This window comes from Spirosoma endophyticum (assembly GCF_900112365.1).
GTDB lineage: Bacteria > Bacteroidota > Bacteroidia > Cytophagales > Spirosomataceae > Spirosoma > Spirosoma endophyticum.
Genome location: NZ_FOLQ01000005.1, coordinates 147,904 through 378,589, shown reverse-complemented (window position 1 = coordinate 378,589; position 230,686 = coordinate 147,904). Strand labels below are relative to the sequence as shown.

At 47.2% G+C, this 230,686-nt stretch carries 224 protein-coding genes, 2 tRNA genes and 1 riboswitch (2 of these 227 running past the window's edge); of the genes, 140 read left to right on the top strand and 86 right to left on the bottom strand.

Annotated features, from left to right (window positions below; translation table 11 throughout):
* The 3 genes from BM202_RS16425 to BM202_RS16415 form a co-directional block, all read left to right on the top strand.
* On the top strand, window positions 1-147 hold the end of the coding sequence (locus BM202_RS16425; RefSeq protein ID WP_093827949.1) for a sugar transferase. It extends 1,233 nt beyond the left edge of the window; only the last 147 of its 1,380 coding nucleotides appear in the window; its start codon lies beyond the left edge, outside the window; its stop codon occupies window positions 145-147.
* A gap of 161 nt (window positions 148-308) precedes the next feature.
* Window positions 309-1,559 (top strand): serine hydrolase domain-containing protein, encoded by a 1,251-nt coding sequence (locus BM202_RS16420; protein WP_093827947.1) that lies wholly within the window; start codon window positions 309-311, stop codon window positions 1,557-1,559.
* 69 nt (window positions 1,560-1,628) lie between these two features.
* Window positions 1,629-2,543 (top strand): alpha/beta hydrolase, encoded by a 915-nt coding sequence (locus BM202_RS16415; RefSeq protein WP_093827945.1) that lies wholly within the window; start codon window positions 1,629-1,631, stop codon window positions 2,541-2,543.
* A 167-nt stretch (window positions 2,544-2,710) separates the two neighbouring features.
* On the opposite strand, the gene BM202_RS16410 is transcribed toward BM202_RS16415, so the two are convergent.
* Both BM202_RS16410 and BM202_RS16405 read right to left on the bottom strand, forming a co-directional pair.
* Window positions 2,711-3,616, bottom strand: a complete 906-nt coding sequence (locus BM202_RS16410) for a prohibitin family protein (RefSeq protein WP_093827943.1) — start codon at window positions 3,614-3,616, stop codon at window positions 2,711-2,713.
* Window positions 3,617-3,927: 311 nt separating this feature from the next.
* Complete coding sequence (locus BM202_RS16405; protein ID WP_093827941.1) at window positions 3,928-4,371, bottom strand: DUF1573 domain-containing protein; 444 nt, start codon at window positions 4,369-4,371, stop codon at window positions 3,928-3,930.
* A gap of 242 nt (window positions 4,372-4,613) precedes the next feature.
* On the opposite strand from BM202_RS16405, the gene BM202_RS16400 reads away from it, so the two are divergent.
* From BM202_RS16400 to BM202_RS16370, 7 genes are all read left to right on the top strand, one after another.
* Window positions 4,614-7,019, top strand: coding sequence for an alpha-ketoacid dehydrogenase subunit alpha/beta (locus BM202_RS16400; RefSeq protein ID WP_093827939.1), 2,406 nt, complete (start codon window positions 4,614-4,616; stop codon window positions 7,017-7,019).
* A 57-nt stretch (window positions 7,020-7,076) separates the two neighbouring features.
* A complete protein-coding gene (locus BM202_RS16395) occupies window positions 7,077-8,588 on the top strand; it encodes a 4Fe-4S dicluster domain-containing protein (RefSeq protein WP_093827937.1) in 1,512 nt (503 codons plus the stop codon).
* 17 nt (window positions 8,589-8,605) lie between these two features.
* Window positions 8,606-9,163: an NADH-quinone oxidoreductase subunit J family protein gene (locus tag BM202_RS16390; RefSeq protein ID WP_093827935.1), complete on the top strand. Its 558-nt coding sequence runs from the start codon at window positions 8,606-8,608 to the stop codon at window positions 9,161-9,163.
* Entirely contained in the window at window positions 9,150-9,461 is a 312-nt protein-coding gene (gene nuoK, locus BM202_RS16385; RefSeq protein WP_093827933.1) for an NADH-quinone oxidoreductase subunit NuoK, read from the top strand. The genes BM202_RS16390 and nuoK overlap by 14 nt, the downstream gene beginning before the upstream one ends.
* 12 nt (window positions 9,462-9,473) lie before the next feature.
* The gene (locus tag BM202_RS16380; protein WP_093827931.1) at window positions 9,474-10,082 is read left to right on the top strand and encodes a 2OG-Fe(II) oxygenase; all 609 of its coding nucleotides are present in this window, start codon (window positions 9,474-9,476) and stop codon (window positions 10,080-10,082) included.
* Window positions 10,083-10,173: 91 nt separating this feature from the next.
* Window positions 10,174-12,051 (top strand): NADH-quinone oxidoreductase subunit 5 family protein, encoded by a 1,878-nt coding sequence (locus BM202_RS16375; RefSeq protein WP_245776683.1) that lies wholly within the window; start codon window positions 10,174-10,176, stop codon window positions 12,049-12,051.
* A gap of 69 nt (window positions 12,052-12,120) precedes the next feature.
* Window positions 12,121-13,800, top strand: coding sequence for a complex I subunit 4 family protein (locus tag BM202_RS16370; protein WP_093827928.1), 1,680 nt, complete (start codon window positions 12,121-12,123; stop codon window positions 13,798-13,800).
* Between the two features lie 2 nt (window positions 13,801-13,802).
* Here the strand turns inward: BM202_RS16370 and gldG are convergent, their stop codons facing one another.
* The 3 genes from gldG to BM202_RS16355 all read right to left on the bottom strand — a co-directional run bounded on the left by gldG (window position 13,803) and on the right by BM202_RS16355 (window position 18,900).
* Window positions 13,803-15,470, bottom strand: a complete 1,668-nt coding sequence (gldG, locus tag BM202_RS16365; RefSeq protein WP_093827926.1) for a gliding motility-associated ABC transporter substrate-binding protein GldG — start codon at window positions 15,468-15,470, stop codon at window positions 13,803-13,805.
* Window positions 15,471-15,541: 71 nt separating this feature from the next.
* Window positions 15,542-15,790 (bottom strand): hypothetical protein, encoded by a 249-nt coding sequence (locus BM202_RS16360; RefSeq protein WP_093827924.1) that lies wholly within the window; start codon window positions 15,788-15,790, stop codon window positions 15,542-15,544.
* A gap of 113 nt (window positions 15,791-15,903) precedes the next feature.
* Window positions 15,904-18,900, bottom strand: a complete 2,997-nt coding sequence (locus tag BM202_RS16355) for a putative LPS assembly protein LptD (protein WP_245776682.1) — start codon at window positions 18,898-18,900, stop codon at window positions 15,904-15,906.
* A gap of 826 nt (window positions 18,901-19,726) precedes the next feature.
* Between BM202_RS16355 and BM202_RS16350 the strand changes: the two genes are divergently transcribed.
* From BM202_RS16350 to BM202_RS16340, 3 genes are all read left to right on the top strand, one after another.
* On the top strand, window positions 19,727-20,572 hold the full coding sequence (locus BM202_RS16350; RefSeq protein WP_093828104.1) for an N-acetylmuramoyl-L-alanine amidase family protein: 846 nt from the start codon (window positions 19,727-19,729) through the stop codon (window positions 20,570-20,572).
* 129 nt (window positions 20,573-20,701) lie between these two features.
* Window positions 20,702-21,694, top strand: a complete 993-nt coding sequence (locus BM202_RS16345) for an MlaD family protein (protein WP_093827921.1) — start codon at window positions 20,702-20,704, stop codon at window positions 21,692-21,694.
* A gap of 75 nt (window positions 21,695-21,769) precedes the next feature.
* Window positions 21,770-23,389 carry an acyl-CoA carboxylase subunit beta gene (locus BM202_RS16340; RefSeq protein ID WP_245776681.1) on the top strand — a complete coding sequence of 540 codons (1,620 nt, stop codon included), beginning with the start codon at window positions 21,770-21,772 and terminating at the stop codon, window positions 23,387-23,389.
* Between the two features lie 80 nt (window positions 23,390-23,469).
* On the opposite strand, the gene BM202_RS16335 is transcribed toward BM202_RS16340, so the two are convergent.
* From BM202_RS16335 to BM202_RS16305, 7 genes are all read right to left on the bottom strand, one after another.
* Window positions 23,470-23,898, bottom strand: a complete 429-nt coding sequence (locus BM202_RS16335) for a c-type cytochrome (protein ID WP_093828100.1) — start codon at window positions 23,896-23,898, stop codon at window positions 23,470-23,472.
* A gap of 11 nt (window positions 23,899-23,909) precedes the next feature.
* A complete protein-coding gene (gene gldD / locus BM202_RS16330) occupies window positions 23,910-24,497 on the bottom strand; it encodes a gliding motility lipoprotein GldD (RefSeq protein ID WP_093827919.1) in 588 nt (195 codons plus the stop codon).
* Between the two features lie 172 nt (window positions 24,498-24,669).
* Window positions 24,670-24,960 (bottom strand): hypothetical protein, encoded by a 291-nt coding sequence (locus tag BM202_RS16325; protein WP_093827917.1) that lies wholly within the window; start codon window positions 24,958-24,960, stop codon window positions 24,670-24,672.
* Window positions 24,961-25,066: 106 nt separating this feature from the next.
* Window positions 25,067-25,846 carry a TIGR00266 family protein gene (locus BM202_RS16320; protein WP_093827915.1) on the bottom strand — a complete coding sequence of 260 codons (780 nt, stop codon included), beginning with the start codon at window positions 25,844-25,846 and terminating at the stop codon, window positions 25,067-25,069.
* Between the two features lie 129 nt (window positions 25,847-25,975).
* The gene (locus BM202_RS16315) at window positions 25,976-26,266 is read right to left on the bottom strand and encodes a hypothetical protein (protein WP_093827913.1); all 291 of its coding nucleotides are present in this window, start codon (window positions 26,264-26,266) and stop codon (window positions 25,976-25,978) included.
* A 76-nt stretch (window positions 26,267-26,342) separates the two neighbouring features.
* Window positions 26,343-27,884 carry a glutamate--tRNA ligase gene (gene gltX, locus BM202_RS16310; RefSeq protein ID WP_093827911.1) on the bottom strand — a complete coding sequence of 514 codons (1,542 nt, stop codon included), beginning with the start codon at window positions 27,882-27,884 and terminating at the stop codon, window positions 26,343-26,345.
* A 120-nt stretch (window positions 27,885-28,004) separates the two neighbouring features.
* Complete coding sequence (locus BM202_RS16305; protein WP_093827909.1) at window positions 28,005-28,388, bottom strand: Rid family detoxifying hydrolase; 384 nt, start codon at window positions 28,386-28,388, stop codon at window positions 28,005-28,007.
* Between the two features lie 210 nt (window positions 28,389-28,598).
* On the opposite strand from BM202_RS16305, the gene BM202_RS16300 reads away from it, so the two are divergent.
* The 9 genes from BM202_RS16300 (at window position 28,599) to BM202_RS16260 (ending at window position 38,428) form a co-directional block, all read left to right on the top strand.
* Window positions 28,599-30,401 (top strand): hypothetical protein, encoded by a 1,803-nt coding sequence (locus tag BM202_RS16300; protein WP_093828099.1) that lies wholly within the window; start codon window positions 28,599-28,601, stop codon window positions 30,399-30,401.
* A 34-nt stretch (window positions 30,402-30,435) separates the two neighbouring features.
* Window positions 30,436-31,596, top strand: coding sequence for an App1 family protein (locus BM202_RS16295; RefSeq protein ID WP_093827907.1), 1,161 nt, complete (start codon window positions 30,436-30,438; stop codon window positions 31,594-31,596).
* Window positions 31,597-31,781: 185 nt separating this feature from the next.
* A complete protein-coding gene (locus BM202_RS16290) occupies window positions 31,782-32,633 on the top strand; it encodes a hypothetical protein (RefSeq protein WP_093827905.1) in 852 nt (283 codons plus the stop codon).
* Between the two features lie 102 nt (window positions 32,634-32,735).
* Complete coding sequence (locus BM202_RS16285; RefSeq protein WP_093827903.1) at window positions 32,736-33,314, top strand: RNA polymerase sigma factor; 579 nt, start codon at window positions 32,736-32,738, stop codon at window positions 33,312-33,314.
* Window positions 33,295-35,001 carry a porin family protein gene (locus BM202_RS16280; protein WP_093827901.1) on the top strand — a complete coding sequence of 569 codons (1,707 nt, stop codon included), beginning with the start codon at window positions 33,295-33,297 and terminating at the stop codon, window positions 34,999-35,001. Before BM202_RS16285 ends, BM202_RS16280 begins: the two co-directional genes overlap by 20 nt.
* 78 nt (window positions 35,002-35,079) lie before the next feature.
* Entirely contained in the window at window positions 35,080-35,589 is a 510-nt protein-coding gene (locus tag BM202_RS16275; protein ID WP_093827898.1) for a QcrA and Rieske domain-containing protein, read from the top strand.
* A gap of 18 nt (window positions 35,590-35,607) precedes the next feature.
* Complete coding sequence (locus BM202_RS16270) at window positions 35,608-36,291, top strand: hypothetical protein (protein ID WP_093827896.1); 684 nt, start codon at window positions 35,608-35,610, stop codon at window positions 36,289-36,291.
* Window positions 36,292-36,295: 4 nt separating this feature from the next.
* Entirely contained in the window at window positions 36,296-36,853 is a 558-nt protein-coding gene (locus tag BM202_RS16265) for a YceI family protein (RefSeq protein WP_093827894.1), read from the top strand.
* A gap of 75 nt (window positions 36,854-36,928) precedes the next feature.
* Entirely contained in the window at window positions 36,929-38,428 is a 1,500-nt protein-coding gene (locus BM202_RS16260) for a serine hydrolase (protein ID WP_093827892.1), read from the top strand.
* Between the two features lie 70 nt (window positions 38,429-38,498).
* Here BM202_RS16260 and BM202_RS16255 read toward each other — a convergent pair whose 3' ends face one another.
* Window positions 38,499-38,915 carry an OsmC family protein gene (locus tag BM202_RS16255; protein WP_093827890.1) on the bottom strand — a complete coding sequence of 139 codons (417 nt, stop codon included), beginning with the start codon at window positions 38,913-38,915 and terminating at the stop codon, window positions 38,499-38,501.
* Between the two features lie 173 nt (window positions 38,916-39,088).
* Here BM202_RS16255 and BM202_RS16250 point away from each other — a divergent pair, with 173 nt between their 5' ends.
* Window positions 39,089-39,697, top strand: coding sequence for a Crp/Fnr family transcriptional regulator (locus tag BM202_RS16250; protein WP_245776679.1), 609 nt, complete (start codon window positions 39,089-39,091; stop codon window positions 39,695-39,697).
* A 30-nt stretch (window positions 39,698-39,727) separates the two neighbouring features.
* Here the strand turns inward: BM202_RS16250 and BM202_RS16245 are convergent, their stop codons facing one another.
* Together BM202_RS16245 and dnaN are read right to left on the bottom strand one after the other, a co-directional pair.
* Window positions 39,728-40,972 carry a TCR/Tet family MFS transporter gene (locus tag BM202_RS16245; RefSeq protein ID WP_093827888.1) on the bottom strand — a complete coding sequence of 415 codons (1,245 nt, stop codon included), beginning with the start codon at window positions 40,970-40,972 and terminating at the stop codon, window positions 39,728-39,730.
* 107 nt (window positions 40,973-41,079) lie between these two features.
* A complete protein-coding gene (gene dnaN, locus BM202_RS16240; protein ID WP_093827886.1) occupies window positions 41,080-42,201 on the bottom strand; it encodes a DNA polymerase III subunit beta in 1,122 nt (373 codons plus the stop codon).
* A gap of 159 nt (window positions 42,202-42,360) precedes the next feature.
* Between dnaN and BM202_RS16235 the strand changes: the two genes are divergently transcribed.
* The 6 genes from BM202_RS16235 (at window position 42,361) to BM202_RS16210 (ending at window position 47,348) form a co-directional block, all read left to right on the top strand.
* Window positions 42,361-42,873 carry a DUF2480 family protein gene (locus BM202_RS16235; protein WP_093827884.1) on the top strand — a complete coding sequence of 171 codons (513 nt, stop codon included), beginning with the start codon at window positions 42,361-42,363 and terminating at the stop codon, window positions 42,871-42,873.
* 181 nt (window positions 42,874-43,054) lie between these two features.
* Window positions 43,055-43,996, top strand: a complete 942-nt coding sequence (locus tag BM202_RS16230; RefSeq protein WP_093827882.1) for a c-type cytochrome — start codon at window positions 43,055-43,057, stop codon at window positions 43,994-43,996.
* A 21-nt stretch (window positions 43,997-44,017) separates the two neighbouring features.
* Window positions 44,018-44,476 (top strand): DsrE family protein, encoded by a 459-nt coding sequence (locus BM202_RS16225; RefSeq protein ID WP_093827880.1) that lies wholly within the window; start codon window positions 44,018-44,020, stop codon window positions 44,474-44,476.
* A gap of 6 nt (window positions 44,477-44,482) precedes the next feature.
* Window positions 44,483-45,379, top strand: coding sequence for a LysR substrate-binding domain-containing protein (locus tag BM202_RS16220; RefSeq protein ID WP_093827878.1), 897 nt, complete (start codon window positions 44,483-44,485; stop codon window positions 45,377-45,379).
* Window positions 45,380-45,451: 72 nt separating this feature from the next.
* On the top strand, window positions 45,452-46,999 hold the full coding sequence (locus BM202_RS16215) for a M28 family peptidase (protein ID WP_093827876.1): 1,548 nt from the start codon (window positions 45,452-45,454) through the stop codon (window positions 46,997-46,999).
* 118 nt (window positions 47,000-47,117) lie between these two features.
* Complete coding sequence (locus BM202_RS16210; protein WP_093827874.1) at window positions 47,118-47,348, top strand: DUF4834 domain-containing protein; 231 nt, start codon at window positions 47,118-47,120, stop codon at window positions 47,346-47,348.
* 70 nt (window positions 47,349-47,418) lie between these two features.
* Here the strand turns inward: BM202_RS16210 and BM202_RS16205 are convergent, their stop codons facing one another.
* Window positions 47,419-47,814 (bottom strand): YbjQ family protein, encoded by a 396-nt coding sequence (locus BM202_RS16205; protein WP_093827872.1) that lies wholly within the window; start codon window positions 47,812-47,814, stop codon window positions 47,419-47,421.
* Entirely contained in the window at window positions 47,811-48,383 is a 573-nt protein-coding gene (purN, locus tag BM202_RS16200) for a phosphoribosylglycinamide formyltransferase (protein ID WP_093827870.1), read from the bottom strand. The genes BM202_RS16205 and purN overlap by 4 nt, the downstream gene beginning before the upstream one ends.
* Window positions 48,384-48,545: 162 nt before the next feature.
* On the opposite strand from purN, the gene BM202_RS16195 reads away from it, so the two are divergent.
* The 10 genes from BM202_RS16195 to BM202_RS16150 all read left to right on the top strand — a co-directional run bounded on the left by BM202_RS16195 (window position 48,546) and on the right by BM202_RS16150 (window position 59,858).
* On the top strand, window positions 48,546-49,172 hold the full coding sequence (locus BM202_RS16195) for an ABC transporter ATP-binding protein (protein ID WP_093827868.1): 627 nt from the start codon (window positions 48,546-48,548) through the stop codon (window positions 49,170-49,172).
* 20 nt (window positions 49,173-49,192) lie between these two features.
* Window positions 49,193-49,894, top strand: coding sequence for a peptidylprolyl isomerase (locus tag BM202_RS16190; RefSeq protein WP_093827866.1), 702 nt, complete (start codon window positions 49,193-49,195; stop codon window positions 49,892-49,894).
* Between the two features lie 74 nt (window positions 49,895-49,968).
* Window positions 49,969-50,868, top strand: a complete 900-nt coding sequence (locus BM202_RS16185) for an SDR family oxidoreductase (RefSeq protein ID WP_093827864.1) — start codon at window positions 49,969-49,971, stop codon at window positions 50,866-50,868.
* A gap of 10 nt (window positions 50,869-50,878) precedes the next feature.
* Complete coding sequence (locus BM202_RS16180; RefSeq protein WP_093827862.1) at window positions 50,879-51,268, top strand: tautomerase family protein; 390 nt, start codon at window positions 50,879-50,881, stop codon at window positions 51,266-51,268.
* A gap of 3 nt (window positions 51,269-51,271) precedes the next feature.
* Window positions 51,272-51,532: a DUF167 domain-containing protein gene (locus BM202_RS16175; protein ID WP_093827860.1), complete on the top strand. Its 261-nt coding sequence runs from the start codon at window positions 51,272-51,274 to the stop codon at window positions 51,530-51,532.
* A 220-nt stretch (window positions 51,533-51,752) separates the two neighbouring features.
* Window positions 51,753-52,307: an RNA polymerase sigma factor gene (locus BM202_RS16170; RefSeq protein ID WP_093827858.1), complete on the top strand. Its 555-nt coding sequence runs from the start codon at window positions 51,753-51,755 to the stop codon at window positions 52,305-52,307.
* A gap of 21 nt (window positions 52,308-52,328) precedes the next feature.
* Window positions 52,329-53,348: a FecR family protein gene (locus BM202_RS16165; protein ID WP_093827856.1), complete on the top strand. Its 1,020-nt coding sequence runs from the start codon at window positions 52,329-52,331 to the stop codon at window positions 53,346-53,348.
* A 159-nt stretch (window positions 53,349-53,507) separates the two neighbouring features.
* Window positions 53,508-57,119, top strand: a complete 3,612-nt coding sequence (locus tag BM202_RS16160) for a TonB-dependent receptor (protein WP_245776678.1) — start codon at window positions 53,508-53,510, stop codon at window positions 57,117-57,119.
* Between the two features lie 18 nt (window positions 57,120-57,137).
* Entirely contained in the window at window positions 57,138-58,928 is a 1,791-nt protein-coding gene (locus tag BM202_RS16155) for a RagB/SusD family nutrient uptake outer membrane protein (RefSeq protein WP_093827854.1), read from the top strand.
* Window positions 58,929-59,015: 87 nt separating this feature from the next.
* A complete protein-coding gene (locus BM202_RS16150) occupies window positions 59,016-59,858 on the top strand; it encodes an endonuclease/exonuclease/phosphatase family protein (protein ID WP_093827852.1) in 843 nt (280 codons plus the stop codon).
* 94 nt (window positions 59,859-59,952) lie between these two features.
* Here the strand turns inward: BM202_RS16150 and BM202_RS16145 are convergent, their stop codons facing one another.
* Window positions 59,953-61,662 carry an amidohydrolase gene (locus BM202_RS16145; protein WP_093827850.1) on the bottom strand — a complete coding sequence of 570 codons (1,710 nt, stop codon included), beginning with the start codon at window positions 61,660-61,662 and terminating at the stop codon, window positions 59,953-59,955.
* A gap of 339 nt (window positions 61,663-62,001) precedes the next feature.
* Between BM202_RS16145 and BM202_RS16140 the strand changes: the two genes are divergently transcribed.
* Together BM202_RS16140 and BM202_RS16135 are read left to right on the top strand one after the other, a co-directional pair.
* Complete coding sequence (locus BM202_RS16140) at window positions 62,002-63,219, top strand: NADP-dependent isocitrate dehydrogenase (protein WP_093827847.1); 1,218 nt, start codon at window positions 62,002-62,004, stop codon at window positions 63,217-63,219.
* Between the two features lie 193 nt (window positions 63,220-63,412).
* Window positions 63,413-63,820: a Dabb family protein gene (locus BM202_RS16135; RefSeq protein WP_093827845.1), complete on the top strand. Its 408-nt coding sequence runs from the start codon at window positions 63,413-63,415 to the stop codon at window positions 63,818-63,820.
* A 94-nt stretch (window positions 63,821-63,914) separates the two neighbouring features.
* Here BM202_RS16135 and BM202_RS16130 read toward each other — a convergent pair whose 3' ends face one another.
* The gene (locus BM202_RS16130) at window positions 63,915-64,502 is read right to left on the bottom strand and encodes a YcxB family protein (protein WP_093827841.1); all 588 of its coding nucleotides are present in this window, start codon (window positions 64,500-64,502) and stop codon (window positions 63,915-63,917) included.
* Between the two features lie 134 nt (window positions 64,503-64,636).
* Here BM202_RS16130 and BM202_RS16125 point away from each other — a divergent pair, with 134 nt between their 5' ends.
* Entirely contained in the window at window positions 64,637-65,149 is a 513-nt protein-coding gene (locus BM202_RS16125) for a phosphoribosyltransferase family protein (protein WP_093827839.1), read from the top strand.
* Window positions 65,150-65,177: 28 nt separating this feature from the next.
* On the opposite strand, the gene BM202_RS37265 is transcribed toward BM202_RS16125, so the two are convergent.
* The 6 genes from BM202_RS37265 to BM202_RS16100 all read right to left on the bottom strand — a co-directional run bounded on the left by BM202_RS37265 (window position 65,178) and on the right by BM202_RS16100 (window position 72,098).
* Complete coding sequence (locus tag BM202_RS37265) at window positions 65,178-65,354, bottom strand: hypothetical protein (RefSeq protein ID WP_177236602.1); 177 nt, start codon at window positions 65,352-65,354, stop codon at window positions 65,178-65,180.
* Between the two features lie 81 nt (window positions 65,355-65,435).
* Window positions 65,436-68,426 carry a DEAD/DEAH box helicase gene (locus BM202_RS16120; RefSeq protein WP_093828093.1) on the bottom strand — a complete coding sequence of 997 codons (2,991 nt, stop codon included), beginning with the start codon at window positions 68,424-68,426 and terminating at the stop codon, window positions 65,436-65,438.
* Window positions 68,427-68,797: 371 nt separating this feature from the next.
* A tRNA-Leu gene (locus BM202_RS16115) sits at window positions 68,798-68,882 on the bottom strand.
* Window positions 68,883-68,937: 55 nt separating this feature from the next.
* Window positions 68,938-69,013: transfer RNA gene (locus BM202_RS16110), tRNA-Gly, on the bottom strand.
* A 147-nt stretch (window positions 69,014-69,160) separates the two neighbouring features.
* Window positions 69,161-70,846: a hypothetical protein gene (locus BM202_RS16105; RefSeq protein WP_093827837.1), complete on the bottom strand. Its 1,686-nt coding sequence runs from the start codon at window positions 70,844-70,846 to the stop codon at window positions 69,161-69,163.
* A 16-nt stretch (window positions 70,847-70,862) separates the two neighbouring features.
* Window positions 70,863-72,098, bottom strand: coding sequence for a hypothetical protein (locus BM202_RS16100; RefSeq protein ID WP_245776677.1), 1,236 nt, complete (start codon window positions 72,096-72,098; stop codon window positions 70,863-70,865).
* A gap of 261 nt (window positions 72,099-72,359) precedes the next feature.
* On the opposite strand from BM202_RS16100, the gene BM202_RS16095 reads away from it, so the two are divergent.
* Both BM202_RS16095 and BM202_RS16090 read left to right on the top strand, forming a co-directional pair.
* Window positions 72,360-72,905 (top strand): hypothetical protein, encoded by a 546-nt coding sequence (locus tag BM202_RS16095; protein WP_245776676.1) that lies wholly within the window; start codon window positions 72,360-72,362, stop codon window positions 72,903-72,905.
* 969 nt (window positions 72,906-73,874) lie between these two features.
* A complete protein-coding gene (locus BM202_RS16090) occupies window positions 73,875-77,408 on the top strand; it encodes a beta strand repeat-containing protein (protein ID WP_093827833.1) in 3,534 nt (1,177 codons plus the stop codon).
* Window positions 77,409-77,636: 228 nt separating this feature from the next.
* Here BM202_RS16090 and BM202_RS16085 read toward each other — a convergent pair whose 3' ends face one another.
* Window positions 77,637-79,001: a PQQ-dependent sugar dehydrogenase gene (locus tag BM202_RS16085; protein WP_093828089.1), complete on the bottom strand. Its 1,365-nt coding sequence runs from the start codon at window positions 78,999-79,001 to the stop codon at window positions 77,637-77,639.
* A 144-nt stretch (window positions 79,002-79,145) separates the two neighbouring features.
* Between BM202_RS16085 and BM202_RS16080 the strand changes: the two genes are divergently transcribed.
* The 3 genes from BM202_RS16080 (at window position 79,146) to BM202_RS16070 (ending at window position 81,550) form a co-directional block, all read left to right on the top strand.
* Window positions 79,146-79,487: a tRNA-binding protein gene (locus BM202_RS16080; protein WP_093827831.1), complete on the top strand. Its 342-nt coding sequence runs from the start codon at window positions 79,146-79,148 to the stop codon at window positions 79,485-79,487.
* A 74-nt stretch (window positions 79,488-79,561) separates the two neighbouring features.
* Window positions 79,562-80,092, top strand: coding sequence for a hypothetical protein (locus BM202_RS16075; RefSeq protein WP_093827830.1), 531 nt, complete (start codon window positions 79,562-79,564; stop codon window positions 80,090-80,092).
* A 78-nt stretch (window positions 80,093-80,170) separates the two neighbouring features.
* Window positions 80,171-81,550, top strand: a complete 1,380-nt coding sequence (locus BM202_RS16070) for a M28 family metallopeptidase (protein WP_093827828.1) — start codon at window positions 80,171-80,173, stop codon at window positions 81,548-81,550.
* A 93-nt stretch (window positions 81,551-81,643) separates the two neighbouring features.
* On the opposite strand, the gene BM202_RS16065 is transcribed toward BM202_RS16070, so the two are convergent.
* From BM202_RS16065 to BM202_RS16045, 5 genes are all read right to left on the bottom strand, one after another.
* Window positions 81,644-82,438 (bottom strand): metallophosphoesterase family protein, encoded by a 795-nt coding sequence (locus tag BM202_RS16065; protein ID WP_093827826.1) that lies wholly within the window; start codon window positions 82,436-82,438, stop codon window positions 81,644-81,646.
* Between the two features lie 104 nt (window positions 82,439-82,542).
* Window positions 82,543-83,283, bottom strand: a complete 741-nt coding sequence (locus BM202_RS16060; RefSeq protein WP_093827824.1) for a ferredoxin reductase — start codon at window positions 83,281-83,283, stop codon at window positions 82,543-82,545.
* Window positions 83,284-83,291: 8 nt separating this feature from the next.
* On the bottom strand, window positions 83,292-83,906 hold the full coding sequence (locus BM202_RS16055; protein WP_093827822.1) for a sulfite oxidase-like oxidoreductase: 615 nt from the start codon (window positions 83,904-83,906) through the stop codon (window positions 83,292-83,294).
* Window positions 83,907-84,024: 118 nt separating this feature from the next.
* Window positions 84,025-84,327, bottom strand: a complete 303-nt coding sequence (locus BM202_RS16050) for a chaperone modulator CbpM (RefSeq protein WP_093827820.1) — start codon at window positions 84,325-84,327, stop codon at window positions 84,025-84,027.
* 26 nt (window positions 84,328-84,353) lie between these two features.
* A complete protein-coding gene (locus BM202_RS16045; RefSeq protein WP_093827818.1) occupies window positions 84,354-85,253 on the bottom strand; it encodes a DnaJ C-terminal domain-containing protein in 900 nt (299 codons plus the stop codon).
* A gap of 421 nt (window positions 85,254-85,674) precedes the next feature.
* On the opposite strand from BM202_RS16045, the gene BM202_RS16040 reads away from it, so the two are divergent.
* A complete protein-coding gene (locus BM202_RS16040; protein ID WP_093827816.1) occupies window positions 85,675-86,280 on the top strand; it encodes a T9SS type A sorting domain-containing protein in 606 nt (201 codons plus the stop codon).
* A gap of 412 nt (window positions 86,281-86,692) precedes the next feature.
* Entirely contained in the window at window positions 86,693-87,184 is a 492-nt protein-coding gene (locus BM202_RS16035; RefSeq protein WP_093827814.1) for a DUF6265 family protein, read from the top strand.
* Window positions 87,185-87,201: 17 nt separating this feature from the next.
* Here BM202_RS16035 and BM202_RS16030 read toward each other — a convergent pair whose 3' ends face one another.
* Complete coding sequence (locus BM202_RS16030) at window positions 87,202-87,849, bottom strand: hypothetical protein (RefSeq protein WP_093827812.1); 648 nt, start codon at window positions 87,847-87,849, stop codon at window positions 87,202-87,204.
* 134 nt (window positions 87,850-87,983) lie between these two features.
* Complete coding sequence (locus BM202_RS16025; RefSeq protein WP_093827810.1) at window positions 87,984-91,271, bottom strand: S41 family peptidase; 3,288 nt, start codon at window positions 91,269-91,271, stop codon at window positions 87,984-87,986.
* Between the two features lie 88 nt (window positions 91,272-91,359).
* Between BM202_RS16025 and BM202_RS16020 the strand changes: the two genes are divergently transcribed.
* Entirely contained in the window at window positions 91,360-91,851 is a 492-nt protein-coding gene (locus BM202_RS16020; RefSeq protein ID WP_093827808.1) for a VOC family protein, read from the top strand.
* A 44-nt stretch (window positions 91,852-91,895) separates the two neighbouring features.
* Here BM202_RS16020 and BM202_RS16015 read toward each other — a convergent pair whose 3' ends face one another.
* The 5 genes from BM202_RS16015 to BM202_RS15995 all read right to left on the bottom strand — a co-directional run bounded on the left by BM202_RS16015 (window position 91,896) and on the right by BM202_RS15995 (window position 98,313).
* Window positions 91,896-93,980 carry a beta-galactosidase gene (locus BM202_RS16015; protein WP_218160564.1) on the bottom strand — a complete coding sequence of 695 codons (2,085 nt, stop codon included), beginning with the start codon at window positions 93,978-93,980 and terminating at the stop codon, window positions 91,896-91,898.
* Window positions 93,981-94,117: 137 nt separating this feature from the next.
* Complete coding sequence (locus BM202_RS16010; RefSeq protein ID WP_093827806.1) at window positions 94,118-95,461, bottom strand: neutral/alkaline non-lysosomal ceramidase N-terminal domain-containing protein; 1,344 nt, start codon at window positions 95,459-95,461, stop codon at window positions 94,118-94,120.
* Between the two features lie 132 nt (window positions 95,462-95,593).
* A complete protein-coding gene (locus BM202_RS16005; RefSeq protein WP_093827804.1) occupies window positions 95,594-96,442 on the bottom strand; it encodes a 3-keto-disaccharide hydrolase in 849 nt (282 codons plus the stop codon).
* Window positions 96,443-96,546: 104 nt separating this feature from the next.
* The gene (locus tag BM202_RS16000) at window positions 96,547-97,143 is read right to left on the bottom strand and encodes a 3-keto-disaccharide hydrolase (RefSeq protein WP_093827802.1); all 597 of its coding nucleotides are present in this window, start codon (window positions 97,141-97,143) and stop codon (window positions 96,547-96,549) included.
* A 48-nt stretch (window positions 97,144-97,191) separates the two neighbouring features.
* The gene (locus BM202_RS15995; protein WP_093827800.1) at window positions 97,192-98,313 is read right to left on the bottom strand and encodes a lactonase family protein; all 1,122 of its coding nucleotides are present in this window, start codon (window positions 98,311-98,313) and stop codon (window positions 97,192-97,194) included.
* Window positions 98,314-98,569: 256 nt separating this feature from the next.
* Here BM202_RS15995 and BM202_RS15990 point away from each other — a divergent pair, with 256 nt between their 5' ends.
* Window positions 98,570-99,454: an OmpA/MotB family protein gene (locus tag BM202_RS15990; RefSeq protein ID WP_093827798.1), complete on the top strand. Its 885-nt coding sequence runs from the start codon at window positions 98,570-98,572 to the stop codon at window positions 99,452-99,454.
* Between the two features lie 136 nt (window positions 99,455-99,590).
* Here the strand turns inward: BM202_RS15990 and BM202_RS15985 are convergent, their stop codons facing one another.
* Both BM202_RS15985 and BM202_RS15980 read right to left on the bottom strand, forming a co-directional pair.
* On the bottom strand, window positions 99,591-100,367 hold the full coding sequence (locus BM202_RS15985; RefSeq protein WP_093827796.1) for a lipoprotein signal peptidase: 777 nt from the start codon (window positions 100,365-100,367) through the stop codon (window positions 99,591-99,593).
* 119 nt (window positions 100,368-100,486) lie between these two features.
* Window positions 100,487-101,695 (bottom strand): proline dehydrogenase family protein, encoded by a 1,209-nt coding sequence (locus tag BM202_RS15980; protein ID WP_093828085.1) that lies wholly within the window; start codon window positions 101,693-101,695, stop codon window positions 100,487-100,489.
* A 275-nt stretch (window positions 101,696-101,970) separates the two neighbouring features.
* Between BM202_RS15980 and BM202_RS15975 the strand changes: the two genes are divergently transcribed.
* Window positions 101,971-103,074 carry a chorismate mutase gene (locus BM202_RS15975; RefSeq protein ID WP_093827794.1) on the top strand — a complete coding sequence of 368 codons (1,104 nt, stop codon included), beginning with the start codon at window positions 101,971-101,973 and terminating at the stop codon, window positions 103,072-103,074.
* A 69-nt stretch (window positions 103,075-103,143) separates the two neighbouring features.
* On the opposite strand, the gene BM202_RS15970 is transcribed toward BM202_RS15975, so the two are convergent.
* Together BM202_RS15970 and BM202_RS15965 are read right to left on the bottom strand one after the other, a co-directional pair.
* A complete protein-coding gene (locus tag BM202_RS15970; RefSeq protein ID WP_093827792.1) occupies window positions 103,144-104,055 on the bottom strand; it encodes a DUF4249 domain-containing protein in 912 nt (303 codons plus the stop codon).
* Window positions 104,056-104,062: 7 nt separating this feature from the next.
* The gene (locus tag BM202_RS15965; RefSeq protein WP_093827790.1) at window positions 104,063-106,477 is read right to left on the bottom strand and encodes a TonB-dependent receptor; all 2,415 of its coding nucleotides are present in this window, start codon (window positions 106,475-106,477) and stop codon (window positions 104,063-104,065) included.
* Window positions 106,478-106,701: 224 nt separating this feature from the next.
* On the opposite strand from BM202_RS15965, the gene BM202_RS15960 reads away from it, so the two are divergent.
* Window positions 106,702-108,042, top strand: a complete 1,341-nt coding sequence (locus BM202_RS15960) for an NAD(P)/FAD-dependent oxidoreductase (RefSeq protein ID WP_093827788.1) — start codon at window positions 106,702-106,704, stop codon at window positions 108,040-108,042.
* A gap of 23 nt (window positions 108,043-108,065) precedes the next feature.
* Here the strand turns inward: BM202_RS15960 and BM202_RS15955 are convergent, their stop codons facing one another.
* Window positions 108,066-108,821 (bottom strand): hypothetical protein, encoded by a 756-nt coding sequence (locus tag BM202_RS15955; RefSeq protein ID WP_245776675.1) that lies wholly within the window; start codon window positions 108,819-108,821, stop codon window positions 108,066-108,068.
* Between the two features lie 599 nt (window positions 108,822-109,420).
* On the opposite strand from BM202_RS15955, the gene BM202_RS15950 reads away from it, so the two are divergent.
* The 10 genes from BM202_RS15950 (at window position 109,421) to BM202_RS15905 (ending at window position 120,055) form a co-directional block, all read left to right on the top strand.
* Entirely contained in the window at window positions 109,421-111,598 is a 2,178-nt protein-coding gene (locus tag BM202_RS15950; protein ID WP_093827786.1) for a S46 family peptidase, read from the top strand.
* 94 nt (window positions 111,599-111,692) lie between these two features.
* On the top strand, window positions 111,693-112,214 hold the full coding sequence (locus BM202_RS15945; protein WP_093827784.1) for a DinB family protein: 522 nt from the start codon (window positions 111,693-111,695) through the stop codon (window positions 112,212-112,214).
* A gap of 10 nt (window positions 112,215-112,224) precedes the next feature.
* Complete coding sequence (locus tag BM202_RS15940; protein ID WP_093827782.1) at window positions 112,225-114,435, top strand: S9 family peptidase; 2,211 nt, start codon at window positions 112,225-112,227, stop codon at window positions 114,433-114,435.
* 54 nt (window positions 114,436-114,489) lie between these two features.
* Window positions 114,490-115,170 carry an NUDIX hydrolase gene (locus BM202_RS15935; RefSeq protein WP_093827780.1) on the top strand — a complete coding sequence of 227 codons (681 nt, stop codon included), beginning with the start codon at window positions 114,490-114,492 and terminating at the stop codon, window positions 115,168-115,170.
* 11 nt (window positions 115,171-115,181) lie between these two features.
* Window positions 115,182-115,616 carry a nucleoside deaminase gene (locus BM202_RS15930; RefSeq protein WP_093827778.1) on the top strand — a complete coding sequence of 145 codons (435 nt, stop codon included), beginning with the start codon at window positions 115,182-115,184 and terminating at the stop codon, window positions 115,614-115,616.
* 66 nt (window positions 115,617-115,682) lie between these two features.
* On the top strand, window positions 115,683-116,507 hold the full coding sequence (locus BM202_RS15925) for a hypothetical protein (protein WP_245776674.1): 825 nt from the start codon (window positions 115,683-115,685) through the stop codon (window positions 116,505-116,507).
* Between the two features lie 61 nt (window positions 116,508-116,568).
* Entirely contained in the window at window positions 116,569-117,540 is a 972-nt protein-coding gene (locus tag BM202_RS15920; RefSeq protein ID WP_093827776.1) for a polyprenyl synthetase family protein, read from the top strand.
* Window positions 117,541-117,634: 94 nt separating this feature from the next.
* Window positions 117,635-118,255 (top strand): rhomboid family intramembrane serine protease, encoded by a 621-nt coding sequence (locus BM202_RS15915; protein WP_093827774.1) that lies wholly within the window; start codon window positions 117,635-117,637, stop codon window positions 118,253-118,255.
* A 41-nt stretch (window positions 118,256-118,296) separates the two neighbouring features.
* Window positions 118,297-119,220, top strand: a complete 924-nt coding sequence (locus BM202_RS15910; RefSeq protein ID WP_093827772.1) for a LytR/AlgR family response regulator transcription factor — start codon at window positions 118,297-118,299, stop codon at window positions 119,218-119,220.
* 136 nt (window positions 119,221-119,356) lie between these two features.
* Window positions 119,357-120,055, top strand: a complete 699-nt coding sequence (locus BM202_RS15905) for a DUF2306 domain-containing protein (RefSeq protein ID WP_093827770.1) — start codon at window positions 119,357-119,359, stop codon at window positions 120,053-120,055.
* A 1-nt stretch (window position 120,056) separates the two neighbouring features.
* Here the strand turns inward: BM202_RS15905 and BM202_RS15900 are convergent, their stop codons facing one another.
* Entirely contained in the window at window positions 120,057-120,689 is a 633-nt protein-coding gene (locus tag BM202_RS15900) for an SGNH/GDSL hydrolase family protein (protein WP_093827768.1), read from the bottom strand.
* A 527-nt stretch (window positions 120,690-121,216) separates the two neighbouring features.
* Here BM202_RS15900 and rplC point away from each other — a divergent pair.
* From rplC to carA, 30 genes are all read left to right on the top strand, one after another.
* The gene (gene rplC, locus BM202_RS15895) at window positions 121,217-121,837 is read left to right on the top strand and encodes a 50S ribosomal protein L3 (RefSeq protein ID WP_093827766.1); all 621 of its coding nucleotides are present in this window, start codon (window positions 121,217-121,219) and stop codon (window positions 121,835-121,837) included.
* A 3-nt stretch (window positions 121,838-121,840) separates the two neighbouring features.
* Entirely contained in the window at window positions 121,841-122,470 is a 630-nt protein-coding gene (rplD, locus tag BM202_RS15890) for a 50S ribosomal protein L4 (RefSeq protein ID WP_093827764.1), read from the top strand.
* 2 nt (window positions 122,471-122,472) lie between these two features.
* Window positions 122,473-122,760, top strand: coding sequence for a 50S ribosomal protein L23 (gene rplW, locus BM202_RS15885; RefSeq protein ID WP_093827762.1), 288 nt, complete (start codon window positions 122,473-122,475; stop codon window positions 122,758-122,760).
* A 30-nt stretch (window positions 122,761-122,790) separates the two neighbouring features.
* Complete coding sequence (gene rplB / locus BM202_RS15880) at window positions 122,791-123,615, top strand: 50S ribosomal protein L2 (protein WP_093827760.1); 825 nt, start codon at window positions 122,791-122,793, stop codon at window positions 123,613-123,615.
* 9 nt (window positions 123,616-123,624) lie between these two features.
* Entirely contained in the window at window positions 123,625-123,903 is a 279-nt protein-coding gene (gene rpsS / locus BM202_RS15875) for a 30S ribosomal protein S19 (RefSeq protein WP_018618700.1), read from the top strand.
* A gap of 71 nt (window positions 123,904-123,974) precedes the next feature.
* Window positions 123,975-124,367, top strand: coding sequence for a 50S ribosomal protein L22 (gene rplV / locus BM202_RS15870; protein WP_093827758.1), 393 nt, complete (start codon window positions 123,975-123,977; stop codon window positions 124,365-124,367).
* A gap of 6 nt (window positions 124,368-124,373) precedes the next feature.
* Entirely contained in the window at window positions 124,374-125,285 is a 912-nt protein-coding gene (gene rpsC / locus BM202_RS15865) for a 30S ribosomal protein S3 (RefSeq protein ID WP_093827756.1), read from the top strand.
* Between the two features lie 81 nt (window positions 125,286-125,366).
* Window positions 125,367-125,798 (top strand): 50S ribosomal protein L16, encoded by a 432-nt coding sequence (gene rplP / locus BM202_RS15860; RefSeq protein WP_093827754.1) that lies wholly within the window; start codon window positions 125,367-125,369, stop codon window positions 125,796-125,798.
* 21 nt (window positions 125,799-125,819) lie between these two features.
* The gene (rpmC, locus tag BM202_RS15855; RefSeq protein WP_093827752.1) at window positions 125,820-126,014 is read left to right on the top strand and encodes a 50S ribosomal protein L29; all 195 of its coding nucleotides are present in this window, start codon (window positions 125,820-125,822) and stop codon (window positions 126,012-126,014) included.
* Window positions 126,015-126,026: 12 nt separating this feature from the next.
* On the top strand, window positions 126,027-126,392 hold the full coding sequence (rpsQ, locus tag BM202_RS15850) for a 30S ribosomal protein S17 (RefSeq protein ID WP_093827750.1): 366 nt from the start codon (window positions 126,027-126,029) through the stop codon (window positions 126,390-126,392).
* A 3-nt stretch (window positions 126,393-126,395) separates the two neighbouring features.
* A complete protein-coding gene (gene rplN / locus BM202_RS15845) occupies window positions 126,396-126,764 on the top strand; it encodes a 50S ribosomal protein L14 (RefSeq protein ID WP_018618706.1) in 369 nt (122 codons plus the stop codon).
* Window positions 126,765-126,767: 3 nt separating this feature from the next.
* Window positions 126,768-127,133: a 50S ribosomal protein L24 gene (rplX, locus tag BM202_RS15840; protein ID WP_093827748.1), complete on the top strand. Its 366-nt coding sequence runs from the start codon at window positions 126,768-126,770 to the stop codon at window positions 127,131-127,133.
* A 4-nt stretch (window positions 127,134-127,137) separates the two neighbouring features.
* Window positions 127,138-127,692 carry a 50S ribosomal protein L5 gene (gene rplE, locus BM202_RS15835; RefSeq protein WP_093827746.1) on the top strand — a complete coding sequence of 185 codons (555 nt, stop codon included), beginning with the start codon at window positions 127,138-127,140 and terminating at the stop codon, window positions 127,690-127,692.
* Between the two features lie 25 nt (window positions 127,693-127,717).
* Complete coding sequence (gene rpsN, locus BM202_RS15830; protein ID WP_093827744.1) at window positions 127,718-127,987, top strand: 30S ribosomal protein S14; 270 nt, start codon at window positions 127,718-127,720, stop codon at window positions 127,985-127,987.
* Window positions 127,988-128,077: 90 nt separating this feature from the next.
* A complete protein-coding gene (rpsH, locus tag BM202_RS15825; protein WP_093827742.1) occupies window positions 128,078-128,476 on the top strand; it encodes a 30S ribosomal protein S8 in 399 nt (132 codons plus the stop codon).
* 13 nt (window positions 128,477-128,489) lie between these two features.
* Entirely contained in the window at window positions 128,490-129,047 is a 558-nt protein-coding gene (gene rplF / locus BM202_RS15820; protein ID WP_093827740.1) for a 50S ribosomal protein L6, read from the top strand.
* Between the two features lie 105 nt (window positions 129,048-129,152).
* Window positions 129,153-129,506: a 50S ribosomal protein L18 gene (gene rplR / locus BM202_RS15815; protein WP_093827738.1), complete on the top strand. Its 354-nt coding sequence runs from the start codon at window positions 129,153-129,155 to the stop codon at window positions 129,504-129,506.
* 3 nt (window positions 129,507-129,509) lie between these two features.
* Window positions 129,510-130,028 carry a 30S ribosomal protein S5 gene (rpsE, locus tag BM202_RS15810; RefSeq protein WP_093827736.1) on the top strand — a complete coding sequence of 173 codons (519 nt, stop codon included), beginning with the start codon at window positions 129,510-129,512 and terminating at the stop codon, window positions 130,026-130,028.
* Between the two features lie 18 nt (window positions 130,029-130,046).
* On the top strand, window positions 130,047-130,226 hold the full coding sequence (gene rpmD / locus BM202_RS15805; RefSeq protein ID WP_046577840.1) for a 50S ribosomal protein L30: 180 nt from the start codon (window positions 130,047-130,049) through the stop codon (window positions 130,224-130,226).
* A 93-nt stretch (window positions 130,227-130,319) separates the two neighbouring features.
* Window positions 130,320-130,796, top strand: coding sequence for a 50S ribosomal protein L15 (rplO, locus tag BM202_RS15800; RefSeq protein ID WP_093827734.1), 477 nt, complete (start codon window positions 130,320-130,322; stop codon window positions 130,794-130,796).
* Window positions 130,797-130,826: 30 nt separating this feature from the next.
* Window positions 130,827-132,146, top strand: coding sequence for a preprotein translocase subunit SecY (secY, locus tag BM202_RS15795; RefSeq protein WP_093827732.1), 1,320 nt, complete (start codon window positions 130,827-130,829; stop codon window positions 132,144-132,146).
* Window positions 132,147-132,152: 6 nt separating this feature from the next.
* Entirely contained in the window at window positions 132,153-132,992 is an 840-nt protein-coding gene (map, locus tag BM202_RS15790) for a type I methionyl aminopeptidase (RefSeq protein ID WP_394333793.1), read from the top strand.
* Between the two features lie 7 nt (window positions 132,993-132,999).
* Entirely contained in the window at window positions 133,000-133,218 is a 219-nt protein-coding gene (gene infA / locus BM202_RS15785) for a translation initiation factor IF-1 (protein ID WP_009284801.1), read from the top strand.
* A 96-nt stretch (window positions 133,219-133,314) separates the two neighbouring features.
* Window positions 133,315-133,431, top strand: coding sequence for a type B 50S ribosomal protein L36 (gene ykgO, locus BM202_RS15780; protein WP_018618719.1), 117 nt, complete (start codon window positions 133,315-133,317; stop codon window positions 133,429-133,431).
* 2 nt (window positions 133,432-133,433) lie between these two features.
* Window positions 133,434-133,811 carry a 30S ribosomal protein S13 gene (rpsM, locus tag BM202_RS15775; RefSeq protein WP_093827730.1) on the top strand — a complete coding sequence of 126 codons (378 nt, stop codon included), beginning with the start codon at window positions 133,434-133,436 and terminating at the stop codon, window positions 133,809-133,811.
* A 105-nt stretch (window positions 133,812-133,916) separates the two neighbouring features.
* Entirely contained in the window at window positions 133,917-134,312 is a 396-nt protein-coding gene (gene rpsK, locus BM202_RS15770) for a 30S ribosomal protein S11 (RefSeq protein ID WP_093827728.1), read from the top strand.
* A gap of 79 nt (window positions 134,313-134,391) precedes the next feature.
* Window positions 134,392-134,997, top strand: a complete 606-nt coding sequence (gene rpsD, locus BM202_RS15765; protein ID WP_093827726.1) for a 30S ribosomal protein S4 — start codon at window positions 134,392-134,394, stop codon at window positions 134,995-134,997.
* Window positions 134,998-135,184: 187 nt separating this feature from the next.
* Complete coding sequence (locus BM202_RS15760) at window positions 135,185-136,174, top strand: DNA-directed RNA polymerase subunit alpha (RefSeq protein ID WP_046577854.1); 990 nt, start codon at window positions 135,185-135,187, stop codon at window positions 136,172-136,174.
* A 90-nt stretch (window positions 136,175-136,264) separates the two neighbouring features.
* Window positions 136,265-137,044 carry a 50S ribosomal protein L17 gene (gene rplQ, locus BM202_RS15755; RefSeq protein WP_093827724.1) on the top strand — a complete coding sequence of 260 codons (780 nt, stop codon included), beginning with the start codon at window positions 136,265-136,267 and terminating at the stop codon, window positions 137,042-137,044.
* A gap of 87 nt (window positions 137,045-137,131) precedes the next feature.
* The gene (gene carA / locus BM202_RS15750; RefSeq protein WP_093827722.1) at window positions 137,132-138,235 is read left to right on the top strand and encodes a glutamine-hydrolyzing carbamoyl-phosphate synthase small subunit; all 1,104 of its coding nucleotides are present in this window, start codon (window positions 137,132-137,134) and stop codon (window positions 138,233-138,235) included.
* Between the two features lie 18 nt (window positions 138,236-138,253).
* On the opposite strand, the gene BM202_RS15745 is transcribed toward carA, so the two are convergent.
* Together BM202_RS15745 and BM202_RS15740 are read right to left on the bottom strand one after the other, a co-directional pair.
* Entirely contained in the window at window positions 138,254-142,279 is a 4,026-nt protein-coding gene (locus BM202_RS15745) for an AAA domain-containing protein (protein WP_245776673.1), read from the bottom strand.
* Between the two features lie 102 nt (window positions 142,280-142,381).
* Window positions 142,382-143,437 (bottom strand): TerC/Alx family metal homeostasis membrane protein, encoded by a 1,056-nt coding sequence (locus BM202_RS15740; RefSeq protein ID WP_093827720.1) that lies wholly within the window; start codon window positions 143,435-143,437, stop codon window positions 142,382-142,384.
* A 143-nt stretch (window positions 143,438-143,580) separates the two neighbouring features.
* On the opposite strand from BM202_RS15740, the gene BM202_RS15735 reads away from it, so the two are divergent.
* Window positions 143,581-144,321 (top strand): glycosyltransferase family 2 protein, encoded by a 741-nt coding sequence (locus BM202_RS15735; protein ID WP_093827718.1) that lies wholly within the window; start codon window positions 143,581-143,583, stop codon window positions 144,319-144,321.
* Window positions 144,322-144,409: 88 nt separating this feature from the next.
* On the opposite strand, the gene lpdA is transcribed toward BM202_RS15735, so the two are convergent.
* Entirely contained in the window at window positions 144,410-145,810 is a 1,401-nt protein-coding gene (gene lpdA, locus BM202_RS15730) for a dihydrolipoyl dehydrogenase (RefSeq protein WP_093827716.1), read from the bottom strand.
* Window positions 145,811-146,070: 260 nt separating this feature from the next.
* Between lpdA and prfB the strand changes: the two genes are divergently transcribed.
* A protein-coding gene (gene prfB / locus BM202_RS15725; RefSeq protein ID WP_143100700.1) for a peptide chain release factor 2 occupies window positions 146,071-147,148 on the top strand; the annotation gives its coding sequence in 2 pieces (ribosomal slippage) (window positions 146,071-146,130 and window positions 146,132-147,148; 1,077 coding nt in all).
* Between the two features lie 171 nt (window positions 147,149-147,319).
* A complete protein-coding gene (locus BM202_RS15720; RefSeq protein WP_093827714.1) occupies window positions 147,320-148,264 on the top strand; it encodes a sugar phosphate isomerase/epimerase family protein in 945 nt (314 codons plus the stop codon).
* On the opposite strand, the gene BM202_RS15715 is transcribed toward BM202_RS15720, so the two are convergent.
* Entirely contained in the window at window positions 148,261-149,031 is a 771-nt protein-coding gene (locus BM202_RS15715; protein ID WP_093827712.1) for an SDR family oxidoreductase, read from the bottom strand. The two genes, BM202_RS15720 and BM202_RS15715, sit on opposite strands and share 4 nt — an antisense overlap.
* A gap of 133 nt (window positions 149,032-149,164) precedes the next feature.
* Window positions 149,165-149,390: riboswitch (cobalamin riboswitch) on the top strand.
* A 77-nt stretch (window positions 149,391-149,467) separates the two neighbouring features.
* On the opposite strand from BM202_RS15715, the gene BM202_RS15710 reads away from it, so the two are divergent.
* From BM202_RS15710 to BM202_RS15695, 4 genes are all read left to right on the top strand, one after another.
* On the top strand, window positions 149,468-151,429 hold the full coding sequence (locus tag BM202_RS15710) for a TonB-dependent receptor plug domain-containing protein (RefSeq protein WP_245776672.1): 1,962 nt from the start codon (window positions 149,468-149,470) through the stop codon (window positions 151,427-151,429).
* On the top strand, window positions 151,426-152,484 hold the full coding sequence (locus BM202_RS15705) for a YncE family protein (RefSeq protein WP_093827708.1): 1,059 nt from the start codon (window positions 151,426-151,428) through the stop codon (window positions 152,482-152,484). The genes BM202_RS15710 and BM202_RS15705 overlap by 4 nt, the downstream gene beginning before the upstream one ends.
* A gap of 295 nt (window positions 152,485-152,779) precedes the next feature.
* Window positions 152,780-153,310, top strand: coding sequence for a gluconate 2-dehydrogenase subunit 3 family protein (locus BM202_RS15700; protein WP_093827706.1), 531 nt, complete (start codon window positions 152,780-152,782; stop codon window positions 153,308-153,310).
* A gap of 72 nt (window positions 153,311-153,382) precedes the next feature.
* On the top strand, window positions 153,383-155,098 hold the full coding sequence (locus BM202_RS15695; RefSeq protein ID WP_093827704.1) for a GMC oxidoreductase: 1,716 nt from the start codon (window positions 153,383-153,385) through the stop codon (window positions 155,096-155,098).
* A gap of 76 nt (window positions 155,099-155,174) precedes the next feature.
* Here BM202_RS15695 and BM202_RS15690 read toward each other — a convergent pair whose 3' ends face one another.
* Complete coding sequence (locus BM202_RS15690; protein ID WP_093827702.1) at window positions 155,175-155,411, bottom strand: GlsB/YeaQ/YmgE family stress response membrane protein; 237 nt, start codon at window positions 155,409-155,411, stop codon at window positions 155,175-155,177.
* A 202-nt stretch (window positions 155,412-155,613) separates the two neighbouring features.
* Here BM202_RS15690 and BM202_RS15685 point away from each other — a divergent pair, with 202 nt between their 5' ends.
* Together BM202_RS15685 and BM202_RS15680 are read left to right on the top strand one after the other, a co-directional pair.
* Entirely contained in the window at window positions 155,614-158,739 is a 3,126-nt protein-coding gene (locus BM202_RS15685) for a PVC-type heme-binding CxxCH protein (protein ID WP_093827700.1), read from the top strand.
* Between the two features lie 139 nt (window positions 158,740-158,878).
* Complete coding sequence (locus BM202_RS15680; RefSeq protein WP_093827698.1) at window positions 158,879-159,829, top strand: hydroxypyruvate isomerase family protein; 951 nt, start codon at window positions 158,879-158,881, stop codon at window positions 159,827-159,829.
* Between the two features lie 84 nt (window positions 159,830-159,913).
* Here BM202_RS15680 and BM202_RS15675 read toward each other — a convergent pair whose 3' ends face one another.
* The 3 genes from BM202_RS15675 to pnuC all read right to left on the bottom strand — a co-directional run bounded on the left by BM202_RS15675 (window position 159,914) and on the right by pnuC (window position 162,022).
* On the bottom strand, window positions 159,914-160,222 hold the full coding sequence (locus BM202_RS15675) for an isoamylase early set domain-containing protein (RefSeq protein ID WP_093828075.1): 309 nt from the start codon (window positions 160,220-160,222) through the stop codon (window positions 159,914-159,916).
* 217 nt (window positions 160,223-160,439) lie between these two features.
* Window positions 160,440-161,354 (bottom strand): AAA family ATPase, encoded by a 915-nt coding sequence (locus BM202_RS15670; RefSeq protein ID WP_093827696.1) that lies wholly within the window; start codon window positions 161,352-161,354, stop codon window positions 160,440-160,442.
* The gene (gene pnuC, locus BM202_RS15665; protein ID WP_093827694.1) at window positions 161,351-162,022 is read right to left on the bottom strand and encodes a nicotinamide riboside transporter PnuC; all 672 of its coding nucleotides are present in this window, start codon (window positions 162,020-162,022) and stop codon (window positions 161,351-161,353) included. Before pnuC ends, BM202_RS15670 begins: the two co-directional genes overlap by 4 nt.
* An 80-nt stretch (window positions 162,023-162,102) precedes the next feature.
* On the opposite strand from pnuC, the gene BM202_RS15660 reads away from it, so the two are divergent.
* The 5 genes from BM202_RS15660 to BM202_RS15640 all read left to right on the top strand — a co-directional run bounded on the left by BM202_RS15660 (window position 162,103) and on the right by BM202_RS15640 (window position 166,912).
* Window positions 162,103-163,296, top strand: coding sequence for a Gfo/Idh/MocA family protein (locus BM202_RS15660; protein ID WP_093827692.1), 1,194 nt, complete (start codon window positions 162,103-162,105; stop codon window positions 163,294-163,296).
* Window positions 163,297-163,379: 83 nt separating this feature from the next.
* Window positions 163,380-164,162, top strand: coding sequence for an SDR family NAD(P)-dependent oxidoreductase (locus BM202_RS15655; protein ID WP_093827690.1), 783 nt, complete (start codon window positions 163,380-163,382; stop codon window positions 164,160-164,162).
* A 21-nt stretch (window positions 164,163-164,183) separates the two neighbouring features.
* Window positions 164,184-164,693, top strand: coding sequence for a GNAT family N-acetyltransferase (locus BM202_RS15650; protein ID WP_093827688.1), 510 nt, complete (start codon window positions 164,184-164,186; stop codon window positions 164,691-164,693).
* 161 nt (window positions 164,694-164,854) lie between these two features.
* A complete protein-coding gene (locus tag BM202_RS15645; RefSeq protein WP_093827686.1) occupies window positions 164,855-165,817 on the top strand; it encodes a phytanoyl-CoA dioxygenase family protein in 963 nt (320 codons plus the stop codon).
* A gap of 66 nt (window positions 165,818-165,883) precedes the next feature.
* Window positions 165,884-166,912: a hypothetical protein gene (locus BM202_RS15640; protein WP_093827684.1), complete on the top strand. Its 1,029-nt coding sequence runs from the start codon at window positions 165,884-165,886 to the stop codon at window positions 166,910-166,912.
* 70 nt (window positions 166,913-166,982) lie between these two features.
* On the opposite strand, the gene BM202_RS15635 is transcribed toward BM202_RS15640, so the two are convergent.
* A complete protein-coding gene (locus tag BM202_RS15635) occupies window positions 166,983-167,552 on the bottom strand; it encodes an acyl-CoA thioesterase (protein WP_093827682.1) in 570 nt (189 codons plus the stop codon).
* Window positions 167,553-167,715: 163 nt separating this feature from the next.
* Window positions 167,716-168,042 (bottom strand): HesB/IscA family protein, encoded by a 327-nt coding sequence (locus BM202_RS15630; RefSeq protein WP_093827680.1) that lies wholly within the window; start codon window positions 168,040-168,042, stop codon window positions 167,716-167,718.
* Window positions 168,043-168,124: 82 nt separating this feature from the next.
* On the opposite strand from BM202_RS15630, the gene mce reads away from it, so the two are divergent.
* Genes mce through BM202_RS15610 form a run of 4 tightly spaced genes read left to right on the top strand, consistent with a single transcriptional unit; the run spans window position 168,125 to window position 171,990 of the window.
* Window positions 168,125-168,532 (top strand): methylmalonyl-CoA epimerase, encoded by a 408-nt coding sequence (gene mce / locus BM202_RS15625; RefSeq protein ID WP_093827678.1) that lies wholly within the window; start codon window positions 168,125-168,127, stop codon window positions 168,530-168,532.
* Window positions 168,533-168,538: 6 nt separating this feature from the next.
* Window positions 168,539-170,191, top strand: a complete 1,653-nt coding sequence (locus BM202_RS15620; protein ID WP_093827676.1) for a M1 family metallopeptidase — start codon at window positions 168,539-168,541, stop codon at window positions 170,189-170,191.
* A gap of 51 nt (window positions 170,192-170,242) precedes the next feature.
* The gene (locus BM202_RS15615; RefSeq protein WP_093827674.1) at window positions 170,243-171,361 is read left to right on the top strand and encodes an AAA family ATPase; all 1,119 of its coding nucleotides are present in this window, start codon (window positions 170,243-170,245) and stop codon (window positions 171,359-171,361) included.
* Entirely contained in the window at window positions 171,358-171,990 is a 633-nt protein-coding gene (locus tag BM202_RS15610; protein WP_093827672.1) for a hypothetical protein, read from the top strand. The genes BM202_RS15615 and BM202_RS15610 overlap by 4 nt, the downstream gene beginning before the upstream one ends.
* A 65-nt stretch (window positions 171,991-172,055) precedes the next feature.
* On the opposite strand, the gene BM202_RS15605 is transcribed toward BM202_RS15610, so the two are convergent.
* On the bottom strand, window positions 172,056-172,460 hold the full coding sequence (locus BM202_RS15605; protein WP_093827670.1) for a T9SS type A sorting domain-containing protein: 405 nt from the start codon (window positions 172,458-172,460) through the stop codon (window positions 172,056-172,058).
* Window positions 172,461-172,717: 257 nt separating this feature from the next.
* On the opposite strand from BM202_RS15605, the gene BM202_RS15600 reads away from it, so the two are divergent.
* Window positions 172,718-174,109, top strand: coding sequence for a cystathionine beta-synthase (locus BM202_RS15600; protein ID WP_093827668.1), 1,392 nt, complete (start codon window positions 172,718-172,720; stop codon window positions 174,107-174,109).
* Window positions 174,110-174,192: 83 nt separating this feature from the next.
* Here the strand turns inward: BM202_RS15600 and rsgA are convergent, their stop codons facing one another.
* The gene (gene rsgA / locus BM202_RS15595; RefSeq protein WP_093827666.1) at window positions 174,193-175,122 is read right to left on the bottom strand and encodes a ribosome small subunit-dependent GTPase A; all 930 of its coding nucleotides are present in this window, start codon (window positions 175,120-175,122) and stop codon (window positions 174,193-174,195) included.
* A gap of 25 nt (window positions 175,123-175,147) precedes the next feature.
* The gene (locus tag BM202_RS15590) at window positions 175,148-176,392 is read right to left on the bottom strand and encodes a 3-deoxy-D-manno-octulosonic acid transferase (protein ID WP_093827664.1); all 1,245 of its coding nucleotides are present in this window, start codon (window positions 176,390-176,392) and stop codon (window positions 175,148-175,150) included.
* Window positions 176,393-176,463: 71 nt separating this feature from the next.
* On the opposite strand from BM202_RS15590, the gene BM202_RS15585 reads away from it, so the two are divergent.
* On the top strand, window positions 176,464-176,772 hold the full coding sequence (locus BM202_RS15585) for a phosphoribosylpyrophosphate synthetase (protein ID WP_093827662.1): 309 nt from the start codon (window positions 176,464-176,466) through the stop codon (window positions 176,770-176,772).
* 54 nt (window positions 176,773-176,826) lie between these two features.
* Window positions 176,827-177,156, top strand: a complete 330-nt coding sequence (ytxJ, locus tag BM202_RS15580; RefSeq protein WP_093828073.1) for a bacillithiol system redox-active protein YtxJ — start codon at window positions 176,827-176,829, stop codon at window positions 177,154-177,156.
* 74 nt (window positions 177,157-177,230) lie between these two features.
* Here ytxJ and folB read toward each other — a convergent pair whose 3' ends face one another.
* The 3 genes from folB to BM202_RS15565 form a co-directional block, all read right to left on the bottom strand.
* On the bottom strand, window positions 177,231-177,581 hold the full coding sequence (folB, locus tag BM202_RS15575; protein WP_093827660.1) for a dihydroneopterin aldolase: 351 nt from the start codon (window positions 177,579-177,581) through the stop codon (window positions 177,231-177,233).
* 60 nt (window positions 177,582-177,641) lie between these two features.
* A complete protein-coding gene (locus BM202_RS15570; RefSeq protein WP_093827658.1) occupies window positions 177,642-178,580 on the bottom strand; it encodes a DivIVA domain-containing protein in 939 nt (312 codons plus the stop codon).
* Window positions 178,581-178,697: 117 nt separating this feature from the next.
* Complete coding sequence (locus tag BM202_RS15565; RefSeq protein WP_093827656.1) at window positions 178,698-179,600, bottom strand: WD40 repeat domain-containing protein; 903 nt, start codon at window positions 179,598-179,600, stop codon at window positions 178,698-178,700.
* A 66-nt stretch (window positions 179,601-179,666) separates the two neighbouring features.
* Here BM202_RS15565 and BM202_RS15560 point away from each other — a divergent pair, with 66 nt between their 5' ends.
* Entirely contained in the window at window positions 179,667-180,293 is a 627-nt protein-coding gene (locus BM202_RS15560) for a 4'-phosphopantetheinyl transferase family protein (RefSeq protein WP_093827655.1), read from the top strand.
* 118 nt (window positions 180,294-180,411) lie between these two features.
* On the opposite strand, the gene BM202_RS15555 is transcribed toward BM202_RS15560, so the two are convergent.
* Window positions 180,412-181,287, bottom strand: a complete 876-nt coding sequence (locus BM202_RS15555; protein ID WP_093827653.1) for a transglutaminase-like domain-containing protein — start codon at window positions 181,285-181,287, stop codon at window positions 180,412-180,414.
* A gap of 130 nt (window positions 181,288-181,417) precedes the next feature.
* Between BM202_RS15555 and galE the strand changes: the two genes are divergently transcribed.
* From galE to BM202_RS15520, 7 genes are all read left to right on the top strand, one after another.
* Window positions 181,418-182,449 carry a UDP-glucose 4-epimerase GalE gene (gene galE, locus BM202_RS15550; RefSeq protein ID WP_093827651.1) on the top strand — a complete coding sequence of 344 codons (1,032 nt, stop codon included), beginning with the start codon at window positions 181,418-181,420 and terminating at the stop codon, window positions 182,447-182,449.
* A 96-nt stretch (window positions 182,450-182,545) separates the two neighbouring features.
* Window positions 182,546-183,604: a dTDP-glucose 4,6-dehydratase gene (gene rfbB, locus BM202_RS15545; protein ID WP_093827649.1), complete on the top strand. Its 1,059-nt coding sequence runs from the start codon at window positions 182,546-182,548 to the stop codon at window positions 183,602-183,604.
* A gap of 82 nt (window positions 183,605-183,686) precedes the next feature.
* A complete protein-coding gene (gene rfbA / locus BM202_RS15540; protein ID WP_093827647.1) occupies window positions 183,687-184,547 on the top strand; it encodes a glucose-1-phosphate thymidylyltransferase RfbA in 861 nt (286 codons plus the stop codon).
* A gap of 413 nt (window positions 184,548-184,960) precedes the next feature.
* Window positions 184,961-185,365, top strand: a complete 405-nt coding sequence (locus BM202_RS15535) for a hypothetical protein (RefSeq protein ID WP_093827645.1) — start codon at window positions 184,961-184,963, stop codon at window positions 185,363-185,365.
* An 11-nt stretch (window positions 185,366-185,376) separates the two neighbouring features.
* Complete coding sequence (locus tag BM202_RS37260) at window positions 185,377-186,054, top strand: hypothetical protein (RefSeq protein ID WP_093827643.1); 678 nt, start codon at window positions 185,377-185,379, stop codon at window positions 186,052-186,054.
* A gap of 116 nt (window positions 186,055-186,170) precedes the next feature.
* Window positions 186,171-186,983: a sensor histidine kinase gene (locus BM202_RS15525; RefSeq protein WP_093827641.1), complete on the top strand. Its 813-nt coding sequence runs from the start codon at window positions 186,171-186,173 to the stop codon at window positions 186,981-186,983.
* Between the two features lie 63 nt (window positions 186,984-187,046).
* On the top strand, window positions 187,047-187,706 hold the full coding sequence (locus tag BM202_RS15520) for a response regulator transcription factor (protein WP_093827639.1): 660 nt from the start codon (window positions 187,047-187,049) through the stop codon (window positions 187,704-187,706).
* 66 nt (window positions 187,707-187,772) lie between these two features.
* Here BM202_RS15520 and BM202_RS15515 read toward each other — a convergent pair whose 3' ends face one another.
* Window positions 187,773-188,561, bottom strand: a complete 789-nt coding sequence (locus tag BM202_RS15515) for an SDR family oxidoreductase (protein WP_093827637.1) — start codon at window positions 188,559-188,561, stop codon at window positions 187,773-187,775.
* 197 nt (window positions 188,562-188,758) lie between these two features.
* Between BM202_RS15515 and BM202_RS15510 the strand changes: the two genes are divergently transcribed.
* From BM202_RS15510 to BM202_RS15495, 4 genes are all read left to right on the top strand, one after another.
* Window positions 188,759-189,340, top strand: a complete 582-nt coding sequence (locus tag BM202_RS15510; RefSeq protein WP_093827635.1) for a LemA family protein — start codon at window positions 188,759-188,761, stop codon at window positions 189,338-189,340.
* Window positions 189,341-189,403: 63 nt separating this feature from the next.
* A complete protein-coding gene (locus BM202_RS15505) occupies window positions 189,404-189,838 on the top strand; it encodes a TPM domain-containing protein (RefSeq protein WP_093827633.1) in 435 nt (144 codons plus the stop codon).
* A complete protein-coding gene (locus tag BM202_RS15500) occupies window positions 189,831-190,676 on the top strand; it encodes a TPM domain-containing protein (RefSeq protein WP_093827631.1) in 846 nt (281 codons plus the stop codon). Before BM202_RS15505 ends, BM202_RS15500 begins: the two co-directional genes overlap by 8 nt.
* 100 nt (window positions 190,677-190,776) lie before the next feature.
* The gene (locus BM202_RS15495; RefSeq protein WP_093827629.1) at window positions 190,777-193,134 is read left to right on the top strand and encodes a carbohydrate binding family 9 domain-containing protein; all 2,358 of its coding nucleotides are present in this window, start codon (window positions 190,777-190,779) and stop codon (window positions 193,132-193,134) included.
* A 128-nt stretch (window positions 193,135-193,262) separates the two neighbouring features.
* On the opposite strand, the gene lpcA is transcribed toward BM202_RS15495, so the two are convergent.
* Window positions 193,263-193,835, bottom strand: coding sequence for a D-sedoheptulose 7-phosphate isomerase (gene lpcA / locus BM202_RS15490; RefSeq protein WP_093827627.1), 573 nt, complete (start codon window positions 193,833-193,835; stop codon window positions 193,263-193,265).
* A gap of 109 nt (window positions 193,836-193,944) precedes the next feature.
* A complete protein-coding gene (locus BM202_RS15485; RefSeq protein WP_093827625.1) occupies window positions 193,945-195,723 on the bottom strand; it encodes a hypothetical protein in 1,779 nt (592 codons plus the stop codon).
* A gap of 134 nt (window positions 195,724-195,857) precedes the next feature.
* On the opposite strand from BM202_RS15485, the gene upp reads away from it, so the two are divergent.
* On the top strand, window positions 195,858-196,505 hold the full coding sequence (gene upp, locus BM202_RS15480) for a uracil phosphoribosyltransferase (protein WP_093827623.1): 648 nt from the start codon (window positions 195,858-195,860) through the stop codon (window positions 196,503-196,505).
* 64 nt (window positions 196,506-196,569) lie between these two features.
* Here upp and BM202_RS15475 read toward each other — a convergent pair whose 3' ends face one another.
* The 4 genes from BM202_RS15475 to cysM all read right to left on the bottom strand — a co-directional run bounded on the left by BM202_RS15475 (window position 196,570) and on the right by cysM (window position 202,153).
* Window positions 196,570-197,211 (bottom strand): outer membrane lipoprotein periplasmic chaperone LolA1, encoded by a 642-nt coding sequence (locus tag BM202_RS15475; protein WP_093827621.1) that lies wholly within the window; start codon window positions 197,209-197,211, stop codon window positions 196,570-196,572.
* 191 nt (window positions 197,212-197,402) lie between these two features.
* Entirely contained in the window at window positions 197,403-199,973 is a 2,571-nt protein-coding gene (locus BM202_RS15470; RefSeq protein WP_093827619.1) for an FtsK/SpoIIIE family DNA translocase, read from the bottom strand.
* Between the two features lie 206 nt (window positions 199,974-200,179).
* A complete protein-coding gene (locus BM202_RS15465) occupies window positions 200,180-201,229 on the bottom strand; it encodes a quinone-dependent dihydroorotate dehydrogenase (protein ID WP_093827617.1) in 1,050 nt (349 codons plus the stop codon).
* 51 nt (window positions 201,230-201,280) lie between these two features.
* Window positions 201,281-202,153, bottom strand: a complete 873-nt coding sequence (gene cysM / locus BM202_RS15460; protein WP_093827615.1) for a cysteine synthase CysM — start codon at window positions 202,151-202,153, stop codon at window positions 201,281-201,283.
* A gap of 285 nt (window positions 202,154-202,438) precedes the next feature.
* Between cysM and BM202_RS15455 the strand changes: the two genes are divergently transcribed.
* Window positions 202,439-202,894 (top strand): LytR/AlgR family response regulator transcription factor, encoded by a 456-nt coding sequence (locus BM202_RS15455; protein ID WP_093827613.1) that lies wholly within the window; start codon window positions 202,439-202,441, stop codon window positions 202,892-202,894.
* A 75-nt stretch (window positions 202,895-202,969) separates the two neighbouring features.
* Here BM202_RS15455 and BM202_RS15450 read toward each other — a convergent pair whose 3' ends face one another.
* The 3 genes from BM202_RS15450 to BM202_RS15440 form a co-directional block, all read right to left on the bottom strand.
* On the bottom strand, window positions 202,970-204,673 hold the full coding sequence (locus BM202_RS15450; protein WP_093827611.1) for an AMP-binding protein: 1,704 nt from the start codon (window positions 204,671-204,673) through the stop codon (window positions 202,970-202,972).
* A gap of 551 nt (window positions 204,674-205,224) precedes the next feature.
* The gene (locus BM202_RS15445; protein ID WP_093827609.1) at window positions 205,225-205,962 is read right to left on the bottom strand and encodes an SDR family oxidoreductase; all 738 of its coding nucleotides are present in this window, start codon (window positions 205,960-205,962) and stop codon (window positions 205,225-205,227) included.
* A gap of 66 nt (window positions 205,963-206,028) precedes the next feature.
* Window positions 206,029-206,919: an AraC family transcriptional regulator gene (locus tag BM202_RS15440; RefSeq protein WP_093827607.1), complete on the bottom strand. Its 891-nt coding sequence runs from the start codon at window positions 206,917-206,919 to the stop codon at window positions 206,029-206,031.
* A gap of 119 nt (window positions 206,920-207,038) precedes the next feature.
* On the opposite strand from BM202_RS15440, the gene BM202_RS15435 reads away from it, so the two are divergent.
* Both BM202_RS15435 and BM202_RS15430 read left to right on the top strand, forming a co-directional pair.
* Window positions 207,039-208,037: a glycoside hydrolase family 43 protein gene (locus BM202_RS15435; RefSeq protein ID WP_093827605.1), complete on the top strand. Its 999-nt coding sequence runs from the start codon at window positions 207,039-207,041 to the stop codon at window positions 208,035-208,037.
* A gap of 150 nt (window positions 208,038-208,187) precedes the next feature.
* Window positions 208,188-208,859: a YceI family protein gene (locus BM202_RS15430; protein ID WP_093827603.1), complete on the top strand. Its 672-nt coding sequence runs from the start codon at window positions 208,188-208,190 to the stop codon at window positions 208,857-208,859.
* Window positions 208,860-208,905: 46 nt separating this feature from the next.
* On the opposite strand, the gene BM202_RS15425 is transcribed toward BM202_RS15430, so the two are convergent.
* From BM202_RS15425 to BM202_RS15390, 8 genes are all read right to left on the bottom strand, one after another.
* Window positions 208,906-209,826, bottom strand: a complete 921-nt coding sequence (locus BM202_RS15425; protein WP_093827601.1) for a helix-turn-helix domain-containing protein — start codon at window positions 209,824-209,826, stop codon at window positions 208,906-208,908.
* A 12-nt stretch (window positions 209,827-209,838) separates the two neighbouring features.
* The gene (locus BM202_RS15420) at window positions 209,839-210,729 is read right to left on the bottom strand and encodes an SDR family oxidoreductase (protein WP_093827599.1); all 891 of its coding nucleotides are present in this window, start codon (window positions 210,727-210,729) and stop codon (window positions 209,839-209,841) included.
* Between the two features lie 187 nt (window positions 210,730-210,916).
* The gene (locus BM202_RS15415; RefSeq protein ID WP_093827597.1) at window positions 210,917-211,309 is read right to left on the bottom strand and encodes a DoxX family protein; all 393 of its coding nucleotides are present in this window, start codon (window positions 211,307-211,309) and stop codon (window positions 210,917-210,919) included.
* Between the two features lie 158 nt (window positions 211,310-211,467).
* Window positions 211,468-212,745 carry an MFS transporter gene (locus tag BM202_RS15410; protein WP_093827595.1) on the bottom strand — a complete coding sequence of 426 codons (1,278 nt, stop codon included), beginning with the start codon at window positions 212,743-212,745 and terminating at the stop codon, window positions 211,468-211,470.
* 148 nt (window positions 212,746-212,893) lie between these two features.
* The gene (locus BM202_RS15405; RefSeq protein WP_093827593.1) at window positions 212,894-213,754 is read right to left on the bottom strand and encodes an SDR family oxidoreductase; all 861 of its coding nucleotides are present in this window, start codon (window positions 213,752-213,754) and stop codon (window positions 212,894-212,896) included.
* Window positions 213,755-213,778: 24 nt separating this feature from the next.
* Entirely contained in the window at window positions 213,779-214,666 is an 888-nt protein-coding gene (locus tag BM202_RS15400; protein ID WP_093827591.1) for an NmrA family NAD(P)-binding protein, read from the bottom strand.
* A gap of 104 nt (window positions 214,667-214,770) precedes the next feature.
* Complete coding sequence (locus tag BM202_RS15395) at window positions 214,771-215,685, bottom strand: helix-turn-helix domain-containing protein (protein WP_093827589.1); 915 nt, start codon at window positions 215,683-215,685, stop codon at window positions 214,771-214,773.
* A gap of 38 nt (window positions 215,686-215,723) precedes the next feature.
* Window positions 215,724-216,134, bottom strand: coding sequence for a DoxX family protein (locus BM202_RS15390; protein WP_093828071.1), 411 nt, complete (start codon window positions 216,132-216,134; stop codon window positions 215,724-215,726).
* 128 nt (window positions 216,135-216,262) lie between these two features.
* Here BM202_RS15390 and BM202_RS15385 point away from each other — a divergent pair, with 128 nt between their 5' ends.
* Window positions 216,263-216,601: a winged helix-turn-helix transcriptional regulator gene (locus tag BM202_RS15385; protein WP_093827587.1), complete on the top strand. Its 339-nt coding sequence runs from the start codon at window positions 216,263-216,265 to the stop codon at window positions 216,599-216,601.
* Window positions 216,602-216,708: 107 nt separating this feature from the next.
* On the opposite strand, the gene BM202_RS15380 is transcribed toward BM202_RS15385, so the two are convergent.
* From BM202_RS15380 to BM202_RS15350, 7 genes are all read right to left on the bottom strand, one after another.
* On the bottom strand, window positions 216,709-217,746 hold the full coding sequence (locus BM202_RS15380; protein ID WP_093827585.1) for a sugar phosphate isomerase/epimerase family protein: 1,038 nt from the start codon (window positions 217,744-217,746) through the stop codon (window positions 216,709-216,711).
* A 110-nt stretch (window positions 217,747-217,856) separates the two neighbouring features.
* Window positions 217,857-221,186, bottom strand: a complete 3,330-nt coding sequence (locus BM202_RS15375; protein ID WP_093827583.1) for a glycosyl hydrolase — start codon at window positions 221,184-221,186, stop codon at window positions 217,857-217,859.
* 159 nt (window positions 221,187-221,345) lie between these two features.
* Window positions 221,346-222,104 (bottom strand): LytR/AlgR family response regulator transcription factor, encoded by a 759-nt coding sequence (locus BM202_RS15370; protein ID WP_093827581.1) that lies wholly within the window; start codon window positions 222,102-222,104, stop codon window positions 221,346-221,348.
* Window positions 222,101-223,210, bottom strand: coding sequence for a sensor histidine kinase (locus BM202_RS15365; protein ID WP_093827579.1), 1,110 nt, complete (start codon window positions 223,208-223,210; stop codon window positions 222,101-222,103). The genes BM202_RS15370 and BM202_RS15365 overlap by 4 nt, the downstream gene beginning before the upstream one ends.
* Before the next feature lie 192 nt (window positions 223,211-223,402).
* The gene (locus tag BM202_RS15360) at window positions 223,403-223,759 is read right to left on the bottom strand and encodes a hypothetical protein (RefSeq protein ID WP_093827578.1); all 357 of its coding nucleotides are present in this window, start codon (window positions 223,757-223,759) and stop codon (window positions 223,403-223,405) included.
* 157 nt (window positions 223,760-223,916) lie between these two features.
* On the bottom strand, window positions 223,917-224,180 hold the full coding sequence (locus BM202_RS15355) for a hypothetical protein (RefSeq protein WP_093827576.1): 264 nt from the start codon (window positions 224,178-224,180) through the stop codon (window positions 223,917-223,919).
* 386 nt (window positions 224,181-224,566) lie between these two features.
* Window positions 224,567-225,280: an XRE family transcriptional regulator gene (locus BM202_RS15350; protein ID WP_093827574.1), complete on the bottom strand. Its 714-nt coding sequence runs from the start codon at window positions 225,278-225,280 to the stop codon at window positions 224,567-224,569.
* A 134-nt stretch (window positions 225,281-225,414) separates the two neighbouring features.
* Here BM202_RS15350 and BM202_RS15345 point away from each other — a divergent pair, with 134 nt between their 5' ends.
* The 9 genes from BM202_RS15345 to BM202_RS37250 form a co-directional block, all read left to right on the top strand.
* The gene (locus BM202_RS15345; RefSeq protein ID WP_093827572.1) at window positions 225,415-225,642 is read left to right on the top strand and encodes a hypothetical protein; all 228 of its coding nucleotides are present in this window, start codon (window positions 225,415-225,417) and stop codon (window positions 225,640-225,642) included.
* 56 nt (window positions 225,643-225,698) lie between these two features.
* Complete coding sequence (locus tag BM202_RS15340) at window positions 225,699-225,932, top strand: hypothetical protein (protein ID WP_093827570.1); 234 nt, start codon at window positions 225,699-225,701, stop codon at window positions 225,930-225,932.
* Window positions 225,933-225,966: 34 nt separating this feature from the next.
* On the top strand, window positions 225,967-226,263 hold the full coding sequence (locus BM202_RS15335; protein ID WP_177236601.1) for a hypothetical protein: 297 nt from the start codon (window positions 225,967-225,969) through the stop codon (window positions 226,261-226,263).
* Window positions 226,264-226,354: 91 nt separating this feature from the next.
* The gene (locus tag BM202_RS15330) at window positions 226,355-226,729 is read left to right on the top strand and encodes a hypothetical protein (RefSeq protein ID WP_143100699.1); all 375 of its coding nucleotides are present in this window, start codon (window positions 226,355-226,357) and stop codon (window positions 226,727-226,729) included.
* A 255-nt stretch (window positions 226,730-226,984) separates the two neighbouring features.
* Window positions 226,985-229,894: a hypothetical protein gene (locus tag BM202_RS15325; RefSeq protein ID WP_093827564.1), complete on the top strand. Its 2,910-nt coding sequence runs from the start codon at window positions 226,985-226,987 to the stop codon at window positions 229,892-229,894.
* Window positions 229,895-229,926: 32 nt separating this feature from the next.
* The gene (locus BM202_RS15320; protein ID WP_093827562.1) at window positions 229,927-230,154 is read left to right on the top strand and encodes a hypothetical protein; all 228 of its coding nucleotides are present in this window, start codon (window positions 229,927-229,929) and stop codon (window positions 230,152-230,154) included.
* Window positions 230,155-230,180: 26 nt separating this feature from the next.
* Window positions 230,181-230,339, top strand: coding sequence for a hypothetical protein (locus BM202_RS37255; protein ID WP_177236600.1), 159 nt, complete (start codon window positions 230,181-230,183; stop codon window positions 230,337-230,339).
* 32 nt (window positions 230,340-230,371) lie between these two features.
* Window positions 230,372-230,605: a hypothetical protein gene (locus BM202_RS15315; protein WP_093827560.1), complete on the top strand. Its 234-nt coding sequence runs from the start codon at window positions 230,372-230,374 to the stop codon at window positions 230,603-230,605.
* On the top strand, window positions 230,602-230,686 hold the 5' portion of the coding sequence (locus BM202_RS37250) for a hypothetical protein (protein ID WP_177236599.1). It continues 77 nt past the right edge of the window; only the first 85 of its 162 coding nucleotides appear in the window; it begins with the start codon at window positions 230,602-230,604; its stop codon lies off the right edge, out of view. Before BM202_RS15315 ends, BM202_RS37250 begins: the two co-directional genes overlap by 4 nt.

Genomic DNA, 230,686 nt, shown 5'->3' with positions numbered 1-230,686 from the left:
ATCAAATATGGATACGCGGCTAGTGTCGAAGAAATGGTGCAACGGTTGCGCTACGATCTGATCTATCCTAAACGCCGTTCATTCTTTTTTGATATGTGGATTATCGCTCAGACTCTTCGGGTGATGGCACAGGGACGTGGTAAATAAGTCTTATATAGTTATTGAACAGTTTCTCCTCAGAGCAAATACACTTTCTGACCATTAAAAAGCTTTCCCATTATTTAACGCATTGATCAGTTGGTTGCTGTTAAGCAATGTTTATTTTTGTGGAAGTTTGATTAAATCAAAAGTGAAATACGTGGGTGAGGATGGTGCGAATAAATAAAGCCTGTAGTTGGGTTAGTATACTAGTAGTTATAGGGTTAGGCTTCTCATGTGGGTCAAATTCCCAGACCGACTTGAACCGTTCGGCGAATGCATTGCGTAATTGTGCTGACGAACAGGCACTGACGGCCAATCAACAAACAAAAATTCGTCGGCAAATCAATGCTGATGAAAAGACTCGGCAGATCGAAGAGATTTTCCGCCAGAAGGTGCGAAGTGGCTTAAATGGCAACGTATTAGTTGCTCAAAAAGGGCTGGTTCTTTATAAACACTGTTTTGGGTTGGGGCATTTCGAGCGAAATCAACGTGATACGTTAGTTGATGACTCCAAGTTTCAGTTAGCCTCCCTGTCAAAGACATTTACCGCTGTTGGTACGCTAAAACTAATTGAAGCGGGCAAGTTATCTTTTGAAGATACCATCCAAAAGTTTTATCCAGATTTCCCATATCATGGTATCACCATTCGCGAATTGTTAAGTCACCGTAGTGGTTTACCAAATTATCAATATGCCTTCGACGATAGTATGAAGGTGAATTTCTATAAAAAAGAGAAGCCCTATCCATCCAACGCAACCATCATGCACTGGTTTGCCACGGTGAAACCAACGCCTAAAGCTTATAACATTCCGGGTCGAGGATTTAGTTACAGCAATACAAACTACATGGTGTTGGCTTCAATAATTGAGAAAGCAACTGGACAGAGTTACGAGACATTTATTCACAAAAATATCTTTGAGCCTCTGGGAATGCATCAAACATTCGTCGCCACAACCAAAAATGATTCGATCAATCATCACCGAACGGCCGGTTATCAATGGAATCGACGAATTCCCAAGGATTACTATGATGATGTCGTTGGCGATAAGGGAATTTATTCAACTACTGGTGATCTATTTCGGTGGTATCGCGCCCTGAATGGAGAATGTCTTTTGCAAAAAAAGAGCCTTGCTGAAGCATTTGTGCCACGTAGCTTTGAACGAAAGGGCGCTAAGAATTATGGATATGGCTTCCGAATGATGCTAAACGACCTCAATCAACCCGAATATATCTATCACTCTGGTTGGTGGAAAGGGTATAATTCAATGTTCTGGTTTAGTCCGAAAGATGAATATGTTATTATTATCCTCGGGAACAAATACAATACAACCGTTTATCGCGTAAAAGAACTTATTGATGTACTGCACGGTGGTACTAATGAAAAAATGTCGTCTGATGATGGAGAAGTAGAAATATGAGTAGAGCCGACCGGTTGGTCGGCTTTTTCCGTTTTAATACGTATCGGTTTCTCCGTTTGTCAGTAAATTATGCGCTTCTTGTTCATTACTATTTTTATTGCTATTGTGCTACCCCAAATCGCGTTATCGCAGGAAGTTATCAAGCTTTGGCCAGATGGGGCCATTCCAAATGCTATTGCTGGAGCGCAGATTACCGAAAAGTCAGAAACAGGAGGTGACATATTACGTGTCAGTAACGTATCGGTGCCTACAATTACGGCTTATTTGCCATCGAAGGAAAAAGCGACCGGAGCGGCTGTTATGATTTGTCCTGGGGGCGGCTATGCCCTTCTGGCTTCAGGACACGAAGGTGAAGAAGTGGCACAATGGTTTAATCGCATGGGCGTGGCTGCTTTTGTATTAAAATATCGTTTGCCAAACCCAGCTATTATGACGAACCAGCAGGAAGTCCCGTTGATGGACGCTATGCAAGGCATGGTCTTAATTCGACAGAATGCGGCTCGATACGGTATTAAATCTGATAAGATAGGCGTGATGGGTTTCTCCGCTGGTGGACATTTAGCCGCCACGCTTGCCACACACTATCACCGTGGCCCAAAAGCGAATGAACAGTCGAAACCCAATTTTGCTATTCTGCTTTATCCTGTAGTGACGTTCGGTGAAAAGGCGCATACAGGCTCTCGCGACAATTTATTGGGTACATTGAAAAATTCACCTGAACTAATAGCTTATTACTCTAATGAGTTACAGGTAACTAATCAAACACCGCCTACGTTTCTCGTTCATTCAGAGGATGATAAGTCTGTTCCCGTTGAAAATAGCATCAATTATTACCTGGCATGCTTAAAAAATGGCGTTCCAGCTGAGATGCATCTCTATCCAACTGGTGGGCATGGTTATGGATTGCGCACGGCAAAATTTGGCTCACTCACTACCTGGCCTGAAACTTGCAAAGCCTGGCTAATGGCGTTGACTTCACGTTAAATAGTAAGTGAGCGCGAAGATGTCTGCTAATCCAATACGTTCCCGAAATTCGAGGTTGAAAAAGGATGAGTGAAAAACAGATTTTGTCAAACCGATATGGCTTAATAAAACCTGTATTGACTATTTCTGTCTACATGGACTATTGTTAGCACATGATAGTCATGCCATTACTTATCATTCAGAATTAATGGTACGTTTCCGCGGCCGCCCATAATCACGATTTTGGCGTTAGGCGATGCTGCCAGTTCACGCTGGGCTTTAATCTGTTCGTATTGCAATTGCTTATCGCTTAGCCCTGTAGATAAAATTTTCTGGTAATCGGCTATGCCCTGGGCTTCTACTCGTTTCCGTTCGGCTTCCTGGCGTTCTTTTTGCAGCACAAACTGCATTTTTTGCGCATCCTGCTCGGCATTGATTTTTGATTCAATCGTCTTTTTGACGGATGCGGGTAAGTCAATATTTCGAATTAATAATTGCTCGAGCAGTAAACCCCGCTTTCGAAAGTCAGCCTCAATGGTTTTATAGATTCGAGTTTGAAATTCATCACGACGAGTTGAGTATAAGGCGATGGCATCATAATAAACTGCATTATCCCGAATGCGGGTACGTGTAATAGGACGCACAATCTTGTCCATATAATCTGGGCCGATTTCTCTGTAAATTCTAGGCGCATCGTCAGATACTACCCGGTAAAGTACCGTTAAATCGATCACAACTTCCAGACCATCAGCTGTTAAGACTCGTATCGCATCGTCGCCCGACCGCTGACCCTCGTCATGAGAGGCCGACATCGTGTAGTTTTGCGTTTTTATATCGAACTCAGTTACATTAGCTAACGGATTAACAAAGTTTAGTCCAGAGCCTAAAGCTCGGTCACTAACGTTGCCAAACAGCGATATAACCCCCACCTGACCGGCGTCTATTTGCCGCACGCCAGAGGTTAGAATGCCCATTAATAGTAAAATTACGCCAACTACTTTAGCTGGCCTGGAATAGCGCGAGAATGTCAGCGCAGGCGTATTAATGGCAAATCCGACGACAAGCGCCAAAATGCCAATGACAATAAAAAACATAGTTTAGGTAGAAAGGAGCTATCTACGTTACCTGGAAAAGCAACTCGACAACTGGTGAAATAAAACAGAAAAAATGCCGTGTTATCAGGAGAAAGATTTACCGGCGTTGGGGCGGAGTCATGAAGAGAATAAGTCAAAAGACACCATAAAACTAGATGATAATCAGGCCATAAAGAAACGATATCGTAAGAACGGATGCCGGGTTTGTCAATCGGTTGCCAAGCATGATGATAGAAATAAACGCACAAAAAAAAGGCATCTGGTAAACAACCAGATGCCTTTTTTAACTACACTATTAACCCTTCAAAAGCTTAGCGTGAAGTTTTTTTCTTGTCTTTAGATGCAGGTGCGCCAGTTGGGGCAGCCGCCGTTGCGGCTTCTTTCTGAGGAACTACTTCGCCCTTCAGATAGAGGACCGAACTACCACCTTCTGCATTGCTCGTTACCGTAACAGATTTGGTGAACTGGCCAGCCGAAGCAGCGTTGTAGGTAGCCGAAATTGAACCCGTTTTGCCTGGAAGTACGGGCTCACGCGAGAAACTTGGCTTGGTACAACCGCAGGAAGCTTGTGCATCGTTAATGATAACCGGATCGGTTCCTGTATTCTTGAATTCAAATACAAACGTTACTGGCTTTCCTTGTTCAACTTTGCCGAAGTCATGCGTTTCCTTAGCAAATTTCAGTACCCCTTTCTGGGCGTAGCCAACTGCGACAAACACAAATAAAGCTACGAAAAGTGAAAAAATCTTTTTCATCGGACTAAACGGAATTATGGTTTGATTGTTAAAATACTAAAAGTGATACACATATTCTGAGCAACCAGGTACCAATAAAAGCATTAGTTACCATTTGCCTAACAAAGAAACTCAAAAAATCGTTTTTTTGAAAGCTGTCTTGTTTTGCCTTACTTTTACTTTTGCTTAATCACTGGTGCAACTAGTGGTAGCTACTTCATCGATAAATAGATTGTTAGACGATTTCAACCCGTGGCTCTGTTGTGATAGCAAACGAACAACTCCGCTCGACTGATATTCTTAGTCGTGAAAAAATCCTATCGGACTACCGACTGGCTTTCGAGAGTCGACAGGTTAGTTTGTTAGGTCGGCGCGATGTAATGGGGGGGCGTGCTAAGTTCGGCATATTCGGCGACGGCAAGGAATTGGCGCAAATGGCAGCGGCTCATGCATTTGAAAGGGGTGATTTTCGATCAGGCTATTATCGTGACCAGACCTTTGTTGCGGCCTTAGGCGAACTACGCTGGTCAGAGTTTTTTGCCCAGTTATATGCCCACACCGATATTGAGGCCGATCCTAATACGGCAGGCCGGTCGATGAATGGGCACTATGCTACGCGATGGCTCGACGAGCAAGGATTATGGCGTAATCAGACCGAACTCTTTAATTCTGTTTGTGATATTTCTCCTACCGCTGGCCAGATTCCCCGCGCACTTGGGTTGGCCTATGCTTCAAAACTCTTCCGTGAAAATGTTGATCTTAGCGAATTAACTAAATTTTCACGTAATGGTAACGAGATAGTTTTTGCTACGATTGGTGACGCGTCGACCTCGCAGGGTATGTTTTGGGAGACGATGAATGCTGCGGGCGTGTTGCAAGTCCCACTGTTAACCTCAGTTTGGGATGATGGCTATGGCATATCAGTACCCGTCGAATATCAGACGGTTAAGGGTAGCATCTCGAAAGCCCTAGCTGGTTTCCAACGGGATGCCGACGATAAAGGATTTGAAATTTTTACTGTAAAGGGTTGGGACTACGTAGCACTACTGGAAACGTATCAGCAAGCCGCTCATATTTGTCGGACTGAACACGTTCCGGTTCTAGTTCATGTACAGGAGCTAACCCAGCCTCAAGGCCACTCATCTTCCGGTTCACACGAGCGCTATAAGTCGAAAGAACGGCTAGACTGGGAGGCTGAACATGATTGTAACCGGATTTTTCGGCAGTGGATTCTGGAAAACGGTTATGCTACCAACGAAGAACTGGAAGTCATTGAGGCAGAAGCAAAGCAGACGGCCAAAAAAGCGCGTCTTGACGCCTGGAATGCCTTTCAGGAATCTATGAAAAGCGATTTTGACGAAGCGATCAACTTACTCCAGCAAGCGGCCCGTCATAACGCTAAATCAGCCGAACTGATGGCGGTACGGGAAGAATTACGAAAAACCTTTACCCCTGTACGTCGTGATGCGGTTGCGGCCGTTCGTAAGGCGTTACGTATCATGCGAACGGATACGAGTGCGGCTCGTCAACGGTTGCAAGCTTGGCTGGATCGGACAAACGCCGAAAATAACGATCGCTATAATTCACATTTGTATAGTGAATCACCCGATTCGCCTATGCTAATTGAGGGCGTACCGGCACAATATACTGACGAAAGCGTGGCAGTTGATGGATACCTACTGCTTCAACGCTATTTTGATAATCTGTTTGCCCGCGACCCCCGTGTGGTGGCTCTGGGTGAAGACGTAGGGAAAATTGGCGATGTAAACCAGGGCTTTGCGGGTTTACAAGAAAAATACGGCGAAATACGTATTACAGATACTGGCATTCGGGAAACTACTATCATTGGGCAGGGTATTGGTTTGGCAATGCGCGGTTTACGTCCCATTGTCGAAATTCAGTACTTCGATTATGTCTATTATACCTTAGCGACGCTAACCGACGATCTGGCAACGCTGCTCTACCGAACAAAAGGTGGTCAAAAGGCGCCACTCATTATTCGAACACGCGGCCATCGCTTAGAAGGTATTTGGCATTCAGGTTCACCAATGGGAGCTATGCTCGGCAGTTTGCGGGGATTACACGTGCTAGTGCCACGTAACATGACCCAGGCCGCTGGTTTTTACAATACACTTATCAAAGGTGACGATCCTGCCTTGCTGATAGAGTCATTGAATGGATACCGCCTGAAGGAGTTATTGCCCGATAATCTCGCCGAATTCTATTTGCCTTTGGGTGTGCCGGAAACACTACGTTCCGGCTCCGATGTTACCGTGGTGACGTATGGTTCTATGTGCCGCCTTGTTATGGAAGCGGCTGCCCAACTGGCGCAGATGGGCATCAGTATTGAAGTGATTGATGTACAAACGTTGTTACCGTTCGACGTTCACCACAGTATTATTGAATCAATTAAAAAAACGAATCGGGTACTTTTTGCCGACGAAGATGTCCCCGGTGGTGCGTCAGCTTACATGATGCAGCAAGTTGTTGAGAAGCAAAATGCTTATCACTATCTGGATTCGGCGCCCCGTACATTATCCGCAAAAGCTCACCGCACACCTTATGGCTCTGATGGTGATTATTTTTCGAAACCAAACGTTGATGATATAATTGAAACGATCTATGCCATCATGAGCGAGGCTGAACCGGATCGTTTTCCCAAAATTTAGCGATGGAGCGAAAGAGTGTTTTTTGCGTAATTCCTTTCGCCCTTTCACTCTTTAAAAATGTCCTATTTTCAAGACATACAAGCTGGAATCAGAACAACCCTTAAGGGGCTGAGTCTGACACTAAGGCATATACGAAACGCAACGAAGCGCCGAACACCGGAGGGAGTGGCCAGTGAAAATTATTTTGATCTGCAAAACGGCTTGGTTACGCTTCAGTATCCGCATGAGCAACTGCCTATTCCCGATAATGGCCGTTATCAACTTCGTAATCAGATTGATGACTGCATTGTTTGCGATAAATGTGCTAAGGTTTGCCCCGTTGACTGCATAACCATTGATGCGATTAAAGCCACTGAAGAAGTAGGTCGTGCCTCTGATGGATCACCGATTCGATTGTATGCCGCTACGTTCGACATTGACATGGCCAAGTGCTGCTATTGCGGCCTTTGCACAGTAGTTTGTCCGACCGAATGCCTGACGATGGATAAGAAATTCGACTATAGCGAATTTGAGTTAGGCGCGTTGACCTACCATTTCTCGGATTTGACGCCCGAGCAGGCTGATGAAAAGCGGTCTTTGTACGAACAATTCCTTCAGGAGAAAGAAGCTGCTAAGATCGCAGCGAAAGCACAGGGAGTGGCCAAAGGCCCCGAATCGGCTCAACCAAGCAATGACATTCAGACGCCAGTTGAACCGGCAGTTAATCCTCCCCGCCCTGTGTTTCGACCAACGGCTAAGCCTGCGGCAAAAACACTCCCTGTAGAACCGGCTAACTCCGAAGGTTCAGCTATAGAACATCCGCTGACGGATGCGACACCCGAGGAAATGCAACATATTGCGCAGGGTGGTCTGGAAATAACGAAGCATCCGGTTTTTGAGCCTGCGCCAATGCCAACAACGCGGTTAACAGACGTACCGGCTGAAGGTCAAACAGGAAAAGAAATAGCACCGCCCGTAACGCCAAAGCCAAGCGCTCCACCAAAAGCGTTCCGGCCGAGCATGAAACCGAATGTGGTTGATCCACCAAAAACTCCCACAACTGAAGCCAACGCTGGTTCTGAATTGAGTCAAGAGCCGGGTCCGCCCAAACCACCTGTAAAACCCACGGGCTTCAGACCGACGATGAAGCCGCCTGTCGAAACGCCTGATCAGCCGAATACTACGGTAGAGAATGACGTACCAAAACCTAAACCGGCGTTTAAACCAACAATGAAACCGGCGGCAACGGAATCGGATGCGCCATCGGTTCCAGAAAGGCCAAAGCCAGCCGGTTTTCGACCGACCATGAAACCATCGGTAATAAAACCCGAGGAGGCTGTAACTGATACGTCGCCAACGTCCGAAGCGCCAAAACCCAAACCAGTGGCTTTTCGGCCGACGATGAAACCAGCCGCTGCGCCAAAGCCACCTGATGTGGTAAACCCAGAGCAAGAAACGAAGTTAGTTTCGGAGAAGAATGCCAGCAATCAGCCAGAGACACCGGTTGATGAACCTGTAAAGTCTACGAAACCCGCTTTTCGGCCAACGATGAAACCCAAAGCGAAACCGGATGACGATACGTCAGCCTAATTAAAAAAGACAAATCAGTGCTCCAACTTGCTTTTTATACGTTTTCTGCCCTGGCACTATTTGGCGCCCTGGCGGTCCTGTTTACTCGTAACGTACTCTACGCAGCTTTCTTTTTATTACTGACGTTACTCGGTGTAGCGGGGCTATTCGTGTTGGCAAGCGCCGACTTTCTGGCTGTTGCACAGATAATGATTTACGTCGGTGGTGTATTAGTGCTGGTGATTTTTGGCGTTATGCTTACCCACAAACCTGAGCTCCCGGCCAACACGAATAGCCAGCAACCCAATAAAATTGCATCGCTAAACAGAGCGGGCGCTCAGGCTAGCTGGGTGGTGGCCATATTGGTTGCCGGTTGTTTATTTATTGCCTTATACACCTTGCTGATACGGGCAAACTTTATTCTGCTCGATCGACCTGTTGGCTGGCAAAGCACAGTGAATACCATTGGTAAACAACTGATGACTGAATACGTAGTGCCGTTTGAAATTGCTGGAATCCTCTTGCTGGCCGCCCTGGTGGGGGCTACTTATTTGGCCTCTCTTCAACTTAAATCGTCCAGACATGCAGGCCGTTGATAGTCAGTTTTTTTTGTTCGTTGGCGCGGCTCTGTTTAGCATTGGGCTAGCTGTTGTCTTGCTAAAACGACATGCGATTGTTGTCTTGATGGGTGTTGAATTAATGCTCAACGCTGTCAATGTCAACCTTGTTGCGTTCAGCCAATATGATCCAGATCGGTTGCAAGGGCAAATGCTGGCTTTGTTTGTGATGGTTGTAGCCGCAGCGGAATCGGCAGTGGCGCTGGCAATTGTTTTGCAGGTGTATCGACACTTCCGTACGGCGCAGTTGGACGAACTGAACGAGTTAAAACAGTAATTTAGTTTTACCATGAATCCACTTTTTGAACCCATCATTGACGGAATTCTAGCCGATGGGTATGGAATTATGGATAATTTTCTGACACCCGATGAAATAATTGCTTTAGCCAGGCGTCTGCATGACCGTCGGGCAATGGGCCAGTTTCGAGCGGCTGGTATTGGTAATCAGAACGTAGTGGTTGAAAATGCGATCCGTGGTGACGAAATTTTGTGGTTGGATGAAGCTACTACTATATCCGCCGAACTGACTTTCCTGCAACGAATCCATGAATTTGTCGATTATGTCAACCAAACCTGTTATTTAGGTTTGCGGGATTACGAGTTTCACTACGCTGTATATCCGACGGGTACGTTCTATAAACGCCATCTGGACCAATTTCGTAGCGATTCACGCCGTAAGCTTTCAGTCATTTGTTACCTAAATACTGACTGGCAGGAGACTGATGGCGGACAACTAGCACTTTATCTTCCTAACCTAGATAAGACAGGCGAACGGCAAATTACCATTGCGCCACTGGGTGGTCGATTGGTCTGTTTCGAGAGTGCTCGCCTAGAACATGAAGTGTTGCCCGCTACCCGCGAACGGCTGAGCGTAACCGGCTGGCTAAAAACGGCATAAATGTGGTTTGTTTCCCTACGCTAGAATCGGGATATTTGCGCCTAGTTCAGACTGGTTCTAAATGCCCTCCGACGATTCCTCACTTTTTTCAATGCTAGCGGCTGTTTTGCTAGGACTGCCCTTCGTGGGGTTTCTGGTGTTGACGATAGTTCGTCGACGAATGGCAGGAGGGTTGGCCGTCTTACTGACGAGTACGGGTCTGGCGTTGTCGATCATACTGGCTGTTAACCTGCCGGAACAGCCAGTAGCACTTCACGCTAACTGGGCAATGATATCAGGCGTAGCATTTGGAATCACTTTCCGGTTGGATGCATTGACTGCTCTAATGCTCGTTCTGGTGCATTTTGTGGCCTTGTTAGTACAGCTTTATTCAATTTCTTATCTGCACGACGAGCCAAAGTTAGCCCGCTATTTCTCCTATTTGCAATTGTTCGTAGGCGCCATGCTGGGCATTGTTTTGGCGGGAAATTTGCTGGTAATGTATGCGTTCTGGGAGTTGGTAGGTTTAGCCTCCTATCTATTGATTGGCTTTTATGCCGAACGCCCATCCGCATCGAAGGCTGCCAAAAAAGCCTTTCTGATGAATCGTGTTGGTGATATAGGCTTCCTGATTGGTATTTTTCTAACGTATTATTATTTCGATACGCTTGAGTTCGATGCATTGACAACCATTGGTTCGGGTACTGTTGCGCCAACTGCCCTTGGTCTTTGTCTGTTCATGGGTTGCGTAGGTAAATCGGCGCAGTTTCCCTTGCTGACATGGCTACCTGATGCGATGGAAGGCCCCACGCCCGTATCGGCCTTACTCCATGCGGCTACCATGGTGGCGGCTGGCATTTTTCTACTGGCACGCATTCATCCTTTACTCGCTCCCGATGCTTTGGTTGTCATTGCCCTAGTTGGCACCGTAACGACAATTTGGGGTGGTTATTCGGCGGTTTTTCAAACGGACATCAAGAAAGTACTGGCTTTTTCAACCGTCTCGCAATTAGGACTGATGGTTGCCGGAATGGGCACTAATAACGTAGCAGGAGCCATGTTTCACCTCCTGACTCATGCTTTTTTCAAAGCAGGTCTATTTCTGAGTGCAGGTGCCATAATTCACGCCGTCCATACGCAGGATATGCGGCAGATGGGCGGATTACGTAAAGCCTTGCCGACAACCTTTGTGGGGTACAGTGTTTGTGCCGCTGCCTTGTCTGGACTGCCTTTTTTCTCGGGGTTTCTCTCAAAAGAAGCCATTCTGGGCGGGGCATTTAACTGGTCAAGCGAGCAAAACAGTAATTTGTCATTCCTCGTACCAGTCCTGTTGCTTATATCGTCGGGACTAACGGCCTGTTACATGGTGCGGCAGTGGCGGCTAATTTTCTTTGGTACTTATCGAAACGAATACGTAATGATCCGGCAGGTTCACGAACCCGATTGGCTTATGCGTGGTCCTGTTGTAGTTCTGGTTCTGTTATCTGTGTGGTTTTGGTTTTCGTTAAATCCGCTCTCGGCACATGGGAGTTGGTTTTTTCGGATCATGCCCATGACTGAAGAATCTACTTACTGGTGGCTGGCTCCGGTGTCGATTGGACTGGTGTTGATCGGTGGTTGGATTGGTTTCCGAATGAGGGAGCCCAAAAAAACATATAGCTACGTTCGACTGTCGCTGGAGTATGGTTTTCTGGACACATTTTTTCAGCATCTCTTTATTAACCCGACACTCAAACTCGCTACGTTGCTCAATCGCACGGATCAACGTGTAGTCGATAAGGTGGTTGATGGAGCAGGCGTATCGACTGTGGTGCTGGCTAATCTTATTATGGTATTTGATCGGTTTGGTATAGACGGCATTGTGAATGGTGCGGCCTGGATTGCCGGTCGGCTGGGACGATTGACCCGCTCTATTCAAAATGGCCAGGTGCAATCATACATTACGGTTGCTGTAGTTGGTTTATTGATGCTGCTTTGGTGGCTGCTTTAGTATATCCGGCAGCATCTTGCTGTCGTCGTTGACATACATACCGGTAGCAGCTCGCTGTCGAGTACAATTATGACTTTATCGTTACTCATTTTTTTGCCTCTTTTTGGTTCATTGCTGGTGGCACTTCTACCTGGAAATCAAACCGTACGGTTTCGGTGGATTGCGCTGGCTGTTACATTGGCTGAAGTTGTGTTGTCCGGTATGGCGTATGTCCGCTTTGATAAAACCCTTACTGGTTACCAGCTCCTCGAACAGACCGATTGGATTACGTTGCCACTGGGTAATTTAGGTGTTGCCTCTATTGACTATCTGGTTGGGGTAGACGGTATTAGCTTACCCTTGGTTGTTTTATCTGCCGTGGTGATGCTGATTGGCGTTATATCATCCTGGAATGTAACCCATCGCCTAAGAGCCTATTTTTCACTTTACCTGCTACTAGCCGGAACGATTATGGGCTGCTTCGTAGCCCTTGATTTCTTCCTGTTTTTTCTGTTTTTTGAGTTTATGCTCCTGCCAATGTATTTCCTTATCGGACTATGGGGCGGGCCGCGTCGGGAGTATGCTTCGATTAAATTTTTCCTTTACACGCTCCTCGGATCACTGCTGATTTTGCTGGTCATGATTGGTCTATATCTGTCTGTTATGGACCCCATAAGTACAGCGGTGATGGCTGGTCTGGTATCGGACCCTTCGATGGTGACGGACGATATCATACGTAGCGTTCAAACGTATCTGCAGAATGGGCAGTTAAACCCGGCGCAGATCGTTCATACGTTTGATATGCGCTTTCTTGCCGATGGTGGCAATTACTTACCTAATGCTTTCCTGAACCCAGCTGCCGAACCTGTTGTATTAGGTTTGCCTGCTCGAATGCTGGCATTTTGGGCCATATTTATTGGTTTTGCAATTAAACTGCCTATCGTGCCGCTTCATACCTGGTTGCCCGATGCCCACGTTGAAGCTCCTACACCTGTGTCGGTCGTGCTGGCGGGTGTGTTGCTCAAGATTGGAGGCTACGGTTTTCTACGGATCGTTTGGGAGTTTTTTCCGGATGGGGCGGCTGAATACGCCCAGACGCTGGCTGGTTTAGGTGTACTTTCCATCGTCTATGGGGGCTTGAATGCGCTGGCGCAGACCGATGTTAAAAAGATGATTGCTTATTCGTCGGTGTCGCACATGGGGTTTGTGCTGCTGGGCGTTGCTTCGCTAACGGCTGAAGGTGTAAACGGGGCTATTTATCAGATGGTTAGCCACGGCGTTCTCTCAGCTATGTTGTTCCTGATTGCGGGCGTTCTCTATGATCGCACCCATGATCGACGTATTGATTCATATCGGGGCCTGATGCAACCCATGCCGCAATACACTACGTTGACGGCGATTGCGTTTTTTGCCTCGTTGGGATTGCCGGGCTTTTCAGGATTTATGGGGGAATTGTTCACGCTCATGGGCAGCTTTCAGTCAGAATGGCTACCTGGCTGGATGACGGCTATTGCGACGACAGGTATTCTATTAGCCGCTGCGTATTTCCTTTGGACGCTCCAGCGTATGTTTTTCGGGCCAACCTGGGTGCGCGCTTTCGATTCCCCGTCGGGTGCTACGTCTGTACTGGCTGATCTCACTGCCCGAGAGAAACTGCTTCTGATTCCACTGGGGGTAATGGCGTTACTTTTGGGGTTATTTCCGAACCTTGTTTTCAATCTTAGTAGCGCAACCGTGGCGCAATGGTTAGTGAAATTCGCGGTGGAGTAGGCTCACGCGCCATAGCGTCGCTGTCTTACTATCTGCCAACCCAAGCCTACTAACCCTACCAACGCTAACGGTCCGAGGAGATTTAAGGCTTGCCAGCCTGTGCGATTGGCATCTACACGGATTTTGTCCAAAGGGCGTAGCGTAACGGTCCGGGTGCGGGCGGCAATAACACCATTGGGGTCAACCAGATAATCAATTGCGTTCAGAGCGAAATCCTTGTTGGCATACGTAGCACGCGTAAACCGATCAAAACCTAGCGGGTAAGGCGTGTTTCGTTTGTAATCAACATCATTTACGATTAAATCACCGTCGGAGCAAACTAGTATACGCGACGCCACACCCGATGTCTTGAATCCCTTGGCGCGTGGATCGCTCGGTAAAATTCGGTTAGCGAACATCGATTGAAATTGCCCTTCAAGCAAGCACCCGATTATTTTAGTGCCGCCGTCGTATGTGCTGGGATCGGGTTGCTGACGTGCTTCGTTATAGGAAATCAATGCCGGTGTCTTCAGGATTTTCGTATAAGGCGATGTGAGCAGGAGGGGCGTTTTTCGAATCCCAACTGCCCCCACCGTGTCGAGCGTACTCGCAAACCGGGCCAGTATCATATCCAGGTTGCGCACAATGGGATTGCCCGATGCGCCAAAATTGTTTAGGAGTGGATAAAATCGCCAGGGTAATAATTGGACATTTGGCTTATCACCAATGTTGCCTACGTTGAGGGGAATCGGCGCGCAATAGTAATCCTTTACTACGTCGCGATTAACACGGACTCCCCAGCGGAAAAATAAATCGTCTAGATTCAGATTGAGTGGTTGCGCATAGGTTCCCTCGTTATTAACCGAGTCAACACGTTGTCCATCCACAAAAAACAAGGCTCTGCCACCATTGACAACAAACTGATCGAGTTTGAACAGTTCATCTTCCGAAAAGGCGCTGTCCGGCTTGGGTACCAACACCGCATCTACGTTGGCAATAGGCCCCGGTTTACTCATGTCAATGAAAAACAGGTCATAGTTTTCCTGCACAGAAGCCAGCAAATCAGCAAAACGGGAAGGAGGCACCTTTGTATGGCTGTACAGCAAGCCAACTCGCCGACGGTTGGCTTCCGTCTGCGTCAATTTCTGAATGGCTGACGCCAGTTGAAATTCGACCCCTTCGTAGGACTGGTTCAATTGCTCTTCTTTCGATGCGGCTTTGTTGCCTTTCAGGAGCAGTACGGCCGTTTCTTTACCTTTATAAGAAACGATAGCACCGGGGAAAACCAGTTTTTCGGTCCGCTTCCCACCCTCGTTGGCTACTAAATTGGTTGGTAACACCCCTTTTTGCTGGAGTTGATCAATGAGCTTATTTTTCTCATCGACACTGTTTGTAGCACTCGGGTCAATAAAGCGATACGTAATGGTTTTGCCTGCCTGTGCCTGAAACTCATCCAGCGTCTCGCGAACGGCGTTTTCGAGTCGCTTGAAGGCGGGAGGTAAGTCGCCCGTCAGGTAGACGTCTATATGAATATCGTCGGGTAAGTCAGTCAGCAGGGTTTGTGTAGCCGGAGAAAGGGTATAGCGTTTTTCCTGAGTCAGGTCCAGTCGGAAAAACACAAATGCCGACAAGACGTTGAGGGCGATTAACCCAGCAATAACGAAAAGTAAGCGCAGGGAAACAGATTTCATACGAACTACAACGAATGACCGGTATGCTACGGTATCCGGACAGGGTAAGAGCGAAGGTTATAAGGAGTACTTTAATTCAATCGCTGTTCAGGAATGGTTGTCAGATTAATAGCTTTCGCATCGACCTGGGCCGTTTGCGACGTATCAATTTTGTCGGGTGCAATCCCCAATTCTTTCATGAGCCGATACTGACGGGCTTCTACGTAGACCAGGCGGGCAACAATCTTGTTCATTCGTGCGTCCTGCTCATCCTGACGGGCCAGCAAATAAGCCGTTTTGATTTCCAATTCGTCAAGCCGTTGTTTATCGCGGTCAGTCATAGGAATTTATAAGTAAGAATGGGAGCGACAAGTTACAGTTTTTTGATTTGCTTTTGCGCTTACTTACGTAGTAAATGTAATTCCAGACTTAGAACGGATACACATTCATTACGTTAAAAACCGCCCCTGTCGTAGAAACTCCGGCGACGACTAAGCTTGAGTTCCTGGAGGATTGAAGACCGGGCTCGAAGGTCGAAAGAATAATTGCCTGCGCGGCTATTATTTCCCGCGTAGGGTGTCCAGTTAAAGGCCATCTCCCAGCAGTGAAGATCACGGTTAATACCAATGGTGGTTAACGTTGGGCTATTATACGTGAAATCATAGCCCGTATTCAGGGTTATTTTCCACTTGGGCGTCAGACTCAGATCACCCGTGAGAGTCAGCGCCTGAACTACCTGTGACAGTACGGGCGTAAGTTTCGTCAGGGAGAAGGTATAACTGACATTGAACGACCAGGGGACGTTGAAATCGACGTATAGCTCCGGATTGCTGTTTATAGCGTTCATGGTCGCTTCGGATGCGTTCGGACTGACTTTCTTTTTGTCGGCCTGTTTGGGGGCAAATCGCGCACTAACATAGGTTTGTAAGTTCGTCAGCCGTAACAAGCCTTGCCCCTCAGTAATGGCAAAGACATTTGGCAGCCGGACGTACTGTTGATTCGTATAAGGCTCATTGGCACGTAATGCCTGAATAGAAGGCGAGTAGGCAAGGGGCGTCAGCGTTGACGGCGTCGTTGCAAAATAATATTGGGCTGTACCGCCGTAGGGGCGATAAGCGTAAGGGTCGAGCGTAGACGAAAAGTTAAAGCTTATGTTTTTGAAAATCTGCGTGTTCGCGCTAATCGCAATGGGTGAAAGCTTATAATCCGGCGCCAGGAAATTATAGCTTCCATTGATGCTTAGGTTATCGAAAATCGGAATTTTCTTAAAATCCTGCCCTGTAGAATCTCCTCGGGTCCGTACTTTCATCTCTAACTGGTTCACAATGCCAAATGAAACGAAGGCCGACTGTGTACTCGATGAACTACTGCTGTTTCCGTCAATACCTCTAAATACGGACAGCGTTCGGCGATAGAGCGGAAGGTTGGCCAGGCTGCCTTCGGCTGGTAAGATCTGAAACTGCCCAAAAGAAGGGTTCGTAAAATCGGGCACGTAACTGAACGAAATTGATGGGGCAACGGTATGCCGAATGGCTTCAATACGTTTCCCCCGAATGAAATAGGTGCCGTAAAAGCGGGTATTCATGCTGGCATTGACCGAGAAATTATAAGAGGCAAAAATACCTGGGATCGTATCTATTCGGACGGCATCTAGGTCTTGTAGGTAGTTGTATTTCAGTTTTTTGGTGAAAATATTGCCTTGGAGTGAGAACCCTGGAGTCAGGTTGATATACCGTAACAGCTTAACGTTGGGCAGTGAGATCGGGATACTATACCGAGCCTGAACAACGCGATTTTTTAAGATGGTTGGTAAATTCTGTAGGTTAAATGCAATCAGGTTTGGGTCAGCTGCGACGATGCCCAGCCGCAAATTATTCGCGCGGGTAATACTATCCTGAATACGCTCGATACTACTAATCGTCGTTAGGTTGGTAACAACCGCGAAACCAAGTCCCGTTGTATCAACCTGACGACGTATCGTATTACTAACAGCAAAGGAACCACTTACATCCAGGCCTACCCGGAAGCTTTCATACCACCGGCCCGTACCGCCTTTGAGTGCAAAAGGCGCAATCTGATTGATACCCAGGTTGAAGTCCGTCGAGACATCGGTCTTGCCGTTTTCGCGAACCTGCGTTATCTGATTCACCTGCCCGAACTGCTGGTTGACGCGGACGTTAGCCCCCGCCCGAACGTATTGCCCAAAGGTGCGGCTGTACTGCACGGACGAACCGGCTACGTTGGAGATATACGACGACGTAGTATAGGAATTGAACTGGTTGTAGCTATTACTGCTGACGTTAACATTCGCCGAGAAACTTCCCCGGCCACGTGGTACCGGTGAGTGGGCCCACGTAAAGGAAAAATCATTACGGGGCGACTGGGTTGTGTCGACGCGGTCGCCGGAGCGGTTGCGATTGAACTGAAGATTCAAGCTCCCGCTGTACCGATATCGTTTATTATAAGCCGACGACAGCCCTAAACCCCAGCTACCGCGGGAGTAAATCTGTCCTTTAAACTGCAAGCCAAGATTTTCACTCACGGCCCAATAATAACCCCCATCGCGCAAATAAAAGCCCCGACCGTTGGGTTCTTCGCCATATTGGGGCACAATGATACCCGACACACCAATTTCCTTGCGTTTCGGGAACGGGAAAAAGCCAAACGGCAACCCAATGGGCAACGGAATTTGGTTGATGACCAGGTTAAATGGGCCTGCTACCACCTGGGTATTATGAATGACTTTTAGCTTGCTGGCATTAATATGAAAGTGGGGAGTGGCTAAGTTACAGGTTGTGTAAATCGCTTTGCCGATGTACATGTTATCTTCGGCATCTTTCTTTACGGTTGTGCCACGGATATTGCCTTCACCCTGCTGCGTGACGACGCCCTGAATCCGGCCTTTTCTGGATTTGAAATTATAGCGAATCTCTTTGGTGTCATACTTCCCTTCGCCATCCTGGAAAATAGGGCGGCCGATCCATTTTTTTGCTGTTGAATCGTAGAGGCCTTTGGCGTACACTTCATTCGTCAGGTAGTTCAGACGGATATACTCCGCTTTGAGCGAGATGTCGCCGTAGATGACACTGGCATCACCGAACAGTTCGACAGTCCGGCCGTCGGCTGCATAAATAGTTGAATCTTTTGCCTGGTATTTAACCGTTGTTTTAAAGGCATCGGCCGTTTCGGTCGAATCTTTTTTTGCCGAGTCAGCGATGGCCACCTGAGTCGAATCGTTGCCAATCCGCTGACGGCTCTCTGGCCGTACTACGTTAGGCGAAACGATGCCCGGATTTAGTCGACCCAGTTTAGACTGGTTTGGTTTGGTTTGCCCCGCCTTTAAAGGATTCACTTTGGTCTGAACGGGCTTCGTCTGACTGACCAGCGCTGTTTGCGAACGCGGGCGACTGGAAGCCGTCGTCGACGTAGCAGGCGTTGTCTTTGGTTTCATCGCGACTTTACGGACTGAATCACTGACCGCTACTCGTACAGAATCAGCGTTAATACTGGATCTGACTGGTTTTGTCTGAACGAGTTTGGCTGGCGTAGGGGCAGTAACAACAGTACTGGCACTAGGTTTTGTCTGAGCTAATGGTACGGTTTTAGGTTGTACCACAGGCGCTGTTTTAACGGAACTGGCAATTCGGTTTTGCAACCGAACCAAGGCTGGGGATACCGTTGGCGCTAGCGTGATGAATCGTGTTGGACTTAGTTGGAAAGGTCTTGGCTTCAACCGGGCCACAGGCGCTATCCTGGCTGAATCCCTTTTGAGTGAGTCCCTCAAGGCAATGGCGGCTTGTTCTGCCTGACGTAATCGCAGGGAGTCCTGGCTAGTTGGACGGGCACTGGTTGGCGGCAGGACTTTGGTTCTTGATGGGGAGGGGCCAAGGCGGCTGGGCGCCTGATTAAGCTCACGTTCCAGTTCACTTTCCTGGGTTGATTTTGCCGGGACCGTTTGCGATTTTGGGCTGGTAGTAGTGGCTGGTGTAAGCCTCTTTGGCGCAGATGTATTTTGCCCCAACACGTTGAACGTCCAGAGTAAGCAGATAAGGCTACAGGCTGCCTTTATCCATGTTGGTCGTATCCGCGAGGGCCGCAAAATAAAGTATCGTTTCGTTAGGATTATTAAAAAAATTATATTTGCCCGAAGACCGTTAAGTCTATAGCTTACAAAGGTATTCACGAACTGTTATCCTGCTATCGCTTTGAAACGTTTTCAGCTGTTAAATATTATTAAATCAAGAGGGGTTACGACTACGGTTCTAGCTCCCGGAATAGTGACAACATTGGTTGTTGTTGTGTTACCTCTTTTAGCGCTAACAAGCCCGGATTTGCTGTCACCTGGCTTAACACAAGATACGGTTCGCCGGACAGGATCACAAGAAATCGGGACGACTCCGGGAACGACCGATACGCCTAACCAGCTACGTACGATTGTGCTGGATGCAGGGCATGGCGGCAAAGATCCGGGGACTCATGGTCGTTATGCTAAAGAAAAGACGATCAATTTAGACCTGATTCTGCAACTGGGCCGTAAAATTAAACAGAATCACCCAAACGTTCGGGTAATTTATACGCGGGCCTCCGACCACTTTGTTGATTTATATGAACGAGGAGCCATTGCTAACCGAAGTCGGGCCGACCTGTTTATTTCGATTCACTGCAATGCCAGCCCATCCAGCAGCCGGGTCTATGGTACCGAAACCTATACATTAGGTCTACACAGAACCCAAAGCAATCTGGACGTGGCCCGACGCGAAAACGCCGTTATTTTACAGGAAAAGAACTATCAGCAGACGTATAAGGGCTTTGATCCGCGTTCACCTTTGGCTACGATTATGCTGGCGAATTATCAGAATGCTTTTATGAGCAGCAGCATCAATTTCGCCGAAAAAGTGGAACGTAGCTTCCGTCAAAATGCTGAACGGAAAAGCAATGGCGTCAAACAGGCTGGTTTTATCGTGCTCTGGAAAACCACGATGCCTAGTGTCCTGATCGAAAGTGGGTATCTAACAAATCCAGCTGAAGAAGATTTTCTTCGGTCAGACGAAGGACAGGAGGAAATTGCCGAGGCAATCTACAAGGCTTTTGTTCGCTATAAGCAGGAAGTTGAAGGAGAATAAGTACATGGAATGTTGTCACTAAGGCTATTTAATTTCGCTGCTCTTTGGGACAAACACATCTGAAAGTTGGTTATACCTTCAACCAAATTGGTTGGCTCGGCTCCATAGGCTGTTCACCTTCACATACGCATGAAAGTTTCGCAGGAAGTAAAAGTAGGCTTGTTAGCTCTCGTCTCGCTGATGATGCTCTACTTTGGATTTAATTTTTTGAAAGGCTCCGACTTCTTCTCCTCGACGCATAAATACCAGGTTCTGTACGATAATATTGATGGGTTGACACCATCCAATCCCGTTAGAATCAATGGTTTAACAGTGGGCCAGGTCAAGAGCATCGAAATCTTGCAGAACAAGCAAAACCAGCTGCTGGTTACGCTTGAACTTAAGAAAGATATTATTGTCACGAAGGGATCGAGGGCTGTTCTGGCCGATGATGGCTTGCTGGGTGGTAAAGTCGTTCGGCTTGGTATCAAGTATGGAACTCCCCAGTTAGAGGATGGTGGCATGTTAGTTTCTGCCAAAGAATCTGGTTTGTCGGCTCTGATCAAGGAGAAAACCCTGCCCGTGTTGAACAATGTGGACTCGCTGACGTATCAACTCAACCGCGTGGTGGCGCAATTTGACCAGACGGGTGTCGTATTAAATCAAACGCTACGTAGTGCGAATGCTGCTGTTGGAACACTCGGCCTGACAGTGGCTGAAAACCGGGCTGGCCTGAAAGCAACGCTTGCTAACGTTAATAAGTTATCAGAATCATTTATTGAAACGGAAAAGAAACTCGATCCTATTCTGGCTAAAGCGGACAATTTTGCTGATTCGCTTCAGGCTTTACAGTTGAAGCAAACGCTCGGTAACGTCAATAAAACGATTCAGAATCTGCAACATATTCTGGCTGATATCAATAGCGGTAAAGGGTCTCTGGGTAAGCTAACGTCCGACGAAGCGCTTTATAGTAACGTCAATAAAACGACCACGAGTCTAGAAAAACTCTTAACTGATTTTCGGGAAAACCCCAAACGCTACGTTCATTTTTCGCTCTTTGGCCGGAAAGAAAAACCAGCTACTACGTTACCCGCCAGTGCGACGATTACACCCGTTACACCGGCTGATTCGACGAAACAGTAATGTCTGGACCAAGTTTCTGCTTGGTCTTTTTCATTCTATACGAATTGGACAGGCGTCTGGCTTATACATTTTATAATGAACTCAATCCCAACCCTTCTTGACGAATTAAGCCAGCGAACAACCCAAACCCAACTGGGTGGTGGTCAGAAAAAAATTGACGATCAGCACCGAAAAGGGAAACTAACGGCTCGCGAACGTATCGCTTATCTGGTTGATACAGAAAAGCCTTTCGTTGAAATTGGCTTGTTTACGGGCGATGGTATGTATGTTGAGCATGGCGGCTGCCCATCTGGCGGGGTAGTCGTGGGCATTGGATACGTATCGGGTCGGCAGTGCGTGATTGTGGCCAACGACGCTACCGTGAAAGCGGGTGCCTGGTTTCCAATTACGGCCAAGAAGAATCTTCGGGCGCAGGAGATTGCCATGGAGAATCACTTACCTATTATTTACCTGGTCGATAGCGCGGGGGTTTATTTGCCCTTGCAGGATGAGGTTTTTGCTGATAAAGAACATTTCGGTAGAACATTCCGAAATAATGCGCATCTGTCTGCGATGGGTATCTTACAGGTGGCGGCTATTATGGGTAGTTGTGTGGCGGGTGGCGCCTATTTGCCCATTATGTCCGATGAAGCGTTGATTGTCGAAGGAACAGGCTCTATTTTTCTGGCTGGTCCTTACCTAGTGAAAGCGTCCATTGGCGAAGACGTAGATGCCGAAATCCTCGGTGGAGCTACTACCCACACTGACATCTCGGGCGTAGTCGACAACAAATACCCCGACGATCAAAGCTGTTTAGACGCGATTAAACGCATTTTTGATAAACTTGGCCATCACGAAACGGCCGGTTTTGACCGCGTCGAGTCAGCACTTCCAACTAAAAATCCAGAAGAAATCTACCAGATTCTGCCTACAGATCGTGTGAAACCCTACGATATGCTGGAAATTGTGGATAGACTTGTGGATAACTCAGCGTTCGATGCGTATAAACCCGGTTATGGTCAGTCGCTGCTATGCGGATACGCCCGTATCGATGGGTGGGCGGTAGGTATTGTAGCTAACCAGCGGAAGGTTGTGAAAGCCAAAGGTCGAACGGGGCAACCTTCAGAAATGCAAATGGGCGGGGTCATTTATGGCGATGCGGCCGATAAAGCGGCCCGATTTATCATGAATTGCAATCAGAAACGCATACCATTAGTGTTTTTGCAGGACGTGTCGGGTTTTATGGTCGGTAGTCGGGCGGAGCAGGGCGGAATTATTAAAGACGGAGCCAAAATGGTTAGCGCAATGGCTAACTCGATTGTTCCGAAGTTTACAGTAGTAATAGGGAACAGTTATGGCGCTGGCAATTATGCCATGTGCGGTAAAGCCTACGATCCACGGTTGATGCTATCCTGGCCTACGGCGCAAATGGCCGTGATGAGCGGAGCCTCAGCCGCCAAAACACTGCTTCAGATTCAGATGGCGGCTCAAAAAGCGAAAGGTCAGCCAATGACGCCGGAAGAAGAGCAGGCGCAATTGGATAAGATCACCGATCAGTACAATGCGCAGTTATCACCCTACTACGCAGCCGCCCGGCTATGGGTAGACGCTGTCATCGATCCACTCCAGACCCGACAAATTCTTTCTGAAGGGATAAATGCCGCTAACCATGCACCCATTACAAAGCGGTTTTCGGTTGGTGTGATACAGACGTAGTTCTTTTCAACACAGCGCAACGGAGGTATGAAAAAAACTCTGTTTTCTCCGTGACACCTCCGTTGCGCTGTGTTGAAAACCTATTTTCTCCGCACGACCTTCACCTCATCAGCGGTAATTGCGTCGGCTTTGTTGCCAAAATTACTACGTATATACGTCAGCACGTCTGCGATTTGATCGTCCTTCAGAAAATCGTGAGCAGGCATGGCATTATCATACATATCTCCCTCGATTTCCTGACCTTGTAAACCCTTTAGTACTACGTTGATGAGCCGGGTTTTATCACCTAATACCCAATCTGTTCCGCGCAGAGGTGGATTTAAATTGGGCACACCCGACCCGTTTGACTGGTGACAGGTCAGACAGTTTTGTTCGTAAATAGACTGACCCGGCGACTTGACGGCTGTAGCCTCAGTTACAGGTTTGGCTACTTTAGAAGCTGGTTTTTTTGTTTGCGCTACAGCAACGGAAAGCGACAGGCAGGCTAAGAGAGTAAACAGTATTTTCATGGTTTGGGAATCTACTTTCGCCATTTAAGCGTGTTGAGTAAATGCAGAATGTCTTTGCGAATGTACTGAATCACCGGTTGTAGTGAATCATTTTCGGTTGCCGTGTTGAAATACAAAGCCCCCCGCAGGAAATGCGTCGTAGAATCCGTTGTGATGAACTGCACCTGACTGGGTACTTCACCGGCGAGGTCGATCAGACTTGCTTCCAGACCTGATGGTAGCCGTAACTTTTTCTCCACAATTGCCGAGGCCTTGATGTTATGCCGGGTTGCCAGTTTGTACGAATCATCGAGCATAGCCTTTAGTCGTTTCAGATCATTCCGAACAGGTTTGTAGGTCAGCTGAACGCTGGCGTGATAGGCCGGATAATTAATGAAAATCCAGTCCGGTTCCGAGCGGGCGAACGTATCAGGCAGAATCCGGGCTATTTTGTTGTACTCAAACTGGTATGGATGCGTTGGGTCGAGTAGTGTGTAGCTCGGTGTAGGCAGATCGAACCGAGGAAATCCTTTCGGTTTCGGTACGTAGTTGTCAGACGAGCTATTGCCGCAGGAAGCCGACAACAGGCCAATAAGGGAAATGAGCAAATACTTTACCACAAGTCTTTGTCACGCTGACGAAGGAAGCATCTTCGATAGCTGGTTAAAAATGCTTTACTGACGTAGATGCTTCCTGCGTCACCGGGCTGGCGTTCCAGCATGACAAATAAGAAAACGAAAAAGCCCGGCGGTTTGGTGCCAAGGCTTTTTTTATTGTATAGATGTTGCCTGGTCAGGCATTTACATCTTCCATCTCTTCCTGCTTAACTGGTTGCCCCATCAACGTAGCGAACCGATTGATGTTGAAAGTTGGTTCAAACCAAACTTCGCCCATTACCGGATGCTTGACCGGTACCTCGGGGTTCTGAATTTCATTCAGCAATACCCCTGTGTCACCAGTCGTGTGCCGTTTCATCTGCCGGATCGTATACAACTGGTCCTGTTTAGGTGTCTGTATGCCAAATTCAGCATAAAAGGCCAGCACCGGTGCCGGAAATTTGTCGTTCGTGCAAATAACTTCCATATTGTCTGAACTAAGATTTATCAGATTTTCATGATTAACATGATTTTGATAAAAAATGTCCTAAAATCTTTCCAAAAAAATACAGCTTTCCGTATTCAACCAGTTATTAATCCTCAAACAGATTGCCTAGTTGACCCAATACGGAGCCGCCTTCTTTGCGAGCTTGCCCACCGCCCGGCGATAACCGCTGAACCAGTTTGGAAATTGGCATGGATTGAATCCAGACTTTTCCTGAACCACGTAACGTAGCGAGAAACAAACCTTCGCCACCAAATACCATGCTACGTAGGCCGCCCGCCCGCTGAACGTCGAAATTGACACTTGGTTCGAAACCAACGACGCAGCCCGTATCAACACGTAGCGTTTCATTATTTAGCGTCCGCTCAATTACAACGCCCCCGGCATGAATAAATACCATGCCATCGCCCTGCACTTTTTCTAAAATGAAACCTTCGCCACCAAAGAAACCAGCTCCCAGGCGTTGGTTGAATTGAATGCTCAGCTTTGTGCCAAGCGCTGCGCATAGAAATGCGTCTTTCTGAACAATGAGCGTGTTTCCATATACATTGGCCAGATTCACAGGCATGATGGTGCCAGGATAGGGAGCCGAGAAAGCTACTTTACGTTTGCCAACACCCCGGTTCGTGAAGTGCGTCATGAATAGCGATTCGCCCATAACTACTCGCGAACCGGCCTGGAGTAACTTACCCAGAAATCCCTGGTCGGGCTGTGAGCCGTCGCCCATTTTGGTTTCGAACGTGATGCCATCTTCCATAAACAGCATCGAACCGGCCTCGGCAATAACGGTTTCATTAGGATCTAACTCAATTTCGACGATCTGGATGTCTTCGCCAATGATTTTGTAGTCGATTTCGTGAGAGTACATAGTCAGTTATCAGTAAATAGGTAACAGGAATTACTGAGGAAAACTACATAAACCTGTGCATTCTACGCATGGTTTTTCTGACAAACGGTACAAAAAAAGCCCGACCGGGCATTTTGACGGGTCGGGCTTTTAGCGTTGGTTGATATCGTCTGGCAGATCATTATCTGTCTCATCGAAAAGATGATCTTCATCCGATTCTTCCTCTTTTTCGTCGGGTTCGGGATCACCCTTAAGATTCAGATCAGTACGATGGCGAAGTTTTTTGTCGTCAACCGTTTTATTTAAAAATTGATTGATCTTATCAATATCAAAACTCGTGGTGATTTCGCCGAACGAGTTGATTTGAATGTCGAAACCTTCGAGTTCTTTATGAACGCGCGGTTTGTCGTTTTCGTCAGGGTTAGTTTTCTTCTTTGCCATGAGTTTTGAGTTTGAATACAAACCTACAAGGTCTATAAGACCGAAACGTCAGTCCAGCTTATAGGTTTAAAAATACTTAATTGACAGGTGATTTCAACGTACTGAGCGCCTTCTCCAGACGCCCAATCGTTTCGTCTTTTCCAATGATTTCCATGGTTAGCATCAGGTCAGGACCGGCTCCGGTACCCGTAAGCGCTAAACGCATGGCCTGCATAATTTTACCCTGTTTGATACCTGCCTGTTGCATGGCATTAGATAACGTATGTTTGATAGCATCAGCTACGAATTCACCGTCAAACGGTAGCAAGGCATCGCGAAAAGCTGTTACAGCACGTACCGCATCATCATTCCATTTTGCGGCTGTTATAGCTTCGTCGTAAGTCGTTGGTGCATTAAAAATCGTTCCAGCTTCTGTAACAATTTCACGAGCGAAATTAACCCGTCCCTTAAGCAGTGCTACAATTTTTGTTGCTTTCTCCAGTGAACAATCGTATCCAGCAGCCTCCGCTTGTTGCTGCACCGTTGGCGCCAGTACGTCGTCAGCTACCTGTCGAATGTATTGATGGTTAAACCACTGCGCTTTCTGAATATCGAACCGGGCTCCGGCTTTATGCACCTGTGCAATATCGAAACTGGCAATCAGTTCATCCATTGTGAACAGTTCCTGTTCGGTGCCAGGGTTCCAGCCTAGCAAGGCCAGAAAGTTAACGGTTGCCTCAGGCAGATAACCGTCTTCCCGAAATCCTTTTGCCACCTGGCCCGTAGCGGGATCAGTCCATTGTAGCGGGAAAATAGGGAAACCACCCAAATCTGCATCGCGCTTGCTGAGTTTGCCATTACCTTCAGGTTTCAGCAATAGCGGCAGGTGAGCGAATTGCGGCATGGTGTCTTCCCAACCTAAATAACGATACAGCAGTACGTGCAATGGGGCCGATGGCAACCACTCTTCACCCCGGATAACGTGCGTGATGCCCATCAGGTGATCATCGACAATATTCGCAAGGTGATACGTTGGCAAACCATCCGATTTCAGCAGGACTTTATCGTCAATGGCTGATGAATGAACATTGACCCAGCCCCGAATAAGATCATTAAGCCGAACTTCTTCTTTACGAGGTGTTTTCAAACGAATCACAAATGGATCACCCGCATCCATACGTGCCTGAACTTCTTCGGCTTTCATGGTCAGTGAGTTACTCATCTGCAACCGCGTAATGGAATTGTATTGGGCGGCTGGTGCATTAGCTTCCTCCAGTCGTTTGCGCATGGCATCCAATTCTTCCGCCGTATCAAAAGCGTAGTAGGCTTTCCCTTCTGCCACCAGGCGCTGGGCTTCTTTCTGGTAAATGTCCCGACGTTCTGACTGGCGATAGGGAGCATGCGGCCCTCCCACGCCCTGGCCTTCATCAATTTCAATGCCGACCCAACGTAGTGCTTCCAGAATATACTCTTCAGCACCGGGCACAAAGCGATTCTGGTCAGTGTCTTCAATGCGGAGAAGCATCTGACCACCCATTTTTCGGGCAAATAAATAATTATAAAGCGCGGTACGCACTCCGCCAATATGTAGCGGGCCGGTGGGGCTGGGTGCGAAACGAACGCGAACAGGAGTTGACATAAGTTTGAAAGAGCGAAATTGGACCGCCGAAGCGGAGTGATTGAGTAAAAGAGTGAATGACTGATGCTAGTTTTATTCGCTCTTTTACTCAATCACTCCGCTTCGGCGGTCCAATTTCGCTCATTGAATAGCTATTACTGAAATTTCAACATTTACATCTTTGGGCAATCGAGCGACTTCCACGGTTTCGCGGGCGGGTGGTTCGCTGGTAAAAAAACGACCGTAGACTTCATTGATAAGGGCAAAATTGTTCATGTCCTTTACGAAAATGCTGGCTTTTACTACGTTCGTATAATCCAGATTAGCAGCTTTTAGTATGGCACCAATGTTTTCCATTACTTTCTGAGTCTCAGCCTGAATATCGCCCAGTGGCGCTAGGTCAAGTGCGATCTGGCCGGAAACGAATAACATATTTGACGGAGAGGCTACGTTAACTTTCACCGCTTGGCTGTAAGGCCCAATGGCTGCCGGGGCCTGTTCTGTATAAACAATTTGTTTGCTCATGGTTTTTAATAGAGAGTAGTCGGTCGCGGCAAAAGATCCGTTCAGATAAGAACAAAACCACTACGACTAAGGGCTGATACGTAAATTGCCTGCAAGTTATCACTAAACCCCCGGATGGCCGAATAGACGGATATGTTTGGTAAATACCAATCCGTAAAATTTTACCTGCGGGTCCAAAAAATAATTATTCAAACTAACTGGAGATACATAATGAAAGGGATTCTCTTTAGTATTTTGGCAATTGGACTGACTACAAGTTTCTTACCCCTGCCCCAAACTTCTGATAGTATAGCTTCGAATACGGCTGAAACAGGCTCACCTATTTTGCCTATTCAGAGTTCGAATTGGGTCGCGATGGATGGAGCTGGGAGAACCCTTCCTGATTATAAGGAGACGGGCGGTGTTCGACGTAATAAGTATGTAGGTATGTTCTATTTTTTGTGGCATGGACAACATAAAGATTCGGCCATTTATGATATAACTACTCTGACTAAAGCCAATCCTAAAAATATTAAATTTGGCCCAGTAGGTGCATTCCATTGGTGGGGTGAGCCTGAAGTAGGTTATTTTAAAGCTGATGATCCATGGGTTATACGCCGTAATCTGCAATTGCTGACGCTGGCTGGTGTAGATATACTTTTTTTTGACGTAACTAACCGAGAGATATATTTGCCAGTTGTTAGTAAGTTATGCGAAATATCCTTAGGGATGCGGAATCAGGGCATTCCTACACCTTACATTTGTTTTGTACCTGGGCCAAATAGCGCAAACACTGTTACCGCTATTTACCAGCAATTCTACGCTCAGAATCGTTACTCAGATCTATGGTTCCGTTGGCAAGGGAAACCGCTTTTATTGGGTAGGGTTGAGGAAATAACCGACGCCACTATTCGTGACTACTTTACTTGGCGATTCTGTTGGGCATTCACAAACGCACGTAATGAACCGCATCACTGGCAATGGATTGACACCGCTCCACAAGATTATGGTTGGGATAAAGACCCGGCTATACCAGAAGAAATTCCAGTTGGGGTTGCCAGTCATCCTAACCAGAGAGGTAAGAGTTTTCAAAAGGGGAGAGAACCTGCCAATACTCTAGAAGGAACTACATCGTATACACACCAAGGATTATATTTTGACGAACAATGGAAACGGGCTTTACAAGTAGATCCGGCTGTTGTATTTGTTACAGGCTGGAACGAGTGGGTCGCTCAGCGTCAAGTTAATATGCAGACGGATTCGGCTTCCAAAGCTAATTCCGTGCTGTTTATGGGGAAACCAATGAAGTACGGGCAAACCTTTTTTGCTGATCAATATAACCAGGAATATAACCGAGACATCGACCCCATGAAAAATGGGTACACAGACAATTATTATTACCAATTAGTTGCTAACGTTCGTCGTTTCAAAGGAATGGCTATGCCCGAACCCACCAGCTCATCCCGTACTATTAGTATTGATGGACAATTCGGCGAATGGGCGACCATAACACCAAACTTTAATGACCCTATTGGGGATGTTATGCACCGAAATTGGCCACGAGTTGACAACAAAACCAATTATATTAACAATACAGGTCGCAACGATATCATTGGTAGTCGAGTGACGTACGATGCGAAAAATGTTTATTTCTACGCTAAAACAGGAAGTAAACTTTCTTCTTCAACCGACAAAAATTGGATGTTGTTGTTTGTTGATGCTGATCAGTCGGCCAAAACTGGCTGGGCTGGCTATGATTTTCTAATTAATCAAACTATAAAAGGAAATCAGACATCTGTTAGCCGCTGGACAGGAAAATCATGGCAACCTGTAGCAAAAGGCGCGATCCGATATACTAATAAAGAGCTTGAAATTAGTGTACCCTTAAGCTCAATACACCAAAACTATACTCGGGTTAAATTCGACTTTCATTGGGCGGATAATATTCAGCGACTGAACAGTATAACCGAATTTTTTCTTAGTGGAGATAGTGCGCCAGATCGCCGATTCAATTATCGATATATAAGCAAATAAATAACGTAGCCTATACAATTGAATCTTAGCGCACATGGCCTCCTGGAGAGAATTTTTAAGTAATGCATCGACTGATGCCGAAATTCAATTTAATCGGCTAAAAAGCAGGCTCTCTGGGCGGCTGGATGCCCAAAAACCGTATAAAATTGTCTATTACCGTGGCTTTGGTGGCCCAACGCAAGAGAGTCCCGCCACTGTCTGGCTCAAAGGTCGGGTGTTGCGGGAACGTGACCTGAGTACACCTAGCGACAATGATACGTTCTGGCAAAATCTGCTGGCAACGTACCAACGCTTTGAAAGCGATGAAGTGCCCGGTGTAACGGTACGTATCGACGCGTTTGGACAGACACACACAACGGTAACAGATAATGAAGGTTATTTTGAACTGACCATTAATTCACCCACGAATTTGCCACCAGGACGCGTCTGGTTTCCGATTCGCTACTCGCTGGATGGCGTTTTACAACCAGCTAATGCCACGGCTGAAGCTGGCCAACCTGTTGTTAAAGATGGCTATATGATGGTTTCGCCTTCGTTTAGCCAGTTTGGCGTTATTTCTGACATTGATGATACGGTACTCGTAACGGGTGCTACGAGCCTGCTTCAAACGGCGCGGCTGACGTTTTTAGGTAATGCGTATACGCGCCTGCCGTTTGCTGGAATCGCAGCTTTTTATCGGGCCTTGCAAAGTGGTCCGGTCACTACGTTGTTCAACCCGATTTACTACGTATCGAGCAGCCCCTGGAATTTATATGACCTGCTGGTCGATTTCTTTCGTATCCAGGGTATTCCGAAAGGCCCGATTTTACTGCGTGATTTTAGCTTGAGTCCAGAAATACTATCGTCCGAAGGGCACCATATCCATAAACTGGCCATGATACGAAAAGTGCTGGACGTGAATCCGCATTTGTCGTTTGTGCTCATTGGCGATAGTGGACAGCAGGACCCCGAAATATACGCACAGGTCGTACGCGAAAATCCAGGTCGGATTCGGGCGATTTATATCCGCGACGTATCGGAAGATCGGCGCGACGAAGATGTTCGTCAGCTTATCAAAACAACAGAATCCTACAATGTGCCCATGCTGCTCGTGTCCGACACGGTTGCCGCTGCCGAACATGCAGCCTCGCTGGGCCTGATTGACCCGGATACAATTCCCGAAATCCGCGCCGACCGACGGGCTGATAAAGAATAATACGTTTGTCTAAGGTTCCTGTAAGTGACTTTATGACAACATATTGTCTTTTATTTCAACCTGATATAACGAATCAATTCAACTTTTTTTCCAAAGGCGACGCAACCCTTTTTCAGGGCCTCCCGTATTAGCGAATGAACCGGTTCAACTGTTCTATTTCTCACTTTTAAAACACAGTTGATACAATGAAATCTTTCATTTACGCTAATCGTACGTTGCTGGCGACAGGTTTGTTAGTCGCAGCTATGCTGGGCTGCAAAAAAGATGATACTGTTACGGCCCCTGGACCTGATCTGGCGCTCGGAACTTCTACGCTTGGTAATGTAATAACGGGAGCGGGTGGCAAGACACTTTATTTCTTTGGTCCCGACGTAGCGGGTGATGCCAATTGCACGGGCGGTTGTTTAGATACCTGGCCTATTTTTTATAAGGAAACGCCTACACTCGGAACCAGTTTGAAAGCGTCTGATTTTGCAACAATAACTCGGGCAGATGGGGCCAAACAAACAACATTCAAAGGCTGGCCACTGTACTACTACAAAAATGACGTGAATACGGGCGATGTGCTTGGGGAGGGTATTGGAAACGGTGTCTGGCAGGTGGCTAAACCACATTACACGGTGATGATTGCGTCGCGGCAATTGGTAGGCAATGACGGGAAAAACTACACGTTTGATACCAAAGAAGGTACTGGTAACTCCATATTTTTAACGGATAGCCTGGGTCGTACACTCTACGCGTTCGCTAGTGACAAAAATAATAAGAACAATTATACCAAAGCTGATTTGAGTAATAACCTTACCTGGCCTATATTCGAGACATCGGCTACGATTGGTGATATTCCTTCCGTTCTTGGTAAAACAAATTTTGCGACCATCACGGCCGTAGGCAAAACGCAGCTTACGTTTAAAGGCTGGCCGCTCTATTATTTTGGTGCTGACGGTGGACAGCGGGGGGCTACAAAGGGTGTTAGCGTACCAAGGCCGGGCGTCTGGCCAGTGGTCAACCTGACATCACCGGTTGCTCCAGCAAATTAAGTTTACCATTTGAGGTTATAAAGTTCTGAAAGACTGATAAACAGGCGTTTTTCGTAAATGAAAGTCTACGAGTGAATAACGCTACGGCTGTCCAACTGTTGAATGTCCAACGCTCCTAACATAATAGCCTTACCCGAGCTTTTGGCCGGTTGCCTGCGCAATCACCGGCAAAGTCAGGAATTGCTTTACCGGCAGTTCTACGGATATGCTATGGCGGTGTGCCTGCGCTACGCTCCTACCAGGGAGGGGGCGCTGGAAGTGCTGAACGATGGTTTTCTAAAAGTATTTACGCGACTGGATCAATACGACTCGTCGCAGCCGTTTAAAAGCTGGTTTCGGCGTATACTGATCAATACAGCGGTAGATCATTACCGGCAGGAAGTACGTCATCATCATCACGAAGATGTTGAACAGGCCGAACAAACAGCCGTTTCAGGCGTGCCCGATGCGTTTAGCCAGTTGGCTCACGAAGATTTACTGGCCTTAATTCAGCGGCTATCACCCGCTTATCGGCTGGTTTTTAATTTATATGTTATGGATGGATTCACGCACGAAGAAATTGCCGCACAACTTGGCATTTCAGTTGGCGCGTCGAAATCGAACCTTGCGAGGGCGCGGGAGAACCTGCGCCAGTTATTGAAGCACGTAAACTACGACGAGTATGCCAGAGCTAACCGATGACCAATTGGACGGGCTCTTCAGAAAGTCGGCTGAAGAATTCGATCCCCCATTCGATCCGGCGGCCTGGCAGGATATGGCAACCCGGCTGGACACGCATGAGCAAACTCAGCCTGGGGCACCCATGTGGAAATCGCTGCTCCGTTGGGGTCTCCCTGCGCTCCTGTTGTTATTGTTGACAGGAGGTGGCTGGTATGCTTATCGTGAGATGTATGCTGTTGTAGATAAACCGACAAGGCAGGTAGTGACACGTACGAATTCACCGTTGAGTCGGACATCTGAACAATCGCAACAATACGTAGCGCCTGGATTGCCTGATAGTAAGCCAGCACAAACAACGTCAGTCGACTCACTAGAGTCTGGTGCAGGTTTGGATAAGCAACCGGCTGATTTAACAAAGTCGGTTGCTGAATCCAGCAAACCAGAAAATCACGTTGTGGCGGCTGATAAGTCAGAAAATGGGGTTGTGAAATTGAGTGAATCAGAAAACCATATTGCGAAATCTGCTACGTTGAGAAACCGAAATACTACGTCCGATAAGTCAGAAAGTCGGGTTGCAGAGTCGGTAACACGGTTGAAAACGAACACGGCTTCCAAGGCAACAGATGCAACGAAACGGGTAGAAACGGCGTATGGGCTGAAAACAAAACGTAACAGAACGACTCGCTCGCAATTGGCTACGTCGGTTTCTACACCAATAGCAACTCTGGCGGCTGTTGAGCCTAATTTAGTTGGAAACCGTGCTAAGAAGGAAAGTTTGCGACGACGAAACTCTTCTAAACCAGCCAATAGTCTTGCTGATGAGGCACTTTTAGCAACGAATGCTCCTACATCAACCAAGCCAGCGTTCACTAAAAAGCATGGATTGAATAGCACTGAGTTAATGCAAATTGGCACGACCAGTTCGTCTAAAAACGTACCGGCGCTTGAATCCATTGAGTCTGGCCCTGTAGTATTGACGGATGTACATGAGTTAGCCGCTCGGCCGGGGAAATGGCCTGAATCGACGTTTGCGAATCCGGATGTAGTTGCGCAACCTGAGACCCTGACACGTAGTGCGATGCCAAAATCGACAACACAAACACAACGTGGTTTTAGTCTTCGATTAGTGGTAGCACCCGACTTGAGTAGTGTTGGTTTAAATAACTTCTCCCGGCCGGGTACTAATTTTGGTGTTATGCTGGAATATCGACTGGCATCTCGCTGGAGTGTTCAGACCGGAATTATTCAAAGCACGAAAGTATACCGGGCGCAGCCGGAGGAATATGATTTTCCATGGATGTGGCCAACTGATCCATCGAGTATCGATGGGAAATGCAATATGCTCGATATTCCCATTAACGTGCGATACGACTTTGCGATAAGACCCCGGCAAGACGGACGATTACCAAGCCGCTGGTTTGTGAGTGGGGGTGTAACGAGCTATATTATGAAGCAGGAGGACTACGTATATAATTATCCGCCACATACGTACAATATCAAATTTACTGAGCTCAACACCAGCACTGGAGGGTATGGCTTTAGCCAATTGAATTTCTCCGTTGGGTATGAACGGGCATTTAGTAAACGGTTATCGTGGCAGGTCGAGCCGTTCATAAAAGCACCGCTTCGAGGTGTCGGTTTCTTCGGGGTTAATCTAATAAGCACAGGCGCTTTTTTCTCAATACGTTATAAGTTAACTAATCACTGATCTAGAATTAGTGATGCAAATCAGGAGTACAATCGGTCTCTACATAAATCTGTGTAACTACATCAATTGCCTAATCTTATGATCAAGAATCCAACTGACAACAACATTAATCGCGGAGAATTTCTGCGGAGTCTGGGAATGAGCAGCGCTGCGCTGATGGCGTTTTACTGCATGGGAACGGGTCTGACGGCCTGCTCAAAAAGCGACAGCAGCACCCCAACACCCACCCCGCCAGCGGCTGGATTAACGGGTAATGCTGATACAGCCGCGGGGGCAATTAATTTTACGATTGACCTGACGAACAGCAACTACAGCTCGCTCAAAACGGTAGGAAATTTCATGAAAATTGGCAGCGTGCTGGTCGCCAATACAACCGGTGGGAAATACGTAACCATTCAACGGCTTTGTACGCATGAAGCTAACGATGCCGTTTCATATGGCCTGAGCGCCAACAAATTTACCTGTAGCGCCCACGGGTCGGTTTTCAATGTAGACGGAACGGTCAGTGTTGGTCCCGCTACAACCGCTATGAAGTTGTACAAATCAACCATTAGTACCGACGGTAATACGTTGACAGTTACGGCCTAACCTATAATAATCGGCGTTATGAAATACCTTTTTGTTGCTCTGTGTCTTCTCTGTAGAATTAGTCTGTCGTGGGCACAGGATTCAACGGCTGTTCGTCGGGATACAGTCATTGCGCCAACAACGACGGATGCTTCAGCAGATGATTTGCTGGCTGGCCTTAGCGATTCAACGGAAACGCCGGAGTTGCTACCTCACAAAATGTTGTTTACTCAACGTGCGTTCTGGGGGCCAAAAGGGTTGTTGCGTACCCTAAACGTAGCTCCATTAACGTCCGAAGGACGTATCAAAGAGCTGAAAGTTAGGCGAACGATGCTTGTAGCGCACCAGATTGGAGGCTTCGTAACATTAGCGGGCTTTGTGGCTCAGGGTCTGCTGGGCGCAAAACTTTACAACGCGAAGGGGCAGGATTACGTCGATACAAAGAAATGGCATGAGCGCTCGGCTACGTTCATTAACATTACTTATGGCACTACGTTGGTGATGGCATTAACCACGCCCCCACCGATCGTAGGACCAAAAAGAGGTTTTACGACGATCAAACTGCATAAATACCTGGCTATTGTCCATTTGACAGGCATGGTCGCCACGAATATTCTGGCCCACATGATTCAGAATAATTCTGAACTTAAACCTTACCACCGAGCGGCTGCTTACGCTACGTTTGGGGCTTATGCCGCTTCGATTATTGCCTTAAAATTCTAAGCTCATGAAAAACTACATAATCCTGAATGGCTACTGGTTAGCCATCGTGGTTCTTTGTGCCTTTGTGGCGCCAATGGCTAAACGTAAAGTAATGGCCGACAAAGCGGCATCGACGGTTTCTTATGCCGCTAAACACCCGCTTCACAACTGGGAAGGTGTTAGTCACGATGTGAATTGTGCCATGATCTATAACGACGAAAGCAAACAGCCCGAAAGTATCGCCGTTTCGATTAAAGTGGCCTCTTTCGATAGCGACAACAATAACCGCGATTCGCACGCTGTAGAAGCCATGGAAGGCATAAAATACCCGAACGTAACGTTTACAAGTTCGGATATTAAATCTGATAATGGGGCGCTGACAGCTAAAGGCACCTTAACGTTTCACGGGGTTGCCAGGCCTGTTACGTTGCAGGCAACGAGTAAGGAGGCTGGTGGTAAAATGACACTTATCGGCGAGTTTCCGGTTAATATGACCGACTACAAAATCGAACGACCTTCCCTGATGGGCATGAAAACGGAAGACGCCATGATACTTCGGTTCAATGTTGTGTTTAGTTTGTGAATATATTGCGAATGCTGTCGTGTATACTGATTTTTGTTCGCATGCGGCTCCATTCGCAATATATCCTGAATAAACATGAGAGTATTTTCGGTTCTTTTCTTCCTGCTATTTACGCTTATCGCTTTTGGCCAGAAGCCAACCTCTCCCAAACAAATTCAGGAATTCGATGCGTATGTAGAGTCCGTTCGAAAGCAGTGGAACGTACCGGGTTTGTCCATTACGGTAGTAAAAGACAACCAGGTAATTTTCAAGAAGGGCTATGGTGTCCGTGAGTTGGGCAAACCTGAATTGGTTGATACGGAAACCCTCTTCGCTTGTGCCTCCACGACCAAAGCGATGACCGTTATGTTAATGGGCATGCTGGTCGATGAAGGAAAACTGGCCTGGAATGACCCCGTCAGTAAATTCCTTCCTGAACTGCAACTCTACGATCCCTACGTAACGCGCGAGTTGAAAATTCGTGATCTCCTCATTCATGATACAGGTGTGGGCAGTACCGACTTCATGACCGGCGCCATGACTATTCCCGCCAATGAAATGTTTCGGCGGATGGAGATGGTCAAGCCGAGCTATCCATTCAGGGCTGGATTTGCCTATCAGAATACCTTCTACTCGGCCGCCGGACGCGTTATCGAACGTATCACCGGAAAGACGTGGGCTGATTTTTTAAAGGAACGGATTTTTACGCCCCTGGGAATGACACGTACCGCGCCAAAACGGGGCTACATAAAGGAGGGCGATGCTAACGTTACGAAGCCTCATTATAACGTCAACGATACGATTCGGGTCATTGAGTATGGGGCTGATAGTGAAATTGGGTCGGCTGGCGCGGTTTGGTCGTCGGCCGACGACATCAGCAAGTGGGTCATCTGCATGCTCGACAGCAGCAAATACAGCGGAGGCCACTTGGTGAAGCCCGAAACCTGGGCTGAGATGTTTAAACCGCAGACTTTCTTTCCGGAGGATGAATACCCAACCATGCAAATTCTGAAACCCAACTGGCGAACCTACGGCCTGGCTTGGTATCAGCACGATTATAAAGGACATAAAGTGAATTTCCATACCGGAAGTTTATCGGGTCTGACGGCGATAACGGCGCAGTTGCCCGATGAAAAACTGGGCGTTTATGTGTTCGGGAATTACGACCATGCCGAAGTGCGGCACGTACTGGTTTATAAAACCTTCGACTGGTTTGCGCTGGGCGGCACCCGCGACTGGAATACCGAGTTCAAAAATCTGTACTCAAAAATCAGAGAAGACAGTAAGAAAGGCCGAGAAGACTTTGACACGAAACGGGTGCTCAATACGTCGCCATCCTTGCCATTACCCCAATATGCCGGAAAATACACCAGCCCGCTATATGGACAGGCCGACGTTAGCGTAGCGGGCAATCAGTTAGTTGTCAACGTCAATGACAATACGCTGAATGCTACCTTGCCGCATTGGCATTACGATACGTTCTATGGACCTTATAAAAAAGCCTGGAATGGCAAAGCCCTTGCCCGGTTTGTGCTTGGCAATTCGGGCAAGGTCACTACGTTAGTTTTTGACGGAATGGATTTCAGGAAAGAATAGCATACAAACACGTCCCTGACCAACTGCATGCAGCTACTCAGGGGCGTGTTTGTATGCTACGTTCCCGGTGCTACAGCAACGTAGCATCAACACTGATACTGGTGTTGAATAACTTTGAGATTGGGCAATTGTGCTCAGCATGATCGACCAGTTCATCGAACTTAGCTTTGTCCAGGCCAGGAACACTGGCTTTCAGAGTCAGTTTAGAACTGGTGATACCACTATCTTCGAGGGTAATCGTGCATTGAACGTCCAGAGAATCAGCAGCAAAGCCAGCCGACTGAATGTTAAAGGCCAATTGCATCGCGAAACAACCGGCGTGAGCAGCGCCTATCAGTTCTTCGGGATTGGTGCCTACACCATCCGCGAAACGAGTGTTGAATGAATACTGAGTTTGGTTAAGAACCGTGCTGGCTGTAGAGAGAGTACCTTTGCCATCTTTACCGGTTCCAGCCCAATGGGCCGATGCATTGCGGGTAATTTTCATGATTTTAGGAGTTGAATTAATTACATTTTGTTTTTGATAGACCAAAAGTAACGGGTGATTGTTTGCCCAATTTTCACCTATGTTAAAAAGCGACGTAGTGAAGGAAAAATGTAGCCTATACTACGTTGGACAATCGTTACTTTGTCATTTATAAGTTAATAAATTGACCAACAATGATTGAAAATAGACTGGTTTCTCCTCAACACGCGCTGTTGCAGTATCACCTGCATCGATTCGCTGGTCTTTCCGAAACGGATACTGAATTAGCGAATGAGTTCTGGACCCTTAGATCAATTCCTAAACATGACTACTTCAACTTCCGTAATTCGGTCTGTCGGCACGTTGGCTTTATTGTCAAAGGGATTTTCCGGGTCTACTACACGGACCCCAAGACCGAACAGGAACATAATCTTGTTTTTGCCAACGAAAATATGTTTCTGGCGTCCTTAAAAAGTATGGTAACACAAACAGCCTGCCCGTATGCTATTGAAGCCCTGGAAGACGCTGAACTGTTGGTCATACAGCATGATCATTTGCAAGCGCTTTATGGTCAGTCGCACGGTTGGGAGCGGTTTGGCCGACTTTTGGCGGAGCAATATCTTATTTTTAATCAGAGTCGGTCAGAAAGCTTATTGACCCAGACGGCTGAAGAACGATACGTTGATTTGATGAAAAATTACCCGGATCTGCTGAATCGCGTTTCGCTGGGGCATATTTCTTCCTATCTGGGAATTAAAGGCCCCTCTCTGAGCCGGATTAGGGCACATATCGCTCATAAATAGGCACTAAGTACCGGAAGAAATGTAGCCTGATCAGATTGATTCGGGTACGCTGGCCTTAGTCACCATGCTACGTTTAAAGCCCCGGCGAGCTAGATAAGCACTAATGACCACCAGCACCGAAGCCAGGAAAAAAGGGGCACCTGGAAGATACGTAGGCGATTTTGGTGAGGTGAAATACGAAAACAGATTGGTCATAATCAGCGGACCAAAAATAGACGTCGTGCTGGTCAGGCTTGTTAACGCGCCCTGCAACTCGCCCTGTTCATTGGCCGGTACCTGGTTGGAAATAATACCCTGAACCGATGGACCAGCAATACCACCTAACGCATAAACGATCATGAATGCAAACATCATCCAGCTTTGATTCGCGAAGCCAAATAAGGCAAAGCCAATGGCGCTGAACGCCAGCCCAACGTAAACCGACCGCTCCTGACCTAGTTTGGGGATAATAATTCGGCTGAGTCCACCTTGCACGACGGCAAATGACAGGCCGATGGCCGCCAGTGATAGGCCAACCGTTTTTTCGTCCCACTTGAATTTCTCCATCGTGTAGAACGTCCAGGTTCCCTGCACGGCGAAACCGGCAATGTAGATCAGAATCAACGACGCGACCAGCCCCAAAATGACCGGATAGCGCCCCAGATTCATCAGCGATCCAATCGGGTTGGCCCGACGCCAGTTAAACGGCCTGCGGTTTTCGGCTGGCAGCGACTCGGGAAGAATAAAGAAGCCATACAGGAAATTTAGCAGGCTCAGTCCGGCCGCAACGAAAAACGGAACGCGCGGCCCGTATTGACCCAGAAACCCGCCCATTGCCGGACCAAGGATGAAGCCTACGCCGAAAGCTGCGCCAATGAGTCCAAAATTCTGAGCCCTTTTTTCGGGTGTACTAATATCGGCAATATAGGCACTGGCCGTCGTGAAACTGGCACCTGTCACTCCGGCCAGCATACGACCAACAAACAACCATTCAATAGTTGGTGCAAAGCCCTGCAATATGTAATCAATGCCGAAACCTAATAACGAGAACAGTAACACTGGCCGACGGCCAAAACGGTCGCTGAGGCCGCCTAGAATCGGTGAGAAAATGAACTGCATGGCCGCATACGAGAACGACAGCCAGCCGCCCCAGCTTGCTGCCTGACTAATGTTGCCGTGAATGAGCTGTTCAATCAGTTTCGGGAAAACCGGAATAATGATCCCCAGCCCCGTAACGTCAATCAGAAGGGTAATGAAAATAAAAACAAGGGCAGGCGCCGTGCGTTTGGAAGCCATAAAATGATGACCGGGTCGCCGGAGCGATGATGAATAATAAATGATGAATGATTCTGACCTCACATGGCTAATCTTTCATCATTTATTATTCATCATTCATGATTAATTTAAGCGTATGTATTCAGCATTACGGGCATCACCAGCATCAGAATATCTTCGTTTTCTTCCTTGTCGGCCGGAATTAGGAGGCCAGCACGGTTGGGAGCCGACAATTCAAGGGAGATCATTTTAGCGCTGAGATTGCTCAGAACTTCGGCCATCAGCTTGGCATTGAAACCAATTTCCATCGGTTCGCCGTCATACTCACACAAAAGTTTTTCGTTGGCTTCGTTGGAGTAGTCCAGATCTTCTGCCGAAATGGTCAATGAGTTAGCCTTAAGCGACAACCGTATCTGGTGCGTCGTGCGGTTGGCGTAGATCATGATCCGCTTCAACGAGTTGAGCAGATCGGTCCGGCCAATCGTCATTACGTTCGGATTGTTTGTCGGAATCGCGTTTTCGTAATCGGGGAACCGCTCGTCGATCAACCGGCAAATCAGTTGGGTTGGCCCAAACGTGAACGACGCATTCGCCTGGCTGAACTCCGCCGTAACCGGAACATTCTCCGGCAACGACGCTTTCAACAACTGTAGCGCTTTCCGCGGAATAATGATCGACGTACTAGCCGACGCACTCATATCTGTCCGACGGTACCGGATTAGCCGGTGGCCATCCGTAGCGACGAACGTAGCATTGTCGCCAGTCAACTGCAGAAGCACACCTGTCATGGCTGGACGAAGATCGTCGGTGCTGGTAGCGAAAACGGTGTTGTTAATGGCATTGAGCAATATATCCGACGTCATGTCGACCGACATATTTTTGTTGACCGTTGGCAGTTTTGGGAAATCAATCGGGTTTTCACCAGAAAGTTTATATCGGCCATTGTCGGTCAGGATTTCTGTTCCGAATGTATCCGTGTCAATATTAATCGTAACAGGTTGCTCAGGCAGGCTACGGAGGGTATCAAGCAATAATTTTGCTGGAATGGCAATGGCTCCGTTCTCGCTGGCATCGACCGGAATCTGGGTCGTCATGGTCGTTTGCAAGTCCGAAGCCGTTACCGTAAGTGTCCCATCTTCAATGCGAAACAGAAAATTTTCAAGGATCGGCACAATTGGATTCGTTGCAACGACACCATTGATATGTTGAAGGTTTTTAAGCAGGACAGATGAAGAAACAATGAATTTCATGGGCCAAGTGTCTAAGGCGGTATTTAATCAAATATGAGAACAAAAGTAGCAAAAAAAGCCGACTCGTTCGTGAGATATTTATAAACAATACGTAGTTAGCTAACGTAGTGAACCCCCTGCCAATGAGCGCTGTTTACTGGTAACTGATACCTGAAAAATATGGAAGCCGAAATTATCAATCGAGTCGCGAACAGCGGTCTTATTACCCTTGATCTGGAAGAATATTATCATCCTGGCGAACGCGTTGTTTATGATCTAAAAGACAACTTGTACATGGGGTTGATCTTAAAGGAAAAAGACTTCCGGGCGTTTCTGAAAGAGCATGACTGGAGTCAGTATGCAGGGAAAAACGTAGCAATCACCTGCACCGAAGATGCTATTGTGCCAACATGGGCGTATATGCTGTTGACCTTGCAACTCCAACCATATGCTAACACGGTCGTTTTCGGCAATCTGGCTGATCTGGAAGAGAAGCTTTATTTCGACGCCATCAATCGAATCAATCCTGAAGAGTATCGTGCTGCCCGCGTGGTCGTGAAAGGCTGTTCCAAAGTGCCAGTGCCAACCGCGGCCTATGTGGAGATCACACGGGTGCTACGTCCCGTTGTGCAAAGTTTACTGTTTGGCGAGCCATGCAGCACCGTACCACTTTACAAACGGCCGAAAGCTTAGCGAAACTTTTCGGAAGTTTCGATTTTTTGAAAAATTAACGGATAAAATATGGCTCTATTCGACAGATGGAGCTTTTTGTTTGCTTTTTGACAGTAACAAGGCCCATCTGTGAAACTTTGGTTATAGATTGCAGCTACGTGATGTGAGTGCCCCAAATCCGATTGATCGTTTGCTATTATCTATGAGGAATAAAGTTTATAAATCGGGTCTAACCTATTATCTCGTTGGTTTGCTAGGTGCACTTGTACTACTTACATCACTGACACCACCTGATTATTGGCATCCACCCGACGATAGCCGGATTCCTGCCGGGTGGCAAGGGCAACAAATTCGCTACGGGCGGGACTTGATTGCGCACACCGCTAAATACCTTGGGCCGAAGGGTTCGGTTCGGCATCTGTCAAACGGCATGAATTGCCAGAACTGTCACCTCGAAGCCGGTACTAAAGTGCTGGGTAATAATTACTCCGCCGTGTTTTCGAACTATCCGAAGTTTCGTGAGCGTTCTGGGTCTGTCGAAACGATTGTTAAGCGCGTATCGGATTGTTTTGAACGCAGTCTGGCCGGTAAAGCGCCAGACAGCACGAGTCGCGAAATGAAGGCCATCGTGGCCTACATACAATGGCTTGGTGCCGACGTACTGAAAGGCCAGCGGCCCAATGGGGTAGGACTCGTCAAGCTGGCTTATCTGGATCGTGCCGCTGACTCGACAAAAGGCCGGATCGTATACGTAGCGAAATGCCAGGTCTGCCACGGTACAAAGGGCGAAGGCATAAAGGTCGCTGGTGCTTCTGAATATCTGTATCCGCCCATGTGGGGACCAAATAGTTATAACGACGGAGCCGGTTTGTACCGGCTGTCGGGATTTGCGGGTTACGTTAAAAACAACATGCCCTTTGGCGCCAGCTACACGAACCCGCAACTAACCGACGACGAAGCCTGGGACGTAGCTGCCTTTATTAATTCAATGCCTCGACCGCACAAAGATCAGAGCAGCGATTGGCCTGTATTGGCTAGCAAACCCATTGATTTTCCAATTGGCCCCTATGCTGATCAATTTAGTGAGAAACAACACAAACTCGGACCGTTTCAGCCGATTGCTGATGCGCGAAAAGTAAAGTAGATTTACCAAAAACTGACAATCATGAAAAAAATTACCTACCTATTCGTGCTGGCTTTCCTGAGTTTTGTCGGATCGACGATGGGCCAAACCAATGACGCTAGCGCATTTCATGGCGCTCAACCTACAAAAGAACGATATAAGGCTGTTTATCAACTCAATACGGCTGACACAAACGTTATCCGGCATGCCTTAGCCAACATCCAGAATGCCCTGAACGACCCGCGTCTAAAAGGAAAATTAGACGTTGAACTGGTTGTCTATAGTGGCGCCGTAGCAGTTTACAAAAAAGACAAGCCTTATTTTGAGAAGGAAGTCACCAGTCTTCAAAAGCAGGGTGTCATTATGGCCATGTGTGAAAACACTATGCGCATTCGGAAAATCAACCGTGATGAATTGTTTCCGGTCGTCAGTTACGTACCAACGGCCAACGGCGAACTCATCATCCGCGAACAGGAAGGCTGGGCTATCATTCGTCCTTGATTTTTCATGCTCGATTTTCGTCTGAACGTATTTTACACTGTTGCCAAACGGCTCAGCTTTACCAAAGCAGCGGCTGAATTGTACGTAACACAGCCTGCCGTAACCAAGCACATTCAGGAGCTCGAACACCACTTTGGCACGGCGCTCTTCGACCGGCGAGGCAATCAGATTAGTCTGACCGTTGCTGGAAACGTACTGCTTCGTCATGCCGAAACGATCATGGCCACGTATCGCCAGCTGGAGTTTGATATGAATGCGCTCAAAGGGCAGGCTGGGGGAGCGCTTCGGGTGGGAGCCAGCACGACGGTGGCTCAGTACGTCATTCCGCCGGTGCTGGCCCGTTTTCATGAGCAATCGGCCGATGTTTCGATTTCCCTCTTAAGCGGCAATACCGAACAGATTGAACAACAGTTGATTAACGACGATATTGATCTGGGTTTAGTGGAAGGTCGAACGCATCACAGCGATATTCGCTATACGCCCTTCCTGAAAGACGAACTTGTGCTTATTTGCCGCGCCGATCATCCGTTTGCTGATCATGATGAGATTACGCTGGACGAACTACGTACCGTGCCTATTTTGCTACGTGAACGCGGTTCTGGCTCGCTGGAGGTGATTGAACACGCGCTTCGGGGGGTAGGGTTACGACTCACTGACCTGACGATTGAAATGCAGTTGGGTAGTACCGAAAGCATCAAGTCTTACCTCAGTAATTCACGGTGTATGGCTTTTGTATCGGTTTTCGCGGTTCAGCATGAACTACAAGCGGGAACCCTGAAAATCCTCGACGTGCAGGGGCTTTCCATTCAGCGTGATTTGTATTCTATTCAATTACAGGGAATTAGTGAGGGACTAGCCGATACGTTTATGCGCTTTGCCCGGCAGCACTATAAACGGGGGTAAGTGGGCAGAGGGCTAGTACATGAAGTAGGGAAAGGGTGCTTTTTCGTACTTTTGCTGACAAACCCAATCATTATGCAATTTTCTGCTTCATTGACTCTGGTAGTAGGACTACTACTGGCCACTTTTTCGGTTCAGGGGCAAACCCGGCCCGCTAAAGCTGCTTCAAGTCCTAAATCCACAGCATCAAATTTAAAACTTCCTGAATTTTCGTTTACCCGTGCTGAAGTTGAAGCACACGTACGGTTTCTGGCGTCCGATGAATTGGAGGGGCGCCGGACCGGCGAGAAAGGCAACTGGACTGCGGCTCGATACATTGCTGAGCAGTTTCGGCAGTTGGGTCTCAAACCAGCGGGTGATCAGGGCGATTATTTCCAACGAATCAATTTTGAAAAAGTCGGTGCCGCTACGTCTGCCATGATGATGATGGGGAAAGACACGCTTAAGCTCGGTAAAGAATTGGTTGTAATGGCGGGTAAACCAACTGACGTATCTGGTGAGGTTATGTATGTGGGTTACGGGTTAACCGACGGTGAGGATGGTTATAAAGGTCGTGATGTAAAAGGCCGTATTCTGGTGGCTCAAGGCGGATCGCCCGATGCCAAAGGGCCGCGCGAAATATTTAGTGCGTCAGCAGCCAAGCGTAAACTGGCTACAGAAAAAGGCGCTGCTGCGCTTATCGAACTCTACAGCGAGTCCATTCCGTGGGGGTTTGTTAATCAGTATTTTAGCCGCGAGCAGGTGAACCTGCCAACGGGAACCAACAGTACTACGCCATCGGTGGCGCATGTATGGGTTAATAATGCCAATAATCAGTATAAACAACTCAAAGAAGCGGGTCAAAGCGTGACGCTTCGAACGTCGGGCAGGCCAGCGGTCGCTGCCCCCTCAGCCAACGTAGCGGGAATTATTGAGGGTACTGACCCAAAATTGAAAGATGAATACATTGTGTTATCAGCGCACTTTGACCATGTAGGTGTCGGCAAACAAGGTGGGTCTGCCTATCAACCGTCCGACAGTATTTTCAACGGTGCGCGCGACAATGCAATGGGTGTAACCGCCATTCTGGAAGCTGCCAAAGCTTTGTCTCAACAGCGGCCCAGCCGGTCGGTCCTTGTGCTGGCCTTTACGGGTGAAGAGATTGGTTTACTGGGCAGTAAATATTATGCTGAGCACCCCTTAGTACCCTTGAAACAAACGATTTTTGATTTAGATACCGATGGGGCGGGCTATAGTGACACTACGATTGTCTCAGTTATCGGTCTCGAACGTACGGGTGCAAAGGCTGAAATTGAAGCGGGAACTAAAGCGTTTGGCTTAGGCGTATTCGCAGAACCCGCTCCGGAGCAAGGTTTATTTGATCGGTCGGATAACGTAAATTTTGCGATCAAAGGTGTTCCTGCGCCAGACTTTTCGCCTGGTTTTAAATCGTTTGATCAGGAAATAGCCAAATACTACCATCAGGCTATTGATAATCCTGAATCACTTAATTTTAACTACGTGTTGCGCTACTGTCAGGCCTACGCGCACACGGCGCGGTTGATTGCCAATCGCCCGACGCGTCCACAGTGGTCGGCGGGTGACAAATACGAAGCCGCCGGAAAAGCGTTGTATGGACAGTAGTAGAGTTCTTGCGAATACTCCTTTATATAAGCCGGTTACCCGCTATAAGAACCGTTTGCCAATCTGGAAAACTAAACGGGCCTACCCAACGTTTATTTAGCATCAACGATACTCTGCTATGCTGTTCAAATATCTGTTCATCATCACCCTGATTATTCTTTTTGTGCCGCCAGTACGTCGGTTTGTGTTTTATCTGCTGGTAGGTCGGCAATTAGTGAAGCAGCAAAAACAGGCTAACAATGTTTCTGGAAGGAGTCGGGAGGGGGAGGTGCGTGTGGATGCTCGCCCTGCTAACGATGGATCTCGTTTTAAAGGCGGAGATTACGTTGACTACGAAGAAGTTAAATAACTGACTTGATATACACATAAAATCCCGGCTAAACGAACCTTACGTTTAGCCGGGATTTTATGTGTAAAGCTTATTGACGTGCTTCGTGTTCCTGTTTGTACTTCACAGCTACACCGGTCATTACATACCCGTTGTCAGTCATAGAGGTATAGTATGTATAACGAACTGAAACCAATGCATCAGCGCCAAGTTTCTTCGCTTGTAAAGTCAGCCGGGAAAGCATCAGTTCTTTCTGCTGGGCATCGTTACCCCGGCTCAGCATTCGTTCGTTTCCTGATTGTCGACTCGTCAGCGGAACTTCGCCCTTCACTTCCAAATCCTGCAATGGATCAAACGGCCGATCGGGTCGCTGGGTATCATAAAAGACATCTACCGGATAATGTCCCTTATTTTGCAGGTAAACGACGGGACTAAAACAGGCCGATACCGATACGATTGTTAAGAATAATAGGGCTAATTTTTTCATGGCTGTTTCGCTAAAACGTCGGCCACTACTCTTGGGTAGTGCAGATGCTCTAAAAGCTGAACCTTGTGTGCTACGTCTTCAGGTGTATCGGTTGGTAGCACGGGGCAATTGGCCTGGAAAATAATCTGGCCTTCATCATAGCGCTCGTTCACGTAGTGAATCGTAATACCTGATTCGGTTTCGCCGGCCGCCACAACGGCTTCGTGCACGAAATGCCCATACATTCCCTTTCCACCAAACTTCGGTAACAACGCTGGGTGAATATTAATAATTTTATTCGGAAAAGTCTGCACTAACCCAGTCGGCATCAACCACATAAAGCCCGCGAGTACGATCAAATCAATATGTTGACTAACGAGAAGTTCTGTGATTCGATTGGTATCATAAAACGTCGTCCGGTCGAAAAGTAAGACAGGAATATGCAATCGTCTCGCTCGGTCAATAACGCCCGCTTTCGGGTTGTTCGAGACAATCAAAGAAATTTCTACGTCAGTATTATTAGCAAAGTACTCAGCGATTTTCTCGGCGTTTGAGCCGGAACCGGAGGCAAAAAGGGCAATACGTTTCACAGTCGATAGGAATCAGTCATTAGCCAATGGTAATAAGCCGTTATTGTGCAGGTTATCTGAGCAAAAAGTAAGGACGTACCGTAACTATTGCCTAACGACTATCGACTAACCTGCTCAAAATTACAACTTTTGGCTATTTTTGTGAGTACTCGCCCAAATCCAATGCTGGCAACTAAGCAACTCACGTTTGAATACGGCCCTTCGAAACAGTTTTCGTTTCCAGATGTACACTGTGCTAATCGGGAATCTCTGCTGATTCTGGGCCAATCCGGGACCGGAAAAACTACCTTTCTGCACTTACTGGCCTTACTGTTACGTCCCAAAAGCGGCTCCGTCGTCATTGGGCAGACTGATCTTACGCAACTTAGTTCGGCTGAAACCGCTGCCTTCCGCGCTAAACATCTAGGCATTGTATATCAAAAGCCGCACTTTGTTAGTGCCCTGTCTGTACTAGATAACTTACTGCTGGCGAATTACTTGGCTAATAAGCCGCAGGACAAAAACCGGGCTCGCGAATTGGCCGCACAACTTGGCTTTAGTGAGCAGTTAGGCAAAAAAACGCATCAACTCAGCCAGGGTGAACAGCAGCGCGTCAGTATTGCCCGGGCCGTTATGAACCAACCCGATGTTATTCTGGCAGACGAGCCAACCTCCAGCCTTGATGATGAGAATACCGGCCGCGTTGTTACGTTGCTACGGGAGCAGTCGGAGCAAATTGGGGCCAGTCTGATTGTGGTTACGCACGACCAGCGGCTGAAAGATGTTATTCAAAATCGGGTTGCTTTGTGAGTGCCTGTCAAGACAACAAAATGAAAAATTTTTTACTCGTATTTCTGCTGATTCCGACGCTTCTCTTCGCGCAGAATCGGAAGAAAAAGGATTACCTCGTTACCTTGACTACCCAGTTCGGTCCTATGAAACTCGTGCTGTACGATCAGACCCCGAAGCACAAGGAGAATTTCATCAAACTCGTTGATCAAAAGTTTTACGATAGCCTACTGTTTCATCGCATTATTCCCCTGTTTATGATTCAGGGGGGCGATCCGAACTCACGTAAAGCTCAGGAAGATCAGCCTTTAGGCAGTGGGAGTGTAGGTGAACGGATTCCGGCTGAGTTTGCGCCAACGCTCTTTCACAAGAAAGGGGCTTTGGCTGCCGCCCGCGACAACAATCCCGAGAAGGCATCGAGTCCTAACCAGTTTTATATTGTGCAGGGGCGCGTTTGGGACGAAGAAGGGTTTCAGAAACAGCTTCAGCGTCTTGAAAGCATGAAAGGACGTAGGCCAACCGACGAGCAGAAAAAAGTATACCAAACCCTGGGTGGCTCACCGCATCTGGACGGTAATTACACAGTTTTTGGTGAAGTAATTGATGGTTTGGCAATCGTAGATAGCGTTGCTAAACAGCCTCGTAACGAGATGGACCGTCCGGTGAAAGATGTCCGAATGACAATGACCGGCGATTGGGTGAAGAAAAAGAAGATTACAAAACAGTACGGATATAAATTTTAGTCAACAGTCAACAGTTGTTAGTCGATAGCCTTCCAAGCCGAATAATAACTAGCGACTAATGACTATCGACTTTTATGAAACGCATTCTCATCACCGGTGCCAATGGGCTGCTGGGTCAGAAATTAGTTGGATTGCTTACGAAGCAGCCTAATGTCGAATTAATTGCTACGGCGCGTGGCAATAACCGGTTACCGTTTTTGGATGGTTATACGTATCGTTCGATGGACATTACCGACCGAAAGCAAGTACTTGACACGATTACTGATGTATATCCAGACGTAGTTATCCACGGGGCAGCCATGACCGATGTGGATAAGTGTGAAACGCAGAAAGATGACTGCTGGGCGCAAAATGTACACGCTGTCGAATATATCATTGAAGCGTGCCGGGCTACGAACGCTTTCCTATTGCACGTATCGACTGACTTTATTTTTGATGGTTCGGCGGGTCCTTATGATGAAACCGCCGAAGCCAATCCGATCAGTTTTTATGGTTGGAGCAAGCAGGCTGGCGAATCGGCGGTTATTCACTCAGGTATTCACTGGGCTATTGCCCGTACAGTGCTCGTATATGGCATTGCGCACGATATGAGCCGGAGCAATATCATTTTGTGGGTCAAAAAATCACTCGAAGACGGTAAAAATATCAAGGTCGTAACGGATCAATGGCGAAGCCCGACGCTGGCTGAAGATCTGGCGATGGGTTGCTATCTGATTGCTGACAAAGAAGCTGAGGGGATTTTTAATATTTCGGGCAAAGAAGTCCTGACGCCCTACGAGATGGCCATCAAAACTGCCGACTATTTTGGGCTCGATAAATCCCTAATTGCGCAGGCTGATTCATCGACGTTTACGCAGGTAGCTCGTCGTCCACCGCGTACTGGCTTCATTTTAGATAAGTCAAAGTCTGTGCTGGGTTATGATCCTCATTCGTTCGAAGAAGGTATTGCGCTATTGGCTGACCAGTTGAAATAACGTAGTGGTAATGAGTCAGGTGAAAATCTACGGCGTGCGCGAGCATCTGTTACCTATTCGGGATCAACTTTCCGAGGTAATTCACTCGTGTGTAGTGGACGCGCTGCAATTTCCGGCAGACAAGCGGGCGCATCGTTTTTTCTATCTGGAGAAGGCCGATTTTTTCGTGCCCGCTACGGCTTCGGAACGCTACGTTATTCTGGAGTTTATGATGATGGAAGGACGTACTGTCGAGACGAAAAAACGCTTGATTCACCTACTGTACGAGCGTATCTGCACTCAACTTAGTCTTGCCAATACAGACCTCGAAATCTGCATTCTGGAAAGCCCGGCTCAAAACTGGGGCTTTCGCGGTATGACGGGCGATGAGATAAAGCTGAGTTATAAAGTCAATGTGTAAGTTGTGACGCTTCATCTAAAAGCTAAGCCCGGTAGTAAAGTGGATCAGTTGTTTTACGACGCTTCCGGGCAGCTCAACGCCAAAATAAAAGCGCCTGCTCAGGATGGGAGGGCAAATGCCTATCTGATTGAGTTTCTGGCCAGGCAATTTGGCATTGCTAAATCGAACGTAACGATTATTGCTGGCTTTACGAATCCGCACAAACGAATCGATATTGCCGCCGACGAGGAAGTTATACTGTCGATCTTAGAGAGGCTACGTTAGAATTCCCTCACGCTTGCGTCGTGATACAATCTATTATAAAAAGAGTCAGTCCTGGTTTTGGGACTGACTCTTTTGGTTTATGCCCGTGTCGAAATGGCCTGAGTAGATAAAAACAATCCTATTGTTTTTGTTGAATATTGTATTTATCGTAGAATTTTAAAAATTATTTAGGGATTTCTTGATGATAATTGACTATACATAAATTCTAGCTCTCAGCTCAATGAACACACGAACTACCGATGAGGATCTGGTCTGTTTTCTCAAAGAGGATAGTCAGAAAGCCTTTGAGGAGATATATAATCGCTATTGGTACAAATTACTCTGCGTAGCCTACCACGAAACCGGCAGTCGTGAAGATGCCGAAGAACTGGTGCACGATTTATTCGAGAGCCTGTGGAATAAGCGTCATCAAGCCGTTATCCGGCATCTAAGTTCGTATCTGGTTGTATCAATCAAGCATCTGGTAACCAATTATATCAAGTCTAAAATAACCCATCGTCGCTACCAGGAATACTTGATTTTCCACGAATTACATCAGTCAGAGTCGACTGATGAAACCGTTAATTTTTCTGATTTATCGAAAGCGGTCGAGGAGGTGATGAAGAAACTACCGGAGAAAACCTGCGAAGTTTTTACACTAAGTCGCTTCGAAAATAAGCCAGTTAAAGATATTGCCCGGCAACTCAGCCTGTCGGAAAAGGCCGTTGAATACCACATTACAAAATCCCTCCGCGTCCTGCAGCAGCAACTTAAAGTTTACCATTCGGATAACTGATTCGAGCAAACCCATACCCGCATGAACCAGTACGATTTCGATAAATTAATAGAAAAATACCTGGCTGGCCAGAGTAGCCCGGAAGAAGAATCACTCATTCGTGAGTGGGCAGATAATAAATTGGCGAAAAGCAATCTTAGTCTTAGTCAACCTGAGGAACAAGCGATTAAGAAAAGAATCTGGACCAGCATTCATCGGAACGCACTGGGTCAGCAACCGTTTATTATACGGCACGGCTGGCTTCGGATTAGTGCAGTGGCAGCATCTGTGCTTCTTGCCTTATTGACAGGCGTATATCTCTGGAAGCAGCCAATAGAGAAACGTAGTGAGTTGGCCATTGCTGGCAGACGTATGGAGTTAAGAGGGACGATCAATGTTAAAAATACATCCGAAAAGCCGCAGAAAATCACGCTGAAAGATGGGAGTTACGTTGTCTTAAAAGCTCAGAGTACCATTAGTTATCCCGAACATTTTGGTGAGAAAACGCGGCAGGTTTATCTACAGGGAGAAGCCTTCTTCGACGTCAAAAAAGATCCGGTCCGGCCTTTTATTGTGCACACGGGAAACCTGGTGACGCAGGTACTGGGAACCAGTTTTACAGTGAAATCATACGATGAAGCCAAAACTATTGAAGTGCTGGTGACTAGAGGACGCGTATCGGTTTATGAGGATTCTGAAAAATCCTCTCAGGAACGTAACGGCGTTATCCTGATTCCCAATCAGAAAATCACCTTCGACAAAGCCTCGCAGAAACTTATTCCCAGCCTTGTCGAAACACCCAGTCTTGTTCAGCCTCCCGAAACCCGGACGAGTTTCGTATTTGACAGAGCTCCGCTCGACCAGGTACTCACTACGTTACGAAAAGCCTACGGAATTGAGTTTGTTGTCGAAAGTCCGTCGCTGAGCCACTGTGTTTTTAACGGCGATCTAAATGATTTGCCGCTTTATGTTCAGTTGGATCTGGTCTGCAAATCAATTAATGCCCGCTACGAAAGGCGGGGAACCACACTCTTCATTGCGGGTGAAGGATGTCCGGATTAAGATTTGTTAATATACCAAACGCACACTTAACAGTCCGGTAATATGGCTAACCCTACTTTTGCGGCATCAACGAAAAGCTGCCTTTAGAGGCTATCAAGCCATTTTGTGGCCATTCAAATGCTCAATTCTACTCTTTCTTTTTATGAAACCTTTACGATTATGATGAGACGTATACACCTAAAAAAGGGTCTGTTTCACGCCATGAAGACATCGATTGTGCAACTGGTTATAGCAGCTATTTTCTGCGGCTTGTCTTTCGCTCGTGACACCCATGCTCAGGAAATTCTTAACAAAGAAATTTCGCTGAAAATGGAATCCGCCGAAGTGTGGAAAATACTGAACCGACTCGAAAAACAGGCCGACATAAAGTTTGTGTACAGTGCAAACAGCATTCGGGCCGAACAAAAAATGTCGGTCAACGTATCGAACGGTAAGTTGTCGAAAGTGCTGAACGATTTGCTGACTCCTCTCCGAATTTCGTATGAAGTGGTGGGAGACCGTATTTTATTACGTAAGAAAACGCTTGAAACTTCATTTATTCCGTCGATCAATACCGTATCGTTGCCTGTTACTGGCAGTGCCGACCAGACCGTTACGGGTACGATTAGCGATGAGAAAGGGGAAGTGCTACCGGGGGTGAGTGTGGTCGTAAAAGGTACACAGCGCGGTACAACCACCGATGCTAAAGGCCAGTATCGAATTACGGTTCCGAATGGGTCTACTACGTTGATTTTCTCCTTTGTCGGTTATCTACCGCAGGAGGTTCTGGTTGGTAATCAGTCGATGCTGAGCGTGACACTCAAAACCGATTCCAAGTCACTGGAAGAGGTAATTGTGGTAGGGTATGGAACCCAGAAGAAGGTTAACCTAACTGGCGCGGTCGATCAGGTAACCAGCGAAGTACTCGACAATCGCTCGTTGCCGAACCTGAGCCAGGGCTTGCAGGGCACCATTCCAAACCTGAATCTGGTCATGGGTGATGGCAAACCGACGCAATCGCCTACCTATAATATTCGCGGTACTACGTCCATCGGGCAGGGTGGGAGTGCGTTGGTGCTCATCGATGGGGTGGAGGGTGATCCAAGCCGTCTGAACCCGAATGATGTGGCTACGGTATCGGTATTGAAAGATGCGGCTTCGGCGGCTATTTACGGTGCCAGAGGGGCTTTTGGTGTGGTGCTGATCACGACGAAAAGCCCGACGAAAGATCGCACGAGCATTACGTATTCGGTTAACCATTCCATCAAAAGTCCCACGACGGTTCCGAAGTACGTAACGAACGGCTACCTGTTTGCCAAGAATTTTAACGAGGGATGGTCGGCCTGGAACGATTACGCACAAACGCCCCAGAACATCAATAAAACGGTGAAATTTTCACCGGCTTATCTGACAGAACTGGAGCGCCGTAACAATGACCCTTCGCTGCCGAAAACTACTGTTGATCCAACCACGGGCGAATACGTTTACTACGAGAATACGGACTGGTACAGCGAACTCTACAAAAAAAGCACGAGCGCTACCGAACACAATCTCTCTTTGTCGGGGAGTAGCGGCAAGGCGGATTTCTACGTAACGGGTCGCTACTACACGCAGGACGGGATTTTTAAGTACAATTCTGACGATTATAAACTGCTTAGCCTGCGCGCCAAAGGCTCAATTCAACTCTATCCGTGGCTGAAAGTGTCGAACAACGCCGATTTCTCCTCCATGAAATACCATAACCCGCTGAACGTTGGCGAGGGCGGTAGTATCTGGCGGAACATTTCAGATGAGGGCCATACGGTTGCGCCGATGTTTAACCCCGATGGAACGCTCACGTATTCAGCGGCTTACACGGTAGGCGATTTCTGGTACGGCAAAAATGGTATCAACATGGACCGTCGCGTGTTCCGGAACACAGCCGATTTTGCAACCAATTTCTTCGACGACAAACTACGTATCAAAGGCAATTTTACCTTTCAAACGACCGACAACAACGAATCCCGTACACGCGTGCCAGTGCCGTATAGCCGCAAACCGGGCGTTATCGAATACGTTGGCACGAACTATAACGACCTTCAGAATCTGTACCGGCAAACGCTTTATACTGCCACCAACATCTATGCGGAATATGAGCCTCGGTTTAGTCCGAACCACTACGTTAAAGTACTGGCCGGATATAATTACGAGCAATCGAATTACCGACGGCTGGAAGTCGTTCGAAACGGGCTGATTTACGAAAACGCGCAGGACCTTAATCTGGCCTTGGGACAATCAATAACTACGAGTGGCGGTTCGGAAAAGTGGGCGATTGTTGGTGGTTTTTATCGCTTAAATTACTCGTTTAAAGATCGTTATCTACTCGAACTCAACGGCCGTTATGATGGCTCGTCGAAGTTTCCTTCCGATCAACGCTATGCGTTCTTCCCCTCGGTTTCAGCCGGTTGGCGCGTATCGAACGAGCCCTTCTGGAAAGTTTCACCCAAAGCTATTACTGATCTGAAAATTAGGGGGTCTTACGGTTCGTTGGGTAATGGTAGTATTGCTTCCTATGCGTTTCAGGAGCAGTTTGGTATTTCGCAGTTGAACCGGGTAGAAAATGGCGTCAAACCGCAGAAAACCAGCCAGCCTACGGTTATTCCCGACGGTCTGACCTGGGAAACATCCACCACATCGGATCTTGGTATCGATCTCGGTATGCTGAACAACCGGCTGACCTTCACGGGCGACGCGTATATCCGTACCACAAAAGGCATGTTCACGACGGGCATGACGCTTCCCGCTGTTTTCGGAACGGACGTACCCAAAGGCAACTACGCCGATTTGACCACAAAAGGGTGGGAGGCCGTAGTGACATGGCGAGATAAATTCAATATTTCCAGTAAGCCCTTTAATTATGAAGTCCGCTTTACAATGTCTGATTATCAGGCCACTATCGATAACTATAACAACCCAACCAAGCGCCTGACTACCGATAATTCGACGTACTACGTAGGGCAAAAGCTGGGCGAAATCTGGGGATACGAAACGGCTGGCTATTTCACCTCTGCTGATGACATTGCCAAGTCGCCTAAACAGAATTTATTCAAAGCATCTAACACAGGCCAGTTGTTGCCCGGCGATATTAAATTTAGAGACCTCAACGGCGACGGCGTTATCAGTTATGGCGATAACACCGTGGGCAATCCCGGTGACCGACGGATCATCGGAAACTCAACGCCCCGCTATACGTACGGCATCATGCTGGGCGCTGATTACAACAATTTCTTCTTCTCGGCTTTCTTTCAGGGCGTAGCCAAGCAGGATTGGTGGCCGGGTTCGGAAGCCGGTATTTTCTGGGGTCAGTACAATCGCCCATATAACAAGCTGCCTGAATGGCAATTGGGTAACATCTGGTCGGAAAATAACCCAGATGCTTATTTGCCTCGCTACCGCGGGTACGTAGCGCAGAACGGTGCGGGTGAACTGGCTCAGCCACAGACGAAATACCTTCAGAACGTGGCTTATCTCCGGATGAAGAACATTCAGATTGGCTACAATTTGCCTAAATCGCTGATCCGGAAAGTGGGCATGAATAGCGCTCGTGTGTTTGTATCGGGCGAAAACCTGCTGAGCTGGTCTCCCCTGTACAAAATCACCCGGGATTTAGACATTGAAAATATTGGCCGTTCCGACACGGTTTTGAATCCGCCGTCCAGCACTAGTCCCGATCCTAATAATGGCAGCAGCGGAAATGGCAATAATTACCCAATTCTGAAAAGCTTTACGATGGGTCTGTCGGCCACTTTCTAACCTGAAAATAGAACGATCATGAACACAAAATATAACTGGCTCCTTCTGATTGGCCTTTTCCTGGTTGGCTGCAATGATCTGGAGCAAATTCCTCAATCAACGGCCTCAAAAGATGCTGTATTTGGCAGCGTTGGGGGACTGGATTTGTATACCAACTCGTTTTACGACACGCCAGGCAATGGAGGTGTTCTGCCGACAGGTAGCGATATTATCCGGAGCGACGAGATGGCCGACTTTTCGGTTAGAACGCAGGTGCCTGACTTTTTGCGGGATGGCGCGTATGGCCCTCAACAAAGCACAGGCTGGGATTGGAAAGCGCTACGAAACATCAATTATTTCATTGCTAACTGCACCAATCCCGTTATTCCGGTCGAAACGCGTCGGCATTACATTGGTCTGGCCAAGTTTTTCAGAGCCTGGTTTTACTTCGATAAAGTGAAACGATTCGGCGATGTTCCCTGGATTGGCAAAGCGATGAGCGTTACGGACCCGGATTTGTTCAACGGACGCGACCCGCGGGCTATGGTGATGGATTCGGTACTGGCTGATTTGAATTATGCGACGGAAAACATACGTACCACGACCGATAATACACGTAGCTTAATCACAAAATCGGTGGCTTACGGCTTCAAATCAAGGGTTTGTCTGTTCGAAGGTACGTTCCGGAAATACCGCACCAGTTATAATCTGGGCAGCACGGCCGATAAGTGGCTGACCGAAGCCGTGAATGCAGCCGGTAAAGTAATGACTGAAGGCGGTTATAGCCTGAACGAAACGGGCGGGACCGACAAGTCATATCGGCAATTGTTCATCAACACTACCCCCGTTACCAATGAAATTATACTATCGGCCGTTTCCGACGCTACGTTGGCTGTTTACAATGATGCCAACTGGTGGTGGACAAGTGCTACGTATGGATCACGAGTAAGCCTGATCAGAACGTTTGTTAATACGTATCTGAATACAGATGGTACGCCCTTTACCGACAAAGCAGGCTACCAGACCATGACCTTCATGGATGAAGTGAAAAACCGGGATAAGCGCCTGCAACAAACCATTCGGATGGGAAACTACACCCGTACGAACGCGGGTGCTACCGAAGCCGCTCCCCCGGTTTTCTCCTATACCTATACCGGCTATATGCCCATCAAGTGGTCGCTGGACGATACGTATTACGACGGCGGAACGCGCAATATCAACTCCATTTCAACCATGCGGTATGCCGAAATTCTGTTGAATTATGCCGAAGCAAAAGCTGAACTTGGTACGTTAACCAATGACGATTGGGCCAAAACAGTCGGTGCCTTGCGAAAACGAGCGGGCATTACGGCGGGTTTGACTGTCAAACCAACGGTTGTTGATACGTATCTGAAAACGAATTACTTCCCCGATATTTCGGACCCGGTACTACTGGAAGTTCGCCGTGAGCGGGGTATTGAGCTGGTGCTGGAAGGCTTCCGTTTTTCGGACATTATCCGCTGGAATCGCGGCCCGTTGATGGAGCAGGTTTGGAATGGTTTCTACGTACCGGCCCTGGATAAACCGCTTGATTTGAATGAAGATGGCAAAAGCGATGTCGTTTTCTACAAAGTTAAACCGGCTACGCAACTGCCGGGGGTGACGTATGTTAGCGTCGCTGAGACAGTTAACGGCGTCGTAAATCCCCAGCGGCTCAAAAACGATACGTATGGTGAGTTAACCTGGCTGGCGAATATTCCCCGGAAATGGAACGAGAAATTCTATCTCTACCCCATTCCAACAAATGACATACAGTTAAATCCTAAACTGGGTCAAAACCCCGGCTGGTAGAATGAACCTGTTTTGTGGTTTGGTATTTATTAATGGCGGGGGTGAATACCCGCGCCAGACTGAAATTAACGTTTAAACTCAACCAAAATGCGCGTATTGATTTTTCTAATGCTAGGTAGTTTGCTGCTTACCGAAGGCACATTTGCCCAAAAAACCGAACCGATTACCGTTGCTACGTATAACCTTCGCTATGACAATAAAGGCGACGGTATTAACGCCTGGCCGAATCGGAAGGAAAATGTTAAGGCGTTGGTCCGATTTCATGACTTCGACTTGTTTGGAACGCAGGAAGCACTTAGAAATCAACTAAATGACGTAGCAGAATTAAACGAGTATGCCTTTTTTGGGGCTGGTCGCGATGATGGCAAAGAAGCGGGCGAGCATTCCGCTATTTTCTATAAAAAAGACAGGTTTAAAATTCTCCAGTCGGGCAACTTTTGGTTGAGCGAAACGCCCGATAAACCGGGTAAAGGCTGGGACGCAACCTGCTGCAACCGGATCAGTTCCTGGGTCAAATTCAATGACTTGAAAACAAAGAAAGAGTTTTACTTTTTCAGTGTTCACTTCGATCACCAGGGCGTCGAAGCACGTCGGCAATCAGGAAAATTGATGGTGGCGAAGATCAAGGAAATTGCGAAAAATGAGCCGGTTATTTTGGTCGGGGATTTTAACTCGACACCCGAAACGGAGCAAATCCAAACCATCCAAACACTGCTGAGCGATGCACACAACGTAACGGCGACTCCGCCCTACGGTCCCGAAGGCACATTTAACAGCTTCAAGTTCGATGCGCCGATGGACAAACGGATCGACTACATCTTTGTGAGCAAGCAGTTCAATGTACTGAAATACGGCGTCTTGACCGATGCCAAAGAGCAGCGTTATCCATCTGACCATCAACCTGTGGAGGTGAAAGTAGTTCTTAAATAATGACAGCTAAAGGAGAATAAAAAAAGCGATGAGGTCCTCTCATCGCTTTTTTTGTGACTCAGGAATTGTCCTGCTGAGGCAGGACAAAAATAATCTACTCCGACCGCGATGAAGACACCTTCGATGCAGACGATTTCTCTTTCTCGACGACTTTCTTCACGGCTTCCCGCTGATCATCCCGGATGGTTGGGTATTTGATACCCAACTGCTCCAAATAGCTTTTGTACTTGGACGGGTCGTAGTAAAACTTCTCCAGTTTGGGCTTGAATTCAGCCATAATCTTTTTGTTCAGATAGATGGCTGGTTGCTCTTTGGGCGAAATCAACGGTTCATATTTGATGTCTTTGGTCTGCTCGTCTTTGTAATACGCCCAGGCATCTTTAATGAGTTCGGGTTTGAGCAGCAAATCCAGCAAGGTCATGGCTTCCGCTTTGGCGCCATAGACAACGCCTTTGTGAGCAATGGGCGTAGCCATAGAGATCGCGTTGGCCCAATGATGGCCGGGCAGTCCAGGAATGTTGCTGGGGTAACGTAACACGATAGTAGGCAGCGACCAGGAGATGTCGGCGATATCGTCGGAGCCACCACCCATTGGCGTCATGGCCTGACCACCCATCATCACCACTGGTGCCGACGAAGTAGGCATGCCCATAGAATCCAGCTTCGTTGCCAAACCTTCGGTTTTGGGCGCCTGTAGCTCTATCTGAGAGGCTCTAGCCAGCAATTGATCTTCTTCTGACCAGGTTGGTAAACCCACTTTTTTGATGTTGTCGTAGGCTGCAGCTGCCATTACTTTGTTGGTGTGCACAGGCCAGGCCGATCCCAGAATCTCGTACGTGAATTTGGTATCGGTCATCAGGGCAGCTCCTTCGGCTATTTTAACCCCCGTTTCAAACAGTTTCTTGATTTTTGGATACGTCCGTTCGCGGAAATAATACCAAACAGCGGCTTTGGATGGTACTACGTTAGGTTGGTCGCCCCCATCAGAAATGACGTAGTGCGAGCGCTGGGTGAGTTCGAGGTGTTCGCGCCGAAAGTTCCAGCCAATGTTCATAAGCTCGACCGCGTCCAGCGCGCTACGTCCCCGCCAGGGCGCACCCGCTGCGTGAGCCGCCTGACCTTCAAAGTTGAATCGTACCGATACCAGACCATTATTTCCATTGTCGCCCCAGGAAACGCCAAGGTTGTTGCCCACGTGAGTGAAAATACAGGCGTCCACATCCTTGAAATAACCATCCCGAACATAGAACGCTTTAGTCCCCACAAGTTCTTCGGCTACGCCCGGCCAGAGCATCAGCGTACCCGGAATTTTTTCCCGTTCCATCAATTTCTTCACCGCCAGCACCGCTACAATATTCAATGCCTGGCCTGAGTTATGCCCTTCGCCATGACCGGGAGCCCCTTCAACGATAGGATCTTTGTAAGCCACGCCGGGCTTCTGGCTGGCTTTCGGAATGCAGTCAATATCAGACCCAACAGCAATAAGGGGTTTGCCCGATCCCCAGGTCGCAATCCAGGCGGTGGGGATTCCTGCAATGCCCTTCTTGACCGTAAATCCTTCTTTTTCGAGTAATGTCGTCAGGTATTTAAATGACTCTTCCTCCTGAAACCCCAGTTCAGCGAAGCTGAAAAGCATGTCGTTGATTTGCTGCGCCTGCACTGCATTCGCTTCGACGGCAGCAACAGCTTCAGCCTTGAGCTTGTCAATTTTATCTGAACCAGTCTTAGCCGCTTTTTTAGCCTGGCCAAAGAGTAGGGCAGGAGCTAAAAAGAGCACTATTAGTAGATTTGTACAGTTTTTCATTGATAATGCCAAATTTTATAAGGATGATTGGGTAATTTACTTGATAAAGATACGGCTAAAACCGGTGACCTAATTTATTTATACCAAAAAAAGCAACTCCTCCAATCTGTTTTTCCATGCCAATGATCAACGAGATTATTATTTTGGGGATTTAATATGGGCATTGATGGCTTTCGTGATTCTGGTAAAGTTTCCTTAGGAAAGAAGGTCTCTGGTTGATGCGCTTGTGTCGTAGAATCGGAGTCGCCGATCAAAGAAGAAGTACCCATATTTGGGCGAGATTCACTACTTTTGCGGCCAAGTTTTCGTATCGTTTTCAATCGTTTATACCTTAGTCAAATGGAAAAAATTAAAGTGGCAAATCCGGTTGTCGAACTGGATGGCGACGAAATGACCCGTATTATCTGGAAATTTATTAAAGACAAGCTGATTCTGCCTTACGTTGACGTTGACATTAAATACTATGATCTTGGCATCGAGTACCGCGACGAAACCAATGACCAGGTAACGATTGATGCGGCCAATGCAATTAAACAATACGGTGTTGGTATCAAATGTGCCACCATTACGCCCGATGAAGATCGGGTTAAAGAGTTCAATCTGAAGCAGATGTGGAAATCGCCAAACGGCACGATCCGCAATATTCTGGATGGAACCGTTTTCCGCGAGCCGATCGTGATGAGCAACGTACCACGTCTGGTTATCAACTGGAAAGCACCGATCATTATTGGCCGTCATGCATTTGGTGATCAGTATCGTGCTACCGATTTCGTTGTGCCAGGCAAAGGGAAGCTGACCATGAAATTTGAGGGCGAAGACGGAACTGTACAGGAATACGACGTATTCAACTTCCCCGGTGCCGGTGTTGCCATGGGTATGTATAACCTCGATGAATCGATTCGTGGTTTTGCAAAAGCCTGTTTCAACATGGCCCTGCAAAAAAACTGGCCGTTATACCTGTCGACCAAAAACACAATCCTTAAAAAATACGACGGTCGTTTCAAAGACATTTTTCAGGAAGTCTACGATACTGAATTTGCTGGTAAAGTTCATTACGAACACCGTTTGATCGACGACATGGTGGCTTCAGCGCTGAAGTGGGAAGGTAACTTCGTATGGGCCTGCAAAAACTACGACGGCGACGTTCAGTCGGACACGATCGCGCAGGGCTTTGGTTCGCTGGGTCTGATGACGTCGGTGCTCGTTACACCCGATGGCCAGACAATGGAAGCCGAAGCGGCTCACGGTACCGTAACGCGCCACTACCGCGAATACCAGAAAGGAAATAAAACCAGCACTAATCCAATTGCGTCGATCTACGCCTGGACGCGTGGTCTGGCCTTCCGGGGTAAACTGGATGATAATCAACAACTGATCGACTTCGCTAATGCGTTGGAAGCGGTTTGTGTGGAGACCGTAGAAAGTGGCATCATGACGAAAGACCTGGCGCTGTCGGCTTATCCTGTTGGTACGAAGCTGACGTCCGGTGAGCAGTACGTAAACACCGAGGAATTCCTCGAAGCGCTGGATACGAATCTGAAAGCGAAACTGTCCTAAATTGGAATTTAGTTGACTGAATAAGATTGTCTGATTATCAGAGTCTTATCTGCTAACTAGTTACTTTTGGTAAATTTATTTGATTTGACTGATCAAATAAATTCAGCGGGGCCGCCCGTGCGGTTCAGATAAAGTGCCGCTCATAGTAGGGCGGCACTTTTATTTTCTTTACATCCAAAACTCTTACTGTCTTATGAAACACCTTATTACGCTCGTGGCTTTGGCGCTCTTGTCCGTCACGACATACGCTCACAATTTTAATAGTGAACCTCCTGCAAAAAAGATGAAAGCTACCAGCGTACAGCACATTGTACTATTTAAGTTTAAACCCGAAACAACGCCCGCGAAACTGAAGGAAATCCTGGATGCCTTTCAGGCGCTTCCGTCAAAAATTAAAGAGATTAAGGACTTGAAATGGGGTACGAACAATAGCCCCGAAAATCACGCGCATGGATTGACGCATGGATTTGTGCTGACGTTCGATTCCGAAAAAGATCGCGATGCTTATTTACCCCATCCCGCCCATAAAGAGTTCGGTACGATCGTTGGGCCGTGGATAGCCGATTTGACGGTTCTGGATTTCACAGATCAAGCCAAATAAGCTTCGGGACGATATAAATTGTACATAGAAAAGCCTCCCATCGATAACACTACATTCGTTATCCATGGGAGGCTTTTTGCTACGTGTCAATTTTCTATTTCACCGCAGTCTCAGCGGGAACGCTACCTGGCAACAGCCCTTTGCGTTTCAGCAGCGCATCGGTGAAACGCAGGTCATTATCGCTGGTGAAGATATTGAACGGCAGATACAGGAACTGCGCTTTGGCCAGCCCTTTCGTTACAATTTTAGCGATCCAGCTGGCCTTGACATTTGCCATGGCCTCGGCATTATCCAGAAATAAAATGTAGGCGTCTTTATCTTTAATGACACTGTTAATCTGGTTCCATTTCAGAATGCCGCCTTCTTTAGCGTTAATCCGCATGAGAATCTGACGGCTGTCAATTTCATAAACATATTTCTGAAATAAGGCTTTGCTCTGCTCCATTTGGGCAATACCCGTAATCTGTACGGCCCAGAATAAAACATACAAAATCGTGAGCAGCACAATAACGATGTAAATCCAGTAATTAGGATAGACTTTCGTCAGGTTCAGAATGACGTTCAGAATAATCAGAGCCAGTGGCACAAACGCCCATTTCCAGTTGTCTTTCACCCACTGTCTTAGGGCGATGTTAATATACGTTTTTTGGTCTAACGCGTATTTTTTGGTCTTAACAATCATAGTTACTTCTACATGAACAGACAAAGATACAGCGATTTAGAATCCATGCTGTATGATATTGGCGGTATGATGTATTTCATTGCCTAACAGCTTTTTCTCATCTTTACGTAGTCAATACATTTTTCGCTTATTTTATGAACACCGGCTTGTCGACGCTTGTCCTGAACGCTGAACAAATTCGCCAGAAAATCAGGCGAATAGCGTTTCAGATTTACGAGAATAATTTTGAAGAACCGGCCCTGCTACTGGCTGGCATATCGGGAGAAGGCTACGTACTGGCCCAGGCTTTAGCAGGTGAATTGCAGACTATTGCTCCGTTTTCAGTCGATTTGATTCAACTTGACCTGAATAAATCGCAGAGAGCCCAGCCACCTGTTCGACCTGATCGCGCTATGAATGACTATACCGATACGGTCGTTATTGTTGTAGACGATGTGTTATATACGGGCCGCACCCTGGCCTTTAGTTTGCAACCGTTTCTGAGTGTGCCTGTCCGTAAACTGCAGGTGGCTGTTTTGATTGATCGGAATCACCCACGCTACCCGGTTGCGGCCGATTATAAAGGCTACGAACTCAGCACTACGTTAACGGAACATGTTGACGTAGTGCTGAGCGATGAAAAGCAGATGGGTGTATATCTGAGGTAGAAGGAAGGTGAATTGGTAGTATTCAGCCTTACGCTTTTGTACCACGAATAAGGCTGATGCCCGAAAAAAAGAAAATACCGCCTAAAATTATATAAACAAACGACGCCTGAGAGACCCCGCCTTTCGTAAAATCGATGCCTCCGTAAACTAGGCCAACCAGGCCGATCAGCGTCAGGATAATACCGAACACACTTTTGACATTCATAAATCGAGTTTTTAGTATGAGTGAATACATAACTATTCTACGCTCATATCTTCTCAAATTTTGCTGATTTTATTCCGCGGCTTATTCCAGTAAGACCATAATATCCTCCTTCGTTAGCGATTTCATGAAGTTCTCTTCCGTGGTGATTAAACTACCGGCAAGTTGCTGCTTGGCTCGTTGCAGCGACAGGATTTTTTCTTCGACGGTATTTTTTGCGATGAATTTGTAGGTAAACACCGTTTTATCCTGCCCAATGCGGTGGGCTCGGTCAACAGCCTGAGCCTCGATGGCAGGGTTCCACCAGGGGTCTAGAATGAACACGTAGTCGGCAGCGGTAAGGTTATGGCCTAAACCACCTGCCTTCAGCGAAATCAGGAATAATTTCACCGATTCGTCGGTCTGGAATAATTTAACCTGGCTCTGTCGGTCGATGGTTGAGCCGTCTAAATAAGCGTATTTAATATTTTTTTCTTTCAGATATTGCCGAACAACACTCAAATGCTTAATAAACTGACTGAACACCAGAACTTTGTGATTTTCTATTATCGCACTGTCTAAACGAATCAGTACGTCGTCAAGTTTACCTGAATCGCCTTCATAATCAGCATCTACCATGCGCGGGTGATTGGCGATCTGCCGCAACTTGGTCAAACCCTGCAAAACAATCATTTGCGACTTAGCCATCCCTGATTCCTCGATATGCTCCAGAATCAGATTTCGGTAATAAGATTTGGCTTCTTCGTATTGTTTCTCCTGATCAGGTGTCATTTCTGAATACAATACGCTTTCTACTTTCGCCGGCAAATCCGTTGCCACCTGCGCTTTATTACGCCGAAGCATAAAAGGTTTGATCAAACTATAGAGTCTTGCTATTTTAGAGTCGTCATGTCGCTTTTCGATAGGTATCTGAAATTCATTTCTGAAAAATGCCTGATTGCCTAATAAACCAGGATTAATGAAAGACATCTGCGACCAAAGGTCCATCGTACTGTTTTCGAGCGGTGTACCGGTGAGAATAAGTCGGTATGCCGTATTCAGTTGCATAACAGCCTTGGTGATGTGCGACGATGGATTCTTAATTGCCTGCGATTCATCCAGAATGACGTAGTTGAACCGATAACTGCTCAGCAGGTCAATATCAATTCGTACAATACCATATGATGTCAGAATCAGGTCGTAGTTGTCGAACTGAGCCATATTCTTATCACGATACGTACCCGTATACACCATCACGCGCAGGTCGGGCGTGAATTTCTTAGCTTCCAGTTCCCAGTTGTAGAGCAGGGATGTTGGCATAACCAGCAAACTTGGCTCCAGTATACCCGCTTCTTTCTGCCCCTGAAGCATAGCCAGCGTCATTACGGTTTTTCCTAGTCCCATGTCATCGGCCAAACAACCCCCGAAGTGATATTGCCGCAGGAAATTCATCCAGTCGTACCCTGCGTGTTGGTAGGGACGTAGTGTGCCGTTGAAATGGGCTGGTAACGGAAAGGATTCGATTTCTTCAAAATTCCGCAATCCTTCCAGTTTGCGCGTAATAACCGTTGTCGCCAGATTATCGCGCTCCAGTTCCTGAACCAGTGCGAGGTGGTGCTTTTGCAGCACCAGTTGCCCATCAGCGTCGGGGCCATCAATGTGTTCTATAAACCCGAAGAGTTCCGAATATTTGGTGAACCAGGCATCCGGAATAACGGCAATCTCGCCGTTGGGCAATGTGAACTCGTGCTTTTTGTTGAGGATAAGCTTTCGGAGCTTCAGAAACGGAATGTCAAACTCACCGAAGCGAACATGAGCATAAATATCAAACCAGTCGCGACCCTCCTGAATGGAAACGTTGATCGTCGAATAGCCCAGAAAATATCGTTTCGTGTCCTGCGCATCCTGCCGAATGACAAAGCCTGTTTCCCGAATTTGATTCCCATTCGTAGAAAGCCAGGAAAAAGCTTCTGCTTTCGATAGTGCCAGTTGCCCATTACGTAGATCAAGCCCTGTCTCACGTAGCAACGCCAGTTTTTGCCGTTCCAACCGTTGATCCCGGCGAATTTTGTGGAAAATATACTCGTCGTTTTTCTTTTCAAGACTCACATTGGCCGTTGTCCCAAAACTGTCGAAGTGAAACATAAAATCGCCATATTGAAACGACAGATCGAACATGATACGCTGGCTTGCGTCTGCATCCTTATCGGCTAGATCGGCTACGGCGGTTCCATTTTGATGAATTGCTGCTGGCACTAAACGACTTGGCTGAACCATCTCCGAAACCGTTAGCACAGGCATTGGCTCCAGAACTTCGGACCGGATCTCGAATCCGTTTGCGTAGACATCGTACGATGCAATGAGTTGGGTAACAAACCGTTCGTAGTATTGCTGCTCAATATTGCGCGGAATGATAATGTGGTTTTTTGTGAAGAATGGGCGCAATTTTTTACCATCCACATTTTTGCTAAAATGATATAATCGATGGCCAACCATCATGTAGGCAGGCTCATCACAAATCATCAGCGCATCTTTAAATTGAAAGACTACACGTTCAGTTTCGCCAGCTTCGCGTGGACCAACTGGATAACGGATGATCGGGAAATAGTGCGTAGAGTCGGCATTACGAACGAAGTGAAAATGAACCTTTGCTGGTTCAGGCATCCAGATGATAGATTCCCAGGCTGGATTACCGTCGTTGCCCATAATATAAAAAGGTTTGCCAGGCAGCAACCCCATAATCTGAGCTTTTATATGCTCCAGATAGCTACCAATAGCTTCCTGCACAATCTTGTCACCTTTCTGTAGATCATATACTTTCAGAAAGAAATCAACGGCGGGCAACTTCCTGGTATTGAATTTTTTAACGATCGTGTCCTGCTGAATACTGTCGATGAGTTTTACCAGTTCAAAATCACGTTCGTCTAAGCCCTTGGCAAACTCTCCAACGTTTTGCGTGGAGAGTGTCTGGTTCTGTAGTGTAAGTTCCCCCCGGCTGTTACGTTGTACGACGAAAGCCTCGATTAAGTAACCCAGAAACTCGTGATCCAGCAATGAATACACGATTTGAAACGGTTGCAACGGCGAAACTTTCATAAGGACTACACCATTCAGCTCCACCATTTTCAGGAGTGGTCAGAACAGCTTGCAAGGGTGAACAATGTAAGGAAACGGGATGGACAAGGAGGTTGCAAGGACAAGAAAAATCATTGAAAATTACTCATAATGAATGATTTATGATTGATTTGTATTTGGCAACGGTTTCAAATATACAAATCAAAACAAAATGTACAAGAAGGAATTTTACAAAATCAGTAAATCCTGGGAAGCGATCAATATAACGTAATAAGAGATGGCGCTTAATCGATTAATAAGTCATGTTTGTTGCGTATAGATAGTTTTGAGGAGATATGAGAGTCGCTACAGTACGTACAAAAATAGCCCCTGAATTTCAGGGGCTATTTTTGTACCAGGAGCGGGAGTCGAACCCGCACGGGCTTGAGGCCCACAGGATTTTAAGTCCGGCGTGTCTACCGATTCCACCATCCCGGCATTTATCCGCCGAAGCGGCATTTACAAAAAAAGCACCGTGGTCGGTGCCTCTTTGTGGAGCGAAAGACGGGGTTCGAACCCGCGACCTCGACCTTGGCAAGGTCGCGCTCTACCAGCTGAGCTACTTTCGCGTTATACAATTTGCCAGTCCATTGGCGAATTGTGGATGCAAATTTAGATTGTTTTTGACGTTTGTCAAGCCCTTCAGCTAAAAATATTTTCTATACTACCTATCAAAAAATAGCCAAAAACTGATTCTGAATGAGTTACGGTCTAAATTATAATAGCGATTCATTGACTTGCGTATCAAACACGCCCGTTAAAACCCGGCCATTCCGTTTCACCTGAACCCAAATCCGATAATGACCCGCTCGCGGGAAAGCATAAGGGAACTCAACCATATTGTTCGTTTTCATGGGATGGCTCATACCCGGCATTTCAGCCATAAGCAACCGATTTTTTTCGCCTTCAGGCAGCGCTTTAAGTTTGGCAACGTAAGCGTCGATGCTATCACGAAAATGCGTTGCGTTGGGATAACGAAAGGTTCGGGCGGTGTCGGAGATGCGTCTCACTAATGACTCTTCCGCAGCCATCGAATACGTACCAACTGGATGCAAATGAATATAGACACTACCATCTGAACGCAGAATGACGGCATGACCATCCATACCCAAATAGGGTTCCAAAGGCGTCGCTTTCCCTATAGAATCGGCTACCGCGAATTTCAGCGTGTATAACTTGCCTGCTTCCAGAATTTGTGCAGGTTTGTCCATCCAGAGCATGGATGAGCCATCTGAGAGCTTTGTACTGGCACCGGGTTTTCCACAAACGACCATATCGTTATCTAAATGTGGTACGTTCACTGCATTGGCTTTTACCCCCATAGATTCAGCAACGAGCCAGCTATCGTCTGGATCGGAGGGTTTGACGTTGGCCGCTGTTTCAGCCGTGATTTTTGGCGAAGGAACGTCCACCGTATCGGTCAGGGTTTCAGCGAAACCACTTCTGTACACGACGTCTGAAAATAGAATGTATTTGCCCCCCGGTAGTGAGGGGAGCGTCGCAGCGTAGTGTAACGTATCGTTCCTGTTGGGATGCAAATGAGCAAATGCATCTAATCCCGGGATTCGGACCATAAACGTGTGCATCAACTTGCCGTGGTCGGGAATGAGGTAGCTTAAGGTCCGTTGGTTGCGCCGGCTCTTTCCGAAGCTAGTGGTGTCAAATAGAATCGACAGTTGCCGGTGGTTATCTGCAATACGTACCGATGCATGGATAGACATTGGTCGGTAGAGCTGTACATTCCGATAATCTTCTGCTTTACTAGTCCACCATGACCGCCAACCTGTTAACAGTAGCGTGACCATTATTAATCCGACACCCATACCTAACCAGCGCCGACGCCGGAGCGTTGTTGGTATTTGATGATCGGGTAATACAAGCGCATCGGCATTACTAGCCCCGATAATTGTAATCAACATCACGATTAATAATAATCCCATGGCTGCTAAGCCAATACCCGTTCCTTCAGGCATATCACGCAGGGCTGTTGCCACAGCCATCACAGGCACGACTATCTGTTGTTTTCCGTCAGGCCCATCGATACTTAACTCAATGCTTGACGAACCAGATTCCATTAGCCAAACATCCCCTTCGTAGCGACTGGCACTGATTGACTTTAGTATATCATGGGTAGGAGCGCCCTTATCCCCGGCATTAAAATAAATTGGTCGGGCACCAATAGTAGTCACACTACCCTGCTCTACAAATACGGTAATGCTAGCCGTTCCTGGTACTACGTCGGGTGGTTTTATGCTGATTAATAACTGATATTTACCCGCTTGTTTTTGTACAACGACACCCGCACTACCAATGTGCGCAGTTGCAGTGAGTGAGTAAGTGAGTAACAGACTGAGTAAATAGGCCACTAGCTGCCGCCTGAAGCCAATTGATTTTTCTAACATCTCCTTGGTTCTGCTTTTACCGTACTACTTGTTTCATCCAATTGCCCCATAATAAACCAACTCGGGCTGAGAGTATGGCATACAGTAATGCTTTCCCGAAACCAATTGCAAAACTAGCTGTGGATTGCAGCCGTTCCGGATTATAGGCGTATCGATATGGCGAATCGGGTGCCCGGCTGTAGAACCAGCTGTTCGATAAAAAGAAACCATTCCGCGCATAAGGCGACGTATGAAGAAACTCACCAAACGGCCATTGAACAGCCAATAAAACAAGCAGAAACGTAATTCCCAATAAAACCGCCAGTAGCCAGTCGTTCAATTTTTTTCCAGTAGCGAAATTGTCAAAGCGATGGATAAGTAAATCCATTAAAAATGCAGGGATAACCAATAAAGGAGGAAATATGAACGCTTGGTAATGTGTGATTGGGTTTAGAACCGGACCAAGTCGAGGCTGGGCAGGAATGTTTTCTAGCACCCAGCTTGGCATAAGGAAAAATAACATAAAAAGCCCTGCAATCGTGGTAATTGGCCAACGCAATAAAGATGCTCTGCCCATAGCAACCAGATAGAATGGTAAGGCAATGGCCGCTGTAACGTAATAGCGCGTATGATGGGTTTGGCTTCTGGTCATTGATTCTGAGAACAGTACAAACAACATAGCCAGAAGTAGTCCGGATGCAATAGCGAATAGCCATTTCAGTCTTGTTGACACCGTGTTGCCAGATTCGTTTACATCCCGATACTTGTTCTGCAGCGCTAATACGCCTATTATCGCACCAAACTGCACGGTCATAATGCCGACGATCAGTATGGTATGGGGAGGGGTAAGTATCTGCACATCAAGGCCATATGTATTATGCCACCAGTCGTCAAATGGGGCAGATGTTAACATTGCCAGGGCTCCCCAAACGCAGAACATAGCACCCAGCGGCCCATAAAAAACACCCCAGAACGGAACGGCTTCAGCCCGGCCTGGATGATTTCTGGTGAGCGTTAGGGCCAGAATTCTATACGCTGAAAACAGACCCGCTACTACGGCTCCAACATAAATTACTACGTGTGGAGCCGCGAATAGCCCATCGCGTCCAATACTTATGTGCCACATAATGTCCCACAAAAGGCCCATAACCACGCAAAACGACGAGAAAACGACGGCATAAATATAGGTTGGTATCCCTGGCCGCCAGCCGATGGACTGGGTAGCCGATTGCTCACGAACGGATTGAAGCGAAGGCGAAATTGCCGATTGCATAATTCAGATAAATAAGATGTCCAAATACGGAAGAAGAAAGTTACGAAATTCTTGTGTACCGTACCGTACGTAGGCTGTCGACTTCGGCGATATACAGCTGCATGATACCACTTGATTCAACGGGACACAAAACAGCTGATTTCTACCGTTATTTGCACAACAGTAAGTGTCGCTAATCCAGATAATATGTTACGTTTTGATCAATCGGTACGGTTTTCTTCGTTCGTCGTCAGATCGCTATTGCTCAGCCTTATTTTTTTTATGAGCGCGTGCGTACCTGACTTTCTATTGTCGGACCCCGATTGGGTCGTTATTGAGGCAGGTGAACATGAACCCGACCCAAAGCGCAAAGTAGGGTTATTGATTAGCCCACACGAAGTGTCGGCCACTGTCACTTTCGATAGTAGTTGTATCTATGACGTTGGCGCAGTTGATACTGATGACTGGAATAAAGTGATTGGCTTAGGGTTTGTAGGGTCTAAAGATCAGTCTTTAGATGGAGTACCTCCGCATCAGGTAGATGGCGCACGTGTTGGCTGGCGGTGGAATCCTCAACGCGGAGTAATTGATTTAGGGGCTTATATCTACGTAGAAGGCAAACGTATTGATTTCAAAGTAGCCGAAACGCGCATCAATACACCGACGAAGCTTACAATCAAAATTGACTATGATCGTAAATTATACCAAGTCTTGGGTGGTCAGTCAGTGCCGTTTACGCACAATAAATCGTTTGCTTACAATACGGGACTTTATTTTGGCGGTAATCAGGTTGCGCCACACCGCATCAGGGTAAAGATTGTGGATTAGTGTCAGAGGAAATTAGCTAAGACCTGGAAGGATCGACTGCTACAAAAGCTAGGGTTCTACGCAGTCAAGTTGTTTAAGTAATTGTCGTTATGAGGCCCTGATATTAACAGTTATTCTGTTAATATCAGGGCCTTTGTTTTTGTAGCTTGTTATCCAAGTCGTTTATGGCAGAACACTTTGTAACTGGACGGCAAGTATATTTTAAAATAACGCTTAGCTACTAATTACCTGCTGAGCACAGATACAAAAGAGTATAGCAAGTATTCATATGAACACTTATTATATGATAAAAATTGATTAATTCCTTATTAAAAAAAGTGACCAATGAGAAATTCAGTAGTCTAGTGACCAGAGTTTGGGTGCAACAATAGGTATACTCTAGAAAGCGAATCTCTCTGGAACGTATTTATTTTTGTCTGTATCCTCTAGTGTCATACCCGTAAAAAAATACTATGAATACAGAATTTACACGTCTGGTTATATCTAGTTCTGCAGTACTCTTAGATTCCTTCATCGAGTAAGCTCAATATCTTGAATCGAAACAAACACAAAATCTCTTTCAAGTTCTGACCGATTCATTCTTAAAACAGTAATACATCATGATCGACAGGACTTATTTATGTCCTGCCATCTCTCGTATTGCCAATTTTAGCCCATTTACTGGCTGATTAATCCTTTACTGAATGGGTATACTCCTTCAGAACGGCTTTGCCGTGCCTTTTTTCGTCCATCCGTATAACTATTATTTTAATGAAAAAGCGATTTACACTTAATTATCAGCCCATTTCCAGGTTGTTAAATGCCTTGCTCCCAGGACAATGGAGCCCTGTACAGGAGCTGAAATCACTTTTCCATTTAGGAACAGTAAGTTGCGCTTATGTAGAATATGGAAACAAGTTAAACAAAAACTTAATACAAAAGCAACAAAAGCAAGAACTTTTTTTGCCATTAAGGATTTTCCTGCTACTTATGCTGGCAAGCATTATTAGTTTACAGAGTGCCTTTGCCACAACTTTTCCTTGTAACGATGTTTCTTATCGCCTTCAGGGCAATCCTTCGGCACTTTATAAGGTTGATCTAGAGACCGGTATCGCCACGCAGTTGTTCAGTGCATCTACATTGGGTAATCGCAAGATGACCGCTTTAGGGTATAGTCCTGAGGACGGATTTCTTTATGCATATCAATCAGGCACCAATGATATTGTACAGATTCATAACGACGGAGGAACGTCAGTAAAAGATATTACGGGCTTACCGTCCAATGTTGAGTATAACGCTGGTGAAGTATCAAAAGATGGTATATTTTATCTATATAGGTCTGGAGATGCTACTATGCAGAAGGTCGATATTAGTGCGCGTACAACTAGCACGCTTACGTTAAGCGCTGGTAGCAGCGTTGGCGATATTTCCATCAGTGCGGATGCTAAATATATTTATGGCATAGCTACCAACAATGGCCAAATGGTCACCTACAATGCCAGCACGGGTGTGCGCACGTTGACTGATGTTGGCATCCCAGCCATGACTACATCAACGTACATTGATAAATCAGGAAATCTGTTTTTTATTAATGATGCGAACTCAACAGTTTATCAGGTTACGGGACCGAATTCAAGTCCTGATACAGAAAGTGGTGTACAGATATCCCCTACGTTAAACACCTCCATTTCTACTACGGATGGAGCCCGGTGTACAAACGCTTTTGTTCCATTACAGCCCAGTTTTTCCTGCTCTACATTTAAATCTTATTTGTTTCAGGGCGATGCTAATGCCGATGGAGGTACGCTGAATAGTAATACGCGTGTTTATGAAATAAATATTATCAATGGTTCGTCTACACAGGTACATGGTCAGTTAATACCATCTAGCACGAATTCGAAAACGTCCGTTAACAATGTAGGCTTTAACGTTACTGACAGTTATCTCTGGGGCTTTCGCCGGGGAACGAATCAATTAGTACGGATGGGTAGTGACTGGTCGGTGCAATTTTTTGCTATTGCCGGATTACCAACAGATGTGCCTTTTAACGCTGGTGATATTGATGCAAACGGAATTCTTTATTTATTCCGTGGTCACAATAACGTTTCCAGTTCACAAGTTCTGCGGGTTGATCTTAAGCCTTCTTCGGCAACCTATTTGACATTACTCTCACCGCTGACATTAGCGCCAGTCGATGCAACTCGTGAAATGATTGACCTGGCAATTAATCCCGTAGATGGTCATCTATATGGGATCAATGCCACAACGGGGAATTTGTTACGAATCAATTCCAGCACGGGTGCTGTCTCAACCGTAGGTGCTACAAACATCCCCATTGCTAACCCTGTTGCTAATGCATTTGGTGCATGTTACTTCGACAATGCAGGAACATTGTATGTAAGTCAGAATGCTTCTGGTAAAATATACCGTATACCTAAAGCTGCTACTTCGGCTACGGGTATCTTTGTTTCTAACGGCCCTATTACCGATGATAACGATGGTGCACGGTGTTTTCAGCAGCCAATAACCGAATTAGCCAGTCTTAGTGGAAATGTATTCGACGATGGCAATGCCTTGACAGATAATCTGGTTAACAAGTTCGGCACGGGTTCTGTGGTGATTGATGGTACGGATATCGATGATGATGTTGCCGGTAATCAACCGATCTACGCTACGCTGGTTAATAGTAATGGTGCGGCTGTTACCACTGTTCCGGTGTTATCAACCGGTACGTATTCATTCTTAGCTGTTTCTCCGGGTACCTACTCGGTAGTGTTGAGCACTAATTCGAACGGTAGTACAACGGCTTCTTTGCCTACTAACTGGAATAACACGGGTGAAAAGTTAGGTACGGGTACAGGCAGTGATGGTACAGTTAATGGAATTTTGACCGGTATCTCGGTATCTTCGAATGATATCGAGAATGCTAACTTCGGTATTAATAAGAAGCCGGATGTCAATGATGCGACTGTAGCGGCTCAGCCAAACCCCGGTGGCACGAATCAGGGCCCCGTAGCTTCGACGGCCTTCACGGGCACCGACCTGGAAGATGGTACGTATACGAACAACCTGACGGGTCGTACGGTAACGTTGACCCCTGCCACCAACGGTACGTTATACTACAACGGCACGGCGGTGACTGCTTCGACGACCATCACCAGCTTCGATCCGACCAAAGTGACCCTAGACCCCACGGCAACGGGCGCCACCAGCTCGGGTAATCATCCAACCTTCACCTATTCGGTGAAAGATAATGCTGGTGTATTTGCGGCCCCTGCCACTGTGACGGTTCCCTTCACAGCTCCTACTGTTACTACGGTGAGCCTGTCAGGTAGTGTACTCAACGATGGGAATGGCCTGACGGACAATACAGTCAACAAGTTTGGCACCAGCTCAATCGTCATCAATGGAACGGATATTGATCCAGCAACGGGCAATCAACCTATCTATGTGACACTAGTCAACAGCGGTGGTACGTCGCTAACGACAGTGCAGGTGAGCAGCACAGGTACCTACACGTTCAATGGTGTAGCGCCTGGTACATATTCAATCGTATTAAGCACCAACTCTGCCGGTAGCACCACCACGTCGTTGCCAACAAGCTGGACGAGTGTGGGTGAGCACCTGGGTACGAATACAGGCAGTGATGGCACGGCTAATGGAATTCTGACAGGTATCTCGGTATCTTCGAGCAACATTAGCGATGCTAACTTCGGCATCGATAAGAAGCCAATAGTGAATGTGGCTACGATAACGGCTCAGGTAAATCCAGGGGGAACTGCTCAGGCACCAGTGTCGTCGACAGCCTTCACTGGCTCAGATCTGGAGGACGGTACGTATCCAACCAACCTAACCGGTCGTGTAGTGATTCTAACGCCAGCCACCAACGGTACGTTGTACTACAATGGTACGGCGGTCACGGGAACGCAAACCATCACCAGCTTCGATCCTACGAAGGTGACACTTGACCCAACAGCGACGGGCGCTACTACGGGTAGTTCGGGGGCTTTTCCTGATCCAACCTTTACTTATGCGGTGAAAGACAATGCCGGTGTCGTTTCTGACCTTAAAACGGTTACTGTACCCTTCACACTTGGGGTTCCGGATTTAGCCCCGATCATCTACGCGCTGCCTGCTACCCAATATGGTACCACTAACTTTACCGTCGTGGTCGATGTATATAATCTGCTGCCAACGGCTTCCAGCGGGCTTATCACGCTCTATGTGACCAAAGATCCCCTGGTTAAATTGAGCTTTGCCAGTAGTTCGGTCTTTGTTGGTAACAAAATTGTGCAGAACGGCATCTGGACGCTTGATGAAAAGAACGATGATTTCTACATCCTGAAGACCACCGAGGTTATTACGGGGGGGGGACACAAATCGTTTGGGTTTACGGGTATATTGACGCCTGGCAATACGAAGGGAACGTTAACCATCAGCACGACCATTGTAGGCGGTAGTGGTGGCGAAGTTCGAATCGATAACAATTCAGACGCTGATAAGATCGACTATTTTAAGAAGTAATCTTAAGGAATAAATTTTACCAAGGGGGTATAGCTATAATTGTAGCTACACCCCCTTGGTCTTTTTTGCTTAGTTTAGAATTCGTAGAGACGCCTGAGTAACAGTACTAAAATCAAGAACCCCCTTTATCCTGTGGCAAACAGGGTAAAGGGGGTTCGATTAGTGACTCTCAGCGCAAACGTAACACCGAGAAGAACGGGCCTATTATCGTTTCACTACGTCTGAATATTATTTCTTCGCCGTATACATCACCCGCCAGACTTTGCCTTTTACTGAGTCGCTGATGTATAGCGATCCATCAGGTCCTTGTGCGAGACCTACCGGACGGGCTTTAGCATCGCCAGGGCTAGCCAGATCAAGCTTACCCGCATTTACGTCAGTTCCCGGCTTACCCTGTTCAGCTACGCCCGCGAAATTCTCCGCGAATACTTCGTATTTACCCGACGGACGACCATCTTTTCCGAAAGGAACAAAGGCCACAAAATAACCACCCTGTTGTAGAGGAGCGCGGTTCCATGAACCGTGAAAGCAGATGAACGCACCATTTTTATAACGGGCAGGAAATTGAGTGCCTGTATAGAAAAGCAAATCGTTCGGTGCCCAGTGAGCTGGAAACGCCATAATTGGTTTCTCTTTTCCGGCACAACGATCTTCTTTAGTGCCATCGCCCCCGTATTCGGGCGCTAAAAACTTCTTATTTTTAAAATGATCGTTGTAGCAATATGGCCAGCCAAAATCTGAGCCTTCTTTCACCATCAAAAATTCTTCGGAGGGTAGCTCAGCACTTAGCTCATCCGTAAATACACCTCCCCAGTTGTTGAGGTTATCGCGGCCATGTTGCATGGCGTATAACGTATTGGTAGCAGTATTCCAGTCGAGGGAAACCGCGTTTCGGATACCCGTCGCGTAGCGTTTGCCGTCACTCTTATGCTGATTCAACTTTTTGGCGTCGAAAAGCCAGATACCACCGTATTCTTCCAGAATTGGGCAGGGGTCCATCCCCTTCGATCCTTTTTGTCGATCTTTTTCCTGACATGCATTAGACGGTGCTCCAAAATTGACGAACAATTTACCGTCTGGCGAAATCGCCAGCGATTTACTGGCATGCTGCCGCTGGAGGGTTAGCCCCGAGATAATTGGCTCGGCGGGTGTCGTCTCCATGACTTTGCCATTCGTCAGTTTGTAACGATAGACCGACGTGTCCGATGAAGCATAGAGGTAATTATTGTAAAGCGCCATACCTGTGCCGGTATTATTGCCAAACATAACTGTCTGATCGGCGCGACCGTCGCCGTTGGTGTCATTCAACTCAACAATTCCTTTGCCGTCATTGAGTTTTTCCAGTTTCACAAATACGGTACCGGCTTCATCGACAACAATATGTCGGGCTTTGCCCAGGTTATCGGCAAAAACTAATCCTCCAAAACCGTTCACGAGTTTAATGCCTCCATTGTCCGGGTCGGGCGCTATGGCAGGTAGCCCTGTCTTTAGCACAGGCGATTTTAGTTTAGCTGACTTAACAGGCGGGGCGTCATAAGGACCAACCAAAGCGGTGGTCGTAGCGACCGTGAGTAACAGCAGAGTTACATTCATGATAGGAAATTGATTGATAGCAAGAAATGGAAACACCCCCTAAACGTGCCGTAGCGGGCAAAAGTTTTTGACATAATGAGTCGCCGATTACTTTACTATTTTTGAGGATCAAAGTTCAACTTTGATCATAAATAGATTCATACTATGAGTAAAGAGCCCCTAACTTGGACCGATTTTGAAAAGGTCGAAATTCGTACCGGCACCATCATTGCGGCCAAAACCTTTCCGCAGGCTCGAAAACCAGCGTACAAACTAACCATTGACTTTGGTTCATTGGGTATTAAGCGTACTTCAGCCCAGCTCACTACGCTCTATCAGGTCAATGAACTGGTTGGTAAGCAAGTGGTGGCTGTGGTAAACTTTCCGCCTAAACAGATCGCTACGTTTATGAGCGAATGTTTGATTTTGGGAGCTGTTGCCGATGATGGTACCACAACATTGCTCCAAACGGAACGCGCAACGGCCAACGGTTTACGAATTGCTTGAGCCAGACCTGAAAGGCTTTTAAAACATAATAGGTCTAACGTAACGCAAACTGCTTACTTTCCCGTTTTATCCGTATGCGAACCCTTTTACTGCTGACTACACTGCTGCTTTTTTCTCTATTAGGACATTCCCAACGTCGGTCTGACGATACGTCACATTACCGCAGTGCACCCATTCCGGCCCATCTGCTTCCCATCGAGCGGGCTTACGGGTCATCATCGCTGGGGAGTGTTTATTTCTATGGAGGTAAAAAACTGTCGTCTCCCTATTCGCTGGAAATACCTTTCTACGAGCTTAGCGATCCTACGGTAACCCATCATTTTCAAACCTTTCGAACGTTGACTACGCTCGGAAGACTGACAGCGTTTATACCGTTGGCGTATATACTGCTGAGTAAGAACAATAACAACGGCGTTTACTGGACCGTTTATGGCGGTTCGATTGGGGCTACACTTGTCTTTACGATTTTAGGCAACAGCCAGGTAAACAAGGCCGTTACGCGTTATAATGAGATGCTGCGGCAACCTCGCCTGGGTATGTCCTTGGCACCAGTGCCGCTAACGGGGCAAGCTGCGGTGGGCGCCGGTGTAGCGTGGTCATTCTGATAATCAGGCCTGAATTCTGACGCGAAAACCGGCCGGTTCACGCTTTTTTGTTAGTTTAGCTGAGCAATCATCAACTTCATGAAAAAATTACTCCTTCCTGTTTTCGTTCTCTTTACTACGTTTTCCGCCTTCGCCCAAACGGCTATTGTCAACCGTGACACGCAAATCGCTGATCTTATTGCCCAGGTTTCTGCCGATAGCTTGCGGGCACACATCAACGGGTTAGTCAGTTTTGGCACACGTCATACCCTGAGTGTGCCCGCCGATGCCAAAGCCTCGGTTGGAACAAAAGGACTTGGGGCGGCCCGGCAGTGGATTCTGGGTAAATTCAATCAATATGCTAAGCAGTCGGGTGGGCGCATGACGGCTACGCTCGATACCTGGACGCTTCAACCCGACGGCCGCCGGGTGGATAAGCCTGCAAATATGGGTAACGTAATGGCCACGCTCAAAGGCACCGATCCGGCCGATGACCGTATTTTTATTGTGCAGGGGCATATGGATAGCCGGGTCACGAACGTAATGAACCGCGAATCGGATGCGCCCGGCGCAAATGATGATGGCTCCGGTACGGCCGCCGTGATTGAACTCTGCCGTGTGATGAGCAAGTCGTCATTTCCGGCGACGGTGATATTCGTTACGCTGACAGGTGAGGAACAGGGTTTGCTGGGAGCAGAGCATCTTTCTGAACGAGCTGTTAAAGAGAAATGGAATGTGGAAGCTGTGTTGAACAATGACATTATGGGTAGCAACAACAGCAGCGATACCCGCATTATTGATAACACCCGGCTCCGTGTTTTCAGCGAAGGATTACCCAGCGTTCTACTCAAAGACACAACCGGACGCATTGGCCAAATTCAGCGGTTTGGCAACGAAAACGACGGTAAGGCCCGCACCCTGGCCCGCTACCTGAAAGAAATTGGCGAACGCTACGTCGAAAATCTGGACGTGGTGATGGTGTATCGCAATGACCGTTACCTGCGCGGGGGCGACCATACACCTTATGTACAGCGTGGTTTTGCGGCCGTTCGCCTGACCGAAATGAACGAGAACTACGAACACCAGCATCAGGATTTGAGGACGCAGGACGGCATTGAATATGGTGACTATCCCAAGTTCATGGACTTCGAGTATCTGCGCAAAAACACAGCTGTTAACCTGGCTACGTTAGCCAATCTGGCAAAATCACCCACTGTACCACAGCAGGTTACGGTAGATGTTCGGAACCTGACTAATTCAACTGTACTGTATTGGCAGGCTCCAAAAGTCGGTAAAGTGAAAGGTTACTACGTTTTGATGCGCGAAACGTACTGGCCAGTCTGGCAGAAGAAATTCTTTACAACTAAGCTGGGCATGACGCTCCCTTATTCGAAAGACAACTACTACTTTGCGGTGCAGGCTGTCAGTGAAGATGGTAACGAGGGGCTGCCCGTGTTACCGGTGCCAAATCTGCGGTGATGTTCAGCTTTTGGGAGTTGCTGGTCAAGATCCAGAGAAATTTTAAAGGTATGGGTTTCATGGATAAGCTATGAAGCCTATACCTTCAAAAATTTAGACCGATTGCGGTAAGCCTCGCTTTAGAAAATCGGCATAAAAATTCGGGATAGAACTCTGGTAAATACCCTCAACCGTCTGCCCGATCGGGTAGTTAACTTTGATAAGTTCGTACGTAATCGAATCGTCCCTAAAAACTTCCTGTTCTCCATCTACGGTCATAACGAGGTAGGTTGCCAGCGCGTCGGCTTCTTTGGAGCGCCCGACTGATCCGCAGTTGATCGCGACAGGGGTAACGCCTTTGCGGGACGTATTGGTGTTATTGATAATCGGCCGGATATATGAGTAGTGAGTGTGCCCCATGATCAGGACATCCGCTTTCTTATCTGTCATCATTGTCACTACGTCGTTCGGGTCATGATCTTCATAAATATATTCGTCGATGGCTCGTGTGCTGGCATGAACCAGCAGCATGCTAACCGACTGATCTGCCACGCTAAACGATACTTGAATCTGACGCGGAAGGCTGGCTAGAAAGGATTTATTCTCTGCCGAAATGGCTTGTCGCGTGTAGTCAATGGCGGCAAACCGGGCTTCCATTTCCTGCGCATTGTGTTTTTTGAGCGGAATAACAGGCTGATCGAAGGCGATACGTTCATCATGATTTCCCATTAGTGTGGGAATCCGCAATTGCCTGATTAAGGCAATGACTTCATTAGGCCAGGGTGCGAAATCAACTAAATCACCCAGACAATAAATCTGATCTATATTTCTGGTATCTATATCGTCTAAAACAGCCTCCAAGGCGGGCAGATTGGCGTGAATATCACTGATAATGGCGATGATTAACATAGAAACGACAAAATAGACGTGCGATAAAAGCGATACGTTGGGTACTAACTACGTCTATTTTACAAAATTTGTTGATTAATAGCTCCGTAAGAGAGATTCCATTTTCAAGCTCCGGTAGGCCCAAAACGCTCGGTGCGGATGTTGGCTGGCGATAACCCCATGTCAGCCAGCGTATTGGCAACATTCTCAACCAATGCGGTTGGCCCACAAACGTAGCAATTTGGCGAAGTTTCAAACCGGCCCACCACGTCTGTCAGCATCGTGTGATCAACCCGGCGCGTGTAACCGGTCCAGTCGGTCGGCGCCTGCCGGGTAAAGGTGAAAACCAGCTTAAAATGAATATCCTTCCTGGCTAATAGCTCAAGTTCCTGCCGATAAATAGCATCCTCGGACGTGCGGACGCTGAACAACAACGTAGTCGGATTAGTGGCGCCGATATTTGCCCGATGACGTAGCATCGCCATGAGCGGCACAATTCCGGAACCACCGCCAACCAATAGGAGAGGAGTGTTTGCCATTGTATCCTTCCAGACAAAATAACCGCCGATGGGTCCTCGTACTTCCAAGGGGTCGCCAACGGCAATGCCATCAAACAAATAAGAAGAGACTTCGCCATCCTCAATTACCTCAATAGTCAGGGCAATTTCGCCGGTTCGTTCGGGTGGCGATGCAATCGAATAGCTACGTTCTGCCTGATACCCATCTTCGGCGGTTAGGCGGAGATCGTAGTGCTGACCGGGTAGATGTGGTATCCACTGAGGCAGGTGCAGCGTAAGCGTTTTCACACGGGGCGTTTCCTGCACGATGGAGGTTACCTGCGCAATCTGCCACTGAATTTTTTCCATACAATAACTCAATCGTCGCTACGGTAACGCTGCTCTTTCCAGGGATCGCCATACATGCTGTAACCGCCACGTTCCCAGAAGCCTGGTTTGTCGGACTCCATAAAGCGTAATCCCTTGATCCACTTGGCACTTTTCCAGAAATAAAGATGCGGCACGACCAACCGGGCGGGACCACCATGTTCGGGAGCCAGCGGTTGACCTTCGAAACGCAGCCCAACAAACGCTTTTCCGTTGCGCAGGTCGGCGAGGGGGATATTGGTTGTGTAATCACCGTAAGAATAAGCCATTACGTATTGAGCTTCGGGCTTCACGTTGGCGTGTTCGAGCAACGTATCGATGCTCACACCTTCCCAATGGGTATCTAACTTCGACCACTTCGTGACACAATGAATGTCGTTAGTGAACGCCTGTAGAGGGAGGGCATTAAATTGATCCCAGGAAAATTGGGTTGGCGTTTCGACCAGACCTTCCAGTGCAAAGGTCCAGGTTGTGAGCGGAATACGTGGGGTTGGTCCGGCGGTGAGCACCGGAAAGTCACGCGTTTCGTATTGGCCGGGAGGAATCCGTCCGCTGGGAGCCGATTCGCGCTTCCGTCCAAATCCTTTGTTGAAGAATCCAGCCATGATGAGTAGAGGTTGTCTTGTCTACAAGATAATCAGTCTGCTGCGTAGAACCAATGCCAATGTGAAATCGTGCAGGAAAATGGGCTAATCGCACCCAGAGATCAATGTAATTTCTATCTTAACTTTCTAGTGGCTCATAGAAAACCAATCGATTTTGTAATCGGGTTACCTGACTTTGTAAACGTTCCAGCCGTTCCAGCAGATCATCTACTACGTCCAGGTCTTCGGGATGAATCGCCAGATCCTGGTGCAATCGAACAAATTTTTCTAATCGGGGTAGTTGCTCCGGTTGAACATAGACGGATTGCTCCACCAGTATAGTGTCAACAAGGCCTTGTTGCTCTAACGTTTGGACGAAGGTTATTTCGATGTGGTGGTGCACACAAAATTCGCTGACGGAGATGAGTTGGTCGGGTTGCATAAGATTATGTGTTTGCTGTAAACCAGTTACAGGCTGGCTATTTTTCGGAATAGGTCTTTTTGTTCGTCGGTCAGGTTCGTTGGAAGTTTTATCTGCCACTGTACGTATAGATCGCCGAATGAACCGTCTTTTTTATAAATGGGGAATCCTTTGCCCCGCAGCCGTACTTTCGTGCCGTTTTGCGTTTCGGGGGGTACGGTTAGCTTTACTTTACCGTCCAGCGTTTCGATGATTTTTTCACCACCCAGCAACGCCGTATATAAATCAACTTCCTCATCGACGTATATATCATTGCCTTTCCGCTTGTAGCGGCTGTCATCAGCAATCACGAAGGTAATGTACAGGTCGCCAGCAGGTCCACCGTTCACCCCCGGTGCACCGTAACCCGCCAACTTTATTTTTTGTCCATTTTCAATACCCGCCGGGACGGTAATGCGAATGTTCTTTTCATTAACTGTCAATGTTTGCTTGTGCGTGGTGTAGGCATCTCGCAGATTCAGGTGCAACTCGGCCTGATAATCCTGTCCCCTGAACGTACTACGTTGTCGGCCTCCGCCTTCCTGCCCGAACATTGACGATAGGAAATCCGAGAAATCAGCCCCGCCGAAGCCATCCGAAAAATCATAGTCTCCGGTGTTGCCCGTTGACGATTGCTGGCGTTGCTGACTCTGTTGTCGCCGGGCCTGCTCGAACTGTTCGGCGTGTTGCCAGTCTTTGCCGTATTGGTCGTATTTCTTGCGATTCTCAGCATTTCCCAGCACCTCATTGGCTTCGTTGATTTGCTGGAATTTTTTGTTGGCTTCCGGGTCGTTCGGATTCAGGTCCGGGTGATGTTTCCGGGCCAGTTTCCGATACGCTTTCTTGATGTCTTCGTCCGACGCCGTTTTCGGTATGCCCAGGATGCTGTAGTAGTCGATAAAGTCCATTTTGTGTAGAGGGTGGGATGTAATCTGTTGCTACATCTATAAACTCAGAAGCCATAGGTAAGGTTACACGGAGCAAATTTCTATTATAACCAGGTGCATATTGACTAACGCAATACCGGGTTTTAATGAAGTTTGGTGTGTTCCCTAACTCACCTAAATTTAGCCGAATTGGATTATTATTCTGAAAATTAGTCCTCCAAAATCAGATAGTCCAAAAATATAGAATTATTAGAAAAATACAAAATATACTCATTTTATATGGACTTGTTGTACTTTTTTAATAAATGGCCTAATTTGCCACTATTTTATTGTCTTTTTAGATGAATATTTCATGATTGGCAGGCTGGATAGGCCTTGTCTATTGCGCCGGATGGCCTTTTCTACTCACCTTTGTCACGGAAAAATATAAAATCCATATCCAATGAAACAGTTCCGTTTATCAATCGCTATCCTACTTTCAGTATGGAGTCTGGCAGGCACAGGAGTGGCCAACGCCGACAATGGTTTAGTCGCAAACGGGGTGAGTGTTGAGAAGTCCGAGCAAAAGAAAGTACGTCTTTATACAAAATTAGGAGAGTCTGTTGACGTCGCAATTATCGACGCCGATGGCCATATCCTTTACAAGGGAGTTGTGGCTAAGAACGACGCTAAAGCAACCTCATTCAATCTGAAAGGCCTGCCTGATGGTCAGTATTATTTGACCGCCAGCAACGATACGTACTGGATGTCGCAGGGGCTGACCATTAAAGGAAACGCGCTTATTATTGAAGATCGTAACCAACAGTTACTAGCGCAGCCAACGTTGACCGCCTACGAGAAAAATAAGTTTGAGGTCAATCTTCCAACGAAAAACGTGGAAGAAGCTAGTGTAGCTATTTACGACGCTCAGAATGTTCTGGTACAAACGGACGCTTTCAAAGGTTCGGTTCGCCGGTTCGATCTATCGGGTTTGCCAGACGGTGCCTACACCTTTATTGTTGGCCCCAACCAGAAGCAATTTACATCGAGCATTAGCATTAAGCACTAATCGGCTGATCGTTGCATAGATGGCCTTCGGGCAAATTCATTCACTACATAATCTCAATGCGGCTAGCCTTTTCGGACAAGTCTGGTCGCTCACCCAAGTTGCCGCCCGTTGCTTTCTCAGGAATGCAACGGGCATTTTTTTGTCTGTTAAGGCTCACGTTTTTAGCGGACAATGCCTACCTTTGAGCCCTCGAAATGGGTGAAAGGTCAACGGTACGCTGTAGAGGTTTCACTTTTGCCTGGCTGGTCCGAACAGCCAGGCTTTTTTATGGGCTGGAAATATCCTCAAGTGAACTGCCCGGTTAGTAGAGCTTGGACAGATAGCAGTTGTCTAAATCGTCATTGATAAACTGCGGAATCTGGTTTTAGTAAAATCAGATTCCTGTATCTTGCTTTTCAAAAAACTAAGCCCCATGAAAAATACCTTTTTATCACTCCTTTTTCTCCTCACAACTCTTTCCACTTTCGCACAAAGCGCCAAAACGGGTACGTTAGCCGACGTAGCTTTTATGGAAGGCCGGTGGCTGGGTACTTTCAACGGTGGACCCATTGAAGCCTCCTGGATAGCACCCGCTGGCGATAACCTCACGGGCTTCATGCGGATGATGAAGGACAACAAAGTCTCGATGTATGAAATGCTGATCTTTGAGCAGACCGAGCAAGGTCCGATTGTACTGGTCAAGCATTTTAAGCCTGGTTTGATTGGACAGGAAGAGAAAGATAAATCGGATCGCTACAAGTTTATCGAAGCCAGCAAAGACAAGGCACTGTTTGAGAAAGAAGACGGCTCAATACGTATCATCTATGAAAAACGCTCGGCTGATCAACTCGCTATTCAGCGTGGTCAGCAAAAAGACGGCCGGTGGGCGTTTAATGATCTGTTTGTATTCAACCGCGTTCGGTAAATGTAGCACGCTATAATTTAGTTACGCTCAAACGAATACGTTTCGCCGGGCTCTAAGATTGACAGTGGTCCTTCGAAGCCTTTTTCAGAGATCGTATAGACTGTATTCTCGAAAAAGACTTCAGCAATCCACGGCTCAAACCGAAACTCGAAGTAGTTGTGAGCTTTGTCGGTGGGGGTAAAGACCGAATAGCGATCGGGACAAAGCTGAAACCGTACCGACATGGCTTCAACAGGCTGTTTGGGGAAATAAGTTTTCCCATCCTCGTCAGTGATATCCCGCAGAATGTCGTTGCCATTTTTGATCGAGCAATCTACGTAACGTAGCAGTTGCTTGTTTGTATCAACGATACGTATGGTAATGGTATCACCCGGAACGGTTTTGCTGGTAACGAGCGCAAAATCTTTTGGAGGGCGGGCTTTGCTGAACAAGATAAGCTGATTACCCTGCTTTTTCCAGGTGCCGTGCCCGGCCCGGTCGAGGGCGCCGTATGAGAAGAAAAACTCAAACGTAGAGTCGGCATTGAGTTTTAAGCCTGAACCGACTTCGCGAACACCTGTCAGATAATATTCTCCAATCATTGTTTTTGTAGCTTTCTGCGCGACTGATTGATCCGCTATCAGGCAGAGTATCAACCAGGTGGCTAATGAACGAATAAGAAACATGTAGCATCAATTTTGGCTGAAAGCTACAGCTTGTATTCATCCACTGAGAGCCTGACTTGCTAACTGGAGGAGACGAGTTAACAAACAGGGGAAAGTGACCATCAGATTACATTCCCCTGTTTGCTACGTTTGGTTTACTTGCCCGTACTGAGTTTCGACGTTTTTGCCTCGGTTAATTCCCGCAATAACTCGGCTACGGCGGTGTCTAGCTGACTATTTTTGTCGGTATAGCTTTCGCCAATCGGCCGCGACACGGCAATATCCACCGGGCGCGGAGCCAATTCCATATTTTTACCCATATTATCCGTGATTTTGATAAAGGGCAAGCGAACGTTCGAGCCGTCGATGAGTTGCGCGGCCGATGTGTAAATAATCCACCCACCAGTTGGTTCGCCAACGACTTTGCCCACTTTGAGCGTCCGGTAGCCTTCCGTGAAATCTTCGGCATCCGACAGGGAATGCTGGTTAGTCACCAGAATAGTTGGTGTTTCCAGCGAACGCTGGCCCAATTGTGTGCGGGCAGGAGCCGATGGGAGGCCACGCGGAGTCATGGTCATATAGCCCTTCCGCGTAAACACGTCCAGCGCGTAGGCATTCACGAAACCACCGTTATTGTTCCGAACATCAACCACTACTCCTTCGCGAGCGTGATTGTCGGCATCCAAGTCAATATTCAACTGCGCCAGCGATTCCGCCGACATGTCGAATAGATGCACGTAGCCGAGCCGCCCTTTACTGACTTTATTCACATAATCACGCTGTTGCTGCACCCATTGTTTGTAGAGCAGGCCTTTTTCCGTAGCCAGACTGACAGGGCGTACCGTCACTTCCTGCGGGGGCGCGGTGGGTGACGACGCGATCATAAGCGAAATACGGTGGTTGATCTGGTTTTCAAGTAGTTGGTCGAGGTTGGTTGTTGCACTGATTTTTGTGTCGTCTACGGCCAGCAGGTAATCTCCCACGTTGATTGTGCCCGACAAAGCAGCCGGGCTTAACGCAATAACTTCGGTAATTTTCAACTTGCCTGTACTTTCGTATTCGGCCCGATCGAAGCGCAGACCAAGCCGCCCCGTAGTTGTTTGCACTGAACCCGCCGGAGCCGAGATGCCAGAGTGAGACGCATTCAGTTCGCCCAGCATCAGGCTAATGAGCCGACGGAGTTCGTCGGGGGTGCGGGCACCCGCTGCCAGCGGCTCGTAACTGGCCCGAACGGCTTTCCAGTCTACACCGTGGAAAGTCGAATCATAAAACCCTTTGTTTTGAATATCCCAGGCCTGCCGGAACACCTGCACTTTTTCGTCGCCGAAATCAACGTCCATTTCGGCCGTGATAGCCAGGGCTTTCGGTTCGCGCTTGTCTAACGTAATGGATTGGATTTTACCCTGTTCCAGGTAGAAAATCTCTTTGCCGTCGGGCGAGAACTGGGCACCGCTCTTACTGCCGGGCGTTGAGGTCAGTTGACGGGCTACGGACTGCTCGCGACCTAATTCATCGAGCGAATAGGTGTATAAATTCTGCTGACCCGCTACGGTAGCGATTAGCAGCAGTGTTTTGCCATCTTTACTAATTGACTGCGCATCAACATCGACACCCACCGGCAACAGGCTCAATCGCTGACGAATATCGTCAAAAACGATTTTTGTGGCTCCACTACGTCCCAATTTGGCGGTTGTATCGCCCAGGGCGCTGGTATCACGCGTCGCCGTTTTTGTGGTGGTGGGTGTGGTTGGCGCTGGTTTCAGTGTTTTTGGGATTTCTTCGTTAAATAAATCCCGAAACTGGTCTTCCCGGAATTTAGGCGCTCGGGGAACCAGGTCTATGCGGGCAACCTGGGAGGTTTCGGTACGTTGGTTAGTGGTGAACAAAATGTATTTTCCGTCGGGGCTCCAACTCAGATTTCCTCCGAACGTATTGGCCAGAAAGCTAACGGGCTTACTCTCTCCACCCGCAGCAGGCACCACCGACACATTTCGAAACGTTTTGGCTCCGTAAGAGGCAAACGCAATCCATTTTCCATCCGGCGACCAGACAACCGAACCGTTTGTGGCAAACGGCGGACGGCCCAGATAGCCCTTTTTGAGTAACTTTTCCTTTTTCGACGCCAGATCCAGTACGCGCAGCTCCTGACCATTCCGAACGAACGCCAGCAATTTTCCATCGGGCGAGAACACGGGTGAACCATCGTCCTGGGCATTGTCGGTTAGCTTGGTTTCATCACGAGTGGCAAAGTCGTATCGGTACAAGTGTGCTACGCCATCCCGCGTTGATACGTATACAAGGCTTCGACTGTTAGCAGCCCAAACTGGTTGTGATTCATTAGCCGCGCTCGAACTGATACGTGTGGCCTCACCTCCATCTTTTGACGACGCGGCAAATACGTCACCATGGGCAATGAACGCAACTTTCTTGCCATCCGGCGACAACGCCATTTCGCGAAACTGATTCGTTAATTTCAAATGCTCAGCGGCCGGGCTGGCTGCAACGCCACGAAGCCGAACCGAAATTGGAGCTACCTGACGGCTGGCGATGTCATATTTCCAAAGGCCAAAATCACGTTCAAATACAACGGTCTTGCCGTCATAACTAATCGATGGCCACAACACTCGCCCGTTAGTGAATGTAGTAAGCATAGTCGGTTTACCACCGAGTGGTTGCGACCACAAATTCTGTGTCTGATTGCGATCCGATACGTAGTAAATCGTTTTACCATCCTGACTCCACATGGGCCAAAGCTCTTTCGCTCCACTTTCCGTGACACGTTCGTAGGCAGAATCTCCCTTTTTCGCATCAAGATGATACAGCCAGATTTCTGCTTCGTCGAGGTGACTTCGGCCTTTCCGCCACCACTGGTTAGAGGCAATCCCACGAGCCGAAAACGCGAGTGTTTTGCCATTGGGTGCGGGTATTCCGTAGAACTCGTTAGCATAGCGGTCGGCGGTGATGGCCATGGGTGTACCGCCCGTAATAGCTACCCGGTAGATGTCGTTCATGCCCGAAATATCCCGACTGGTCGACTGAAAATAAACCATTTTCCCGTCCCGCGCCCAGCCGTTCAGTACTTCGCCACCGTCATCGTAGGTAAGCCGTTTGATCGCTCCTGTTTCCAAAGTAAGCAAATAAATATCACCATTGCCCGTGCGGGAGGAAGCAAAGGCCAGGTATTTGCCATCTGGCGAATAGATCGGTCGTGATTCATTATCAGGATGCGAAACCAGCAATCGGGCTTCTCCGCCAGTTGTTGGCACGGTCCAGATATCTCCGCCCGACACAAACGCTACCTCGGCGCCATCGGGAGAAAGACTTGGTTCGGCAAAGGCGAATTTGGGCGTAGGTGTTGCCGGTTGAGCCTGCCCCTGCGAGGGGAACGCTATGGCAAGAAGTAGTAAGGAACGTAGTAGGGCGGCAGTTGTAGATGAGTGCATTTGGTGATGTAGAGGATTTATTTCAAATCGGTTGCTGTTGCTTAGAAACCTAAATTTAGGCATTATTTTCACTACATGCTGCTCAATCATGACTCCATCTCCATACACAATTCCTGCTGAAACGCGCATAGGCCATATTCACCTTAAAGTCGCAGATCTTGATCGGGCACTGGCCTTCTATCGAGATTTGCTGGGCTTTTCGCTGATTACCATGTATGGCAAGGAAGCCGCTTTTATTTCAGCTGGAGGCTACCACCATCACATCGGTCTGAATACGTGGTACAGCAAAGACGCACCACCAGCTCCTACACGGGCTGCAGGCTTGTTTCATACCGCCATTCTCTATCCCACCCGCCGTGATCTGGCGGTGGCCTTAAAGCGGCTCATTGATGCGAAATATCCCATTACAGGTGCGTCGGATCATGGGGTTTCAGAAGCTATTTACCTCAATGACCCCGACCGAAATGGGGTTGAGCTCTACTGGGATCGGCCGAAGAAAGAATGGCCGCTCAAACCCGATGGTTCAATCGAAATGTACACGCATCCACTGGATCTGGAAGGGTTCTTGCGGGAGATATAAGCGCTTACGGAATTTTATCGCCGGGTTTTAATCTAGCGATAAAATCAGTTCTCTTCAACAATCTTTACACCCCAGGGCGCTAAAGACAATTGTTGCTCTTTATTTATGGATTCGTTGCCCAGCAATTCTTTCCCCGCAGAATACGGATACTTGATTGAGCTAGCTGTCGGGGAATAATTGAAATAGTAATGAATAGCTTTCCCTTGCTGGTTAGTCCCGGAGCGGATAATGAGCGGAAACGTCAGTTGCTGATCCGGACCTTCTATGCCCGCTTTTTTAATCACATCGGCCAGAATTTTACCTGTCAGTGCCGTCGATGTCCGGCATCCAATGTACGTTGCGACGCCTTTACCAAACTGGTTTTGCGTGATAGCGGCATATTTTCCCCAAACAGGATGGTCGTAATACGCCATTACTTTAGCCGTGGTGGGCGTAATTAACTCCATCCAGGTGGTTATCTGGTTGTTTTCTTTCCCCACCTGATAAGGATCTCCTTTCAACGTAACATTCTGTGGGATTGTAAACTGATCATACGAAATACCACAAGCTTCGCTGATGATACCTGGCTGGCGGGTGCTTCTTACCTGCACATCCTGATTCGAGAAGCCACTTTTGAAGGTGTAGACGATATGACCGCCATTTTTAACAAATTGATTTAGCCGCACCAACAGACTATCAGGCGCTGCGTAAAGTGCGGGGACAACCAGCACTTTATAGTTCTCAAGCGATGTGCTCGACGGATCAACAAAGTCGACGCCCACGTTCATACGGTACAAAGCGTCATACATCGGACGTAAAATGTCATTGTAATTTTCCTTGGCACCCCAGCCAAAACTAAAAGCATTAAATCCGGTCAGCGCTTCATTGCTGAACAGGATAGCGACCGAGTTTTTCTTCTTCAGGTTAACCAGTTTAGGGCTCAGTCTGGCAAAATCCTGGCCGATTGTTTTGGCTTCGTTGTAGGTAGGGTTTGGTTCAAAATCGTGGCTTAGCAGGCCTTTCCAATACGTCTCGGCTGAATTATGGATAGAGTGCCAATGCCAGTATTCGAGCATATCAGCGCCGGAAGCCAGATGACTGAAAGCCTGTAGCCGCAACTGTCCCGGATACGGAACCCACTGCGGGAAGCCCTGTGCTTCTGTCTCCAGCACCAGGTAATTTTTGCCTGACTTCATCGAGCGCGTTATGTCGCCACCGAAGGCAATTTCCGTACCCGTAAGCTGATCCTGAGTGGGGTGATAAATGTCAATCCCGGCAATATCCATTGCTTTCGCTGCGGCAAAATGATCAACATCCGGCTGAATGCCGTAGGAATAACCGCGCCATTCCAGATCGAAGTTTTGCGTGACGAATTGGCCTGGTTTTTTATAACTTTTTACCAACGTCGCTTGCCAGGCGAGATAATCGGTTACCAGCTTTCGCTGAAATTTGGCGAATTCAGACCGTAGGCTGGCGTTGATGCTCCCAACGGTCGAGGGGAAATCTTCCCAGCTATTGATCCGGTTGCTCCAGTAGTCCAGGCCATATGCCCTGTTGATCGCGTCCAGCGTTTTGTATTTGTCTTTCATGTACTGGACAAAAAGCTGTTGAACGTTAGGTCCGGTTGTGTTATAGGATTTCGTCTCGTTATCTACCTGATAGCCAATGATAGCCGGGTGGTCTTTCACGTGTTCCATGATCTTGCGAATGACACGCTCGGCATGGAATCTGAAGTGCGTGTTCGTGATATCCATGTTCTGACGGGCACCGTATTGATTTCGCCCCTGTGGCGTAGTGGCTAATACATCGGGGTATTTTCTGACCAGCCAGGTAGGAACCGCATAGGTAGGGGTGCCAATAATGACGCTGATGTTTGCCTTATGCATCGCGTTGAGTACCCGGTCGATGTGCGAAAAATCAAATACGTTGTCCTGCGGCTCTACGGTACTCCAGGTCGATTCGGCGATGCGGACAACATTGATGCCAGCCTCTTTCATCATCTGGATGTCTTTGTCCAGACGTTCATACGGCATGTATTCGTCGTAGTAAGCAACACCAAACAAGAGCTTATCCAATTTGGGTGACTGCGCGTGACTTAAGGTTGTAAGTCCAAAGAGGAATAAGGAAACCAAATGAATAAATCTGGTCATTTTTTGCGGGGAGTATTTTGGAGGTACATTAACTAATTCCAATACGTAGCGTATCTGCTGCTACGTATTGGCGGCCTGTATAGGTAATTAACTTTGCTGGTAAAGTACGTAGTAAACTATCAGAATGGCAGCCTTTACTATTTAAGGCTGCTAACCAGACTCTGAACCATCTCGCCAAAGAAAGCTTCCGTGTGAGGACCGAATCGATTTATTTCGTGAATATCGTACGGATTCGGATTTTCATAATAAAGTGTATCAGGTACAATCTGGCCAATATTACCGCCATTAAAGCTGGTTAGTACCAGATTGTTACGTTTAGCTACTGGTATTGATAATAAATCAGGGAGTAGCTTGTCGGAAACGATACCAGGCGTCCCTACAAAAACAGTTTTGCCAATGCGTAGCGCTTTTAGCTCGGCGGGATAATCGCCGTACAAGGCTCTTGCCAGCCAGGGTTTCAGCCGCCAGTTTTTGGTAATACGTACCTGAGGATCGTTTTGGACAAGGAGCACTGTTTGGGCCACCAACGTACTGTCTGTGTGTAGTGGTAGATTGGCTAATACAGGTGTGATACGTAGCACAAGGCTATCAATCGAGCCCTCTTTTAAATCGTTCGGCGAATTTAGGTTCGCTTTGGACTGGTCCATCGGCCCGGCCATAAACAACGCAAAGCTTTCTGTTCGCTGCTCTAGTTTGTCGGTCAGAATACCCGCTCCATCGCGACTTAAGGCAGTGGATATTGATGAACTACTTGAGAATTGAAGACTTTCTGAGGAGTAAATGATGGCTGATTCACCAGTGAGTTTACGGAGTTTCAGGAAATGGATTTTTTTGCCTGGAGTGCTATTTTCTGTAAAAGTCTTTGTTCCTGCTTCCTCAAAATTCAGTTGGCTGTATCCAATCTGAACGGCGGCCATATTCTTTTTTGCCTCAACAATGGCTTTTATAATGGCATCTGTAAGTTGAGAAACAAGGCGTTCGTCATACTCACCTGCCATCTTTTTGCCCATGTAGTCGTCGGCCCAACCGCCCAGGCTGTGACGCGAATGGGTAGCGCCTAGGTAAATATTCTTCCAGTCCATACCAACCTTTGGCAGTCGTTGTTGCAGCGTCTGGGCTACCATCGGCGGCATCATCAGTAAATCAATGGTGACCATAGCGGCCAATGTCGTTCCATTATTGAAAACAACCGCACGCGTATAAATCGAGTCGTGGACAGTTGTCCAGCTTTGGCTCGCTTCATTATTGGCAATCGGGGTTTTAAAGGAGGGGGTAATATTAACCTTTGCCCACCCTGCTTTTATCGCATACGCTGGGGGAGGAGTGGTCACGATCCAGGCAAATCGTTGGCGCGTATACCGATAGAATTTAGTGCTCTTGTAGCTGTTTTTATCGACCAGTGTGAAACAAATGGCCAGGGTATTGATAACGATTAGCGCTACTACAAACGCTATTGTTCGTTGGTTGGTGGAAAGCTTCATTACGTCTAATTAATAGGCTCTACTACCAGGGCTCTTGCAGAAAATCCTGTATGATAGTAACGAAGCTAGCCTAAAAAGTTAGCGTTAGATAAATCCGCTACGTAGTATAAATTAAAAACGCTGAGGAGATAGTTATTGTTGAAGCAAATCTGCGGGTAACTGGTTAATCGTCTGAACCTGAATGTTTCGGTAAAAAACCTCGGCGCCTTCTGACTGGATTTGGATTTTACCTTTCGTGAGCGGAACAACCTGACCATCGACCAGATGACGTGTATGCGTTAACACCAGATTGACTTTGCCGTTCATGACGTGCAGGCAGGTGTCGCCGAAGCAATAAAGCTCCAGTACATTCCATTGCCCGGATGGTTTTTCATTATCCGGACTTTTAAGGCACGATCGTCCAACCGGCGTTTTATCCTGAAAGGTTATGGGCGTAGCGCCTGGCTGATATACATAAGTGCCTTTCTCGTTCTTTTTGGCAGAAATATCGGCCAATACGTTCATGACACCCCAATAATCACCACAATCGCCCTCCTGAACCTGCAATTCGAACGACTCCATCCACAGCATCGGCGTACCATGCGAACCAACGCTATGGTACAGCAATCCACTATCGCGGGGGCGGTCGAGTTTGGGCGGCCACTTCTGAGTTCCCCACTTGAACTCCATGCGAAGGTGATAATTTCCAAATTCGGTTAGCGTGTTGATACCGCCAAACGTCTCGCCTGAAATACGTAGCGCTGGTCTTCCGTCCACCGTAACGACCGAAAAAACATGATTCGGATCGTTATTTAAACCCAGCGGGGGCGTTTTGTCATGCTGGTTGTCTTTGGCATAAGGCCGATCCAGATACGTCTCCCAACCGCCAAGATCCTTCCCGTTAAATAAGGATTGCCAATCGCCCGACTTTTGGGACGACTGTGCCAGCGTAGCGGTGACGAGAAATAAGCTGGCGAAGACTGAAAAAAATAGCAATTTCATACAGGGGGATTAGTTCAGGATACTAGAAACTGTAGCTGGGAGCAACGTTAGATGTTGTAAAGCATGAATGCCATAACGGTGGGCTATGGCATTCATGCTTGGTTTTATAATTCCTGTAGTTTTAAATTCTTCCAGCGGACTTTAATTCCACCGCCGTCGTGGATCTGTAGGGCTATTCCACCCTCACCCTTGCCAATCTTTTCGTCATGAAGATCCACCATCTGTGTGCCGTTGAGATACGTCTGTATATGATCGCCCTCAGCCCGAATGCGGAGTTTATTCCACTCACCGGACTTTAGAATGTTTTCCTTTTCATCAGGAATTTGTACCAGCCAGTTCCGGCCATAGGACTCATAAATGCCGCCCGTGTCATGGTTGGGTGGCGCTACTTCTACCTGCCAGCCACTAACTTTCGTACCGTCTACGGTAGACCGAAAAAAGACACCGCTGTTGCCATTTGCTTCCTGTTTGAATTCCAGCGACAGGTCAAAGTTTTTGTAGAACTTTTCGGTACCTAAGTAGCCGTACTTCTTATCGGGGCCACTTTCACAGACGAGTTCGCCATTTTCAACGTACCATTTTTCGGTACCATAAATCTTCCAGCCAGATAAGTCCTTCCCGTTAAAAAGATTGATTGTCTTAGTTGGCGCTATAAAAGCCAGCATACTTGACATGAGACAAATGGCAATGCAGTATTTCATTGAGTATATAGATTGATTGTGAGCTGATTTATTCTGGGCTACTGAGTTCTACAAGCTGGTCATAATCACACAAACCGGAGCTGGTACTTTCACCGACTGGCCTGTGTAGCTTAGTTTGCCGGTCTTTTGATCGCGCTTGAAAATTGTGATATTGTCGGTATCCTGATGGGCCACGAATATAAAATCACCTTTGGGGTCAATCAGGAAGTTTCGGGGTGTTTTGCCTTCTGTTGGCTGGTCGCCCACTTTGGTCAATTTGCCGTCGTTACCAATCGAGAAAATCGCCAGCGTATTAGCTCCCCGGTTCGATTGATATAAAAACTTGCCCGACGGATCAATATGAATGTCGGCGCTTGTATTCTGGCCGCTAAAATCAGCAGGCAACGTATTGATATTGTCGGAAATCATGGTCAACGCACCCGTTTTGGCATCACGCGAAAAAACGGCTACCGATGAGGTTATCTCTTCGACCAGGTAAGCGTATTTCCCGTTGGGATGGAACGTGAAGTGACGCGGTCCCGAACCCGGTTTCACACTAACATAGGGTGTTGAAGCGGGTTTTACGGTGCTGGCTTTAACATCAATGTCGAAGATATTCAGCTTGTCGGTTGTGAGGTCTGCTACGTAAACAAACCGATTGTCTGGCGCTAGTGTCGCCGAGTGAACGTGGGCTCTCTCCTGACGTTTCTCATTAGGCCCGGTGCCCGCATCCTGAACGCTGTCGGCGGCTGCACTTAACGTACCATCGGCATTGATTGGTAATACAGCCAGACTACCTCCTCCATAGTTTGAGACAAAAGCGGTTTTGCCCGTCTGATCGACGCTAATATGACAGGGTCCACCGCCAAGCGACGACTGGCCATTCAGAAACTGAAGTTTGCCCGTCGCTTTGTCAACCGCATAGGCACTGACACCGCCCAGCTTATCCGCTCCTTCGTTAACGGAATACAGATACTTTTTGGAAGGGTGAATGGCCAGGAACGAGGGGCTTTTTGCGTTCGAGACGGATTGTATTGGCTGCATAGTGCCGGCTTTACGGTCAAATTCAAAAACGTAAATTCCTTCACTTCCCCGAACGGAATATGTACCGACATACATGATTTCTCTGGCCGATTGTGCCTGAGCAGTTAAGCTTAATCCAATCAAAATACCACTAAGTAGCTTGTTCATAAAAACAATAATGAGACTATTCAATAAGCATACAAGTAGCGCAAACTACCGTCATTAGCCATATTGGCGTGTAGGTAAATTGCATTTTTGAAAAAAATAGCAAAATAATAAGGAAATAATGTAAGCAGAATTGTTTTACATGAAGAATGCCTTCATTAAGGTTAAGTAGAATCACGTACTTTTGCAAAACGATTCGCGAATAACCAATATCGTTCGAACCTAACTTATCATTACCCGTTATTTCTCTTTCATTTGTATGAAACGAATTTTGATTGTTTTTGCAGCTGTTGCAATGCTTGCTTCCTGTAATAGTAAGAAGCGATTGGCCGAAATTAAATCTCTTCAGGAAGCCCGTGATAAAGCTGTGGCATCTCTCACTGATTGTGATCAACGTACCGCTGATTTGCGCACGCAATTATCAGCCAAAGACACGGATCTGCAAGGTAAAGACAAGCAAGTCTCTGATCTGCAAGCGCAAGTCGATTACCTTAAAAAGACGAATACCAACCTTCTTGACCGGATGTCGGATCTGTCTATTGTGAGTAAAGCGGGTGCTGAAAGCATCAAGAAATCGCTTGAAACGTTGAATGAACAGACCAAATACACCAATAATCTTAATTCGTCGATTCAGCGGAAAGATTCTCTGAACCTGGCGCTGGTCATGAGCTTGAAGCGCTCTTTAGATGATATCAATGATCAGGATGTGCAGGTTGAAGTGAAGAAAGGTGTCGTATACGTATCACTCTCTGACAAGCTTCTTTTCAAATCGGGGAGCTATGAAGTTTTGCCGGCTGCCGAAACCGTTCTGGGTAAAGTGGCTAAGGTTGTAAACGATCACAAAGAACTCGATATTCTGGTTGAAGGTCACACCGATGCTGTCCCCATTGCTACGTCTTCTATCAAAGACAACTGGGATTTAAGCGCCTTGCGTGCTACGTCGGTCGTGCGGACGCTGCAAAGCAAATTTGCTGTAGCGCCAGAGCGGATGACAGCGGGTGGCCGGTCAGAGTTTAGCCCGAAGGATGATAACATGACGCCTACCGGTCGTCAGCAAAATCGCCGGACAGAAATCATTATTACCCCAAAACTGGATCAGTTCTTCAATCTGATGTCGAGCGGTCAGGCGGGTGGTAGTAAGTAATTCATGTAAGTTCAATTGAATTGAGCGTATAAAAAAATCCCTGGTTCAGACATTGAACCAGGGATTTTTTTATGTGTGAGGTAATCTGGATGAAGTTTTCGGAACGTTCTAAACTAGTAGAAAGCTTTCAGCAGATCTATTCAGTACGTTTCGGTTCGTCTGGCAAAACGGATTCGGGCGTAACAGGCTGACTATCGTCGCTGGAATTATCGTCGCTCTCATCAGTACGTGGCTCATTTTCCTGAGTTTCGTCAATGAATTCGGGTGTTGGCAAAACTGAAGCCTCGGTGGCATCTGGCCCGGAAATAGGCAGAAGGCTATCTTCAGCGTGTTGCTCACCAAAGAACCGACGTTGAAAAAACAGAATCAGGCAGACACCGATGAAAATGCAGGAATCTGCTATGTTAAAAATAGGCGTCGAGTAATATTGGCCTCCCCAGACGGGTACCCATTCAGGAATAAATCCTTCCCAAACGTCTACAAAAATCATATCGATTACCTGCCCGTGGAACCAGGGTGTAGGCGAACCATAGGGAGCGTTGTTCAAAAAGACACCGTAGAACGTACTATCAATGACGTTTCCGACAGCTCCGGCCAGAATCATAGACATGGCCCAGAGCAAACCATCTGGGGCTCCTCTATGCGCTAGATGAACCAGATAATAACCAATTCCGACCATGGCAAAAAGCCGGAAGATGCTTAACAGCAACTTGCCGTACTCATGACCCAGTTGCATACCAAAGGCCATTCCTGGATTCAATACGTAGTGAAGTTTGAACCAGTCGCCAACAAGTTTAACCTGACCCGCAAAGCCGGGAGCCATGTAAAAATGAACGGCCAGCTTCACGCCTTGATCGAGGGCAATCAATAGCAGCGTTAGAAGGAAAAACTTGAATGGATTTTTCTGAATCATAATAAGAAGTACGGCACAGTATGGCTCCGCTTTGGCGGCTCGGCAATTCCCCGATTATCTGTACCAATCAGTTAAAAAAGACACAGCCTTCCGGTAACCGGAAGGCTGTGTTATGGGATCTACATTCGGCAATTTTTCCGACGTTTCAATTCATCACTTACCAGGTTGAACTCCCGGCTGCTTTGCCCGGCAATGGACTTGTTCTCATCGGCCCGGCGAAATAAATAGGGCATTACACAATCAACAGGGCCGTAAGGAACGTATTTAGCTACGTTATAGCCCGCATTGGCTAAGTTGTAGGAGATGTTATCGCTCATACCCAGCAACTGCGCAAAATAAATATGCGAATCATTGGGCTCAATACCCAATCGCTTCATCTGTTGAATACAGTATTGGCAACTGTATTCATTGTGCGTCCCTAAACAGATCGAGATCGTGTTACGGTGTTCCAGACAAAAGTCGATCGCTTCATTGAACGCCCGGTCCGTATCTTCTTTTGTAGCCTGAATCGGGTCCTGATATTCTTCTTCATGGGCCCGGAGCCGCTCTTTTTCTAAATAAGCACCCCGAACCAGTTTTACGCCAAGAAAATACCCTTTAGCCTGTGCTTCGGCTGTATCGCGTCGTAGATGATCAAGGCTTTCCCAGCGGTACATCTGGTACGTATTATAGACGACGGGCCGCTCATGGTTGAAACGATTCATCATCTCATACGCTAACGTATCAATTGTATCCTGAATCCAGCTTTCCTCGGCATCGATGAAGACTCGAACATTGCGGGTATAAGCCCGGCGACAGATTGTCTCCACCCGTTTCATGACCCGGTCGAATTCGGCCTTCTGGTCTTTATTGAGTGAATCGCCAATCTGAATGGCTTCCAGTAACTCTGTTGACGCAATTCCCGTCACTTTAAACACAGAGAATGGGATGTCGGGAGATTCGCTGGCGCGTTCGATTGTGCGCAGAATTTCGAGGGTTGTCTCATCGAAACTTTTTTCGGTTTCCTCGCCTTCTACAGAATAATCGAGGATGGTTCCGACGTGAGCATTATGGAGATTTTGGATGGTTTTCTCGCAACCCTGAATACTTTCTCCTCCACAGAACTGTTCAAAAATAGTGTTCTTAATGAGGAATTTGATGGGAAGATGAAGGCGTAGGGCAATCTTTATAAAAAAAGTCCCTAAATTTACCAGCCATCCTTGGTTCATCAACGAAAACAGCCAGTACGTCTTTCGTAACTTGAAGTCTGACTGGGACGAAAAAGCAATCGAAGTGTCCTCAAAAGAAACGGGTTTTACATCGGTAATTCCCTGAACAGCCTCCGACATTAGATTACTTCGGTTCGACATAATAATGCTCCGTTTGGGCGGTGCTATTAGCATAGCTTACAGTGCGTGTCGGTTAAGACGACCGAAATATATAACGAAATTTCGATCAATCGATTAAACTCCCGGCGCGGCTTGTTTTGACAAACTAAAAACGCTCTTAGACAAATTAAGGAACCGGCTTGAGATACAGCCGATTCCTTATGCAAATATACCAAAAATTAGATTAGAAAGTTCCCCATAGAGTAGTCGTATTACTCGCTTATTACGCGTTTGTTATGAAGGTAGAATTAGCCGTAGAGCCGCTGGGATCGTGGATTGAGACCAACGGTAAACCCCTGATCATCGCTGGCCCATGCAGTGCCGAGACCGAAGATCAGTTAGTTGAAACCGCTCGTCAGCTAAAGGCGCTGGGGGCCGTTCATGTTATTCGTGCCGGTGTTTGGAAGCCACGCACCCGGCCAGGTAGTTTTGAAGGTATGGGCGAAGCCGCTCTACCTTGGATTCAGCGCGCCAAAGCCGAAACGGGCCTGCCGTTTGCCGTTGAGGTAGCCACTCCAGAACATATTGAGCTGGCGCTGAAATATGGTGTCGATATACTCTGGGTCGGCGCCCGCACGACCGTTAATCCATTTAACGTACAGGAAATTGCCGACGCGCTACGGGGTGTTGATGTGCCTGTATTGGTAAAGAACCCGGTTAACCCGGATCTGGCTCTCTGGGTCGGTGCCTTTGAGCGCCTTGCTGGGGCTGGTATCAAGAAATTGGGTGCTATCCACCGTGGATTCGCTACGGGTGAAGCCAGCAAATACCGCAATATACCGATGTGGCAAATGGCGATTGAGCTGAAGTCGATCTTCCCTCAACTGCCACTCATTGGCGATCCAAGCCACATGGCGGGTAAGCGTGCTTACCTGAACGAACTGGCTCAGATGGCCATGGACCTCAACTATGACGGTTTGATTGTTGAATCGCACATTGATCCTGATAAAGCGTGGAGCGATGCCGCTCAGCAATTGACGCCCACAGCTTTCGGTGAAATGCTGGATCATTTGCAAATTCGGCAGGTTGAGTCGCAAAATCTGGAATTCCAGAGCTTTACGGAACAATCACGACGTAGTATTGATAATGTAGACCGGCAGATCGTAGAAATGTTGGCGGCCCGCATGGCTCTCGTTGAGCGGCTAGCCGAATACAAGCGTGATAATAACGTAACGCTGTTCCAGCCTGAACGCTGGAAGGAGATCTTAAAGACTCGCACAGAACTGGGTCAAAAACTGGGTCTATATCCTGAGTTGGTGGAAGAAATCTACAAGATTATCCACATGGAGTCGATTCGGAAGCAGACGGAGATTATCAACAGCGCGGTACAAGGTGCATAGAGAATAATCTGATTAATATCAGAATCACTACGTAGCGAGCCCCGATCTTCACTGAAGATCGGGGCTCGTTCATTTTAATTTTAGCGTCAAGACTGCATTATTATAGCCCGCGAAGCAACCAAGTCCTCCCTCAATATTACTCGGAATCAGGACGGGCTCGGCAAACGGATTGTTGCGCGAACGCCTTTGCCGAATGACAGCTTCCTGATAGCGGTAATACGCCTGATCGACACTCATCAAATTAATGAGTACGCTGGCCGTCTTGTACTGGCTATAAAAATTTGCCTGCTGACCGCTGGGGGTTAAATAGGCGCGGCCAGAGAACATAATACTCCCGTCAACACCAGCATCACTGAACAACCCCCGGGTATCATCGTCGAATGATAGATTGTCATTGGTTGACATCTGGCAGCTTTTGCAACTGGTTAGGATATATCGAAAAATACCAGCAGCCTGATAATAATTTACTTGCCCGCCGGGGTCCTGCCAGTTGGCACGGATGAAATAGCGACGATTCAGTGAATCAAGAACTATATCTTTTGGCTGAACCGGTGCTGGTATCGTGCAGGTACTGGTGGCTTGCTGGCCGTTAGCTGTTACAACGGTAAGTGTATATGTATGGCCAGCTATGATAGGCAACAAACGGGCATCAACACTATAATAAGGATGACTTCTGGCCGTGTCGCTCTTGGAAACATTGTTGTAAGGTAATCTAACAGACTTGTTACCCTCGGAGAGCGTAACTGTGGCATCTGTTATGTTATTACCGGTTTGCAGCAGACTTATACTATCGCCCACTACTGTGGCAGAGCGCGTCACCTTAACGGCTAACGTAGTATCCTGAGGAGAAAGAAAGCTGCTGACCACTAGTTTAGCTGACTCAACGCCTAACTGGCTGGGGTCAACTTCATTCCGCAGGCTGCTACAACTCAGAAAAAGAGCCGTAAGAAAAAAAAGAAAAATGGAGTATATTATCTTCATGAGTCGGCTAGAATTTGAAATTATAACTGACTGCTGGAACAATCGGAAAAACAGAGTAGCGAAATAGAGCCGTACGAGCTGGGGTTTTCGACGTTGCCACCACTGATTCAAGCTGATAGAAGAAGGGATTCCGGCGGTTATAGAGATTATAAAAACTGATTTCCCAAGTTCGTTCGTGGTGTTTTTTCTGCTTATGAAACTGAATCCCGAAGTCGAACCGGTGGTAGGCTTCGGCACGGAAACTGTTTTTCTGGGTTCCGTAATCATCCGAGGTACGAACATTCTGGAAAAAATTCTGCACAATTCCCGGTGTACCACCATACACCAATGCATTGCTTGCCCGATATGTATCATACCGTCCAATCGGGATTGTCAGCGCGTTGCCCGTGCCATACACCCACGTAGCGGATAGCGTAATCCGCTTGTTCAGTTCGTAAATGCCAACTAGTGAAATGTCGTGACGGCGGTCATAGCGTGGATAATACGGTTGTCCACCGTTGAGTTCGGCAAATTGCCACTGTGTCCAGGAGAGGGTGTAACCCGCCCATCCCGAAAACCGCCCGACTTTCTTTTGGAGTAAAAATTCTGCGCCATACGACCAGCCCCGTCCGGCCGTTACGTTGTCTTCCCAGCGTAAGCTATTGGCCGCCGTTGGATCGTTGATGAGCAAAAAGCTGGCGCCTTCCTTGTAGTTGATAATGTTAGCCATCGTCTTGTAATACCCTTCCACAGTTAGCGTCAGGCCTTTGGCGAACGCACCCCCGGTCGTAAAATCTTTCGCGATGCCAATAGCTACTTGTTGTGATTGTTGCGGTTTGACGCGATCGGTAGACGGTACCCAAAGGTCGGTGGGAAGGCCAATTCCTGTGTTTGAGAGCAGGTGAACGTACTGATTCATCATAGCATAGGATGCCTTGATCGATAAGTCAGGTTTGAGGGTGAAAGCACCTGAAATTCGGGGTTCTGGCCGAACGTAGCCAGCATCTTTCTGCTGGAAATAACTCACTCGAAGGCCACCATTTATGCGCCAGCGGTTCGACGGCCGCCACGTATCTTCCGCATAAATACCCGATTCTATTACGTCAATATTGCTGATGTTGTCAATAGACTGGTTAATACTGGCATTTTGCAAAACCACCGCACTCGGCGTAAACCGGTGATACGTACTCTGGATACCCGCCCGTACTGAGTGAGTTGGTGTAGGATAATAATCCAGATCGTATTTCAGCGAAAAATCCCTAATACCGGAATTGTACCGAAGTGAATACGTCAGATTGTCCACTGATCCCTTTTCATCGGCTGAAATCTGGAATTTGTAATCGCTAAAAATGAGCGACGTGTTAGAAAAGAGTTTCTGGTTAAAGAGGTGATTCCAGCGTAGCGTGCCAGTCGCGTTTCCCCATCTCAGACCCGTATCCGTATTTTGGACATTATCATGAGCATAAAACCGATCGCGGCCAAAATAAGCACTCAGGTATATTTTGTCTTTTGGGCTGAAATCGTAGTTGGCTTTGGCATTGAGGTCGTAGAAGTAATAACCTGCCTGCGTTTGGCCCTGCGTCTGGGCGTCGATGATAGGAGCTGCTACGATATCCAGATACGTTCGCCGACCCGATACCAGAAAAGATCCCTTCTTGTTTTTGGTAAGCGGTCCTTCGAGCGTTAGCCGGGATGCAATCAGGCCGATACCACCTTCGCCGTGCAGTTTTTCGCGATTACCGTCTTTCATATTCAGGTCGATGACTGACGAAAGTCGACCGCCATACCGAGCCGGAAACCCTCCTTTTATCAATTCGACGCTCTTGATCGCATCGCCGTTAAAGACCGAAAAGAAACCAAAAAGGTGGCTGGCATTGTAGACCACGGCATCGTCCAGAATAATGAGGTTCTGGTCTGGGCCTCCCCCGCGAACGTAAATACCCGTTTGTCCTTCTGATCCTTTCTGAACGCCCGGCATTAACTGGAGCACTTTTAATACGTCCTTTTCGCCAAGGAATGCCGGTATTTTCTTTATTTGAGCGATAGGGACGTCAATCGAACTCATCTGGGCGCTTTCGCTAACTTTTTCGACCATCGTCCCCGCTTTCACCTGCACTTCCGATAGCGATCGGCCGGGTGTAAGCGATACATTCCGTATCTGATTCCTTCGGAAGAAAACAGTACGTTCAACCGTTTCATACCCCACAAATGAGTAAGCTAACCGCAGGCTATCCTGTGTGGGAAGTGTCAGAGAATAGAAACCGTATGTATTGGTGATAGTGCCGGTTGTTGTACCTGGCAGGTAAACATTTACCCCAATCAGCGCTTCCTGGCTACCGGTTTCCCGAACGTAACCACTGACTGTAAAGCGAACCGTCGACGTCTGGGCTTGTAAACTGTGGCAAACTAATAAAAAGAACAGGCTGAATAAACCTACGTGCATACCGGGAAATATCAAGGTAAATAAGAAGACTTACGGTGTCCGAGTGGTCGTTCGGAATTACTACGTATGTTTTCACGCTTACTAACATGTCTAATAACGAAATCATATAACTATCCGTACAGTAGCACTTGAATACGGTATTTTTTGTTCTGTTAGTAAAACAAAACGTCTGACAATAAGGTACTAAAGACAAAACAACCTGCGTTGCCGACGCCATATAGACTATGCTTCAATTCGATAAACTTTCTCTTAATATACCCGACACCACCAAACCTCGCGTCGTTATTATCGGTGGTGGATTTGGGGGGATGAATTTAGCCAAGAGCCTACGCGATACGGGAGTGCAGATCGTATTGTTCGATAAACAGAATTACAACGGTTTCTGGCCACTGTTATATCAGGTAGCTACGGCCGGATTGGAGCCAGATGCTATTGCTGAGCCGTTCCGGAAGATGTTCGATGACTTCACCGATTTTCATTATCGGATGGTTCGGGTCAATAAGATCGACCCAGCAACTAAAACGGTTACGACCATGATTGGCGATCTGCACTATGACTATTTAGTGATTGCCAGTGGATCGAAGTCTAATTATTTCGGGAATGAGCAGATTAAGAAATATTCATTCCCACTTAAAACCATTCCTGAAGCACTCAATGTGCGAAGTCAGTTTTTGCAATGTTTTGAACAGGCCAGCGTCACAACCGACCCCGCCGAACGGCAAAGCCTGTTGACTTTCGTTATTGCGGGTGCGGGCCCAACGGGGGTCGAAATGGCGGGTTCGCTGGCTGAGATGCGTAAACACGTATTACCTAGCGACTATCCAGGACTGGATTTTAGCCAGATGCATATCTACGTAGTGGAAGGCCTGGGCAAAGTATTGCCACCCATGTCGGACAAAGCGGGTCAGAATGCGCAGCGCTACCTCGAAGATATGGGTGTTATCATCAAACTGAATACGATGGTCGAAAACTACGACGGTGAGACGGTAACCTTCAAAGGGGGGGAGCAAATTAAAACGCAAACCCTGGTTTGGGGTGCGGGCGTAACGGGCGCTATGATCGATGGTATCCCGACCGAATCCACTGAGAAAGGCCGGATTCTGGTTGATCCAATTAACCGGGTGCAGGGCCTGACCGACGTATTTGCCATTGGCGATATTGCCTTCATGAAGTTACCCGATTACCCGAAAGGACACCCGGGTGTGGCACAACCGGCCATTCAACAGGGAGTTCATTTAGCGAAAAACATCCGCAAGATGATGAAGAACGAGCCAACGACGCCATTCGAATATTTCGACAAAGGATCGTTGGCCATTGTTGGACGAAGTCGGGCTGTAGCCGATTTACCCGGCAATATTCACCTCGGCGGGTTTATTGCCTGGATGGCCTGGCTTTTCGTACACATCTGGTATCTGGTTGGATTCCGGAGTAAGCTGATTGTATTCAGCAACTGGATATATCGACTGTTTACGTATCAGCGTGGTACACGTATCATTATCCGACCTTTCGTACGGAAAGACGATAAAGTAGGGCAGGAAATGGTCACCCAGAATGAGCGGGCATAAAATCCATTTTCCCTTGGCTGATGTTATAATTTCCGTCGGCCAAGGGGATAATTGAACCCAAAGAGATATTTGTATTGCAACGAATAAAAATGTTGCGTGGACAGCCCCTGATGATCGGCTCCGAGTCGGGTATTGGTGTAATCAACCCAGGCACCCTGAAGGTCAGTTTGCAGGAAAAAGTAAGTAAAAATGTCGAGCTTCAGCCCTGCACTTAAGCCTGCTACTACGCCATGGTAGTGAAAATACCCTTCGTCGTTGTTTCCCAGAATGGTCGAGATGGTGTATGAAATTAATGGTCCAGCGCCTACTTTCCCGATCCCACTTAGTTGAAGATACTTTGAACTCCATATTTTTTGTCGCTTCACTAGATTGAGCATCAGGTAGTTGTTGCCATTGGTATGCTGCAAATGGACAAAATCAGGAGTTACTAACGTGTCTTTATCAATCTGATGCCCTCTGATTTGCCCTTGTACGTGAATAACCTGATTATCAGTGACAATATATTTGAGGTGATCCCAACTCAACTCAATTCCCAGATCGTGCCTGTCATTGAAAAAATAGCCTACGTTCAGGTCGTATTGAGGAACAGTCAGGTTATTAAGCTTGTAAAAATCGTGCAGGTCAGGCCGATCGTGTGCTTTCGCGTTAATAAACGTGAAGTCGTAATTATCCGTCGTTGTGTTGCGAAAGTGAATGGTGCTACGTGTGTACCACTCCCGATTATAGCCCCAGGTAAGATAAAGGCTGCCGCGAATTTTGCCCACTTTCAGCGTGTTCATAGGCAACGATTGTTGAGCAAAAACAGATTGCAAAAGGCAGCATAACATAAACGTTATAAGTAAACGTGTTTGCTTCATAGGATGAATTAAGTGACGGTGGTGTTTGGGTAAGTTTTCCCAAATGACCAATAAAGCGCAAAACCAACTTATGAGTTCCTTGTGGCTGTTACTCATACTAAGGTGCAGACTAAGTAAGCCTGCACCTTTAGTTTTAAACAGTTATAACGACTGTTTACCAACCAGGACGGCCATAGCCGTAATTACCACCATAAGGCCTTGGGTGTGATGGTGGACCAATAGGCCTTCTATAGCCATAATGTCGGCTGTAATTGGGTCTGCCGTAGTAAGATGTGCAACTGCTCACAGATACTAAAAGCATCAGGGCTGTCAAAAGCTTAAGCAATTTTGAAGTTTTCATAGCTATCGAATTTGTTTTTTGCAATTCATGAGTTAGATAGCTATCATCGAAAATAGCCTAAAGCATACCGATTAAGCTTCGGTTAAACTTTTAGAATTAGGCCAATCTGGTAGTTTGATAACGTAGCGGACAAAACGTTTGGCCTAAATTCACGTTTTAACAGACAACCAACCGTTTGTAAATGTCTCTATATCACATCAATCTCCGCCCCGTTCTTCTGGCAAGTCTACTGCTAACTCATGTGGTTAGTCAGACGCTGGCCCAAACCATACAAGTATCGCCCAACACTACGCTCGAAAGCAGTGCTGATCCAGCCAAGGGCGGCCCGCTGGATTTGGGTAAAATGTGGACGTTCGACAATCCACCGAGGGACTATTTCAGCAAAACATACAAATTCTCTCCTGATGAAAAATGGTTCGACGAAGCCCGACTAGCCTCGCTACGTTTTGCCGACTACTGCTCAGCCTCGTTTGTGTCGGCGAATGGCCTGGTTATGACCAATCATCACTGCGCCCGCGAGTCGGGAACGGGCGTGACTCGAAAAGGTGAAGACCTGAATGCCACAGGTTTCTTTGCCAAAACGCCTGCTGAAGAACGCAAAGTAGATGGGTTGTTCGTCGATCAATTAGTAAAGATTGAAGACATCACGAAACGCGTGCAGGATGCTATGACCAGCGCAGGGCAGACAGATGCGTCGCAATTGGAGGCTCGTGAAAAAACATTTGAGGATATTAAACGAGAATACGGTACCAAAGCTGACTGGAAAGGTCTGGAGTTACAGACCATTGTCTTTTATAGTGGCGGCCGCTACTCGCTCTACGGTTTCAAACGTTATACCGATGTCCGGCTTGTGTTCATGCCCGAACTTGCCCTTGGTTTCTTCGGGGGTGATTACGATAACTTTACTTACCCACGTTATGCGCTGGATTGCTCGTTTTTTCGGGTATATGATAATGGTAAACCGCTGAAAACGGCTCATTTTTTTAAGTTCAATCCGAGCGGTGTACGGGATGGTGAACCGATTTTCGTTATTGGAAACCCCGGTCATACAGAGCGTCTGAAAACAGTAGCTGAACTTGAATTTGACCGGGATTTACAAACGCCTGCTACGATTCAAATGCTACAAAACCGCGCTGATGCCTTACGAATTTACAATGAAACGGCGAAAAGCGATAGCATACTGAACGAAATTTTCAGCTACGACAACAGCCTGAAAGCCTACGGTGGTCAATTAGCCGGACTACGTGATGCTAGTTTGCTGGCCCGAAAAGCGGTATTCGAAGAGCAATTTAAAATGGCTGCAAAAGCCAAAAATCTTCCGCCTGCCCAACTTAAAACCTGGGACGAAATTGCCTCTAATACAGCTCAATTGCGGAGTATATTCAGAGATGCCAATTACCTGGCCCCCAGCGAACGTACCATGGGTGAATTGATGACGTTTGCCAACGTAGCGACGCAATTTGGAGAGTTACTGACATCACGACCGCAGGATGCAGAACGGGCCCGCTCATTGATGGAGGCACCAAATGTGAAAAACCTTGCCCTCGATGAAGCCTATCTGGCCGCTCACCTGACCGAAGCGCAGATCGGATTGGGTAACGATGACCCTTATGTAAAAGCCGCTCTGACGGGCCCAGATGGAAAAACCCGGACACCCAAAGAAGCCGCGGCTTATTTGATCAAACACACAAAATTAAACGACCCAGCCTTTATAAAAGAGTTATCGACCCGGCCGGGCGCCGTTGGTTCGTCAGATGATCCGTTGCTTGTTTTGGCACGTATTGGTTTTCCTCGTTACGTAGCGGCCGGTCGACAGGCCCGGCAAATTACGCAGAATCAGGAGGTATTGCATGGGCAACTGGGCCGGATGCTTTACGACGTCTATGGCACGGCCGTTCCACCTGATGCTACGTTCTCATTACGTATCAATGATGGCGTGGTGAAGTCGTTCGACTATAACGGCACCAAAGCGCCTATTCTCACAACCTTCGCAGGGTTATACGACCGTAATTATTCATTTGCCGATAAAGCGCCCTGGAATTTGCCTGCGCGATGGAAAAATCCGCCGATGGAGTTGCTGAAACAGCCGATGTGCTTCATCTCAACCAACGATATTATCGGTGGAAATTCGGGTAGTCCGATGATCAATAAAAACCTGGAAGCGGTTGGCCTGGCCTTTGACGGGAATATGGAAAGCCTGCCAGGTGAGTTCATTTTTGTACCTGATGCCAACCGCACGATTTCGGTTCATGCGGGAGGTATCATAGCAGCCATGCGGTACATTTATAAAGCCGATCGGTTGGTTACTGAGCTAGTAGGTACGGCAACTATAGCGAAGCCTGGCACAGCAAAAAAATAAAGAATTGTGCCCTATCGGCTTTCCAAGCCATGAAAACTCCCCGAAAGTTCAGTACTTTCGGGGAGTTTGTGTATTGAATAGATGCCACCTGACTATGACGAAATCTGAAATACCCATAATGCCGCAGTTCTTCGACAGATATATTAATCTGGCTGATAACATGCTCATTATTGACGCCCTGACACAAGGCGCTTCGTTTGAGAACCTGCTTCCCGCGAAAACACTGGAAGCTCTTGGTGATCTGCGATATGCGCCCGATAAGTGGACGGTGAAAGATATTCTGCAGCATATTATTGATAACGAACGTATTATGTCGTATCGAGCTATGCGTTTCGCCCGTAATGACCAAACAGCTTTGCCTGGTTACGATGAAGAGTTATTTGGACGAAATACGAACGCGATCCATCGAACCATTGCCGATCTGTATGAAGAGTATGCTGCGGTTAGGCAATCGACTATCGCCTTATTTAAAAGTTTCGATGAGGACATGCTGCTACGTAGTGGTTTCGCCTTTAATCAGACAATTTCGGTGTTAGCGCTTGGTTTTGTACTAGTCGGCCACGCTACGCATCACGTCAATATCATTCGAGAACGGTACCTTCCATTATTAACTTAATCAACAAACGATGCGATTACGAATTCTTCTACTTGTCGCCTTAACGGCGCCGACGGTTTACGCCCAAACAAAATCGAAAGTTATTGTTACCGATCTGACCCGTATCAAACAGGTTGGCGGGATTGAACTCGCTCCTGATGGGAAGCGTGCCGTTTATACCCTGGCAACGATTGAAACTAACCCCGATCAAAAAGAGGAGTATGAATACAAAACCCACATTTATCTAACCAACCTGAAACCGGGTGACAGCAAAGCGCTGACACATGGCGCAGAGTCGGCCCGGCAGCCGGTTTGGTCACCCGATGGGAAGAGCGTAGCGTTCGTTCGAACGGTGAAAGGCAAGGGACAGGTGTTTATTATGCCACTCGATGGGGGAGAAGCCTGGCAACTGACCAACGGCCCGTATGCAGCGTCGGGGCCACTTTGGTCGCCGGATGGTAAACGGATCACGTTTACGTCAACCCTGACGATGGCTGAAATGCTTAAGGATAGCATCATCAATCCAGCCAAAAGAACACCTTCCTGGTCGCTGGAAAAACCGGGCTTTGCGACAAATGATTTTATTCGGACGGATAAGAAAATAAAGCCCAATCCCGATGGGTCACTGGCTGAGATACGGGCATATCTGAACAAGGATGTTGAGGATAAGAAAGCCAAAGTGTTTAACCGATTGAACTTTCAAGGCGAGGCTACGACCGAACCTGAGATGAATTTTACACACCTGTATAGCATCGACGTACGGGAAGGCGCTAGCGCGAAACCACTAACTCGGGGCTTTACGTCGTTTCAATCACCTAACTGGTTGCCTAACGGCCAGGGCTTACTGGCAGTAACCGATCTGGATAGCCTTAAACACCCCGATCGCGAACAGGATAATGCTATCGTGTTTATTTCTGCCGATGGGTCTGGTACCCGAACGAAGGTGTTGGGTGAAGTGGGGAAAAGCTATGGTTCGCCCGAGGTGTCGCCCGATGGTAAGCAGCTGGCGTTTTCGGTGAGTCCTTCAGAAGGGGTAAATTTCTCTCAAATTGGATTGGCGACGCTCACAGGCTCAACGGCCTCGGGCGTTCAACTTGTAACTTTTGACCGAGCCGCCAGCAATTTGACCTGGACAAGCGTGCCCGTTGCCGCTAAAGCTAAAAAAGGTCCACAGGGCCTTTACGCGATTTATTTCACGGCTTCGTCTAACGGAGGTGCTCCACTTTACCGGCTCGACCCTGCAACGCGCCAGGTTACACAGTTAACAGATTTTATCTATGGAATCACCAGTTTTGACGTAGCGGAGAATCAGGTTGTTCTCGCAAAAACCGAAGTAGCGAATCCGTCGGAATTATACCTGACGAATACGGATGCGAAGACGCAGACAAAATTGAGTAACCATAATGATTGGGTAGCTCAAAAAACACTAAGCTTTCCTGAAAAACGCGCCTATAAAAACTCACTTGGCCAGACGGTCGATTACTGGATTATGAAGCCTGCTGGTATTGAAGCGGGTAAAAAATATCCGCTACTACTGAATATGCACGGTGGACCAACGGCGATGTGGGGACCCGGCGAGGTATCGATGTGGCACGAATTCCAATATATGTGCTCGCAGGGGTACGGTGTTGTTTATGCCAATCCACGCGGTTCGGGAGGCTACGGACTTAATTTCCAGCGGGCAAACATCAAAGATTGGGGAACGGGCCCGGCCGAAGATGTGCTGGCGGCTGCTACCGATGCGGCTAAAGAAGCTTGGGTGGACACGAGTCGGCAGGTGATCACGGGCGGCTCGTATGCAGGTTATCTAACCGCCTGGATTGTTGGGCATGATAACCGCTTCAAGGCTGCTTTTGCGCAACGGGGTGTTTATGATCTTACTACGTTTCTGGGTGAAGGCAATGCCTGGCGGCTGATTCCTAACTATTTCGCATATCCCTGGTCAGCCGAAGCCAAAGTATTAGATGCAAACTCGCCCTACACGTTTGTCCAGAATATTAGAACGCCCCTGTTGATTAAACATGGTGAAAATGACCTGCGTACGGGGCCGATTCAAAGCGAGATGATGTACAAAAGCCTGAAAATACTGGGTCGTCCGGTTGAGTATGTTCGCATGCCTGGCGCTACGCACGAACTGAGCCGATCTGGAAATGTTCGTCAGCGGATTGATCGGTTGCTACGTATCTATGAGTTCTTTGAACGCTACGTTGGCACCGATGCTCAGCGATTGACGCAGAAATAACCTGTTAAGGCGCTGGTGTGGTGCTGGCGTCTTACTTAAATTTAAAGAACTAGTATGAGTAAGCAAGAAGAGGCCCTTCAGGATGCAACAAAGTTCCGATACTGGAAAAGCCAGATGGAAAGTAACGGAATGAAAATCAATGATGTAAAGGATTTTTATATTCGGCGTCGACACAATGGCGAAGTGCTTTTTGCCATGCTTGAAGTAGACGCCGATACGCCCGAAGGTGACAAAATTCCACCCGCCTTATTCCTCAAAGGTCATGCTGTTTCTATGATGGTGTGTTTAATCGATAAAGACACGCGGCAGAAATTTGTGGTACTGGTGAAGCAACGACGTATCGCCGACGGTTCTCAAACCTACGAGCATCCAGCCGGAATGGTCGACGCCAGTGATGCGCCCGACGAGGTAGCTGCCCGAGAATTAGGCGAAGAAATAGGCATGACCGTAACGGCTGCTGAGCTAACAAAATTGAATTCTCAGGTATGGCATCCCAGTACAGGAACCAGCGACGAAGGCATGCACTTTTTCTTCATTGAGAAAGAAATGCCTCGGGATGAAATAATGGCTTTTCACCTTAAAAATATGGGCAATGAATCAGAGCATGAACGTATTACGAGCATAGTTGCTACGTTGCCCGAGGCTCATAAACTCGTTACCAACGTCAATGGGTTACTCCTTGATTTCTTATACCTGAATCACGTTGGCGATTACGAAACGATGAAATTGTTGTAAACTGAGATAGTATGGACGAATTCATGCAGGAGGCCATTCGGCAGGCACAAAAAAGTTTAAGCGAGGGAGGTATTCCTATCGGCTCGGCCCTTACCAAAAACGGTGAATTAGTAGCTTCGGGTCATAATAAGCGCGTACAAGAAAATAATCCCATTCTGCACGGCGAAATGGATTGTCTCAACAATGCCGGTCGAGTTGGTTCTTTCAAAAACACGGTTATTTATTCGACATTAATGCCTTGTTACATGTGCGCAGGCACCATTGTGCAGTTCAAAATTCCGAAAGTAATCGTTGGCGAATCACGGACGTTTCCGGGTGCGCGGGAGTTTATGGAGCAGCATGGAGTGGAAGTTATTGACCTTGATTTGCCTGAATGCGTTGAGATGATGGATAAATTCATAGCCGAAAAGCCTACCCTCTGGAATGAGGATATTGGTGAGTTATAAAATTGGCTATCTGTTACCTTTCGGACTAAACTGCGTCACATAAGCCTTCTTGTAATGACAGGCCTTATGCGATTTTTAATACTTTCCTTTGTTTTCGCGGCCTGGATTTTCACATCTGCTGAATTGCTAGCCCAACGTTCTGAATACTGGCGGGAGAAACCCGGCACTTGGTTACTGAACGTTGGGTTGGGCGCTACCCGCTACGTTGGTGATTTAAACGAACGTAGTGATTTCGCTCATCTTCGATTAGGCACGGCCCTTGACGTAGCCGCTGCTTTCCGGTATTCTCCGCAGCTTACACTTCGGGCTGAAGCTCAGCTGTATTTTATTCGAGGTAGCCAGGAAAGTACTCATCTTGCATATAATAATCTTTCTTTTCGCAGTTTAAATCCTGACGTCTGGGCGGGAATACAATGGGACTTTTGGCGGGACGATAATCGGAACCACGTCATTATTCCGTACGTACTGGCCGGGCTGGGATTGACGTATTTAACGCCCAAAACGATTTACAAAGGGCAAACTGTAAGTCTTGCTCCATTACATACAGAAGGCGTTACCTATACTCGCCTTCCACTAATCATTCGCTACGGACTAGGTGTGCCAATTGCTGCTAATGAACGATTTAAATGGCATTTTGAAGGCACGTATACGCACGTACTGAGCGATTATGTAGATGATGTAAGTACGGTATATCCTGATAGAACGGGTATGCAGCCACTGGCCGCTGCTTTGTCCGACCGCCGGCTTGAACTAGGTCAAACGCCTAATGCAGTTGGTGCCATACGAGGTAATTCGAATCGACGGGATGGCTACGTTGTTCTGTCTCTGCGACTTATCTTCGTTATCATCACACCGTCTCAGCGGAATTACCGCCGGATGTTTGGCGGTTAGGGTTTTGAGGGGTTTTGCTGTATTTTTGGCGTCAAACCCAGCAGAGCACTGCTACAACCGAATGAGTCCAGCTGTTTTTATTGACGCCCTTCAAAACGAACTTCAACATACCCAATACGGTCAGCATCCTCCTGAACTCTACGATCCTATTCGGTACATTATGAACCTCGGCGGTAAGCGGATGCGCCCCCTGCTGACGTTAATGGCCACGTATCTCTTCACTGATGATTGGCGAAAAGCCGTTCGGCCGGCGCTTGGCGTTGAGGTGTTTCACAACTTCACGCTCATGCACGACGATATTATGGACCAGGCACCACTACGTCGGGGTCAATTGACTGTGCATGAAAAATGGAATGGCAACATCGCTATTCTGTCGGGCGATGTGATGCTTGTGAATGCGTATCAACTTCTGCTAAATATAGAGAGCGATAAACTAGCACCTGCGTTGGCTCGTTTCAGTCGCACAGCTGCTGAGGTTTGTGAAGGCCAACAGATGGATATGAATTTTGAGACGCGCTGGGATGTGACAGAAGCCGAGTACATCGATATGATTCGACTTAAAACATCGGTTTTGCTTGGTTATGCCCTTGAATTGGGCGGTCTGATTGCGGGCGCAGATGAAGAAACGACCCGGCATCTGTACGAAGGCGGTATGAATATCGGTGTCGGATTTCAGTTAAAAGACGATTTACTGGATGTGTATGGCGACCCCACTAAATTTGGCAAGCAGGTTGGAGGAGATATCATTGCGAACAAAAAAACCTTTTTACTCATCGAAGCACTTCAGCAGGCCAAAGGCTCAGTTAAAGACGAATTGACCGACTGGCTCACACGGACTGATTTTGATAAAGGTGAGAAAGTACAAGCTGTTACGTCTATTTACGATCAATTGGGTATTCGACAACTTACCGAAGCCCGTATTAACGATTATTTTACCCGAGGATTTGCCAACTTTGATCAGGTTAAAGCTGATTCTGATCGAAAAAATGTACTAATTCAATTTGCTCGTCAATTAGTCGAGCGAGAAAGCTGAAAAGATGTAGGATATATGACGTATTATATATGAGGTTACTATAATTCGTATATCCTGTTTCATATATCATACCTCATGTATCATATATAAAATTATGAGTGTAACGCTTATTATTATTGTTGTAACGGTCATTGTCAGTGTAGCCGCCTGGAATAATTACAGCCTGATGGATCGCTGGATCATGAATCCCTATCAGATTGCTAAACGGGGACAATATTACCGGCTGATCACATCAGGATTTTTGCATGCCGACTGGGGACATCTGTTCTTCAACATGCTAAGTCTTTACTTCTTTGGGGGCTTCATTGAGCAAGTATTTGGGATGTTGTTTGGGAATAGCGGACCTATTTATATGATTGGCTTTTACTTAGTGGCTATTCTGGTATCCGACATTCCAAGCTTCCTGAAACATCGTACTGACTCCGGCTATAACTCATTAGGGGCATCGGGGGGGGTAGCTGCCATTGTTTTTGCAGGTATTCTGTTTCGACCGCTAACCGAGATATGTCTCTATTTCGCACTTTGTATTCCTGGATTCATTTTCGGGGCCTTATATCTAGCTTATTCCTATTATGAATCACGACGAGGTTTAGGCCGGGTGAATCATGATGCTCACTTTTATGGAGCTTTGTTTGGCGTTCTCTTCATGATTATCGCCTATCCGCCAGCGCTACCCAGCTTTTTTGAACAGATTGCCAGTTGGCGGTTGTTTTAAACGATTGGTACAGTAGGTTGTGCTACGCTCATCAACAAACCATGTTCAGCCTCTTCAATCAACCTTATCCTACTGATGATAGGCCTACTTCACAGGTAAGGAAAGCTGTCCTGATTGGCCTATTTGTCGGGTTATTCTTGCTGGTTTTTCAGCCCTTTGGTTTAAATCTCTGGGAAACTCCTAATAAAATTGTCAAAATACTGGGCTTTGGCGTCGTGTCGTTTGTCGTGACAGCGCTTTACTTTATTATAGTCCGGCGGTTGTTTCCTCAGGCTTTCGCCGAGGAGCGCTGGACGGTCGGCCGCGAGATCCTGGCCATTATGGTGAACATTTTGTTGATTTCTATAGCTAATCGTCTTTACTTAAACTGGTTATTAAGCTCGGGCGAAAGCAGTGGGTTAAGCTGGTTCGGGATGATCTTAGTTACTTTCTTAGTAGGATTGTTTCCTGTAGTTGGCCTTGTTTTATTCAGTTATATCACTCAACTCAAAAGATACAGCCAGGCGGCAGCAGAGTTGCCGGTTCATTCACCTGTCCCCACTATTGTACCTGCTAAGTCTGATGTCATCAGTTTATCTGATAGCCCAACTGATACAAATCCCGACACCACGTTGACGCTCATCGCCGATAACGAGAAAGATACGTTGACAATTAAATCAAAGGACCTGCTTTTTATTGAGTCAAGTGATAACTATTGCACGGTCGTTCATCTTAAAAACGGTCAACCTGTTAAGCCGCTGCTACGTAGCAGTCTTAGTCGGTTGGAAAAGCAGATACTGCTGCCGAGTGTAGTTCGTATTCCGTTTGTCCGGTGCCATCGCTCATACGTGGTTAATCTGGATCGGGTTGAGCGCGTAACGGGTAATGCGCAAGGTTATAAACTCCATTTGCTTGGCGGTCAATTTCAGATACCCGTAGCCCGACAGTACAATGAAACGCTTGTTGCCGAGCTGAAAGCTTTGTAAAACACCCCACCATTTGTCCCAAACACGGTCTTTAGTTGCTAAACTACCCAAAGGGTGCTGTTCAGCCCTATTAGTTGCACTCGGTCGATCAGCCGTTGTAGGTTTGTCTTAACGAATAACAAACCCGGTAACGGCCATGAAAACGATTATCATTTCCTTACTCATTATTCACATTACTACCGGCGTCATCGCCCTTTTAGTTGGCCTGATTCCTATGTTTTCCAAAAAAGGCAGCCGCCTTCACAATCGTGCTGGGCTGATTTATGTCTATTGCATGATTACGGTAGCCATAACGGCATTGCTCCTGTGCGTACTTCAACCGTTTAAAATGATGCGGCTATTCTTGACAGGCATTGCTGTTTTCAGTTTCTACTTGAGTATGACCGGCTGGCGAGCTACAAAACAGAAAAGATCTGGCCCTCAACAGGCCGATAAAATCCTGACTTATCTTACCCTTGCTGTTAGCGTCTTGATGGTTGGCTTTGGTGTGTATCTGATGATGACAAATGGTGCGTCATTCTTTCCAATCTTATTTTCTTTCTTCGGAATATTAACCTTCACGTTTGCTAGGCGGGACATTCAGGCAATGTATCGGCCTACTGAAAAGATGCACTGGTTTTTTCAACATTTCACCCGCATGGGAGGCTCCTATATTGCTACGTTCACGGCCGCATTAGTGACCAATATTGGTCGAATCTTACCAACTAATGCACCTGAATGGATGGCTACGCTCAGTTGGATTGCACCTGCTGTTATTGGAGGAATGCTGATTGGCAGGACGGTACGGTATTACAAACAGAAATTTGGTGGAACACAAACGCCCGTGAAAGCATAGGTTATTTTTTTAGCAACGCTTTTACTACGGGCAATGCCTTTTCAGCCCACAGTTTCATCTGCTTGCCTGAATAATGAAGGCCATCCGAAGCGAATTGGCTATCGTCGCCAGCAGCAGAGCGGCTCAAAGGTGTAATGTCAATATAAGCAATGCTGACCTTGTGACACTCATCTTTTGCAATGGTATTAAACTGGTCGATATCCTGCGCAATATTGATTTTGTTCTGTCCTGCTGCATAGGGTGAAACACCCCAATCAGGAGTCGACAGGACAAACACGTGTGCAGCTCTATCGCCAGCAAATTTGATGGCCGTTTGAAGTAATTCCCGAAATTCGATTCGATATTGATCCTGACTTTGTCCTCTATATTGATTGTTTACGCCAATCAAAAGCGAGACCAGATCATATGTCTTTTGATTACCACTGGTTTTAATGGCATTTTGCAATTCGGCAGTTGTCCATCCCGTGCGGGCAATAATGTCTGGTTCTCCTACGTCTTCACCGTCTTTACGCAGCATATCGGCTAATTGCACACTCCAGCGGTAGTTTGCAGAAACACTTTCGCCAATGGTGTATGAATCGCCAAGCGACAGAAACGAATACGCTGATGCGTCAGCGTTCGGATTTACAATCATGTCAGGTTCGGTTGTACGTTGTGTACAGGCTAATAAAGAGATAAAAATCGCGACGGCAACCCGGCAAATTTGTGTGATTTTTAAGATTACCATGATTTTCACCAATTCATTAGTCGTCTATTCTACTATCAATAAACATGTGTAGAATAAAATCAGATTTTAATAAACGCATCAATAATTTTTGCAGATTTATTTTTAAAAATAAATTTTTCATTTATCATAATTATTCTCTATTTTTGCACTCCCAAACTCGACTTGCGAGTTAACGACATACGAGGGTGAAGGTCCGCCACTAGCAGAAACCACATCTGACTTTTCAGCAAACAAATTCCGTCTTATGGGATTATGTCTGCCACTGAAGGTCAGGTGCAATGCGCCCGACCTTTTTTTTGTGTCTTTTTAGGGCTGATTGTTAAGCACATATAGGATTCGTCTGATTATTTGTCTACCTTTGCGGCCCGATTCGGAGAATCCGAGTGGGAAATTCAAGTACCTATTTTTTACCTGCTTACTTTAAACAAACACAAATGTCTGGTTTAATTGGCAAGAAAATCGGGATGACCAGCGTGTACAATGCGGACGGGCAGGCTCTGGCATGTACAGTGATTGAGACGGGTCCCTGTGTCGTAACGCAAGTCCGTAGCATCGAGAAAGATGGCTACACGGCTGTGCAACTTGGTTATGGCGAGAAAAAAGAAAAGCACAGTAACAAGCCGGAAATGGGCCACTTCAAAAAAGCAGGTACCACGCCTAAGCGCAAACTAGTTGAATTCAAAGAATTCGAAAAAGAGCTTAACCTTGGCGAAACACTTTCGGTTGCCGATGTATTTGCAGAAGCTGACTTCGTTGACGTAGTCGGAACTGCAAAAGGTCGTGGTTTCCAGGGCGTTGTGAAACGTCATGGATTCGGTGGGGTGGGCGGTCAAACGCACGGTCAGCACAACCGGGGTCGTCACCCAGGTTCGATTGGTGCCTGCTCGTTCCCATCGCGTGTGTTCAAAGGTCTTCGGATGGCCGGCCGGATGGGCGGCAATCGTGTGAAGGTTCAAAACCTGCGCGTTTTGCGTGTTCTGCCTGAGCAAAACCTGCTTGTTGTTAGCGGTTCGATTCCAGGAGCCAAAAATTCATACGTTATTATTGAGAAGTAGGTCATGGAAGTAATCGTATATAACAGCAAAGGCGAGGACACAGGCAAAAAGGTCACGCTTCCGGAAGAGGTTTTCGGCATTGAGCCAAACCAACACGCGATTTACCTCGACGTGAAACAATACTTAGCCAACCAACGGCAAGGAACGCACAAAGCGAAAGAGCGTGCTGAAAATGCGCACTCGACGCGCAAATTGAAGAAGCAAAAAGGTACAGGCGGTGCCCGTGCAGGTAGCGCCAAGTCGCCGGTATTCGTCGGTGGTGGTACGATTTTCGGTCCCCGCCCCCGTGACTATAGCTTCAAACTGAATAAAAAAGTGAAATCGCTGGCCCGCCAGTCGGCTTATGCCGTAAAAGCGAAGGCTGAAAAGATTTCGGTTATTGACAACATCACGCTGGAAGCACCCCGCACGAAGGATTATATTCAGTTTTTGAGCGATCTGAAATTAACGGGCCGCAAAACGCTGCTTATCCTACCGGATGTAAATCTGAACGTAGTATTGTCGAGCCGAAACGTGCAGAAAACGAAAGTGACAACAGCCTCGCAGGTTAATACCTACGATCTGATGAACGCCGACCAACTGCTAATTAGCGAAGAAGCTCTGTCAACCATCCAAACGTTGTTCGACAAATAGCCATGAGCGTACTGAAACGACCAATCGTCACCGAAAAAATGACGGGCCTTAACAAGCAGGGGAAGTATGCTTTTGAGGTTGAACTAAGAGCCAACAAGCTCGAAATCGGTAAAGCCATCGAGAAAATGTACGGGGTGAATGTTGAAGCGGTGAATACTTTCCGGGTCTTTGGAAAGAAGCGCAGCAAAAACATCAACGGACGCGTTGTATCGGGCAAGACCCCAACCATTAAGAAAGCAATCGTAACGGTTGCAGAGGGCGAAGTAATTGATATTTACGCTGACCTGTAAACCGAGCATTGCTCTACCAATTAATCAGTCATGGGAGTTAAAAAACTAAGACCAATAACGCCGAGTACACGTTTTCGCGTGGCACCCGACTTTGCGGAAATAACAGCCTCCAAGCCAGAGAAGAGTCTGCTGGAGCCCATTAAGAGAACCGGTGGCCGTAATAATGAAGGTCACCGCACTATGCGCTACATTGGTGGAGGACATAAGCGGAAATACCGCATTATTGACTTCAAGCGCGATAAAGTCGGCCAACCTGCCGAAGTTTTGACTGTAGAATACGATCCAAACCGTTCGGCCCGCATCTCGCTGGTGCAATATCCAGACGGTGAAAAACGCTACATCATCGCACCACAGGGCATCACTGTAGGCCAGACTATTCAGTCGGGCGAAGGGTCAACACCTGATGTTGGTAACGCGCTTCCACTGGCTTTGATGCCAATCGGTACCATCGTTCACAACATTGAGTTGACACCGGGTAAAGGTGGTGCTATGGCCCGTTCTGCTGGCACATACGCTCAGTTGGTAGGTCGTGAAGACAAATACGCTATCCTGCGTTTGCCTTCCGGTGAAACCCGCCGTGTATTAAGCGCTGGTATGGCAACGGTAGGTTCTGTATCGAACCCTGACCATATGAACGTCGTAATGGGTAAAGCTGGGCGTAGCCGTTGGTTAGGGCGTCGTCCTCGTGTTCGGGCTGTGGTTATGAACCCTGTCGATCACCCAATGGGTGGTGGTGAAGGCCGGGCATCCGGTGGTCACCCACGTTCGCGTAATGGCCAGTTCGCTAAAGGTCAAAAGACCCGCAACAAGAACAAGGCATCTGAAAGCATGATTATTAGCCGACGCAAAAAGTAACAGATAACAATGGCACGTTCACTCAAAAAAGGCCCATATATTGATTTTCGTTTAGACAATAAAGTCCAGACGCAAAATGATTCGGGTAAGAAATCGGTCATCAAAACCTGGTCGCGTCGTTCGATGATTTCACCAGATTTCGTTGGACACACCTTCGCCGTTCACAATGGCAACAAGTTTATTCCGGTTTATGTAACGGAGAACATGGTAGGTCATAAGCTAGGAGAATTCTCTCCAACGCGCAACTTCCGGGGGCACACCGCAAAAAAAGACAAGGGCAAACGATAAGCAGTTTACGGTATTCAGTTTACGGTTTTGATTAGCTGTAAACCGTGAACCGAAAACCAAAAACCAAACAAATGGAAGCAGTAGCAAAACTTAAAGATGTGCCCACGTCGCCCCGTAAAATGCGGTTAATCGCTGACCTGATTCGTGGTCAGCGTGTTAGCCGGGCGTTGGGTCTGTTAAAATATCAGCCACAGGCTGGTGCTGACGTATTGCAGAAAGTGCTTTTGTCAGCCGTTGCCAACTGGCAGCAAAAGAATGAAGATGAGCGTATTGAAGATGCTGATCTTTATGTGAAAACGATTTTTGTTGATGGTGGTCCGATGCTTAAGCGTCTACGACCAGCTCCACAGGGCCGTGGTCACCGGATTCGGAAGCGGTCTAATCACATCACCATTGTGGTGGACAGCGCAGCCAAAGCCTTATTGGAATCGGCAGAAGCAGAAACCCCTGAAAACGAACAATAGACAGAAATGGGACAAAAAATAAATCCAATTGGCCTGCGACTTGGTATTGTTCGGGGCTGGGAGTCAAGCTGGTACGGTGGCAAAGAATTTGCGGAAAAGCTCGTTGAAGACGAGAAAATCCGGAAGTACGTAGCGGCTCGTATTCCGAAAGGAGCCATTGCTCGGGTTGTTATCGAGCGCACACTGAAACGCGTAACGCTGACAATTCACACGGCTCGTCCGGGTATCGTTATCGGTAAAGGCGGTGGTGAGGTTGATAAGATTAAAGAAGAACTGAAAAAGATCACGGGCAAAGATGTCCAGATCAATATCTTCGAGATCAAGCGGCCAGAAATCGATGCTAAACTAGTTGGTGAAGCTATTGCTCAGCAGCTACAAGCTCGTATCTCGTTCCGTCGTGCCATGAAGCAAGCGATTCAATCGGCTATCCGGGTGGGCGCTCAAGGCATCAAGGTGAAGGTATCAGGTCGCTTAGGCGGTGCTGAAATTGCCCGCTCGGAGCAGTACAAAGAAGGTCGTGTACCTCTTCATACACTACGGGCTGACATTGATTACGCTATCTCAGAAGCACAAACAGTTTACGGTAAAATCGGCATCAAGGTGTGGATTTTCAAGGGTGAAGTTTATGGCAAGCGCGACCTGTCGCCAGCAGCTATGATGAGCCAGGCACAAGCCGGAGAACGTAGTGCTTCTTCAAATGACCGTGGTGACCGTCGTGGTCCTCGTGGTGATCGTGATGGTAACGACCGTGGTGGTCGTGGTCGCGGTGATCGCGGAGGCAATGATCGGGGTGGTAACAATCGTGGTGGTGGCGGTCAAGGTGGCGGCAACCGTGGCGGTGGTGGTCAGGGTGGTGGCAACCGTGGCGGTGGCGCTCCGGGTGGTGCTAACCGTGGCGGTGGTGGACCAAGACGATAAATCCAGTCGCCAGTCGCCAGTTGCCGGTCGCTATTGAAAACGACTATTGACTAATGACTATCGACTCTAACTTTTAGAGCTATGTTACAGCCAAAAAGAACAAAATTCCGTAAGCAGCATAAAGGAAGGATTCCAGGTATCGCATCGCGCGGCCATGAAATCGCTTTCGGTACGTTCGGTATTAAATCATTGGAACCAGGTCGGATTACCGCCCGCCAGATTGAAGCCGCTCGTATTTCCGTAACTCGGGCCATGAAACGCGAAGGCCAGGTTTGGATTCGCATTTTCCCCGATAAGCCTATTACCAAGAAACCGGCTGAAGTTCGGATGGGTAAAGGTAAAGGTGCACCCGAGTATTGGGTAGCCGTAGTAAAGCCCGGCACGATTATGTTCGAAACGACGGGTGTTGATTTAGCAACGGGTATGGAAGCCCTGCGCTTGGCCGCTCAGAAATTGCCCGTTCGGACCAAATTTGTGGTTCGGCGCGACTATCAAGAGCAAGTCGAGGAATAGTACACCTAAGCGACGAACAAAATGAAAAAAGAAGATTTGAAAGGATTGTCGGCCGAAGACTTACGCACCGAGATTGGTGCCGAACAGGACCGACTGTTGAAACTGAAGTTCGCCCATGCTGTTTCTCCCATTGAGAACCCCATGCGCATTCGCGAGAGCCGGAAACGGATCGCTCGTCTTCACACGGAACTGACGGTTAAATCGCGGCAAGCCTAATAAGACACGACGATGGAAGAGCAACAAGCACCAGCACCGCAGGCGGAACAGGAAACCCCCGCGGTCGTAGCAGCAGAACAGCCGAAAGCAGTCGCTCCCGCAACGGGCGAAGAAAAATCGGCGTCGGAGCGTAACGCTCGGAAAGAGCGTATCGGACGGGTGACCAGCAATAAAATGCAGAAAACTATCACTGTAGCGATTGATCGCAAAGTGAAGCACCCTATGTATGGCAAGTTCATGAACAAGACAAAAAAATTGACTGTTCATGACGAAAAAAATGAGTGTGGTATTGGTGACACCGTTCGTGTTATGGAAACCCGCCCATTGAGCAAGAATAAGCGTTGGAGATTAGTCGAAATCATCGAAAAGGCGAAGTAAGCCATGGTACAGCAAGAATCAAGATTAGGAGTTGCCGATAACAGTGGCGCGAAAGAAGTGCTTGTTATTCGCGTCCTGGGCGGTACAGGTAAACGGTATGCATCAGTTGGTGACAAGATTGTCGTGACGGTGAAGCAAGCCCTGTCGTCCAGCAGCATGAAAAAAGGTACGGTTTCTAAAGCTGTTGTTGTTCGGACTAAAAAGGAAGTACGTCGTAAAGACGGTTCATACATCCGCTTTGAAGACAATGCAGCTGTATTGCTCAACAATAACGATGAGCCACGTGGCACCCGGATTTTCGGTCCTGTGGCCCGCGAATTGCGCGAGAAGCAGTTTATGAAAATCGTATCGCTAGCCCCGGAGGTATTGTAAGCAATGGAGAAGAAAATAACGCTACCGACACATAAGTTCCACATTAAGACGGGCGATACGGTCGTCGTAATTGGCGGTAACTCGAAAGGCCAGCGCGGAACAGTGAAAGAAATAATTGTAGAAAAAGATCGTGCTCGGGTCGAGGGCGTTGCTATGATTACGAAACACTTGAAGCCAACGGCTTCTAACCCGCAGGGGAGTCTGGAAAAAACCGAAGGATCAATCCATATCAGTAATCTGAAACTGGTTGATCCGGCCACCAGCGAACCCACCCGCACGGGCCGTAAGTTGAACGAAAAGGGCAAGCTGCAACGCTTTTCTAAAAAGACGGGCAACTTTATCCCTGATGTTAACCCTAAGCAGGTCTAAAAAAATGGCAACGCCAAGACTGAAAGAAAAATATTTAAGCGAGGTCGTACCTCAGTTGAAAGACAAGTTTCAGTATAAGTCGGTTATGCAAGTACCGCGTCTGAGCAAAATTGTCATCAACAAAGGTATTGGAGCCGCTGTCGCCGACAAGAAGTTAGTCGATGTAGGCGTCGAAGAATTAACGACCATCACGGGTCAGAAAGCCGTCCCGACTATGTCGAAAAAGGCGGTCTCAAACTTCAAACTGCGGGAGAAGATGCCTATCGGTGCGAAAGTGACTCTACGTGGTGTAAAGATGTATGAGTTTCTGGATCGCTTGACAACAGTTTCGTTGCCACGTGTACGGGATTTCAAAGGCATTAGCGACAAAGGATTCGATGGTCGCGGTAACTATACGTTCGGTGTGCAGGAGCAGATTATCTTCCCTGAAATCAGTATCGATAAAGTAGCACGTATTTCGGGCATGGATATCACTTTCGTGACAACCGCCAATACCGACAATGAAAGCTACGAGTTGCTGAAAGCAATGGGAATGCCGTTTGCTAAAAGTGGTAAATAATAACCTACACAAAGGCTAAAACACAATGGCAAAAGAATCAATTAAAGCACGGGAACGGAAACGCGAAGCGTTAGTTGCCAAATATGCTACGAAACGGGCTGCTCTAAAAGCTGCAGGTGATTACCTGGGTCTTGATAAGCTTCCTAAAAATGCATCACCTGTACGGTTGCACAATCGCTGCAAATTAACGGGTCGTCCTCGGGGTTATATGCGCAAGTTTGGTATTTCACGGGTTACATTCCGCGAAATGGCATCAGCCGGTAAAATCCCAGGAGTAACAAAGGCAAGCTGGTAATTCCAGATTCCATTTCTATTTGTAATTCAGTTTCCGTAATTTTGCGAACTTTCTCTAAAAGAGAGGTTTGTAAGTAACGCAACGCTAAGAATGAATACAGACCCAATAGCAGATTTTCTGACCCGCGTTAGAAACGCCATCCGGGCAAAGCACCGGGTTGTGGAGATTCCTGCTTCCAACATAAAAAAAGAGATTACCAAAGTTTTGTACGAAAAAGGGTACATCCAGAACTACAAGTTCGACGATAGTACACCACAAGGCACTATCAAAATTGCTTTGAAGTACAATCCAACGACGAAGCAAAATGCTATCGTTGATCTACAACGTATTAGTCGTCCAGGTCTACGTCAGTACCGGGGCGCTGATCACCTGCCACGTATTCTGAATGGCTTGGGTGTTGCTATCATCTCTACCTCTAAAGGCGTGATGACAGATAAAGAAGCGAAGACGCTGAACGTAGGTGGAGAGGTATTGTGTTACGTATATTAATCCGAACTGAACGATGTCACGCATAGGTAAGAAACCCATCACCCTACCCAGCAACGTAACGTTGTCCGTTGACGCGCAAAACGTTGTAACGGTAAAAGGGCCTAAAGGCACCCTGACTCAAACAGTTGATCCGGACATTTCGGTTGCAATTGAAGAGGGGCAGATTCAAGTATCGCGCCCTACGGAACAGAAACGCCATAAAGCACTTCATGGCTTGTACCGTTCGTTGGTTAGCAACATGGTAACGGGAGTAAGCGAAGGCTACAAACTAAATCTTGAAGTAATCGGGGTTGGTTATAAAGCGTCGGTTGTTAATAACATTCTCGAATTGCAACTTGGCTATTCACATAATGTGTATTTAGCTGTTCCAACCGAGATTAAAGTAACAGCTGTAACCGAAAAAGGCCAGAATCCGAAAGTTTACCTGGAAGGATCTGATAAGCAACTTCTTGGTGATGTAGCCGCTAAAATCCGGTCACTACGTAAAGTTGAGCCTTATAAAGGCAAAGGTATCCGCTTCATTGGCGAACAAGTGCGTCGGAAAGCCGGTAAATCTTCGTCTAAAAAATAATACGCTGGTTTTTCGTATTCGTTTTGTGGTTAGTTTATATAACCATGAGCCGGAAATGAGCTACCAAATACATTTTAAACGCCTATTTGGTCGGAATCAAATAACATGGCAAAGAATAAGCAAGAAAGAAGACAGCGTATCAAGTTTGGTATCCGGGCAAAAGTCTCTGGTACAGCTGAACGCCCCCGTCTATCGGTTTTTCGCTCTAACACAGCGATCTACGCACAATTGATCGACGATATTGCTGGCCGCACGCTGGCCGCTGCGTCGTCGGTTGAGTTGAAAAGCGAAGCCGAAGGCAACACCGTCGAAACGGCGAAGAAAGTTGGTCTGCGATTGGCCGAAAAGGCAGTTGCACAGAATATCAGCGCAGCTGTGTTCGACCGTAACGGCTACTTATATCACGGTAAAGTAAAAGCACTGGCCGACGCAGCCCGCGAGGGTGGCCTTAAGTTCTAAGCAATGAACATCAATTCAGCAAGACCGACAAAATTCAACGAAGCCGACCTGAAAGAAAAGGTTGTAGCCATCAACCGCGTAGCGAAGGTGGTAAAAGGTGGTCGCCGATTCAGTTTCTCGGCGATTGTCGTCGTCGGCGATGGTAACGGTGTCGTTGGTTACGGATTAGGCAAAGCCAATGAAGTAACGGATGCGATTGCCAAAGGAGTAGAAGATGCGAAGAAAAACCTTGTTCAGGTTCCCCTTCTAAAACGTACGGTTCCTCACGAAATGGAAGGTAAATTCAGTGGTGGCTTTGTCCTGCTGAAACCGGCCGCTCCAGGTACTGGTGTGATCGCTGGTGGTGCTATGCGTGCCGTTCTTGAGTCGGCTGGTATACACGATATCCTGGCGAAATCGAAAGGTTCGTCGAACCCGCACAACGTAGTAAAAGCAACGCTTGACGCGTTACTGAAGATGCGTTTACCTCACCAGGTAGCTTTTCAGCGTCAAATCAGTTTAGCTAAAGTTTTTAACGGTTAACCAATAGGAGCAACAGACATGGCACGAGTACGTATCACGCAGGTCAGCAGCACCATTAAACGGCCGTTATCGCAAAAGAATGCGATTAAGTCTCTAGGCTTAGGCAAAATCAACCGTAGCGTCGAATTGGAATACAACGACGCACTCAAAGGTGCAATCAATAAGGTGCAGCACTTAGTGAAGGTTGAAGAAATTTAGTATCTTTGCGATTCTTTTGGTTTTCAGACCGCTCTAGCTTCTTGTAAGGGTGACGTTAAAAGCCAAAAGAATCATCTTTTTAAATATATACCAATGAATTTAAGCAACCTTAGACCGGCAAAAGGTTCCGTCAGAGAGCGCAAGCGAGTCGGACGCGGACAGGGGTCAGGCATGGGCGGTACGTCTACGCGTGGTCACAAAGGAGCGCAATCGCGTTCAGGTTATAGTCGTAAAACACACTTCGAAGGTGGTCAGATGCCATTGCAACGTCGTGTGCCTAAGTTCGGCTTCAAGAATATTAACCGCGTCGAATACAAACCTCTGAATCTGGATTCTATCCAGGCATTAGTTGACGAGACTAAGGCTACAATAGTAGACATGGAATTTCTGCTCCAACATGGTTTGGTTAGCAAGAAAGACTTAGTTAAAGTATTGAGCCGGGGTGAACTAACAGCCGCCGTTGAAATTCATGCCCATGCTTTCTCGACAAGCGCGAAAGAAGCGATTGAAAAAGCGGGTGGTAAGGCGATTGTGCCTGTTAAACAAGTGACAGAGGAAGCAGCGAATTAGTTGTGAGCACGGCAGTAGCCGACCTATTTTATGAACCGACTCATCACCACGTTTAAGAATATTTTTGCAATTGACGAGTTGCGGAGTCGAATCCTCAACACGCTGTTGTTTATTACGGCGTTTCGTCTTGGTTCGGCTATTGTGCTACCAGGCGTTGACCCACAGAAATTGAATCTCAATCCTCAGGGATTGCTTGGCTTGTTAGATACCTTTTTAGGAGGTGCTTTTAGCAAGGCTTCGATTTTTGCGTTGGGTATCATGCCGTATATTTCTGCATCGATCGCAATTCAGTTACTTACATTGGCTTTGCCCTACTTTCAGAAAATGCAGAAGGAAGGTGAATCAGGCCGTAAGCGGTTGAACCAGATTACACGGGTACTGACAATTGGTGTAACGGCTGTTCAGGCTATTACATATGTACGAACAACGATTCCAGCTGAGGCACTGCTAATTGATCGTGGCTTGTTCACAATTTCGTCGCTCTTTATTCTAACGGCCGGTACCATCTTCTGCATGTGGCTGGGTGAACGGATCACAGATAAAGGAATTGGTAATGGCATCTCAATGATCATTATGATTGGGATCGTGTCACGGCTTCCAGGTGCTATTTATGGAGAAGCCCTATCGCGCGGAACGTCTCAGGTGCTAGTTTTTGTACTGGAGCTGGTAGGCCTGTTTTTTGTAATTATGGGAGCGGTTGTTTTAACGCAGGCTGTTCGTCGTATTCCAATTCAATATGCCAAGCAGGTTATCGGAAATAAAGTTGTTGGTGGGCAACGTCAGTACTTACCCTTGAAGTTAAATGCGGCTGGTGTAATGCCGATCATATTTGCTCAGGCGCTGATGTTCATTCCAACTTACGTAGCAGGGTTGTTTGCCGAGAAAAGTGATTTTGCAGCTAGTGTGCAGAACGCGTTTCAGAGCTATACAACTTGGCAATATAATCTGTTATTCTCGCTTTTGATTATTGTCTTTACGTTCTTTTACACAGCGATCTCGGTCAACCCGGTTCAGATTGCTGATGATATGAAACGTAGTGGCGGTTTCATCCCAGGTGTAAAGCCTGGCTTTCAGACATCCGAGTACATTGGTACAGTATTGGATCGAATCACACTACCTGGTGCTGTTATGCTGGCGATTGTGGCGATTTTACCCGCTATTGCTAATCTATTAGGAATGACAAGTGGTTTTGCCCAATTTTTTGGAGGTACGTCGCTTCTGATTATGGTTGGTGTTGTGCTTGATACGCTGCAGCAGGTGGAAAGTTACTTACTGATGCGTCGCTACGAAGGTCTGATGAAATCAGGTCGGGTACAGGGTCGCACGAGTGCAGAGACAGTAGCCGCATAAAAAGAGATGTCTAGTTCCGATAAAAAAGATAAAATGATTTTTATCAGAAGCGATGAAGAAATCGCTCTGATCAAGATTAGTGCACAGGTACTTGGAAAGGCTCACGCCGAAGTGGCTAAGCTTGTTCGACCTGGTGTAACAACAAAGGAACTTGACCGGGTTGCAGAAACGTTTATTAAGGATAACGGAGGCTCTCCATCATTCTTAGGTTATAACAAGTTTCCGGCTTCACTTTGTATTTCGGTCAACGACGTAGTAGTGCATGGATTTCCTAGCCGCTATGAACTCCGCGATGGTGACATCATCTCGATTGATTGTGGCGTTAAGTTGAACGGCTATCACAGTGATAGCGCTTATACATATCCAATTGGGGAAGTAAGTCCGGCAGTTCGTCGACTCTTATCCAGAACTAAGGAATCACTTTATATCGGCTTGGAAAAGGCCATTGAAGGGAATCGAGTAGGCGATATTGGGTATGCTATTCAGACGTACACAGAGAAGTTTGGGTATTCAGTAGTTCGCGAATTAGTTGGGCATGGCGTTGGCCAAAACCTACATGAAGCCCCTGAAGTACCAAACTATGGTAAACGAGGTCAAGGCCCGAAATTGCAGGAAGGCATGATTTTGGCAATTGAGCCAATGATTAATTTCGGCAAGAAAGGTGTCGTACAGGAACGGGACGGTTGGACAATTCGGACTGTTGATCGTAAGCCATCGGCCCACTTTGAACACACAGTAGCTGTGCGTAAAGGGAAAGCTGAGATTTTGACAACCTTTGAATACATTGAAGCAGTAACCGCGAATACAAGCCTGATGGTCGAAACACAAGATCTTATGGCGGTTTAAAGCGAACATGGCAAAGCAGAATTCTATAGAACAAGACGGTGTGATTTTGGAGGCATTATCAAATGCAATGTTCCGGGTCGAGTTGGCTAACAAACATGAGGTAATTGCTCACATCTCTGGCAAAATGCGGATGAATTACATCAAGATCCTGCCAGGAGATCGCGTAAAGTTGGAAATGTCGCCTTATGATTTAAGTAAGGCGCGAATTGTGTACCGATACAAGTAAGTTTTCAATTTTCAGCTTATAGCTTCTAGTTATCTAATAAAGATTAGCTAATGCACATAAAGTAGAAATTGAGAACTGTAAACAGAAACTTTTACCATGAAAGTTAAAGCGTCAATCAAGAAACGCAGTGAAGATTGCAAAGTGATCCGGCGGAAAGGGAAGCTGTACGTGATCAACAAAAAGAATCCCCGTTACAAACAAAGACAAGGCTAAGCATGGCACGTATTGCAGGTGTTGATATTCCAGATAAGAAGCGTGGTGAAATTGCGCTGACATACATCTACGGCATTGGACGTAGCCGGGCTAAAAAAATCTTGACCGATGCTGGTATCAGTGTTGACAAGAAAGCCAATGAATGGACGGACGATGAAGCGAGTGCTGTACGTAACGCTATCTCAAATGAGTACAAAGTTGAAGGTCAGTTGCGTTCGGAAGTTCAGTTGAGCATTAAACGCTTAATGGATATTGGTTGCTACCGTGGCTTGCGTCACCGGAAAGGGCTTCCAGTTCGTGGCCAGCACACTAAGAACAACTCTCGTACTCGTAAAGGCAAGCGTAAGACAGTTGCTAACAAGAAGAAAGTAACGAAATAATTAATCGGTCGCTCATCGTCATACGGAGCATTTGTGGTTCTTTGAGCTGAGTCTCTTGGGATAAGTAATGATGATCGATGACATATTGACGATTACCTAAAAACAATGGCTCAAGCAAAACGCAAAGACAAAGCGAAAAAGCGGGTGGTAGTCGTTGAACCCGTTGGTCAGGTACATATCCGGGCTACGTTCAACAACATCATCATTTCGATTACCAATATGAACGGCCAGGTTATCTCTTGGGCATCGGCGGGTAAAATGGGCTTCCGTGGCTCAAAGAAAAATACTCCCTATGCTGCGCAGACTGCCGCTTCTAACTGTGCTGCCGTTGCCCATGATCTGGGTATGCGCAAAGCAGAAGTGTTTGTGAAAGGTCCGGGATCAGGTCGTGAGTCGGCAATCCGTACCATTCAGAACTCAGGTATCGAAGTAACAACGATCCGTGATATTACCCCGCTGCCGCACAATGGGTGTCGGCCGCCAAAGCGTCGTCGCGTATAACTTACGGATGGCATGAATAGGGGCAGGCGACATTTGGTTGTGTCTGTCCAATGTTTCACAATTATTCATTCATTGAAGAATGGCACGTTACACTGGGCCTAAAGCCAAAATTTCGCGCAAGTTCGGCGAACCCATCATGGGACCGAGCAAAGCGCTACAGAAGAAAAATTACGGACCGGGTATGCACGGTCGGGGTCGCAAACGGAAACAGTCCGAATATGCGCTCCAGTTGCTGGAAAAGCAGAAAGTAAAATATACTTACGGTATTCTGGAGCGTCAGTTCCGGGCACTGTTCCACCGGGCTCAGGTTCGGGAAGGTATTACAGGTGAGAACTTGTTAAAACTATGTGAAGCTCGGCTTGATAACACTGTTTATCGTTTAGGCATCGCATCTTCTCGTCGGGCCGCCCGTCAGTTGGTTTCGCACAAACACATTATTGTTGATGGCGAAGTTGTTAACATCCCTTCATATTCTCTCAAGCCTGGTCAGTTGATTGGCGTTCGTGAGAAATCGAAATCACTGGAAGCTGTCTCGACAAGTCTTTCAGCCCGGAATACCAAACGGTACAACTGGGTTGAGTGGGATGGTCAGCAATTAACGGGTAAGTTTATTAGCTACCCTGAGCGCGATCAAATCCCCGAAAACTTCAACGAGCAAGCCATCGTCGAATTGTATTCGAAGTAACAGTACTGGCAGAACTCATATGGGTTCTGCTGGCTTTTCTATAAATAGGTTACGGTTCATGGTTGATTGGTTTTCGGTTGAAGGCTGGTCATTGAGTCCAGAAGAATACCAAAATCGAAGAAACTGAAAACCAGATAAATTTCAGTCTTCACGCCAAGGCAGAGAACTGCTGTAAAATACGAAACGTATGTCAATTTTAGCGTTCCAAATGCCCGACAAAGTCGTAGTGGAGAAAGCTGACGACTTTCACGGGGTGTTTGAATTCAAACCCCTTGAAAAAGGATATGGTGTAACAATCGGTAACGCGTTACGGCGCATACTGTTGTCATCGCTGGAAGGTTACGCCATCACGAGCGTAAAATTTCCCGGTGTGTTGCACGAATTTTCTTCAATCGAGGGCGTTGTTGAAGACGTGACAGAGATCATTCTGAACCTTAAAATGGTTCGATTTAAGAAGATCAATGACATGGTCGACAACAAAATCACCGTCAATATTAAAAAACAGTCAGTCTTAAAGGCTGGTGATATATCTAAATTTTCGCCTTCGTTCGAAGTGTTGAATCCAGAATTGGAAATTTGCCACATCGACGATACACGTGATTTAGAGATGGAAATCTTCGTGGAAAAAGGTCGTGGCTATGTGCCTGCCGATGAACCACGGGCAAATGAGTTACCGTTTGGTCATATTCCGATTGATGCTATCTACACGCCGATTAAAAACGTGAAGTATAGTGTTGAAAATACGCGGGTTGAGCAAAAAACGGATTACGAGCGGCTGTTGCTGGATATTGAAACGGATGGTTCGATCCACCCGGAAGAAGCATTGAAAGGTGCAGCTTATATCCTGATTCAACACTTCATGCTGTTCTCGGATCAGACAATGACGTTTGAAACGGCTAAACCGGAAGAAGAAAACGTAGTTGATGAAGAAGTTCTGCACATGCGGAAACTTTTGAAAACGTCGCTTGCAGATCTTGACCTCTCGGTTCGGGCTTACAACTGCCTAAAATCAGCAGATGTACGGACGCTGGGTGACCTCGTCCGGCTTGAGATTTCGGACATGATGAAGTTCCGCAACTTCGGTAAGAAGTCGTTGACAGAGCTTGAGCAATTAGTTGCTGAAAAGAACCTGACGTTCGGTATGGACGTCGCTAAGTACAGACTAGACGAAGATTAATAGTAGTTAGTCGTCAGTCGTTAGTCATTAGCAGGTATGCCAGCTAATCATTATCGACTAACGACTATCGACTGACGACTAAATAAGAAAATGAGACACGGTAAAAAAGATAATCACTTAAGCCGGACACATTCGCACCGCGAAGCGATGTTACAGAACATGGCTTCGTCGCTCATCCTGCATAAGCGCATTGAGACGACACTTGCGAAGGCGAAAGAGCTCCGCAAATTCGTGGAGCCTATCCTGACGCGGGCTAAAGATGACACCTATCAGAATCGTCGCGTTGTATTTCAATCGTTGAATGATAAAGAGACGATGAAGGAACTGTTCGGAACGGTAGCCGACAAAATCGCTAGCCGTCCGGGTGGGTATACACGCATCATTAAACTGGGAAATCGCCTGGGTGATAACGCAGAAACCTGCTTGATCGAACTCGTTGACTTCAACGAATTGCTTCTTTCGGCTGTTGCTGAAAAAGCAGCGACAACGACCAAAACGCGTCGGAGCCGTCGGGGAAGTGGTACGAAATCAGCAGATGCAACATCTGCTCCAGTTGCTACGTCTACCGAAGCTCCTGTCGATGAAGCATCTGTTGCTGCTGCACCAGCTGCTGGTGATGATTTGACGCTGATCGAAGGGATAGGCCCTAAAATTGCTGAGTTGTTGAACAATGGTGGTATCACTACCTTTACACAGTTGGCTGACGCGCAAGATGAGACTGTCCAACAGGTATTATCTGAAGCAGGATCAAGTTTTAACGTACACGACGCGACTAGCTGGAATGAACAGGCTGCGCTGGCACGTGACGGCAAATTGGACGAACTGAAAGAATTGCAGGATCGTTTGAAAGGTGGTAAAGAAGAACAATAACGAAGTGCTTAACTAACACGTCATATAGAAATGGGTTAACCGCAATGGTTAGCCCTTTTTTTTAGTCTTATTAGCCAAAACGCATACATGAAACACACGCAGCAACCTGAAGCGCTACTAGTTTTGCAGGATGGAACCGTTTATCGAGGACTAGCTCTCGGTAAAATAGGAACAGCTGGGGGCGAAATTTGCTTTAATACGGGTATGACCGGGTATCAGGAGATTTACACTGATCCTTCCTATTATGGCCAGATAGTTATCAATACCACCTCACACATTGGTAATTACGGTGTGCTTAATAACGCCGAGCAAGAATCAGGTGGGGTGAAAATCCGGGGAATGGTATGTAATTTCTTCTCAAATATTCACTCCCGGTATACGGCTGATGGTTCATTACAGGATTATTTTGAACGGGCTGGTATTGTTGGGATTCATGGCGTGGATACGCGGCAGTTGGTACGCTATATCCGTTCAAAAGGTGTGATGAACTGTATTATATCGTCAGAAATTCTGGACCCGGCTGTATTACTGGCTGAACTACAGAAAATCCCCGATATGGATGGCCTTGAGCTATCTTCCGAAGTGTGCACACCTGAAGCTTACGAATCGGGTAATCCTGAATCCAGTTTGCGCGTAGCCGTACTGGATCTTGGTGTTAAACGTAGTATCCTGACGAATTTTCACGAACGAGATGTGTTCTGTAAAGTTTTTCCGGCTAAAACACCGTATAAGGAGATAGCGGCATGGAAACCGGATGGATTTTTCATTGCTAACGGCCCTGGTGACCCGGCAGCGATGCCCTACGCAGTTGAAACTGTTAAGCAGGCATTAGAGACAGAAACGCCGTTATTCGGTATTTGTCTGGGACACCAGATTCTGTCGTTGGCTAGTGGCATTTCAACCTATAAAATGCACAATGGCCACCGTGGGCTGAACCATCCTGTTAAAAACCTGATTACAGGCTACTGCGAAGTAACCTCCCAGAATCATGGTTTTGCCGTGAAAGCTGACGAAGTGATGGACCATCCTAATGTTGAGCTGACGCATATCAACCTCAATGATAATACGATTGAAGGTATTCGTCGGAAGGACAAACCAGCATTCTCGGTGCAGTACCACCCCGAGTCCTCGCCAGGACCGCACGACTCGCGCTATTTGTTCGATCAGTTTGTAGGAATGATGAAAGAATAATTGAAAGCCTGGGGAAACTCAGGCTTTTTTACTTTTATCCCGCCAATATTCCCTACTCCAAACACGCTGAAACGGCCATTTTCGAGCTTGTAACGCTATCGGTAGATAAGCGTGAGTTTGTTTGAGCGTCTGTTGATAATAAGTATCATCGTCGGTTAGTACAAGGGATTGATACGTATCATCGGTTTTAACTGTCAAATCGGCGAAAGGAAGTTCGGGCTGCCAATCAGGATGCTGGGCGGCTAATTTATCCTTCAATAAAGTGCCGGATGGAAATATCTGTTGAGTTTGCAGAGTCGGTCGAAACTGTTGCTGCGCTACGTTAAGGGCGTAGGCTAAATAGGCTTTTAGCAGCCTCGGACCTTCATTAGCTGTATCGGCAATGGTGAGCTGATCGGGCCAGAGGCTCGTAACTACATATACCCGTTCCCTTGCTCGCGTGACAGCTACGTTCAGGCGGTTTCCGCCACCACGCGCATTAAGACTCCCAAATTGCATGGATAATTTTCCGCGTTCGTCAGGTGCATAGCCAACGGAGAAAATAATAACGTCACGCTCGTCACCTTGTACGTTTTCAATATTTTTGACAAACAAACCAGCTGGGATTTCCTGTTTATTTCCATCAGAAGCTGCTTCTGCTAGGAAACGATCTTCCAGCATATCCTGAATCAATTGCTGTTGCGGATAGTTGAACGTAACGATGCCCACAGAACGTCCGGGCAGCTCAGTAGTCAATTGGTCGAGAAGTTGCAGTATGGCGTCGGCTTCAGCCAGATTGGTATTTTGTTGCCAAATTCCCTTCACGTTCACATAACGAATCGCTGGCTCGTGCCGATTAACGACATCGAAGTGTGGAAGAAGGGATAATTTATTTTGATAAAAATGTTCGTTTGAGAACGTAATTAAATCCAGCGATCGACTTCGATAATGTTCATTTAGCGATACTTGTGGTAATTCCTGAGCAGCTAATTCAAGGAGTGATTCTACTTCCAGAGCGGCCGGGGTTTCTTCGGCCAGCTCATTCTCATCAATGCGGATTCGGTAAAGATCACTGGGCCGAAGTTGCTGGTTATCGCCGGTAATAACCACTTGTTTACCCCGCACCATCGCTGGAACACCATTCTCCGCAAAGCATTGCGATGCTTCATCGAAAATAACCAGATCGAACAGACCTTCACGTAATGGAAACATCGCCGATACCGATTCGGGTGAGGCCAGCCAACATGGTACCAATTTGAACACTTCATCAGCAAACGATTCCATCAGTTTACGAACTGGCCACACGTTTCGTTTCTTACTGGTCTGATGCAGCAGATCACGATATGTCACTACGTTGCTCAGTCTGTTAAGCATTAAATTTCGATACGTCTGCTCACGCAATTTAACCAGCAGAATATCACGGCTTAGTATTTGCTTTCGCCGTACACTCTCCTGCAATGTCTGTTCCCATTGGCCCATTTTCAGCGACGAAACACTGCGAAGTTCAGGGTATTTGGCTTCAATGTGGCCAATCCAGGCACGGTAAACACTTTCCTGAAACATTTCCTCCCAATGTAATGGTTCATGATCACTTAATCGGTTTATAACGGTTCGTTCAGTCTCAGAAAAGCCTTGCTGTAATCTATCCGCTTCAACTAACAGATCGAAATCACTGCTTAGTATACGGCGTAGGTTATCCGCATAAACATCGTCCTCCCAGAGTTGATGAATTTGGTCCGTTGTGAGGTAGACTTGGGCTTCTATTCGTTGTTTTTCAACTGTTGCTGCAACACGTAGTAAATTCGTTACAACATCCATAAATTTTTTTGACGTTTGCCAGCAAGATTCTGGCAGTCGATGTAGCAGTTGAAGTGCGTTCAAACGTTCGGTAATATGCTGGGCGCGTTGCACAAGTCGAATGCTGTCAGGTGAGTTAGGAAGCGATAAACCGGTAAGCAACGTAGTACTATGTTGCTGAACAGTTTCTAATTGAACACGCTTGGCTACTTTCGCTGTTAACGTCCGCAAATCATTCTCTGATAGAGCCAATCCGTTAGCTGATGCAACGTTCTGCAATTGAGTTTTGCCTGATTTCGTTAACTGCCACCAATTCCAGGTCATCCAGGAAGGTCGGGCAGCGAGTGCATCGGCCAATAGTTCGCGAAAAGGTGGCAATTCAATAGGTTGTAGCGATAGCTCTGGGCCAGGAGTTTCCAGTGCATTATCCCATGTCTGAGCTATTTTCTCCAGTTGAGTCTCCTCCGTTGTGAAAGCTGGATGGCTGGGGTTGTTACGAAACGTCTTAACAATTTCCCATAACGTAACGGCATCATCACCTGTAAGGAGATTTAATAAAGCCGTTAATTCCCAATCGCGCGCTTGCCATTCAGCTAGTTCAGCCAGTGCAAGCGGCTGGCTCAAAAAAGTCGCCGTTTGGCCATTTGTATCATTACGTAGCTGGGTCAACTCATTAATTACCTGATCGGCTTTCGTCAGGTCAGCATTCAAGAATAGTGCAAAATTGACTCGCTCAGCCCAAGGATGATCTGACCCCAAACGTTGCTGATACGCTACGTAATCGCCAAGACGCCGGACGAAGTTATCCACATTATTCAATGGGAACTGTGTATAAATATCTTCGAGTGGAATCGTCGGTTTGTCCGGCTCACTAATCAAATACAATTCTTTGGCTGAAAGACTACATTCACTCGTGTCGAATAGCGCATCTTTAAACGATTTCAAAGCCGTAACTGTCTCGTCAATACGTTTACTTTCAATCTCGAAGTCGCGTTCGAGCAACACTGCGTTTAAGCTATTGTTCTGTTGTCGAAAAGCATCTACCTGGTCTATCTGGCTGGCGATCTGAGCATACAATGCACGTCGGTCATCCTGAAAATCATGAATTAAAGCTAAAAAAGAACCCATGCCGACCTGTTCAAGTCGCTCCTGCACAACGTCGAGTGCCGCCCGTTTCTGGCAAACGAGCAATACCCGCTTACCCGATGCGGCTGCGTCGGCCATCAGGTTAGCAATGAGTTGAGATTTACCTGTACCGGGAGGCCCCTGCACAACCAGCGATTGACCTGCTTTCACCGCTCGCAACGCCAGTTCTTGTGATGCGTCCATCGGCAAGGGCGTGTGAATGTTTTTTTCAGGAAGTTGAGTGGGGGGCAAGGAGTGTGGAGCATGGGGCATGGGGAAAATAGTCGGCAAATTAACTGGTGCTATTTCTTCCTTCTCCTCACCTTCCACTTCTTGCTCTTCTCTCCCTGCACCTGGCACCTCGCTCCTCGCCAAAAGCGCATCATAATCCGGTACCAGAAATGATCCCGCTTGCGGAAAAATGCCCAATATGGCTTCAGGATAAAGTTTTAGCTCGCCAGTACGTTCGAGTTGCCCCAGGTCTTTGGCTGTTTGTTTGTTGAAAAACTGGAGTTTATCGACAAACAAATCCTGATTAAAGTTGATTTCGAGTGGGCTGCTTTTAAGCCATTCGTAGAGTTGTGTGCGAAAAACGACGGGATCTCGATCGAGATCATCCATCGTTTTCTCGACAAGATCGTCGGGTAGCCTGACCTGATTGAACTGTCCATAAGCCAGCGCCAGCGTTGGATTCAGAAAGGCCAGCTCATCGCCCCTACGTACCAGTTTCCAGAATTTTCCCTGTTGCTCAATCTTAACGGGGAAAAAAAGCAGTGGCCCGTGAACAACCGTATCGTCCAGAAATTTTCCTTTTACAAACGGCCAGCCAACATACAAATCTTCCGTTCCGCGCTCCTCCTCAATGAAGCGGGCCGTACGGTCAATCTTCCGAAGTTTACGACTGACTTCGTTGCTACGTTCCTGTCGGGGATCAAGGACTTCGCATAAAGCAACCGATGGTTTCCGGGCAACTAAATCAGCAATTACGGTAAATGAAGGCTTGTTAAGCAGAAAATCCGCTTCATGAAGATCCAGGAACTGTCCGGCGGGCAGGCTCGTCAGCAACAAGGAGCGGTTGAGGCTACTGAGGTTGGTTAATCGTCGACGAAAGGTTTTAAGAACAGTCTGAAGCGGGATTTTCACAATGATCTGAATTGCACCGGCAACCCGGCAGGATTTTACTAACGAATCAACGTCTCAACCTAATAATTCATTTTAGTTGTCTAAATCCTGCTGCCGGCAACGCTATTCTTTCTTCTCAGGAATCAACCATGAGGCCAGAACGCTTACGCTCAGAATACCAACAATAATGTAGAGTGAGTAAACGGGTTTAAAACCGATGTTCTGCAACCAATGTTCTGCCAGCATTTTTGCCCCAATAAACGTCAGCAATACCGCTAGGCCTACTTTCAGGAAACGGAACTGGCTCATGATGCTCGACAGGAAGAAGAACATGGAACGTAAGCCCATGATGGCGAAAACGTTCGAGAAAAAGACGATGTAGGGATCTTTTGTAATCGAGAAAATGGCCGGAATGGAGTCAACGGCAAAAACCAGATCCGTGAAGGCTACAACGATGACAATCAGAAATAAAGGCGTTACAAACAGTTTGCGGTCCGATTTCCGACGGATGAAAAAATTATCGGTTACGTTGCGGTGATAAACATTCAGGTATTTGCTGGCAAACCGAATGACAGGATGCTTGGCCGGTTCGATCTTTTCGTCATCTTCCTTCTGAAAAAACAACTGAATTCCTGTGTAGACAAGAAAGGCCCCGAATAAATACATGATCCATTCAAACCGCTGAATTAAAGCCGATCCCAGAAAAATGAAGATAAATCGTAGGATGATAGCGCCCAGAATTCCGTACACCAGAATCTTTTTATAATACCGTTCCTGGACACCAAAGGAGCTGAAAATCAGGATGAAGACAAAAATATTGTCGGCAGATAGTGAGTACTCAACTAAGTAACCGGTAATATACTCAAGGGCCATATTGGCCTCGAAGCGATCTAAACTGGTGGCAAAATTGCCCGGAATGAGCTCAACGTGGTCGGCGTAAAGATCCCGCACCTCCTTGAGTCGGGCAAACGTATTGATACCATGAATGAGATAGCCATATCGTTGCAGAAAAAAATAAAAGGCAATCGATAACGCAACCCAAATCGCACTCCAGATGGCGGCTTCTTTAAAATGAACAACGTGACTTTTTTGCTTGGAGAAAACGCCAAGATCAATAGTCATAATTATGAGAACGAAAGCGGCAAAAGCAAGAAAAAATATAGTTTCGCTGGATAACATAACTAATAAGTGGACAGGCAATTAAGCCTCAAATTGGATTATATGGTAAGTTAAACAACAAATCTACGCCCAATATGGCGAAGGAATCGGTTTCAGTTGTCAATTTTATTGGCATAGTGGCATCGACCTCTTAATTTTGCCCCATGTTTAATAACAAAAAAGTGATTGTAGTGATGCCAGCCTACCGGGCAGCACTAACGCTGGAGCGTACGTATCGTGAAATTCCGTTCGATTTAGTAGACGAAGTCATACTTGTAGACGACGCCAGCCCCGATAACACCGTTGAGGTAGCCCGCCAATTGGGTATCCGGCATGTGATTCGCCATGATAGAAATAAAGGTTACGGTGGTAATCAGAAAACCTGCTACGCCAAAGCCCTTGAACTTGGGGGTGATATTGTGGTCATGCTTCACCCAGACTACCAATACACACCGTTGCTGCTACCTGCCATTATCACAATCATTGGTAATGGGCTATATCCGGTGGTATTTGCCTCACGGATTTTGGGGAAAGGCGCTTTGAAAGGCGGTATGCCGATGTATAAGTACATTGCTAACCGGTTTCTGACGCTTACGCAGAACATACTTATGAATCAGAAACTGTCTGAGTATCACACGGGTTATCGGGCATTTTCGGGCGAAGTGCTACGTAGTCTGGATTTCACGCACAACTCCGACGATTTCATTTTCGACAACGAAATGATCGCCCAGATTTTTTATAAGGGCTATGAAATTGGCGAAGTTACCTGCCCAACCAAGTATTTCGACGAAGCATCGTCCATCAACTTCAAACGCAGTTCGATCTATGGCCTCGGTGTTCTTCGGACCTCGTTCCTCTATTTCTTTACAAAAATTGGGTTGACGCACTGGAAAATTTTGAAGTAGCGATTCTGGCCGACTAAAAATAACCGCCAGCCCAAAACGCTACGTTCCAGACTGGCGGCCATTAATTTATTCGTGTATCGAGCGAAAACTACAGGTGAATGGCTTCGCCGTAAGCTGCTTCGGTTGCATCTTTGATAGCTTCCGACATGGTTGGGTGAGGATGAACAGCTTTCAAAATTTCTTCACCGGTTGTTTCCAGCCGGCGGGCTGTCACGACTTCGGCGATCATTTCGGTTACGTTGTTTCCGATGAAGTGAGCGCCTAAGAACTCGCCGTATTTAGCATCGAAAATAACTTTAACGAAGCCTTCCGGCGTACCGGCAGCTTTGGCTTTACCCGATGCCGAGAATGGGAATTTGCCCACTTTAAGCTCATAGCCAGCTTCACGGGCTGCTTTTTCAGTGTACCCAACCGACGCGATTTCGGGTGTGCAATACGTACAGCCCGGAATGTTGTTATAATTCAGGGGTTCGACGTGGGCCACACCGGCAATCTTCTCTACACAGATGATCGCTTCGGCCGATGCTACGTGTGCCAGAGCCTGGCCTTTCGTGACGTCGCCAATAGCGTAGTAGCCTTCAACATTGGTCCGGTAGTAATCATCCGTTACGATTTTACCCCGATCAACGGCGATGCCCAACTCTTCCAGACCGATATTCTCGATGTTAGCGACAACACCAGCGGCTGATAAGACGATATCAACATCGAAGGTTTTTTCGCCATCGGGTGTCTTTACGAACACTTTGCAGCCACTGCCGCTGGTATCTACTTTCGTTACTTCAGACTTGGTATAGATGTCAATACCCAGTTTTTTATATTGTTTAGCCAGCTCTTTCGAGATGTCCTCATCTTCAACGGGTACTACGTTCGGCAGGAATTCGATGATAGTCACCTTCGTACCCATGCTTGAGTACACGTAAGCGAATTCGACGCCAATGGCACCAGAGCCAATAACGAGCATCGTATCGGGCCGTTTTTCGAGCGACATGGCCTTACGGTACTCGATCACTTTGGTGCCATCAATGGGGACACTTGGCAAGGCGCGGGCACGGCCGCCGGTAGCAATGATGATGTGCTTAGCTTCATACTCCGTGACGTTGCCATCGGCAGCGGTCACTTCGACCTTTTTGCCTGCTTTCACTTTGCCGAAACCATTGATAACATCAATTTTGTTCTTTTTCATCAGAAATTGAACGCCTTTGCTCATGCTATCGGCAACGCCCCGGCTCCGTTTGATAACACCCGGAAAATCGGCTTTCGACTCGCCCGAAACGGTGATACCATAGTCGGCAGAGTGCTTGATATATTCAAAAACCTGCGCTGATTTCAGCAGGGCTTTGGTTGGAATACAACCCCAGTTCAGACAAATGCCGCCGAGGCTTTCGCGCTCAATGACGGCCGTTTTCAGACCCAATTGCGACGCCCGGATAGCAGCTACATAGCCGCCCGGCCCGCTACCCACAACGATTACATCGTACTGTGAAGCCATTAGTTAATGAATGAATTAGTAAAATGAATAATCTTGAATCCTCTTAGAGAACGTCTAAAAAGAGAACGCAAAGGTAGGCTGAAAAGTTGATTCCGGGGCTTTCATCTTCTACGACGCTATCAGTTGCCGGTCAGTTGTAGTTGCCCATACATACCGGAAACCGGGAAGCCGCTTTCTTTTGTTCTATCTTTGTCGTTCTCAAAGCTATTCACGGTGGCTGGGGAACAGTAAACCTATAAATTAACCAGTACGACAAGTTCATGACAACCGACCAGTTGACCGACTTGAGAGCCAGAGTAGAGGCCCTGAGGGGGTATCTTTGACTACGATAATAAGAAAGAACAATTAGCTGAACTCGAACAGCAAACCTTTCAGCCAGAATTCTGGACCGATGCCGCCCGCGCCGAGGGGGTAATGAAGCAGGTTCGCACCTTAAAAGGCTGGACAACCGGGTACGAAAAACTAAATAGTCAGTTCGGTGATCTCGAAACGCTGTTCGAATTTTACGAAGCGGGCGACGTGTCCGAAGACGAAGTAGACCAGGAAGGTGGCAAGGTTACGGCCACGCTCGAAGATCTCGAACTCAAAAAAATGCTTGGTAATGAAGAGGATCAGCTTAGCGCGGTTCTCGAAATCAATGCCGGAGCAGGTGGTACCGAAAGCCAGGACTGGGCCGATATGCTCTATCGCATGTACATGCGCTGGGCTGAAAAGCACGGGTATGGTTTGAAACAGGTTGATTATCAGGACGGTGACACTGCCGGTATCAAATCGGCAACGATTGAAGTAGACGGACCACTTGCCTATGGATTCCTGAAATCCGAGAATGGTGTCCACCGATTGGTACGTATTTCGCCTTTTGATTCTAACGCCCGTCGCCATACCTCCTTTGCTTCCGTGTATGCGTATCCCTTGGTCGATGATACCATTAATATTGAAGTTAATCCGGCCGATATTGATTGGGATACGTTCCGTTCGGGTGGCGCTGGTGGTCAGAACGTAAACAAAGTTGAAACGGCGGTACGTCTGAAACACAAACCATCCGGCCTGATCATTGAGTGTCAGCAGGAACGTAGTCAGTTGCAAAACAAAGAAGTGGCCATACGCCTGCTGAAATCCAAATTATATGAGATTGAAGTACAGAAACGTAATGCAGCCCGTGCTGAAGTGGAAGCCAGTAAGCAGAAAATAGAGTGGGGGTCGCAGATACGCTCATACGTGCTGGATGACCGACGTGTGAAAGACCATCGCACAGGCTACCAGACATCTAATACAGAGGCTGTACTAGATGGCGATATTGACCCGTTCATCAAAGCATTTTTGCTGGAACAGGAGTAACAGGCTACATGATCAACGCTATTTTTTGCGTGATGAAAGAGCACTGATTAAACTGGTCTTGAATGATCAGTTTAATCAACTTTCCCCAAATAGAGTAAGTAGGTTTAGGCGATTTTCTGATTTACCAAAGGTGTGTAAATCTAGATAATCGCCTGAATTTTTTTATCGTTTATGTCTCAATCCATAACTCGTCGCCAGACGTTGGCTGCCCTGACTGCCTCAGTGGGTGCATCACTTTCTCCAAATTCACTGAACGCTATGCCTGCGCCAAGTGCTCAGTCACCCTTTACGCTTTGCCTGAACATGAGCACAATTCGGGGGCAAAAACTCGGATTCGTAAAGGAGTTAGAAGCCGCTTCTAAAGCAGGATTTCGATCGGTTGAAATCTGGGTTGAGACACTGCAGACGTATCTGAAAACCGGAGCTACCACCGCAGATGCCCGTAAAGTTCTGGCGGATAATGGTATAAAGGTTGAAAATGCTATTGGTTTCGCTCCCTGGATTATTGACGATGAGGCTGCTCGCACTAAGGGACTTGAGCAACTTAAAGGTGAGATGGGGATGCTGGCCGAGGTAGGTTGTAAGCGCGTAGCTACCCCGCCTATAGGTGCACAAACACCGACCAGCCCTAAAATTGATTTATATAAAGCTGCCGAACGGTACCGGGCTATTCTGGAGTTGGGCGACAAAACGGGCGTTGTACCTCAATTAGAATTATGGGGCTTTTCTCCCAATTTGAGTCGCCTGGGAGAAGTTATGTTTGTTGCTATCGAAAGCGGCCACCCATCGGCGCGGGTGTTGCTGGATATTTACCATCTCTACAAAGGCGGTTCTGGCTCGGTTAGTTTGCCATTGGTAGGTAAACCAGCCATTGAAGTATTTCACGTCAACGATTATACCGCAGATTTCACCCGCGAAAAAATTACCGACGCCGACCGGGTGTTTCCCGGTGATGGTGTTGCTCCCATTCGCGATACGTTGAAACTCATCAAACGTACTGATCAGCCTATTGTGTTGTCACTGGAGGTATTCAACAAAAATTATTACGCGCAGGATGCGTTGACCGTCACGAAAACGGCCATGACGAAGATGAAAGAGATGGTGGCCGGTCTTTAAAACGCCCAGGCCATCAAACCGCCATCAACAGAAATCGTTTGGCCAGTGACGTAACCCGATGCGGGCATACTAAAAAATGAAACGACAGAGGCCACTTCGTCTGCTTCGCCGATGCGGTTCATGGGGGTTCGTTTCAGGATGCCCGCTAATTTTTCGGGATTCGTTAGCACGGGCGTGGCTAGCGGTGTATTGATGTACCAGGGCGCTACGGCGTTGACACGAATGCTGTCGGGCGCCCATTCAACGGCCAGATTACGAGTGAGTTGCAGCATCGCGGCTTTGGTCATGCCATAAAGCGAACCACTGCTGGTATGCGCCAGTCCGGATACCGACGAGACAAAAACAACTTTTCCATTGCCCGACGATTTCAACAGTGGATGGGCTCTCTGACTCAGTTCATAAGCCGAGCGAAGATTCGTATTCAAAATATGCTCATACTCGGCTGGGCTGTAATCGACGGTGGGCTTTCGAATGTTGGTTCCGGCGTTGTTGACCAGAATATCCAGTCTGCCCCAGGTTGCTTTTACGACCTCAATAACCTGAGTGGCTACGTCCGGCTGGCTAATGTCAGCGGCTATACCCGCTACCGTATGACCCTGCTGCTGGTAGCTGGCTAGTTGTTGCTGCAAACGTTCATTATCGCGGGCCACGATGAAAACGGCCGCACCGAGATCGAGAAATTGCCGAACGATGGCTTCGCCAATGCCTTTTGTGCCACCTGTTACAAGGGCGTATTGGCCGCTCAGCGACCAGAGTGATTGATTCATGGAGTTTTTGGTAATGACTATAAATGTAGCGAAAGCTAAAAATAACAATAGCAATCATACCATAGTCGTCGTTGCGTAGGTTTCGATCAATACTCCTGGCTGAACACGTGACAAAACTCCGCGAATTCCTTTACCTTTGTCCTGAGTTCTCGGTGCCTGATGCAGCTTCATAGCAGCTTTCGTGGCTTAAAAGGGAAGTTGTCGAACCGCAAATGTGGCGAAAAGACAAAGCTGTCCCCGCAACTGTACGTCTCTTACCAAAGTCGGGTCAATCTACATTGCCACTGCACTAAGTCTAGTGTGGGAAGGCCAGAACCGATGAGACAAGCCAGGAGACCTGCCGATAACCGTCAGTTGATAGCGCATTCGGAGGAAATGCGTCAACGTAGCGATTGGGTAATCCAGCGTTTTGGAGTATAGTTATTTTTCATTGATATTGGGAAAGCAAGCCCTTTGGTGGTGCGTTTTGAGTCTGTCTGTCAGCCTGTTACATGGACGTATTAGTTACGCCCAAAGTGATACGTTAGTGACTAGACAGGCTCACGCAGGACAAGTTGTGTCGCTGTCCTTGGTGACGGTGCGGGCCATTGCGCCCGAGCGATTTCTGGCGGGGCAGAAATTGCAACGTATCGACTCGGCCACGCTTCTCCAGTTTCGATTTGGTTCATTAACCGATCTGCTGGCGTTCAATACGCCACTGGCGTTTAAAAATTACGGCCCTGGTCAGCTAGCGACGGTTTCGTTTCGAGGTACCTCGGCCAACCACACGGCCGTTCTCTGGAATGGCATCAATATCAATCAGCCTAACCTTGGCCAAACGGATTTTTCAACACTCCCGGTTGCTGGCTTCGACCGGATGGCGGTTCAGTACGGTTCTTCGGCCAGTGTTGTTGGCTCCGATGCTGTGGGTGGGAGCGTGCTTTTAGGTAGCAGCCCCGTTTGGCAGCCGGGCATCAACGTAACGTTTGGTCAGCAACTGGCTTCCTTTCGAAACAATAACACACAGATGGGCATACGATACGCTTCGGCGTTAGGCCAGAACTGGAAATTAGCGGGGAAGACATTTGCGTATCGAAACAAGCTCAATAATGAGTACCCGTATACCGAACGACGCAATTATTTCGTAGAGCAATCGACCAATGCCCAGCGTGGATTCGTACAGGATCTTTATTTTCTGCACAAAAGCGGCAAGCAAGTCTCGGTAAATGCCTGGCTGACAGACAATGACCTGATTCTTGCCCCCCAGGATGTTATTGCTCGTGAACGGACGCGTACGCAGTCAGCCCGCTTGCTTGCTACGTATGAAAGTAATCAGGCAACGGTTCGACTAGGGTGGATTCGTGACGTCATTGATTATGGCAAAGGCGATTTCACCCAACCAAGCCATACCGCAACGGACCGTTTCATTGGTCGAGTCGAGCGGGAGTTTACGTTGCTACCCGCCAAAATCAATAGTCATTTAAATTTGAGAGTTGGTGGCGAGTGGTCGCACTATCGAACGCGAACGGACGGCTACGGCGGGCAGTTAATTCAGGAAGATCGGGGCGATTTATATGCGTTGCTACGTTTTCAGACGACTCGCTGGCTGATTTCGGCGAATCTTCGGCAAGCCTTCGTAACGCATTTCAATCCACCTATTACGCCATCGGTTGGCGCTGAATATCAGGTTATAAACCACGGTCGGCTAACGTTAACGGCAAAAGGGTCAGTAAGTCGGAGCTACCGCGTACCAACGCTCAACGAGCGCTACTGGATCGACCTCGGTAATCCGAACCTGCTTCCCGAAAGTGGCCTGAATGTCGAAGCGGGATTAGCGGCAACGATTGTTTTCTCCGATCACCTTAGCCTGAACGCTGAAGCAACTGCCTATCGCAATCGGGTAGACAATTGGACGTACTGGAATCCTACGGATAATTATCACGTTGAAAACCTGCAATTAGTCGTAGCGCGTGGTGGCGAACTGGCTACTACGCTTACCTACGCCCGCAATGGTTGGCGGGCGGGTTTGCGCATTGGGTACGCTCTGACCCGTTCATCGCAGGAGCGGGCGTATGATACATATGCACAGGACGTGGTTGGCAAACAATTACCTTACGTACCAGAGCATACGGGTACGCTCAATACGTATGTGCAACATGGCCGGATGCGTCTGACGGTACAAACCCAGGCGAACTCCCGGCGGTATATTACGTTCGACAATAGCCAGTTTTTTAAGGGGAACGTACTGACGAATATCATTCTGGAAAGTACGCTGAAAGTCGGTCCTATAACTGGCAGGCTTCAGGGACAGGTGAATAACGTATTTGATGCATTAGCGTTTAGTGTGAAGCGAAACGCACTGCCGGGACGAAACGGGGCGCTTAATTTGATTATAAATTTTCCAACTAATACACAATGAAAAATCAATTGACAAAATCAATTGCCGTTAGCCTGTTGGCGTTAAGCGTCTGGAACTGTAAAACCTCCGATCCCGATCCAATTCCCTATGATTTGGGCGTGTATATTTTGAATTCGGGTAATTTTTCCAGTAATAACGGGACGATCTCGTTTTTGACACGTAGCAGTAAAACAGTAGCTACCAATATTTTTCAGGCTGCTAATCCATCGTTAGGCCTGAGTGGCGGGATACAGGGCTACACAGAAATTAATGGCAAAGGACTGATTCTGGTCGATAACAGTTCTACGGGTCAGGATAAGGTCGAGATTGTTGAGGTCGGTACGTTCAAGTCCCGTGCTACGTTAAAAACACCGGATATTGAAAATCCACGTCAGGTAATTCAGGTTGGTTTGAACAAAGCTTATATTAGTTGCTGGGACGTTTCTGGTGATTATAGTGCTGGTACATTTTACAAAGATCCCGGTTATATCGCCGTCGTGGATCTGAATACAAGCACGGTTATCAAAAAAATACCCGCCGTGAAAGGGGTTGAAAAGATGGTTGTTTCTGGAACCGAAGCGTTTGTCGGGAGTACTACCTACAGTGGCGATAAGACTCTGTTAGTCATTGACCTGAACACCGACACGGAAAAACAACGTATTGCGTTTGGATCAACGCCCGAGCCCATTGCTCTCGATGCAAACGGCAAACTATGGTTACAGGCGGGCAATGATCTGGTGCAGATTGATCCTGTAACCCGCCTGGTTGCCAAACGATTGACCTTTGCGGCCATGCCCGGTTCTGTCATCATCAGTACCGATAAAAGATCTTTTTATTATACGTTAAGCGGTAAAACCTATAATCTCTCAATTGACGCCACCACAACGTCGGGTAATCAGGTCATAGCCCGCTCATTCAGTGCGCTGGGTATTGACCCGCAAACCCGGCAGATTTACGGTAGTCAGAATCCGCTTCTCTATACGCAGGCAGGCTATGTCTTACGCTATGAATCAACCGGAACATTGATCGACTCCGTCAAAGCCGAAATTGCGCCAACAGGATTTTACTTCCGATAGATTTTTTGATAGATACCATACGCCCGATTTTAGCCCTGTGTATGTAAAAAGCGCCCAGATAAGCCAATCTTGTCTGGGCGCTTTTAGGTGTTTCTGCACTTAGGAAAATGCTGTTTATTGCGGCAGAATGACTATTTTTATGAGGACAAAGAACCTTGACTACGTACTGATCTTTTGACATCGTGTTTTCATAAGTAATTCCCGATCCAGGATATGATTGATGGAGTTCCCTGACGTTATTGTACCGTAGTCGTTCTGCAACTAGAGTTTAAAAACACTTTTACATTCCTAATCTATGAAACGTAGAGAAGCCTTACACCGAGCAGCCCTGATGATGGGCGGCATTCTGTCGGCTCCCACGCTGGCCGGTGCTATGGGGCGCGTAACAAACATCGGTCCGAGTGTGGCTGTCAGTGTTGAGCAGGAGGCCCTATTGGCTGAGGTTGCTGATGTCATTATTCCCACCACCAGCACACCAGGTGCTAAAGCCGCGGGTGCCGAAAAATTCATTGTTCGGGTGATGCGGGATTGCTATCCCAAAGACGACCAGGATAAATTTTACGCCGGCTTAGCCAAACTGGATGCCGATAGCAAGACGAAATTCGGAAAAGGATTTGTAGAACTGGACGCGGCTCAGAAAAATGAAATGGTTAAGCAGACCATGACCGCAGACAAGCCATTTTTCCTACGAATGAAAGAGTTGACAACTACAGGCTATTTCACCTCCGAAATTGGCGCAACAAAAGCGCTGGCCTACTTGCCGGTGCCGGGTCAGTTTAACGGCTGCATGCCCCTCAAACCCGGTCAAAAAACCTGGGCACTTTAATACCAGGCGGCTACCAACTATCATTTTGTAATTGACTGCCAACTGCTGACTAATAACTATCGACTTTAAGCAATGTCTTACCTCAATATTGATTCGGTAAAGGAACAAACCTACGATGCCATTGTCATTGGCTCGGGAATAACAGGTGGCTGGGCCTCCAAAGAGCTGACCGAGAAAGGATTACGGGTACTAATGCTCGAAAAAGGGCACCAGCTCGAGCACGTAACGGGCTACGAAAATGCCATGAAAGATCCGTGGCAGACAAAATACAACGGTCGGCTAACGATGGCTCAGAAAGAGTCGCACCCGAAACTGGCACGTGATTATCCGTACAATGAAATGACCGAAACGTACTGGATGAAGGATACGGATGCTCTTTACAAAGAGGATAAGCGGTTCGACTGGTACCGACCTAATATCGTTGGCGGTAAATCCATTATGTGGGGACGCCAATCGTATCGGTTAAGCGACATTGACTTTGGGGCCAATGCCAAAGATGGTGTCGCTATTGACTGGCCCATTCGATACAAGGACGTAGCGCCCTGGTATTCCTACGTCGAAAAATTCGTCGGTATTTCGGGCGAGAAACTGAATTTGCCCCAATTGCCTGACAGCGAATTTCTGCCACCAATGGAAATGTATTGCGTGGAAAAGGAAGTTCGTAAACGTATCGAAAAGAATTTTCCGGGTCGGGTCATGACTATTGGCCGGGTCGCTAACCTGTCGAAAGCGGGCGAAGCTCAGTTGGGCGTTGGTCGCGCGCCGTGCCAGTACCGTAACAAGTGTTCGTTGGGCTGTCCATACGGTGCTTATTTCAGCACGCAGTCCTGTACGTTGCCGCCGGCGGCTAAAACGGGTCGCTTAACGCTACGTCCCGATTCGGTTGTTACGGAAATCATGTACGACGAAAATAAGAAGCAGGCGACAGGCGTACGTATCGTTGATGCCGTTACGATGCAGCCTAAGGAATATTTTGCCAAAGTTGTTTTCGTTTGCGGCAGTACGTTGGGATCAACAGCTGTCCTGCTGAACTCAAAATCGAACCGCTTCCCCAATGGGTTGGGGAATGATTCTGAGCAGTTGGGCCACAACCTGATGGATCACCATTTCCGTACGGGTGCATCGGGTATCTGGGAAGGCGACCTGGACAAATACTACATCGGTCGCCGGGCCAATGGTATTTACGTCCCTCGCTACCGTAATATCGGTAACGACAAGCGGGATTATCTGCGCGGTTTTGGATATCAGGGCGGAGGCAGCCGGACGGGCTGGCAGCGGAACATTGCCGAAATGAGCTTTGGAGCTGATTATAAAGATGAACTCACCACACCCGGTCCCTGGACAATGGGTTTGGGCGGTTTCGGAGAGACGCTGCCTTATTACGAAAACCGCATGTATCTCCACAAAACCGAAAAAGATAAATGGGGTATGCCGCTGGTAGTATTTGATGCGGAGCTGAAAGAGAACGAGAAGAAAATGCGCGTTGATATGATGAATGACGCAAAAGAAATGCTGGAAGCATCGGGCCTGAAAAACGTGAAAAGCTATGATAATGGCTCATACTTAGGCATGGCCATCCACGAAATGGGAACTGCCCGCATGGGTAAAGACCCAAAAACGTCGGTGCTGAATGCCAATAACCAGATTCATGGCGTCAATAACGTGTTTGTCACCGATGGAGCCTGCATGGTGTCGGCTTCCTGCGTCAATCCATCGCTTACCTACATGGCCTTAACTGCCCGCGCAGCCGATTTTGCCGTGAAGGAAATGAAACGAAAGACTATTTAATTACTGGTCCTCACTACGTAAAACGCCGGGTCGAATAAGTTTTCGACCCGGCGTTTTACGTAGTGAAATGTAATGATTAGAAAAGTCGCCCAACAAAAATTAGCAGGACTGCTCCAACCACAGAAATTAGCAGGTTCATGAATAATCCATCGTTTTCAGGGTCGTTACCCAGCCGCTTCGCGATGAATCCACCAACGAGACCGCCCACAATGCCTAGCAGAATATTAACGATGGCTGAGTTATGGCTATCCATGAGTCGACTCGCGATGTAACCGGCAATTCCGCCGAGTAAAATTGAATACAGAAATCCCATGTGTGTAAGGAGTTTAGGTGATTTGCCGGGCTGGCTTTGCAATGGTACGTAAAATGGATGTAATTAGTATTATAAGAAGAAAAAATGGGTCGTGAATTTTAGGTAGCGATGGGTATAAACGATCAACTTTGTCGTTTTAATGTATTATGTGGTTCCGTCTTTGCCATTCGATAATCCAACCCTTTTTTGTCTGTCTTACTATATGACACCTTTCCGAAAGGCTAAATCCTCCACGTTTTTTCGTCGGGCTATAGCCCTCTCCACAGCCGGTTTGGTTGTAGGTGGAGCTTTCATTGGCGCCTACCAGAATCGAAATCTTAATACAGCTTCGGGGAGTTACCTCACGAGCCTTTTTGCCAACCTTAGCGACGACGACAAACACGATCCCAAGTATGCTGTCGGGAGTTTGAACGTAGCACCGGGCCTGGAAGCAACGCTCTTCGCTGCTGAGCCAATGTTAAAGAACCCTACCAACATCGACGTCGATGCGCGTGGGCGTGTGTGGGTATGCGAAGCCTACAATTATCGTCCCGCCGTTAATGGCAATCCAACAAATAAAGAAGGGGACCGTATCGTGATTCTGGAAGATCAGAACGGCGATGGTAAAGCCGATGTCAGCAAGGTGTTTTATCAGGACCCAAGCATCGAATCTCCGTTAGGTATCTGGGTACAAGGCAACAAAGTCATTGTGTCTGATAGCCCGAATGTTTGGGTGCTGACCGATGAGAACGGCGATGATAAAGCCGATAAAAAAGAATTGCTCTTTACCGGTATTGGTGGCGAACAGCACGACCACGGAATGCACACGTTTGTCTTCGGTCCGGATGGGAAATGGTATTTCAACTTTGGCAACGAAGGCGGTCAGCTACTCGATAAAGACGGCAAGCCTGTTGTTGATGTGGCTACCGGAAAAACCATCGATAAGCAGAATTTCAAAATGGGAATGCTCTTTCGTTGCGACCCCGATGGGAAAAACGTAGAGGTATTAGGCCAGAATTTTCGCAATAACTACGAAGTCGCCGTCGACTCTTACGGTACGCTCTGGCAATCGGACAATGACGACGACGGTAATAAAGGGGTCCGGATTAACTACGTCATGGAGTATGGTAATTATGGATATACCGATGAAATGACAGGCGCGGGCTGGCAGGCAAATCGGGATAATCTCGAAGCCGAAATTCCGCTACGTCACTGGCACCTGAACGACCCCGGTGTTGTGCCCAACCTACTGCAGACGGGTGCGGGTTCGCCAACGGGTATGATTGTCTATGAAGGTAGACTGTTGCCCGAAGTGTTTCGGAATCAGATGATTCACTGCGATGCCGGCCCGAACGTAGTACGTTCTTATCCAGTGCAGAAGGATGGGGCAGGTTACAAAGCTGAAATTGTAAACGTATTGGAAGGAGCCCGCGATCAGTGGTTCCGCCCTGCCGATGTATGTGTAGCGCCCGATGGATCGCTGATTATTGCTGACTGGTATGATCCCGGTGTTGGTGGCCACCAGGCAGGTGATCAGAACCGAGGTCGTGTTTATCGGGTGGCACCACCAAATTCGCCGTATACGATGCCTAAAGTGGACGTTTCAACCACAGAAGGGGCAATCGAAGCCCTGCAAAGCCCCAATATGGACATCCGATATGCAGGTTGGGTTAAATTGCGCGAGTTGGATAAAAAAGCCGAAAAGTCATTGGCAAAACTCTACAAATCCTCCGACAATCCCCGGATGCAGGCTCGCGCACTCTGGTTGTTGAGTAAACTAGACAAAGGATCAAAATATATCGAAACAGCCCTGAAAAGTACTAACTCAGATATCCGAATCGCGGGGTTCCGGGCCGCCCGCGAACTCAAAACCGACATTATTCCCTACGTGAAGCAACTGGTCAACGACCCAGACCCACAAGTTCGTCGCGAGTGCGCCATTGCACTACGTCGTAATACGTCACCAGATGCTCCAGCATTATGGGCTCAATTGGCCAGTAAATACGATGGAAAAGATCGCTGGTACCTGGAAGCACTGGGTATTGGTGCCGATGGCAACTGGGATAGCTATTACACAGCCTGGGTGAAACAGATGAATAACGATCCACTAGCCAATGTAGGTGGTCGTGATATCGTCTGGCGCGCCCGGACAAAGGAGTCTATACCCACACTGGCCAAGCTGGCGGGCGATCCGGCGGTTGATGTAAATCAGCGGCTACGTTACTTCCGGGCGTTTGATTTCAACCCCGGCGCTACCGAAAAATCGACGGCTCTGTTAGGTATTTTACAGGCTAACACCAATGCTACAGACGTAACGAAATTGGCGCTACGTCACCTTGATCCAGCTTTCGTTCAGCAGAACCAGGTAGCTCAGGCCGCCCTAACCAAACTCATGAACGAAGTATATGGAACGCCCGAATACATCGAACTGGTAACACGCTATGAACCCGCTTCCGAAAACGCGCATTTGAAAAAATTGGCGATAGAAAAGGCAATGGACGGTATAGGCCGTGATGCTGCCCGACAATTGCTGAAGCAAAAAGGTGGACCAATGGTCTGGGAAGTTATTGATGCGCGGTCCGACGTTTCGGGAGACGCCGAAGCCGCTACAAACATGCTGGTTGCTTTGCGTCGGGTGGGAAACAAGGAATCCATTGACATATTGAAAACAGTCGCTCTGGACGAGAAGCGACCAACGGCGCTACGTAAAGAAGCGACTCGTTCGTTGGGCGGTAGCATGGACGGAGCTAATGAAGTGCTTGCCCTTCTTAAATCTGGTGCTATCAAAGGCGATTACAAGAAAGCGGCTGCACAGGGTGTAAGCAGTGATTGGCGCAAAAATGTTCGCCTGCAAGCAGCCAGCTATTTAGACGGCGCGCAAAGTGTCGAAGGTAAAAAACTGCCCGGCATGAATGAATTACTGGACATGACTGGCGACGCAACAAGGGGCGTAGTAGTTTTCAAGAATAACTGTTCTATCTGCCACCAGGTAAACGGAGAAGGTATGGACTTTGGCCCGAAACTGTCGGAAATTGGCTCTAAGTTGCCCAAGGAAGGGCAATATCTGGCCATTTTGCACCCCGATGCCGGCATCAGTTTCGGTTTTGAGGGTTGGGATGTGAAGTTTAAAGATGGCAGTACCATGACCGGCATCGTCTCCAGCAAAACAGAAACCGATCTACAAATGAAATTTCCTGGTGGTGTGGTTCAGAATTACAAAATGACTGACGTAGTGTCGATGAAACAGATCGAGCCATCCATGATGCCATCAGGTTTGCAGGAATCCATGAGTACCCAGGAGTTAGTAGACCTCGTTGAGTATCTGGCGAGCCTGAAAAAAAATAAATAAGAACCGGGATTTATATGATTTTATTGACTGACCTTGATTTTGTTAGTGAGCTTTCTTCGAAAGCAATATTACAGCGAAAGCAAAATCATAGTCAGTCAATAAAATCATATAAATCCCGGTTTAGATATTCCCAATCACTATGCAACGACGCAACTTTGTAAAATCAACGTTTGGAGCGGCTGGCTTAAGCCTGACAGGTGCCGCTGTTTCGAGCGACGTAGTAGCCAGTAGCTGGCATTCACAGCCGAATTTTTTGGCTAAAAACAACTTCAAGCTCAAATATGCTCCCCACTTTGGCATGTTTGAAAACAGCGCAGGTAAAGACCTCATTGATCAACTTAAGTTCATGGCCGACATGGGCTTTACGGCCCTTGAAGACAATGGCATGATGGGGCGCGATGCGGCTACACAGGAGAAAATAGCCAAAGAAATGACCCGCCTGAATATGGTAATGGGTGTTTTTGTGCTCGATAAAGGGGGAAATAGTCAGAATACACTCGCGGCTGGAAAGCCCGAATTTGTAGACATATTCCTGAACGGATGCAAGAAAGCTGTTGAAACGGGCAAGCGTGTCAACGCCAAATTTACGACCGTTGTGCCCGGCGATTTTGAACGTAATTTGCCCATTGGTATTCAGACGGGGCATGTCATTGATGCCTTGCGCCGGGGCGCTGACATTCTGGCTCAGGGAGGGTTGACTATGGTACTGGAGCCACTCAGCGATACGCCAAATCTATTTCTGCGGACGTCTGATCAGACGTATGAGATCTGCCGGGCTGTCAATAGCCCGTCGTGTAAGATCCTGTTCGACATTTACCATATGCAGAAGAACGAAGGCCATATTATTCCGCATATCGACTGGTGCTGGAGTGAGATCGGTTACTTCCAGATTGGTGACAATCCCGGACGCAATGAGCCCACAACGGGTGAGATTAATTATAAAAATGTGTTTAAACACATTTACCAGAAACAGAAAGCTGAAAACAAAGAGTTCATCTTCGGTATGGAACACGGCAAGTCGCAGAAGGGAACCGAAGGCGAAGTAGCGCTGATCAAAGCCTACGTTGAGTCGGACAGTTTTACGGTGTAGGCAATACGTAACTAAACGAAAAAGGGTAAATAGATCGATACGTATCGATCTATTTACCCTTTTTCGTTTACCCTAATTTCTTTTTTAGAGAACAACAACTGAGTTCTCTTCACCGGCTACACCGCTGGCTACGTATTTGTCAGCAGCCCAATCATTTGTCCATGTCGTGCCATCCAGCACGTAGCGATATTGGTACTCGGCACCAACAGCTAATTCAACCGTAGTTTTGTACGAACCATCTTTCTGCTTTTTCAGGGCTTGGGCGGAGGGATCCCAACCGTTGAAATCACCGGCCAGAGCGACCGTTTTTGCCCCATTGACGGCTTCTGCCGACAACTCAAACGTTACTTTTGCAAGAGGCTTGCTTTTGAGAAATTGTTTGGCAACTGCCATATAAATTGATTGTTTGGTTCCTTCTGCAAAATTATATAACAAAATAAATAAAGTCATAATTATCAGTAGGTTAATTGCTTATATTCTTCATATAATTCTAATTAATGTATCTTGTTTTATAGTTATTTATACAAAACGATGTTTTATTTACTAAATGGTATGTGCCCTATACCAATAACTGATTAGTGATTTGCTTGAGTGCCAGGAATCGCTTTGATTATGAGTTACTTATAAGTGTGTAGGCTAATTTTCGTCTAGTAAGCTCATCCCGGAAACGAACCAGCATTTCAGTCCGTTGATGGCCAAAATCACGCAGGTTATCCGCTACCCACGGAACGTCGATATCTAGTAATATGTAAGCATCATACTGAATTTTCTTTTCCAGCTCATAGAGCACTGGCGGAACGTAGTGAAGATAAATTTCCGAATAAATCTGGGTAGTAATTACGTCTGTATCGCAGAACAAAATACGATTGGCAACGCGCTGTGCCCTCAAAACTGCTTCCGTCTGTGCATGGCCGATTTTGATAATATCATCGGCTGTAATGTCGTTGGACGTAAGTATTTCGCGGGCCATTTCCGGTACATAAATAGTCTTGAATTCGATCGCTAACTGGCGCGCCAAGGTCGTCTTGCCAACGCTCTCTGGTCCGTACAAACATATTTTTTTGACAAAATAGGGCCGCACTACGTCAGGAATATAATCCCAAAAGCGAAATGGCTTATTCCGAATTAACGTAGCTGAAATAGGAACTTGCTGACGGTTCGGATCAAACGCTACGTGCCGCAGGCCGGAGTGGTGAGCCAGCGGAATGGCATATCCTTCAGAGGAGAAAAAAACGCTTACGTCTGGAAACCGGCGCTTGATAAAGGCTGCCCATAGTTTAGTGGCTTCCCAGAGTGGCAAGGTTGGATCGTGAAAATCGTCGGCTTCGGCTACAACCTCAATGGTTGGATAGGAAGCCAGTAATTCCGTTAGCCAGCGAAGCCGTAATTCGGGCGAAATCGGGTCTTCGGGCGTAACACTCATCGATACAATGAGTTGGTCGCATTGTTTTCTGGCAAATTCAATCAACGCCAGATGCCCTTGATGAACCGGCATAAACTTGCCAAAAACCAGACCTGTCGTCATGCTGGGGTAATTGACTTGTAGCTACGGTATTCCTTCGTCCAGTGCCAGGCGCCCTGAAAGGCAATCAGGCAGAAGATTGCATATTCAATACCGACTAATTTAACGCCTTTAGTGAAATACATATAGGTGCTGATGATATCCACGAGTAGCCATATCCACCAGCATTCCAACTTTTTCTGAATCATCATAAACGTACCGATGATACTCATGACGGTCGTAAAAGAATCCAGATACGGGAAGGCACTGGGTTGACTAAACATCACGGGGAACCAGGTATGTAGGTTCTGTGCGAAAGCACCTAATATTCCTGTAGCAACCACGCCCCCCAGGAGAACCATAACAAGCGGTCGTCCAATGAGCCGGGTGATACGTAGTTCGTTGTGCTGATCGGCTTCCTGCGCTTTTGGGTGTGTCCAACGCCACCAGCCTTGCAGGTTTGTGATGAAAAAAAACACCTGTAGAAACATGTCTGGATAGAGCTGAATCTGACAGAAAAGAAAGAAAAACAACAAGACGCTGGCCGCGCCAATAGGCCAGCTCCAGACATTGGCCCGTGCAGCCAGCCACGTAGCTATCGAACCGCTAACAACACCGAAGAACTCCAGGTAACTCATGGAGTAATCCCATACGGTAAAGAAAATAGAATGGATGTCAAAAAAATTGGGCATATGTAAAAATAATCGGTGGGCGTTCTCTACGTTTACTTGTGCGAAAGTACAGATTAACCTTTTACCTGAACCCCTATTTTATGCAACGTATTGCTATGCTTGGTGGCGGCTTCATTGGTCGCTTCTACGCCGAATCCATCCACGGCCAACGTAGCCGCGACAAGGTCGTGGCCATTTATGCCCGCCGGGAAGAAACCGCCCAAAAGTTTGCCCTCGACTACGGTTGCGACTTTTCGTCGACCAATATGGAAGACGTAATTGCGCACCCCGACGTAGATATGGTCTGCATCGCGCTACCCAACAACATTCACGAAACGGCTGTCAACTTATGTGCGAAACACAAGAAATCGGTTGTGTGCACAAAACCGCTTGGACGTACGGGAGAGGAAGCCTTGCGAATGATGAGAACGGTTGAAGAAGCAGGCATCTTCGCTGGTTATCTCGAAGATCTTTGTTATACGCCGAAGTTTTTAAAATCACTGGAAAGTGTGAAAAATGGTGCGCTGGGCCGAATTCTATGGGCAAAATCGCGCGAGACGCATCCAGGACCACACTCCGACTGGTTCTGGGACAAAGCGCAGGCCGGGGGCGGCTGTATGCTCGATTTAGGTTGCCATTGCGTCGAGATTGCCCGAAATTTTATTGGTAAAGACGTAAAGCCGGTTGAGGTTATGTGCTGGGCCGCCACCCAGGTGAAACCCATTGATGCTGAAGATCACGCAATTGCGCTGGTAAAATACGAAAACGGCGCTATCGGACAGTTTGAAGTGAGCTGGACATTTCGCGGAGGTATGGACCTGCGCGACGAGGTCATGGGTACCGAAGGCACAATCTGGATCAACAACTTCCTGCGGACGGGTTTCGAGATGTTTACGACTGGTAAAGGCGCAGACTACGTAGCAGAAAAGGCTGAATCCAACACCGGCTGGCTATTTCCCGTTGGCGATGAAGTTAACGATCTGGGCTACAATCATATGTTTACCGACATGTTCAAATCGCAGGAAGAAGGCCGCGCGCCTGCCGAAACTTTCTACGACGGCTACGTAGTGAATGCCGTGCTGGATGCCGCCTATAAATCCGCTGAAACCAAGCAATGGGAGAAAGTGAATTTGCCCGTCTGGCGTGGACAGGAAGGACTGAAACCGGAGTCTACGCTCGTTGAGTACGACGCGGATCATTACTTAATCAAGCAGGAAATGACCCACGACGGCCGGAACAAGGTGATCCTGAAAGAGAAAGTCAGTGGAAAAATTATTGAGCGGGATTTGGTGTGACCATAGTAAAACGCGGGTAGCGACCATTGCCCGCGTCATGAAAAATATTTCGTTTCTTGCATCGTAAAATACAGTTCACCAGCATGTGGTTAGCCTCTAAGAAAATTGTTGTGGTCGGTGGGACTTCCGGTATGGGTTTGTCGGCTGCCTTGGCGTTTGTGCGCGAAGGAGCGCAGGTAGTTGTAGTGGGGCGAAATTCCGAAAGTTGTACGATTGCCGAACAACAACTCGACGGCAATGGACTGGCCATGTCGGGTGATGCGTCAGATCCGCAAACTACGCCCAAAGCCATTGCCCTTTGTCAGCAGATTTTTGGTGGTTTTGATGGCCTGTATCACGTAGCGGGTGGTAGCGGTCGACGCTTCGGTGATGGTCCCCTTCATGATCTTACACTCGATGGATGGAACTATACGGTTAATCTCAATCTGACCTCATTGATGTTATCCAACCAGGCCGCCGTGCGGGCATTCCGGGCACAGGGTGGGGGTGGAACCATACTAAATATGGGATCAGTGCTGGGAGAGCGACCTTCGCCCATGTATTTTGCTACGCATGCTTATGCAGCTATGAAATCGGCGGTCATTGGCTTTACGAAGTCGGTAGCGGCTTACTACGCTAATGACAACATTCGGGTCAATGTGCTGGCTCCGGCATTGGTCGAAACACAGATGGCGCAACGGGCTACGCAAAATGAATCCATTATGGCGTTCACGAAAACCAAGCAACCGCTCGATGGTGGACGTATCGGTCAACCCAATGATCTTGATGGCGCTGCTGTTTATTTCATGTCCGATTATTCGGTCTTCGCCACGGGTCAGGTGTTGACAGTGGATGGTGGCTGGAGTGTGAGTGAGGGACAGATCTAGCTGATTGATAATTAAACGGACATGATTGAAACCGCCCGCCTAACACTCATTCCTTTGACGCTCAACCAGCTTCAACTCTACGTGACGGATAACTACCGATTGGAGCAGGTGCTTGGTTTGAAAAAAAAACATCGGGAAGTCGTCGAACCTATGGTGAGCATCGTGACATACTTTACTATTCCGCGCTTGAAAGACCCCGCTAATGATCCCCTTTTTCACACGATGTGGATGGCCATTGATCGCGAGAAGCAGTGCTTTGTAGCTGAAGCCAAGTTTAAGGGTGAACCCGATGAAACCGGTACTGTCGAGATTGGCTACGGTACGTATCCGGCTCTACAACGAAAGGGTTACATGAGTGAAATGGTCGCCGGGCTGGTTCAGTGGGCCGGGCAGCAACCGGATGTTTTGCGGGTTGTGGCCGATACAGAGACCGAGAACGTAGCGTCGCAGAAAGTGCTGGAGAAAAATGAATTTACGCTGTTCGATCGCATCGAAAATATGCTGTGGTTCGAGTATCGATTTGACCGTTAACGAAAAATTCGGGACCATGTGACTAGAAAATCCATTAAGATTGGCTTTTAAGAAATGTATAGCTGATTTTTGCTAACATTGCTGAAAATCAGAACGATCATTGATGCCTATCGTCAACGTCTGTTTCAGTAAGTGTATCCTCGCACTCTCTATAAAATTCAATGAAAAACGTCTCAGTAGCCACAAAAATGAATCTGCCGTGGGTCGAGTCTCCCTTTTTTGACGACCTGTTGCAGAAAAAAGAGCTGACACCCGAACAACGGGAAATGGTTACGCACTATAATCGGGAAGGCTTTCTGGTACTACGCCAGATCGTAAGTCACGAGTTGATCGATCGTACGCTGAACGAAATCAAGCATGAGTATCCGGCTCGGGTAGGCGAACAACCCACTCGCCACCAGGATTTATGGAAAAAATATTCGTCGGTACGGGATATAGCCAGCCAATCCCAAATTTTCGACGTACTACGTCTACTGTATGACCGCGAGCCGGTTCCGTTCCAGACACTAAATTTTAAATTTGGTACCCAGCAACGGGCGCATTCCGATACGATCCATTTCAGCAGCACGCCCGCTCGGTTCATGTGTGGTGTCTGGGTAGCTATGGAAGAGACCGACACGAACAATGGGCCACTATTTTATTATCCTCGTTCGCATCGGCAAAAAGAATTCAATTACTTCGACATTGGTATCGAAGCGGAAGAAAACTATGCCGAATACCCTCATTATGAGGAGTTCATGGAAGAGTTTATGGAAGCCAATGGCTATAAGCGCCAGGAAATTTATTTGCAGAAGGGCGATGTGCTGATCTGGTCATCGAACCTGGTACATGGTGGAATGCCCATTAAAGGCGAAAATCGAACACGCTGGTCGCAGGTAACTCATTACTATTTTGAGGGCTGCATGTATTATTCGCCCCGCTTTTCCGATATGTTCGCCAATAACCTCAATCTCCGTCATGTTGTTAATATCGCTACCGGCAAGGTAGTGCAGCACAGTGAAAACGGCAAACCTATCGAAACCATTAATACTGGAGGATTTAAATATGCTGTCAGTCACAATTTTACGCTACCAGTTCTGCTGAAGGAAGTCGTGAAAAAACTAATTGGAAAAAAGCCATTCTGATCAGTAATTTAGGAGTACTATTGAATAAATATTTCGATTCAGTAGTACTCCTAAACCATTCATACCTTGCAGCCCGTTCCTATTAAAACTACCGTTGTTGGTTCGATGCCGTTTCCCGGCTGGCTTGAGTTCTCCAGCCAGCATTTGGCCCAGTTTGGTCTGGCCGATCTCAATGAAATGATTGAAGATGCTGTCGTGGCATCCGTTTACGATCAGGTTAATGCCGGATTAGATGTCATTACCGACGGCGAACAGACCCGTTTTGACTTTAATTTATCGTTTTACGGGTACATTAACGGTATTCAGAATAACGAAACCGAACTCCGCCGATTCGGTCCTCCTGCGCATGACCAGCGAGGCAAGCATAATATCGTTGAAATTCTAACGGCACCTAAAGGATTAGGCGTTGTAGAAGAATACCTTCGTCTGAAGCGACTGGCTCCCAAAGGGCAGGGGCTAAAGGTTTCTATTCCAGGCCCTTATACGCTTAGTGGTCGATTATTACCCGGTAGTTTCTACAAAGATCGCTGGGACGTAACCGAAGCCCTTCTACCATTGGTCAATAAAGAAATCGCTGATCTGGTTGCGCTGGGTGTTCCTGAGATCTGTGTCGACGAACCATCCATGTCCTGCTATGCATATCGTGAAGATACAAAACGGTTTGTCGATATTTTCAACCGAACAGTGGCGCCCGGCGTAGGAAAAACCCGCCTGTCCATGCATCTCTGTTTTGGTAATTATAAAGGGCGGTCGGTTGGCAAGAAGAGTATCGCGCCCATGCTGCCCGATTTCCTGGATATGACGGTCGATGAACTCCACTCTGAAATGACCATCCTGAACTTCAGCGAAGTGCATTTATTGGAACGCTTTGCCGAAAAATTCGACGTAGCAGTGGGCGTGATCGATGTTAAGAGCTATTATATAGAAACGCCCGAGGATGTAGCGGAACGTATCCGCAAGTGCTTACCCTATGTTCCTGCCGAGAAACTAGCCGTAGCACCCGACTGTGGGTTAAGTCAGACGGCTCGTTGGGCGGCAAAGCAAAAGTTAGCCAATATGGTGGCGGGCGCGAAGATTGTTAGAGGTGAAATCTAAACCGGGATTCTCAGAGTTTAAATGATTTACAGGATTAAACCATCGGTATTATTGAATCTTGCTGGTCATTTCAATCTTGTAAATCTTGATCCAGGCCATCGGCTAGTTGACAGCGTTCATTTGTTAGTTTGCCAATATTTTCGGTTAGGAGCATGCGCGTTTTGGCATTGTCGAAGTGTTCACTGAAAGAGGAGCGGAGTTCTTTGCGTTTCATGGCTTCCAGAAAACGGCGAACGTCGTCGGGGGTTTCGAGCAGGAGGGGAGGCACTTCAGTTGGGCGATCGGCATCATCTTTTGCCACCATCGTAAAATAGCTGGTGTTCGTATGCTTGACACTGCCGGACTTCACATTTTCGGCGATCACTTTAATGCCCACGACCAGTGATGTCCGGCCAACGTAGTTAACTGACGCCATCAGGGAAACCAACTCGCCCACCTCAACTGGTTGCCGGAAATTAACATTATCTACCGAAACCGTTACGCAATATTGTCCCGCATGTTTAGCTGCACAGGCATAGGCAACTTTGTCCATTAGTGACAGTAACGTACCGCCGTGTACCCGGCCTCCAAAATTGGCGTAAGCCGGAATCATTAACTCAGTGAGTGTCGTGCGCGAGTGATTGACGGGTTTAGCTAGCATCTGGAACCAGGATTTATATGTTTTGAATGATTGGCAGGATTTTGTTTGTTGAGTTTAACAAATATCTGGTAATCTATGAAGTTTAAAAACAAAGAAGCCGCTCTGATGTGAAGCGGCTTCTAAACAAAATCATAATAATCCCTAAATCAGCTAAATCCCGGTTTCAGACGGCAAAACTTTCTCCGCAACCGCAGGTGCGCGTTGCATTAGGGTTTTTGAACTGAAAACCTTTACCATTCAGACCGTCCGAAAAGTCAAGTTCGGTACCGGCCAGATATAACAGGCTTTTGCGATCTACCAGAATCTTAATGCCTTTATCTTCAACGAGATGGTCGGTTGGCTGCTGTGTCGCGTCGAATTGCAGATCATACATCAAGCCTGAGCATCCTCCGCCTTCCACAGCTACACGGATAGCCGTATTTTCGGTAAGACCGTCTTTCTGACGGAGTTCAACAATTTTATTTTTAGCGATTTCTGAGACAGTAACCATGGTCGTAATAGAGTCGTAATTGGCGCATATCAATGCTATTCTCTATAACTTTCGGCCAAACAGAAAAGTTCTTCTCTCACCTATGCTAACAAACGTCGAACACATCGGAATTGCCGTTCGCGACATTGCCGCATCGAACGAGCTATTTGCCAAACTACTGAACATTCAGCCGTATAAATCGGAGGCAGTAGAATCGGAAGGCGTAACGACTTCGTTTTTTCGGGTAAATCAGACCAAAATAGAGCTTCTTGAAGCAACCAATCCCGATAGTCCCATCGCCAGGTTTCTGGAGAAAAAAGGCGAAGGTATTCACCACGTAGCGTTTGAGGTAGAGAATATCGAGGCCGAAATGGAACGGCTAAAAGCCGAAGGGTTTACGTTACTAAATGAGGTTCCTAAACGCGGAGCCGACAATAAATTGGTGTGTTTCCTGCATCCAAAAGCCACAAACGGCGTATTAATTGAACTGTGTCAGGAAATTAAGGAGTAAAGTAGAATGACGGAAGGAAACAAAAAAATCTTAATGGCGCTGTTCGTTTTAGTCGTGACAGTTGCCAATGCTCAAGTACCCAGTAACGTAGCACGATATACCCAGCCCGGCGTCGATGTTCAGAATTATGCATTCTCGCTTACGTTAAGTGACTCGACCAACCAGATTCGGGGTGAAGCCACCATTCGCTTTGTCCGCGCTGATGATCGGCAAACCGTCTGGTTTGATTTGATTAGTCCCAAAGGTGATTCCGCAAAAACGGGTATGAACGTGCGCTCGGTGAGCCTGATCGATGGGAAAACCACACCGTTCAGCCAACGAAACGATCGGGTATTTATCAACCTGCCACCAGCTCCCGGCCAGCCTACAGAAGTCGTGATTCGGTATGAGGGCACACCAGCCAAAGGATTGATTATAAGCCAGAATAAGTTTGGGGAGCGCACATTTTTTGGGGATAACTGGCCCAACAACGCCCGGAATTATTTGCCCGTCGTGGACCACCCATCCGATAAAGCCACTTGTTCATTCACTGTCAATGCGCCCGCTACGTATCGCGTCATTGCAAATGGTAAATTGTTAGGCGACAGTAATTTGCCGAACGGCCGGAAGCTAACGCGCTGGCAGGAAAATACGCCTATTCCAACGAAAGTGATGGTGATTGGTGCGGCTCACTTTGCGGTCGACGAGGTCGGTGCGGTGAGCGGTGTGCCGGTGCAAAGCTGGCTTTATCCGGAAGACAGCAAGAAAGGCTTTATTGACTATCGTCCGGCCAAAACGATTTTACAATACTTCATCGATAAAATTGGTCCTTATTCTTACGAGAAACTGGCTAACGTTCAGTCGACAACGATTTTTGGCGGCATGGAAAACGCCAGTTGCATTTTTTATGATGAAAAGATTATTGTCGGCAAGAAAGATTCGGACGTAGAAGCGTTGCTGGCGCATGAAATTGCCCACCAGTGGTTCGGCAATTCAGCAACCGAAACCGACTGGTCGCAACTGTGGCTGAGTGAGGGGTTCGCTACGTATTTTTCGGCCCTTTATCTCGAACACGCCTATGGCCGAGATACGCTCAATGCGGTGCTTAACCAGAACAAAAACCAGATTTTTCGCTACGTAGCGCTTAAGCCCAAAAGCACCGTTATTGACTCGACAACAACAAACTTGATGGATTTGCTGAATCCGAATTCGTATCAGAAAGGTGGCTGGGTATTGCATATGCTACGTCATGAACTTGGCGACGAGATTTTCTGGAAAGGTATCCGGGCGTATTACGAGAAATTCCGCAACGCCAACGCTCAAAGCAGCGATTTTCAGGCTGTAATGGAAAGCATATCGGGTAAGAAACTGGGACAGTTTTTCCAGCAATGGCTTTCCCAACCCGGCTTTCCCGACGTCGTTTGGGGTTCTCGCTACGATGCTGCCAAAAAAGCCCTGGTGATCGACGTGCGACAGGCCCAACGTAGCGGGGCATACTTCACGATTCCGCTCACATTCAGTATTCGGGGCAGTAATGGCCGTGAGGTGCAACGTAGCGCTCGACTGACCATGACTGGACCAACGCAAACCTTCACGATTCCACTGGCCGCCAAACCCGCTTCCGTCGTGATTGACCCCGACAATACCGTACTGATGAGAGCCACGCAAATGGCTAACTAAATTCCTAACTTGCGACTCGGCGCTTCCATTGCCACTAACCGCTCCCCAACCATGCTCAAGCGCGTTTCCATCCAGAACTTCAAGAGCCTAAAAGACGTAACGCTCGACCTTCAAAAAGTCAACTTGCTCATCGGCCCGAACAACTCAGGCAAGACGAATTTTTTGAAGGCGTTGGAAGGCTTCTCAATTGGCGGCATAGGTTCTGAAAATATTGAAGTTTTAGAAGCAGTTAGTTTCAAGCATAAACGGGTAAATATTAATTACGAATTTGAGTTTTGGCCCGATTCTGAAGGCTATATGGCAAAAAGATATACTGAATTAAGAGATAAAGTATATCATTATAAGCAGTATTACGGAATAAAAAGTGGTGACGATTATATTACAATAGAAACTAAAATAGAAGATTGGTTTGCGGAAAAAGATGGTGGGAAAATACACATTGAGACACTTAGTGGTCATAGGAGAGAGTTTTTTGATTTCAAACAAACCAAAATTTTTCGCCCTGATCCGACTAAGCTTGTTCAACAAGTCAAGTTATCCGCAGACCAAATACAATTGCTTGCTGATTGTTCTAATCTTATTGCTTTTTTCTATTATGTTGACAACAATTTTAGAAACACTTATGCTCGGCAAATCAAGGAAGACTTCTCGAAATGTATTCCTGAAATTGCCTACTTTACGCTTCCACCAGTAAAAGTTGGCACAGACAGCTTACTTGGACTACGATTTTTTGATAAAGAAGATAATGGTTATTGGGCAGATGAAGTGTCAGAAGGAGTTCTTTACTTCCTCGCTCTTCTCTGCATTATCAATCAACCCACCCCACCCAAATTACTTCTTCTTGAAGAGCCGGAACGCGGCATTCATCCACGCCGAATAAGGGAAGTAATGGACTTTATTTTTCGGTTAGCTGATGAGAAAGACGTTCAGATTATCCTCACGAGCCATAACGAGCACGTATTGGATGATTTCGCAACCCGTCCTGAAGCTGTCTTTGTTTTTGATAAAGATGAGGAAGGCGCTACGTATGTAAGAAATCTCCAAAAGGACATCATCGAGCCAACGAACCAGCGCAATCGTGAATTAGGTCTTGATGAAATTGATTTGACAACTAATCTGAGCGAAAACTGGCTTTATGGACTGTTAGGAGGAGTTCCGGCAATTCCATGAGTAAAACACTGAAATATACATTGATTGGTGAAGGGTTTGCTGAGTATCAGTTTATTCCGGCTTATATGAATTGGATTATTGCCAATTACCCCCAAATCAGAAAAAAACCTCTTCTAATTGAACAAATTGTCAGAACCAAAATACAAATTCCTATAACCAAGAACCCTAGCGTATCAAAAGTCTTACAGGAGGCTGCCAATTTATGCGTCCGGTCATTTGCTGATGATAAGAATCCTTGCGATCTTTTCATTGCTGGTATTGACCTAGATGAGCCAGACTTTACGCTGGAGCGGCATGACAAACGTATTCAGGAGTTGAAAGAGAAAATGGGTAAAGTGTATAAGTATTACAAGAAAGACATTATTCTGTACGTTCCCATTCAGGCTATTGATTGCTGGATTCACTACGTTCAGAACAATGCAACTGCCAACAGCTTAGAATCAACTGGAAAAGACGAAATCAAAAGGAAAGTTTACGCTGACAAGAATCCAGATCGTCAGCGAATTGAAAAAGTCGCTCGTGAAGCGGGCACCAAAGCCGACTTTGCTAAACTCGCTAAACAATCCCGCAGCTTTGCCCATTTTCACAAGCAGGTAATAGAATTTCTTGACCAGTATAGCCACTCATAAAACTTCCATAAACACGAAAACGCCACGGTCGTGAGGCCGTGGCGTTTTCGTGTAAATTCACTCGATTAGTTCAGTGTGAGCGTGCGAGTTGCTGCCGTAGGGGTCTTGGTAGACAGTGTAATGGGGTGAACCGTTACGTCGCTTCCAGAAGCTACTTCAATCGTGTATTTGCCATCTTGTAGATCGCTCAGATCGAACTGGAAGTGAAAGCTTCCCTCTTTTTTGCCGACGAGCTGTTTGCCTAACAAGGCTCCATCGAGAGTTTTTAGGGAAATAAGCATGAATTGGCCCGGCGCCCGCTCAACATATACATTCAGTTTAGACGCGGATGGTGATGGGAAAACAGCCACTTTATACGAGGCTGTTATAGCTGTATTTGTAGGATTTTTGGCAGTTGTGGCGGCCGTTGATACCAAAGTGGCCGTGCTCAGGAGTAGGGCGGTAAGTAAGGATTGTGCTAGAGTTTTCATGGTTGTTCGTATTTGTTTATGGTCTAAAAGAAGAATGAGTCAAAGGTATGACGCGACAAACGTCTCATAAACAGAAGTTTGTATGAATGTCCTGAAACGTGCCATGAATGGTTGGAATTGAAGTACGAACTGTTGAGTGGCTGGTAGCGATCCAGGAACGTAGCGGTCGCTAAAACGAACTACCTGATTCTGACGTTTACTTTACTAGATTACACAACAAAGCGCCACAGAATCGCCTAAAACCGGCAGTAACCGCCATGAACTATTATAATTCCATTATCGACACCATTGGCAACACGCCCCTGGTGAAACTCAACAAAGTCACGAAGGGGATTCGGGGAACCGTGCTGGCGAAAGTCGAGTATTTCAATCCCGGTAACTCCGTTAAAGATCGCATTGCTGTCCGCATGATCGAGGATGCCGAAGCACAGGGTATTCTTAAACCCGGCGGCACCATTATCGAGGGCACCAGTGGAAACACCGGCATGGGGCTTGCGCTGGCCGCGATTGGTAAAGGCTACAAATGCATTTTCACAATGGCCGATAAGCAGTCGCAGGAGAAGATTGATATTCTGCGGGCGGTTGGTGCTGAGGTGGTCGTTTGCCCCACCAACGTAGCGCCCGACGATCCACGGTCGTATTATTCCGTCGCGAAAAAACTCAACCGCGATATTCCGAACTCGCTGTATCCCAATCAGTACGACAATCCCGCCAATACGGCCGCTCACTACGAAAATACCGGACCTGAAATCTGGCGGGATACCGATGGTAAAATCACACATTTCGCGGCTGGTGTTGGAACGGGCGGTACGATTTCCGGTACGTCGAAATTCCTGAAGGAGCAAAGTTCAGATCTAATTACGATTGGTCTGGATACATACGGTTCTGTATTTAAGAAGTACAAGGAAACGGGTCAGTTCGATGAGGGTGAAATTTACCCGTATTTAACGGAGGGTATTGGGGAAGATATTCTCCCCAAAAACGTGGATTTCAGCGTAATTGACCACTTTATAAAAGTCACTGACAAAGATGCCGCCATCATGGCCCGGCGGTTATCCCGCGAAGAAGGCCTGTTTGTCGGTTGGTCGTGTGGCACGGCTGTACACGGTGCGCTCGAGTGGGCGAAAGATAACCTAACCGACGATGACGTACTGGTTATTCTGTTGCCTGATCACGGCACGCGCTACCTGGCCAAGATTTACAATGATACGTGGATGAAGGACCACGGCTTTCTGGAGGATCGGGCATTTAAAACGGCCCGCGACATTATCCATCACAAAGCAGGTCGGGGCGATGGATCGAACTCGCAGTTAACAACGATTGGTTCGGGCGTATCGATTAGTCAGGCTATTCACGTATTGAATCGCTACGGTATTTCGCAGATCCCGGTTACAGATGAGAATAGCCACATTGTTGGCAGCCTGACCGACTCAACAATATTAAACCGACTTATTGAGGACCCAAGCGTAAAAGATCACCCGGTTAGCGACGTAATGGATAAGCCGTTCAAGTTTGTCGGTCTGGATAACACCATCGATGCTTTGTCGTCGTTAATCGACCGTGATAACAAAGCACTACTCGTCCGCGATGAAAAAGAGCAGGTTCACATCATCACCCAGGCCGATTTACTGGCCGCAATGACAAACTGAAAAGATGCATGATATAAGGTGTATGATATATGATTGCTCCCGTTAAAGCATATATCATACCCCCTATATCATACATCTTTAACCTACCGTCGATTATCCCCACCATCCATCATGCTGAGGTAACTCATGTAGCGACTTTCAGCGATTTCGTTCTGGGCGACGGCTTCTTTTATAGCACAGCCGGGTTCGTTGAGGTGCAGGCAGTTGTTAAATCGACACTGATTCAGTCGGTCGCGCATTTCGGGAAAATAGTGCCCAATTTCTTCTTTCGACGTATTCATCAATCCCAGCTCCTTAATGCCCGGTGTATCAATGATATACGTATCAGGTGCCAATTCGAACATCTCCGCGAAGGTCGTCGTATGAACGCCTTTATTGGCGAACGTAGACACCTCATTGGTGCGTAGGTTCAGGTCGGGAGAAATAGCGTTCACAAGAGATGATTTCCCAACACCCGAATGTCCCGATAGCAGCGTCACTTTATGATCGAGCAAATTCCGGAACGCATCCACGCCTTCGCCATCAGTCGCCGAAGTTGATAAGCACTGATAGCCAATGCGCTCGTATAGTTCTATGATTTCCTGCTGAAACTCCAGGCCTTCATCGCTCAGAATATCGGCTTTGTTGAAAACAAGGGTCGTTGGAATGCGGAATGATTCGGCCGAAACCAGAAAGCGGTCAATAAAACCCAGCGACGTACGTGGCATGGCAAGTGTGGCTAGCAACACCGCCTGATCGAGGTTAGCGGCCAGAATATGCCCCTGTGCTGTTTTGTGGACCGATTGTCGGATTATGTAATTCTCGCGGGCAGCAATGTCGGTGATGATCGCCGTATTTTCGACTTCATCTTCCACATCAAACGTCACCCGATCACCAACGGCAATCGGATTCGTGAATTTCAGCCCTTTAATTTTAAATTTCCCCTTCAGTCGACCCTGAAAAATATGACCGTCCGCATTGCGAATATCATACCAGGAACCTGTGGAGCGTATAATTAAGCCTTGGTGTGCCAATGAGTGAATAAGCGATTGAGTGAATTTAAGCCAAGCTCATTATTTGTTCTACAACCTTCATAACCTGAGCCGTTGCGCCAATGTTCCGCTGCACGTAATCACGACTAATCTGAGCCGCTTTCGATCGGTCCAGATACTGCTTTGTGAATGCTGATGTCAGTTCGGCTACCGTGCTTACCGGAAAAGCGGCACCTTCTTTTACCAAATCGACGGCTTCCTGATAGGTAGCATACTCTGGTCCAAAAAACAACGGCATCCCGAACGTAGCAGCTTCCAGAATGTTATGTAATCCCTGCTTGAATGCTCCACCAATGTAAGCAAATTCGCCGTATTGATAGAGCGATGAAAGCATCCCGACGTTGTCGATAAAAAGCACTTCCGCGTTACGTATCTCCGGTTCGTTTGCCTGCGAAAAGCGTACGGAAGGTCTGGTTAACTGCCTTCGCCAGCGTTCAATTTCATCGTCATGAATTTCGTGTGGCGCAACAATGATACGAAGCGGTGAAGTAAACGTATTCAGGAAAGGAATCAATGCGTTCATGTCCTCGGGCCACGCACTGCCTACAACCAAAACGAGCTGGTCATTTTTGAAAGCAGCCGCCAGCGGAATTTCCTTTCTAGCGGCTGCCACTTGGGATACGCGGTCGAAGCGCGTATCGCCCGCCTTAATAACATTCGTGATCCCGATACTGGCCAGTAGATCAATCGACTCCTGATTCTGCACCAGAATGTGATCGAAATAACGTAGCATATTGCGGTAGAAGGAGCCCCAGGGCTTGAAAAAAAGCTGGCTTGGTCGGAAAATGGCTGAAAATGAGATGATCGCTACGTTGGCTGATTTTAATTCATGGAGGTAGTTGTACCAAAATTCGTACTTAATAAAAAACGCAATTTTTGGCTTGACTGAGGCAACAAACTGTTGGGCATTATCGGGCGTATCGGCGGGTAGGTAAACGATATAATCGGCTCCGTTGTAATTTTTCTGTACTTCATAACCCGAAGGCGAAAAAAAAGTCAGCAGGATTTTATAGCGGGGATATTGCGCCCGGAAGGCTTCGATTACAGGTCGTCCCTGCTCAAATTCGCCTAACGAAGCCGCGTGAAACCAGGCAATTGGATTTCCTGAATTTTTGGCGAGTTTTGCCGACAGATGGGCTTGCCAATCCTGCCGGCCATCGACCCATTGTCGGGCTTTACGATTAAATGGAGCCACCAGCCGCAGCAGGAATTGAAACGTGAAAATACCTGTGTTATAGAATCCCGCAAACAAGCGAATGAGCGTTTGGTTATTATTAATTATAGATACAAAGTTACAAACTCTATTATCAAACTCCCCCGTTCATGAACACCTACGATACACTCACCGAAGCTATTGAAGGGCTCCGAAAACAAGGCTTTGTTCAGGATTATAACCTTAAGTCGGATCGCCTGCATTGTCAACCCGATAACGTTGAACTGCATCCTGCCGATTTCGATATTGTTGAGGTATACCGGTTTGAAGGGATGACTGATCCCGGCGATGAGGCCGTAGTATATGCTATTGAAGCTAAAAACGGCAATAAAGGTGTGTTGGTTGATGCCTACGGTATGTATTCTGAATCTATCTCTCCAGAAATGGCGGAAAAGCTACGATACACGCCCGAAAACTGACGAACTTTTCAGCGTGAAAAATGATTTTACGTCAACAGAATGTATGTTGTTACAATGAACTGGAACAAACTCACGAGCGACGCTCAACTGGATGCTATTAAAGAAGAGTCGGCGAGACAGCCGGTGCTGATTTTTAAGCATAGCACAAGCTGCTCTATTAGTGCAATGGCTCTTAGCCGGATGGAACGCAACTGGAGCGACCAACTGGGCGTGAAACCGTACTATCTGGACTTGTTGGCAAATCGGCCCATTTCGAGAAAAATCGAAAGTGAATTTGGTGTCGAACACGAGTCCCCTCAAGTGCTACTGATCCGCAATGGACAGTGTATATACGATGCTTCGCATATGTCCATTTCATTTGCGGGCTTGCAGCAGGCGGTATAAAAGTAAACGTAACGCGGGCGGAAGCCCGTTTAGTAGAAATTCTCTTACTAAACGGGCTTCCGCCCGCGTTACGTTTACTCTTTTAGGGTAATTTTTGCCCGATGGCAAACGCCCCCAATTGGTGGATTGAATTTCGAAACGCTTACTTCAACGGATTGGAGATCAGGATATTGGGCGCGTATATTCTGAATGATCTGGTGGGCTATATGCTCAAGCAATCGAGCAGACTGCTGCATGACTTTGGCCGTAATCTGATACAAATCTGCATAATTAACGGTTGCACTCAGGCGATCGCGACGGGCGGCTTCGGAGAAATCTGCCGTTACGACAATATCCACCGAATATTTATTGCCCATTTTCTGCTCTTCGTCATAAAAGCCATGATAGGAGAAAAACTCCAGCCCTTCTAAGGCAATTGTTCCCATAAATAATGAGTAATGCGGGTGGAAACCCGCTTCTTTTCAGCGGGTTTCCACCCGCATTACCTAGATCTGATCGAAAAATGAGCCGCTTCTATTAGGTTGCGCTGCTTCTTTCAGTTCGTCTGGCTTTGGCCCGGGCGTAGTGACTATTGTTGAATCAGGAACAATTTGCTTGTCAACAGTTGCTGCTTCGGCAACGGGCGCTACTTCCCGAACTGCTTCGGTTTGTGGCTGACTAGTCTCCGACTTAATGGCTTCTTCAAGTTTTGCGACCATGGATTCATCGACTGGAATGGCTTCCGGAATTGCCATGGTGCGGTCAGCTAACGAAGGTAGATCGGCAACTGGATTTGTGGCTATAACTGATTCGGATCTTACCTCGGTAGCGGCTTCAACAGGCGCTTGCTTTTTAACGTCGGTCTCCTTCAACTCTTCTGTGATCTGCGTAGCGACTTCGTCTATTTTTCCCTTTAAATTTTGTTTAGCGAATTTCTTCTCGAAGCGCTCCACACTATCAATGGCATTACTGGCAAGTGTGCGAATCTGGACGGATAGATTCTCCTTATAACTTTCTAAGGCCTTGAAGTCATGTTCTAACGACTTCAGATCATTCAAAATATTATCTTTTAAGTAGTGAGCCTGATTCTCAGCATCCTGAACCATTAATGCCGAGCGTTTACGGGCATCAGCCAGCATTTCATCGGCTTTCTGTCGTGCTTCGCTGATGTATTTTTCACCAGCTTTATTGGCCTGATCGGTAATTTGAGTACTAGTGTCTTCGGCAGTTTTAAGTGTACGAAACAAGGTCATTTCTACTTCTTTCAGTTTCCCCAGCTCTTTCTCTGCTAGTTCAAGTTGCATTTTCAACATTTTAAAGTCACTGGTTTGTTTCTCCCATTCCTCAGACAACGAAGACAGAAATGCATCGACATCTTCGGCTCTGTAGCCGCGTAACCCTTTCTCAAATGCATGCTGCCGGATTTCGATAGGCGTAATTTTCATGGGTGCGCTTAGGATTATAATGAGTTACTGACTAGCAGATAATGGTGAAATAACATGCATAATACGGATTTTACAAGAAATAGAAGGAAAAACCGGCAAATCCTACTCAAACGATAGTTATTGGCTTATTTTCCACACCGAGATCGTTCGGTCATCACTGGCTGAGAGAAGCTCCTGATGGTAGTCTGTCCACAATAATTTGTTGACCGACGTACCGTGGCCAGCATGACGTGCCCGGTCGACAACTTTCAACAGGCGGTACGTATCAGCGTCCCATATCTTGATCGATTTGTCCATGCTGGCTGTAGCTACTAAATGGCCGTCGGGGCTGAATGTTAAGTGATTAATGGCAAAAAGATGCGCTACTATGTCGTTTTGCAGGTCATAATTCTTCTCTACGTTCCAAACCTTTAGATGGGCATCGCGCCCGGCTGAGAGCAGGAATCGAAAATCTGGTGAGTAAGCTAGCGTAAAGACTGAATTTGTATGCGCCGGAATCACGCGTTTGAGGTCGTATGTCGTTAGATCGAAAATACGTATCGACTTGTCGCTATAGCCAACGGCCAGTTCGCGCTCTACCGGATTTATGGCTAGGCATCGTGCCGATTGATCTGATGCCTTGAGGTATTTTTTTGCGGCCATTTGCTCAGCATCTAACACGGCAACGACCCCGTCTGATAACGCTATAAACGCATCATTTTTGTAAAATTTGATGTCGAAGATAGCGGCCGAAGTGAGTTTCAGCGAACCAACTTCCTGTTTGTTAAGCGTATCAATCAGGTGAATACCTTCATAATTCTGGCCAACCCACAGTAACCCACTAACCGGATGCAAGGCCAATGCATACACTGAGGCTGGTATATTGGCTACTAACTCGCCCAGGTCAGGTCGGTCGAGACGCCAGCGTACGATCAATCCATCGGCACCCGCCGAAAAAAACTGATTGGATTGCAAACCAGTCTCTAACGTGTAAACACAGTCCCGATGACCCCCGAACGTATCAATTTTTTCAATAATCACAGCCCAATGACAAACAAATTGAATGTCAAAGGTCGTTAAACCTTTCTTTTTCTCGAACTTTGGTTTGTGACTTTCCAGATAGATACAAACAATGAGTGCCTTGCCATACTTCGGCCCATTACGGAAGACGAACCAACCCTTCAGGCTCGTCTTCTGCTAACGGTTTCGGAACAGGAAGATTTAGCGAGTATCAGTCATGCGGGCCAACGTATCGAATGGTTAGCTTGTCGGGTGGCTATCCGTCAATTGATCGAAGCGCAGGGTATAAACTACGCTGGTCTACGGAAAGATGAATTCGGGAAACCGCATCTGATTAACTCACCCTGGCACATTTCATTGTCACACACCACGGGCTGGGCGGCCGTGGTACTGCATCGGTCACGACCGGTTGGTATTGATATTGAGCCAATTCGGGAACAATTCCGGCGTGTGGTACCAAGGGTTTTATCCGATGACGAAATTACCCACGCAGCCGGTGATCCGAACCGATTGGCGGTTTATTGGTGTGCGAAAGAAGCCCTGTACAAACTTTACGGAAAACGCCAGCTCACCTTTCGGGACCATTTGCATGTAGAACCATTTGCGGATGGACAGAGCCAACTCGTCGGTCACGTTCATCTGCCCGATCACGAAGAAAAATTAATAATTCGCTGTTTTCAGGCCGGTCCCGGTTTGCTGGCGGTGGCGTATTGAAAAAAGTCGTAAGTCGTAAGTCAATAGTCGTCAGTAACTGACTGTGGCGGCCACTGACTTACGACTTACGACTTACGACTTACGACTTACGACTTACGACTTACGACTTACGACTTTTTTACCGTTGGGTATAATCAGACAATGGCAATCCATCGCCATCGTCCCGAACGGCATTGAGAATTTGCTCAACCTCCCGAACCCGCTCCGTATCGCCGTTTTTCTCGAAGGCCAGCGTCAGGTTACGTAGTACCCGGCGAACGATGTCGGCGTTGGTGCAGGGTTGATAGAATGTTTCTAACCGTTTAATATTCAGTTGATCAATATACTGGTCAATGTCCTTAGTCGTAAACACCAATCCACGGTTGAATACGTTGATGTAAAACTGAACACCACTGCTGTTCTTGTAGGTAAGAACGAACAGATTTGGTAGGTTGACTCCGTAAACAGGTAAGTTCAATCGCTTGGCTATGAGCATATAGAGGATACAAAGCGTGATCGGATTTCCCCGTCGCGATTCGAGTACCTGGTTGATCATTGAGTTAGCGGGCGAGTGAAAATGCTTGGTGTTTGGCGCAAATTTTAATTTTGAAAAAAATGCGCTGTTCATCGCCTTGATCTGCTCATCGGGGTGCATGTCGGGTTTAAAGTCGACCCAGGCATCGTAGTATAACTGCTCTACGTCTTGTCTTAACTTGGCTAGTGAAAGATCGGGGTATTGATACGTTGCCACGATCCATAGTCCTTCGAGGAGATCCATTCCGCCCCCGTTTTTCCAGTCGCGCATCCGATCCAGCACTGATTCGTACTGAAGATCGTGAATGATTTCTTCGATACGTTTCTGAAGTTCGGGGTTAAAACTTCCTTCCCATTCTGACTCTAAAAACGGGATCATTTGCCCGCCCATTTGCCGAATTTGCTGTTCGACGTGTTCAACAACTTCCCGATCGTCGTCGTCTAAGAGCGAGATAAGAGCTTTCAATTGGTTGTCATTCATTCGTTTGTACCGCTTTGCTGGATGACCCTAGAATAAAAACAGTTTTCGGAAACCTTATGAATATACTACTTTTGTCTGGTTTTATGACTCGCTATGCTAAAGTAGCAACAAAATCTTTATAAATAACGATTTGACTACCTCAGGCAATTCCCCTAAAATTCTGGTTACTGGTGGTGCTGGTTTCATTGGCTCACACACAGTTGTTTCGTTGGTTAACGCTGGTTTTGAACCGATAATCGTTGATGATTTTTCGAACTCAGAACGCTCTGCTCTCGATGGATTGCGTGCCATTCTGGGACGCGATGTCACGTGTTATTCGGTCAATTGCAATGATGCTGCGGCTATGGAAGATATCTTCAGTCGGGAAGCTCCCGTGGGCGTTATTCATTTTGCCGCCTACAAAGCCGTTGGCGAATCGGTAGCACAACCGCTGAAATATTATCGCAACAATCTCGACTCGCTTTTACTGTTGCTGGAGTTGATGCCGAAATATAAGGTCTCTAATCTTGTATTCTCGTCGTCCTGCACCGTGTATGGCCAGCCAGAACATCTACCGGTAACGGAACAGACGCCCCGGCTGCCAGCGCAATCGCCCTATGGCAATACGAAGGCTATCGGCGAGGACATCATTCGTGATGCCGTGCGGGCACAGATTCCCGTAAACGCAATGGCGCTACGTTATTTCAACCCGATTGGTGCCCATCCATCAGCAGAAATCGGCGAATTACCATTGGGCGTTCCGGCAAACCTGGTGCCGTTTATTACGCAGACAGCTGCCGGTATCCGTACCAGCCTTACCGTATATGGCAACGACTATAATACGCCGGATGGAACCTGTATTCGAGATTATATTGATGTAATGGATCTGGCAGATGCACACGTACAGGCGTTGAAGAAGCTCAGCGAAGCAACGACGGGCTACTCATACGATGTCATTAATATTGGTACGGGTCGGGGTGAAACGGTTCTGAACGTCATAAAAACGTTTGAGCAGGAAACAGGTGTTAAGGTGAACTATGTGATCGGCCCACGTCGACCTGGTGACGTTGAACAGGTATATGCCGATGTTACGAAAGCAAACCAGGAATTAGGCTGGACAGCCCGCCGTTCCTTAGGGGAATCACTGCGGGATGCGTGGCGCTGGCAGCAGAAAATTAAATAAACGGGTTTGCGGTTTTTAGTTTATGACATTTGGGTATCTGAAACTATATTCCGTAATATCGTAAACCGTAAGCCAAAAGCTGAAAACTTAACTAAGATGAAACTTCTTATTACCGGCGGTGCCGGGTTCATTGGGTCGCACGTAGTACGATTGTTCGTTACGAAATACCCTGAATACCAAATATATAATCTGGATGCGTTGACCTACGCGGGTAATCTGGCTAATCTGTCGGATATTGAAAACGCACCGAACTACACATTCATTAAAGGCGACATCACCGACGCGAAATTTCTGGAGGATATGTTCGCTGAATTGTCTTTTGATGGCGTGATTCACCTGGCGGCTGAGTCGCACGTTGATCGCTCCATTACCGACCCCATGTCGTTTGTGATGACCAACGTAGTAGGCACGGTCAATCTGCTCAATGCGGCTAAAAATAGCTGGGTAAGCACTGGTGGCTTTGACGGTAAACGATTCTATCACGTCTCGACGGATGAGGTGTATGGCTCCCTACACAATCCGGAGGATTTCTTTACTGAAGAAACGGCCTATGATCCCCAGTCGCCCTATTCGGCTTCTAAAGCCGCGTCGGATCATTTTGTGCGGGCGTATGGCAATACGTACAAAATGCCGGTTGTGTTGTCGAACTGCTCGAACAACTACGGCCCAAATCACTTCCCTGAGAAGTTGATTCCGCTGATGATTCATAATATTCAGACCAACAAGCCTTTGCCCGTTTATGGTAAAGGCGAAAATGTTCGTGACTGGCTATTTGTCGTTGATCATGCCCGCGCCATCGACGCCGTTTTTCATAAAGGTAAACTGGGTGAAACCTACAACATAGGTGGTTTCAACGAGTGGAAAAACCTTGACCTCGTTCACTTATTGTGCCAGATTATGGACCGCAAACTTGGTCGGCCAGAAGGCACATCGGCACAACTCATTACGTACGTTACCGACCGGGCCGGGCACGATCTGCGCTACGCCATCGATGCGAACAAAATTATGAATGAACTGGGCTGGCAGCCATCGCTTCAGTTTGAGGAAGGCCTCGAAAAAACAGTTGACTGGTTTCTAGCCAATCAGACCTGGCTGGAAAACGTTACGTCCGGCGCTTACCAGAGTTACTACAAAGGAATGTACGCAAATCGTTAAAGAGCATGGGGCCTGGAGCGTGGGGCATAGGGCCTGGAGTCCTATTATCCTATGCCCTATGCCCCATGCCCCATGCTAAAAAATGAAAGGAATCATACTTGCCGGAGGTTCGGGTACGCGCCTTCATCCGCTTACGCTGGCGGTTTCAAAACAGCTGATGCCGGTTTATGACAAACCGATGATTTACTATCCGCTGTCGATTTTGATGCTGGCCGGTATTCGTGATATTCTTATTATCTCGACACCACACGATTTGCCGCATTTCGAGAAACTTCTGGGAGATGGGACACGTATCGGATGCCAGTTTAGCTATGCCGTTCAGCCCAGCCCCGACGGATTGGCTCAGGCGTTTATTATCGGCGAAGAATTTATCGGTGACGACAAAGTGGCCCTTGTTCTGGGCGATAATATTTTCTACGGTTCGGGCTTATCGAAATTGCTTCAGGCGAATAATGATCCCACAGGTGGCGTCGTATATGCCTATCAGGTACATGACCCCGAGCGCTACGGTGTCGTAGAATTTGATGAACAGTTTAACGTACTGTCCATTGAGGAAAAGCCAGATGAACCCAAATCAAACTATGCAGTTCCCGGTCTGTATTTCTATGACAACGACGTAGTAGAAATTGCCAAAAATATTAAACCATCCCCTCGGGGTGAATTGGAAATCACGGATATAAACCGGGTCTATCTGGAACGTAGTCAACTGAAAGTTGGCGTACTAGATCGGGGAACGGCCTGGCTTGACACAGGTACCTTTGAATCGTTGATACAAGCTGGTCAGTTCGTTCACGTCATTGAAGAGCGTCAGGGATTGAAAATTGGCTGTATTGAAGAGATCGCTTACCGCATGAAGTTTATCACGGCTGATCAACTCAAGACTATCGCTCAACCGTTAATCAAAAGCGGTTACGGCGCCTACTTGCTGAATATACTGAAGTAGACCAATATAACCTGGAAAGGCCCAGGTCATAAAAAAACGCCGAGGCAACTGCTTCGGCGTTTTTTTGTAAACCTAACCTATGAGAAATTTCATTGCCCGTCCTGACTCCGTTGAGTCGGTCATTAGCTACGATACAAAGGTAGGTTGCCTGTAGTTGCTCCCTTAAGCGCATAAACCCTGATTTTGAACCTCGAGAGTTAAACAGGCAAAAGCCCGTATTTTACTACGTAGAACTACGTATTGATAAAGGAATAATTTTGCATAAAATATTAATAGATAGACACTTGTGCTGATTTGATAGGTTTTCATGCAGATTGCTATACCACGTTGATTGTTGTAATTTGGCACCGCTTTCCGATTATATCCATCTCCAGGACAACCTTACTGAAACTTAATCCATAATCATTTTCTACATGAGTGCTTTTACAAAAGACGCGGGCCGTATTCTTAGCCCTACTGAAACCCAAACCATGACAGGCGCCTATCGCGAACGTAAAGTGAACGAGGCAGGCCTAAAACCGGACGAGTACGTTCGTTCAGAGTTTTTTGGTCTTGACCACGTAAAACAACTGATTAATCATCCTGATTGTGTGGGTTTACGTATTCATCATGCCAAACGTTGGGAAGATGTCAATGGTAAACCTACAGCCAAAGATAAGGGCCAACTCGTACCCCGCGTGCTGTTGACAGGGGTTGATGCCAAAGGGCGAGATCTACCTGTTTATGCCGACAAATCTGGAATGAAAGACGATAATGGGGGGGGAGGTTCTGTGGGAGATGGACACACATGTCCGCAACATTGTGAGGACAGTAATTAGTTATCAATTCTATGCTTGAAAGGCTACTATTATTATGCGAAAAATACCCTTTGGATTTTATTGCTCATTTAGGTAGTAGCCTTCCTATTATTTCCGGTTTGATACGTCACAAATATTTATCATTATCATCAAAACTTATTATCGTATTTTTTCTTTTCTATTTTACAAAAGAAACTTTCGTATTATGGTTATCTATTCTGAAAGAAAACAATCTGTATTTGCAGAATATTGAAACTATCATTGAGACGTGGCTATTATTGTGGATCGGGTTTTCGTGTTTTAAATCTCATAAATGGCGTTGGGTAGCCCTGGGCTTAGCAATTAGTAGCTCACTAGCAAGCTTTCTGACGTATCAAAGTGACGGCGTTTCTTCTGTAAGTTTGTCATCTTTTCGCCTATTTGCCATATTTTTTTGTTTATCATATTTTAATAAAATACTGACTGATACTAGAGTCAAAAATATATTACTTCATACATTATTTTGGTTTAGCGCGGGCTTACTTGTCTATGTGGCCGGAACATTTTTTATCGTGCTTTTTAGTGAGTACTGGTACAAGGATATTAACAAAGTACCTGCCGAGGTATTTGATAAGTACTGGAATGCAAGCCAGATACTATTTATCATATTCTGTCTGTTTTCTGCCTACGGGCTCTGGACAAGTAAATACGATCAGAAAAATTTACTATGAGTTTGACCGTAAACTATTTAAGTTTACCACTCGCTCAATCGTAAAAGTATATCATTGACATTCAAAGCGAGATTTGTCAACTTTACCTTACTATGGTTGATTTGTAAGTTCCTGTAATGTCGATGGACTCTGGATTTGTAATTGCCGTCGGTACGGCCGTGTTGTTGATGATGGCTGTGTTCATTATCATCTTCGTGGCCTATTACCAGCAAAAACAAGCCAAGCAACAGTTATCGCTCAAGGAACTACAGGCACAACATCGACGTGAACTCATGGCTGCCACGTTCCGGGGGCAAGAGGAAGAGCGTAAACGGCTCGCCGAAGATATGCACGACGGCATTGGCACCATGCTGTCGATTACGAAGATGAGCTTGAATCAGTTGGAGCGGAAATTGGGTGGTGAAGTGCAGGTAGGTTTCGAGTTTCAAAAAACCCGGTCTATGATTGATGAAACCATGACCAATGTCCGACGCATCAGCCGTAATCTGGTCCCTACAACGCTCGAACGGTTTGGATTACTGGCTGCCCTCGAAGAACTGATCGACCGGGCTAATGATGGCGAATTGGAGGTGCAATTGACGTACCCCGAATCGGCCATTCAAATTCCTCCCGCATTGGAGCTAATGCTTTACCGAATTGCGCAGGAACTGGTCAATAATGCCATTAAACACGCCCGCGCCACGCATATTGCTGTCCAACTACTTTGCCTTGATAATGAGATACGTTTGTCAGTAGTGGACGATGGAGTAGGATTCGATTTTGATGCGATTATGGAAAATCGCCAGGGTGGCCTGGGCTTGCGCACCATCGAAAGCCGCCTGAACGTAGTGAACGGACACGTAACGTTCGACGTAGCACCCGGCCGTGGGTCGCAGATTCATGTGCAGGTTCATCTGCATGATGCTCAGCCTGTTGATTTATTGAGTTAATTTGTTTGCTCAATTGTCGTTGTCAACGACTAACAGGCATCTGGCTTAAACTCTACTTCCTCTATGCGAAAAATCAAACTGGCTCTCTGCGACGATCATACGTTATTTCGTGTCGGTATGGCCACCATTCTTGGGCAGATTCACGATTTTGAGTTAATTCTGGAAGCGGGTAATGGACAAGAACTGATCGATAAAATTGCTCGCAAAATGCCCGATGTTGTCTTGCTCGATCTGCAAATGCCTGTCATGGACGGCACCGCTACCGCCGACTACATGCGTGAGCACTATCCGCTCATTAAAATCGTTGTGCTGACCATGCATGATGAAGACCGGATGGTGTTACATCTGCTTGAAAAGGGCGTCAGTGGCTATCTCCTCAAAGATGCCGAAGCGGGTGAAGTGGAAAAGGCCATTCGGAAAGTGATGGACGAAGGCGTTTACCTGACGGAATTTGTTTCGAAAGCGATGCTTCGCAAGATGACGAATAAAACGAAAGTTGATAAACCGGTTAATGGTTTTTACAATAGTAAAATCCTCCTCTCTGAACGCGAAAAAGAGGTGTTAATTCTTATTTGTGAAGGTCTTTCAACCAATGAAATCAGTGAAAAAATATTCCTTAGTCCACGTACTGTTGAAGGTCATCGGCTGCGAATTCTCGAAAAAACGGGCACCAAAAATACCGCTGGCATGGTAGCCTATGCGTTTAAAAATAGTTTGGTATAGAAGTTTTAAGTTGTTAGTAACTGACATTAGCGGCTGCTGACTGCACGGGCGGCCCCGTTACGACTTTTACAAACTTCCCGTCTTCCCTCCGTCGACCGGAACGTTGATTCCGTTGATGGATGCCGCTGCGGGTGTACACAGAAAAGCAACGGCAGCGGCCACTTCTTCAGAGGTAGCAAAGCGGCCCGTTGGAATTTCGCTTTCCATTTGTTTCTCGATCTCTTCCTCTGTCTTTCCCGATGTCTTTGCACGAATGTCCAGCATCGTCTCTAAACGAGCCGTTCGTGTATTGCCCGGCAATACGTTATTGACCGTAATGCCGAAACGGGCAATTTCGAGTGACAAGGTTTTTGCCCATTGCGCAACAGCACCCCGAATCGTATTGGATACACCCAAACCCACAATCGGCTGTTTTACAGAAGTTGAAATAATATTGACAATCCGTCCATAACCTGCCTGCTTCATAAACGGAAAAACCACCTGGACTAACGCCTGATTATTGAGTAAGTGATTATGAAACGTTTGGACAAACTCCTCCGGTTTCGCTTCAATCAACGGTCCACCCGATGGCCCACCTGTATTATTGATGAGGATGTGTACGTCCGGAAATTGGGCTAGGTGCGCTGAAATTGCTTTCAGAACGGCGCCCGGTTGACTAAAATCGGCCACTACGTAGTGATGAGTCTGCCCTTTCGTCGTATCTAAATTGGCCAGTGTCGTTTTAAGTGTTTGTTCATTGCGGGCTATTAGTACCACATTGGCCCCCAGCAGAGCGAGTTCCACAGCCGTAGCCCGGCCAATCCCCTGCGTACTACCACCAACGAGGGCGGTTTTTCCAATCAAATCAAGATTCATTTAGTTTAGACTATATGATCGATAAACATAAGACGGTGACAATTATATGTTGTCTAGCTTATAAAGGGCCATACCAATCATCCATACAAAGACCGGCGCAAAGGCAGAAAAACACCGCTGCCGTAGTTTTACGTTGGCAAATTAACGAGTTTTGCCAACTTTGATTTCAATAATAACCTTTTGCATTCTATCAAACCATGTCTAAGACATTAATTATTGTGGTGGTTATCGCCCTTATTCTGGGCATGTACGGCTGTAGTTCCTACAATGGACTGGTTCAGACCGATACGAACGTACAGGAAAAATGGGCACAGGTTCAGACGCAATATCAACGCCGGGCTGATCTTATTCCAAACCTGGTTCGGACGGTGCAGGGGGCCGCTAATTTTGAAAAAAGCACGCTTACGGCCGTTATTCAGGCTCGTGCCAGCGCAACCCAGGTAAAATTCACTGCCGATCAATTGACGCCTGAGAATGTTCAGAAATTTCAGGCCGCCCAAGATCAGGTGAGTGGTTCATTATCGCGACTGCTGGCAGTGGCTGAGAGTTACCCAAATCTAAAAGCGAATCAGAATTTTCTGGAGTTACAGGCGCAGTTAGAAGGTACTGAAAACAGAATTGCTGTTTCCCGGAATGATTTTAACGGAGCGGTTAAAACCTATAACCAATCAGTACGGTCGTTCCCCAATAACATTTTCGCCGGGATTTTTGGCTTCCCTGTCAAAGGATTCTTCGAAGCTTCGCAAGCGGCTCAGAGCGCCCCAACGGTACAATTTTAAGTAGCACGGAGCAAGGGGTGTGGAGCATGGACTCTGTGCCCCATGCCCCGTGCTCCATTCCCTATGCAAACTACCCCCTTCACTCCCGACGAGCAGCAACGCATTGTAGATGCTATCCGGCAGGCTGAGAAAGCCACATCGGGTGAAATTCGAGTGCACGTTGAACCGCACTGCGCCAGCGCCGATCCTGTGCAACGGGCTATTGAGGTGTTTGACCGTTTAGGTATGCACCAGACTAAGGATAGGAATGGGGTGCTATTTTACCTCGCGCATACCGATCGGAAATTTGCCATACTGGGTGATAGTGGGATTGATGCCAAGGTGCCAGCCAATTTCTGGGAAACCACTAAAGACCTGCTTCGTAGTCATTTTGCTGCTGGCCAGTATGTCGAAGGATTGAGCCGGGGAATCGAGCGGGCCGGCCAACAGTTAAAACAGTATTTTCCGTACGCCAGCGACGATACTAACGAACTCACCGACGATATTTCGTTTGAATGATACTGCCGTGAACGTACCTCGTTTCCTTTCTTATATTGCCCAAACGCTACGTATTGGGTTGATTTTTTTACTGATCATAGCGCCGGTAAGTTTATGGGCGCAGGATACTGCCACCGATGACGGAACATCGGCCAACAACGTTATTCCGGCTAAGCCAAACCCGCCCCGATTAGTCAATGACTTTGTGGGTATTCTGAGCGGCACCGAACGGGCGCAGCTTGAACAGAAACTGAAGGCTTACAACGATTCTACCTCGACGCAGATTACCATTGTTATTGTTAAAACAACGGAACCATATCCAATTGGAGATTTCGCCTTTCAGGTTGGTCGTAAATGGGGTGTAGGTCAGAAGGATAAAAACAATGGCATGGTGATTGCCTGGGCCACACAGACACGGAAAGTCTTCATTGCACCAGGTTATGGATTGGAAGGCGCCATTCCAGACGCGATTGCCAAACGTATCATTACGAACACAATTGCTCCAGCTTTTAAACAGGAGCAATACTATCAGGGTCTGGATGCCGCTACGACCGAGATTATCCGGCGGGCTAGTGGTGAGTACAAAGGCGAACCCGAAACCAGCGATGGTGAGGGACCCGTCGGATTTTTTATTATACTTATTGTCTTGTTTGTTATCATCTTCATTATATCCCGTCGAAATCGGGGTGGCGGTAGCAGTGGCAATCGCGGTGGCGGCTGGGGTGGGCCAATCTTCTTTCCAACATCAACATTCTCCGGCTGGGGTAGTTCGGGCGGGGGAGGTGGCAGCAGCGGAGGTGGTTTCGGCGGCTTTGGCGGTGGTAGTTTTGGGGGCGGTGGGGCCGGTGGTGACTATTAAGTAACCTACCGATGAATAAGCTAACAGCCCGTTCATCGAAAAATAGAGCTAGCTTTTGTCATATGTGTCTAATTTTGGCTGATTAAGCCATTCACATCACATGTTGCCTGTTGCCGCTCGTTACTACGTATTTTTTATTCTTTTTCCGACTTTTTCATTCGCTCAAACAAATCCTGTTGTGCCTAATACGGCCCAGTCAGGTGTTATTCAGCAGGATACAAGCCGTGAAGAGGCCATTGATCAACGTATCGAAAATGAGCAGGCTGCCAATGGCCAGGCGGTAATTTTCGCACCTTCGCAAAAGCGCAGAACGATTCAGGCTGTTGAAATCAGCGATAAACTTAAGATTGACGGTCGGCTTGATGAGGCTGACTGGCTTCGAGTCAAACCTGCCCGGAAATTTGTGCAGGTCGATCCCAAACAGGGCCGACCTGCTACGTTCGATACTGATGTTTGGGTACTGTATAATCGCCAGTATCTATACATAGCGGCCATTAACCACGACTCACTTGGTCGGCGTGGGTTACGGTCTCCTAACTTCAAGCGGGACTTTTCAAATCAGGCACATGATCTGTTTGGGGTAGTTATTGACGGCTTCAATGACCGGCGTAATGGAGCCACGTTTGCTACAAATCCGTATGGCACTCAACGCGATATGCTTTCGTTCGACGATGTGCTGTACGATATTGATTGGGATGGTTTCTGGAAAGTACGTACTACACGCACCGATTCGGGCTGGGTGGCTGAAATGCAGATTCCCTGGCAAACGCTACGGTATGCCCGCTCAGCCGATTCTACGCAAGCATGGGGAATCAATTTTTTTCGTAATCGGCGGTACTCCAATGAATCGTCGAGCTGGTCCCCTTATCCAAGAGCTTTTACGTCGAGCCGGGTGGCCTATGCAGGTTTGATTACAGGACTGAAACCACCACCGCCTTCGACAAACATTCGTATTCAGCCGTATCTATTGCTGAGCGATGATCGCTATAGCGGTACGGAAGTTGGGTCTGGGCAGGCGGCAAAACTAAAAATCGGTGGTGATCTCAAATGGGCCATCAATCCCAATACGGTTCTCGATCTTACGCTAAACACAGACTTTGCCCAGGCTGATGTGGATCGTCAGGTTAATAATATCACCCGTTTTTCCGTGCTGTTTCCCGAACGACGTGCCTTTTTCCTGGAGAATGCTAGCTTGTTTGGGGCGGGATTACCCGGAAATGCTAATTCGGGCGAGGGCGGTAGTATGGTGATTCAGCCGTTTTTCAGCCGTACGATTGGTCTTGCTACGTTGCCTGATGGTACCAGCACGCCCGTACCGATTGACGCTGGAGCGCGGTTCGTTTATCGGTCGCTTAACCGGAATTATGGCGGTATGGTTATCCGGCAACGCGGTATTCCGGGCAGTCCAACAACGGATTTTTTTGTTGGCCGCTATGCTGAAAACATTGGTCGGCAAAACCGGATTGGCGGACTTTTTACACTGAAAAACGTACATAAAATCGATAGCATTGGAGGAAGGCAAAACGCAACTCTGGCGATAGACGGCTTTTTTCGTCTGAATCAGACTTTATCGTATAGTGTAATGGCCATCGGAACGCTTAGTTCCGGGAGCGCTACTGATCAGGGAATGGCCGCCTACAGTCAGTTAACGTACCGTACCAACCAAATCGTAGCCTGGTGGACAGAGTCGCTGGTGACGAAGAGCTTCAATCCCGAAATGGGCTTTGTATCGCGCAGTGATGTGATCGCCACCACGCCCGGCGCTTATTTAGTGAATCGGGGAAAATGGTTGCCGAAGTGGGTGCGAGGCTTTGAACCCGGCGCATTTTTTGAGTTTTACCACAAAGCATCAACAGGCTATTTGCAGGAAGCGCAGTATAATTTCAACCCAATTTGGCTAACGTTTCAGAACGGAGGAAACATTGGTCTGTTTGCCAATCCAACGTTTCAACGATTGGACGATGGCGATTATCGACCATTAGGCCTCAGTATTGCATCGGGCAAGTACCGCTACGTTCGGTATACGATCATGTTCAGTACTGATCCATCCAAAAAATTGTCCTTCCAGTTTAATGGCGAAACCGGACATTATTACGACGGGCGGCTGAATTATGGTCGGGGTTCCATGGTTGTGGCGCCCATTCCGCACATCTCCTTTACTATGAGCGGTGAGCTGAATGAGTTTAAGAATGTCGGTGGGTATTCGGGGACGATTGGTTTGTATAGTGTTGAAAGCCGGATGGCGGTTAATCCGCGCTTGCAATTGATCAGTTTTTACCAGCGTAATACGTATACCGACAAAGATGTCTGGAACATTCGTCTGGCGTGGGAGCTCCAGCCACTATCGTTTCTGTATGTTGTCTATAACCACGGTGCTTTCGCGGGTTCACTACGTGCCACCGACCGGCAACAGGAGCAGCATGTTATTGGAAAGTTATCGTATCTGAAGCAATTCTAAACCGGGATTTTTGTGATTATTCCGACCGACTATGATTTTGTGGTGATTTGGCTTTCAAAGAAAGCTGGCTAATAAAAGCATAGTCGGTCAGAATAATCACAAAAATTCCGGTGGGGACGCCCGCGCGGTTATATGACCTGCTTCTCAATCAGCAGAATAAACAGGTGAATGACTTTAATGTGAATTTCCTGGATGCGGTCGGCGTAGCCAAAGTGTGGTACCCGAATTTCGACATCGGCTAATCCAGCCAGTTTGCCCCCGTCTTTGCCGGTTAGCAGGACCACCTTCATGCCTTTTTGTCGAGCCGCTTGAACAGCCCGGATTACGTTGGCTGAATTACCGCTGGTGCTTAAGCCTAACAAGACATCGCCTTGGTTTCCTAACCCTTCAACAAAGCGCGAAAACACATATTCATAGCCGTAATCGTTACTGACGCAGGAAATATGGCTTACATCCGAAATCGCAATGGCTGCCAGCGACCGGCGATCATCGCGGTAGCGCCCGGACAGTTCTTCGGCGAAGTGCATGGCATCACAATGAGATCCACCATTGCCGCAGGAAATAATTTTATGCCCACTTTTGAGCGCATCAGCCATCAGCACCGCGGCTTGTTCAATAGCTAGCAGATGATCAGGATTATTAAGGAATGTATCTAAAACGGACTGCGCTTCGGTCAGTTCGTGGCGAATAAGGTCGAGCATAAAAAAGCCTTAGGGCATAAAGATCGTAAGGCATAGGGTGTAAAATTACTAAGGCAGGTCGACTGTACAAGCATTCCTGTGTCGTACGGTTTCTACGTTTCACGGTTCTCTAAAATACCGTGTTTCGATAAGGTAGGTTCCAACGTAGAGCAAAACTCGCAACATTGTTGGTGTAACTATCTGGGCGATACTGACTATCCTGAAACCGATAGAGGAGCCTGCCTTCCAGGAAAATATTGTGCCGGATCATATAGGACGCGCGCAGGTCAGCATACGTAATAACCGATTTGCGGCCTTGGCCAATGAAATTTCCTTCTTCACGAACACGACCATTGTAATCCTTTAAGATATTACCTCCATAGTTGATGTCGGGCGCTGGATCGGCTCCGTACATCATGATGCCGAAAATACCCGTACCCGACAGGCGTCTTTGTTGATATTTGATAATGCCTATGCCTTCCAGAAAATTGCCACCCAACGGATGCGCAAGGGGTTGGTTATAATGCGCATAGTTAGTTTGGCCTGCATTGACGCTTGCCGACGCTTCATGTGCGTAGGTGTAGGGACGTGCCAGATTTAGTTCAGCCTGTAGATCGAGGTTTGGTACATTAAACGCATCAATGTATTTGCCGCCTACCTGTATAGCAAACTTGTTCGTCCAATTACCCTTTCCCTCCCGCAACTGTTTTAGCCGAAACTCGTCGAGCATGATCTGCGTGTAAACCAGAAACTGAGACAGAAAATTTGCTTTAAAATCAATGCCAATAAACGCATTATCGCTGCTTCCCTGGCTTGATTCGACGTAGCGGTATAGAATAATAGGATTCAGATAGCTGAGGTCCAGCCGGTCGCGGCTAAAAACCTCCGCTTCAAACACGCCGAGATTCATGTGATCATTGAGATTGATACTCAGATGGTGGATCGCCATGAACTTCTGCGGAATCAAATGTTCTCCCAGCGGTAAAGGCGCCTGTTTGTTTTGCAACGAAGAAAACAGGTTCGTGTATTGAATGCGTCGGCCTAAACGAGTAGACAATTTCAAAAACAGCGCCGGGGGCGCATTGTCTGATAGCAACAGCGACCGAAAACCGTTACCGAAAAAATTTCGATCATGGCCAAACTGAATGTTAATGACTTTGAGCGTATTGAACGTAATGTACCCCCGTGCCGATAAATAATCGACTCCACCATTAGCGCCAAACGGCTTGACAAAACCCTCGCCTGGTGCCGAAGCCAACGAGTCTCCGGAGTAGGTTCTACCATACTGCCGAACGTATTCTGGGTACGAAGCCTGCGTATCAGAAAAAAACGTGTAAAAGCCTAGCTTGCGCCCAATAGTACCCCGTATTTCCAGACCACGGGTATTGATAAATAGTAAGCGTTGGTTGTTTGCTGACGGATCGTCATGACCCGACGTAGCATCGATTCCGACACCAACATAAAGCACGGGATTAACGTGCAAATCGACATCAGGGGTCTGTAAATTATATAAGTCTGCTTTTTTATGGTAGAAATGCTTCAGGATCGGTTCGCGACTATCGCCCGGTGCCGCTTTGGGCCGCAGATGTTTGGTAAATGGGTCCAACTGTGTCGAATCGTTGGTTTGTAGCCATTCCCAGCTATCATTACGCAAGTAATCAAGATTGAAATAGTCTGAGTCGGAGAGCTCACGCCCCGGATGAGCGAGCAAACTGTCCGTTAACTGGATAATACTCTGCCGGTTATACGGCTTTACGGTACTATGAAAGCCTTCTGCCCATTTATTCTGCCGGATTTCAAGCCGATCAATGAGATGATAATAATCCGCGTTGAGCGGTACAAGAGGGCTTTGTGCCCGAACTGTTAACGAAAGAAATAGAAAACAGAAAACGTAAACGTTGCTGCGCATGTAATTTACCGGCTGTCGACCCAATTATGACTCATTATTCGATGCGATGGGTCAGATGAACCGCTTAAATTAGGAAATTGGTTTGGATATACGCCAACCTTACGGCTAATTTACAGCGAAGAACCCCACTCGCTATGTTCGTTTTTGCTCAGCAATCCTCATTGGCTAATCAATTTATGGCCGAACTTCGCAATGTTTCCATTCAGCAGGATCGCTTGCGATTCCGGCGGAATCTGGAACGACTTGGCGAATTGATGGCTTATGAAATCTCTAAAAAACTGTCCTATCAAAATGTATCCATACAAACGCCCTTAGGCATTGCCAAGACACAAGTGCTTCGTCAGCAGCCAGTTCTAGCTACAATTCTGCGGGCAGGTTTGCCGTTTCACCAGGGATTTGCCAGTTATTTTGACCAGGCCGAGAATGCGTTTGCCGGAGCCTACCGAGGGGCCACTGTAGAAGGTAGCGACGAGTTTGAGATTGCCATGGACTACATTGTGAGCCCCGATTTGAGCGGCAAAGTTCTTATCTTATGTGACCCGATGCTGGCTACGGGCCGTTCGCTCGAAAAAGTGTACCACGCTTTGCTACGTTACGGAATTCCCTCCCAAACGCATATTGCGGCTATTATTGCCAGTCCTGAGGGCGTTCGGCATGTGCAACAACAATTACCTCAATGCCATCTTTGGTTGGGTGCCATCGACTCCCATCTCAACGAGCATTCTTACATCGTTCCCGGTCTCGGCGACTCAGGGGATTTGGCCTTTGGTGAGAAAGTGTAGAAGTCTTCAGTCAATAGTCGCCAGTAATTGACTCAAGACTATTGACTGAAGACTTACGACTATTTTACCTTAAGTCCACCACTTCAACGCCTGGATACTTTGATTTGTCGAAGACAAAAAACGTGTCTGGAACATTTACGTTTGGCGTAAACTTGGTAATCGTGTACGAAGTACGTTTCCCGTCTTTGTTGATTATCAACCAATTGCGGACAGATTTATCCACCTTATCAACAGAAATCTGTACCGTTGAAATAGGGCTTTTGGGACGATTAGGTGTAAGTTCAATTACCTCCAGTGTTCGGCCGCCCTGCTTTTGTTCTTTTAGGAAACGATAAGCGAAGCCACGTTTATAAATCGTATAAATTTGTGTAGGATTGAGTTCTCCGCCAGCTGATCCTTCATAATCCTGCATATTTACTTCGTTCGATTCTTTGATGTAGGTAGCCATCGTTTTGCCGTCTGTAAACACTTCCTGCCCACCCAGCAGAAGTCGGAATTTCTCGTTTTTGACGGTTAAATCACCTTTGTAAGATTCTTTGGCGCCCCCGCCCGCACTGGCATATGTGAAATTTGCCTGGTAGGATTTTAGGGCCTTATACGATTTGCTCATTGCGTCCAGAATATCCTGTGCCCGTTTGTCTTTTTGAGCAAAAGCAGGTAGCGCCATCACTAACGCTAAACTTAGCATCCATGCTATTTTCTTCATTTTTATAGGTATTACTCGTCAATTGAGGTTGTATTACAGCCACTTCGCAGGGCCGTATCGGCTTGTTGTAGAGACTAAATAAAGCCGAAAAAGTTTAATGTTCCTTAACCAATCTTAAATCAACCCATTCGCGGTCTATGCTTTAACGTAGTGGACTAGACGAAATGGCTCGTTAACTAGTTAGGCTATCGTTACTCCTTTAACCGTTTCAAAATTTCTTCCAGATGTTGTAAATCCTGTACCAGTACGTCACGGGCTTTGCTTCCTTCGAATGCGCCAACGATTTTAGCGGCTTCCAACTGATCAATCAACCGCCCGGCGCGGTTGTAGCCCAGTTTAAGTTTACGCTGGATAAGGGACGTACTTCCCTGCTGGTGAATGACAATAAGACGGGCCGCTTCATCGAACATGGGGTCGCGGTTGTCAAGATCCACATCTTTATCATCGCTTTGACCACCTTCGTCACCAACAAATTCGGGTAATGAATAAGCATCGTCGTAGCCGCGCTGGTTACCAACAAACTCACAAATGTCTTCAATTTCGTTCGTGTCTACGAACGGGCATTGTAACCGGATAATATCGGAGTTGGAGGATAGCAGCATATCGCCCATCCCAACCAGTTGCTCGGCACCACCTGTGTCCAGAATCGTTCGGGAGTCGATTTTAGAGGTCACTTTAAACGATAGTCGCGCTGGAAAGTTGGCCTTGATCAGGCCCGTGATAACGTTGACCGATGGCCGTTGCGTAGCCACAACAAGGTGAATACCGATGGCCCGGGCTAACTGCGCCAGCCGGGCAATGGGTTGTTCAACTTCTTTCCCGGCCGTCATCATCAGATCCGCCAACTCATCGATTATCAGAACGATATAGGGTAAAAAGTGATGGCCTTTGTCGGGGTTAAGCCGCCGTTTTACAAATTTTGCATTATATTCTTTCAAGTTTCGGCAACCGGCATCTTTGAGCAGGTTATAGCGATTGTCCATCTCGATACACAACGAATTGAGCGTATTAACAACCTTCTTGGTATCGGTAATAATAGGTTCCTCGGAGTCTGGCAGTTTGGCCAGAAAATGGCGTTCCAGTTTATTGAATAAGGTCAGTTCTACCTTTTTAGGGTCAACGAGCACCAGTTTCAACTGAGAAGGGTGCTTCTTGTAGATGAGCGACGTCAGTAATACGTTTAAACCAACCGATTTCCCCTGACCTGTGGCACCGGCCATAAGCAGGTGGGGCATTTTGGCCAGATCGGCTACGTAAATTTCGTTCGAGATGGTTTTCCCTAATACGATTGGCAGGTCGAACTTGCTATTGCTAAAAATTTCGCTCGTAATAACCGATCGCATGGAAACCATTTCCCGGTTCTTATTCGGAACCTCAATCCCGATGGTTCCCATGCCCGGCATAGGCGCAATGATACGTATGCCAAGAGCCGACAAGCTTAGCGCAATGTCGTCCTCCAGGCTCTTGATCTTGGAAATTCGAACACCTTTTGCCGGTACAATTTCATACAACGTAACGGTTGGCCCGATGGATGCCTGAATGGAATCAATTTCGATGCCGAAGTTACGTAGCGTATTTTCAATCTTCTCTTTGTTGGCGGTCAGTTCATCATCCGAAACCGACGCTTTTCGACTGTTCTGATAATCGGTTAGTAGTGAATTGGTTGGGTATTGGTATTGCGGCAGGTCGAGGGTTGGGTCGTATAAACCATGCAATGCCACCAAATCATCATCCTCAAATGGATCGGGTTCAAACGTTGGGGCAGGTGTTGCGCCAAGTTCTTCGGGATCAGCTACCGAATCCTCAAAAACCGCGTCGCGGTTTTTGATCGTTAAGGTAACGCCTGTACTTTGGCTGATGGCATCGGCTGTTGGTGTACTGGTAGCTACAGGTACGGTATGGTCATAAGTCGGGGCTGGTTCTGTTGTTTTATCCTGGTTAGCAGCCTTCGAAGGAATTATTGGCTCTGGTTCATTATCTTCTTCCTCAGCTTCAAGTTCACTTTCTTCATAGGTATGCAACGTACCATCAGGCCGTTTTGGAGACCGGGGACGACTTAGCGCTGAGACATCTGGCATCTTTATATTTCTTACATCGAAGAAATAGACAACGAAAGCGAAAAGCAGAAAAGCAATGAAGGCCAGATTGCCCCAACCAAAGAGGCCATATAAAGCAACGTTTAGTTCGTAGCCAATACCTCCGCACCATACACTGGACGTTTCGGCAGAGTTCGTAACGAGCACGATATACCCGAGCAAAAGGCTAGACCAAACAGCACTGAACAGCAAGGCCGCCGTTGTTCGGCTCAGGGGCAGTAATTCTTTTCCAAAGGTCAGTTTATATCCAGCCAGAAATACAATGATTGGCAAAGCCAGTGCACCTACGCCAAACCATCGAAAAACAAACGCATGGGCCACATAAGCACCAACGAGTCCAACCCAGTTACGGGTTTCGGTGGCTGCTTCTGCCAGCGGTTCTGAAAAAGCGGCTCCCACTACACTTTGATCGGCTGGCCCATTCAGCAAATAGGATACACAGGCGACCAGCAACCCTACGGCTAACCCCATCAGCAAAACGCCGAGGGTCAGGGTTGATCGTTGGTCGGTAAACCAGCGGTCAATAGCGGTTCCCCAATTAAAGGATGGGCTGCTGCTACGACCGGTTGAGGCACCGTTGTTTATTCGGGGACGGGGCTCAGTACCATTTCGGTCAGCATTTCGTCGGAGTGTATTTTGGCGTGGAGATGTCGTCGGTTGTGCCATGCGTTGAAGTAGTACTTTAAGCAGCAGGGGTAAATTTCCTACTTTTTAACGAGAAACTACGTAGAAACGCATGAAAAACGAGCGTAGAAATGCAACAAGTTTTCAGTTCGTTACTATGGGGCCAGGTTCATGTGATAAATCACCGGATCAGACGCTTTTGAGCCACTAGCCAAACCTATCGTGTAGAGACGTAATAGGTTACGTTTTCACATATTTTTCAACAACCCCTGGTTGATTCGTTTTGCCAGTGCGGGGCCTTCATAAATAAAACTGGTATAGACCTGCACTAGGCTTGCGCCCGCTCGGAGTTTCTCTTGGGCGTCATCGGCTGAAAAAATACCACCTACACCAATAATTGGGAAGGCGCCACCCGATTGCTGATGCAGATATCGAATCACCTCCGTTGCCCGTTCACGTAAGGGGCGACCACTGACACCGCCTGCACCAATTTGCTCGACAAGGGTCGAATTAGTAGTTAGGCCAGCGCGGTTAATAGTTGTATTCGTGGCAATAACGCCGGCAATTTTTGTGTCGGCGACAATGGAAATAATATCGTCTAACTGGCCGTTGGTCAGGTCGGGGGCAATTTTCAGTAAAATGGGCTTAGGGATGCTACGTTGGCGATTTTCCTGCTGGAGGGCAGTAAGGAGATGGGTTAACGGGCCCCGTTCCTGTAAATCACGAAGACCGGGTGTATTAGGCGAACTGACATTAACCACGAAATAATCGACCGCATCAAATAATTCACGAAAACTGCTCAGGTAATCACTCAGGGCATTTTCGTTAGGCGTGTCTTTATTCTTTCCAATATTCCCCCCAACAATTACCTGCCTGTTGCCCCTATTCTGTGCGAAGTTACGCAGCCGCCCGGCCGCCGGGCCAGCCCCCTTGTTGTTGAACCCCATGCGATTGATCAACCCTTGATCAGCCTTCAGCCGGAAAAGTCTCGGGCGTGGATTGCCCGGTTGCGGTCGTGGGGTTACGGTGCCGATTTCAACGAAGCCAAAGCCCAGATCACTCAGTTCACTAATTAGTTCGGCATTTTTGTCGAAACCAGCCGCCATACCAACGGGATTCGGAAAGGTTAGCCCAAATACGGTTCGAGCTAACCGTTTGTCCTCCACTACGTATAATTTCCGGCAGAGCGCTGAAATGCCGGGAATGGCAAGCGCGAATTTTAGTAAAGTTGAAACCGTATGGTGAATGGTTTCAGCATCGAAACGGAACAATAATGGGAGGATAATTCGCTTGTACATACCCGCAAAAGTACGCCTATAAACCTATAAGGTTAAAAAAAGCTTGTGGGTTTAACCAAACAAGTCCGACGACAAATACCGATCACCCCGATCGCAAATGATGCAAACGATCACGCCAGATTCCAGTTCCTGCGCTAACTTAATGGCAGCATGGACGGAGCCACCGCTGCTCATTCCCGCAAAAACACCTTCAATGTTTGCCAGTTTACGTGTCATCGTAGTAGCTTCATCGGCCGAAACTTCCATGATACGATCAACCCGTTGCGGTTCAAAAATTTTAGGCAGATATTCTACTGGCCACTTCCGAATGCCCGGAATCGAGGAACCATCCGTAGGCTGGCAACCAACAATCTGTATCGCCGAATTCTGTTCTTTCAAATAGCGGGAGGTTCCCATAATGGTGCCCGTTGTGCCCATTGAGGAAACAAAGTGCGTGATCTGTCCCGACGTATCACGCCATATTTCGGGACCAGTGGTTCGATAATGTGCCAGATAATTATCTGGATTGGCAAATTGATTGAGCATTAGATAGCCGCCTTTGAGCACTTGCTCATCAGCGTAGTCGCGAGCGCTTTCGATTGTATCGGTTAGTGTAACCTTTGCGCCGAAAGCTTCCATTGTCAGAACACGCTCGCGGGTAGAGTTTTCGGGCATTACTAACTCAATGGGAATGTCATAAAGTCGGGCAATCATCGCCAGCGCAATACCCGTATTGCCACTCGTCGCTTCAACGAGCGTCATGCCTGGTTTTAGTTCACCTCTGGCCAGGGCGCCCTGAATCATGCTGACCGCGGCACGGTCCTTTACACTTCCACCGGGATTATTACCTTCGAGTTTGCCGTATAATGCTACGTTAGGATTTGGATTTAGGCGGTTCAATTCAACCAGGGGGGTATTACCGACTAAATCGAGCAGGGTTGCCATGCTGATTCGTATAAACTTGTTTTGAATTGTCAAGGCTAAAGCTGTCCAATAAGTTCGCCCGTAGTTTTTTGTTCTTGCAAAAAGGGTTGCCAGATTGAGCTGTTTTAATCAAACTCAGGCTGCTTTCAGTAAGTAGATTTTCGCTGGCTTTACTTTTTTATGGTAGCTAATTGCTTGACAATGAATTTTATGCAAACTTGCTATCTGAGAATATAGAAGTTATTACCCATTACGTTAAGTTACTTCATATCCTCTTTATTCACACCCTTTAATTACTTAATCAGAATGAAAGTAACTCTATTGGCCAAACCGCTCACGAACGTTTATGTTGAACAAATTGCCGGTCAGTTCGACATGCCTGATTTAACGCTTCCGTTTTGGGGAAGCCGTAAAAAAATGCCGATGCACCGCATTGTGCGGTTAGAAGGTGAAGGAAACTATACCGTCTTTCACTTTGCCGATGGAAGTCAGTTGATGGTGTCGCTTACGTTGAAAAAAATGGAAAGCCGATTATCGCCTAAAGTATTTGTCCGGCCTCATAAGAAGAGCATTATCAATTTATTGTATCTGGAAAGTATTCACCCAGACAAGCAGCAGTTAAGTGTAAGTATGGTGAATGGGGATCGTGTAGAAGTGTCTCGTCGAAAGGCGAGTCGATTCATCAAGCAAGTAAAAGGGTTTCAGCAGGAGTTGATGATACTGGACTCGAAGCCAACTGCGCCGGTCGTGCTGGTAGCGTAACGTCTTGCCGTGCCAATAAAAAGAAGCCGTCTCACAGTTTAAAGCTATGAGACGGCTTCTGATTTTAAACAGAATTTACTTCTTCAATTTCTCTAATTCCTCATCTCGCAAAGGTCGTCGAAGAATTTTGCCTACGTTAGATTTTGGTAACTCGCTGCGAAACTCAATAGCGCGCGGTACTTTGTAAGGCGTCAAATTTTCCCGGCAATACGCTTTTATCGTTTCGACGGTCAGGTTAGGGTCTTTTTTAACGACAAAAATCTTTACGACCTCAGTGGATTTTTCGTCGGGAACGCCAATACAGGCTACTTCCAGTACACCAGGGCACTGCGACACAACCTCCTCAATTTCATTGGGATAGACATTAAATCCAGACACCAGGATCATGTCTTTTTTGCGATCAACGATTTTGAAGAAACCATCTTCATTCATGATGCCGACGTCGCCCGTTTTAAACCAGTCGCCGAGCATGGATTTTGTTGTTTCTTCGGGCCGATTATAATAGCCTTTGAAAATCTGTGGGCCGCGTGCTACGATTTCTCCGGCTTCGCCAATGGGTGCGTCAGTACCGTCATCGTGAATAATCTTCATCTCAGTACTGGGCCAGGGAATGCCAATCGTTCCGACGCGCACCGTGCCATCAGTCGGATTTGAGCTAAGCACGGGCGATGTTTCTGTCAGGCCGTATCCTTCACAGGGGGTATTACCGGTGAGTTTGGACCACCGTTCTGCTACGGTTGTCTGGAGCGCCATTCCGCCTGCCGAGGTAACCTTCAGATAACTGAAATCGACTTCGCCAATGCGGGGATGATTCAGCAAGCCGTTATACAGGGTATTAACGCCTGTGAAAGCTGTGATTTTATACTTCTTCAGATCATCAATGAAAGCGTTCAAGTCACGCGGATTCGTGATGAGCAAGTTCATCGCTCCACTTTTCAGGGCGGCTAACGCGTTCGTTGTCAGTGCATAGACGTGATACAGCGGTAAGGCCGCAACAATAATTCCTTCGCCGTCGGGCACACCGCCCGGTTTCATCCAATAATGCTGTCCTTCCACATTCGCGATAATGTTGCGATGGGTGAGCATAGCGCCTTTTGAGACGCCGGTTGTTCCACCCGTATATTGAATAAAGGCCAGATCCGTATTTTTGATCGTTACGGGTCGGAAAGGCTGCGTACTTCCTCGGCTGAGGGCATCGTTAAATGAAATGGCATCAGGCAGGTTATAGGCAGGTACCAGCTTCTTAACGTATTTGACAACAGCATTAACGATTTGTTTCTTGGGGAAGCCCAGCAAATCGCCAAGTTGCGTGATCACTACGTGTTTAATCTCTGTTCTATCTATAATTTTTTCCAAATGACTGGCAAAGTTGCTTAGAATCACGATGGCTTTCGTACCAGAGTCTTTATACTGGTGCTGCATTTCGCGGGGTGTGTAGAGTGGATTGGTATTAACTACGGTTAATCCCGCCCGCAACGCACCAAACATAGCCACTGGATATTGTAACGTATTGGGCATCTGAATGCCCAGTCGATCGCCTTTCTGAAGTCCCAGATCATTCTGCAAAAACGATGCAAATTGTTCGGATAATTTATCTAATTCACCGAATGTTAGCTGTTTGCCCATGCAGGCATAGGCTGGTCGATCCCTAAATAGTCGACATCCTTCCTCAAACAGTGCAGCCAGCGACGAATACGCATCGGGATTAATTTCGTCGGGTACCTCTTTGGGGTAAAACCGTCGCCAGGGATATGGATTTAGGGTTGCTTGCGTCGCCATGTGAGATTGTAAAGTTTAAAGCAAAAATAAAATAAAAACGAGAAAGGTCTCGGAGAAAAAACGTAAATCACGTGCCATCTGGCAAGAATAGGTATAAAAAATTATGCCTAAAAGGGGCAGGTTCTGTAATGCTTCGCAGAGAAGGGTAATCTTTTCAGGGCAACAGGGCTTTTTACATGACCCGGCAACTAAAGCCGGGTTTCATCGTCAGTGATGCCGGGTGCCAACAGTAGTGGGTTTTGTAAACGTATCAAAAATAATTACGAGACCAGCCATATTTCGTTCGCAAGACTAGCCGGGTGGATTCACTGAACGCGAAGCGTAAGGGCATAGAGTCAATGGTATAATTCAGCCTCACCTTTCGACAGAAAACCATCTCGCTAATGATTGAAGAAGACGTACTACTCACCAAAAATGCCGATGAGCTAGCTCATCGGCATTTTCGTTACTAACAGAAGAATGTGGTTGTTATACCGATCAATTGTTTTGAAAGCTTGCCCACTAAAACGTTCTCCCAAATCATCAATTTATAATAAGCTGGTTTATAGCAATCACCATGGACTGATCCCCGTTTCTGGTACGTTGTCATCGCTAAAGAATTGACCTGTCGGAGCATCTGGACCTAACAGGGCTGCTTTCACCACCCTGGCAGCGGCATCTGGCACGGTTCCGGGGCCAGAGTGATTGTTAAAATCGGTAGCGGTATAACCTGGATCAACGGCATTTATTTTAAAGGACGTATCGCGCAAGTTATAAGCCAGCACAATGGTATAAGCATTAAGGGCCGCTTTGGAGGCAACATAACTGGTTGGCTTAACCTGGTAATGTTTCCATGAAGGGTCATTGTGCAGGGTGAGCGAGCCCAGACCTGAGGTGACGTTAACGATTCTTGGTTCAGGCGACTGCTTCAGCAGATCTATAAACGCCTGCGTTACTTCGATTACGCCAAAAAAATTAGTTTCAAAAACCTCCCTGAATACGCTGATATCCGTTTCCAATGGCGTCTGCGGCATTGTACCACCGATACCTGCATTGTTAATTAGCACGTCCAATACGTTCGTTTTTTGCCCTAATACCTCGCGGGCGGCCTTTATGGATGCAATGTCATCTACATCAATTTCAATCGGCTCTACCTGAGTTAAGCCCTCTGCCTGTAGCTGGCTAACCGCCTGCTGGCCTTTGTGCATATCCCGGCTGCCCAGGTATACGTAGTACCCTTGTTGTAGTAATTGCCTGGCGGTTTCAAAGCCAATACTTTTGTTCGCTCCTGTTATCAGTACTGTTTTCATAATTAAGTTGTTAACAGAACAAAGCTACCACGCGCTGTGCGCCCGGCTGCAACACATTCTGCGGCATTACTGGTACATTTTACGGATGTTAGTCCGGTAATCAGCAGGAGTCACGCCAGTTTCACGTTTGAAGAACCGGTTGAAGTAGGAAGCTTCTGAAAAGCCGAGGTCGAAAGCGATTTCTTTTAACGACTTATTGGTATGAAAGAGCAAGCGTCGGGCTTCCAGCACCAGTCGTTCATGGATGTGCTTAATGGCTGGTTTGCCACTTTGCATTTTCACCACCTCACTCAAATGTCCGGCAGAAATATTCAGCAGAGATGCGTACTCACCAACCTCATGCAATTCTTGGAAGCACTCATTGATTTTAGCCTGAAAATCCTTCAGTAAAAGCTTATCCATTGACGGGACGGTATCGGTAAACTGCTCTGTATACAGGCGGCTCAGGTACGTCAGCAGCACCGTCAAATAAGCGGCTAGCATACGTTGCTGCCACTCACTAGGGCGTTGATACTCGACATTGATCCTGGCCAGCAGATCCTCCACAAACAGAATATCAGCGTCCTTGAGCAGTAATTCATGGCCATTCTGAGGATTTTGAATTAGCGGCAGCTTGCTTAATGAAGCGTTTTCCTGCAACGACAGAAACTCCTTCGTAAACGCAATCCCCGTGCTCCATAACTGTTCAAACCCTTCCTTTACAATGATTTGATTGGGCCCTGTAAAGTAAATCGTATTGTCTTTGATGATATAGGGTGCCATATCAATCCATTGACGACTGCCCGCCCGCCTGATAAAAACAATCAGGTAATGATCCTTTCGGTGCGGGATAAGAAGATCGGACTCGCTGGGCAAACTGCCTTCAAAATTATAGACCCTAAAATCCCTATTACCCGCTATTTCGTCTGGATCTAGATTATAAACCGGTACGTATTGATTTTCGCTAACCATCTGCATTGGTTAAAATTACGATTTTTACAGCTACAAACGCGTATCGCCAACAGTAGCATCAAGGCTAGCTACGTCTTTACGATAATTGATTGAGAATGAAGAGCAAAACAATAGATCACTGCACAATGATTAAAAAAGCATTACTTCTGGTCGCATTGATTAGCGCTAATCTGATTCCGGGTTTTTCGCAAAATCGGGCGCCAGTGTTACGTCAGGACGTTCCTCTGGATTCTATTCGCCTAAGCGACCCGTTTATTCTGGCCGATAGAAATACATCGACCTACTATATGACCGGTACGGGAGGGATGATGTGGAAAAGCAAAGATTTGAAAGCATGGACTGGCCCTCTCGTCGTCGCCAAGACCGACCCTGAATCCTGGATGGGAAAGAACCCAATGATTTGGGCCGCAGAACTGCATCAGTACAAAGGTAAATACTACTATTTTGCCACGTTTACCAACCGGGATGTGAAGATTGATACGGTCGGCGAGAATGTCATCGAGCGACGTGCCAGCCATGTTTTAGTCAGCGATAAAGCCGAGGGACCGTATGTTCCCATGAAAGACCCAATGTATTTACCCGCCGACAAACCTACTTTAGATGGCACATTCTGGGTAGATAAAGATGGCAAGCCTTATATGATTTATTGTTATGAATGGCTGCAAAATCTGAACGGAACCATGGAAAAAATAGAGCTGAAACCCGATTTAAGTGGTTCGGTTGGCGAAGGAAAACTGCTTTTTCGCGCTAGCGACAGCCCCTGGAGCCGGGAGAATGTGAATGGCAAAGTTGGTCCTAATAAAGTAACGGACGGCCCCTTTTTATTCAATACAGGAACCGGTAGGCTTGGCATGATCTGGACCAGTTGGATCTACGATGTCTACACGCAAGGCGTTGCCTATTCAAAAAGTGGTACGCTGGATGGTCCCTGGATGCAGGAGCCCGATCCAATAACCCCGCCTAACTATGGTCATGGTATGCTGTTTCGTACCCTGAATGGTAAATGGTTGATGTCCGTTCATAGTCATAAGAAGAGTAATGGCCGTACGGTGCGGAATCCTCATTTACTTGAAGTGAACTTTTCAGGCGATAAGTTGATTGTCGGCAAGCCTTATCTGCCTTAGGCAAGAGGGCTTAACCCTACAACTCAGATCTTGATACTGTTGCAAAACGCCTGGCATTGTTAGCTTTGATCTGATGTTCGATGTTTTTTCGACTGAAAATTAGTTATTTGTAAAAATTCAAATCAATTAATTTTAACCATTTGTACATTAATGCAAAACAGCCTATTTATCGGGACTACTCTGGTCGCACTGTCTCTGACCAACACGCTGTTACCCGTCAATACCATTGGCGACTATCCCCAAAATACAGTCATTCGGCATACCGTGGCCAAGGCTACCACCTACACGGTTGATCCGGCCCAAAGTACAATCAGCTGGAACGCCAAAAAAGTTACCGGCGAACACAATGGCGTGGTGAAAATAGCCAAAGGTCAGCTGAGCATGGATGGCAATAAGCTCACGGGTGGCACCTTCGTGGCCGATATGACGACCATGCGCGACGTAGACAAGGGCGAAGCGAATCCCTTTAACGAAAGGTTAGTCAATCACCTGCGGTCGGAAGACTTTTTTGGCGTGGAAAAATTTCCGACCTCGACCTTTAAAATCACCAGCGTAAAGCCTATTGACGGCACCAGAGCTGGCGAACCCAATTATACCGTTAGTGGCGAGTTGACCATTAAAAATATGACCAAACCGCAAACGTTTCCAGCTACGGTGACTCTTTCGGGTAACGTGGCTCAGGCAACGGCTAAACTGACGATTAATCGAATTGATTATGATATCAAGTATCGGGCCGCCATCATCGGCACCGCAGCCGACAAAATCATCGACGACACCTTTGCGCTGGATCTAAAGATGGTGGCCACCAAAACACCATTGTGATTGGAACGGCTGTATTACATCTGACGCCAGACACGTAGTGATGTTGTCAATTGAACGACTGCCGGAATTCCAGAGGAGAAAGGTTGGTTTTTGTCTTGAATAGCTTGCTGAACGACTGAGGGTGTTCAAAACCTAATGCGTAGGCAATTTCACTGACCGACAAATCGGTGGCGGACAGTTTCTCTTTTGCTTTTTCAATCAGCTTGTCGTGTATGTGTTGCTGGGTACTTTGGCCTGTCAATGCTTTGAGCAGGCCGCTCAAATAGGTGGGCGAGATATGTAGGGTTTCGGCAACGTAGTGAACCGTGGGTAATCCTTTTTTCAGCAAATCATCGCTGTTGAAATAGTCCGCAATAATATCCTCCAGCCGACTCAGGATTTTATGATTGGTTATTTTTCGGGTGATAAATTGACGTTGGTAAAATCGTTCCGCATACTTGAGCAACAATTCAAGTTGGGCAATAATGATGTCCTGACTGAACTTGTCAATGTTTGAGTGGTATTCCTGATCAATGATTTTCATCATGCCCGTAATGATCGCTTCTTCTTTTTCGGAGAGAAATAAGGCTTCGTGGACTGAATAATCAAAAAATTCATACTGTTTAATTGCTTTCGCCAGCGATGAATTCCAGAGAAAATCGGGATGGATAAGCAACATCCATCCCGTTCGTCTTATTGTTGACCCTTTTTCTACCTCAATACCAAAAACCTGACCCGGTGAAATGAAAAACATGATACCTTCATCAAAATCATACGCCTGCTGCCCGTATTTAATTTTGGCATTGAAACCCCGTTTCAGTGAAATGGAATAAAAATCAAAGACCATACTGATCGACTCATCATCATGCAACCGTTTGATGGTTTGCATATTGACTACACTGATTAATGGATGCGCTGGTTTAGGAAGCCCCATCAACTGGTGATATTCAGCAATCGTCTTAATCCGATAAAGTTGCGTGGTTTTCATAGTACAGGTTAATTAGTTGGCATTGAAGACCGTAGCAAATTCCTTCGCAAACTCTTCCAACTTCACACTTCCCATCGTCTCTGGCTTGTGCTGATCGTAATCTTCGTGTAATAGACCGCTGTGAGAGGCACCAAACATTTCAACCAGTTGAGTAGCAACGAGTGTAGATATACCGTTCGCTTCCATACCGCTTTGCATTTGTTCGTTGCTGATCGTTACCCATTTCAAATCAGGCTTGCCAATCGCATTGCCCAAAGCCTGAGCAATCTCATTGCAGGTACGTTCGTCACTGGCTACGTATCGTACGTGCTTACCGTTGGTTTGGTTCTCAATCTCATCGGCCGCAGCCACCGCAATGTCTTTGGGCGATACCAAGACGGTCAAATCATCGTCACCATAGTTTGCTGCCATAAAACCCATCGATTTAATCATGCCGACAAACGCATATAAATTATAGTAGATATACGTAGCACGAAGATGCGTAATTGCCTCGACACCTGGCAAGGCATTCAGCGCATTCTCCACGTGGTGGTGACCAACAATCAACCCGGTGCCTTTATCTAAATGCGCCCCGTAGCTGCTGACATAAACTACGCGCTTTACACCCGACTGTCCAATGGCTTGCACAAGAGAATCGCCCAATTTCTCATGACGGACCATCGGATTGGGCACGGCATTATTGGGTGGAATCATGGCGTGAACGACATCTGCGCCGGTAAACGTAGCGGTTAAAAAGTCAACGTCTTCCACGGATCCAATGGCGGCAGTAGCCCCCAGGGCTTCAATGTCTTTTTGCCGTTCAGGATTACTGCTAACAACCGTAACAGAATGTCCTTTTCGCACTAACTCTTGTGTCAATGGCTTGCCAATATGCCCTAACGAGCCTGTTACTACAATTTTCATGTTGCTGTTTTTTTGTTTCTGCAAAGTTCAGCAGCTACTAAAAAGCAGACGTAGTCAAATCTACGGTTATTGTAGTCGAAAGTGAGGGTTAGTTAGCCGGTTGATCGGTACGGGCTGTTTTCATGCTATGACCGCTAGTTTCCAGCTATGTCCATCCATCGTGAGTATTGTGCTGTCGGGATCAGTCTTATTTAAGGTTATTGGTACTTTTTAAAGCCCAGTAAACCAGCACGGGCTGAAAAAGTAAGCGTACAAACCGCTTCTTGTCAGTGTCCAGGCCAAATGCGCTACGATCATTGACGTATTGAGAGATATTGCCGGGAAAAACAGCCGTAAAAAAAGTAGCAGCTACCTTGCCGACGGCCTTCTGATGCTCTTCGTCGGTTAGCACAAGGCTGCTTCCTAACGCAATTTCGGCGATTCCTGAATACACAACCGTATCATCGACCTTTAAGGGAACCCAATCCGGCACCTGTGCTCTGAACGCCTTGCGGGCGAACGTCAAATGGCTTATTCCAGCAAAAATCAGATTGGCTCCTAAAGCTATCCGGGCTATTTTTTTTATGTTTTTCTCGCTCATTGTCGCATCTATTTGATAGGATTAAAGCTAGTGTAACTGGTTTAATCCATATAGGTTTACAGATTAATTGCCGGATAAACGGGCTGAAGCGCCTAATAACTGGTGAATTTGCTCCTCTCCCCAATCTAATCTCAGCAACTTCTTGAGAAGAACTTGTTTCACTCTTCTAAATAATTGAGATCCTTGTTGTGTGTTTCCGGTATGGTCAGAATGGCGTAGAAACCGATGATGAACGTGACCAGGCCGACAACCGCAGCGGCATTAATGGCATCCAGCGATGGCTTTAGCGCTTGATAACTCAGCGTCATAGGAATCAGAAAAGCACGTACCATATTCGGTACGGTTGTGGCAGCCGTAGCCCGAAGGTTGGTGCCAAACTGTTCGGCGCTAATGGTCACGAACATGGCCCAGTAACCATTTCCGAAGCCCAGGCCCAGACAAAGTACATAAAAAACCGTAGCACTTTTGATGCCCAGGTATAAGCAAACGAAGCTGAAGACAAACGCAATCGCCATGAACAGGGCAATCGCTTTTTTGCGCGACGCTAATGCCTGGCTGATAAAGCCGTTGGACAGATCGCCGATGGCCATGCCAATATATAAGCACGTAATGGCTAAGCCCGGCTGAATTTCTTCGGCAATGCCCCATGCTTTACCAAATTCATTACTGAACGACGCCAGAATGCCCGTAACGAACCAGGAAGGAATGCCAACGCCAATGCATTTGAGGTAGCGGCTGAGCCGATCTGCATTTGTAAAGAAGGAAAAGAAATTACCGCGACTAACGTGTTTTTGTTCGGTTATGCGGGTGAACATCCCCGACTCAATGACACCAAAACGTAATAATAACAGGCCAAATCCTAAACCACCCCCTACGAAAAAGGCCATTTCCCAGTTGAACAGTTTAACGGTAAAATAAGCCACTACAGCACCCAGAACGCCAACGCCTGCCACAAGTGAGGTGCCGACAGCCCGTTTTTCTTTGGGTAGAATTTCGCTGACGAGGGTAATGCCCGCGCCCAATTCACCTGCCAGCCCGACGCCTGCCACAAAGCGCATCAGCGCGTAGTACTGAACGGGGTCCATAAACGTTACGTGCTTCACAAATCCGCAGGCAATATTGGCGATGGAGTAGGTAATGATGCTGCCAAACAGCACAGACAGGCGTCCGCGCTTATCGCCAAGGACACCCCATAAAATGCCACCGAGTAGCAAGCCACCCATTTGCCAGTTGATGATACGTCCCCCAACGGATGAGATTTGGTCGGGTGTGAGCCCCAGGTCTCTCAGACTTGGCACCCGGACAATGCCGAAAAGCAGTAAGTCGTAAATATCAACGAAATAACCCAGCGCAGCCACAATGATTGGCAAACCAAATAAGCCGACCGCTGGTGCTGAATCACTGGGTAGTTTGGATGAAGTATCAGGAACAACCATGCGATAGTTGCAAGATGATTAAGACAATTCTTTAATAATACGAAATAGCAAAATAATATTCTGATAAACCGCATGAAAGTATGCTTTAAATGAAAATAAAGAGGCTGCCTCAAAAAGGCAGCCTCTTTATGCAAAGACAATACGCTCTTCATAAATTGTAAAGAGCTTTTAAGCCTTCTTTAAGCGATGCAGGCTTTCGCCCAAGCAGATTTCCCAGATCAGTGCTTACGTCGTCCTCCTGCCCGTTCTTAATATCGGTTAGAAAACCAATAATCCGCTGAGCTATAATGTCGGGTAGGCCACGTTCTTTCAATTGCGTCTCAAATGCCGTTTTTTTCGCAGAAATATAGGGTACCGTTTTGCCGGATAAGTCGGTCAGGGTTGCCGCGACATCATCAAAAGAGTACGACTTACTTCCGGTGAACTGATAGATTCTGTTAGCGCAATCGTCGGCTACTAGTGCATTGGCAATGGCTTCGCCCATATCGCTTCTAAGGGCAAAGGGCACTTTTCCCTGACCCATCGGCAGGAAAATACCCGTTTCGAAAACGTTTCCTCCTACGAATTGCGGAATCGCATCCATGTACAGTACGTTGCGAAAAATAGTATAACTTAATCCACTTTGTTTGATGTAATCTTCGGTCTGAAAATGACCCATCATTAATTGGTTAGCCAACGTACTTCTATTCTTCAACGTCCGGCTGGTGTAAGCAATACACTGAACCCCAGCTTTTTTGGCGGCATCTACTACGTTCTGGTGTTGCTGAAGGCGTTTGTGCTCATCCGTTCCGGCGATCAATAAAACCTTGTCAACTCCCTGCATAGCTTTATCGAGAGAAGGAATGTCATCGTAGGAACCTACGCGGACGTCGACACCTCTATCGATTAAGTCAGCAGCTTTGCTCGCGTCGCGTACCAATGCCACAATTTTATTGGCCGATGTCTTTTTCAATAGATTTTGAATCACTATTGTGCCTAATTGGCCGGTAGCACCTGTTACTAATAGCATAGTTGTGTGTATGTAGAAAGACGATCACGCTTCTTGAAAAGCAGCCGCGAATTCCTTTGCAAACTCTTCTAGTTTTACGTTGCCCATAACGGCTGGCTTATGCAGGTCATAATCTTCCCGAAGTGCCCCACTGTGAATACTGGCCCCCAATTCTACGAAGTTTGCCACAAGAGGGGCTGGCATGCCGCTCTTTGTCAGGGCATCTTTCACTTGATCCTGACTAAAGGTCAGCCATTGCAAATTCGGCTTGCCAATGGCGGCTCCTATGACATGAGCAACTTCGCTGGCAGTACGGTCGTCGCTGGCTACGTAGCGTATGTTCCTGCCTGCAGCCTGTGTCGACAATTCCTCCGCTGCGACAGCGGCAATATCGCTTGGGGCCACCATCACCAGCTTGTCATCGCCACCATAGATTGCGCCCATAATGCCCTGTTCCTTGATCATATCGACAAGACTATACAGATTGTAATAAAAATAACCGGGACGCAGGTGGGTGACAGCTACGTCTGACAGCTCATTCAAAATGCTTTCGGTATGGTAGGAGCCAAGGATAAAGCCGGTGCCTTTGGCTAGATGCGCACCGTAGCTGCTGAGGTGAACCACATGACTTACGCCCGAATTTTTAATGGCTCGTGCATAGTTGCTGCCGATTCTTCTGTAATACGCTACCTGATCGGGTTCAGCGTAGTTGGGCGGTATCATCGCAAATACAGCATCGGCGTCAGTGAAAGTAGAGGCCAGAAAATCAACGTCTTCCAGTGAGCCAATGGCTGCGGTAGCTCCCAGCATTTCAATTGCTGATTGCCTGTCTGGCTTGCTGCTGATTACCGTGACGGCATGACCTTTCTGTACTAACTCCTCGGCCAGTGGCTTGCCGATATGCCCTAACGAACCTGTTATTATAATTTTCATATGTACAGCAGTAGTTTGTTTTTGTTGCTGCACAAAGGTCCATGCCTCAGAATTCAGTCTTGTAGCGTAATCTCAGACTGTTGTAGCCGTTTCTTGGCTGGCTGTTAATTGAACGACTGCCGGAATTCCAAAGGCGAATGATTGGTCTTGCTTTTGAATAATTTGCTGAACGACTGCGAATGTTCAAACCCAAGTTCATAGGCAATTTCACTGACCGATAGAGCGGTAGTAGATAACTTTTCTTTCGCTTTCTCGATCAACTTGTCGTGTATGTGTTGCTGGGTACTTTGGCCGGTCAACACGTTTAGCAATACGCTCAAATAATTGGGTGATACGTTCAAGGCGTCGGCAACGTAGTGAACCGTGGGTACGCCATGTTTCACCAAAGCGTCGCTATTGAAATAGTCTGTGAGAATCGTTTCCAGCCGATCAAGGACTTTATGGTTCGTAATTTTTCGGGTGATGAATTGGCGATGATAAAACCGATCAGCGTAGGTCAGCAATAACTCAAGCTGGGCGATAATGACGTTCTGACTGAATTTATCGATGTTTGAGTGATATTCCTGACCAATGTTTTGCATGATACCGGTGATCATTCCTTCTTCCTTTTCCGAAAGATGCAGGGCTTCATTGACCGAATAGTTAAAATACTCATACTGCTTTATGGTTTTGGCCAAAGGCGTATTCCATAAATAATCAGGATGGATCAGTAAGAGCCAGCCTGTATGTTTTACATCTTTATCGGCCTCAATTGAAAAAACCTGACCGGGCGAAATGAAGATCATGACCCCTTCGTCAAAATCATATTCCTGTTGCCCGTATTTCATCTTGCCATTGAAATTCCGTTTCAGCGCGATGGAGTAAAAATCATGGGTGCGGCTTGTTAGGTTATCGCCTGACACGCGTTTAATCTCGTCAAAACTGACCAGGCTGATCAACGGATGCTCCGGTTTTGGAAGACTAAGGAGCTGATGGTATTCCGTTATTGTTTTAATGCGTTGAGGTTGCGTGTTTTTCATGGCTAAAAATAGTTATCAACTGAACGAATCGATTGTTTTCATTTTGGTGCTATCGGTGCTTTGGTAAACCTTCCCCACGCTACAAAAGCAGCCATACCAGCAAAAACGATATTTGGGCCTATTTGTGTAACTTCTCCTCTTGCCATGTGGAAAATACTGGCGCTAATCATAAGCAGAATAATGCCAATGGCTGCAATGGGTGTAAGTCTTGGCCTGATACGTAGCAGTGAGGGTAGAATTAACCCAATGGCACCTATTAAATCAGCGACCCCGGTAAGTTTGACCAAAGTTCCGGGAATCTGATCTGTCCAGGGCCACATGGCAGCGAGTTTTTCAACGGGCTGAAACAATTTCATAGCGGCCGCCCAAATAAAAGTAGCCGCTAAAATTACTTGCGTTACCCAAAGGATACTATGGATGGCTTTCGCCGGTTTTTGTTGACTTGACATGTTTGGATCATCAATCATTCAAGTCCCAAAAGTATTTACATTTGCTAGCCGCCAGATAGTACTTCCCCGTTGGATAGCGCTATCCAATGGGATAGTATCGTAAAATTTACCAATCCAGAAACAAATACATGTTGACCAAAGGTGGATGTCCTAAAACCGCTCTTTCTATCAAAGATGCGTTAGAAGCTCTGGAAGGCAGATGGAAACTGCTCATATTGTTTGCTTTATCCGCAGGGAACAAGCGTTTTAAGCAACTATCAAAGGAAGTCCCCGGGATTACCGACAAAACCCTGTCGAAAGAGTTGAAGAATCTGGAAGCGAATAAATTGATTCAACGAACGGTCCATGCTACGTTCCCTCCGACGGTGGAATACGCCATTACCGCGCATGGAAAGTCGCTGGAGAAGGTGATGGACGAACTCCATTATTGGGGATTAACCCATCGCAAAGAAATCATTGGAAAATGATGGCTGCGAATTATATAAGACGTAACAGCGGGTTAAAACCCGGCGCAGTGCATTAGTTCTTGCCACTTGCGCCGGGTTTTAACCCGCTGTTACTGAAGCTTATACCCCTAACTCAACGCATTCCGGCAAAAGTCCACGCATTTTTTTACTTCGGCGACTGAGTTTGAGCCTGCGGGTACCTGATATTCTAACTCGACCGTCGCCGGGAACTTGTATTTCTGCTCACGCATCAGTTGCAATACGGGGAGTAAAGGCGTATCGCCCTGGCCCCAGGGCAGGTTACCCTTGCCATTCGCCGGTAGCTGGCGGTCTTTGATGTGCATACTGGCAATACGATCGTGCTTCTGACGAATTAATCCCAGTGGATCAGGTTGACCGGCGGCTACGTAGTGACCTAGATCAAAATTCATGGCATTGCCCGGCGATTGGGCCAATGCGGTATCCCAGAAAGTAGGCGTCTGCTGCTCATGACCGTGATAACCTACCCGTAAACCGTGTTTCACCGCCATCTGACCCAGCCTGAGCGTTTGTGCATCGTTGGCGGGGTGTTCGACCGTTACTTGATTGGCACCCAATATTTTAGCCGCCCGCATTCCATAATCAATATCAGCATCGGTATTCTGAATGCCAAACGCATCGGGTTTGAATCCATAGATGGTGACGCCTGCCTGATTATACATCTTGCGAACCTTCTCGAACTTATCCATAGGAGCAGAAATTCGCCATTTTGCCATCTCCTCCCGATAAGCTTTCGTCTGCGCATCCGCGTCGGCCAGCGTTTTCTGTTCGTCTTCGGTTAGCGTCTGGTTTTCGCGCCGTTTCCGCATCAATGGAAAGATTGTCTTCATATCGACCGAATTTTTCGGTGCACCCGCAAACGTTTCGGCAGGGCCACCCATCAATTCAATGGCACTGATTCCACAATCCAGTACGTATTTCAACGTGGCTTCGGCGCTTTGGTCGGGCATTTCCCGGAACGAATACGTAATGACGCCAATCTGTACACCGTTGATCAGCGAGTTGGGCTTGCCCAGGTTTCGGATAATGGCTGGTGCACCAAACAATTTGTTCGCGCTCACTACTGTCCCGGCAACGAGCGCTGCCGTAGCGCCCAAAAACTGGCGACGTGTTGGTTGATTTTTCATGTCTTAAATGCGGTAGACTTGATTGGGTTATAGGCGTATAAAGCAGTTACTCCTGAGCAAATACTTTTGGCTGGCGGTAAGCACACAGCTTTTAGCCAGTACATGCCTGATTACCGCTTCACCTCATTGGTGGCCGAAGCAGGTGTAGCTGCCAGCACGCGAACGGGTCCTAACAGGCCAGACGGCAGTAGGGGAGCGTCAGCTTTGTAAAACGGCAACGTAGTGAACGTAATCTTGTTGGTCACACCGGGTTGGGCGTCGCCGATCAAGCGGTTGACCCACAGGTTGGTTACCTGTATCTGAACGGTATTGCGTCCGGTTTTCAGGGCATCAGTTATGTCGATGCGGAAGGGCTTTTTCCAGACCGTACCCACGTTCTTGCCATTCACAATCACCTCGGCGATATTCTTCACCTCACCCAGATCAAGAATGTACGACGCGTTCTTAGTGACTGTTGGCATGTCGAACGTATTGTCGTAGGCGGCCGTACCGGAAAAGTATTTGACACCCGGATCGGCATGTTCTGTCAACGACGACAACGTAGTAAACGTGGCTTTCTGGGGAGCGCCCCGGCCTTCCTGAAAGTTTACCGTCCAGACACTCGCTACGTTGGCAACGGGCGATTCCGTAATGGCAGGTTTAATATAGGAAGCAACCGTTGCTTTGTCGCGGAAGACAATAAAATACGCTTCCCACGATTCAAATTTGAGGGACACAATTGTGCGACCGTCTTTAATTTGATAGGACACGGTAGAGGTTTTGCCCGTCTGGGGATTCCAGAGTTCCGGCACTTTACCCGTCACGCGGAAGCTGACAGTGGCCTCATTCGGGTTCTCGCTGCGGTTATCGAGCCAGTAGAGGTCGGTGTCGGCGGTTTGGCGGTGAATATACAGTACCTTCGATTTGGCTCCAGAAACATCCACATCCGGCTGAATACTCATCTCTTTCAACATAGCTTCCACCGGTTTCATTGATACGTTCGGGTTGCTCCAGATCTGGTTCACCAACGTAGTAAATTCCGCTGCATTATCGGTTAGGCTAGGCGATCGTTCGGGTTTAACCCCCGCCACTTTCATGCCTGATTTAACCAGTTCTCCCAGTTTTTTCAGCACGGGTAGCGTCATCGTTCTTGCCGAAGAGTCCAATACCAGCAGTCGGTATTGCTGACCGCTGGGCGTGCTGATTTTACCTCCTTCAACACGTAGCGTATTCTTTACTACAGATGAGTTGGCAAAGTCAAACGCGTAGCCAGCCGGGATGGCGGGCAGTTTTTGAGCAAATACCTGCGTGATGTTGTTGTTCTCGCCATAATAGTACAATACGTCCACAACGGGTTTGCCCTGTTGCAGTAAAAAGCAACTGCGGCCGAGGTAATCCATCCAGGGTTTTGCCTGCTCAGCCCAGGTTTCCTGTCGGGTAAAATACTGTCCGAAAGGTCCGAGCGAAAAACCGGGTTTCTTGTCATCCAGCGGCTGGTGTACTGAGGTATGAATCACAAAGCGATTCAGGCCCGATGCCATTTCCAGATCGGCGGTACGCTTAAGCTTCTCGGGATGCCAGCTAAACGCATTTTGAATGGATGTCATCGACTCAGCCGCTACCAAATTCTGCCCATAGATATGCGCCACCGAAGCGGCCTCCCGAATGTCGGCTTCACTACGTACTTCTTCGTCTCCGCCACCCGCCAGGCTGCCCGGTGTCCACATGGCCGACATAGGAATCTCGGCTTTACGTTTCACATCCATGCCATCGGCCAGGTAAATCCGACCATTTTCGTGCGACTCCGTGTAGCGCTTCATGCCACGAGCGTGCAGGGCATCGCCGATCACATCGTAGTGATTGTCGACGATCAGTTCGCCGATGGTCTTGCGGAAATCCCACAGAAATTTCTCACTCTCTTCGGCACTCTTCACTATACGCCCTGTCAACACAGGAAGCCAGGGCTTGATGTCATAGCCTCGTCGTTTCAGAAACTCTTCGGGCATGGCCTTTGTCCAGGTCATATGGCCCGCTTCGTAGCTATCCAGCACCATGTATTGCAGTCCCTTTGCGCCCATCTGCCCACCCGTGGCATCCTTGTACATGTCCAGATACGTATCGATGTATTTTCGGACTGCTACATTGTCGAGCTTATCCACTTCCAGACCCGTAGCTTCGGGCGAAGCCGGGTGATTTTTTCGACCCGTGATCGAGTAGCCTAATCGTATTACGACCCAGTTACCGGCGGGAGGAGTCCAGTTTAACGTACCGTCGGTGCTCATTTTGGCCGTCAAATCCACTACGTCCTGGGTAGGAATGGCGTCAGCACCGGGCTTGATCAGTGAGTGTGTGGTTTCCTGCCAGGCGCTGAAACCAGCTTTTTGTTCAAACAGGTCTACACGGTCGGTATTGTGCAGCACCAGTTCGGCTACGGGCACGCCCTGCGGCTTTCCGGATTCAGTACGCCCCCCCATCATAGCGGCAAAGGGATTGCCTTCGGGTTTCTCGGTTTTAAACGTAAACCGGAAATATTTAGCCGTCGTAGGCAGAATACCCATGGTGCTTTGAGGAATCGTACTGCCCCGGATAATCACTACGTCCCGGAAATTCACGCCGTCGTCGCTCACTTTCAGCATCCGGTTGTCGGGCATTCCTCTGAATTCGGCCAGCTCACCAGCCGCAGCTGAGCCTACGATGGTAAACGCCTTGATCGTCTGTGGACTATCGAATTCATATTGTATCCACATATCCTGCCCAACTTCCATCGGTGGCAGCACCTTGGTATTGGCCAGGTCGCCATCGGTCAATTCGACCAGGCTGAACGTACCGCCACTCGAGGTGATTTTTGGATTCAGCGACGCTACAGACTTCTCCGTGGCCGGCAGGCGATAAGCAATTACAGCGGCATCGGCGTAATAGGTTGGCTCTGGTACGTTACTTGCTGGTCCACCAATCATACTGCCTACGGCGGCCACATTCTGGAACTTGCCCGTTGTCGCTGGTGGCTGGGGCAGTTTGCCCGAGAAAGCCTGCCCGCCCGTCACCCGCGTTTCGGACCAGACGTATTTTTTCATGGCGTCGCTGGCGGGCACCCACGGGCCACCCGTTACGCTCCAACCCGGCGACCCGGCAATGGCCATTTCGAGACCCAGTTTCTGAGCCAGATCGGTGGTGTGCTTAAAGGCGTTTTTCCATTCGGGGGTCATGAACACCAGCTTTTTGGGCGTTACGTTAGGCGTCAGCAGGCTGGCGTCGAAGTTCTGAAAGCCGCCAATACCGACGCGCTTCATCCATTCGAGGTCTTTGGTAATACCTTCTTTGGTGATGTTGCCGTTCATCCAATGCCACCAAACACGGGGCTTGGCGGCATCAGGCGGGGCCTGAAATCCATTTTTGAGCGTAGAGGGTTGGGCAAACGCTAAGGCCGGAAGCATCCAGATTAGGCAAGTAATTTTTTTCATGAGGGAAAGGAATAGGTCTGAAGGGGCATTGGTTGTTGGCTACTAACTATTTATGTAGAATGCCAAGTATATATTGAATAATTTGATGAAATATAAAGGATTGTAGGCTAATTCTGTCTAGAAAAGGCGTTGGTAGGCTAATATTTTGATTGGTACGTGCTAACGACCCAGCCAGTCCTTGAACTCTGACAGACGGCTCATGCTGACAAACACTTCATGGCGGGAGACTGGTAGCAGATCGAGTTTGAGTTTCCCCGCCGAATATGCATGAACGGCTTGAATGGCGGTTCTGGCGACAAGGAATTGACGATTCACCCGAAAAAAATGGCCTGGATTAACCAGTCCCGATAGCTGATCCAAACTGTATTCGAGCGGAAGTAACTGTCCCGCTTTGGTGACCAGGAACGTCGCCTTTTCCTCTGAATAGCAATAAGCGATGTCAGCCACCTCAATGCTGTGAATTTTGGTGCCGATCGTGACCATGAACCGCTCTTTGAAACTGCTCGTCTGCGGCTTTTGGATCAACTGGAGCAGGGCATTCAGGTCGGGAAGTACGGGTTGTCCTCGAATGGTTTTGAATTTTTCCATAGCCGCTACCAATTCCTCATAGTCAACCGGTTTCAACAGGTAATCGACACTATTGACCTTGAAGGCTTTTAGTACGTATTCGTCGTAGGCTGTCGTGAAAATAACCGGTACGGTCAGGCTGAGTTGTTCGAAAATACGAAAAGCCAGTCCGTCTTCCAGATGAATATCCATGAAGGCCAGATCGGGCTGCGTATGCTCGCTGAACCAGGCGACGGCGTCTTTCACGGACGGCAACTGGGTGAGAACATGGATAGATGGGTCATATTTTTTCAACAGCCGCTCCAGTTGACGGGCGGTGCGATCTTCATCTTCAATAATGACGACGTTCATAGTAAGAGGGGAATTTTGACAACAAACGATTCATTCTGATGGGCATAAAGTACGGTTCGCGGGGTGAGTAACGCATAGCGGTTGACAATATTCTGTAGTCCTACGCCCGTCGAAGGTTCGGGTTGATCGCGGGGCAGCCAGAGATTCTCGACGATCAGGACGTCATCCTGGCAATAGATATGGACACGTAGCGGTTCGGAAATCGACATCCGGTTATGTTTGACCGCATTTTCGACCAGCAACTGTAGTGATAAAGGCGCAATTTGATACTGCTCCTGCTGAGATGGAGTGAGTTCAATAAGGACCTCAAATTTGTTTTCGAAACGGATCTGGAGTAAAAACGTATATGCCCGAATAAAATCCACTTCGGTTTTGAGAGAAACCAGTTCCTGATCCCGCTGTTCCAGGATGTAGCGGTATACTTTGGACAATTGCTTGATGAATTGCTCGGAGAGATCAGCGTCCTCGTGCACCATGGAGGTAAGAATACTCAGGCTGTTAAAAAGAAAGTGCGGGCTCAGTTGATGTTTCAAGGCTTCGACCTGACTCAACGCGGCTTCTTTCTCCGACTGTTCGGCCCGAAGCTGCACATCTTTTAGTTGCTGATAGGAGCGTGAAATGATCGTCAGATAAAAGGCCGACAACATTACAACCAGGTTGAATACGTTGTTAACGCGTTGTAAGTACGTAAATACCTCGGGCGTAAACGGTGAGCCATGGTCTTTGGGTTGTGGTATAAGGCCACTCTGAAAGAACAGGAAAAAAAATCCAGAAACGATCAGTTGGAAAACCTGCGCGTAGAGTAAGGCCAGAGCGAGCGAGATGGACATGGTCAACAGGATGGCCCGCCAACTGAAATCGAGCAAAAAATTATCCCCAAACCACCGGAATAATTGAATCTGAATCCAGTCCGTAGCTGTAATCCAGATAAAGTATAAGCCCAGCGCGATGAGAAAGAAGACCCCTATAAATGGTAATGCCTTCACCAGACTGACCGGATTACGAACCGATTCGGGCAGGTTGATATACAGTATTAGAGGTGAATACAGTACTAGCAATCGGACGGCTAATTGCCATTTTTGTTGGTACGTTAGTTTTGCGACCATGATACGTTGTCAGTACAAAGGCAAAGGTGCCAATGGGCTACTACCTCACAAAACAAAGCGGGTTGAGTCGTTTCATTTAGTTCACCGGAATACCAGGCACCCCTAACCAGAGATTCTCATCGAACGATGGCTGGTCAGGGCTGCGCATTCATACAATCCAGCAGAAACGGCTATCCAATGGCCGGTTTGTAATCATTCGCCCTGAAGGGTAATTAATGGATGACTGGGGACCTCCGTTACCGTAAAGGATTGGACGGTACGTTCTTTTCCAACCGAAATGGATAGTTTGTAAATGCCCTTCTCTAGGCCGGAAATATCGAACTTCTGCGTGAGGCCACCGCGCAGATTCACATTACTGGAATAAAGCACATGCCCCTGTTCATCCTGTAAGGCGAGCGTAGCCGTTGCCTCCTGGGACGCAACAACTAGTTTGACTTTGTCATAACCAATCAGGGAGGCAATAGCAAGGGGTTTGCTGGGTTCACTGGCTGTTGCGAACGCTGCTGAACTGGCTACCAGCCCTAACACCAGGAGAAGAATATTTTTCATGATCTATCTATCATTTAGTTGCTTTTGCTTGACAGATCAAAAGTAAATTTGGTGCTAACGTATTGAAAATCAAATCTGCCGAACCTCAACATTCGCTGGATGAGTAAAGGATTTGGCGGGATGAGTGAGAAGAATAAACCGCAATTATGCACGGCAATCAGGCCGTACTGAACGTAGTACACTCAGCACCAACGAAAAAACCTGAATGAAGAGGTGTTTGTGGGAGTACGGGACGTAGGCAGAAACGTGATAGTACGGATTCCATTGGTTCGGTCTCCGTAAAAATGGAGGAGCTTTCCGGTGGCTCGGGTTGATCATACGTTACATGGGTGGTGGTGCAGAATAAAGACGCGTCCCCAACGCCAATGCCAGCATTCGGATACGCATCATGATCAACGGCTTTATCGGGTCGATTTGTCATCCGTCAATACAAACGACATTGAAAATATTGAAGCGCTGAGAAGCGTCGGCAACGGCTATCTACGGATCAGGAGTGTTAACGGCGTTCTACAAAATGCTACGTATACGTCTGCAACATCGGTGGATAAATCCTGCCTGTAAGTGTAATTGCCATGCAGAGTGACAACATGGGAGAAGCGAAAATTATCAATAACGCAGACTTCGACCAGATTAATTATTTGCTCTGAGTTGTTCACATACGGAAATGAGTAGGAAATAGATTAAATGCAAAAAGCCCTATACTGTGCGTATGAGGGCTAATTGTGCTCCCGAAGGGACTTGAACGCCTTATGTAAATCAACTAGTTATACGAAATTCGTAAAATCTTAGTAAACGAAAGGAATAGGTTTACTTCATTGGCTCCCAGACCTTGCCAACTACTTTCCACATACAATGGATTTCGTTGGCCGGGATGTCAATATGTCCGTATGTCTCGTTGTCGCTCCAAAGTCTTAATACGCCGTCAGTGTTGATTGTATTGGTCTTGATACGCTTGACCACAAACCGTCCATTACCAAATAAAACGGCGTAAATTCCGCCGCTTTCATATTTGATGTCATCCTTTGAAACGGACTCAGCCAATACCCGCGCTCCATCGACAATACCGGGGGTCATACTGTCGCCATCAATTTCAATGACCAGTTCTTTTTTATTGGCAACATAATCACGTATGTAAACGGGATACGTTTCGTTTATCCAATCCAATTGACATCCTTCATAAGATTCAGGGATTCCGGCTTGCGCCTTCAACGTCGCATAAGGAAGCTGTCTGTATAGCTCCTTTATATTAGGTTGAATAGTTCGGGTATTAGTAGAATGTCCTTCAATAGGTTCGTCTAAAAAAAAGCTTAGACCGGGTTTCACCTTGGCGGACGGACGCGCTTCAGAAAATACACTTACACTTACACCTAATAATTTGGCTAGATCGTCAAAATATAATTCCGGGACCGGATTTAAGCCACGTTCCCATTTCTGAACGGCTTGATAACTCCTCAAACCCAATGCGTTAGCTACATCGCTTTGAGACAATTTTCGTTGCTTCCTTAGTGTCTTTATGAGCATGGGTAATTCCACGGAAAATTTTTCAGCTTATACACTTGTTTTACACACTAAAAACGGTGTATAATTGCAGTGTAAAAAGTGGTAGTGTATATATTTACACTGCAAATAATAGCATAAACCTAGCATTATCAACTATGGATGCCCAAAAATTAATAAGCGGCAAAACGGCTGTTCAAGCGGCTAAGGAAGCATTTCGGCCGGTTCGTGAAAAATTGCCTAATAGTTGGTTGAAGGACATTTTGAGTAAGGAACCGGCTTTGAACGCAGAACCACACTTGACAAGATTGAAAAATATCCGGCTTGGCCGGGTGGCTCCAACGGCTGATGAGTCAGAATTATTTCAGTCTGTATTGCCCCAATGAATTTGATGTTTAGCTATATAATGAATTGATGTTTAACCATATAACCAGTTAAAAAAATGAATAATAACCAACTTCAGCGCGGTAATGAGATTCAGGCCGAAAAAGAGCAAATTAAAAAATTTGCAAAAGGAGTAGCGGAAACAATTGTTAATCGGGCGCAAGCTCAACTTTCGCAGGAATTGAGGACACGGATTTTGGCGGACGGTTTGGCGGCCGCCATGGGTGATTTGGTGGACGGCTGGGAGCGTCGGGAAACGGAAAAATTAGAAGCTGAATTTGCCGCCCTATGAACCTGCTATTCGGACGTTTCTTCCCCCTTGTACATTGTTCGTCAACCACGGCTTGGGGCTTGGTCATCATGGCTTTAATTCTTATCTACTGTTTAAGACCAAGCAAATGAGCCTGACCGACGTAGCCAACCTTGAAGACCTTAGCCCATTGGCTGAAGCGTCTGACGCCGTACTACTTTCCTTACAGACGGCGGCTGTTGATTGTTTGCTTAGTTGGGACCGGATTGGCCGGGCGCTTGATATGGTTGAAATAGCTTATTACAACCGTATCAACCGGATTGACAACTTCTTGACCACAACGCTTACCAATCGCTACGGGTGTAACGATTAATCCACTACTTCCCAATCTTCTAAAAACCATGACCACTTGTCCCGCTAAACCGCGGCCGTCAACTTTGACGTCTACGGGAAAGAATATCGTTTTGCTTCCTACTTCCGCCGTGGTGACTATTCCGGCCGTACTGGACTATGAACTGAAGGCCAAACTGAAGTCCGTATCAACCCGAATAGCTAAGGGCTTATTCTGCACGTTTTCGCGCTTTGATGACCTGAAGTCCCTTGCCTTAGTATTGGGGCAAGACGCCCGGCTGACAGACTACCCGGTCCGGCTGTTTGGGTATGAAATCAAAGTGCTTTATAGATTCATCTGGGAACAAGAAAAATGGCGGGACATCTATTGGCCGCCGGTTTCCAAAAATGAGTCAAGGGACGCTGTATGGACGTTTTTGGCCCAATTACGGGTCATTCAGGAACGGGTTGACGTCTACGCTTCCCGTCCTATTAATGGCAATGGTTAAGGGTTAAATCGGACGGCACTTCCGCCGGAACCTTCCCGGCGGAAGCCCTAAAATGACTTAACATCCTTCAAACTGCTTCAGCCCAATGCATAACCCAGTGATTAAAACAGGCCAATATGAAGGCCAATTGCTGTCAGCCGTAACTGACAAAACTTTCCTAATTCAATATCGAACCAAACACCAAGACACACTGAAGGGGCTGGATTTATTAGCGGTTAATAGCCGTATTCGGGAACTACACAAAACGACGCGCTAATGAACCGTATAGACATAAAAGACCTATTGGCTATAGATGGCGGGTTGGCGTATATAGTGCATCGTTACCCGGACGCCCGCGAAAGTGAAACCAAGTCGTCCCGAAAATTCAAGATCAGGAACGAGAAAACCGCGTCCGCTGGCTTGAAAAAAATGAAGGACGGAACGTGGATTGTGACCGATTTTGGCGAAGAACAAAAGGGTAAAAATGCCGTCACTATTGCCATGGAAGAAGACAACGTTGACTTCCTGACGGCGCTTCATACCGTGGCCGCTTTCTATCAGTTTGAAGGCGTGGAAATGCCAACCCGGAAGCCCATTATGAACAAATGGACGGCCAAGCCAGAAGAAGCAGAAGGGGTAATGAGCTTTGATTTCAAAGAGTTCGATTTATCAGACATCCGGTCATTATACGCTGAATATGCTTGGCGTGCGCTTGGTCATACCGATGAAGCCCGGATGACGGCCGGTATTCAAAAAGCCACGTATCTACATTTAAAATGCTTAAAATCTTATACCCATACTAAAAACGGCGTTACCCGTGAATACACGTCAACCGAACTTTTCCCAATCTTTCTTTGGGATGAAGGAGATTGGAAAAAGCTATATAAACCGCGGGCGGAAAAAGCCTTTCGGTTCCAATCTTATGGCAAAAAACCGGACCATTTCATCCACGGATTAGACCAAGCCCAAAAGAAATTTGGTCAGCTTCAGGCCCAAGCGGACGCGGAATCTTATGACCCGGACGCGCCGGACGCCGAAGAAAAACGCAAACAAAAAAAGCTGCCTGAATTGATGTATTGTAGTGGCGGAAGTGATGCGTTGAACGTGTTTGCCTTGGGTTATGACCCGATATGGCCAAACAGCGAAACGGCGGAACTTCTGGCTTCAGATGTGAAAGAATTCTTCCGTATTGCGGACGCGCTGTATAACATCCCAGACATTGACGGAACCGGCAAAAAGGCCGCCCATAAACTAGCCATGGAATACTTGGCCATGAAGACCATTTGGCTTCCTGAAGAACTTAGGGAATTCCGGGACGGCAATGGCAATTCCTGTAAAGATTTGCGAGACTATCTGAACCGCTTCCGAAAGTTCGATTTTGACGAATTGAAGCGCGTGGCCATACCTTATCAATTTTGGGATGAAGATGTCAGCCGGGACAAGGAAGGGAAGGTCCGCTTTAAGTTCGGAAAGCCCATGGCTCAGTTTGTTTTCAACAACGTCCACGGCTATAATTTTCTATTCAGGAACGGGTTTGCCAGAATCCCAAGCCTGAAGGAAAAAGACGGCTTCACGTTCGTCCACGTACATAATAACATTGTGAAGCCCATTGACCCGTCAAAGGTTAAAGACTTCATTCATGGCTTCCTTGAAGAACGGAAGATGGCCACGGACCTACGGAATACCATGTACAGGACGCCACAACTGTCTGATTCCAGCTTGGCCAACCTGCCGCTTTTTTATGGGGATTTTAAGACGTATGGGCCGGATTATCAGTACATATTTTTTCAGAAATCGGCATGGAAAATTACGGCCGCCGGTATTGCTGAAGAAAAAGCGGGAAGTCTGGATAAAGTAATCTGGGAACATAAGGTCATCCAACATAAGGCCAAATTGATGGATGAAATGTTCACCATTTCCAAGACGGCGGACGGGTTATGGGATATTGATATTAAAGATAAGTCCTGTATGTTCTTCCGCTTTTTAATTCAGACGTGCCGGGTTCATTGGCGGAAAGAATTGGAAGAACGCTTGAAAATGGGGGATATGTCCGGGAAAGACCGGAAGAAGTATCAGGAGCAGTACGGACTGAGTGAAGAAGAAATGGACGTCATGTTGGTCCAAGGTAGTACGGCCGAAAACCGGGCGGATTATAAGAAGACGTATCAGTTTGCGGTGGACGGCGGCTTGTTGCTTCCTGACGAAATAGCGGAACAAAAGCTTCATTTAGTCAACCGTATTTTCGCCATTGGATACGCCCTTCATAGGTATAAAAACCCGGCCCGGCCGTGGGCGGTTTTTGCCATGGACAACAAGTTATCTGATGACGGGGAAAGCCATGGTGGAGCCGGGAAAGGCTTGGTGGCGAAAGCCCTTTACAAGCTGGCCACGAAAGTCCAGTTAGACGGACGCAATCCGAAATTGGCCGAGAATCCGCACGTATTTGAAAACGTGGACGCGGACACGGATTTGATACACGTTGAAGACGCCAACGAGTTTTTGAACTTTGGCTTCTTCTTTGCGCCCTTGACGTCTTCTATGACGATCAACCCGAAACAGAAGCGGTCTTTTGAACTGGGTTTTGATGACTCGCCAAAGTTCTGGTTTGATACCAATTTTGGGGACCGGATGACAGACCCGTCATCATTACGCCGGAAGCTATATACGGTATTCGGGGACTATTACCACGAAAACAACGGGGATTATAAAGAGTCATGGACGCCCAATGATGACTTCGGGAAGTCACTCTTTACTGACTTCACGGAAGAAGATTGGAACGCCTTTTACAACTTCATGGCCCAATGTTTACGCTTTTATTTAAGCTGTGAAGAAAAGATCATTCCGCCCATGACCAACGTGTCAAAACGGAACCTTATGTCCGAAATGGGAGACCATTTCAGAGGTTGGGCGGAAGTCTTTTTCAGTCCTGAAGCGGGCAATCTGGACAAGCTTGTCTTGAAAGAAGACGCCATGAAGGACTTTGAAAACAGTACTAAGCTAAAGACATTTTCTTCCCAACGTTTCCTGAAGGCGCTGAAGTCTTGGACCAAGCTTCATGAATACACGCTTAACCCGGCCGAATTATTAAACAGCCAAGGCCGGATTGTCCGGCGGCCCAACGGGTCCGACACGCCCAAAGAAATGGTCTATGTACGGACCGTCGATGGGGAAATTGATGAATTGTAATAGTGATGTTTAACCATAAATAACTCAAGAAAATGTCAGGACTGAACAGATTATCCTTGCAACAATCGCTGAAAGCGCCCGCGCTGAAGAAGGAGCGGAAAGACCTTGAAGCCCATTGGAAAACCCTCAAAATTGGCTCATTGGAGTTCAAGCAAGTATTGGAAGAATTGCGGGAACTCAACACGGAAATTACCAAAGCGGAAGTTCAAGATGACCTGTTGACCATGGAAGCCATGGCCAACATTGGTATGCTAGTCTGAAAAATAGACGGATAATATTTCACCTCATGGCAATACACGCAATAGCCGCTTTTGCCACGTTTGACGATTTCACCACTGACGGCGTGGACGTAGTTGCACCCTTTCTTATGATTCACGTATTGATGGAAGTGACGGACCATTTATGTAAGGAAGATTGGGTCAGCTTTAGAATCGGAATGAATTAATAACAGATGTTTAACCATAACCAGACAAACCAATGACCACTGAAGTAAAAGAAGAAATTGAACTGTTGATGGATTCAGTTCAAGACAAAGCCAATACACTTGATGACTACTTAACGGAAGAAGTGGATGAACTGGCCAATACAGACCCACATGACCGGGAAGCAATTGTCAACGCGTCGTTTAACATTTCAACGTTACGTAAAGCCGTATTGCAACTGAATTCAACTAAAGCAACCCTTCAACACTTAATTGACAAAAACCAATGAAATTCCTTTTTAAAATCCCCTGCTATCTATTTGCGGGCCTTTTAGTTGGCTGTTTAGCTATTGCCCTTGTCATTGTCTCCC

Excerpts from the sequence above, each read along its gene's own strand:
- BM202_RS16420 (WP_093827947.1), top strand. The coding sequence starts at position 309 with ATGGTGCGAATAAATAAAGCCTGTAGTTGGGTTAGTATACTAGTAGTT.
- BM202_RS16415 (WP_093827945.1), top strand. The coding sequence starts at position 1,629 with ATGCGCTTCTTGTTCATTACTATTTTTATTGCTATTGTGCTACCCCAA.
- BM202_RS16410 (WP_093827943.1), bottom strand. The coding sequence starts at position 3,616 with ATGTTTTTTATTGTCATTGGCATTTTGGCGCTTGTCGTCGGATTTGCC.
- BM202_RS16405 (WP_093827941.1), bottom strand. The coding sequence starts at position 4,371 with ATGAAAAAGATTTTTTCACTTTTCGTAGCTTTATTTGTGTTTGTCGCA.
- BM202_RS16395 (WP_093827937.1), top strand. The coding sequence starts at position 7,077 with ATGTCCTATTTTCAAGACATACAAGCTGGAATCAGAACAACCCTTAAG.
- nuoK (WP_093827933.1), top strand. The coding sequence starts at position 9,150 with ATGCAGGCCGTTGATAGTCAGTTTTTTTTGTTCGTTGGCGCGGCTCTG.
- BM202_RS16380 (WP_093827931.1), top strand. The coding sequence starts at position 9,474 with ATGAATCCACTTTTTGAACCCATCATTGACGGAATTCTAGCCGATGGG.
- BM202_RS16375 (WP_245776683.1), top strand. The coding sequence starts at position 10,174 with ATGCTAGCGGCTGTTTTGCTAGGACTGCCCTTCGTGGGGTTTCTGGTG.
- BM202_RS16370 (WP_093827928.1), top strand. The coding sequence starts at position 12,121 with ATGACTTTATCGTTACTCATTTTTTTGCCTCTTTTTGGTTCATTGCTG.
- gldG (WP_093827926.1), bottom strand. The coding sequence starts at position 15,470 with ATGAAATCTGTTTCCCTGCGCTTACTTTTCGTTATTGCTGGGTTAATC.
- BM202_RS16360 (WP_093827924.1), bottom strand. The coding sequence starts at position 15,790 with ATGACTGACCGCGATAAACAACGGCTTGACGAATTGGAAATCAAAACG.
- BM202_RS16355 (WP_245776682.1), bottom strand. The coding sequence starts at position 18,900 with ATGAAACCAAAGACAACGCCTGCTACGTCGACGACGGCTTCCAGTCGC.
- BM202_RS16345 (WP_093827921.1), top strand. The coding sequence starts at position 20,702 with ATGAAAGTTTCGCAGGAAGTAAAAGTAGGCTTGTTAGCTCTCGTCTCG.
- BM202_RS16340 (WP_245776681.1), top strand. The coding sequence starts at position 21,770 with ATGAACTCAATCCCAACCCTTCTTGACGAATTAAGCCAGCGAACAACC.
- BM202_RS16335 (WP_093828100.1), bottom strand. The coding sequence starts at position 23,898 with ATGAAAATACTGTTTACTCTCTTAGCCTGCCTGTCGCTTTCCGTTGCT.
- BM202_RS16325 (WP_093827917.1), bottom strand. The coding sequence starts at position 24,960 with ATGGAAGTTATTTGCACGAACGACAAATTTCCGGCACCGGTGCTGGCC.
- BM202_RS16320 (WP_093827915.1), bottom strand. The coding sequence starts at position 25,846 with ATGTACTCTCACGAAATCGACTACAAAATCATTGGCGAAGACATCCAG.
- BM202_RS16315 (WP_093827913.1), bottom strand. The coding sequence starts at position 26,266 with ATGGCAAAGAAGAAAACTAACCCTGACGAAAACGACAAACCGCGCGTT.
- gltX (WP_093827911.1), bottom strand. The coding sequence starts at position 27,884 with ATGTCAACTCCTGTTCGCGTTCGTTTCGCACCCAGCCCCACCGGCCCG.
- BM202_RS16305 (WP_093827909.1), bottom strand. The coding sequence starts at position 28,388 with ATGAGCAAACAAATTGTTTATACAGAACAGGCCCCGGCAGCCATTGGG.
- BM202_RS16300 (WP_093828099.1), top strand. The coding sequence starts at position 28,599 with ATGAAAGGGATTCTCTTTAGTATTTTGGCAATTGGACTGACTACAAGT.
- BM202_RS16295 (WP_093827907.1), top strand. The coding sequence starts at position 30,436 with ATGGCCTCCTGGAGAGAATTTTTAAGTAATGCATCGACTGATGCCGAA.
- BM202_RS16290 (WP_093827905.1), top strand. The coding sequence starts at position 31,782 with ATGAAATCTTTCATTTACGCTAATCGTACGTTGCTGGCGACAGGTTTG.
- BM202_RS16285 (WP_093827903.1), top strand. The coding sequence starts at position 32,736 with ATGTCCAACGCTCCTAACATAATAGCCTTACCCGAGCTTTTGGCCGGT.
- BM202_RS16280 (WP_093827901.1), top strand. The coding sequence starts at position 33,295 with ATGCCAGAGCTAACCGATGACCAATTGGACGGGCTCTTCAGAAAGTCG.
- BM202_RS16275 (WP_093827898.1), top strand. The coding sequence starts at position 35,080 with ATGATCAAGAATCCAACTGACAACAACATTAATCGCGGAGAATTTCTG.
- BM202_RS16270 (WP_093827896.1), top strand. The coding sequence starts at position 35,608 with ATGAAATACCTTTTTGTTGCTCTGTGTCTTCTCTGTAGAATTAGTCTG.
- BM202_RS16265 (WP_093827894.1), top strand. The coding sequence starts at position 36,296 with ATGAAAAACTACATAATCCTGAATGGCTACTGGTTAGCCATCGTGGTT.
- BM202_RS16260 (WP_093827892.1), top strand. The coding sequence starts at position 36,929 with ATGAGAGTATTTTCGGTTCTTTTCTTCCTGCTATTTACGCTTATCGCT.
- BM202_RS16255 (WP_093827890.1), bottom strand. The coding sequence starts at position 38,915 with ATGAAAATTACCCGCAATGCATCGGCCCATTGGGCTGGAACCGGTAAA.
- BM202_RS16250 (WP_245776679.1), top strand. The coding sequence starts at position 39,089 with ATGATTGAAAATAGACTGGTTTCTCCTCAACACGCGCTGTTGCAGTAT.
- BM202_RS16245 (WP_093827888.1), bottom strand. The coding sequence starts at position 40,972 with ATGGCTTCCAAACGCACGGCGCCTGCCCTTGTTTTTATTTTCATTACC.
- dnaN (WP_093827886.1), bottom strand. The coding sequence starts at position 42,201 with ATGAAATTCATTGTTTCTTCATCTGTCCTGCTTAAAAACCTTCAACAT.
- BM202_RS16235 (WP_093827884.1), top strand. The coding sequence starts at position 42,361 with ATGGAAGCCGAAATTATCAATCGAGTCGCGAACAGCGGTCTTATTACC.
- BM202_RS16230 (WP_093827882.1), top strand. The coding sequence starts at position 43,055 with ATGAGGAATAAAGTTTATAAATCGGGTCTAACCTATTATCTCGTTGGT.
- BM202_RS16225 (WP_093827880.1), top strand. The coding sequence starts at position 44,018 with ATGAAAAAAATTACCTACCTATTCGTGCTGGCTTTCCTGAGTTTTGTC.
- BM202_RS16220 (WP_093827878.1), top strand. The coding sequence starts at position 44,483 with ATGCTCGATTTTCGTCTGAACGTATTTTACACTGTTGCCAAACGGCTC.
- BM202_RS16215 (WP_093827876.1), top strand. The coding sequence starts at position 45,452 with ATGCAATTTTCTGCTTCATTGACTCTGGTAGTAGGACTACTACTGGCC.
- BM202_RS16210 (WP_093827874.1), top strand. The coding sequence starts at position 47,118 with ATGCTGTTCAAATATCTGTTCATCATCACCCTGATTATTCTTTTTGTG.
- BM202_RS16205 (WP_093827872.1), bottom strand. The coding sequence starts at position 47,814 with ATGAAAAAATTAGCCCTATTATTCTTAACAATCGTATCGGTATCGGCC.
- BM202_RS16195 (WP_093827868.1), top strand. The coding sequence starts at position 48,546 with ATGCTGGCAACTAAGCAACTCACGTTTGAATACGGCCCTTCGAAACAG.
- BM202_RS16190 (WP_093827866.1), top strand. The coding sequence starts at position 49,193 with ATGAAAAATTTTTTACTCGTATTTCTGCTGATTCCGACGCTTCTCTTC.
- BM202_RS16185 (WP_093827864.1), top strand. The coding sequence starts at position 49,969 with ATGAAACGCATTCTCATCACCGGTGCCAATGGGCTGCTGGGTCAGAAA.
- BM202_RS16180 (WP_093827862.1), top strand. The coding sequence starts at position 50,879 with ATGAGTCAGGTGAAAATCTACGGCGTGCGCGAGCATCTGTTACCTATT.
- BM202_RS16170 (WP_093827858.1), top strand. The coding sequence starts at position 51,753 with ATGAACACACGAACTACCGATGAGGATCTGGTCTGTTTTCTCAAAGAG.
- BM202_RS16165 (WP_093827856.1), top strand. The coding sequence starts at position 52,329 with ATGAACCAGTACGATTTCGATAAATTAATAGAAAAATACCTGGCTGGC.
- BM202_RS16160 (WP_245776678.1), top strand. The coding sequence starts at position 53,508 with ATGATGAGACGTATACACCTAAAAAAGGGTCTGTTTCACGCCATGAAG.
- BM202_RS16155 (WP_093827854.1), top strand. The coding sequence starts at position 57,138 with ATGAACACAAAATATAACTGGCTCCTTCTGATTGGCCTTTTCCTGGTT.
- BM202_RS16150 (WP_093827852.1), top strand. The coding sequence starts at position 59,016 with ATGCGCGTATTGATTTTTCTAATGCTAGGTAGTTTGCTGCTTACCGAA.
- BM202_RS16145 (WP_093827850.1), bottom strand. The coding sequence starts at position 61,662 with ATGAAAAACTGTACAAATCTACTAATAGTGCTCTTTTTAGCTCCTGCC.
- BM202_RS16140 (WP_093827847.1), top strand. The coding sequence starts at position 62,002 with ATGGAAAAAATTAAAGTGGCAAATCCGGTTGTCGAACTGGATGGCGAC.
- BM202_RS16135 (WP_093827845.1), top strand. The coding sequence starts at position 63,413 with ATGAAACACCTTATTACGCTCGTGGCTTTGGCGCTCTTGTCCGTCACG.
- BM202_RS16130 (WP_093827841.1), bottom strand. The coding sequence starts at position 64,502 with ATGATTGTTAAGACCAAAAAATACGCGTTAGACCAAAAAACGTATATT.
- BM202_RS16125 (WP_093827839.1), top strand. The coding sequence starts at position 64,637 with ATGAACACCGGCTTGTCGACGCTTGTCCTGAACGCTGAACAAATTCGC.
- BM202_RS37265 (WP_177236602.1), bottom strand. The coding sequence starts at position 65,354 with ATGAATGTCAAAAGTGTGTTCGGTATTATCCTGACGCTGATCGGCCTG.
- BM202_RS16120 (WP_093828093.1), bottom strand. The coding sequence starts at position 68,426 with ATGAAAGTTTCGCCGTTGCAACCGTTTCAAATCGTGTATTCATTGCTG.
- BM202_RS16105 (WP_093827837.1), bottom strand. The coding sequence starts at position 70,846 with ATGTTAGAAAAATCAATTGGCTTCAGGCGGCAGCTAGTGGCCTATTTA.
- BM202_RS16100 (WP_245776677.1), bottom strand. The coding sequence starts at position 72,098 with ATGCAATCGGCAATTTCGCCTTCGCTTCAATCCGTTCGTGAGCAATCG.
- BM202_RS16095 (WP_245776676.1), top strand. The coding sequence starts at position 72,360 with ATGAGCGCGTGCGTACCTGACTTTCTATTGTCGGACCCCGATTGGGTC.
- BM202_RS16090 (WP_093827833.1), top strand. The coding sequence starts at position 73,875 with ATGCTGGCAAGCATTATTAGTTTACAGAGTGCCTTTGCCACAACTTTT.
- BM202_RS16085 (WP_093828089.1), bottom strand. The coding sequence starts at position 79,001 with ATGAATGTAACTCTGCTGTTACTCACGGTCGCTACGACCACCGCTTTG.
- BM202_RS16080 (WP_093827831.1), top strand. The coding sequence starts at position 79,146 with ATGAGTAAAGAGCCCCTAACTTGGACCGATTTTGAAAAGGTCGAAATT.
- BM202_RS16075 (WP_093827830.1), top strand. The coding sequence starts at position 79,562 with ATGCGAACCCTTTTACTGCTGACTACACTGCTGCTTTTTTCTCTATTA.
- BM202_RS16070 (WP_093827828.1), top strand. The coding sequence starts at position 80,171 with ATGAAAAAATTACTCCTTCCTGTTTTCGTTCTCTTTACTACGTTTTCC.
- BM202_RS16065 (WP_093827826.1), bottom strand. The coding sequence starts at position 82,438 with ATGTTAATCATCGCCATTATCAGTGATATTCACGCCAATCTGCCCGCC.
- BM202_RS16060 (WP_093827824.1), bottom strand. The coding sequence starts at position 83,283 with ATGGAAAAAATTCAGTGGCAGATTGCGCAGGTAACCTCCATCGTGCAG.
- BM202_RS16055 (WP_093827822.1), bottom strand. The coding sequence starts at position 83,906 with ATGGCTGGATTCTTCAACAAAGGATTTGGACGGAAGCGCGAATCGGCT.
- BM202_RS16050 (WP_093827820.1), bottom strand. The coding sequence starts at position 84,327 with ATGCAACCCGACCAACTCATCTCCGTCAGCGAATTTTGTGTGCACCAC.
- BM202_RS16045 (WP_093827818.1), bottom strand. The coding sequence starts at position 85,253 with ATGGACTTTATCGACTACTACAGCATCCTGGGCATACCGAAAACGGCG.
- BM202_RS16040 (WP_093827816.1), top strand. The coding sequence starts at position 85,675 with ATGAAACAGTTCCGTTTATCAATCGCTATCCTACTTTCAGTATGGAGT.
- BM202_RS16035 (WP_093827814.1), top strand. The coding sequence starts at position 86,693 with ATGAAAAATACCTTTTTATCACTCCTTTTTCTCCTCACAACTCTTTCC.
- BM202_RS16030 (WP_093827812.1), bottom strand. The coding sequence starts at position 87,849 with ATGTTTCTTATTCGTTCATTAGCCACCTGGTTGATACTCTGCCTGATA.
- BM202_RS16025 (WP_093827810.1), bottom strand. The coding sequence starts at position 91,271 with ATGCACTCATCTACAACTGCCGCCCTACTACGTTCCTTACTACTTCTT.
- BM202_RS16020 (WP_093827808.1), top strand. The coding sequence starts at position 91,360 with ATGACTCCATCTCCATACACAATTCCTGCTGAAACGCGCATAGGCCAT.
- BM202_RS16015 (WP_218160564.1), bottom strand. The coding sequence starts at position 93,980 with ATGACCAGATTTATTCATTTGGTTTCCTTATTCCTCTTTGGACTTACA.
- BM202_RS16010 (WP_093827806.1), bottom strand. The coding sequence starts at position 95,461 with ATGAAGCTTTCCACCAACCAACGAACAATAGCGTTTGTAGTAGCGCTA.
- BM202_RS16005 (WP_093827804.1), bottom strand. The coding sequence starts at position 96,442 with ATGAAATTGCTATTTTTTTCAGTCTTCGCCAGCTTATTTCTCGTCACC.
- BM202_RS16000 (WP_093827802.1), bottom strand. The coding sequence starts at position 97,143 with ATGAAATACTGCATTGCCATTTGTCTCATGTCAAGTATGCTGGCTTTT.
- BM202_RS15995 (WP_093827800.1), bottom strand. The coding sequence starts at position 98,313 with ATGAACAAGCTACTTAGTGGTATTTTGATTGGATTAAGCTTAACTGCT.
- BM202_RS15990 (WP_093827798.1), top strand. The coding sequence starts at position 98,570 with ATGAAACGAATTTTGATTGTTTTTGCAGCTGTTGCAATGCTTGCTTCC.
- BM202_RS15985 (WP_093827796.1), bottom strand. The coding sequence starts at position 100,367 with ATGATTCAGAAAAATCCATTCAAGTTTTTCCTTCTAACGCTGCTATTG.
- BM202_RS15980 (WP_093828085.1), bottom strand. The coding sequence starts at position 101,695 with ATGTCGGAGGCTGTTCAGGGAATTACCGATGTAAAACCCGTTTCTTTT.
- BM202_RS15975 (WP_093827794.1), top strand. The coding sequence starts at position 101,971 with ATGAAGGTAGAATTAGCCGTAGAGCCGCTGGGATCGTGGATTGAGACC.
- BM202_RS15970 (WP_093827792.1), bottom strand. The coding sequence starts at position 104,055 with ATGAAGATAATATACTCCATTTTTCTTTTTTTTCTTACGGCTCTTTTT.
- BM202_RS15965 (WP_093827790.1), bottom strand. The coding sequence starts at position 106,477 with ATGCACGTAGGTTTATTCAGCCTGTTCTTTTTATTAGTTTGCCACAGT.
- BM202_RS15960 (WP_093827788.1), top strand. The coding sequence starts at position 106,702 with ATGCTTCAATTCGATAAACTTTCTCTTAATATACCCGACACCACCAAA.
- BM202_RS15955 (WP_245776675.1), bottom strand. The coding sequence starts at position 108,821 with ATGAACACGCTGAAAGTGGGCAAAATTCGCGGCAGCCTTTATCTTACC.
- BM202_RS15950 (WP_093827786.1), top strand. The coding sequence starts at position 109,421 with ATGTCTCTATATCACATCAATCTCCGCCCCGTTCTTCTGGCAAGTCTA.
- BM202_RS15945 (WP_093827784.1), top strand. The coding sequence starts at position 111,693 with ATGACGAAATCTGAAATACCCATAATGCCGCAGTTCTTCGACAGATAT.
- BM202_RS15940 (WP_093827782.1), top strand. The coding sequence starts at position 112,225 with ATGCGATTACGAATTCTTCTACTTGTCGCCTTAACGGCGCCGACGGTT.
- BM202_RS15935 (WP_093827780.1), top strand. The coding sequence starts at position 114,490 with ATGAGTAAGCAAGAAGAGGCCCTTCAGGATGCAACAAAGTTCCGATAC.
- BM202_RS15930 (WP_093827778.1), top strand. The coding sequence starts at position 115,182 with ATGGACGAATTCATGCAGGAGGCCATTCGGCAGGCACAAAAAAGTTTA.
- BM202_RS15925 (WP_245776674.1), top strand. The coding sequence starts at position 115,683 with ATGCGATTTTTAATACTTTCCTTTGTTTTCGCGGCCTGGATTTTCACA.
- BM202_RS15920 (WP_093827776.1), top strand. The coding sequence starts at position 116,569 with ATGAGTCCAGCTGTTTTTATTGACGCCCTTCAAAACGAACTTCAACAT.
- BM202_RS15915 (WP_093827774.1), top strand. The coding sequence starts at position 117,635 with ATGAGTGTAACGCTTATTATTATTGTTGTAACGGTCATTGTCAGTGTA.
- BM202_RS15910 (WP_093827772.1), top strand. The coding sequence starts at position 118,297 with ATGTTCAGCCTCTTCAATCAACCTTATCCTACTGATGATAGGCCTACT.
- BM202_RS15905 (WP_093827770.1), top strand. The coding sequence starts at position 119,357 with ATGAAAACGATTATCATTTCCTTACTCATTATTCACATTACTACCGGC.
- BM202_RS15900 (WP_093827768.1), bottom strand. The coding sequence starts at position 120,689 with ATGATTGTAAATCCGAACGCTGACGCATCAGCGTATTCGTTTCTGTCG.
- rplC (WP_093827766.1), top strand. The coding sequence starts at position 121,217 with ATGTCTGGTTTAATTGGCAAGAAAATCGGGATGACCAGCGTGTACAAT.
- rplD (WP_093827764.1), top strand. The coding sequence starts at position 121,841 with ATGGAAGTAATCGTATATAACAGCAAAGGCGAGGACACAGGCAAAAAG.
- rplW (WP_093827762.1), top strand. The coding sequence starts at position 122,473 with ATGAGCGTACTGAAACGACCAATCGTCACCGAAAAAATGACGGGCCTT.
- rplB (WP_093827760.1), top strand. The coding sequence starts at position 122,791 with ATGGGAGTTAAAAAACTAAGACCAATAACGCCGAGTACACGTTTTCGC.
- rpsS (WP_018618700.1), top strand. The coding sequence starts at position 123,625 with ATGGCACGTTCACTCAAAAAAGGCCCATATATTGATTTTCGTTTAGAC.
- rplV (WP_093827758.1), top strand. The coding sequence starts at position 123,975 with ATGGAAGCAGTAGCAAAACTTAAAGATGTGCCCACGTCGCCCCGTAAA.
- rpsC (WP_093827756.1), top strand. The coding sequence starts at position 124,374 with ATGGGACAAAAAATAAATCCAATTGGCCTGCGACTTGGTATTGTTCGG.
- rplP (WP_093827754.1), top strand. The coding sequence starts at position 125,367 with ATGTTACAGCCAAAAAGAACAAAATTCCGTAAGCAGCATAAAGGAAGG.
- rpmC (WP_093827752.1), top strand. The coding sequence starts at position 125,820 with ATGAAAAAAGAAGATTTGAAAGGATTGTCGGCCGAAGACTTACGCACC.
- rpsQ (WP_093827750.1), top strand. The coding sequence starts at position 126,027 with ATGGAAGAGCAACAAGCACCAGCACCGCAGGCGGAACAGGAAACCCCC.
- rplN (WP_018618706.1), top strand. The coding sequence starts at position 126,396 with ATGGTACAGCAAGAATCAAGATTAGGAGTTGCCGATAACAGTGGCGCG.
- rplX (WP_093827748.1), top strand. The coding sequence starts at position 126,768 with ATGGAGAAGAAAATAACGCTACCGACACATAAGTTCCACATTAAGACG.
- rplE (WP_093827746.1), top strand. The coding sequence starts at position 127,138 with ATGGCAACGCCAAGACTGAAAGAAAAATATTTAAGCGAGGTCGTACCT.
- rpsN (WP_093827744.1), top strand. The coding sequence starts at position 127,718 with ATGGCAAAAGAATCAATTAAAGCACGGGAACGGAAACGCGAAGCGTTA.
- rpsH (WP_093827742.1), top strand. The coding sequence starts at position 128,078 with ATGAATACAGACCCAATAGCAGATTTTCTGACCCGCGTTAGAAACGCC.
- rplF (WP_093827740.1), top strand. The coding sequence starts at position 128,490 with ATGTCACGCATAGGTAAGAAACCCATCACCCTACCCAGCAACGTAACG.
- rplR (WP_093827738.1), top strand. The coding sequence starts at position 129,153 with ATGGCAAAGAATAAGCAAGAAAGAAGACAGCGTATCAAGTTTGGTATC.
- rpsE (WP_093827736.1), top strand. The coding sequence starts at position 129,510 with ATGAACATCAATTCAGCAAGACCGACAAAATTCAACGAAGCCGACCTG.
- rpmD (WP_046577840.1), top strand. The coding sequence starts at position 130,047 with ATGGCACGAGTACGTATCACGCAGGTCAGCAGCACCATTAAACGGCCG.
- rplO (WP_093827734.1), top strand. The coding sequence starts at position 130,320 with ATGAATTTAAGCAACCTTAGACCGGCAAAAGGTTCCGTCAGAGAGCGC.
- secY (WP_093827732.1), top strand. The coding sequence starts at position 130,827 with ATGAACCGACTCATCACCACGTTTAAGAATATTTTTGCAATTGACGAG.
- map (WP_394333793.1), top strand. The coding sequence starts at position 132,153 with ATGTCTAGTTCCGATAAAAAAGATAAAATGATTTTTATCAGAAGCGAT.
- infA (WP_009284801.1), top strand. The coding sequence starts at position 133,000 with ATGGCAAAGCAGAATTCTATAGAACAAGACGGTGTGATTTTGGAGGCA.
- ykgO (WP_018618719.1), top strand. The coding sequence starts at position 133,315 with ATGAAAGTTAAAGCGTCAATCAAGAAACGCAGTGAAGATTGCAAAGTG.
- rpsM (WP_093827730.1), top strand. The coding sequence starts at position 133,434 with ATGGCACGTATTGCAGGTGTTGATATTCCAGATAAGAAGCGTGGTGAA.
- rpsK (WP_093827728.1), top strand. The coding sequence starts at position 133,917 with ATGGCTCAAGCAAAACGCAAAGACAAAGCGAAAAAGCGGGTGGTAGTC.
- rpsD (WP_093827726.1), top strand. The coding sequence starts at position 134,392 with ATGGCACGTTACACTGGGCCTAAAGCCAAAATTTCGCGCAAGTTCGGC.
- BM202_RS15760 (WP_046577854.1), top strand. The coding sequence starts at position 135,185 with ATGTCAATTTTAGCGTTCCAAATGCCCGACAAAGTCGTAGTGGAGAAA.
- rplQ (WP_093827724.1), top strand. The coding sequence starts at position 136,265 with ATGAGACACGGTAAAAAAGATAATCACTTAAGCCGGACACATTCGCAC.
- carA (WP_093827722.1), top strand. The coding sequence starts at position 137,132 with ATGAAACACACGCAGCAACCTGAAGCGCTACTAGTTTTGCAGGATGGA.
- BM202_RS15740 (WP_093827720.1), bottom strand. The coding sequence starts at position 143,437 with ATGTTATCCAGCGAAACTATATTTTTTCTTGCTTTTGCCGCTTTCGTT.
- BM202_RS15735 (WP_093827718.1), top strand. The coding sequence starts at position 143,581 with ATGTTTAATAACAAAAAAGTGATTGTAGTGATGCCAGCCTACCGGGCA.
- lpdA (WP_093827716.1), bottom strand. The coding sequence starts at position 145,810 with ATGGCTTCACAGTACGATGTAATCGTTGTGGGTAGCGGGCCGGGCGGC.
- BM202_RS15720 (WP_093827714.1), top strand. The coding sequence starts at position 147,320 with ATGTCTCAATCCATAACTCGTCGCCAGACGTTGGCTGCCCTGACTGCC.
- BM202_RS15715 (WP_093827712.1), bottom strand. The coding sequence starts at position 149,031 with ATGAATCAATCACTCTGGTCGCTGAGCGGCCAATACGCCCTTGTAACA.
- BM202_RS15705 (WP_093827708.1), top strand. The coding sequence starts at position 151,426 with ATGAAAAATCAATTGACAAAATCAATTGCCGTTAGCCTGTTGGCGTTA.
- BM202_RS15700 (WP_093827706.1), top strand. The coding sequence starts at position 152,780 with ATGAAACGTAGAGAAGCCTTACACCGAGCAGCCCTGATGATGGGCGGC.
- BM202_RS15695 (WP_093827704.1), top strand. The coding sequence starts at position 153,383 with ATGTCTTACCTCAATATTGATTCGGTAAAGGAACAAACCTACGATGCC.
- BM202_RS15690 (WP_093827702.1), bottom strand. The coding sequence starts at position 155,411 with ATGGGATTTCTGTATTCAATTTTACTCGGCGGAATTGCCGGTTACATC.
- BM202_RS15685 (WP_093827700.1), top strand. The coding sequence starts at position 155,614 with ATGACACCTTTCCGAAAGGCTAAATCCTCCACGTTTTTTCGTCGGGCT.
- BM202_RS15680 (WP_093827698.1), top strand. The coding sequence starts at position 158,879 with ATGCAACGACGCAACTTTGTAAAATCAACGTTTGGAGCGGCTGGCTTA.
- BM202_RS15675 (WP_093828075.1), bottom strand. The coding sequence starts at position 160,222 with ATGGCAGTTGCCAAACAATTTCTCAAAAGCAAGCCTCTTGCAAAAGTA.
- BM202_RS15670 (WP_093827696.1), bottom strand. The coding sequence starts at position 161,354 with ATGACGACAGGTCTGGTTTTTGGCAAGTTTATGCCGGTTCATCAAGGG.
- pnuC (WP_093827694.1), bottom strand. The coding sequence starts at position 162,022 with ATGCCCAATTTTTTTGACATCCATTCTATTTTCTTTACCGTATGGGAT.
- BM202_RS15660 (WP_093827692.1), top strand. The coding sequence starts at position 162,103 with ATGCAACGTATTGCTATGCTTGGTGGCGGCTTCATTGGTCGCTTCTAC.
- BM202_RS15655 (WP_093827690.1), top strand. The coding sequence starts at position 163,380 with ATGTGGTTAGCCTCTAAGAAAATTGTTGTGGTCGGTGGGACTTCCGGT.
- BM202_RS15650 (WP_093827688.1), top strand. The coding sequence starts at position 164,184 with ATGATTGAAACCGCCCGCCTAACACTCATTCCTTTGACGCTCAACCAG.
- BM202_RS15645 (WP_093827686.1), top strand. The coding sequence starts at position 164,855 with ATGAAAAACGTCTCAGTAGCCACAAAAATGAATCTGCCGTGGGTCGAG.
- BM202_RS15635 (WP_093827682.1), bottom strand. The coding sequence starts at position 167,552 with ATGCTAGCTAAACCCGTCAATCACTCGCGCACGACACTCACTGAGTTA.
- BM202_RS15630 (WP_093827680.1), bottom strand. The coding sequence starts at position 168,042 with ATGGTTACTGTCTCAGAAATCGCTAAAAATAAAATTGTTGAACTCCGT.
- mce (WP_093827678.1), top strand. The coding sequence starts at position 168,125 with ATGCTAACAAACGTCGAACACATCGGAATTGCCGTTCGCGACATTGCC.
- BM202_RS15620 (WP_093827676.1), top strand. The coding sequence starts at position 168,539 with ATGACGGAAGGAAACAAAAAAATCTTAATGGCGCTGTTCGTTTTAGTC.
- BM202_RS15615 (WP_093827674.1), top strand. The coding sequence starts at position 170,243 with ATGCTCAAGCGCGTTTCCATCCAGAACTTCAAGAGCCTAAAAGACGTA.
- BM202_RS15610 (WP_093827672.1), top strand. The coding sequence starts at position 171,358 with ATGAGTAAAACACTGAAATATACATTGATTGGTGAAGGGTTTGCTGAG.
- BM202_RS15605 (WP_093827670.1), bottom strand. The coding sequence starts at position 172,460 with ATGAAAACTCTAGCACAATCCTTACTTACCGCCCTACTCCTGAGCACG.
- BM202_RS15600 (WP_093827668.1), top strand. The coding sequence starts at position 172,718 with ATGAACTATTATAATTCCATTATCGACACCATTGGCAACACGCCCCTG.
- BM202_RS15585 (WP_093827662.1), top strand. The coding sequence starts at position 176,464 with ATGAACACCTACGATACACTCACCGAAGCTATTGAAGGGCTCCGAAAA.
- ytxJ (WP_093828073.1), top strand. The coding sequence starts at position 176,827 with ATGAACTGGAACAAACTCACGAGCGACGCTCAACTGGATGCTATTAAA.
- folB (WP_093827660.1), bottom strand. The coding sequence starts at position 177,581 with ATGGGAACAATTGCCTTAGAAGGGCTGGAGTTTTTCTCCTATCATGGC.
- BM202_RS15570 (WP_093827658.1), bottom strand. The coding sequence starts at position 178,580 with ATGAAAATTACGCCTATCGAAATCCGGCAGCATGCATTTGAGAAAGGG.
- BM202_RS15555 (WP_093827653.1), bottom strand. The coding sequence starts at position 181,287 with ATGAATGACAACCAATTGAAAGCTCTTATCTCGCTCTTAGACGACGAC.
- rfbB (WP_093827649.1), top strand. The coding sequence starts at position 182,546 with ATGAAACTTCTTATTACCGGCGGTGCCGGGTTCATTGGGTCGCACGTA.
- rfbA (WP_093827647.1), top strand. The coding sequence starts at position 183,687 with ATGAAAGGAATCATACTTGCCGGAGGTTCGGGTACGCGCCTTCATCCG.
- BM202_RS15535 (WP_093827645.1), top strand. The coding sequence starts at position 184,961 with ATGAGTGCTTTTACAAAAGACGCGGGCCGTATTCTTAGCCCTACTGAA.
- BM202_RS37260 (WP_093827643.1), top strand. The coding sequence starts at position 185,377 with ATGCTTGAAAGGCTACTATTATTATGCGAAAAATACCCTTTGGATTTT.
- BM202_RS15525 (WP_093827641.1), top strand. The coding sequence starts at position 186,171 with ATGTCGATGGACTCTGGATTTGTAATTGCCGTCGGTACGGCCGTGTTG.
- BM202_RS15520 (WP_093827639.1), top strand. The coding sequence starts at position 187,047 with ATGCGAAAAATCAAACTGGCTCTCTGCGACGATCATACGTTATTTCGT.
- BM202_RS15515 (WP_093827637.1), bottom strand. The coding sequence starts at position 188,561 with ATGAATCTTGATTTGATTGGAAAAACCGCCCTCGTTGGTGGTAGTACG.
- BM202_RS15510 (WP_093827635.1), top strand. The coding sequence starts at position 188,759 with ATGTCTAAGACATTAATTATTGTGGTGGTTATCGCCCTTATTCTGGGC.
- BM202_RS15505 (WP_093827633.1), top strand. The coding sequence starts at position 189,404 with ATGCAAACTACCCCCTTCACTCCCGACGAGCAGCAACGCATTGTAGAT.
- BM202_RS15495 (WP_093827629.1), top strand. The coding sequence starts at position 190,777 with ATGTTGCCTGTTGCCGCTCGTTACTACGTATTTTTTATTCTTTTTCCG.
- lpcA (WP_093827627.1), bottom strand. The coding sequence starts at position 193,835 with ATGCTCGACCTTATTCGCCACGAACTGACCGAAGCGCAGTCCGTTTTA.
- BM202_RS15485 (WP_093827625.1), bottom strand. The coding sequence starts at position 195,723 with ATGCGCAGCAACGTTTACGTTTTCTGTTTTCTATTTCTTTCGTTAACA.
- upp (WP_093827623.1), top strand. The coding sequence starts at position 195,858 with ATGTTCGTTTTTGCTCAGCAATCCTCATTGGCTAATCAATTTATGGCC.
- BM202_RS15475 (WP_093827621.1), bottom strand. The coding sequence starts at position 197,211 with ATGAAGAAAATAGCATGGATGCTAAGTTTAGCGTTAGTGATGGCGCTA.
- BM202_RS15470 (WP_093827619.1), bottom strand. The coding sequence starts at position 199,973 with ATGGCACAACCGACGACATCTCCACGCCAAAATACACTCCGACGAAAT.
- BM202_RS15465 (WP_093827617.1), bottom strand. The coding sequence starts at position 201,229 with ATGTACAAGCGAATTATCCTCCCATTATTGTTCCGTTTCGATGCTGAA.
- cysM (WP_093827615.1), bottom strand. The coding sequence starts at position 202,153 with ATGGCAACCCTGCTCGATTTAGTCGGTAATACCCCCCTGGTTGAATTG.
- BM202_RS15455 (WP_093827613.1), top strand. The coding sequence starts at position 202,439 with ATGAAAGTAACTCTATTGGCCAAACCGCTCACGAACGTTTATGTTGAA.
- BM202_RS15450 (WP_093827611.1), bottom strand. The coding sequence starts at position 204,673 with ATGGCGACGCAAGCAACCCTAAATCCATATCCCTGGCGACGGTTTTAC.
- BM202_RS15445 (WP_093827609.1), bottom strand. The coding sequence starts at position 205,962 with ATGAAAACAGTACTGATAACAGGAGCGAACAAAAGTATTGGCTTTGAA.
- BM202_RS15440 (WP_093827607.1), bottom strand. The coding sequence starts at position 206,919 with ATGCAGATGGTTAGCGAAAATCAATACGTACCGGTTTATAATCTAGAT.
- BM202_RS15435 (WP_093827605.1), top strand. The coding sequence starts at position 207,039 with ATGATTAAAAAAGCATTACTTCTGGTCGCATTGATTAGCGCTAATCTG.
- BM202_RS15430 (WP_093827603.1), top strand. The coding sequence starts at position 208,188 with ATGCAAAACAGCCTATTTATCGGGACTACTCTGGTCGCACTGTCTCTG.
- BM202_RS15425 (WP_093827601.1), bottom strand. The coding sequence starts at position 209,826 with ATGAAAACCACGCAACTTTATCGGATTAAGACGATTGCTGAATATCAC.
- BM202_RS15420 (WP_093827599.1), bottom strand. The coding sequence starts at position 210,729 with ATGAAAATTGTAGTAACAGGCTCGTTAGGGCATATTGGCAAGCCATTG.
- BM202_RS15415 (WP_093827597.1), bottom strand. The coding sequence starts at position 211,309 with ATGAGCGAGAAAAACATAAAAAAAATAGCCCGGATAGCTTTAGGAGCC.
- BM202_RS15410 (WP_093827595.1), bottom strand. The coding sequence starts at position 212,745 with ATGGTTGTTCCTGATACTTCATCCAAACTACCCAGTGATTCAGCACCA.
- BM202_RS15405 (WP_093827593.1), bottom strand. The coding sequence starts at position 213,754 with ATGCTATTAGTAACAGGTGCTACCGGCCAATTAGGCACAATAGTGATT.
- BM202_RS15400 (WP_093827591.1), bottom strand. The coding sequence starts at position 214,666 with ATGAAAATTATAATAACAGGTTCGTTAGGGCATATCGGCAAGCCACTG.
- BM202_RS15395 (WP_093827589.1), bottom strand. The coding sequence starts at position 215,685 with ATGAAAAACACGCAACCTCAACGCATTAAAACAATAACGGAATACCAT.
- BM202_RS15390 (WP_093828071.1), bottom strand. The coding sequence starts at position 216,134 with ATGTCAAGTCAACAAAAACCGGCGAAAGCCATCCATAGTATCCTTTGG.
- BM202_RS15385 (WP_093827587.1), top strand. The coding sequence starts at position 216,263 with ATGTTGACCAAAGGTGGATGTCCTAAAACCGCTCTTTCTATCAAAGAT.
- BM202_RS15380 (WP_093827585.1), bottom strand. The coding sequence starts at position 217,746 with ATGAAAAATCAACCAACACGTCGCCAGTTTTTGGGCGCTACGGCAGCG.
- BM202_RS15375 (WP_093827583.1), bottom strand. The coding sequence starts at position 221,186 with ATGAAAAAAATTACTTGCCTAATCTGGATGCTTCCGGCCTTAGCGTTT.
- BM202_RS15370 (WP_093827581.1), bottom strand. The coding sequence starts at position 222,104 with ATGAACGTCGTCATTATTGAAGATGAAGATCGCACCGCCCGTCAACTG.
- BM202_RS15365 (WP_093827579.1), bottom strand. The coding sequence starts at position 223,210 with ATGGTCGCAAAACTAACGTACCAACAAAAATGGCAATTAGCCGTCCGA.
- BM202_RS15360 (WP_093827578.1), bottom strand. The coding sequence starts at position 223,759 with ATGAAAAATATTCTTCTCCTGGTGTTAGGGCTGGTAGCCAGTTCAGCA.
- BM202_RS15355 (WP_093827576.1), bottom strand. The coding sequence starts at position 224,180 with ATGACAAATCGACCCGATAAAGCCGTTGATCATGATGCGTATCCGAAT.
- BM202_RS15350 (WP_093827574.1), bottom strand. The coding sequence starts at position 225,280 with ATGCTCATAAAGACACTAAGGAAGCAACGAAAATTGTCTCAAAGCGAT.
- BM202_RS15345 (WP_093827572.1), top strand. The coding sequence starts at position 225,415 with ATGGATGCCCAAAAATTAATAAGCGGCAAAACGGCTGTTCAAGCGGCT.
- BM202_RS15340 (WP_093827570.1), top strand. The coding sequence starts at position 225,699 with ATGAATAATAACCAACTTCAGCGCGGTAATGAGATTCAGGCCGAAAAA.
- BM202_RS15325 (WP_093827564.1), top strand. The coding sequence starts at position 226,985 with ATGAACCGTATAGACATAAAAGACCTATTGGCTATAGATGGCGGGTTG.
- BM202_RS15320 (WP_093827562.1), top strand. The coding sequence starts at position 229,927 with ATGTCAGGACTGAACAGATTATCCTTGCAACAATCGCTGAAAGCGCCC.
- BM202_RS37255 (WP_177236600.1), top strand. The coding sequence starts at position 230,181 with ATGGCAATACACGCAATAGCCGCTTTTGCCACGTTTGACGATTTCACC.
- BM202_RS15315 (WP_093827560.1), top strand. The coding sequence starts at position 230,372 with ATGACCACTGAAGTAAAAGAAGAAATTGAACTGTTGATGGATTCAGTT.